Source organism: Spiroplasma cantharicola, from assembly GCF_001281045.1.
In the GTDB taxonomy this organism is placed as follows: Bacteria; Bacillota_I; Bacilli_A; order Mycoplasmatales; family Mycoplasmataceae; genus Spiroplasma_A; species Spiroplasma_A cantharicola.
This window is the reverse complement of record NZ_CP012622.1, coordinates 692059-922744: the sequence shown is the minus strand read 5'-3', so window position 1 is coordinate 922744 and position 230686 is coordinate 692059. Positions and strand designations below refer to the sequence as shown.

The window sequence follows — 230686 nt, the reverse complement described above, 5'->3', positions numbered from 1 at the left end:
TCACAAGTTAATGGGTATTAAGTTAACTGTTAAAGAAATTAAAGCATTATTTAAAGTTTTAGACTTTGAAATAAAAGACAATAAAGATGAACTATTATTTACAGTTGATCAGTTTAGAACAGATATTGTTCATAGTGCAGATATTGTTGAAGAAATTACAAGAATTTATGGTTACAATAATGTCACATCAATTGCTCCTAAGATTCTTTCAGATAATAAGACTAAAAAATTAGATTTAAGATTACAAAAACAAAGTGAAAATTATTTATTAGGTTTAGGATTTACAAATATTAAAACATACTCATTGCTTTCAAGTGAAGATGTAAAAAAATGAAACTTGTTTAATATTCAAAACCCAATAAACTTAATGAGTCCTTTAAGTAAACTTAGAGAAACTTTTAGATTAAGTTTATCAAGATCAATTATAGAGACAGCTTCATTTAACTATTCAAAGGGCAATAAAAATGTTAAATTATACGAATTTGCTGATATTTATAATATGAATGATTTAAGACAAAGACATTTGTCAGTTCTTATTAGTGGCGATATTTTAAATCAAAAGGGTTATGATATTTCAATAAAAGCATCTTATGCTTATATCAAAGGTATTTGTGATTCAATTATACAATCTTATAATATTGATTTAACTGATGTTTCTTTTGAGTTAAATGAAGATATTATCAATGAAATTCACCCCTATATTAATGCAAAAATTAGTTTAAAAGGAAAAACATTAGGATTTATTTATAAATTAAATCCTAGATTTGAACAATCTCAAAAATTAGATGCAACTTTTGTTTTAGAGTTAAACATTAGTGAACTACAAAATACTAAAAATTCTGTAATTAGAGCTCAAGAAATATCAAAATTCCAAAAAACAACTAGAGATGTTTCATTTGTGTTAAATTCATCAGATAAATACTCAGAAATTATTACTAAAATTACTAAAAAAGTTGATCATTTAATTAAAGTAGAATTAATTGATATTTATCAAGATAATAAAATGAAAGAAAATAACTCTAAATCTGTTTCAGTTTCATTTGAATTTAACAGTGTTGCTAACCAATTAACAGATCAAGAAGTTCAAAAAGAGTGAAATAAAGTCTTAAGTAATTTATCAAAACTTAAAATAGAGGTGAGATAGTGCTTAAAAAAGAGATTGAACTAAAGGGGCATGTAGATTTAGATAGAGAATTTCCAATTAATACTAATTTACAATTAAATCATGATTTAATTAAATCAATTGATAAAGTATATATTAAAGGCATTTTAAATTATCAAGATGCAATGAAATCTGTGCTTGTAAATGCAAAAATTACAGCATCTCTAACAGCAATTGATGCAAGAGATGGTGCACAAATTACTTTAGAAAATCAAATTTATGATTGAAATGAAGAATATTATTTTGAAGATATCAATGATGACCAACATAATATTGTTTTTGGAGATAAATTTAATATATTAGAGTATGCAATTGAACAAATTGTTTTAAATATTCCTATGAATTTAACTAAGAATTATGATAAAATTTCATTTGTCGGTAAAGATTACATACTTATGTCTGAAGATGAATACCAACAAGAACAAGAAAATCAAGTAGATTCAAGATGAGATAAACTAAAAGAATTTAACTTTAAAAAATAAAACAACGGAGGTGTCAACATGGCTGTACCATTTAGAAAGACCAGTAAAGCTGCTAAAAACAAAAGAAGAAGTCACTTGGCTTTAGTTAGCTCAGCAATTATTTCATGTCCAAACTGTGGTAGTATGATCAAACCACATAGAGTTTGTCGTGAATGTGGTTTTTACAAAAACAAAGAAGTTAAAAAAGTTGATTAATAAATAAAAGTACTTTAAAAGTACTTTTTTTGTACTTTTTTATAAATAAATATAAAAAAGTATCGATTAATGTATTTATGGAGGAACTTTTATGTTAAAAAATATTAATGAAATTTCTAAGAAAATAATACCTTTATCGGCTTTAAATTCCTTAAATGAAAATGGTTATAACTTTTTTATTAATGAAGTTGATGAAAGGACTTTCTATGAAATTGTTGAAAAATCTGACCCAATAACTTCAATTAATTTATTAAGAAGCTTTTATCTTTATTATAAAATCTATTTAAATAAATACTTAATTAAACCTTTAAAATTAAGTAATAGTGAATACTTGGATGAAGTTATAACAAGAGAAATAAACTTAAAACAAAAACTTGATCGAATTATTAAGTCTTTGGAAAGAAAAATTATTCATTAAAAGTGCCTGTAAAGGGGCACTTTTTCCTTATAAAAAAATGGGTAAAAAACTTAAAAAAATGTTGATTATGTAAAAAAGTGGTATATAATTGTTTATGTGTGGGAGAAAGTGGGTGACTTTGTGTTATTTGGGACATTTGAACATAATTTGGATGATAAATTTAGATTAACAATCCCTTCAAAATTACGTAATAAATTGGGCGAATTAGTTTACGTAACTAGAAGTATTGATGGTTTATGTTTAGAAATTAGAACTCCAGAAAACTTTGAAGAATGATATAAAGAGTTAAAGTCACAAAGTGCGCTTTCCTCATCTACACGTACTGTTGTTAGAACGATTTTTTCAAATACAGATGAAATTTCAATTGATGGTTCAGGAAGAATAAAACTACCTGCTAATTTATTAGAAGAAGTAGGAATAACTAAAACTGTTCAAATCACTGGGGCTGGTGAATGAGTTGAAATTTGAGATAAAGATAAACATCATGTATATGATAAAGACGCAAAAAATAAGCTTGTAGAAGCTGCAGAAAAATTGGGCGGAGTAAACTAAATGGCACAAGAACATACATCTGTTTTACTTAATGAATCAATAGATTTGTTAAATATAAAGAATAACGGAATATATGTTGACTGTACTCTTGGGCGAGCAGGTCATAGTGCTGAAATTTTAAAAAGAATTGATAGTGGACATTTATATGCAATTGACCAAGATCAAGAAGCAATTGCTATAAGTAGAAAAAAACTTGAAACTATTTCAAGTAATTTTACTATTTTGGAAGGTAATTTTGCAAATATAAAAGTATTGCTTTCATTAAATAATATTAAAAAAGTGGATGGTATTTTATACGATTTAGGAGTATCAAGTCCGCAATTTGATAAAGCAGATAGGGGATTTAGTTATCGTTTTGATTCGGAATTAGATATGAGAATGGATCAAAAAAATAATAAAATCACTGCAAAAGAAATCATAAATACATTTAATGAAAAGCAATTAGCAGATATTTTTTATCACTATGGTGATGAAAAATTTTCATGAGAAATTGCAAAAAAAATAATTGTAAAAAGACAGGTCAAAGAAATTTCCACAACTTTTGAGTTGGTAGATATTATCAAAGATTGTTTACCACAGAAAGTATTAAAGCAAAAGAAGCATCCTGCCAAGAAAGTGTTTCAAGCTTTAAGAATTTATGTAAACAATGAACTTGAAGTTTTAAAAAGGTCTTTAAGTAACTCACTTGAGCTATTAAATACTGGTGGAGTTATCGTAGTAATTTCTTTTCATTCTTTGGAAGAAAAGATAATTAAAGATATTTTTAAATCTAAAACTACATCAAAAGAAGATAAATTTTTAAGTAAACTACCTATTTTTATTGAAAATAAAAAGGATTATGAATTGGTAGTTAAAAGACCTGTAGTAGCAGGGCAAGATGAACTAGAACAAAATAGAAGAGCTCATAGTGCAAAATTATGAGCAATTAGAAAGGTTGGTGATTAAATGCAAAACGAAACATATGCTGTTATTGAAATAACTAAAAAATACATTAAATTTGCTGTTGGAAAATATAAACAAAATATTGGTTTAAAAGTTGTTTTTAAAGAAAGAGAAAAATCTAAAAGTAATTGATTAACTGAAAAAAATGATATTATTGATACAAATATTGTTGCTCATCGATTAGTAAAAATGATTAATCGATATGAATCGATTTTTAAAGAAAAAATTAGAAGAGCTTCAATTGTTTATCCAACAGGTACTTTGCAAATCAAAGATGCAAATCCAAGTATATTTATAGATGGTGTTGATAAAATTGTTAGAGAAGAACACATCAAAAGCTTATATAAAGATGCAAAAAGAGTAGTTTATGAAGATAACTTAGTTGTAACAAACATTAAACCATATGAATTTAAGTTAAATGGTATACAAAGTTTTGCAAAACCACCAATAAACTCTAAAGCAAATATGGTGTCAATGAATGCTAAAGTCTATACTGCTGAAAAACATGTTGTTCAATCTTTTGAAGAAGTATTAAAAGTTTTAAGAATTGAAAGACTGTCAGCAACAAGTCAATTATTTTCATTGGCAAAACAATGCAGTGATGGATTAAATTTCAGAGAAACATTTGCTTTAATAAATTGAGATTGAGATAGTATTGATATTGGGTATTTTTCACGTGAAACTCTTGTTAAAAAGGATTCAATTAAATTTGGTTTAAAAGATATCATTGAAAATTTAGCCAAAAAAATGAGTTCTAAATTTGACATAGCAAATAAGTATATATTTAAACTTTTAGATTTTTCATCAAATACACTTGATAACACTGTAATGTATAGAAAATATATTTCAGCTGAAAAAAGATCTTATGAGCTTAAAGCAATTGATATTAAATATATGCTATTAGAAGAAATTAATGGTGTGATTGATAAAACTGATCTTTTAATCTCAAGAGAACTTGGAAGTATAAAAAACTTTAAAATTTATCATACTGGAAAAAGTACAGAAATAGCAGGATTTGAAAAATTATTATTAAGAAGTAATTATAAAAATATTTCTGAAATATATTATTCATTAATTACTGGTGCTAGTGAAATTTGAACAAGTTCATTATGTGGAATGATGAGACATTCACATCTGACAAATAAAAATTTGAGAGAAGTAAAAACAAGTACAGAAACATATGAAAATCCAAATATGTTAGCGTTAGCTCAAATGCAACAAGCACAACAAGTTTTAGGTCAAAAAGCATTTCAACAACAGTTGCGTGCTCAACATGCTCAAGCTCAAGTACAGCAAGCCCAACAAGCACAATTGGCACTTAAACAACAGTTGCGTGCTCAACAATTTAGAACAGAACAGTTGCGTGCTCAACAGGGAGATTTTGTTCAGCCTTTAATGAAAACACAATTAATGCAACAAAATAATCAAATTCCACAATCTTTTGTGGATCAACAAAATTATCAAAACAATGAAAACTATTTAAAAAATGGTATTATAAATACGCAAAGAAATAAATATTAAAAAGTGAGGAAAATAACATGTCTACAAAATTAGATTTAAATCAAAATGCCAAAATCAAAGTAATTGGAGTTGGTGGAGGTGGCTGTAACGCTGTTAACAGAATGGTTGACGATAATGTTCAAGGAGTTGAATTTATAGTTGCAAATACTGATGCACAAGTTTTAGCTGCAAGTTCAGCTACAACAAAAATTGTTTTAGGCCAAGAAGTATCAAAAGGATTGGGAGCTGGAGCAAATCCAGAAATTGGTAAAAAAGCTGCTATAGAATCAGAAGAAGAAATTAGAAGATCATTAAAAGGATCAGATTTAATTTTTGTTGCTGCTGGAATGGGTGGAGGAACAGGAACTGGTGCTGCACCTGAAATAGCAAGAATTGCTATGGAAACTGGAGCATTAGTAATTGCAATTGTTACAAAACCATTTAGATTTGAAGGAAGATTAAGAAATTCTTATGCTGTTCAAGGATTAAATGAATTAAGAAAATTTGTTGATTCAATTATTATTATCTCAAATGATAGATTATTAGAAATTATTGGAGGTATTCCAGTAAAAGATTCATTTAGAGAAGCTGACAATATTTTAAAACAAGGAGTACAAACAATTACTGATTTAATTGCAGTTCCTGCAGTAATTAACTTAGACTTTGCTGATGTTAGAACTGTAATGAAAGGTAAGGGTAATGCTTTATTTGGAATTGGAATTGGTTCTGGAGAAGATAAAGCAATTGAAGCTGCAAATAAAGCTATAACTTCTTCTTTATTAGAAACTTCAATTCGTGGAGCAAAAGATGCAATTATTAACGTAACTGGTGGGAAAACTGTTTCATTAAATGATGCATATGATGCTGTTGATATTGTTCAACAAGCAAGTGGAGAAGATGTAAATATTATTTTTGGTATAGCAATTAATGAACATTTAGATGACGATTTAATAGTTACAGTTATTGCAACTGGATTTGATGATGATTATAAAGCTCCAAATATAGATAATAAAAAGCCTTCATTATCAAATGAACAATATGCTTCTATGCAACAAGAGTTATATTCAAACTATGAACCTGAACCTCAACCAGTAGAAACTGCATATGAACAAAGAACTTCATTTATGACAAATCATGATAAGAGACCAGACTTTGTAAAACAAACTGAAGAAGAAAGAAGACAAGCTCAAGAAAGAGTAGGGCAATGAAAACAAAACAATAATTTTGAAAACCCTGATGAAAGAGTTGCTCAGAAAATTGAAGAAAGTGTTGATGATGAAGATGGAGATTTTCCAACATTTTTAAGAAAAAAATGATAATATAATTAATTTTAAAAAAAACTAATGTTGAATATAATCTTAAAACTAATTATTTTCTCACTTTGATAATTAATTGTTATAGATTTAATTCAATAAAATATTTATTAATAGATATGATATATCTATTTTTTTTAATTTAATAGTCTATATAGTTGCATTTTTAAAGACACTTTGCTACTATGTAAATAGGCGATGAAGGAGACCAAAAAATGCACCAATTATTGACTACTAAAAAATTCAATAAACCTAATGCCTTTTTTGCGTTTTCTACATTGTCATTTAAAAATATGTTTTTTAAAGACAATGCGAATCTAATTATTAAAACAGCTATGTATAATATTTCAAGACAAAACATGGCAGAGTGATCGTAAATGTTTATAGAATTAAACAAATTTTAAATGATATTGTTACATAAAAATTCAATTTTATTAAGAGTATTTAATATTTAAAAGAGTGATTTTATTTTATAAACAGTTAGGATGAAGATTAAATCTAAACTATTTATTTAATAAAACACTCTTTTTTTTATGAAATATAAAAAAAATTACACTCAAAGTGTAATAGCTAATATTATTGAAGTTATAGACAATACCAAGCAGATTAAAAGGATTATTTTAGAAAGCCTTCTTATAAATCCTTCATCTTCTGATAAAGTAGTTTGATACCTTCTTGTAATATCGTTATAGTAATTTGCAACTTTTCTATTTTTTATTCAGTTAGTAATTAAAAATGCTAAAAGACTAATTAATGCAAAAGCAGTTATGATTCATTCGGTTTTCTCAATACTTTTTAGTGCAAAGATACCAAGAATGAAACTTAGACCAATTAATGCAAAACTTAGTATTAATACTATAAGATAGTCGTATCATTTAAGTTTCTTAGCATCCATATATCTTGTTTGAGTGCCAATTGGGTCTTTAGAAATTTCATTAACTTTATCTTGTATTTGTTGTTTATGAGCAAATTTTTCTTGCTCATGTAAATCTTTTAGTTTTTTAAAATTACTTGTTTTATTTTTATCTCTCATATTTAACACCTTTATAAACATTATATAGGTTTTAAATAGTAAAAATTTAGAAAGGATAATATAAATTTATGGAAAAAAAAGCAAATGGCTCTGAAAATGCTAACTCCTCGATTTTGGAATTACTGAATGAAATCAGTTTAACCGAAGAAGTAAAGTTAACAAAAACAAGCCATAGAGAGAAAATTAGAAATGGATTTAGAAGTTCAAATTCTACATTTAGCGAATTCATGCAAAGAAATCCATTATTCTCATATTCTCTTAAAAGAATTTTATATGCTTTCATTACACTATACGTCGCAGTAGCTGTTGTATTTGTAATGTTAAGACTTGTTACAACTGATGGTGTTTATCTATCGGATGTAAACCTTGATAAGTTAGGTCCAGATTTTCAATATGGGACTCCAGGTTATCAAAATTTATTAAACAATAGAATGAAATTATTTGGAGTTGCAGGGCCAATGATAAATCAAATGTTTATTTATTTGAGAAATATTACTCCCTTTATTCCAAAAACGATTATAGTCAATCCTATCGTTCAAGATAATGGAGATATTGCTGGAACTCCAACTGTAATGTGATTTTATTTAGGTGTATTTATGAATAAAGCTAGTGGTGGACAAGTTTTATCATTAGTTCAAGATGCATTTAAAAGATCAATTCCAACTTCATTTAAAATAGGAAGTATAGGAGTGTTGTTATCATATCTTATTGGAGTACCATTAGGTATTCTTGCAGCTAAAAATAAAGAAAAATCAGCAGATAATGCAATTAATGGTTCAAGTTTATTAATTAGTGCAATTCCAGCATTAGTAGTGATATCACTACTATATAAAATGTCGATTTATGTTTTTGGAGCAAATGGAACTTATGAAGGTTCATCCTTTGGAACAAAAATTTGACCAATAATTGGAATAATGTTATTAATTATGCCAATGATTATTGTAAACACTAGACGATTTGTTTTAGATGAAATGACAGCAGATTATGCAAAATTTGCATTGTCTAAAGGGTTAAGTGAAAAATATGTATTTTATGTTCACATCTTTAGAAATGCAGGAATAAGATTAATCAAAACATTACCAGAAGTATTTGTGCTAACATTGTTTGGTTCAAGTATTTTAGTTGAAAGACATTGGTCAATTGATGGAATGAGTAAATTTATTTTAAATGGTGTAGCCAATAAAGATACATTTGTTGTTTTAGGATATATTTTCGTATCAGCATCAGCTGGAGTATTTTCAAGTTTAATTGGTGATTTACTTCTTGCAACATTAGACCCAAGAATTAAATTAACAAAATAGAGAGGAATTTTTTATGGAACAAAAACAATATACTATTGAAGAAATGAAATCTATAGATAATTCTCTCTTCAAAGTAATCGGTGCAAAGCACGAAGAATCAGAAAGAATCACTAATAAACCTTACAGTTACTGAAAATCAGTATTTGCAAGAGTTTTTAAATCAAAAACTTTTATCATATCATTATTTTTATTAGTAGCAATTATTTTACTAGCATTTTCAATTGGAATAGGAAAAGATCCAGTTCCCACAGAAAGACCAGGAATCGATATTGAAGCTCCAAGTTGACAACATATTTTCGGGTTAGGGAAGTTTGGAGAAGACTTATGAACTAAAATGTGAATTGGAACACGTACAACATTGATATTTACTTTCTTTGTTGCATCAATTCAAATTTTATTAGGAATTTTATTAGGATCAATTTGGGGTTTCTTTTCAAAATTGGACTTAGTATTTATTGAAATCACTAGATTTCTAACTCTAATACCATCATTAATTTTATGACTAATTGTTATCTTCTTATTTGGAGGAACAACAACAATTCCAGTTTTAATCTTTGGTATTTCAATCACTAGTTGAATTGCTTTAGCTTCAGTTATTAGAGTACAAATTATGCTTGTTAGAAATGCTGAATATAACATTGCTTCAAGAGTTTTAGGAACACCAAGTTCAAAAATTATTAGAAAAAATGTAATGCCAAAAATTTTACCAATTGTTATTCAAACTTCAACATTTGCAATTCCATCAGCAATCGCTATTGATTCACTGTTGGCTTACTATAATTTTGGGTTTGTAACAAATACATTAGATCAAGCATCATTAGGGTCAATTCTAAATGAATTATTATCTGGTTCGGATTGAGAAGTGTTTCCTCACTTATTAATTATTCCAGTAGCTTTTGTTGGGGGAATATCATTATTATTCTTCTTAGCGGGAAAAGTATTTGCTGATTCATTAGATCCTAAAACACATAGATAGGAAAAAAATTATGAATAAAGAAAATAGAATTATATCTGTTCGTGACATGGAAGTTAAATTTCAAGTTAGAGGTAATTTTTTAACTGCTATTAGAACTGTTGATTTAGATGTTTATGATCAAGAAATTTTGGCAATTGTTGGTGAATCAGGAAGTGGTAAATCAGTTATTACAAAAACTTTTACAGGAATGTTAGAAGCAAATGGTTGAGTAAGTAATGGTTCAATTGTTTATCGACCAACTCAAGAATCAATTGATGATCAAGGAGCATACTTTAAAGATCCAATTGATATTGTTAACTTGCAAAGCCCTTTAATATCAAAAGATGTAATTAAAAATGTTACAAAAATAAATAATGAAAAAATAAAAGATTTGTTTAAAGAAATTAAACATTTATATAAATTAAATCCTAAATATAAAGAAAATAGAGAAAAACAAGAATTAAAAAAATTAAGATTAGAGAATAAAATTGAATCAGAACATAATGACTTAGTTTTATTGAGAACAAAACAAGAACTACAAGATTTAACAGAAGAATTAAATTCTGACTTGTTAAATGATAATGAAATTTCAGTTATTAAAGAAAATAATAAAAATAAACAAAGTCAATTATTAGAAGAATTAAACAAACAATTAAATCAACTTCAAGAAAATATTGGTTTTAGTGGTAATAATAGAACAGCTAATAAAATAATAAAGTTGGAGTTAAAAATTAAAGCAGCTGAAGAAACAATAAAAATTATTAATGATAATTCATTAAGAGATGAATTAATAAAATCAAAACTTGAAGATATTTTAAAATTGGAAATTGATATAAATAAAGTTAAACCTTTAAATATGAAAAATAGACATCAAGTTTCAAAAATAACTTCAATGATAGAAAAATTTATTGAAAATAATGTTGAATGAAATGAAGTAGAAAAACAATTTATTTTAGATTATTTCTATTCAAAAGATCATTTAAAAAGATTTGAAAAAGAATTAAGAGATATTTGTTTATCAGTTATTGAAACAAAAACTTTAGATAAAGATCACTTTCACAATATTTTAATTGACTGAAAAAGAATTAAAAATTCTGATTTAGTTAATAAAGTTAAAGCTTTAAAAGAAATTAGACAATTAAGAGGAAAAACAATTTCTACAATATTTCAAGATCCAATGACTTCATTAAACCCATTGTTACCAGTAGGGTTTCAAATAACTGAGGTTTTAAGAAAACAAGTTGGGTTAAGTAGGAGTGAAGCTAAAGCTGAAGCTATAGAACTTTTAAGAAAAGTTGGAATTCCAAATCCAGAAAAACGTTATAAAGATATTCCAGGTAGATATTCTGGGGGTATGCGCCAAAGAGTTGTTATTGCAATTGCTCTTGCATCAAGACCAAAAATATTAATTTGTGATGAACCAACAACTGCCCTTGACGTAACAATTCAAGCTCAAATTTTGGATTTAATTAAAGAGTTACAAGAAGAATACAAATTTTCAGTTGTATTTATTACTCATGACTTAGGAGTAGTTGCAAAAATTGCTGATAGAGTTGCTGTTATGTATGCAGGACAAATTGTAGAGGTAGGAACAACAAAAGAAATATTTGAAGATTCAAAACATCCTTACACTTGAGCTTTATTATCTTCATTGCCACAATTAGGTAAAAAAGGAGATGACTTATTTTCAATTGAAGGAACTCCTCCATCATTATTTAATGAAATAATTGGTGATGCATTTGCTCCAAGAAATAAATTTGCTTTAGAACTTGACTACATTAAACAACCTCCAATGTTTAAAGTTAGTGAAACTCATTTTGCAAAAACTTGACTATTAGATCCACGTTCTCCAAAAGTTAAAAAACCAAATGTCTTAAATAACTTACGCAAAACAATAAAAGAATCAGAAAAGGTAGGCTAAAACTATGTCAACAAATAAAGAAGTACTTTTAAACATTAGGGATTTAGTTATTGAATTCCGTGTTAAAGGTAAAAAATTTAGAGCTGTTAAAGAAACTAGTTTTGATATCTATAAAGGTGAAATATTTGGTTTAGTAGGAGAATCAGGAAGTGGTAAAACCACAATTGGTAGAGCTATTGTAGGAGTGCAACCATTAAAAGATGGTGCTATCTATATGGAAGATAATATTGTAGCTGGTAGTCCAACAAGGTTATATAAATTAAATAAAGAAATATCTAAAAAACTTGAAAATATGTCATATAAAATGGATATTACAACAAGAGAAATTCAAGCCAGAATTGATGGATTAAAAGCATTGTATGAAAATTATACTAATAATCCAAGAGTTCTAACTAAAGAAGATCTTGAAGTTCAAACTAAAAGTTCAAAACTAGCTTATTTAAAAGCAATTATTTTGGAAAATTTAAAATATATAAATTCTATTATTAAAAATGAAGATAGAATGATTAAGTTTGTAGATAATTTGCATTCTTATATTCCAGAAGTTTCAAAGGAACTTGAAAAATCTATTCTATCAAAATTAAAAGAAACTAAGGAAACTATCATTTCAATTAAGGAAAATGCTGATGAAATTTATTTAACAGTTCAAGAGGTTTCTAATTATAGAGACGAAATTGATAATGTTCCACCAGAAAAATTAGATTCAGTATTTAAAAAATTAATAGGTTTATGAAAAGTCATTACTGATAATCATAAGGAATTTTTATCAAAACTTTCATGAGCTAAATCATTACAATTTCAATTGCACGCATTATCTTCACCTATGAAAAAAAGAGAAAAATTTATTAACTATTATAATAAATTAATTTATGTAAATAGAAATGAATTCTTTGAAGAGTGTAAAAAACAATTTGAAATTATGAAAGCAAATGGTGTTTCTTCAACTGACAAGGAATATAAAAAGTTAGAATATTTTATTACAGATTTTTGATCGCGTAAAAATTTAAATGTAGTTGTATGTAGAGAAATTTTAAATTTACTTTCAGAAAAAAAAGATATCACACCAAAAATAAATTCTTTAGTTTCAAAATTAAAAAATACTGATTTTGAAAATGAATTAAAGGATTTAGTTTCAAATGAATCAAAAATAACTGATATTAAATTAAAGGAATTAAAAAAAGAGTTTAGTTACATTGTAAAAATTATTGATAATAATATTATTAAAGATAGAGAACTAATTGAAAACTTTTATACTTGAAAAGGAATTGAAAATACTTATACACCAGAAGAAATTGAATCTTTTGTAGAATTAACTGATTTCTTAGATTTACCTTCGATTGATGAAATCATTCAAGATTCTTATTTCTTTAAAAATCAAACTAAAAAACAAAAAAGAATTAATCGAAAAAATATTCAAATGATTTTTCAAGATCCAAGTTCTTCATTAAATGATAGAATGGCTATTGAAGAAATTATAGCTGAGGGAATGGAAAACTTCCCAGAGCTTTATAAAAGTGTAGAGGCAAAAGAATTGTATGTAGCAGAGTATAATGAGCAAAATCCAAATGAAAAAATAACTTTAGAACAGGCAACTCCTGCCATTGTTAAAAAACATATTATTTTAAAACTTGTTAATTCAGTGGGATTATTACCTGAACATTTATCAAGATATCCCCATGAATTTTCTGGGGGGCAAAGACAACGTGTGGGAATTGCAAGAAGTTTAGCAATGCAACCAAAAGTTATTGTTGCAGATGAACCAATTTCAGCTCTTGACGTTTCAATACGTGCTCAAGTATTAAATTTATTTAAAAAATTCCAAGAGGAACTGGGAATTACATATGTATTTGTGGCTCACGACTTATCTGTTGTTCGCCATATTGCTGACAGAATTGCTGTTATTTACCATGGTCAAATAATTGAAATTGCACCAGCAGAAGAGTTATTTAAAAATCCTCTTCATCCTTATACAAGAGCGTTGCTTTCTGCAATTCCAATTCCAGAACCAGAGCTTGCTAAGAAAACTAAATTGGTTGTTTATGATCCAGAAAAAGAACATAGCGATTACATATTTGATTTACCATATTTTAAAGAAATTACAAAAGATCATTTTGTATGAGCAAATAAAAGAGAAATTAAAGAAATTAAAAAAATAGTAAAAAAATAGAACAACGAAAGGAAGAAAGAAATGTCAATATTATTTAAAAAAACATTAGGACTTTTAGGTTTAGGTTTAACAACTACATTAGTTTCATCTTCTGTTGTCTCTTGTGGAACATCTTTAAAATATCTAATGGATAGAGCAGTAAGTACAGATGTATTCAAATCTATCTATACATCAAATGTAACAAGTTGAAATACAGCATATTCAATGCAAGCAGAAGATGCAAGAATTTGAGCTAATTCTTTTGATACATTTTTATCAACAGACCAATATGGAAGAATATATGGTTCTCTTGTTGAAAGTGAGTATGGAGAAGAGCAAAATACTTCTGATTCAAATTATTCTTATGTAGGTGATATGAAAAATGAAGGTCAGCAATGAACTTATAAAACAAGACCAATGACATGAGTTAATTATCAAGGAAAAATAGTTGATCAAGATGGTAAAGTATCTTCTGACCAAACTAAAACAGGAGAGGGAAAAGCTTCTGTTATTGACGGAGTTAGACAAGCAGCTTGATTTGCTTTAAATCCAAAAAATGGTTCAGATGTTGCTTCATTGTGAACATCATTTATCAAAGGTGCTTCTGATATTCAAAAAAATATTTCAAAAGCTCAAGCAGAATTTGAAAAAAGTGAGAAAACACCTGAAGATACTGCAAAATTAAATGCTGCTATTAAAGAAGAAAAAGAAAAAATTTGAAGTAACAATTCTGACGAATTTGGAATTACTGTTTCAGAGACAACTCCAGAATTACTTACTTTTGATTTAACAAAAAAAGCTCCATATTTTGAAAGTTTATTAACATACTCAGTTTTTTCACCAATTTTTACAGCAGATAAAGGTGATATTAAAGATTTTACACAAGCAATGTATAATGCTTCTTATTATCCTACTCAAGCAAATCCAAATGGAAAAATTATTTTACAAAAAAATGAGCATTATGTTTTAAAAGATAGTACAAAAATTAATACTTTAGAATTTAACTATGTTGATGATGCATCAGCTACAAAAGAAAGAATTTTATTTGAATCAGGTTCAACAACTGGATTTGAATTAAAATCAGATGACTTAAAAGGTTGAAAAAACTATATTGGTCAAGGTAAAGAAGCATATGAAAATCCAAATTTTGAAGGAGCATATCCAATTGTTTCTCCAGATGCTTCAGGTTCATTTTTATTAGTATATAACTTTTATAACTCAGAAATTGATGATAACTCATTAAAACCTGATGATAGAGATAGAGCTTTGGATGCTTCAAAACTACTTCAATCAATTGATGCAAGAACATTTTTATCAACAGCATTAGATAGAACTGACTTTGTAAGATATTTTTCAAAAACAATTGATGAGGTTGGGCAACCATCACAAATGTTAAGAAATACTTATACAGGTTATGGAGTTGCTAGTAATGGTGCTAAAGATTATACACAATATGTATCAGATAGTTATGATGAAATAATTAAAAGCAATGGTGGTAGTGTTACTTCTAGTGATGCTGATTGAAGTTTAAAAGATGGTAAAGATCCGTATTTCAATAAGTCAAAAGATTTAACTAACAAAAATAATGATGAATTAATTAAGAATATAAATGAATATATTACTTTAAACAATATTAAAAAAAGAAAAGTAAAAGGTAAATCAGAAGAAAAAGTTATTTTAAAACTTATTTTAAGTCCTTCAAATAACAACTCATTAAACCCTTACTTAAATATGATGTTTAAAAAATTTAATGAAATTAAAAATAATCCCATCTTTGTACAAACTAAAGTTTTATCATCAACAGATGAATATAGAACAAATGGTTCAAGAGGAGCAACTGACCTGTTTGTAAGTGGTTGATCACCTGACTACAAAGACCCATCAAGTTTTTTAGAAACAATGACATTATGAGGTCCTTATGGAGCGTATAATGGAACTTCAAGATTATTTAAAAGTAAAGTTTCTGCAGTTGAAACAAATGAAGTTGAAGGTTCAGATTACAATATTACAACTGATAGACTTTATGCAAAATCATTAGACAATCCAAGTGATGAAAATAGTGCAACAAAAGATGTATTGAAAGCTTATGAAACTTACTCAAATGATTTTCAAAAAACTGATTTAGAAGTTGCAGAATCAAATCAAAGGTTTAGTGAATTTGCTGAAACTGAAACACAATTATTATATAAAGATTTTTTAACATTAACTTTATATACAAAAGCAATGCCAACTGTTTGAACAGTTAACTATTTGACTCCATATACAAAATCATATGAAGCATTTGGTACTGGTCAATATAAATACTACAATGTTACAATTAATTCAAAAATTTTAGGAAGAGAGCAATGAAAAGCTGCTTATAAAGCCTATCAAGATTGAAAGACAATAATTGCAGAAGATTGATATAGAAATAGACATGGTGCTCATTGAAAAGAGCAAACTGATTAAAATAATAAAAGTTTTAAAAAATCTACAATTATGTAGATTTTTTTTATACTATTTATTTAGTAAGGAAAAATATTATGAACAATTTATTAATTGAAAAAGTTATAAGCTTAATTAACAATCGCAATCGCCAGAATTATGATTTATATAAAAATAATGGATATATAAATTTATTAAGTTTATATCAACAAGCTATTTTTGAACAAACAAATGATCAAGAAGTTTTAAATCTTAATGTCAAAGAATTTAAAAAAGTTGAATTTAAATCTTTTGATTCAAAAAATATTGTTGGTATTTATCACTTAAACAAGAAAAAATCAAAAAAATGAATTATAGCTTGTCATGGTTTTTCATCTTCAAAAGAATCATCGGCAATTGCAAGTTATTATTTTAATAAACTTGGTTATAATATTTTCGCATTTGATTTTCGAAATCATGGTGAATCAGATGATGCACTTATTACAATGGGTATTAATGAAGAAAAGGATTTAGTACATGCTTTGGAGTTTGTTAAAACTAATTTTAAAACAAAAGAAATATCTTTATTGGGATTTTCAATGGGAGCTCATACAGTTAATAGAGTTGCCATCTCAAATAACATTAAAAAATATAATATTAAGTTTGCTGTTGCTGATTCTCCATATTTTGAAACTACAAAAGTTTTAAAAAGAATTATTAATACAATTGGAGGTACACTTATTGGTAATTTTTTAGATAAAATATTACAGGGAGTTTATAAAGTATATAATGAAAAATATAAAATAGATATTGAAGCAGATACAATAACATATAGAATTCCTTTATGCAAAAATTCTTTTCCAGTACTTTATTTACATTCCAAAAAAGATAAAGTAACAGATTATCAAGATAGTGAAAAATTCTATAATTTAAGAAAAGTTTTAAAAGTTAAAGATGCATTACATATTTTTTTAACAGGAGAACATATAAGAACTCAAGTTTTACATACTGTTATGTATTGAAAGTTGGTTGAAGATTTTATAAATAATAAATAGAAAGGTTAGAAAAAGATGAAAAACAATGAAGTAACAGTTTCTTTAGAGAATGTTTCAAAAATATTTAATAAAACAAATTGAGTCATTAAGAAAATTAATTTGAAAATTAACAAAGGTGAAGGATTAGCAATAATTGGTCCAAATCAATCTGGAAAAAGTGTTTTAGCTAGATTAATTGCAAGTCAAATAAAGCAATCTGGGGGAATCATTCAATATAATTTTAATGACGAAAATGTTATGGCAAATATTGGATTTCAATTTAGACAAACAACCTGACCTGAGGGTTTTACTGTAAAAGAAGTTTTTAGTTTATATAAAAATATTAATGATATTCAAGATAAAGAGTGAATTGATGATCTTGTAGAAGTATTTGGTATTGATTTAAGATGAAACAAAACGTTATCCTCTTGTAATACTTCTTGACTGCAATTATTTTCAATTGCTTTGGCAATAATAAACAGACCAAGATTAGTTGTCTTAGATGAAGTTTCATCTTCAATAGGATTAGATTTTAAAATAAAAATTTTAAAATTTTTAAAAGAATATAAAGAAAAATATGAAGCATCGTTTGTAGTAATTTCACCAGATGATTCAACTTTCGAATTACTTTGTGAAAGAGTTATTGTTTTGGATAATGGTTTTATAATATCTGATGACCATGTTAGTGATTGACAAAAAAACTTAACATTTGAAAAGTACTCTCTAAATATAATGGATGCTATCAGTCAAGAAGAAATAAAAGTAAAACCAGACCCTCTATTTAAACCAATTTTAAAAAAATTTGAAGATAATAGAAAAATATTTAAAGAGCATTATGATGCATTTTTAGAAAAGAATGTTGGCAGTGAACATGAGTCAAATATTGTATATATTAGAAATATTAATTATCACTTAAATGAATTAGAAAATGTTTTAGTTAGTTTATTATCAACTGCTATTAATAGAAAAAATATTGATGAAGTTTTATTACATACAAAGATGGCTATTAAAATATCTAAAAAGACTAGAAAAAGAGTTACCAAATTAGAATCAAAAGTAAAATATAAAAAATCAGCTTTATTATTTTTTACAAAAACAGAAAAGTTTTTCCTTTTTTTAGAAGAAGATTTATATAAAAGTTTTAAATCCAATAAATATATTGTTTATGCAACTGAGCTTACAGCTCAGTTATCAAAAAAGGAATTGGAACAACTATCATCATTAAAGAAAAAATATATACAAGAAGAAATTAGAGCTATGAAATTTGAAAATAAATCAATTAAAAAACAACAAAAATTAGAAAAAAAGAAAATTAAAGGGAGGTAAAATATGAAAAAGAGTAATTGAAACACGTTTAAAATAATTTTCTCAATGCAATTATCCAATTATAAAAAAGATTTGTTTGTAGTTTTTTCTGGGTGAATAATTACGACAATTACTCTTGTCATATGATTAGCCTTTAAAAATGCTGGTACTGGAGCTGGCAATAAGGACTTAGTAGTTGATAATTTTATTGTTGCTAGTGCAATAGGGATTAGTGTAATTAGAAATTGTTTATTTAATCTTGTAAAAACCATTTATGATTTTAAATCCTCTAGGTTTCTTGAACGACTTTTTTCTACTAAAATTTCAAAGACATTTGTATTCTCAATTATTATATTATTTAATCAAATAGTTAATTTTCTAGTAGCTGTGTTTATGTTCGGAATAAGTATGTTATTTTCAGACCAAAGACAAGAGATAGTTAATGTTAATTGACCAATTTTATTTTTAGGTTTTTTTCTTCTAGCTATTTCATCAAATTTAATTGCTTTAATAATAGTTTTTCATTCTAAAAGCTATGAATGAGCTTCTGTTATAGCAAATATTTTTTACTTTTTACCAATGTTCTTATTAGGATTGGGAATTCCATGAACATTATTAGAGCAAAATAAACCTATCATTATAATTGGTTTCTTTCTTCCTCAGAGATATTTTTTAAATATAATGGCTTCGGGGTGAGCAAATGATATTGGTATGGAAACAAATCAGTTTGGCTACAATGGTAACTTTTGAATTCCATATATTATTTCATTTATAATATTAGTAATTTTAACTATTTGAATTTATTTACTTTTAAAAAGAGTTTTTGGTTATAAAAAGAATCTTCTTAAAAAGTATCCAACTAATTTAAAACATAATGCAATTATTTACAGTATTAAAAAGGCAAATTCAATTGAAGAATTAAATGAAATAATGGAAGTTAAGAAATTAATTATTGAAGAGAAAAAGAAAAAAAGAAAAGCAAAGGGAAAAATTGAAAATGCAAATTCATAAAAAATATAAAAAAGTAAATAATAATTTTAAGAGTTTTAAAGATCTTTATATTTTATCTTTAAAAACTTTTATTTATTCTCCATTAAATATGTTTCTTGGAGTTTTTCTTGTTATTTTTACATTATTTATATGGTTACTTTTTAAAGGAAATAATCCATTTCTGTTCTCTTCAGCTATTGGAGCATTAATTGTAAGAAATGGAATACATACTTTTCATAGAGCACTTTCAAATAATAAAAATAGTGGTTTTGATAAAAGAATTAATAGCACAGGTTTAAATAGTTTTATAAAGCCAGGAGCAAATATTTTGGCAAACTTTACAATAAACTTTTGTATTATAGTTTTATTAATGTGTCTCACATTACTATTTTTTAAAGAGCAGAGAGCTTTATTTTCATCAGTTAACTGAACTATGTTTCTTGGAGGAACAATAAGTTTGTGATTACTTTGTGTTTTAATCAGTTATGCAATTTTTATGTTTGTAGAATCAACTGTTGTTGGTTCAATTTATGTTTCTTTAATTTATATATTTTCTTATAATTTATTAGGTTGTGCTTTTCCTTATGAAGTAGTTGCAAGAATTAATTGACTAAATTTTATACTATATTTTCTCCCACAAAGATATATGCTTAATGTAATGCAAGCAGGTTGGGTAAATGCAAAGAATTTAGTATATGAAGGTTTAGGTGAAGAGCAACTATATAAAGTTGATTTTAGACTAGGAGAAAATTTAGCAATTCCATTTATTATTACTTATAGTTTAATTTTAATATTATCTTTTTGCTTAATAACATTTATAATATTTAAAGTAAAACAAAAAAAAGTTGATGTTTATGGAACTAGTATTGTTTTAAAACTTTCAACTGATTATATCAGAGATATTAAAAAATGCTCTAATATAGTAGAATTAAAACAATTAAGAGAAAATCATATGGATGAATTAAAAAATAATTCTAAATATATCAAAAAAATCTCTTTAATAAAAACTAAAAAAAAGAGGTAATAAAAGATGAAAATAATTGATTTAAATGATAAGAAATTAAACTCTACTGAAAGTTCGATATTAAATTTAGTAAATAATGATCCGGAATTCTTTTGTAGTCATTCTATACAAGAAGTATCAAAGAAAAGCAATGTAAGTCCGTCAACTATGACAAGGGTTTGCCAAAAGTTGGGATTTAAGTCTTTTAAATCTATACAAATGTTTGTTTATGAAAAGTCACGTATGCAAGGAAGTTATTATAAGTTAGGTGATGATAATACAATTGAAGAAATTATTCATAATGTTAGGGGAGCTGCAATTTATACAATTAATGAAACATTAAATAGTATAGAAAATGAAGAAATTGAATTAATCTCAAAAGAAATTTATTCTTCAAAACGAGTAATGATATTTGGAATAGAGCAGCAACAGATAAGTGCAAGTTCTTTTGTCTTAAATTTATCAAGAATAAATATTATGGCTCAAGCAGTTTCCAATATTCATAACTATGTTCAAAGAGCAATTTTCTTTGATGAAAACGATTTTGTTATTTTCATTACAAGAACTGGATGAACCAAAGAAATAGTTGAATCAATTAAATGAACATATAATAAAAATATTCCAATTTTAGTTCTAACTTCTGATAAGGAAATAACTTCTAAACAATTAGAAAAGGATTTGGATATCAATAAAATTCATATAATTGAAACACAAACTATTAGCAATGATAAAATAAAATATCCATCAATTTCATCTGTTCCAGGAGAAATGATTATTTTCGATTTAATCATTAATATAATTGTTAGCAAAAATGAAAAATATCGTGAAAAATTTAAAAAGACTGCAGAGATCTCTTTAAATTGGAATTTTGAGGGAAAATTATAATGGAAAATTCAGATTTATTATTAAAAATAAAAATGTTAGAGAAAGAATTAGATAGTTATAAAAATAAAGAAGAATATACAAAAATTGGATTACAAAGAACTAAAAATGTTTATGAAATTGCTAGAAAAAATTCAGAAATAATAATTTCTAAAGCTATAAATTTAGCATATGAATTTAAAAAAGAAATTGAATTAACTTTACAAAAAATTAATAAAAATCCATTAGAATTTAGTCAATATTTGCAAGATTTTCTAAAGAAACATGAGTATTTTATTGAAAATAAAGATCCAAATATTAGTCAATATTTGGATGAAATTATTGCAAAATTTAATAAAAAATAGTAAATAATACAAAAAAGACTTTAGTGTTTTTTATTGTATAATCATAAAAAGGAGATTTTTTTATGAAAAAATTACTAGCTGCTTTAGCTTCTGTTTCGTTTCTTGTCTCAACTACAGCCACAACAGTTGTAGCTTGTTCTTTTAGTTTAAAAGATATAGAATCCTTTAAATATAATTTTGATTTAGGAGAAATGGCAGAGGTAAATCAAAAAGAGATTATTAAAGCAATAGCAAAAATTAATAATATAACTGTTGATAGCAAGAAAGATATTGAAAGAATTGCAAATTTTCAATTTGATGTAAATTCTATTAAAGAGGAAAGAAATTTAAGTTATCCAAGTAATTTTAATTTAACAAGACAAACTGAAAATGAAAGTAAAATTAAAAATTATGTGGCAACTATTAGAACATCAGAATATTCAAGGATTGCAAAGGGAACAGCAGAAATTCACTTTAAAGCTAGTGAAGAAGCAATTAGAAAAGCAAGAAATCCTATTCAACAATCACAGTCCACTTTAATGGGATATTGATGAAATTGGGGAAATGTTATTGGCAAAGAACAACTTGGATGAAGAGAACCACAAATTAAAGCAGTAATTGAATCTGAAAAAAACCCTTATGATATCATAAATATTTCTTCTTTATATACAAAAGAAGGTGAAGGAGATATTAACAGTTTAAATATTAACGATTTTACTACAGAACCAGAAACTGCTGACCGAGGAGTTTATGATATTGATAATTCTCAGTATCTAATTGATAGAAAACAAAAAAAAGAAAATCAATCTTTAGAAAATGAAACTAAAATTATTGCTAATTGAGGTGGAGCTACTGCTGATAGAATGATTTGAAAGTGGAAGCAAAAAGACCAACTTAGAGATCGAATTTACTTTTTAGTTGACACATATGGTTTGGATGGAATTAGTTTAGCAATTGCTGGTAAAACTCTATACAATAGAGAAAGTCAAGCAACTATTTCCCAAGTAATTAAAGAAATAATGGTTATTTATTGATTAAATAACAAGGATTTTTATTTATCATTATCTACTAAAATTCAATGATTATTTAAAGATGGAGTTTCTACAAACAAGCCAACTTCAATTCCATTTATTGAAGATTTAAATGGTTGATATGAAAATATTGACTTACTAATGTATAATGCTTATAGAGATATTAATTTTGTGACAGCAAAAGAAGATATTTCAATTGAGTATAATGGTAATACTACATTTATTAAAAAAGGTGAAAAAATAAAATCAACATATGGAATTGGAAAAGAAGAAGATCCAGCTTATTTTTATGGAACACTTAAAAACTTAATTGATAAAAAATGAAATGACCAAGCAGAAGTCTATTATTTAGGTGATAAGCCTGTAAAAATAGGTGTAGCAAGTACTTATTCATCTTCTGCAAGTGGATTTAAGATTAAAGATGAAGAAGATCCTGAAAATGGTGAAAGTAATTGATCAGCTGCTTTGGTAAAATTAGCTAAAGATAAAAATGAATTGGGAGAATCTATTACAAGAAACTTATTAGGATTTAGTTTTTTTGGAATAAATATTGATCAAATTTTATCAAATCCAAGTAGTAAAGAACCTTTACCAGAAGATGAAAGTGGTAATATTGGACCCAAAAATCCAAAAAAATGAAATAATGGAATAAATTTGAAAAAATTTATTGAAAATAGTGAAAAAGATAGAAACAATAAGACAAGATTTTAATAAAATCTATTCACAGAGAGTTAACATTTGCTGAGAGTTAATATAGAATTACTAAAATTATCACTTATTTATTTTAGAAGAAGAAAAGTATTTTACTTAGTAGAACTTCTCGCAAGAAAAGCGTTAACATTTCAATTGAGATAAATAAACATCTATTTTTTGTGTTTATTTAAATTAGGATGGTACCGCGTTAAAACGCTCCTATTGTAGGAGCGTTTTTATTTTGAAAGGAAAAAAATATGGAAAAAAATTATAAAGATACATTACTTATTAATCAAACAAGTTTTGATATGAAAGCAGATTTAAAAGTTAAAGAACCAAGATTACAAAAGGATTGATTAGATAAAAAAATATATCAGAAAAAGATGCAAATCAATAAACAAAAACCAAGTTTTGTTTTACATGATGGGCCACCATATGCAAATGGAAATATTCATGTTGGGCATGCTTTAAATAAGATTTTAAAAGATATTATAGTGCGTTGAAAAAATCAATCTGGTTATTATTCACCTTATATTATGGGTTGAGATACTCATGGTCTTCCAATTGAAACTGCAATTACAAAAACAGGTATTGATAGAAAAGCATTAAAACCAGTAGAATTTAGAAATCTTTGTAAGGAGTATGCTCTTAATCAAGTCAAAAACCAATCAGAGCAGTTTAGAAGATTAGGAATTTTTACAGATTATGATTGCAAATATATTACTTTAACTGATGATTTTGAATTAAGTGAACTTAAATTATTTGCAAAAATGGTTGAAAAGAATTTAGTTTATCGAGATTTGAAGCCAATTTATTGATCTCCATCAAGTGAATCTGCACTTGCTGAAGCTGAAATAGAATATGCTGAAATAAAGTCACCAACAATTTTTGTTGCATGTAAAATTATTGATAATAAAAAATTTGAAAATACTAATTTTGTTATTTGAACAACAACTCCATGAACAATTCCTTCAAATCAATTAATTGCACTTGGAGAAGATTTAGAATATGTTTTAGTTAAGCCAGAAAACGATAATAGAAAATTTATCATTGCAAAAGATTTAATTGACTCAGTTTCAGAACAAATTGGTTGAGAAAAAGTTAAAGTTTTAGAAATTTTTAAAGGATCTGATTTATTAAAAATTAATTATCAACACCCATGATTTGAAAATAAAACAGGATTTACAGTATTAGGTCATCATGTTACAAGTGAGGCTGGAACTGGACTTGTTCATATTGCGGGGGGATTTGGAGAAGATGACTTTGAAATTGTAACAAAAAATAAAATAAAGGCCTTTGCTCCAATTGATAATCAAGGAAAATTTGATGTAACAATAAATGATTCAAGATTAGAGGGAATTTTTTATGAAGATGCTAATAAAATAATTGGTACAACTTTGCAAGAAAAAAATTTATTATTAAAACTTAAATTTGTAAAGCACTCATATCCTCATGATTGAAGAACTAAAAAACCAGTAATTTATCGTGCTACTCATCAATGATTTGTTAGTTTAGAAAGTGTAAAAAAATCAATCGATAAAGTTATTGTTAAAGATGTGCAAACAAACCCTGAATGATCAAAAGAAAGATTAAGAAATATTATTAAAGATAGAAATGATTGAACAATTTCTCGTCAAAGACTTTGAGGAGTTCCCATTATTGCATTTTTTGATAAAAACAAACAACCACAATTAACGAATGAAATTGTAGAGTATGCAATTGGCATTATTGAAAAAAAAGGTACTAATGCTTGATTTGATTTACCAGCAGATACTTTCTTACCTGATAAATTTAAAGGTTTAGGTTGAGAAAAGGAAACTGATATTTTAGATGTTTGATTTGATTCAGGAAGTTCAAATTTAGCAATGGAACAAAACTTTAATTTAAAAAGACCTTTTGATGTTTATTTAGAGGGAAATGATCAATACAGAGGTTGATTTAATTCTTCAATGATTAACTCTGTAATTTATGATGGCAAACCTGCATATAAACAATTAATTACTCACGGTATGACAAATGATGAAAAGGGTAAAAAAATGTCAAAATCAATTGGAAATACAATTGACCCTTTAGAAATAGCAAATGATTTAGGAGCAGATATTTTAAGACTTTGAGTATTTTCAACAGATTTTACAGATGATCAAAGAATTGGTAAAGATATTTTAAAGCAAGTTTCAGAGTCATATCGAAAAATTAGAAATACAATTAGATTTATTTTATCTAATTTAGTAGATTTCAATCCCAAAAAGGATTATCAAAAAAATCTAGAAGATGTTGATAAATTTGCCTTAAACAATTTATCTGTTACTAAAAATAAGTTTTATAAAGCAATGGAGACTTATTCATTTAATAGTGGTTTTAAGTTAATTAATAATTATGTTACAAATGATTTATCATCTTTCTATTTAGACTTTATTAAAGATATCATTTATGTTGAAGCTGCTAATTCAAAAAGAAGAAGACAAGTACAAACTGTAATTTATGAACAACTTTGAGCATTGCTTGATATGCTAAAACCAATTCTAATTCACACAGTTGAAGAAGCATATCAAAATATTGAAAATCTCAAAAAAGAAGATTCAATTCACTTATTAGATTTAAAAGAACAAAATTTCTTGCAAAAAGAGGATTTTATTTCAAAGTGAAATACAGTCTTAAATTTGCGTGATGATGTTAATGAAGCATTGGAAAAAGCAAGAAATGAAAAAATAATCAAAAAGGGATTTGAAGCAGTTATTAATTTAGAAATTCCCAAAGAATTTAGTTTTATTAAAGAAATTAAAGATTTAAATCAAATTTTAATAGTTAATTCAATAAACTTTTCAGATTTAAAAGGTAAAATTAACTCTAAGGTAGCTAATGTTAGTGTAGAATTAAAACAAGGGTTAAAATGTCAAAGATGTTGAGCAATTTTCGATCAATTAAATGAAGATATTTGCCAAAGATGTTTTAATGTAATAAATTAAGGTGAGAAAAAATGAAGGATTTTTTATTTAATATTAAGTCAGGTTTAAAAAACTATAATTATATTTTTAAATTTAAATTAATATGGTGTTTACCATTAATGGTGTTTTTAATAGGATTTGACTGAATTAGTAAAGCAATTGTTGTTAGTCAAATGCAAATAGAGGGAACAAAAGTCGATTTTATCCCAGGCTTTATAAGATTTAGTTACACAATTAATCCTGGTGCAGCTTATGGTATGAATGCTGATAATAAAAGTTTAGCAATTACAATTGCAGCACTAGTGACATTACTTTTAATTGCAGTATTTATTTTTATAAAAAATAAATACTGACTAATTCCAATTAATTTAATGGTTTCAGGAAGTATTGCCAATTTATTAGGAAGAGCTTGAGCGCCAATTTCAAAACATGGAGTAAGTGGAGGAGTTGTTGACTTTTTAGAATTTGAATTATGAGATTCTGGTTTTATATTTAATTTAGCTGATGCATGAGTTTCAATAGCAGTTGGAATTATTGTTGTAATTTTCATAGTATATATAGTATTAGAGATTTTTGAATTTAATATGAAGAAAAAAAATCAAGAAAAATATGAATTTTATTGTGATATTAATAATAAAAAAACAATTTTATTTGAAGAATACTGATCTAAAATAATTACTAAAAAGGAAGAAAAATTATCATATAAAGATTACCTATTAAAAAATAAAGAATTTAAAAAACAATGAAAAGAATATAAAAATAAGGAGTAGCTGATGAATCAATTAGAAATTAAATTAGAACATGATGCAGGACGATTAGATAAATTCTTAACTGAGTATTTAAAAGAAGAATATGATTTTTCTAGAAGTTATGTTCAAAAATTAATTGAGTCAAAAGATGTCCTTGTAAATAATCAGGAAGTTAGTGTTAAACATAATCTACTATCTGGTGATGTTATTAAAATGAATTTTAAAGAACCAAGTGAAATGGAAGCAAAACCAGAAGATATTGATTTTGAAATAGTTTATCAAGACAAAGATTTATTAATAGTTAATAAACCCAATGGTCTTGTTGTCCACCCAGCAGCTGGTAATCCAACTGGAACATTAGTAAATGGGTTATTATTTAAAGTAAAAGACTTATCTTCAATCGGGGGAGTTTTAAGACCAGGGATTGTTCATAGACTTGATAAAATGACGACAGGTTTGATGATAGTTGCCAAAAATGATAAAACACATAAAAGTCTGACAAATATGTTAGCAAATAATGAAATTCATAAAGAATATATTGCTTTAGTTCATGGGGTAATTGAACCAAATGCTGGTAAAATTAATGCGCCAATTGGTCGTCATAAAGGTGATCGCAAAAAAATGACAACAACAGATATTAACTCAAAACATGCAATTACAAATTTTACTGTTTTAGAACGTTATGAGAAACATACAAAAATAAGTTGTGTTATTGAAACAGGGCGAACTCATCAAATTAGAGTTCATATGGCATATATTAAGCATCCAGTTGTAGGAGATCCCTTATATGCTTTTAAAGAAGATATGAAAGAAGAATTTGGTCAATATCTTCATGCTTATAGATTGACATTTAATCACCCAATAACTAATGAAAAATTAGACTTAATAAGTGATTTACCAAAAGAATTTAATGATAAAATCAATATGTTTAAAGAATAGGTGAGTATATTATGATAAATTTTAATCAATTAAAATTGAATTTAGTTCACTATTTTGTTAAAGTTGAAAAATATAAAGCTTTGGAAAAGTATAGTAATGATTATGTATCTTATTTAATTAACCCAAAGGCTAAATTTAAAATAATTAGAGTAACTTTGGGTTCACCAGTTACAACTGATAAAAACTTAAATGAAATAAAAGAAACTTTGAAATCACAAAAAAGAGAAAAAATAGAGATATTAAATATTGCTTTGAGTGATTCTGATATTGGTATTGAATTGGAAGGAACAACTTTTAGTGTTTCTAATTTAGAAAATACTAAAATTAAGTTAAAACCTTATTTTTCTAAAATTGATTCTATTGAAGAACCAGAAAAAGAAACCAAAGAGGACTATATTTCTGATGAGGAAATGGTTGAAATATTAAAAGATCCAACAAAATCTTCTAATTTAAAATTCAAAAAAGCAATTCAAAGAATGAATAGAAATAGTCCAATATCAATATTTTTAATTGCAATATTCATAATTATGCCTTCAATTACAGCTGTTTTAAGTTTATTATGATTTCCTTTAACAAACGGGCTTTCAATTGATTTATTTTTTGGAGCAACAAATAGAAATTTAACAATTGTTGGTCAACAATGATGAAGAATTTTTACATATGGTTTTACATCAAATTCTAGTGGTATTTTTATGGCCTTAATTCAAATATTTGTAGCTGGATCAGCTATTAAATTAGCAAGATATACAGAGGGTCTAGTTGGTTCAATTAAGTTTGCAATTGCTATATTTATTACTTATCCATTAGTAGGTTTCTTTGTTAGTGCAACTGTTCCAACTCAACAAGCAGTTTTTTCAGGTGGTTTAGGTTTTATGGCAAGTGTTTTAGGAGTATTGGCAGTAACAACTTGGGACAAAAAAAGAGAACCAATTCAATTATTTTCAAAAAATAGAATGGTTTTCCCAATTTTATGTTTAGTTATTTATCCATTATTTTTAGCTCAAGCTCACCTTTATATAATGATTATTGCATCAGCTGCAATTTCGTCAAGTATTTACTTACTATTAATTTATAAAAAAGAAACATTAGACAAATTAATAATATTACCAATTATAATTTTAACTATTTCATTACTATTGCCACTTACATTTTCTTTAATAAGTTATTATGCACCAGCACATGATCCATATAGTGTAGGTTCATTACAGTTATATGTCATGAAAAATTGAATGACATCTGAAAAAGCAAACTCAATTATTATAAAAAATGGTTGAAATTGATATATTGATGCAAGTGGTAATATTTCAAAATGAGGTTAAAAATATGAAGAAAAGAAAAGACTACATAGATTGAGATACTTACTTTTTGGCAATGGTTCAACTAAATGCAATGAGAAGTAAAGATCCATCAACTCAAGTTGGTTGTGTTATAGTTAATGATTTGAAACAAGTTGTTTCTACAGGATATAATGGTTTACCAAGAGGTTTAAATGATGATAATTATCCTTGATCAAGAGAAGGCGAATTAGAAAAAACAAAATATCCATATATAGTTCATGCTGAATTGAACGCAATATTATCTTCAAAAGAATCTGTTCGAGGATGTGAAATATATACTAGTTTATTTCCTTGTAATGAGTGTACAAAAAGTATTATTCAATCTGGAATCAAAAAAATTGTTTATTCTTCTGATAAATATGAGGGAAATATTGAAAATAAAATAGCTAAAAAAATGCTAAATGAAGCAAAAGTCGAGTTTGTTTTTAAAAAAGAAGTAAAAATAATTTTAAGTTAAAAAAATAATTTTATATTCTATTTTTTTTTTTTTTTTAAGAATATAATAATAAGGTGTTAGTTTTACTAGCACTCTGTATTTCGTGTATTAAATTATTAATACGCTATCAGTGCCTACTCAATGCGTCCATCATTGAGTATAAAAAAAACCCTAACTATAATAAGGGTTTTTTTATTTTTTACTGTTGAAATGCATTTTAGTAAAACTTGTTACTTTATCTTTCATCTCAGCTTTATATTTATTAACATACTCTTTTACATTATTACTAGCTCCTAAAGGCAGTTTGACATTATATTCTTTTTCCAAATCTTTGATGCTTTCTAAAAAGTGATATCTTGCAATAATACTGGCACAAGCAACTGAAAGATATTTAGATTCAGCTTTGGTTTCAAAGTGGATATCTTTAATTATAATTTCTTGATCAATTAAGTAATTATAATAATTTTTTTCACTTGCAAATTGGTCCATAATTATAGGTATTTCTTTCAGATTATTGTTATTTCTAAAAAGTCGCTTTAAAGCTTGATTGTGACAGATTGCCTTTAAAATATGAGTATTTTTATAAATATCAAAAGCTTGATTATATTTCTTATTTTCCAAAATATAAATCTCTCAAATTACTTTATCTTTGATTTTTTCAAATAAGTTATAGATATTTATATCTGTAATTTTTTTTGAATCAGTAATTTCTGCTAATAAAGTAGGGTATTTAATTTCAAAGTCCCTTTCAACATAAGCACAGCAAGTTATTAAAGGACCAAAAAAGTCTCCAACACCAACTTCGTCACAACCAATATTAGGTAATGTAATAAATTTATTAACTACTTTGTTAATTTTATGGTCTTTTAAATTATATTTTAAACTAAATTCTAAAGCTTTTTTTCCTTGAATAAGTAATGTATTTGTATTATAAATACTAATAAGAAGATCATTAATTTTAAATAAATATTTTATATTTGAATTATTTGAAGGAATTAAAAATTGCTTATTTTCTTCAATAATTTTATTTAATATCTTTTGAGTTACTTTTTTAAAACTTAAATTTTGCATATTTTTTACTCTTTCTAGATAAATTATAAAGTAAAATAGGGGTTAATATAAAATAATAAAATTGGTATAATTAATTTTAGTAAGAATGGAGTGAAAGTTAAATGATTAATATAGGACCTTGATGGCTATTTGATATATTAGCTTTTTCTATTATTATTAGCTGTACTATGTTTGGAATGAGAAAAGGTTTTTTTGTGACTTTTTATATATTGGTTTTACAAGTAATAGTTATTATTATCTTACTTTTTGTTCCAGCATTATTAACAAACTCTTTGAATCCATTATTAATGCAATTGTGGGTAAAACTTAGGCTTGTTGATGTCTTTTCCTACTTTGGTGATACAATTGGTAAACTTGTCAGTGGTTTATTACCAAATAACGGAAGTGAATCTGGATTACCAGTAGGTGCTGGAGGAACAGGATATGAAATTTTAAAGACATTATCAGGTTTAATACTGTATCTTTTTATGTGCGTTTTTGTTTTTACAATAGTCAATCTAATTGGTTTAATTTTATATAGAGCTTTTAAGAAAAGAATTAATAAAATGAAAGTAGTTAGAAAAGTTGATACTTTACTTGGAACTTTTAATGGTCTTGCCATCGGTATGGCATTATCAATGAGTTTTAGTCTTTTTTTATCTTTTCCTTTATTTCAAACAGAAAATCAAAAAATCGGGTTAACAAACTTTTCAAATATGACAGAAGAACAAATTAAAGATACTATTTTTGGTGGAAATTCTTATAAAAAGTATTCATTATCACGCAAGATAGCTGCACCTTTACCATCAGTTCCTGTTTTTGCTTTTACTTATACAAATGGATGTATCAATAAATATGTTATTAATCCATTTTCTATTATGGCAATGCAATTAATTTCAAAGCAATCATTACCGGATTTAAAAAATTTCTTTTTAGTGTATGAAGATGTTATGGCAGAAGGTTATGCAACAAATAATCCATTGCAATTCCCAATTTCTGCATGTATTGAAACTATGCCCCAAGATACAAGAGCATTATTTAGATTTACTTCAGAAATGATGTTAATGGGTTCTACAATGTTTGTAAATGGAGTAAATAGTCAAAAAGCAACTGTTACAAGTGTTGAGCTGATAAATGCTTTTGACCAATATTATCTAGAATCAGGAAAAGATGACAAAAAAATCCACGATGGTTGATTAGATATGAAAGAGTTTGAAAAATTTTATGAGTGAGCTCAAGTTAAAACAGAGCAAGATGGTATTGAAGCAAATCCATTTATTACCTTGGCCAATAAATTAGATGCATCATCGGGAGCTTCTGGCACAAGTACTAATCAAAGATATTTATCAAAAATTTTAAGAAATGCAAAACAGAATTATAATTTCTTTAAAAACATTAATTATGTTAATGCTACAACAAGAAGTAATTTAGACTCAATTCCTTTTTTATCAACAATTTATACTGCAACTTATTTAATTGAGGGATTTGAAATTACTCCTTCAGGTGAATTAAAACTTGGTGAATTTTATGATTCAGAAAGTCCTAAAAAAGATGTTGAACCATCAAATAATGATATTGCAAAAATAAATCATGATAAAGAATTTTGAAGAAATGTTAATGATAAGGGGTATAGTGGAACTTACTGAATTGAACATTATTTTAATTTTGCAAAAGGATATTGAAATTAATTATGGCAAAAATTGGAATTGATATTGTTGAAAATAAAAGAATAAATTTGGAAGAAAAATTTTTAAAGAAATTTTTACATCAAGATGAAATATTATTATTAAATGATTTACAAAGCTCTGAAGCAAAATTGCAATTTGCTTCAGGAAGATGAGCTGCAAAAGAAGCTTTGATTAAATGTCTTGAAGTACCATTAGAAGTAAACAAAATAAATATTGTTTATCGAAATAGTAAACCAGTAATTGAAAATAGTAAATTTAAAAATATTGAATTATCAATAAGTCATGAAAAAAATTATTCAGTAGCAGTTGCTTTAAATTTATAAATTATTATTCCATACTAAATTTGTATGGAATTTTTTATTTTTTATTAGATAAAATTAGTTTCAAAAGTATTATGCATTAATAGTTAATATATATTTTTGTAATTCTGATATATAATAAATTGGGTGAAAAAATGAAACAATATTTGGATTTAGTAGAAGAAGTTTTACAAACTGGCGAACGAAGAAATGATAGAACCAATACAGGAACTATTTCAAAATTTGGAACACAATCGAGATATGATCTAAGAAATGGTTTTCCTTTAGTTACAACCAAAAAATTATTTTTTAAAGCAATAGTTCATGAAATACTTTGATTTATTAGTGGAGATACTAATATTAAATATTTGGTTGACAATAAAGTAAATATTTGAAATGAATGACCTTATGAAATTTATAAAAAATCTAAGGATTTTCAAAATGAAAGTTTAGAAGAATTTGTTCAAAAAATTAAAGAAAATAAAAGATTTGCAGATTTACATGGGCAATTAGGTCCTGTTTATGGAAAACAATGAAGAGATTTTAATGGAGTAGATCAATTTAAAAATTTAATTAATGATATAAAAACAAATCCTTTTTCAAGGAGACATATCATATCTGCTTGAAACCCTGCTGAGGTAAATCAAATGGCTTTACCACCATGTCATTCCTTATTTCAATTTTATGTATCAAAAGATGGTTTTATTGATTTACAACTTTATCAAAGAAGTGGAGACATTTTTTTAGGAATACCTTTTAATATTGCAAGTTACTCTTTGTTATTGGAACTAGTTGCAAAAGAATGTAATTTAACTGCACGTTATTTTATTCATACAATTGGTGATGCTCATATTTATTCAAATCATATTGAGCAATTAAAATTACAATTAACAAGAGAGCCAAAAAAACTGCCAACTTTAAAAATTAATTTTAAAAATAAATCTATTTTTGATATTAAATTTGAAGATATTCTTTTAGAAGGTTATGAAAGTCATCCAACAATAAAAGGAGCTGTTGCAGTTTAATGATTTCTTTAATATGAGCACAAAGCAAAAACAATATTATTGGCAAAGATAATAAATTACCTTGAAATATTAAAGAAGAAATGCAACATTTTATTAATTATACAAAAAACAAAACTATTTTAATGGGTAGAAATACTTGAGATTCACTTTCAAAAAAACCCTTGCCTAATAGAAAAAATATTTTAATTACTTCAAGAGAATTAGAAAAGAGTTATAATAATTTAGAAGTATCCAATAATTTAGAAGAAATTTTAAAGAAATATCAATTAAGTCAAGAAGAACTTGTTATCATTGGCGGTTCTCAAATTTACAAAAGTGCACTAAATTACGCAGATAAATTAGTAATTAGCATTATCAAGCAAAATTATCCAGGAGATGTTTTTGCACCTCAATGAGATAATTTATTATTTAAAATGACTCATAAAGAGGATTTTAGCGAATTCACAACTTATTATTATGAAAGGCAATAACTATGCAACAATTAGATAAAAAACAAGAAATTGAAATAAAGCAAGAATTAAATACCCAAGAAGATAAGGATAAAAAGGAAATGGCTTATGTTAGTAAATGAAGATTATTTACTAACGCTTGAAGTATTTGAAGAGTAACTGCAAAAGCAAAAAAAATTACAAGAAAAATTAAACAAGACCCTAATTTATATTCAGAAGAGTGAAGATATAATTGAGTTAAAAAGAAGATTAGAAAAGTTTTAAAAATAGCTAATGTTGAAATTAATGTTATAGGAATTGAAAACTGATTAGATCGTGGAATAGTATTGGCTCCAAATCATCAATCGAATTTAGATTCAATTCTTATGCTAGCAATTAATGACTTTTCATTACAACAACCAGTTGCTTTTATTGCCAAACAAGAGTTATGAAAAACTAAAATATTTAAGCATTTTATGAATTTAACAGATAATATTCCTTTGGATAGAAACAATCCAAGAAGTGCGTTAAGTGCAATGAAAGAAGCCAAAGAATTAATATCTGATTATAAAAGAACAGTTGTTATTTTTCCAGAAGGAACTCGTAGTGCAAAGCAAGAACCAGAAGAGTTTCAATCAGCAAGTATGAAATTAGCACAAATGGCATATGTACCAATTGTTCCTGTTTCAATTATCGATTCATATAAATTATTTCAAAAAAGAAAGCATGGAAGATTTGTTATTAAGGTAGTTTTTGGTAAGCCAATGATGCCAGAGAAATTTATTTCACTGAAAACTGAAATGCTAACTAAAAATGTACAAAAAGAAGTTGAAAAAAATATTAATTTATATAAAGATTGAGATCCTAAAAAATTAGGTCTTAAACCAAAAAAAGTAGATAAAAAAAATAGAACTAATTTTTATTAATTGATATGAGTAGGAGAGATAAGAATGAATTTTGCAGAAATTATAAATAAAAAGAAAAATAAAAAAGAATTAACTTCTCAAGAAATTTTTTGAGTGGTTAATTCTTTTGTTAATAACACATTAAAAGACTATCAAATGGCGGCCTTTAATATGGCAATTTGATTCAATGGAATGAGTTCATCTGAAATTGCCAATTTTACACAAGCAATGATTAACTCTGGAATCACTTATAATTTAGATGGTGTTAAGGGTTTAAAAGCAGATAAACACTCAACTGGTGGAATTGGAGATAAAACAAGTTTAATCTTTTCACCTCTAGTTGCAAAGTTTGGTGTTAAGGTAGCTAAATTATCAGGGCGAGGTTTAGGTCAAACTGGGGGAACAATTGATAAACTTGAAAGTTGTCCAGGGTGAACTGGTGAAATTAGTGAAGAGAAATTTAAAGAAATTTTAAATACTGTTGGTATTTCAATTATGAGTCAATCAAGTGATATTGTACCAGCTGATAAAAAATTATATGCCTTAAGAGATGTTACAGGGACAGTAGATTCAATCCCTTTAATAGCTTCAAGTATTATGTCAAAAAAACTTGTAATCCCTGCAGATAGCATTATTTTAGATGTAAAAATGGGTAGTGGGGCTTTTATGAAAGATCTAAAAAGTGCTATTGCTTTATCAAAAGCAATGATAGCAATTGGAAAAGAACATAAAAGAAATGTTAGTGTAATGATAACCAATATGGATCAACCATTAGGAAGAGCTATTGGTAATGCTATTGAAGTTAAAGAAGCTTGAGATACTTTAAACGGAAAGGGACCAAAAGACTTAATTGAATTATGTATAACTGCAGCTGGTTTAACATTGGTACAAAATAAAGTTTTTAAAGACCTAAAAACAGCCAAAATTGAATTAACCAAGGTTTTGAATGATAATAGTGCCGCTCACTTGCTTAGAGACTTTATAGGAGCCCAAAATGGCGATTTTAGCGTCATTTTGGACTATGAAAAAAATTTCTCAACTAAGCATGTGATTGAAATTAAAGCAAAAAAAGAAGGGTATGTAGCTTTTTCATCAGCAGATGAATTAGGCTATCTTTCAATGCATTTGGGAGCTGGAAGAGCTACAAAAGAAGAAAGCATTGATTTTGCAGCAGGAATCTATTTAAATAAAACTACAAATGAGTTTGTTAAAAAAGGCGAAACTGTAATGACATTATATACAAATAGAGATAGTATTGAAGAATTTCAACAAAAGGCTCAAGATTTAATTTTAATAAATGATAATGCTCACAATGAGAAATTAATTTTAAAACTATTAACTGTTGATGATATCTAATAATTTTAAATTTTCAATTAATAACCATTGAAATTAAATAATTTTTAAAATATAATAATTATGTCTGGAATAGTTTTAAAAATCATTAGCCCATAATGTTTATTTAGCCCTATCAAATGAACATAATTATTTAGATTTATAATATTAGCTATTCTAGAAGTTTTAAATAAGTGCTCCGCCCAGAGTGCTTTTTTTTATTTTTTTTAAAAATTATTGACTTTATATTCTTTTTTTTTGTATAATTGAAAAGGTTCTTACTTTTACAAAAAAGGATAATTGCTGACTTAGCTCAGTTGGTAGAGCAATTGACTAGTAATCAATAGGTCGAAGGTTCAAGTCCTTTAGTCAGCACCACAATTTTATATCATGGGGAGTTAGCGAAGTGGCTAAACGCGGGTGGCTGTAAACCATCTCCTTACGGTTCGGCGGTTCGAATCCGTCACTCCCCACCAGTAATTGGGCTATAGCCAAGCGGTAAGGCAAGGGACTTTGACTCCCTCATGCGCCGGTTCGAATCCTGCTAGCCCAGCCATTTATTTTTATTATTAACGTCTCGTTAGCTCAGTCGGTAGAGCAACTGGCTTTTAACCAGTGGGTCATAAGTTCAAGTCTTATACGGGACACCATTTATTTTTATTATTAATCCCCGGGTGGCGGAATTGGTAGACGCACTGGACTTAAAATCCAGCGACTTTAAGCGGTCGTGCCGGTTCAAGTCCGGCCCCGGGGACCATTATTACGGACTTGATTAAAAAAACACTTTATTAAGTGTTTTTTTTCTTTTTTAATCATTTATAATAAATATGTTAAAACAAAGAGGTATAAAACCAATGAAAAAATTTTTAAGTTTATTTGCAATTATGGGTTTATCAGCTTCTACAAGCACTATCGTAGTATCTTGTGGAGAGAAAGATCCAAATATAGTAAAAATTTATGACTATAATGGAAAGCTTGTAGATAAAATTGATAAGAGCATAGTTAAAGGTTGAACTTGCATTGGAATAGGACAAAAGGATAGTTCATATCTTGTAATAACTTTTATTGATGGTCAAGAAGAATATAAGAAAGAATATGGACTATTAGCAGGAGAAGTTGATTGATGAAATGTTTACTTATTTAAACTAATTTGAAATGTGGATATAGAAATTTAAAAAATATAAAAATAGCTTTATATATTGGTACAGAAAAGTAATTAAAAAACCCAAAGTTTATTATATTTCAAAACATAGTTAGAGTATTACTTAATTTATAATAAAAATATGTTTGATGAAAGAGGAAATATGTTTAAAATAGAGAATAGAAGATATACAGGAAGTAAACAACGCCTTATTATTGAAATAAAAAAGTACATAAGAAATAATTGTTCTGGAAAAATATTTTGTGATATTTTTGCTGGAACAGGTTCTGTTGCAAATGCTTTAAAAGAAGAGTTTGACTTAATAATTGTAAATGATTTTCTTTATTCTAATAATTCAATTTTTGAAGGTTTTTGAGGAAAGCAAGATTATGATGCAAAAAAAATTGAAAACTTAGAATTAGAATACAAAAAATTGGATTCTAATTCTTTACCCGAAAATTTTTTTTCAAAAAATTTTGGTAACAAATATTTTGAAAAAAATGATAGTAAAAAAATTGGTTGAATAAGAGAAGATATAGAAAAAAAATTCCTTAGTGATTTCTTAAACCTAAGAGAAAAAAATATTCTTATTGCATCTTTAATTTTCTCTCTTGATAAAGTTGCAAATACAGTAGGGCATTATGAGGCCTTTTTGAAAAAAAATATTCCCAATTTGAAACAGAAGTTTAAGTTTTCTTTAATTTGCCCTGAGGGTTCAACTCTAAATAAAAAAATAAAAATTTATAGAGAAGATGCAAATGAATTAATAAAAAAAATAAATGCTGATATTTTATTTATAGACCCACCTTATAACTCAAGACAATATTCTAGATTTTATCACTTACTTGAAACAATAACAAAATGAGATAAACCTGAGCTTTTTGGGGAAGCACTAAAACCTAAGCCAGAAAACATGAGTTTATTTTCAAGATGTACAGCTAACATCGCATTTAAAAATTTAATAGACATTGCAGTATGTAAATATATTGTAGTTACATATAATAATACATTTAATCCAAAAAGCAGTTCTTCTAAAAATAAAATAAGTTATGAAGCAATTTTGGATATATTAAAATCTAAAGGTAAAGTAAAAATTTTTGAAATTCCTCATAAATTTTTTTCTTCTGGCAAAACAGAATTTAAAAATCATATTGAGTATTTATTTATAGTAAAGGTGGCTAAATAATGATAGTAAAAAATACAAAAAGAAGCCCATTATTTTATGTTGGTGATAAATATAAAGTAATAGATCAAATAAAGATTTTAATTCCAGAAAAAATTGATGTTTGAGTTGAGCCTTTTTTGGGTGGTGGAAGTTCTGCAATGAATATAACTGCAAATTCCTTTATACTTAATGATTTTGATAAAAATGTTATTAACATTCACAAATATTTATTTAAAAATTCTGGAAAAAAAATTGAATTTTTTAGAAGAATTAAAAAGGATATTGAAAAATTTGGTTTATCTTCATCGTTTTTTGATATAAATATGCCAACAAAAATTTTAAAAGATGAGTTTCCTAAAACTTATTACTCGGTTTTAAATAAAAAAAGTTATATTAAGTTAAAGGAAAAATTTAATTTAAATAAAAAAATTGATTTGTTATATTTATTATTGGTTTATGGATTTAATCATATGATAAGATTTAATTCATCAAGTCAGTTTAACTTACCTGTTGGAAATGTTGATTTTAACAATACAACTGCAAGGGCTCTTAATTGATATTTTGATTGAGTAAATGAAAATAAAACTCAAATTGAATTTTATTGTATGGATTATAAAAATTTCTTAGAAGAAAGTATATTAAGTAAGTACAAATCAGAAGAGGTTTTTATATTTTTAGATCCCCCATATTTAATTTCTAAAAGCGAATACAATAAGTTTTGAGACGAGGGAAAGGAAAAAGAATTATATGAGTTTTTAGATTTACTAAATTCTAAGGGCTATAAGTTTGGAATTACAAATCTTTCAATCCATAAAGGTAAGCAAAATATTTTTTTCGAAAAATGAAGGTCAAAATATATTTCAAAAATATTAAAAAGTAATTTTATTAGCTCGCACAATAATTCAATAAAAAATAGTGAGGAGATATTTGTAACAAATTATGAAAAATATTAAACCATATAAATATAAGCCATTGTCATTTTCTACGACAATGAGAAATCCCCAAAGAATTCCGTCGTTTTTAAAAATTATTAAAAAAAAATCTGGGGAAATTTTAACTAATGAAGTAATCAATGAAATTCTTGAAGATATAATTAAGGAAAAAATATACAAGCCTTTTTTTATTAGTAAAAATGAAAAGTTTAAATTAATTTATCAAAGTGAAAATAAATTTAATAAAGAACAAATTGAGGAAATTATAATGAATTCTCCACAAAATCATAAAGAGGCTGGTTTTGATAAAGGTTGGCCTTCAAGATTTGACACTTTTTATAAACTAATGAAAGAATGAGGTTTACTTTATTATAAAATTGGAGAAAAAATAGAAATATCTGAATTAGGTGAATTTCTTATTAAAGCTTTTGAAAATGAAGAACAATTTGATATTTTTGCTTCTTATTCTATAATACTATCAAAATATAAAACTAATAACTTATATAGAAAAAATTTAAACAGTAATAAACCTTTAATTTTACTTTTAGATACTATAAAGAAAATGAGAAAAATTTTAAATGAGGATTTTGTAGGAATTTCAAGATTAGAAATACCAATTTTTTTATGTTGAAAAGACGATGATACGGAGTTATTGTCTAATTTTATAATTAAAATAAGAAAAGAAATTCCAAAAAATAAATATACTAAGGAAAATATATATTGTGAAATATTAAAATATTTAGACACTAACTTTGAAACTATGGGAAATTATATAAAACTTACAAAGATTTTTAATGAATCAACTGATGAATATATAAGAAAAATGAGAGAATCAGGACTTATATCTCTTCGAGGTATGGGAAAATTCATAGATTGAAATAGTTCCAATCGTGATGTAATAAATCATATCTTAAGTATGGATTCAGAAGATACTATAAATAATGAAAAAGATTATTTTAAATTTTATGGAAAACTTGATAATAAAATTCTTGAACTTTTTGAATGTAAAAAAACAGGAATTGATAAAAATCTTATTGAAAAAAAACAAGAATTTTTGGTTAAATTCGGAAATGAGCTTTCTTTTGAAGAATTAAATGAAGAATTCAAAAAAATGAGGAAAAAAGCTCCAAGTGAAAATTTTGTACTAAAAGATATGTTGGAACCGACAAGACTAGAATTTTTAACTTCAGTTGTTTTTAAAAAGAAATTTCCTGATTCTAGTGTTATGCCTAATTATTTATGTGATGATGAAGGAATACCTTTTAACCATGCCACAGGAAATAGACCGGATATAGTATTTTTAAGCGATCTGATAAATTTTCCTATTGAAGTTACATTAATATCTGGCTCTGCAGATTTAACTGCAAGAGAATTATTTCCTATTGTTAGACACCTTAAAGATGATGAAATGTTTAATAAGCACAAACTTGTTTTATTAATTGCACCAAACTTTTATGAGGATAATTTTTTAGCAAGAGCATTTCTGGAAGATGATAAAAAAATTAAAATGAAATTTTTAAAAATTGAGAATGTAGTTTCGGCCTTATTAAATATGAAAACACCAAATGAAGTTATAAATTTATAATCTTGAAATAAAAAAGTAGTTCAAGAAACAAATTTACTGTTTCTGACTACTCTTTTTATTTATTTGAATAATTATTAATTAGCTCTAAGTTATCAAGTGAATAATTAAATTGATATAATTGTTTTCTACTATCTGTTCCAGGTTCAGTACCTGGATCTGTTCCAGGGTCAGGGTCAGGTGTTTCTCCTCCACCAGTAGATTGACCTTTATTAACTTTATCAATAAATACTGTTTCTTGATCACTGTTGTTCATTGCAGTAATCAATGGTTCAAATAATTCATCAATTATTTTTTCTGTTCATCCTTGCTCTGATTTTCCAAATCCAACTTCTCAAGTTACTAATTTACCATTTCTAATAACAATGAACATTGGTACACCATTGTTATTATTGAAGTAAGTTTTAACTTTCTTTTTAGATTCATTGTATGCGATTTTTTCTTTAGTTTCAGTATTTCCAAAAACCTTAGTTTTATAAATTTGAGTTACTTCTTCAATCATTCAATCTAAGATGTTTTTACTTCACTTTTCATTAAATTTATTTTGAACTTCTTCTGTTTTAAATTCTCTAAAATCTACTTTATTATTTAGTTTTTCACCATAAGCAGTCATAGAATCTGGATAACTTATTCCTTGTCTTATAACTTTTTGCTCATAACTAGTATTTAACTCATTCATTTTTGAATTGAATTTATCACTATAATCTTTTTTAGCATTATCAAAGTCCTTACAATGTGGACAATCATCTGCACCCATATATAGAATAAATGATTCTTTATTATCAATTCAACCTTTAAATTCGTTAAATTTTTTGTTTGAACTACATGAAACAACAACTAAAGTTGATGTTCCAACTAATGCTGTTGCTGAAATTACATTAAGTAATTTTCTCACTTTTATCACTCCTAAATTACTATTATTATTTTACACATATTTAAGCATTATTGCTTTATTTATTTAAAAATTGCAAAAGATAAATATTTTTAAAAATTGGTATAATTTGGTTAATCTTAGTTAAAAGATTTTTTTAAGGAGAATAATTATGAAAGAAAAATACATAGAATTTGCAGAAATATTTAAAACACTTGGTGATCCAACAAGATTACAAATAATTAATATGATTTGTGATTGTGGTTGTACTAAATGTGCTCAAAATATTTTGGTTAATTTAAACATAACACAACCAACATTAAGTTATCATATGAAAATGTTAGAAAAGGTTGGTTTAATAACTTCTCTTAAGGAAAAGAATTCTAAAAGTTATAAAATTAATAATCAAATAATTGATGAATTAAAATTGTTTGTTTCTGAAATTCAAGTTGAAAAGAATTTATTAATTTGTTCAAATTGCAATGAAAAAAAATAGAGCTCTTAATTAAAAGAACTCTATTTTTTTATTTTCCACATTGACAATTTGTACAAGTACATACTTCACAAGTACATAATGAATTAAATCCTAACATATTTCCTCCTTATAGATATTATCTATATAGATAACTATCTATATAGATAATACTACATATAGTTATAATTACAACAATATTTTCAAATTTTTTGAAATATTTTTTTAAAAGTTTTAAAGGTCTGCGTAATATATTTCAGCTGAAAAGGTATTAAATTTTAAAAAAAACTAAGAATTAGTGATATTTTTTTGGTATTATTAATTTGCTTATTATCTAAAAAAGATTATCAAGAGGAGGCTTAAGACTATGCGTGAAGGAGTTATTTTACGTTGTGCAACTTGTAAAGAAGAAAATTACATAGCAAAAAACGACAAAAGAAAAGAAAAAATTGAAGTTAAAAAACATTGCTTTAAATGTAATTCACACCAAGTTCATAAACAAAAAAAATAGGGGATAAAAAAATACTTTTTATAAGGTTTTTTATCCCTTTTTTTGTATAGTTATATATAAGGAGTTATTAACAATGAAAAAAGACTTATTAAATAAAATTTTAAAAGAAATTGAAGCAGATGCAATTTTATTATATTCACCTCAAAATAGATATTGATTTTCAAGATTTCACTCATCACTTGGGTATATTTTATATACAAAGAATAAGTCTTATTTATTTGTAGATGGTAGATATATTACAGCTGCTAGAAATTCAAAACTATTAACAAATATTGATGAAATAATAGAATTTGGAAAATTATATGATTTATTAAATAATATAATAAAAGAAAATAATGTTAAAACAATTGTCTATGAAAGTGATTGAGTTTTTGTAAAGGAAGCTCAAATTTTTCAAAAAAATTTGAAAGCCGAAGTTGTATCACATAATTTTGATGCAATCAGAATGGTAAAAGATAAATGAGAAATTGATCAAATTAAAGGAGCTTGTGATATTACTCATAAAGTTTTTTTAGAAGTATTGGATTTTGTTAAACCAGGTATTAGTGAAAAAGAATTAGCAAGATTTGTAAGTGATTCATTTTTAAAAAATGGAGCTGAAAAATTAAGTTTTGACACAATTGTAGCTAGTGGAGAAAATGGCAGTATGCCTCATGCAGTACCAACTGATAAAAAAATTGCAGAAGGTGATTTTGTAACATTAGATATGGGATGTTATTATAATGGTTATTGTTCAGATCAAACAAGAACATTTGCTGTTGGCAATTCTAATAATGCAAAGTTGAAAGAAATCTATGAAATAGTTTATCAATCACAACAATTGGGAATTGAAAGTATTAAACCAGGTATTAGTGGAAATGAAGTACATAAAATTTGTTTTGACTATATTGAATCAAAAGGTTATGGTAAATATTTCACTCATGGAACTGGTCATGGTTTGGGTATTGAAATTCATGAAGAACCATATAATTCAGCTGCTGGTGACAAAACACTACAAGAGGGAATGTGTGTAACTGTTGAACCAGGAATATACATTCCTGGAATTGGGGGAGTAAGAATTGAAGATGATATTTTAGTTACAAAAAGTGGCTATGAATTTTTAACTACACCCTTTAGAGAATTACAAATAGTTAAATAAAAAAGAGGGATATTCATTAAAAAATTAGAACATATTGCTTTTATTCTTGATGGTAATGGAAGATGAGCAAAAGAAAGAAATAAACAAAGAACTTATGGCCATAAAATTGGAATGGAAAATATTTATCCAACAATTTTAGCTGCTAAAAGTTATGGTATAAAATATATTTCAATGTTTTGCTTTTCGACAGAAAATTGAAACAGACCTTTACAAGAAGTTAATTATTTAATGCAATTTCCATCTGAAATTTTTTCAAAAAAAGAACAAGAAAAATATTTACAAGAAGGTATTAAAGTTGTTTGAATTGGAAGAAGAAGTAAAGTACCTTTGAAGACTCGCAAAGCTATTGAAGAAATGGAAGCAAAGACTAAAGATGCAAATCAGATAACTCTTCATATTGCTTTGGATTATGGTTCATTTGAAGAGGTAGAAAATTGTTTTAAAATAGTGTTTAATGATATTAATAGTAAAAAATTATCACTTGATAACTTTTCTATTAATACAATTTTAAATAATTTATATACAAAAGATACTCCACAAATAGATTTATTAATTAGAACTGGTGGAGAAAAAAGATTAAGTAATTTTATGTTACTTCAATTAGCATATGCAGAATTATATTTTATAAATACATATTGACCAGACTTTAAAGAAAGCGATTTAAAATTAGCTATTCAAGAATATAATAATAGAAATAGGAGATTTGGGGTTATTAAAGATGAAAAAAAATAAAGATAAAAATGAATTTGAAATAACTGAAACAGCTGAAATTTCTCCTGAAATTAATGGTGATATTGGCAATAACCGTTTTAAACTACCATCTGCTAAACGTAATTTTAAAGTGCGAGTTCTTTCAACAATAGTCTTGTTGGCATTACTTTTAGGTTTTGTTGTATCAGGGGCAATATATACATCATTAAAATCTTATACAGATTTAAATGCAGACGCTGCATCATATACTTCAATAATTTTAACAGTAGGTTTACTTGGAATATGTATGTTTGAGATGAATAAAACAATGGGTTTTAAAAATTGATATTATCAAGTTTTAATGATTACATTTGCAACAATAATGTTCATTTTTCCTTTAAGTTTTAATATGTATAATTTTTCATTTTATACTGAGATGAGCTTAGAAACTTGATTACAATTATGACAATTTCCAGTGTTAGTTACAAGTTATTTAATAGTGACAATTATAATTGGATTTGCAGATAAAAGAATTGATATTAAAAGTGCTTTAATTAATTTTATTATGACAATGATTATAATTATGGGATTAAAAGCCTTTTCAATTTCTTCTTTAGGATTAATTGAAACTGTTAATCCAGAAACTAATGAAATTAAAATAAGTGCGAGATTCTCATTTGTTACAATAGTTTGAATTTGAATGATGATTATCTTAAGTGATTCATTCCAATATATTGGGGGAATGAGATTTGGTAAAACTAAATTAAGCCCAAATATTAGTCCTAAAAAAACTTGAGAAGGTGCTTTAATCGGTCTTGGAGTAGCTGCAACTTCTGGAATTATTTTTGCAATGATTTTCAAGTTTACACCACCATTACAAGACTTCCAACCATTAAAAGAACCAATGCAATCATTGGGTGGTCGATCAATGGCACTTGAAATAATTGTTTATATTTTATTAGCATTAGTTTTTCCAATAATTGGTTTATTTGGAGATTTATTATTTTCATGAGTTAAAAGACAAGTAAATATTAAAGATTATTCAAATTTAATTCCTGGTCATGGTGGAGCTTTAGACCGAATGGATTCAATTTTATTTTCATTGTTTGTCTTATTTATCTTTATTTCTAGTGTTGCTTAGAACAGTGAAAAATATAGTATTATTTGGAGCTTCAGGAAGCATTGGTCAGCAATGTATAGAATTATTGCAAGAAAGTAAAGATAAATTTAATTTAACAGCTCTTAGTGTAGGAGAAAATGATTCAAAAATTGAATCTTTTTTACTTTCTTTTCCAACCATTAAAAAGGTCTATTCTAAAAAAGAATTAAATTATTTAAAACTAAAATATCCAAATGTAGAATTTTTATCTGACGATATTTTAAATATATTAAGCAAAGATGATCAAATTATAATTAATGCTTTAAGCGGTTTTTATGGTTTACAAGTTACTTTAAAAGCAATTGAAAGTAACTTAGTTTTATTAAATGCAAATAAAGAATCATTTGTTACTGCTGGAAATTTAATAAATGAAATGTTAAAAAAAAGTAAAACTAAAATATATCCTTTAGATTCTGAGCACTGTGCTATTTTTCAATGTTTAGAAAAAGAAAATATACCAAAAGCATTATTTATTACAGCATCAGGGGGCAGCTTTAGAAATTTAACATTAGAAGAAACAAAAAAAGTTACTTTAGATCAGGCTTTAAAACATCCTAATTGAAATATGGGTCAAAAAATAACTGTTGATAGTTCAACGATGTTTAATAAGGCATTTGAAATTTTAGAAGCTTATCATTTATTTGGAATTAAAAATATTATAACTTTATTGCATCCTCAATCAATAATTCACTCAATGGTTGGTTATAATGATGGATCAATAAAAGCTCAACTTTCTATACCTGATATGAAGCAAGTTATAAATTACTTTTTACATTATCCTAAAAAAAATTCATATTATAAGCAAAAAGAGATTGATTTTAATGATTTAATAAGGTTAGATTTAAAAGAAATTGACCAAAAGAGATTTAAACCAATTGCTTTTGCTTTACAATGTTTAGAGTTAAAAAACTCAAAAGCAATTGCTTTAAACGCTGCAAATGAAGTTTGTGTTGATTATTTTTTAAAGAAAAAAATTAACTTTTTTCAAATTACTGATATAGTTGAAAAAATATTTCAAGAATGCGAAAACATTGAATTAATAGATTATGAACAAATAGTCAATTATGACAAAATTATTAGACAATTAACAATTAAAAGAATTGAGGGATAAATTATGAATGAAGTTAGTGGAGGAATGGTAGTATTAGCTTTCTTTATTGGAATAATAGTTATGCTTTTATTAATTACTATTCATGAATTAGGACATTTAATTGTTGCTAAAATTGCTAAAGCTTATGTATATGAATTTTCAATTGGATTTGGACCAAGACTTTTTGTAATTAAAGGTAAGGAGACTTGAATTTCAGTTAGAGCCTTTCCTTTAGGGGGATATTGCTCGATTGCATCAGACAAAGCTGACCCACCAAAAGATAGAGAAGATGAAGAAGTTCCTGATGAAAGAAAATTAGATTATATTGCTAGATGAAAAAAAATGTTTTTCATCTTAGCAGGACCTGCTATGAACTTATTTGTTGCTTTGCTTTTATTTACAACAATTTTTGCATCAGTGGGTGTTAAAAAAAATGATATGACTTATTTTGGAGCAATTTATGATCAAAATAAAGTTGCTGCAACTTCTATTTTAAAAAAGGAAAAAGATAATAATATTGATGTTAACTATATTGGTCAAGAATATATTATTTGAGGTTGAAAAATGATTGCAAAAGAGGATGATAAAGAAGTTGTTCTTTTTGACAATATCTGTAATGAACCTAATAATTTAAAGGAATGTGATGCAAAAATTAATGAAGTTAATAATCAAAAAGCTGTAAGTTATAAAAAAACTGTTTATAACTTTATTGATAATTTATCTCGTTCAAAAGACAAAGAAGAAGTGCAAATTCAATTTTTATATAAAAAAGTAGATCCATATACTGGAATTGCTTTAGATGCATATAAAAAGGGAGAATTAACTACATTAACTGATATTGAACCTGCAAGTAGTATTGGAATAAGTGCACCAAATAGAATTTACAAAAGTACAGCTCAAGCTTATGGAGCTGGTTGAGGTGAAACTTTTAAAGCTTCAATTTCAATTTTAGAAGCTTTTGGAAATATTTTTACAGGAAAATTTTCAAATTTAGTTGGTCCAGTTGGGGTTGCTAAGCAAACAGCAACTTTACTTTCAAGCCCAGAGCAATTCTTTATTTATGTAGCTACAATTAGTGCTAATCTATTTATTTTAAATTTAATTTTTATTCCACCACTTGATGGATATAGATTATTAGAAAATTTTATAGAAATGATTCTAAGAAAAGAATTACCAACAAAATACAAAGTAGTTGTAAATGCAACTGGAGCTATTTTATTTTTATTGTTATTTATAATGATAACAATTAAAGATTTCATAGTATAAATATAAGAAGGGGTGAAAAATATGCATAAACAAGTTAAAGATATGTTTGAGAGCTTAAATATTTTTTTAAGCGAAGAAGAAGAATCATATTTTAGTGAAGCCCATTTTTATCAAGAAGCTGAGTTTAGTCAAAGTGCAAATAAATTAAGAGTCTTTATTAAACTTAAAGATTTTTTACCTATTCATTTATTACATAAAATTGAAAGTATTATGTTAACAAATACTTTAGTTTCTACAAAATTAAATTTTTGAGTAGACAGTGAATTATATTCAAAAGAATTAATTTGAAATCATATTGAGTATGTTAAAGAGCAAAAAGCAGAAGTTAAAACTGGAACAATTAAAATTTTGACACCTTCAAATGTTGACTATTCAAAAGAACACAGAATGGTATTCTTTAATGTATCTAATGAAACTGAAAAATCTCTTTTAGAAGAACATAAAGAGTATTATAAAAATAAATTATTAAAATATGGTTTTAGAAATCTTGACTTAAAGATTAGAGTTAAGGAAAATTTAGAAACTGATGTTTTAGAATCAATTAGAGAAAAATATGAAAAGGCTTCACATTATATTGCAAATACTCAAAAAAGTAATACTGATATTAATTCTTATACATCACCTTCAAGACAAAAATATAAATCAAATAATGATATTTTAAATATAGCAACTTATGAATCAATAGTTGATCTTGAAGAAGACGCACAAAATGTAACAATTCATGGGCAAGTAATTTCCAAAAATGTAAGAAAATCAAAAGCAGGAAGAAATGTTTATAATATTGCAATTACAGATGGAACTTCATCTGTAATGTGTATTTTTTTCCAAAGAAATAACGAACCAACTTTTTTTGATGAGATAACAGAAGAAACAAAAAATTCTTTAATTGGTTTTGAAAACCAAATTATAAATAAAGGTGATTGAGTTTCATTTAATGGTAATTTTAATTATTCATCTTTTGATAAGAGTTATATTTTTTATATTAGCAAATATAAAAAGATTGAATCCAAAACAGTTTATCGAAAAGATGAATCAAAAGTTAAAAGAGTCGAACTTCATACACATACAAAAATGTCAGTAATGGATGGAGTAAGTAGTGCTAAAGATTATATTGATTGTGCAAAAAGATTTGGTTGAAAAGCAATTGCAATAACAGATCATTTAAATGTTCAAACTTTTCCTGATGCATATTATTCTTTATTAAGCGCTAATAAGGGTGTAAGTGAAGAAGAAAAACTTAAATTAATTTATGGTAGTGAACTTGTGATGTTAAATGATGACTCATGAATTATAAAAAACCCAACTGGTAAAAAATTAAGAGAGGCCAAATTTGTTGTCTTTGACTTAGAAACAACTGGTTTATCACCTGAGTTTGATGAAATAATTGAATTTGGAGCTAATGTTTATGATTATGCTAAAGGTACTTCAAAAAAATATGATATTTTAATTAAACCTAAAAAGCCATTAAAAAAATTTACAACTGATTTAACTGGTATCACAACTGAAATGTTAGAAGATAAAAATTCAATTGAAGTGGAATTTAAAAATATAATGGAAATTATAGAAGATGGAATTTTAATAGCTCACAATGCTAATTTCGACTTTAACTTCTTACAAAGTTTTGCTAAAAAACTTGGTTATGGTGAATTAAAGAACACAATTATTGATACACTAGCATTAGGAAGACTTTTACAACCAAGATTAAAAAATCATCGACTAGGAACTGTTGCAAAAGCATATCAAATTCTTTATGATGAAAAAATAGCTCACCGTGCCGATTACGATGCAGAAGTTTTAACTAATATGTACGAACATATGTGAACTGAGGCTAAAAAAATAACTTCAATTGATGTTGACAGCGATTGAAATAAGTTTAATAAAAGTAAATATGAAAATGAAAACTTTAAAAGGTCAAGAGGATATCACATTAATGTTTTAGTAAAAAATCAACAAGGTTTAAAGGATTTATATAAATTAATTTCTTATTCTCATACAGAAAGTTTTTTAGGATCGCCAAAAGTTTTTCAATCTAAGATTTTAGAAATTAAAAGTAAAAATAATATTTTAGTTGGAAGTGGTTGTGTTAATGGTTTAGTATTTGAAAATGCAAGAACAGGTACCTTTAAAATGTTGGAAGAGTCTATAGATTTTTTTGACTATATTGAAATTCAACCACTAAGTGTTTATAAAAAATTAATTCAAACAGAAGATTTAACAATGGATGAATTAAAAACTATTATTCTTAAAATTATTGAAGTTGCAAAAAAATTAAATAAAACAATTGTTGCAACAAGTGATGCACATTATGTTGATCCAGAACTTAAAAAAATTAGAGATATTTATATTAATACAAAAGGATTAGGTGGAGCATATCATCCTCTTTATGACTTTAAACAAAGAGTTAAAGATAATCCAGATCAACATTTGAGAACAACAAAAGAAATGTTAGAAGAATTTAATTGATTAGAAAATAGTGAATTAATTAATGAAATTGTTATTGAAAATCCAAATAAAATTGCAGATTTAATTGATGCCAATATAGTTCCAATTAAAACTGGATCTTATCCTCCAAATATTGAAAATGTTGATAAACTTTTAACAGATGAATGTTATAAAAATGCAAAATCACTTTATGGAGAACTATTACCAGAAATTGTAAAAGAGAGATTGGAAAAAGAATTACTTTCAATTATTAAACATGGTTTTGCTGTTGTTTATTGAATTAGTCATTTACTTGTTAAAAAATCAAATGATGATGGTTATTTAGTGGGAAGTCGTGGCTCTGTGGGAAGTTCATTTGTTGCAACTGCATCACTGATTACAGAAGTTAACCCATTAAAACCACACTATAGATGTATTGAATGTAAATATTCAGATTTTGAAACACCAGAAGAAATTAAATGTGGTTATGATTTACCAGAAAAATTATGTCCAAAATGTAATACAAAATTATTAGGTGATGGCCATGATATTCCTTTTGAAACTTTTTTGGGTTTTGATGGAGATAAAGTTCCAGATATTGATTTAAATTTTTCTGGAGAGTATCAACCAATTGCACATAACTTCACAAAAGAAATTTTTGGAGAGAATAATGTTTTTAGAGCTGGGACAATTTCTACTGTTGCAGAAAAAACAGCCTATGGTTTTACACTTGGTTATTTTGAAAAGCAAAGTCAGAATATTGATTTAATTAGAAAGGCTGAAATTGAACGTCTTGCTTCACTTTCTACTGGAGTTAAAAGAACAACAGGACAACATCCAGGTGGAATTATTATTTTACCTAAAGAATATGAGATTGAAGATTTTACTCCAGTAAATTATCCAGCTGATGATAATGAAAGTGATTGAAAAACGACTCATTTTGACTTTCACTCAATTCACGATAATTTATTAAAAATGGATATTTTAGGTCACGTTGATCCAACTGCATTAAGAATGCTTTATGATTTAACAGGATTTGATCCAATTAAAGTTCCAACAGATGATAAAGCCGTTTATTCTTTATTTTCAGAATTATCAGCATTAAAAATTGATGCTGATTCAATTCTTGGTGAAACTACTGGAGCAATTGGACTTCCTGAATTTGGAACTCAATTTGTTAGAAATATGTTAAAAGAAACAAAACCCCAAAATTTTGCAGACTTAGTACAAATTTCAGGGTTAAGTCATGGAACAGATGTTTATGTTGGAAATGCTCAATCTTTAATTAAAGAAGGTGTAGCAAATATTTCACAAGTAATTGGTTGTCGTGATGATATTATGGTTTACTTAATGTCAAAAGGTTTAGACTCATCATCTTCATTTAATATTATGGAAAGTGTTAGAAAAGGTAAAGGTCTTTCAAAAGAATGAATTAATCTTATGAAAGAAAATAATGTTCCTGAATGATACATTAATAGTTGCTTAAAAATAAAATATATGTTTCCAAAAGCTCACGCAACTGCTTATGTGTTAATGGCATATCGTGTAGCTTGATATAAAATATATTATCCTGAAGAATACTATGCTGTTTGATTTTCTACAAGAGCAGATTTCTTTGATTTGGAAACTGTACTAAAAGGAAAAGATGCAGTAGTTAAAACTATTGAAGATATTAAATATCGACAAAACAATAAATTACCTGTAACTGCAAAGGAAAATGCTTTAATAACAATTTATGAAGTTATTTTAGAAATGTTTGCAAGAGGGATTGAAATCTCAAATATTGATTTTAATATTTCAGAGGGAGAGAAATTTGTTATTACAAAAAATAATGATGGAAAAAAAATATTAGTACCATCATTTAATGTAATTGATTCTTTAGGTGTTGCTGTGGCTAATTCAATTGTTAATGCCAGAAAAGAAAGACAAATTACAAGTGTTAATGATTTAAAAATGAGAACCCAGGTAACCCAAACTCAAATTGAAATATTTAATAAATTAAAAGTTACAGATAAATTAAAAGATGATGAACAACTTTCATTTGATTTCTAAAATGAAAATCATTATCTTTTTTTATTTATTAACTCAAAATAATATAAAATTAATCTATAAAAGAGGTAAATATGTCATTAGATATTATTAAAAACAACTATTTGGAAAAGATAAAAAATATTCTTAATGAGTGTGATTTTTTGCTTTATGAATTGAATGTTGTCAATGATTTTGATTCAAAGGTACTACAAATTCTAGTTGAAAATAGAGATATAAGTAAAAAAAATATTGATTTTGATTTATTAATAAAGGCTAATGAAAGTATTTCAAATATGTTGGATGATATTGATGATTTAGAAGATTCATATATTTTAGAAGTTGCAAGTGCGGGAGCTGAAAGGAAAGTTAAATCATTTGAAATTTTAAAATATAATATTGGCAGTTTCTTTTATATTACTTTAAAAAAACCAATTGAAATATTTACAGAATTTTCTGCGACATTAACAGAAATTAAAGATGACGAATTGATATTTAATTTCTTTATTAAAGGTAGACCCAAAAAAGTTAAATTAAAATGAGATGATATTGAATTTATAAGATTCGCTGTTAAGTTTTAATTTAACTTTTTTATTTTTTTGACGATTAATTAAATGGTGATTAGTTTGGAATATAAATTTACTATACAAAAAAGTGAAAATGACTGTGGAATAGCAGTATCAACGACTTTAATAAATTATTATCATAATAAAAATTTTGGAATAGAAGAAATTAAATTTGATAATTCTCTTAATGATGAAATGCTAAGTTTATATGATATGGAAAAACTTTTAAATAATTATCATATTGAATTTACTTCCTATAAATGTGATTATGAAGAATTTAAAAATTTGGATATTACAAATCCGTTAGTTTTAAATACATTGAATAAAGAGGGAAATGAACATTTTATTATTATTTATAAAAAAAGAAAGAATCTTTTTTTAGTTGCAGATTCAAATTTAAAAGACCTAACTTGGGTCAGTGAAAAAGACTTTAAAAGTATTTATCAAGGATTTTTATCAATTACAAAAAAAATTGAGGAAGTAAAATTTAAGACTAAATCAATATTTAATTGATTTACATTTATTAATAAATTTAAAACGGAAGTATTAATGTTATTTTTAATATCCATTATTTTAAATGTGCTTATTTTAATTACAAACAATTTTTTAAAAATCTATATGGAGAATGTTGCCATCAAAGAAAATCAATCCATAAAATTTTTATTTTTAATTTTTTTAATTGTGTTTATTATCCAAAATGCGGTCTCCTATTTTATAAATAAGATAGTTTTTAATATTAAGTCAAAAGTAAGTAAAACTATATTTCTTTTTTATAAAAAGAAATTAATAAATTTAGAAATTGAAAAATTTAATTCAAATTCGAAAGAAGAGTGAATGAAAAAATTGGAACATATTAATCTACTATCTGAATTTATTGTAAAATCAACAATATCTTTCCCGTTGGGCTTAATTCTTTTTTTAATGTCGTCACTATTTTTAATTTTAATTTCTCCGTTAATATTAACTATTGTTATCATTCAAAATATAATATCTATATCAATTTCAATTTTTTTATTCTATCTTTTAAAAGAATATAAAATAAAGAAAGAGAGAAAACTAATAAATTTTTCTTATAGTTATAGAGAAATACTTGATGGGTTTGAAGAAATAAAATATAAAAATATTGAAGATGAAATTAAATCAGTTAACTATAAAAACTTTAATGCTACTTTAAAAGAAACAAAACACATATTTAATTTGAACAATAAAGCGGAACTATTTTTTTCATTATTAAATAAATTCTTTTTTTATTTAATATTTTACATTTCTATAATTTATATAAATCAAAGCAAATTTACTGTACCAGATCTTTTATTTTATACATCAATTAGTTTTTATATAAATATTTTTTTCAATCAATTAACTAATTTTATACTTGATTTACAAGAAATAATTATTGCAGATAAATCCTTGAGTTTTATTTTTGCTAATAGTGAAAATAAAGATAGTTCAATAATTGTCAAAGAAATAAAAACTATAGAGGCAAAAAATTTATATAGTTATAAGTCTGATAAGTGTGCTTTAAATAATTTTAATTTTATCTTTAATAAAAATACTTTCATTTATGGTAAAAGTGGGAGTGGTAAAACAACTTTATTAAAAATTTTATCAGGACATTATAAAAAATATGAGGGAACTTTATTAATAAATGAAAATATTAATACAAATAAAGTAGATATTAAAAGTTATCGAGAAAGAAATATTTATCTTGGTCAATATGATTATTTGTTTAATGGAACAGTTTGAAATAATATTCAACAATTCAAAAATAAGACTGATTTAAAAATAGTTGAGGATTTCAAAATATTAGAAATATTAGAAAGAAATAATATAGATTTAAATAAAAAAATTTATGATAATGGTGCCAATCTAAGTAAAGGTCAAAGACAAATAATTAATTTCCTAAGTTTATTTTTTACTAGTAAAGACTTATATTTAATAGATGAGCCTTTAAGTAATGTTGATAAACACACTGCTTATTATTTATTTAAATTATTTATGGAGCAAAAAAAGAACTCCTTAATAATCATGTGTGATCATGATATTGCATATTCAAGATATTTTGAAAATAGAGTGGAGGTAATATAATGAAAAAAAACTTGACAGTTCATTTTTGTTTATTATTTACATTATTAATATTTATAGCTATTTTAATTTTATTAAAAAAACAGCAAGTCTATACAGGCTCAGTTTTTATTCAAGAATATATTGATGAAGATGGAACTGTAACCGCTGATTTATATTTAATTAGTAACAAAAGTTTGAATATAAGCTTAATTGATTATATAATTTTAGAAACTAATCAAGGAAATATGTATGTTTATTCTTCCAATCTTGAATATAGTGATTCTTTAATCAAGATAAGTATAAATAATATAGGAAGTATCAAATATCCTTCAAATAATGTTTTAATATTTGGAGAAAAAATATCGCTGCTTTCTTATTTATTATCAAATGTTTTCTAAAAATAGGAGTAAATATGAAAGATATATTAGAATTTAATTATAATACAGATGAAAATTTAAAAGAATATGAGGTACTTTTTAATAATTTGTTAAAATCAGCTAAAGAAGTATTAGATATTAATCAAAATTTAAGTTTTTCAGTTAACTATATTGATGAAATAAAATCAAGAAAACTTAATAATGAATATAGAAAAAAAGACTATGTAGGAGATGTTATTTCTTTTCCAATTGATGATGACTTTGGCATATATAATCAATTAGATTTTAAAGAAATAGGAGATATTTTTATAACATTTAGTGAAGCTAAGAATAAAGCGTTAAAATACAATCATACAATTAAAGAGGAAATGGCTTGATTATTTGTTCATGGTCTTTTACATATCCTAGGATATGATCATGAAATAAGTGAAAATGAAGAAAAATTAATGTTTGATTTAACAGATCAAATTTTAAACAAACAAAATATCAAGTATAAAATGCCATTTTAATGGCATTTTTTTTAATGTAAAGTATAATAATAAGGCAGAAAAAGGTGTAATAATATGTCAAGAAAAAATGATATTAAAAAGAAATCAAAGGTTGGTACAAGAGTAAAAAATAAGTTTTCAAATGCCGCTAGAGGTATTTTTACTGCATTTAGAGAAGAATCGACATTAATTGTTTATTTAATTATTGTCATTTTTGCAATAGGATTAGGTATTTGAGTTGGGTTAGATACAACTCAATGATCAATTGTTATTTTAACAATTGGAGTACTTACTGGATTTGAATTTGTTAATACATCAGTTGAAAATTTTGTTGATTTATTAAGTTTTGAATATAATATTCAAGCTAAAAAAATCAAAGATATTTGTGCAGCTGCAAGTATTATTAATGCACTACTATCTGTTGTTATAGGTTTCTTAATATATTTACCAGCATTAATAACTACCATAGAAAATTTATTTAAGTAAAAATGGAGAAAAAGATGAAATTAAAAAAAGATGAAGTATATAATGAATTAAAAATATTAAGAGAAAATGCCTATGTCCCATATTCAAATTTTAGAGTGGCTTGCATTATTTATCTAAAAGATGGCAATAAAATAAAAGGTGTAAATGTTGAAAATGCAGCTTACAATCCATCAATTTGTGCAGAAAGAACTGCTTTGCCACAAATGATAACACAAGGATATAATAAGAATGATGTTGAATTAGTAGCACTTTATACAGACTCAGAGGGATTTGGTTCTCCTTGCGGAACTTGTAGGCAAACGCTTTTTGAATTACTTTTAGAAAATCAACCAATATGGGTTTATAATAAAAAGGAATTTATTAATTCGTATGACGTAAAAGATTTTTTACCATATGCATTTACAAGTAAAAATATTGGTTAAAATCTTAATTAAACTTAATGAACACAAAACTATATACACTACAGATTGCAGAAAGGTTGTAGTTTTTTTTAAAATATTTATATAAAAAATAATAATAAGGGAGGGTATTAATATGTTTTATAGAAATAATGATTTTTGAAATGAAAAGGGAGCCGAATATATTTCGTCCTATTTGAAACTAATAAATATTGATAATTCAAAAGAAGAAATCTTTGAATTACTAGCTGAAAATGATTACTCTGAGGAAGAAATGCTAGAAGACTTTGATATTGAATTTTTAAATCATATAAAAGCTTGAGAAGTTATTAGAAAAATGGTCTTAAAAGTAAGAGAATTTGAAGAAAAATATGCAAAGAGATTTGATGAATTAATTCTTGATGAATTAGTTGAAATTTATGAATATTTAGACCCAAGTAAGGAATATAGTTATATGTTCCAAGGCAAGACTACAGAAAGTAAAGATTTTCTAAATAAGCTAAAAAAAATAATTTCAAAATTGACAATTGTGGAAACATTTGATTCAGTACTAGAATATTTATTAGCAGCAGCTTTCGATTTAACTTCACACCAATTTCTTGGTAAAAAAACATTTCTATACTTCTTTTGATTATTTCAAGCAGCAATGATTTCTAGAAATCATGGAATTGCTGTTTTTGAAGAGAAGTTTGAATTAGATCGAATTATGGAACTAAAAGATGAAATAGTAATTTATGCAAGACAAAATAACTCAAGAAATTTTTCTTATTGTGCAGAGTTTAGAGAATTTGTAGCGTTATGCAGAGATAAAATTGATATATTCTCTAATTATGAGAGACATAAATATGAATAGCAAATTATAAATATTAAGCAATTACATTAAAAATATAAACTATTGATAAATTAAAAAAGTTTTAGTAGTTTATATTTTTTTTATTTTTACAAAAATTTCCAATATTTATATTTATTTTGGAAATTATATGATTAAATAGATTTGAAGTTTTATGCTTCTAAGAAATGAAAAGTTGAGGTGAATTAGAAGAATTAACTTCTCAGTTTTAAAATTATATTTTTCATAGCTTTTAATTAAATATTGAAAATGCTATATAGAAAGAAAATAGCTTATGACTAAAAATAATTATGATATTTGTATAATTGGTGCAGGAATTATTGGAGCATCAATTGCAAGGGAATTAGCTAAGTATAATCAAACAATTGTTGTCTTAGAATCAAACCCCTCATTTGGTTTAGAAACTACAACTGGAAATTCAGGTTTAATTCATGGTGGATTTGATCCAACTCCGGGAAAATTAAATGCAAAACTAAATTTTCTTGGAAGAAAACGATATAAGGAAAATTGATTTAAGGAATTAGATTTTAATCACAAACATGTTAATTCTTTGATTTTGGCTTTTAATAGAGAAGAAGAAAAGCATCTTGATATGTTAATGGAAAATGGATTTAAAAATGGTTGTACTAAAGATGAAATATCTTTAATTAATCAAGAAGAGCTTCAAAAAATTGAACCATCAATAAGTAAAGAAGTAACAAAGGCTTTATTATGTAATAGTTCTTCTATTATTGATCCTGTGGAATTAACAGGTGTGCTTCTTAAAAATGCTAAAAAAAACGGAGTGAATGTTTTTTTTAATGAAAAAGTTCTTGGGATTAAATATGAAAATGAGCTATTTAAAATATCATCTCAGAATAATAATTATAAAGCAAAAATCATTATAAATTGTGCAGGGCATTTTGCAGATAAAATATCTTCTCTTGCGGGATATGATGATTTTAAATTATCTACAAAAAGAGGAGAGTATATAGTCTTAAAAGGAACTAAAGAAAATCAAGCAAATAATGTTTTGTTTATGGTGCCAACTGTTCATGGTAAAGGAGTCATTGTAGCTAAAACAGTAAATGGTAATTTATTAGTAGGACCAACTGCAGAAGATAATGTAGCAAAAGAAGATATCAATCTAATTACTGAAGAAAAATTTAATCAAATAAAAGAAATAGGTAAAAAAATAATACCTACTTTAGATATGACAAAAATTATAGGAAGATTTGCAGGATCCAGACCAATTTTTAAAGAAACTGATGATTTTTATATTCATTATGCAAAACTTAATAATAATTTTATTAATGTTGCTGGAACAAAAAGTCCAGGTATTTCATGTGCACCCTCAATTGCAGATTATGTAATTGAGATGATTAAAAAACAAATGAAATTAGAACTTAAATTAAAATGAGATAAATATGAAAAAAATATCTTATTTTAATATAAATATAAATATTTTTTAACTATATATGGAAGGAAAAAAAATATATGGAAAAATATATTGTAACTTTAGATGAAGGAACAACAAGTGCTAGAAGTTTAGTTGTAAATAAAAAGGGAGAGATAATTGCTTCAAATCAAAAAGAATTTTCACAAATTTATCCTCAAGAAGGTTGAGTTGAACAAGATGCAACTGAAATTTGAAATACACAAAGAACTACTTTAATATCAGCATTAAATTCAAAAGATATTTCCCCTGAACAAATTGAAGCAATAGGGATTACAAATCAAAGAGAGACAGTTGTTGTTTGAGATAAAAATACTGGAAACCCAATTTATAATGCTATTGTTTGACAAGATAGAAGAACTGATGGTTTTTGTCTTGAACTTGCAAAAACTCACAAAGACATAATTAAACAAAAAACTGGATTAGTAATTGATGCCTATTTTTCAGCAAGTAAAGTGAAATGAATTTTAGATAATGTGAAAGACGCAAAACAAAAAGCTTTAAACAATGAATTATATTTTGGAAATATTAATACATGACTTATTTGAAAATTAACTGGTGGAAAAGAATTTTACACTGACCATACAAATGCTTCAAGAACAATGCTTTATAATATTTCAACTCATCAATGAGATGAAGAACTATTAAAATTATTTGATATTCCATTAAATATGCTTCCAAAAATAAAAGGTAATAGTGAAATTTATGGTTATACATTTCCTGAGTTATTATCTAAAAATTCTAAACACCAAATAGCAATTGCATCTTCAATTGGAGATCAACAGTCAGCTTTATTTGGTCAAATGTGTTTGGAACCAGGTGATATCAAAGTAACTTTTGGTACAGGAGCATTTATAGTAATGAATACTGGTGATAAAAAAATCGATTCTAAAAATGGGTTGTTAACAGTTATTGGGTATTCAATTAATAATAAATTTATATATGGACTAGAAGGTTCAGTTATGATGGCTGGGGCAACTTTACAATGATTAAGAGATGATTTAAGAATAATATATAAAACACAATTAAGTGAATGATATTCAGAACAAGTAAATGATGATAGACAAGTCTATTTCGTTCCAAGTTTTTCAGGATTAGGTTCTCCTTATTGAGACCCTTATTCAAGAGGAGCAATATTTGGATTAGATAGAGGTGTTAAAAAAGAACATATTATTAAAGGAGCTTTGGAATCAATTGCTTTTCAAACAAATGACGTATTAGAAGCAATGAGAGAAGATTCAAAAATTAATATTAGAAGTATTAAAGTTGATGGTGGTGCTTCTAAAAATAATTATTTAATTCAATTTCAATCTGATATTTCAAAATCTGAATTAATTAGACCTAAAAATGTAGAAACAACTGCAATGGGAGCTGCTTATTTAGCTGGACTTGCAGTTGGTTATTGAAAAGATATTGAAGATATTAGAAAAAATTGAGAAGTTGATAAAAAAGTTGAACCAAAACGTGAAACAACAAAATTGGTTAAAGGCTGAAAAGAAGCTGTCTCAAGAACTAGAAATTGACTAAAAGATATTAACGAATAGAAATATAAATAGAAGACTTTAAAGAGCAAAAAAGTATTCCTAAGAAAGGGAGAAAAATATGAATTGATCTGTATTAATATTAACAGAACTATTTGGTACAGCCTTACTAATTATTTTAGGTAATGGAATTGTAGCAAATGTCGTTTTAAAAGGAACAAAAGGAAATAATAGTGGATTTTTAGCTATAACAGTAGGATGAGCATTGGCAGTATTAACAGCTGCTTTAATTGCAAATGCTTTTGGGGGAGTTGCTCATTTTAATCCAGCAGTTACAATTGCAATTGCAATTTCTGACAAAACAAAGAATTTAGGGTTTGGTGCTTATACAGGACTTTCGCCAGTGGCAATGTTGTTTTTAGTAATTTTAATTCAATTTATAGGAGCAGTGTTAGGACAAATAATTGTTAACTTTGTTTACTATAAACATATTAAAAAAACTTTAGAATCAGTTAAAGTTGAAGATCAAGCAAACGTACTTGCTATGCACTCAACAATCCCAACTGAAAGAAATCCTCTACTTAATTTTGCAATGGAATTTTTAGGAACAACAGTTTTAATTGTTGCTATATTATCTTTTGGAAAATTTGCAAATGGTAGTGGTTTGCCAAATTTCTATGGTCCAATTTTAGTTGGAACAACAATTTTAGCAATAGGTTTATCATTAGGAGGAACAACTGGTTATGCTATTAACCCATATAGAGATTTAGCTCCAAGACTTGTTCACTCTTTAATGCCCATTAAAAATAAAGGAACATCTGATTGAAAATATAGTTGAGTTCCTGTTCTAGCTCCTTTATTAGCAGGAGTTACAGTAGGATTATTATTTTTAATATAATTTAATAAATTTAAGTATACTAAGTATTTAATTTAAAAGTTCTTAGAGAGTTTTAAAAATAAATACTATAAGAAAATATATTCAATAAAACTAGGTTTTTACCTAGTTTTTTTATATAATTTTAAAAGATTAAAGGGAGAAAAAAAGATGATTAGATTAGATACAATAGTAACTGATGTATTAGCTGCAATTGGATTATTTATAATAGTATTTTCTCCCTTAATATTTTCTTCAATTCAAAGAAAAATTTTAAATCAGAGATTGCATACAACAATTGATGGTGAAAAGTTATTTGAAAAACTTAAGTATGATCTTAAATTATCAAAATTAACTGGTATTAATAAAAAAAGACTTTATAAAGATGTTGACTATGCTAAAACAATTTTTAGAGGAGCTATGGAATATAATTCAAGAGAATTAACTTGATATTTTAATGAAATGTATGCAAAAATATACATCCATAAAACTATTAAGAAGAAAGCTTGAATGTATACTGGAGTTTGATTGTTAACAATAGGAACTATTATTGGGGGCTCATATTTAGATATTTTTTATTGATTATTCGATATGAAAAGACTGGGTTCATCATCAGGGATTGCTTCAATTTGAGTATTGTTTTTTTGTGCAGCGGGTTTAAGCGCCTTTATTAAATATCTAGAATTTTTTAAAGTAAAAAGAGTTATAAATGATGAAGTTAGACAAATTAATTTAACTAAAAAAGAGAAAGTTTGAAAAGACTATTTAATAATTTATTGAATGTCTTGTTCAATTCCATTTGTTGGTTTCTCATTTATTTTAATTAATATTCTATTTATGTAATTAATATCTATAAAAAAAGGTGGTGAAAATATGAAGAAAACTGATTTACTTATTAAAGGAAAATTGGGAGAAATCATTACAAAAAGATTTCTAAAGTCAAAACATGTAAAAATGGTTTCTGAGGGAGACTATATTTCTAGACTTAGAGCATGTTGTAAAGTAATATACAGTATTCCAATTCAAGCAATCTGAATTGGGTTTTTCTTTTATGCACGTATTATTGTTCAAAAACATGTTGCAAATACACCATCAATTCCTGAAAGTGAATTGTGATTATACACAGATCAAATTAATGTTTTAAATGCTTTTATTTTAATACAGTCATATCATCTATTTTTAATGGTAACTGTTTTAATTGTTATGTTAAATATGACAATGTCGCGAGGGACGAGTGTTTTTACAGCAATATTTAATATTTTATATATTTCTGAAGCACTTCTTTATGCCAGTTTTTTATTTATTCTTGATTGAGTTGGTTTACTTCATAAGTTCTCAAATCCACAAGAGTTATTAATGGCAATAAGAACACAATGATTGTGAGTTATAGCAATATTTATTGCAGTCTTTTCTTGATTGCCTTTAAAATCTGTTTTTGCAGATGTAAATATGTGAAATAGAGAATGAATAAGAATTGAACGTTATAGAAAAACCGAAGATAGAGAAAATGGTTTTGTTTTTAAAACTTGAGTGACTCCAGGAGAGATATCTGCAAGAAGATTAATGATATCAACAGGTTGATATCTTATTTTTGTAGCAAGTATTTTTCACTTAATGGATATATTTGCCAGCACACATTTTAATGCAGTAAAATATGTTTTATTAATTGCAGGTTATATTATCTTTTTATCTGCCTATGTAGTACCATATAATAGTTTAAGTTTAATTTTTTATTGAGTTAATTTTGCATTTTTATTTGCATTTACAATTTATGGTCTTTATATGGTTCAAAATGTAGCATGACAATGAAGAATGTGATATCTATACTTATATTTATTATTATTAATACCTTGGATACTTTCACTAAAAGCAGCTATAAGATATACTTGAACAATCAAAGATAGAGAAGAAATTAAAGCAGTTGTTTTAAATATGTTTGAAAGTGATAGTGCGTTTGAACAATTTATTGAAGAACGCGATAATAAACAACAAATTGAAAAATCAGAAGATACAGTTTAGGAGATATTAAATTGGAAAAAATAAGATCAGGATTTATTAGTATTATTGGAAGACCTAATGTTGGTAAATCAACTTTATTAAATACTTTATTAGGTAAAAAGGTTTCAATAGTTACTAATAAAGCACAAACAACTAGAAATCGTATTAACGGAATATTAACTCACCAAGATGCTCAATATATTTTTGTAGATACTCCAGGAGTTCACAAGGCCCAACATGAGTTAGGTAGGTACATGAATAAGGTTGCTTTATCTTCAACAAAAGGAGTAGATGTTATTTTATTTTTAGCACCAAGTGATGAATTTATTGGTGAAAATGATAGATTTATATTAAATGCTTTAAAAGAAAGAGAAGTACCAGTTTTTTTAATTATTACAAAAAGTGATTTACTTTCAGAAAATCAACTTAATGAAAAAGTTGAAGAATGAAAACAACAAGATTTTACATTTGAAAAAATTTTGTGTGTTTCATCAACAATGGGTAGTAATTTAGCAATGTTATTGGATGAAATTAAAAAGAGCTTACCTGAAACAGGAATTAAATTTTATCCCGATGATACATTTACAGATCAACCAGAACGTTTTTTAATTCGTGAAGTTATTCGTGAAGAAATTTTATTACAAACAGAACAAGAAATTCCACATTCAGTAGCTATTTTAATTGATATATTAGAAGAGAAAAAAGATATTATTAAAGTAATTGCTTCAATAATTTGTGAAAGACAAAGTCAGAAGGGAATTATTATTGGAAATAAAGGTAGTAAAATTAAATCAATTGGTATTAATTCTCGCGAAAAACTTGAAACATTATTTAATAAAAAATTTTATTTAGAGTTATTTGTTAAAACAAAAGAAAAATGAAGACAATCAGCGTCTTTAATTAAACAATTAGGATATGACAAAGATAGCTATTAGGTGATGAAAATGGGAGCAACGAAAATAAATGCAGTAGTTATTGAATCAAATGATTTTGATGATTATGCCAAAATTGTTAAAGTTTTTAGTAAGCAATTTGGTAAACTAAGTTTTATGGCTCCTGGTGTCAATAAATCAACTTCAAAAAATAAGTATTCAATACAAACTTTTAGTTGAAGTGATTTTGAGATTTTTAAATCGAGAAGAGAAGATAGAGTAAGCAAGTTAAAAACGGGTGTTCTAAAAAAGGAGTATTTTAATATTGCCAAAAACTATAATAATTATGTTTATGGTTCAATTATGTTTAAAATTCTTGATCAAATAGAACAAATTAGTAATAAAAATTATAAGATTTTTAAAATGTTAACTTTTACTTTAGAAAATATAAGTAATAATAAAAACCCCTTTATAAATTATTTATTTTTTATTACTCATTTAATTCAAGAAACAATTCAACCTTTTAGATTAAACGGATGTATTCGATGTAAAAAAACAACTTTTCCTATTGTAAGATTTGAATATAGTGAAAATGGTTTTGTTTGTGCAAGATGTTTATGACCAGGAGAAATTGTTCAACCTGATTCTTTTATAAGAGTTCTTGTAAATATTCATAAAAAAACAATTCATTTTAATGTTGAACAAAAATATGAATATACCGATTTAATTGTCATTCACAATATTGTAGTAAACTATTATGAAAATAATTTAGGGTTTTATTTAGGGCCAATATATCTATTAAAAGATACTGTGGCATTGAATGTAAATGAAAAGGTGGCTGAACATTATAAATAACACTTATAATGTATTGACAAGACAACTTTAATATAAGAAAATTCCTAAGTATCTCGATATGTGCAAACTTGATGTTTGCTTTTTTTATTGTTAGGAGAAAAAATGAAAATAGAAATAGATAAACTAATTTCGCATTTAAAAACACAGGGATTTGTATTTCCTGGCTCAGAAATTTATGGTGGACTTGCAAATTCATGAGATTATGGACCTTTAGGTTCAGAAGTTAAAAATAAGTTAAAAAAACTTTGATGGGATTTTTTTGTAAGAAGAAATGAATATAATATTGGTTTAGATTCATCAATAATATTAAATCCCAAAGTTTGACAAGCTTCAGGTCATTTAGGAAATTTTAATGACCCATTAATTGATTGTAAAAAATGTAAATCACGTTTTAGAGCTGATAAATTAATTGAAGAAAAATTTTCAGACATGAATGTTGGTGGATGAACTAATCAAAAAATTGAAGATTTTATTAAAGATAAATCAATAAATTGTCCAAAATGTAACGCTAATGATTTTACAAATATTAGACAGTTCACATTAATGTTTAAAACAAATCAAGGTGTTGTTGAAGATGAAGCTTCAACAGTATACTTGAGACCAGAAACTGCTCAAGGAATTTTTGTACAATATAAGAATTCACAAAGAGCTTTAAGAAAAAAACTGCCATTTGGTATTGGACAAATTGGTAAATCTTTTAGAAATGAAATTACTCCAGGGAATTTTATTTTTAGAACAAGAGAATTTGAACAAATGGAATTAGAATTTTTCTTTTCACCAAATGACACAAATGATTGATTTGAGTATTGATTAAAAAAAGTTAAATTCTTTTTAGAAAAAATTATTCTTATTGATAAAAAAAATTATTCAATAAGAGAACATAAAAAAGATGAATTAGCTCATTATGCAAAAAGAACAGTTGATATTGAATTTGATTTTCCTTTTGGAAGAGGAGAATTATGAGGTATTGCTCATAGAAGTGATTTTGATTTAAAGCAACATCAAACTCATTCTGGACAAGACTTATCTTATTTAGATCCAGAAACAAATGAAAAGTATATAGCAAATGTAATTGAACCAAGTGTGGGAGTTGAAAGATTGCTTTTAGCAATTTTTTGTCAAAGTTATGTTGAAGAAAAAATTGATAATGGTGAAAGAATTGTAATGAAACTTCCTTACCAATTGGCTCCATATTCAATAGCAATCATGCCTTTGCAAAAGCAACAAAATAAAAGGGCAAATGAACTTTATAAAGAATTACTTTTGGATTTTGATGCAACATTTGATGAAACTGGTAATATTGGAAAACGTTATAGAAGACAAGATGCTATTGGAACACCATATTGTATAACTATTGATTTTGATACTGAAAAAGATAATAGTGTCACTGTTAGAAATCGAGATACGATGAATCAAGAAAGAATTGAAATTAAAAATTTAAAACAGTATCTATTAGCAAAAATATTTTAAGTAAGGAGTGATAAGTTTGGCAATATCACAAAATCAAATTGATTTGGTTTTATCAAAAGCTAATATTGTTGATGTTATTGGCAAATATATTGACCTTCAAAAAAAAGGAAGAAATTATGTAGCAGTTTGTCCATTTCATGATGATTCAGATCCTTCAATGAATGTGTCGCCTGATAAAAAAATATTTAAATGTTTTGTTTGTGGAACTGGTGGTAATGTCATTACTTTTGTACAAGAATTTAATAATATAACTTTTTTTAAAGCTCTTGCTTTAATTGCAAAGGAATTAAATATCAAAATAGATGGCTTAAAAGAGTTTGAAGATAAGAAAAAATATAATTCAAAAGAAAGTATATTATTTGAAATAAATAAAGCTGCAGCAAATTTTTTTAATGGATTGTTAATATCTTCACTTTCAACAAAAGCTAAAAATTATTTGAAGGAAAGAAAAATTAGTGAACAAGAAATTGAAAGATTTAAAATAGGTTTTTGTCCAAAAAATGTAAAAGTCTATGATTATTTAATTAAATTGGGTTTTTCTCAAGAAAATATTTTTGAATCAGCAATTGTTTATAAAAGTGGTATAGATTATAATTGTACTTTTGAAAATAGATTAATTTTTCCAATAACAAATGAGGACTCAAATATTATTGGGTTTTCAGGAAGAGTAATTAACTCAAGCGACTCACCTAAATATAAAAATAGTAGTGAAAATTTAATTTTTAAAAAGTCACAATTAGCTTATAATTTTGATAAAGCAAAAAAAGAAGCTAGAATTAAAAATGAAATAATTATTTTAGAAGGCTTTATGGATGTAATAAGTTTAGAATCCATTGATATTAAAAATTCGGTTGCCATAATGGGAACTGCAATGAGTGATTATCATTTAAAACTATTTTCAAGAGTAGCTAAAAAATATAAATTATTTTTAGACGGAGATAAAGCTGGTGTTAATGCAGCTTTAAAAATATCGCAATTCTTACTTGAAAGAAAAATTGATGTAACAATAATTGAAAATAATACAGGTAAGGACCCTGATGAACTTGTTAAAGCTGGAGACAAAAATTTAATTAATCAAATGATTGAAAATAGTTCTCATCCAGCAAACTTTGCAACTAGATTTTTTTCAAAAGATTTAGATATACAAAATTCTATAAAAGTTAATGAGTTTATTGAAAAAGTTATCTCAGTTTTAAAATATGAATCAAAGGAAAATATTGTTGATTCAGTTATTGCAAACCTAGCAAGTATTACCAAAATTGAGAAAAGTACTTTGTTTAAAACTTTAAATAAAGCGGTAAGTAAAATAAAAGTAAGTGCTACAAATAATCTATACTCTCAAGAAAATAATATAGATGATTTCAATCCTGGACAGGATTATATAAACAGAATGTTAAATAGTTTTGTCCAGGATGAAAATTCACATTTTGAAATTCCAGAATATGGTTATGAAACTATTAAAAAAGATAAAATAGTGCAAGCAAATGTTAATGAGGTCAAAAAGAATCACTCAAAAAATTTTGCAGAGGCTGCAATAGTTTGAAATATTTTGGATAATGATTCCTTGCTTGATAGCTTGGATAAAAAAATAAATAATATTGAAAATATTAATGTAAAACGTACAATTAATTTTATAATTGATCAATATAAAAGAAATAGTTATGTTGGTCATAATTGAGAACAAATAGCAAATGAAATAAAAAAACTTAACAAAAACTATTGTGAATATATTTTTGAAATAAAAAATAGACACTTCACTGCTTTGCAAAAAACATTATCACCAAAGGGGTTAGAAGATTGTTTTGATGCAATTGAACTTTATAAAATTGAAGATGAAATAATGCTTTATAGTCAAAAAATTAATTCTACAAATGATAATGAATTAAAAATAAATTATGCAGAGCATCGAGAAGAACTGTTAAAACTTAGAAATAAAATATATGAAAAAAGGAGAAAAATATAATGGCATTAAATTTAAAAAAATTTGAAACAATGGAAGAATTTAAAGAGTATCTTTGAATCTATTTAGATAAAAATGATAATGAGATAGCTCAAGAGGAAATCCAAGAAGTTATTTTTAAAAAATTTCAAGATATTGAAGAAGAAGAGATTAGTTTACTTTTTGATGAACTAGCAAAAAGAGAAGTTGTATTTACAGATGATTTTATTGAAGACGAAGATGACTTAGATGATGACGATGATGAAGATGAAGATGAAGCTGATGAACTTGAAGGTGAATTTAGAAAAAGAGATAAAGAAAGAAAAGATTTAAAAAAAGCTAATGAAAACAATGCGCCAGTAAAATATCGTGTTGGGGGAATAAGCAATGAAACAAAAATTCAAGATATTATTAAATCTTACTTTAATCAGATTGGATCTTCAAAAATCTTAACAAAAGATGAAGAAGTTGAATATGCAAAAATGTTAGAGGACAGTGATCCAATTATTGCAAAAGAAGGTAGAGATAAATTAATTACTTCAAACCTTAAATTAGTTATTTCTGTTGCTAGAAAACATTTAAATAGAGGACTTGACTTTGCTGATTTAATTGAAGAGGGAAATATTGGATTAATGAAAGCTGTTGATAAATTTGATTATAAAAAAGGATTTAAATTTTCAACTTATGCTACTTGATGAATTCGTCAAGCAATAACTAGAGCTATTGCTGACCAAGCAAGAACAATTCGTATTCCAGTTCATATGGTTGAAACAATTAACAAACTTACAAGAATTGAAAGACAATTAACTCAAGAATTGGGAAGAGATCCAACTTCAAAAGAAATTGCAAAAACTTTTGGTAAAGGAATAACTCCACAAAAAGTTATAGAAATTAAAAAATTATCAATTGAACCAGTTAGTTTAGAAAAACCATTTGGTGATGAAGATGACACTCACTTTGGGGATTTTGTTGAAGATAAAGATATCTCATCACCAGATGACTATGCTGAAAAAGAAGCTTTAAGAGAAGTTATTGATGAAGTATTTTGTGATATTCTTGCACCAAGAGAAGAGAAAGTTGTTAGAATGAGATTTGGGATTCTACCAACTAAATTAAGAACACTAGTTAGACTAGCTGAGGAATGTGATGATGATAGTTTTGAAGATTTAAAACAAGAAATAACTGATTTAGATATTCACTATGACACATCAATTGAAAGAATTCAAAAATATAAAAGTTCAATTATTCAAATGCATCTTTCAAAATTTGATTCACCAAAAACTTTAGAAGAAGTTGGAAAAGAATTAAAAGTTACAAGAGAAAGAATTAGACAAATTGAAGCAAAAACAATTAGAAAATTTAAACCATCTGCATCAAATCCCAAGGCAAGAGTCTTAAGAGATTTCTTTAAAGGATAAAATTGAGTTTTCTAACACCGAGATTATTTTCATTGGCCAAATTAATTACAGAAGGAGAAGTTGTTGCAGATATTGGAACAGATCATGCATATCTTCCAATTTATTTAGCCAAAGATGGTAAGGCCAAAAAAATATATGCAACTGATGTTGCAAAAAAACCACTTGATGTAGCAAAAAATAATATTGCTTCATTTGGAGTTGCAGATAAAGTTGAAACAATACTTGCAGATGGAATTCAATGAACTATTTCTAATGAAATAAAACTCGATTCATGTATCATTGCTGGAATGGGTTCGACATCTATTTTAGATATTCTAAAACATGATAATGAAAATATTTATTCTTATGTTATTGCACCAAATACTAATTTAGAGCCAATTAGAAGTTGAGCGAAAAAAATGAAATATTTTGTGGAAAATGAAATAATTATTGAGGACAATAAAATTATTTATGAAATAATAAAGATTAATAAATTTGCTGGAACAAAAATTAAAAATAAAAAAGATATTATATTTGGACCTTTATTACAACGTGAAAAAAACAATAAATTATTTTTACAAAAATGATTAGAAGAAGAACAAAAACTTTTAAATTTATTAAAACATATACCTAAAAAAGATGTAAAGTATAAAGAGACTTTAAAAAAACAAAAGATTATAAGTAAACTTCTAAGAAGGAGAATTTTAATTAATGAATAAAATAAAAGCAAATGCTTTAATTAACTATTTAAATGATGTCTTTCCTCAAAAGAATGCATCTGAATGAGATAAAATTGGTTTACAATTAGAGGAAGTCTATAACTTAGAAAGTCAAGATGAAATTTCTCATATAGTTATTTGTCTTGATGTTACAAAAGAAGTTGTGGAGTTTGCAATTGCAAATAAATCAAATTTTATTATTAGTAGACACCCATTTTTATTTTTTGATTTAGAAATAGAGATGAAGAATTTAGCAAAAAAAGAAATCTATGATTTATGTATAAAAAATGAAATTCAAGTATTTTCCATTCATACAAACTATGATAATAGTGAAAAACAAAATATTATTGATTTAATTGAAACACAATTAAATGTAAAAAATGTTGAAAAGGTTGGAGTCTTTAATGAAGGATATAAAATAAAATTATTGGGCTCATTAAGTTTAAAAGAAGTAATTGAAAAATTAAAATTTATTTTTGGAAAACAGCAAGCTCTTTTAACAAGAAATTCAAATTTGGAAAAAGAAATTGAATATATTTATTTAACACCAGGGGCTGGAGCTTCTACAATGATGGAATTACAATTACAAAATGAATTTTTTGTAACAGGTGAGGCAAAGTGAAATGAATGACTTTATGCCGACCAAAATAAAATGGATTTATTAACTTTAGGTCATTATATGGAAAATCACTTTATTGATGACTTAGAAAATAAATTATTAAAAACATTCAGTGATGAAGTAAAAATAAGTGCATTTGATATTAAAAATACATTTATTATTTTATAGAGGTATTTAAAAAACGAAACTATTGAGTTTCGTTTTTTAGTTCTTCTAGATATTTTATAACTTGGTTTTGAATTATGCTTGATGTTGAAGCACCAGCAGTTACAGCAACAGTATTAATATTTTTTAAATCCTTAATTTCAATTTCTTCTTTACGATTTATTCTTATTGAATTTATGCCCTTATTTAAAGCCAATTCCACTAATTTCATTGTGTTATTACTTCTTTCATCTCCAACAACATATAAAAGATCAACTTCTTTGGGATCTAAATCTAATACTGCTTGTTGTCTAACAAGAGTAGCTTCACAAATATCATTTTTAAAAATAGCATTTTCATATTTTTCCTTTATTTTTTTATATATTAAATCAGTATCAATTATTGAAAGGGTTGTTTGATTTGTGATAAAAATATCTTTATTACTTATACTTAAATTTTCAACTTCTTGAGTATTGGTAACTAAATGAATTTTCTTATTATCTAAACTTGTTAAAGCAATTGTCTCTGGATGATCGTGCTTTCCTATAAAAACAATGTCAAAACCAAGATTTAAATATTTTTTTATTATATTTTCTGTTTCTAAAACTCATTCGCACTTTGTATCTACAATAATTAATCCTTGTTCTTCAGCTACTTTTAATACTTTTAAATCAGTTCCATGTGCTGAAAAAATCACAACGCTACCTTTGGGTATTGTTTTTATAATATCTAAACGAGATTTTTTTCAATCATCAATAGCTATAATACCAAGTTCTTCTAACTCTTTTACAATTATTTTATTATGTACTAAAAGCCCAATCATATATATTTTTTTATCTGGATAAGCTTTTACTGTATCTTTTGCCATTTTTATAGAAACTACAACTCCAAGGCAAAAACCTCTGGGTGTTACTTTTAAGACTTTCATTAAATACCTCACTTTTCTTATTTTACTATCTATTTAATAGTAAAATTAATAAAGTATTTTTTTGTTTTTCTTAAATTAAAATAGAGTTTTTCATTTAAAATATTATTATGGAGTAAAAATATGAAAAAAATTAGTCAGTTTTTAATAAGATTAAGGCCATATAAAAGGTTATATAAAATGTTTTGAATGATAAGTACAATTATAGGATTGTTAATTTTTCAAATTTTTATGTTATCACTTTCGTATGCAGTGCCACATGCAAATGGGGGCTTTCATTATTGATTTAAGGGACTATACTCATTGTTGGGAGAATCAAGACATGAACCTAAATCTAGTCAAGGTTTCATTTTTGCAGCATCAATTATTGGTTATATTCCAATTATTCCAATTATTCCATTTTTATATTTCACTTTTACAAATTGATTAATTCAAGAGAAATTGAGTGATAAATTTATTGATGTTCCTAAAAAAAAGTATTTATATTGGTCAACTTTTATTCATTTCTTAGCAATAGCTACGGTTTTTATAATAATTCCAGGACTTTTAACTTATCTTGGTGGTGGGGGTATTCTTCCTCATCAAGCTTATAGAGCTGTTTCAAATGGGTTTAGTGATAATATTGGAGAAAGAATTGCTGGAGTATGTGGAATCTTATACTACTCAATAGGTTGTTTATTTGCTTCAATTATAATTTTTTGAGTAATCTGGATGGTACTTTCTTGAGTTGGAAAGCAATTTCAAAGACTTATTGATATGTTTAACAATTGAAGATATAAAAGAAAAGAAATTAAACGTGAATTAAAACTTCAAAAATTAGAAATAAAGGCAAACAAGAAGAAAAAACAAGAGTAACAATAGTATAATAAAATAAAATTGAAAGGAAGTTAAATTATGAAAAAATTATGTGCTATTTTAGGGTCTTTAAGTGTAGCAGTTTTTTCATCTGTAAGTGTCGTTGCTTGTAAAGGTGGACTTGATCTTAGTTTAACTTACACTGATGAAGAAAAAATTATGTCTATTTATAATTTAACAACCAAAGATTTAGTTAAAAATGGTGTTAAAATCAATACTTTAGTTTCTCCAGAAGAAATTGATGCAATTATAAAGGCTTTGGACTTAAATGAATTAATTAATAAAAATCCTAATGGTTCATTTTTGAAACAAAGTTTAGGAGTTTTTATTATGTCAAATCAATTATTAAATGAAATATCTTCAAAAGTACCTGGATATGGGTGAATTGCAAATAAATTAACTTGACAATCACAATGGTCAATTAAGGATTTATTAGCAAAAGAGGATTTATCTCTATTTAATAATGTTAGTGGATGAATGAATAAAAGAAATGAAAAAGAGGATGAATCTAAATGATCTTTATCTGTTACTTTTTTAAATCAAGATAAAACTGGATGAAATGGTGTTGAGCGTGCCAAATATGCAAGAATTAATATAAATAGAAGAGTTGTTGCAAATAACTATGGTAAAGTTCAACGAGAATTATCAAATGAAAAAGTAATTTATGGTGGTGACACTGCTAATACTCAAGATAGCTTTTTAAATCCTAATAACCCTGATTTGGGAGTTATTTATCAAGGTTATGCTAATTCAAGTGAATTAATTGAATTGGATAAAATTTTAAATGAAAATGTTGGTTCAATTCCAATAGGTTTTTTTAATTATTCGCCTAGTGCAACTGATTTTGTCAATAATAAAATTATTATGTTAGACTTTGTAAATAAGGTTTTACAAGTAAGCAAACAAGAAATTGAAGATGCTTTAAATGACTATCTTTTAAACAATCCATTTTTTATTGGTGAGGGTTTAAAACCTGAGCATATTGCAAATGTTATAAAAAATCAAATTTATGTTATTTTAATGACGAACTCAATTGATAGAAAAAATTTAAAAGATAAAGATGGTAATCCATTATTGGCAAATGAAGGTGAAGAAGAAGAATCTTTAATTATAGTTAAATCGATGATAAATAAACTTAGAAGATTATGTGAAGACATTAGTCAATTATCATCAGTTAATTCTAATTTAAAAAATGTAGAGACATTAATTAATATGTTAGATACAATTCAAAATGAGGATTGTGTTTTTAAATCAATTAGTAAAAATAGTTTCAGAGAAACTTTGAAAGCAGTAATTGAAGATTCAAGAGATAGAAATGATCCATATAGTTATCATAAAGCTTTTTACAATGGAGATTTAAATGCAACTTTATTTAAAACTGTATCTAATAATCAAAAACAAATACCTTTAACTTTGGTAAATGATTATTTAGACTTTGGTTTTGATAATCAATATAAATTTGAAGTTCAATATTGAGGTAATTCAACTCCAATTAAGGGAGGAGAAGAACAATGATATTCTCCTGATAATAATAGACCAAATGATAATTATATTGCAGATAAGGGATTTAGAAATATATTTTTACATCATAGATTTTTTAAACATGATGATGAAAAAGATTATACAAGTGCTGAATTATTAAAAAAATATGAGAAAAAGATTTCTATAAACTATGATATTTTTGACTTTGATGAAACGATTGCTGATCCAAGTGAAGAAATTATTGAAAATAAAATGCTTAAAGCTTTGGAAAAAGCTATTAGTTTAGATCCAAATGGTTCAACAGTTGGTATCACAGACGAATCATGAAGAATTTATCACTTATTAGCATTGATAAACAATAAAGCAAATGAAAAATTATCAGATATATTCTCATTTGATTCAAATAATAAAATTGGAATTCACAATTCAGATATTTCACTTGATTATTGAAAAATAGGTAAAGGTGATTTCAATAAAGCAGACGATGATATTGCTTTTGCAAAATTGTTAAAAGAACAGGAAGTAGCTGTTGTTATTACTGATCAAAATAGTAACAGCAATTCAACCAATAGAGAAGAAATATTTCAAAAGGGTATAGAAACAATTTGAGAATCAGAATTTAAACTTAATATTTATGCAGGTCAAACAAATATTTATGGAAAAAGATATGATCAGGATTTAAGTGAATCAAGTAATTGGTGACAAGATGAAAATAGGCTTTATGGTGAATTTTACTCATTGGTAGCAATTCCAAATCAATATAAAGATAAAGTAAATACTTATTGAAAGAAATATGTTTCAAGTAATCCTAAGAATCCTGATTATAATTCATCTTTGAAATAATATTGCTAAAATACTAGTAATTAGTAATATTATTGGTTATAATATATAACTTTAAAAAAGTGTTTTTTTTGTGTTATAATAATTTAGTAGATAATTTTTTCTACAAATGGGGGTTAAGAAAATGTATATTATAAATTTTATTAATGGAAGTTATTGTGTAATTAATACTTTATCTAATTTATTAGTGGCTAAATTTATTAAGTTAGAAGATGCAACTAATTTTGTTCAAGCAGCAAATACTATTAATTTTGGGTTCCCAAATAATATTAATAAATTTTATAATCCACCAACTACAGTTGTAACTCCTATTCCTAAAAGTCAGAATAGAGTAAGAAGAGTATATAATTGTTGTTCTCATGGACAATGTAATCTGAATCATAATAATGTTAATAATACTATGGCTATTCCTCAAGATATGAGTAAGGAAAATAAGGAATTACAAGAAAAACTTAAAGATCTTAATAATAAAATTAACTCAGTTATTGAAGAAAAAACAGCTATTTTAAATGAGAATGAAATTTTAAAATCAATTATTGTAAATTCTGATGATGAGGAAGAAGAAGAAATTTTAGAGGAAGAAGAAACTGTAGAGGAAGAAGACGAAACCTTTGACGATGATGATGAGGAAGAAGAATCTAAATCTCAAAACGAAGAGTCTATCAAAGAAGAATCTGAAGTGGATAAAAATAAAATTGATGAAAAGATTATTGCTTCACAACAAAGTCAAGTTGAATTAGATGAGGCCGAAAAAGCATATTTAAATAGACAAAATATTGATGAACCTAAATCTAAAAAAGAATTAAAAAGATTGAAAAAAGAAGAAAAAAATTTAAGAAAAGGAAAATAATTATTGTTTAAAATAATATATAAAAAAAGCACTTTAGGGAAGTGCTTTTTTTATATATTATTATTAATCATGCTTTCGCATATTATTGATTTGCTAATAATTAAAAAGATATGAATGAGTAATGAAAGGTCACGTAAAAGGCTATGAGAACAAAGTGACCTAATCGAAAGAAAGGATGTTATATTGAATTAAAGAATGAAATTTACAAACTATTGACGAATTTGTAACATCAAAATTTAATGTTCATAGCCCTGTCCAAAGGACATTAATAAATATATCAAAAAAAAGTTTAAAAATCAAATTTTTTTTTAAAACTTTAAAATTTTATGTTTTAAAAAGAAGTTCGAATTTAATAATAAAAACTTTATATTTAACCATTTTTAAATATAATTAAGATATAAGAATTGAAGTGAAAATAATGGAAAAATATTTATGTGAAAATTGTAAGAAGCCAGCAACTTATAAAAAAATTAATCAAGTAAATAGTATAGTATTTTTTTGTAAAGATTGCATTATAACTAATACAGGAGCAAAATTATCTAATAATAATTCTTTGTGTATTCAATGTGGTAATCCAGCTAATTTTATTTTAATAAGTCAATTAAATAGATTGAAAGAAATTTGTGAAAGTTGTTTATTAAAAGAATATACAAAAATTTAGATTTAACTAATTTCAAAAATCATTTTATAATATTTAAAATTTTTTATAGTATTTCTAATTAAGATATATGTATATGTTATACATATAAGGAGAAAAATATGAAAAAATTATTAAGTTTATTAGGTTCAGTAACACTTGTTGCATCAACAAGTGTTACTGTAATAGCATGTGGTAATAAAAAACCAGACCCAGAAATAGGTCCTCCGGAACCAGATTATGATAAGATACTTGAAAACTTACAAAATGAAGTTAATAATATATTTTCAAAGCATTTAGCAAATAACTCTTCAAAATTAGTTAATGTTATTAAAGATAAAAATGATAATCCAAAGGGATATAAATTACTTAATTACAAAAGTTTAGCAGAACTAGAAGTAGATGATAGTGGTAATGGAACTTTTGAAGGTCAAGAAGATCAAAAATTACTTCTTGAAGAAGACTTAAAAAATGTATTAAACTTAAATGAATTGAGTCAAAATTTAAATGAGTTAAAAAAAGATATTGATAATGGTTATTCTTATTTTTTAGCAAATGTTGATAATGTATATGAAAAAATGAATATTAAAAATGAATTCAAAACAAGCATTTTAAATGGTAATTCTGATAATGATGAAAATGAAATTTATCAATTTCAAGTAGAGATTGAATTTGAGTGAAATTATAGTAGAGATGGAAAAAATCAAACAAAAACATATTCTGGATATAATTTAGTTTTTTCTTTAACAAATGATAAAGTATTTGCTTCACTTGTTTCAAACTTTTTAGAAAATTATCAAGCAGAAATCTTTAAAAGTAATGAAAGTGCTTTGCACTTAACAAATGAATCTCTTTTTGAAAATGCAGAAGAAGGTTATAAATCGACTGAAGAACCTTTAATAAAATATTTAGATATCACAAATCAAGAAGGAATTTTACGTAAAGAGATAATTGATAAAGAGTTAAACACAATCTTTAAAGATCAATCTGAATTAGAATTTAATTTAAGCGGACAAAATGTAAAATTAGCTTCTGATAATAGATATATTGAAACAGATAATTTTCTAACTACTGATTCAATAATATTTGACAAATATGATGATAATTATAAATTTATAGAAAATTATTTATTAGGAAATCAAGAAGGTTATAATGTATTTGATGCTCAAAAAGTTATTCAATTTTGATTGGATAAAGGTAATAAATTTGACAAATTTAATAGTGCTTACAAAGAGTACATAAAAAAATTAAATTTAAATCCAGAAGATTTTTCATCAACAAATGTACTGAATTATGGTTTTATTAATATTAGTAATCTTACAGTTACATATAACGATGATTTCTTTGCACTACCAGATCTTAGTTTGCCATTTGATTATTCAATGAATAACTCTAAAACTTTAAGTTCATTATCAAATAATTTATTTAATTCTATTAATGTTATTCATGAAAATTATAATTTCAAAGATGTTTCAAAAGAGGAAAATGCTGGACCAACATTGGCAATATTTGATCCAAGTGAAAAAGATAATTTTGATTTTTGAAAATATCTTGATGATAATTTTTCAGAAAAATTATTTTCAACAGAGCAATTAGCTGAAGTATTAAGCGGTAAAGTTCAAGATTCAGATTTAAATGAAAAAATTTTGGAGCAAGCGAATATAAACAGATTTGCAATTAAATTTAGATATAGTCATAAATTTTATTATGATAAAGTTGGAATTAAACTTGAAGATAAAAAAGCTAGTACTAGGGATTTGGAGTTAAATTTAGGTTTTTTTAATATTAGATTACATGCAATTAGTAATAGTCAAACAAAAATATCACAAATAACAAGTAATGCTAATAAAAATTATCTATTTAAAAAACCAAAAGGATAAGAAATAGTTATTTTAAAAGGAAATTATATTTCCTTTTTTTATTTATAACTACTTTTTAATTAACTAACAAATTTTTATTAAATATTAATTTTATATTCTATAATATTTATATTATTAGGAAAAGAAAAAATGAATTCGATATATACAAGAATAGATAATCTGGGTAGAGAAAATAGAAATACAATATATAGAATAATATCTAAGAAAATTTTAGAAGATTTTTCAAATGGTATATTTAGAACACAAGATGATTTAGCATATATTTGTAATTGTTCTAAAGCAACAATTACAGCATTTTCAAAAGCAGCTTTAGTAAGCGGATATAGGGAATTACAAATAAGATTAAAAATAGAATATGAAAATAATTTTGATTCAAATAAATCAAATATAAATCAAATAGAAAAAGAATTTTCTACAACTATTCAACATTTAGAAAAATGAGCAATAGCAAATTTTGAAAAAATTGAAAGTTTTTTTTCTGGAAACACTAAAAATGAATTTCATATTTTTTCAGGTTATCAAACCTATTATTCGACGTACTTTCTTGAAGATATTTTAGAAAAAAATAATATGAATGTTAGATTAATTAAATTAGATAAAGATATAATTAGTATTAAAAGTAAAAATTACAATGAAATAAATTCAATTTTTATACTTTCAGGAAGAGATACAGATTCATTACGAGGTTTTTTTGAATATGTTTATAATAAAAATTCAAATATAATTGTAATTGCTTCTTTAAATTGAGAACATTATTTAAATTCAAAAAAAGTAAGATCAATTTATTTTGACAATGAACATTTTAGTAAGGGATACCTTGATAGAAATTTTCAATTAATATATCTTTGAAAATATTTAGACTTTAAATTAAATTTATAATGAACTAGTTTGTAAAAACCAAACTAGTTCATTTAACTTTTCATTCCATATATATTTTGCAAAAATATATATGGAGGTTATTATGGAATATAAAAAAGAAGATATTAAAAAATTACTTTCCTTAATAGGCGGTATTGAGAATATTGTAAAAGTCTATCATTGTATGACAAGACTGCGCTTTGTTTTAAAAGATGATAAACTTTTTAATACTAAAGCTATTAAAGAATTAAAATTTGTTCAAGGTGTTATTTTCTCCTCAGGAGAATTTCAAATTATTATTGGTACTAGTGTAAGTAAATTTTATAAATTATTTTGTGAGGAAAATGGAATTAATTTAGAATCAAATTTGCCAAACAAAAATGATTCTAATTTAGAAGTTAAAAAACAAAAGAAATCATTTTTAACATTTATATCGCAAGTCTTTGCACCTTTATTAATAGTATTGGTTGCAATTGGATTTTGAGAAATGTTACGTATGCCAATTTTTTTAACTTCAAACTCAAGTGATAAAGAATGATTAAAGGATTTAAATGAATTTACAGAAATAATATCAAGGGGTCTTACATATTTTATAGTTATAGGAGTTGCTTGATCGACTTTTAAAATTATGGGTGGAAATGAAATTTATGGTATTGTTATTGGAGCAATTTTATGTAATCCCAAGTTAGTTGCATTAAGTGATTTAAAAGTTGGTGAAGGTGAAACAATACTAGGGCAAATGCCAGGATGACATATATTTGGAGATTTTATATACCCATGAAAAATTTCATTTGAAGGATTAGTAATTCCAATGGTGCTTGTTGCTTTTATTGGGGTTAGTATACAAAGACTATTAACAAAAGCAAATTTTGGAAATTTTAGAATGCTAATAGAACCATTAATTGTTATTGTTAGTACATCATTAATTTCTATTTTAATTATTGCTCCAATTGGATTACTATTTACAAGTTATTTATCAATAGCTTTTAAATATTTAATGACAAATAATATTACTAAATATATATTTACGCCATTAATTGGAGCTTTATATTCTCCAATGGTTATATTTGGAATTCACAGAACTATTACACCAATAATTATGCAAGATGTTGCACAATTTAAAGGAAGTTTAATTTTAGGATTATTGATTTTATCTAATGTTTCAACAGCAGTTGCTACATTTGCTTTTGGTTTGAGATATAAAAATAATAAAAAAGTTAAACAAATTGCTTGAACAAATGCAACTTCAGGATTTATTGCTGGGGTAACAGAACCTTGTATCTATTCAATTACGCTTAAATATGTCTTTCCAATGATAGGAGCTGTTATTGGAACTTACTTTGGTTGTTTATTATATACAGCATCAGGAGTATGAACATCATCTGCACCATTTGGATTTTTAGGAATTATTGGTTTTGTTTCAGGTCCACCTGAAGGGATAGTGCTAAATACTTGAGCTGGGGGAAGCATACTTTGAGGAACATTTAGTATGCTAACAACAATATTAGTAAGTTTCTTTGCAACACTGTTACTTTCAAAAATAAAATTCTTTAATACAAGAACTTTAAAAATTTTTAAAGAGGAATATGATTTTGATATTTATAAAATTAATGAAGAAATTATGAAGTTAAAACAAGATTATAAAATTCAATTAAAATCATATTTAGATCAAAAAGAAAATAAAGCAGATAATCAAATAAAGATTAAACAATTAAAAGTAGAATATAGAAAAAATATTAATTTATTAAGAGGAGTTAACAATGAAAAAGATTAGTAAAGATTTGATGTTAGGTTGTTCTATATCAGCAAATCAAGCAGAAGGGGCTTTCAATGTTAATGGAAAAGGTCTTTCAATTGCAGAACTTAGAAGATATAACCCTAACTTGGATAGAAAAGATATAAATACTGAAAGAAAAATGACAAAAGAAAAATTGCAAGAAGCATTAAATGACGATGGTAAATATGTATATCCCAAAAAAATTGGAGTAAATTTTTATGAAAGATATAAAGAGGATGTAAAATTAATAGCTGATATGAAAAATGATTGCTTTAGAACTTCAATTGCTTGAACAAGAATTTTTCCAAATGGAGATGAGAAAGAACCAAATTTAAAAGGTTTAGAATTTTATGATAATTTAATAGATGAGTTAGTAAAAAATAAAATTGAACCTATTATCACAATATCTCATTATGAAATGCCATATAATTTAGTTGCAAAATATGGGGGTTGAAAAAATCCAATCTTAATTGAGTTCTATACAAATTTTGCAAAAACAGTTATGGAAAGATACAAAAACAAAGTCAAATATTGAATTCCCTTCAATGAAATTAATGCAGCAAACTATAGTGTTTGAGCAGGAGCGGGTTTATTAGATGATGAACACCCAAATATTTTAGGTCTATCAATGTATGCTTTACACAATATTTTTCTTGCTAATGCACAAACAGTAAAAATAGGAAAAGAGATTAATAAAAATTTCTTATTTGGGTCAATGGTTGCAACTTTATTAAATTATGCTGAATCTTGTGATCCTCAGTTAGTTTTAAAAACTGAAAAAGATCAACAATTAAAAATCTATTCCTTTTTTGATGTTATGCATAGAGGAGAATATTCAAAATTCTCATTAAATTTATTAAAAAAATTCTCAATTGATTTAAAAATTTCAAATGAAGATAAAAAATTACTGAAAGAAAATACATGTGACTTTTTAGGATTTAGTTATTACATGAGTGGTGTGGTAAATCAAATTGAAGGTGATGTTACTGAGGGAAATCTTTCAAAAACAGGAAAAAATAAATTCTTAAAAGCTAATGAATGAGGATGACAAATTGATCCAATTGGTTTAAGAATTTTAATGAATAGATTATATGATAGATATCAAAAACCATTATTTATTTTAGAAAATGGAATTGGCTTTGATGAAAAACTTGAAAATGGCAAAATAAATGATGATTATAGAATAGAATATATGAAAAATCACTTGGAGCAAATTCAAAATGCAATTGAAGATGGTGTTGAATGTATTGGTTATACTGCTTGAAGTCTAATGGATATTATTTCTCATGGAACTAGTGAAATGACTAAGCGATATGGTTTAATTTATGTTGATCAAGATAGTTTTGGAAAAGGAAGTCAAAATAGAACTCCTAAAAAATCATATGATTGATATAAAAATGTTTGTATATCTAGAGAAATTTAACTTTAAAACGCTATTTTATATAGCGTTTTAATTTTTTTATAGTTGATTAATTAAAGCAATGAAAAGTTGAGTAAAAAAAGGTATAATTAATTTAAATTTAATGGGGAAAATTATGAAAACAAACTTTAATAAAATATCAGGTAATAATGGCTTTTTTGATTTTGAAGAAAAATTAAATTTTTTTGATTATTTTAATATTAATAGTACAGATTTAAAAGATGCATTTTCAGTATTAAGAAAGTATGAAAATAATATGCTAACTTTAAAAAGAATGATGGAGAGTCAAATTACTACTAGATTAAATTTTTATATTAATAATTCTTTTAATAAAATAGAAAATAAATTTGTAGAAAATAAAACAAATGAAGAGAAAAAACTTTCAAAGGCATTAGTTGTTAGTGTTATTTTTTTAGCAGCTAGATTAGTTTCACAAGAATATATTACTTTAACTACATCATCTGAGTATGCTTATGAATATGAAAATAGCTCTAATAAGAGTTTTAATTTTGAAAATTATAAAAAGAGTTTGAAAAGTTACTATGAAACGCTTACTGCTTGGGCAATGTATTTTATGGATAGCAATATTGAAAATTTAAGTATTCTTTCTAGGATGGATGAATATATTAAAAAGAATGTGTATTCAATGGAAAGATATAAAGATATTATTTTATATTTATGACTTTATACACACGTTAAAAACTCTTGTGATTTAACTAAATATAAAAATGATGCAAGTGAGCTTAAAGCTTTTTTTCCAAAAATAACAGAAAATGTTTTAGCTCCTTTAAATTATGAATATATTTTTGATCAACAAGAGTATCAAGAAGAAGCTGAAATAAGAAAAAAAATAGTAAGCGATTTAAAAATATGAAAAATTAAGGAATATGATAATGTTATTAAAAATCTAATTATTAAATATTATAAAACCCTTAATTTTTCAGAGACACTTGTTTTTAATGATTATTTTAATTTAATAGATATAATAAAAGATATGTTTTTGAAAAAAAATTTTTATTCTTTAGATGATATTACATCAAATCTTTTAAATCCTAATTCAGCTGCAGTACCCAGAATTTATTCATCTGAAGAAGTTGAATTAACAGTCAAAAACTTAGAGTTTGATAAGAATGCAATAGATTTTAATTATAAAGCTATTGAACAATATTATAATCTTATTTATAAAAAACCTTTGTTGTCCTTTCTAAATAAAAATCAAAGTAAAATTTTAGTGGCTTATCCAGAATTTATTTGAATGGCAAATCATATGCAAAAAAAATATAATTTGTTTGATAGCAATATTTCTAAAAAAATCTGTGCTATGTTAAAAGAGGAATATTTTTTAACGTTAAATCAACAACTGAAAAAAATTGAACGAAGATTTCGAAATTTAAAGGTATTTAATCCAAATGATCTTTCAATTTTTAAAGCAACTGATGATAAAACTCAAAATAAAATTGAAGTAAATAGCATTGTTTATGATCCTTCACTAAATAAACTTTTTGTTGTCTTAGTAAATTTTTATCCACCAGAAAATATTGATTGATTAAATGAAAAAAGAACAATAGATACTTTATCTGAAAATTCAAATTATGTCGCAAATTTATTTAGCGAACCATTAAATTTTGTGCTTAAAGAACTAAAAAAAATAAAAAAACAATTAAAGAAATTAGAACTTAAATTTAGTGATGAAAAAGAAGTTACAGTTGAAGGTATTTTATTTGTTAATGATATTTTAAACGCTGTTCCTAAAGTAGATGTTAATGGAGTAAATGTTTATGTAAGTTCTATTTCAACAATGGAGCATTTTACAAATAGTTATATTTATAAAAAATAAACTTATTTAACATTAACAATATGGTTATTTTTACTCAATATTGTAAAATTACTTTGGAGGATATAATGTTATGAAATTACCTTATATTGGAAGCGATTTAGATGGAACTATTGTTAAAAATAGTGACTTTAAAATATTAGATGAAACAGTTAATAATATTAATGAATATCAAAATTTATCAGAAAATAAACTTTTTGTTGTAACTGGAAGATCTTTACAAAATATCAAATATTACATTAAACAATTAAATATTAAATTGCCAGTAGTTTGTTCAAATGGAGCTGTTGTATTAGATCCAATAACTTGAGAAGTTTACTATGAACATTTAATGCAAAAAGAAATCATTGTTGATTTAATAAATTATGCAATAGAACATGACTTGGATATTTCTTTATATACACCAACAAGCGTATGTTCATTAACTGTTGCAGAAAGAATTAAAACTTATAAAAAACTTTATGGTCATTATCCAGATGACTGTCAGCCAGATTTTATTTTGTACCAAAATTATCATCAACTCTTGGAAGATGTTAAAAAAGATACTCATAAAATTATTAGAGTAATGTACTCACTTGATTTTACAAAAGAACTTGAAAAGGCTAATAATTTAAAAAAATATCTTGAATCAAAGAATTTATATTATCCGTCAACTATTATTCAATCAAGATTTCTAATTGATGCTATGCCTAAAGGAATAAATAAGGCAACAGGTATTAAAAAATGAGCAGAGATTATGAAAGTTGATTTAAAAGATATTCATGTAATTGGTGATAATAATAATGATTTTGAAATGGTAAGCGAAATGCCATTTGGATTAGCTGTTGCAAATGCAAGTGAAAAGCTAAAAAAAGCAGCTTGAAAAGTTATTGACACTATTGAAAATAATGGTGTAGGAAAATATTTAAAAGAATTAATTAGTAAAGGATAATATGATGAAAAGAATTGCATTATTTGGAGGAAGTTTTGACCCAGTTCACAGCGACCATATAAATATAATAAAGAGTTGCAAAGAGAACTTAAATTTTGATGAAGTTTGAATAATGCCAGCTTATGTTAATCCTTTTAAAACACTTTCAACTTCAAGTGTTACTCAAAGATTGGATATGTTAAAAATAGCTGTAAAAGATCTTGATTATGTTAAAGTTAAAACTTATGAAATTTCAAAGCAAACTTCAAGTTTTACCTATGATACAGTCAAATATTACAAAACAAAATATCCTGAAATTAGTTTTTCTTTTGTAATGGGTTCTGATCAATTAGATAATTTTGAAAAGTGAGACCATTTTAATCAATTAATCAAGGAAATAGATTTTAAAGTATTTTTAAGAAAAAAAGATTTTAATCAAAAAATTGTTGATAAGTATAATTTACAAACTTTTGAATTTGAAAATAACTTTTTAAGTTCTACAAAAATAAGAAATCTTGTTGATTTAAACTTACAAATTAAAGAAGTCAATGATTATGTTAATAATAATTTAATGTATTTATATGAAAGAGTTGAAAATAAAATGGATGAAAAACGTTATTTTCATTCATTAAATGTGGGTCAAATGGCAATGGAATTAGCAAGATTGAATAACTATGACTTAAATAAGGCTTTGATTGCTGGAACGCTTCATGACATAGCAAAAAGGTGAAGTGAGCCTCAAATGAAAGAATATCTTAAAAAGTATAATAAAGAATTATTAAAAGAGCCAAAACCAACATGACATTCATTTGTAGGGGCATTTCATTTAAAACATGATTGACTATTTAGTGATAAAGAAATTATTCAAGCAGTTTATAATCATACTGTAGGGTCAAAAGATATGAGCATACTTGATATGATTGTATTTTGTGCAGATAAGATTTCATCAGAAAGAGACTATGATGGAGTTGAGCGATTAAGAGCACTTGTAAAATCAGATTTATTAACTGGTTTTAAAGAGTTACTTAAAAATCAATATGAAATTGCTGTTAAAAAACACTCTAAAACAACTATTGGTAAAGGTTTAACTGAAGCTTATAATTTTTGAATTATGGAGAAAAACTAATGAAAAAATATGCCATTTTATTTGCTATGAAAGATGAAGCTGAAAGTTTAATTAAAGAACTTTCAGCAAAATTAATAAAAGATGATTACTTTGAAATTTATCAAAAAGACAATATTTATATTGCCATCTCAAAAGTAGGTTTAATAAATGCTACAAGTTGCTTTACATATGTTAATCAAAAGTTTGCCATTGATTGCTTTATTAATGCTGGTTTAGTAGGGACATTTTCAAGCGATTTAAATTTACTAGAACCCGTTATAATAAAACAATCATATTTAGGTAATGCTGATGCTAGGGGATTTGGCTATCAATTAGGACAAATCCCTGGAATGAAAGCATATTATTTATCAGATGAAAAACTTTTAAATTCATTTAAAAGTTTTAAACAAGTTGATATTTGCTCAAGTGATATTTTTATAAATTCACAAGAAAAAGTTGATCAGATTATAACTCCAATTAGTAATTCTATATCAGTTTTTGATATGGAATGTTTTGGTTTTTATCAAGCAGCTTATATTTTTAAAAAGCCAATAATAGCTCTAAAAGTGGTAAGTGATCATATTAATAATGGTAGTAATGAAGAGCAATTTAATCAAATATTGAAGCAAGGTAGCTTAAAAATTAGTGAATTAATTTTAGAAATTATAAAGAAATAAACTTTAATATAGATATAGATTATAATTTATTTGGAAGGAAGTGAGTATTCATGGAATGTACAAAAGATTGCAAAGATTGTAACTGTAAATGTGAATTTGATGATAACTGTGCTAACTGTCAAATGTGTTCAACTGACACAAACCACGGTTAGTTTTAAAGAATAAAAAAACCTAAATTATCTTAGGTTTTTTTATTCTTTAATTAGCATTATTTAAATTTTTAACTCCCCAATCAGAAAGAGAGTCCAATACTGGTTTTAAGCTTATGCCTAAATTGGTTAATGAATAAGTTACTTTTAAAGGAATTGTTTCTTCAACTTCACGATCAATTATTTGCATCTTTTCTAAATGTTTTAAAGTTTCAGTTAAAACCTTAGTAGTGACACCAGGAATGTTTCGCTTTAATTCATTAAATCTTTTTTCAGTTGTTAATAACTCTCTTATAATAAAAATTGTTCATTTATTTTTTAAAATTGATAAACTAAATTCCACAGGACATGTTTGCATTCTTAATTACCTCATTTTTAAGTAGGTTACTTTAAAGTGCCTACTTACATTGTTTTTTATTAGTAGTATTATAACAAATAAGGGAGGTGAAAAATATGGCTTTAGACTTAAAAAATGTTGTTGAAATAACAAATGGAGACTTTGGAGAAATTGACAATCAATTAAAACAAGGAAAAACTGTTTTGGCAGCTTTACAAAAAGGTGAGTTATTAACACAAGCTTTACAAAAAGGTGAAATGAACGATGGTTTTGCAAAAATCCAATTTAAAGAATCAAAAGAAAACTGTGGAACTTGTGGGTGTCAAAAACCTGCAGATACTTTAGTGTATCTTTGAAGATAATTATCAATTTTTAAGATAAGCAATTACTTTTTTGACAGTAATTTTGTATCAATAAATCATTTTTTAACTTTCAAAAAATAGTTAATATGTGGTTTATTTTTTATTAAAATGTCATAAAATAATAGCGAAAGGAAAAGATAAAAAGAATGAAATGATGAATTAGTGACTTTGATGGCACTTTGACATTAAGAGAAAATAATCATAAAATTTCTCTTGAAGATGAAAAATTTATTAAACAATGAACAAAAAATAATAAATTTGTCATCGCTACAGGTAGGGGCTTTTTAGAGTTAGATGAAATAATTAGGGAAAAGGGTTTTGAAGTAGAATATCGAATAACAAATAATGGAGCTGCAATGTTTAAAAATAATGAATCGATTTATGAACTTTCAATTCCAATGAGTGAAAGAAAAAAAATTTTAGAAAATCTTACAAAATTACATAAAAAATGTGGGATTAAAATTTCTGATACAAAAAATACTAATATAATATCTGGTATTGATGAAGTAATTCCCAGATTTAAAGAGACATTGGTTTTTCCTCATTGATTTAGTGTTGAAGATCGTTTTCAAGATTTTATGGATGAAATATTAGAAAATGAAAAATTAAACAATATTTCATTGTATGCTCATGTTCAAGATTTTGATTTCATAATGCAATTATTTGAAAATATAGAAGGTATTAAAATTGTTAAAACAGCACCATTTGTATTAGAAATAATGCACAAAGATGTTTCAAAGCATTTAGGAATTAAATACCTACAAGATAAATATAATATTGCTAACAATGATATTGTTGTAAGTGGTGATGGAGACAATGACTTTGAAATGTTGAGCAGTTTTGAAAATTCATTTGTAATGAATTCAGCAACTCCTTTAGCGCTTAGTGCTGGTAAAATTAAGATCAAATCAGTTAGTGATATTGGCAAATATATTAAATAAGTTAACCAACTAAATGTTGGTTTTTTCTTTTTAATTAGATAATTTTGAAATATAATTAAAGAGATAAGAGGTATCAAATGGAAAATCACTATAAACAAATAAGCAGTTTAATATATGACTTTACCAAGCCTCCAGGAACAAGTATTGATGGAGATTTAGCTTTTTATAAATCACAACTTTTACCCATTGAGGGCAAAGTTTTAGAAGCTGGAGTGGGAAATGGTAGATTATACATTCCACTTTTAAAATATAAAGTGGATATTGTTGGAATTGATAAGTCTCAAGAAATGATCAATATTTGTCAAAAAAATCTAGAAAAAGAAAATTTATTAGGAAAATTAATTTGTCAAGATTTGGAAAATTATATTGAATTAAATACTTATGAATATATTATAGTTCCCAATGCTAGTTTTAATTTATTGGAATCAAGAAACAAAGCTATAAAAGTTTTAAAAAATTTTTATCAATCATTAAAAGAAAAGGGAACACTTATCATTGATTTAATAATGCCAATTGAATTTAAAGCAGGAAGTAATCATGAATTTAGTCACAATATTAATGGTCAAAAAATAGTTGTTAAAAACTTAAGCAAGGAAATAAATTGAATTGAACAATATACAGTTAATCAAATTGAGTATTATATTAATGAGCAATTAAAAGAAAGTCAAGAATTTAAATTATCTTGATACGGGTGTGAAGAGTTTTGTAATATACTAAATAGTGTTGGTTTTAATGATGGAGTATTCATTGTCAATTATGGCAATAAAACTAATCTTAATGTTAAAACTATTACATTTATTTTTAAAAAGTATTAAGAAAGAAAAGGTATTAAAATATGAAATTAGCAGTTGATATTGGTGGAACTTCAATTAGATTTGGTTTAATAGAAAATAATAAAATAATTAAAAAACAAGTTATTGACACTGATGGCAATAACATGAAAAAAAGTTTAAATAAAATCAAAACTATAGTTGATAGTTGAAATGAACCAATTGATTTCATAGGACTTTGTTGTCCAGGACCTTTAAATTTAAAAAGAGGGACAATTTTAACTACTTATAATTTGCCTGATTGAAATAATAGATGTATTTTAAAAGAATTTAAAGATCTATTTGAAATTGAAAATGTCAAAATAAACAATGATGGTAATGTAGCTGCATTGGGTCAATTTACTGTAAGAGAAAATTTACACTCACTTTTATACTTTACAATATCAACAGGAATTGGTGCTGGATTTATTAATGAGGGAAAAATCTTTGAAGGTTTTAGTGGAGCTGCTTTAGAAATAGCGAATGCTTTACCAATATATAAAAATAAAAACTCAAAAAGAAGTGGAATTGAATTTTTAGCAAGTGGTAAAAATATTTGCTTACAATTACAAGAATTAGGAGTTGAAGTTAATTCAACCAAACAAGCTTTTGAATTATATAAAAAAGGTGATAATCCAATAGTTAATGATTTCTTTTCAATGATTGAAGAGAAATTTATAAGTTTAATATCTACATCAATTTACTTTTTTAACCCTCAAATAATAGTAATTGGAGGTAGCGTTGCTATGTTTAATCAAGACTTTTTTAATGAAATCTTTAAAAAAGTAATCGAAGTAACAGAAGATATTGGCTATCAAACAAAATTTGAATTTGCTCAAGACTTAGATGATTCAACTTTATTAGGATGTTGTAAAATGTAGAGAAATCTACATTTTTATTATAAAATTTTATAGTAAATTTAACGAATAAAATCTTAAAAAATAAAATTGTAGAACTGTTAGGAATGAGTTATTATATATAAAGTAATTATTTAAATAGAATAATATAATTACTTTTATTTAAAAGAAAGGTTTACTAATTTATGAAGGGAATGAGTTTATTTTCTAATGTAGGAATTGGCGAATATTTTTTTAAAGAAAGTGGTATTGAAATAATAGCAGCAAATGAATTAATTAGTAACAGGGCAAAATTTTATAAACATATTTATCCTGACTCTGAAGTAATTTGCGGTGATATAACTGATAAAAAAATATTTAATAAATTAGTTAATATTTATAAAGAGAGGAATTGTGAATTTTTATTAGCTACTCCTCCTTGTCAGGGTATGAGCATAGCTGGTAAAATGGATACTCATGACATTAGGAATCAACTAGTTAAATATGTTATAGAATTTGTTAAAAAAGTAGAACCAAAAAATATAATTATTGAAAATGTAGCAGGGATGTTAAAATTTCCAATTACAATAAATTCAAAAAGCGTATTAATTAAGGATTATTTACTTGATTCTTTTAAAAAAATGGGGTATTTTGTAAATTTTGGAGTTCTAGATGCAGCAGATTATGAAACACCACAGTCGAGAAGAAGAAGTATTTTTTTAGTATCAAAGTACAGATTATGAGAATTCCCAAATAAAAGTTCTAAGATAACTGTCTTAGAAGCTATAGGCGATTTACCTTCATTAGAATCAGGACAAGACAGTGGAATAAAATATCATAAAGCAAAAGTCCACAATGATAATCATATAAAGTGAATGCGAAATACACCATCAGGAGAAAGCGCTCATAAAAATAGAATTCATTTTCCTATAAAAAAGGATGGCTCAAGAATAAAGGGTTTTTCAACTACATATAAAAGAATTGATTGGAATAAGCCAAGTCCTACAATTACAATGTGCAATGGAGCAGTATCAAGCCAAAATAATGTGCATCCTGGTAGAATTAATAAGGATGGAACTTATTCTGATGCAAGAGTATTAACTATTTTGGAATTAATGAGATTAACCGGATTACCTGATAATTGAAATATTCCAGAATGAGCCTCAGAAAATATGATAAGAAATGTTTTAGGAGAATCATTTCCCCCAAAATTTTCACAGAAGTTATTAGAAACAATGCCAAGGGGATATAAAAATGCAAAAACAACAAAAAATAGATAAATGACAGGCACCAGGAAATTCAAAAATATTTAATTATGATTTTTGTGATATAAAAAATAAGAATACATATACTAGGGATAGAACAATTTATATTTTAATTTTTTTTAAGGAAAGAAAATCTATTGAATTAAATAAATTTCTTGAAAAGGAACTTATATCTTTTTTAATAAAAAATATGGATAATTTTGATAAAAACGATTCTAATGTAAGACATTTCTGAAAACCGCTTTTATTTTATGGCTTTTTAAAACTAATTAAGAGAACTAATAAAAAATATATAGAATTATCATTTGAGGGGAAAAGATTTATAGATGAATATTCAAAGGGTAATTTTGAAATGGCGAAGGAAAATTTTATTTATTCTTTATTAAAAGTTTCATATCCTAATGAAGCAACAAAAGAAGTTAAATTATCTTTATTTCCTTTTAGAATATTATTTAGAATATTTCTTGAGAAAAAAAATATTTCTAAAAGGGAAATGGAGTATTCAATACCATATATTAAAAACTCATCTGATTTACAAAACTTACTAATTAATAATTTTGAAAAAGAAGAAAAATATGATAAATTTTGTACATGAGTTATTAATTCTTTAGTAGACTTAAATATTTTAGACTTAGATGGTAAAAATTACTCATTACCAGATTCTATTATTAGTTACGTATCAAATTATATTGATGTTAAGGATGATTTAAAAATATATTTTTTTGAATGTGAAAATGAAAATGTATATATAGATAAATTAAATTATGTTAATTATTCAAAAATTAAAAGAGATTTAAAATTAGTGAAGCAAACATATGAAAGAGATCAATATAAGTGCTTTTTTTCGAAAGATCATTTTTCTTTTTATACAGAAGATGGCAATATGTATTTAGAAGCGCATCATATAGTTCCAATCTCTTTGGCACCAGTTTATAAAATTAATCTTGACCTATTAGATAATATGGTAAGCCTCTGCCCTAATTGTCATAAAAGTATGCATTATTCTGAAAATGAAAATAAATATAAGATGTTGCAAATAATAAAGAAATTTGAAAGTGACTTTTTTAGAAAAAATAATTATCTTATAGAAGATATAGAAGATATCTATATAAGTAATCTTTATTTGGGTAGAAAATAATAATTAATTCTATTAATTATTTTACTTAATATAAATTTTTATAGAAAATGATCTTATATGATAAAAAAATTTGTTTTTTAACAGGTGATACTAATTAAGTAAGATTTTAAAGAGAAATAAATAGTGTATTTATGAATTATATAAGAAACGTTGTAATGTATAAAAACTTGTATATATGTATATTTAAGTTAATACTTTTTTAGAATAATTTCTTAAAAAAAGTTAGTTTATTTGAATAAAATTTCAATGAATGTTAAAATATAAGTATAATTATTATAATTTACTAGAAAAATATGATTGATTTAAAATCTATTAATAAGCTATATGGAAAATACAAGGTTATTAATTATAATAAAGTTTAAAGAAAATAAGCTTCTTTTAATTTTTTAAATCTTATTGAATAAAATAAAAAATAAAAAAATATGAGATTTTAAAATTCATATATTGGAAACTGCACCAGTCTAAAAAATAATATAGAGAAGGTATTAATATGATTTGAGAGAATATCTTGGAATTTAATAAGGAATTTAAAAATATTGCTAAAATAAAACCGTTATTAAAAGTAAACGATATAAAGTCTATTAAAGTTAAGCAAATATTAGAATTAGTTAAAAATGAAATAATTTCATTTTTTAACTTAGATAAAAATAAAGTAAAGTTATCAATTGGTCAAGCAAATATTACTTTCACTCCATGAATTGGAATAGATGAAACAAATCATTTATTTATGACTATAATTTTTTATCCTTCGGAGAATGGATTAACAATAAATATTTGCCAAAAAACAGAAGAACTAATAAAAACTAAAAGAGGTAGAGAGTTACTTGTAGAAAATAGAAAAGTATTAAATGATTATTTAAATAATAATTTTAAGGATTTGAATTGAAAAAATTCTTACCCAAAAGCATTTGAAAATAATGGGTGAGATAGGGGAACTAGTTATGCAAAAAGTTCGCCAATTTCAATATTTTTAAATATTGAAAAATCAAATTTTGAAGAATTTAATAATTATTTTTTAAAAGTTAGAAATTTTTTTGAATTTATTAAACAGGACTGAAAGTTTAATTTTGCAAATCCTGATAATTATATTGATATATTATCGAAAGATTCTAAAAAAGATTATAAAGATATAATAGAAGTTATTGATAATTATTATTCTTATAGTTTTTTTGACTCTAAAGATTTTCCACTTAATTTAAAAGAATTTAATATAATAGACAAAGAAAAAACAAGAGATACTAAAATTAGTAGAATAAAACATAAGAAAATTTTAAGCAATAAAATTTTAAATGGAGATAAAGCTGAAGATCATGTTGTATATTTTGAAAAGAAAAGTCTTATAAATGAAAATAGAATAGATCTTGCAGAAATGGTAAAAAAGCTAGATACAGATGGCGATGGATTTGATGTTCTAAGTTATTTTCCAGATGGAAAAATTAAAAGAATAGAAGTAAAATCATCTCAAAATATTAATAATAAAAGTATTTACATTAGTCAAAGAGAATGAGACCTTTTTGAAAGTTCAAAATCTTTAATTTACTATGTAAATGAGAATCAGAAAGATGTTAAAATTATAAAATTTGAATATCCAGATTTTAGAAAAAAACATTTAATACCAATTTCATATAAAATTAATTTTTAAAAAAATGTCCACTTTCCATGTTTTTACCATATAATTTTTAAAGGTGAAACACATGGAAAATTTTTTTTTAACAATTAAAGATGTAGCTTTAAAAGAAAATAAAAGCATAAAAACTATTAGAAGATTAATAGCAGCAAATAAGATCAAAGTTTCAAAAAATCAAGGAAAATTAAATCAAATACATCACAATGATTACTTAGAATGAAAGAAAACGAAAGATAAATTTGAAATAAATGAACCTAATCAGTTAACAATAAATCAAGATATTAAAATGGATGATTTTGAAATGTTAGATATTGAAAGGGATTTCAATAAAAGGGATGGATGAAAACATAAGTATAGAAATGGGTATAAATTTATTGATTTATTTTCTGGTGCAGGAGGTTTGTCTTGTGGTCTTGTTATGGCAGGATTTGAACCAATCTCGTCGGTTGAAATTGTAGAAACAGCTGTTTCTACCTATGAATATAATTTTTCAAAAAAATTTCCAAATGAAAAACTTGAAAACAGAGATATAAGAGATAGCAAAGTTAAAAAAGAAGTAATTGATTTTGGACTAAAAAATGATGTAGATGTAATAGTTGGTGGTTTTCCTTGTCAAGGTTTTAGCTTAGCTGGAAATAGAATATTTGTTGATGAAAGAAATTCACTATATACTGATATGTTAAAAATAGTTAAAGAAATCAAACCAAAAATTGTTGTAATGGAAAATGTTGAAGGTTTAAGAAGCATGTTAGATGGAAAAATTGAACTAAAAATAATTAAAGATTATCAAGATATAGGTTATAAAATATCAGCACATACATTAAATTCTGCAGATTATGGTGTAGCTCAAAGAAGAAAAAGAGTTATTTTTATAGCAAATAGATTAGGTAAGAAGAATGCTTTTCCTAAACCTATTTTCAAAAAAGAGAATTATAAAACTCTTGGAGAAGAAATTGAAAGATTTATAAATGTACCAGAAGATCAAACTATAAATCATATCTTTACAAAGCACAGTGAAGATATGAAAAGAAAATTAAGTTTACTTGAAGAGGGAAAATCATTATATAAAAATTACTCTGATTCTTGAAAAAAATCACCTTGAAATGAGCCTTCCTGTACAATAAAAGAAAATCATGGTGGAGTAAATATTCACCCAAAACTGCCACGAGTTTTAACACCAAGAGAGTTGGCAGCAATTCAATCATTTCCAGATGATTTTATTTTTTCAGGAAATAAGAGTGCACAGTTAGTTCAAATAGGAAATGCAGTACCTCCAAAAATGTCAAAAGCAATAGGTTTAGTTATAGAAAAATTACTAGAAAATAATAAATAAAGGGGAAAATAAAAATGAAATTTCAACAAAAGGAAGCAAAAATGACTTATCACACACTTGAGCAATATTCAAGTTTTCCATCAAATGACTATTTGATGATTTGTGAATTAATTGATAATTCAATATCTAGTTACTTAAATATAAATTATAATAAAAAACAAACTGTTAAAGGTTTAAAAATCCATTTAAATATAAATAGAGATATTAAAGATAACTATTATTTAGAAATTATTGATAACGCCAATGGTATGAATGAAGATCAACTTTATTCATGTCTTTTATTTGGAAACTCTAATAGAGAACACAAAGATTCAAATTTGAATATTTATGGTGTTGGGTTAAAACAATCAGCGTTTTTTATAGGAAGAAGACTTGAAATAAAAACAATTTCAAGAGGAAGTAACACTGGAATAGCTACTTATATTGATATTGAAGAAATAAAGAGCACAGAAGATCAAGTTGTTAGATTCCAATTAGAAGAATGAAATAATAAAATACTTACAGAACAAATAGATTCTGATCATGGAACTATTATAAAAATTGGTAAATTAAGAACTGGAAAACTTACTCCTAAAAGAGTTTTGGAAATGATTAAAAGTTTAGAAACTAGATATCTTTTCTATTTAAAAGATGGTTTGGATATTCAGATTAATGCAAGCGAAAAGGGTATAAATGAAATATCAAGTAAATTAAAACCTTCATCACCTTTAATTGAAAATACAAATTTATTTTCAGAGATTGGAGTTGAATCAAATAAACTTATTGTAAAAGATATAGAAGAATTTGGTAAAAATTTCCTAAATAAATTAAAAGAAGATAAAAAAGAAAATAGTAAAATAGATGAGTCTGTTTTAAAAGACTTTGTTGGAAAAATGCTAAATGGTGAAAATTTTACTTGAGTCATAGACACCAAAATATTAGATGGTATAAAGATAACAGGAGAAATATCTATATTAGCGCATCATGAAATAGCCAAAACCTATTTAGGTTTTCCTCAGAATTATACAAAATACAGAGGGTTTGCTTTATACCAAGCCAACAGAGCAATAATGTGTAGTCCAAATGAAAAAGGAACAGGTATGGCGAATTATGTTCAAGATTTAATTGATGATGATATATCTGGAGATAACAATCAAAAAAGAAGATGAACTGGTTATATAAATATTGATAATTTATATGAGGCAAAAGATGAAAAGGGCGATAGAAAATATTTAGATTTAACATCAAATAAATCAGGGATACAATGATTAAGTGAAGAAGCAAGATTGGCATTTAATGAAATAATAAAGTCTCATATGAACAAGTATGATAAAATCTTAAATCTTTATATGAGTGCACAAAATGAAACTATAAGGCACGAAAAAAAAGTTGATAATAATTTAAAAAATAGGACAGAAGGTTCTTTTAATTCAAATTATATTAAAAATGAATTTATCAATAATGAAAATATGGCAGCTATTTTCACAGTTTCATTAGTTAAAAATGGGGATAAATTTATAAAAGTAGAAATTGATATTTCTGATTCAAGGAAAAATGAAGAGACACTTTTTGATATTTCATGAATATCAAAAGATCATTGTGATATAACTCTTAATTCTAATCATCCAATTTGAAAGCCAATTTTAAATGATGCAATTACATCTGATATAGTTATTGAAATGTATAAATTTGCAATAATTTTTGTTCTTAATGATTTTGTATTTAAAAATCTTGAGACTGTTGCAGAAGAGTCAAAAAATGTTAATAGTATCTTTTTTGAATTGCAAAAGGAAATTGAGGGTGAAAAGACTCCTTCAAGAATAATATCTATTATATCTAATAGGGTATGTATCAATGTCTAAAGAAATTCTTATTGACTATAATTTTGATTTTCTAGAAAATAAAAAAGATAGTGATAATATTCTTGATTTATTTTTGAATTTTAATAGTGCACTTGTTTTTGGTGAAGTTCAATCTGGAAAAACAAAGAGTATCCTGCAAGTAATTTCGGATGTTATAGAAAATAGACTTTTTGATATAGTAATTTTATTAGGTGGAACAAATACAATTCTTTTAGAGCAAACAGAAGAAAGATTTGAAGAAGTAAAAGTAAAAGATAAAGGTTTGATTTATCTTGATAATAAAAATATAAAAAGTGTTGATTTTTATTCATTATTTGAAGATAAATGTGTAGTTTTAATTAATACTATGAAAGAAAGACAAAATCTTGAACTTATTAGTAATAAAATTATTAATGCTTCAACAAAAGATAAAAAAATATTATTAATTGATGATGAGTCTGATTATGGTTCTATAAACTCTAATAAAAAAAATAAGAGTACAAAAATATATAGTTTAATTTCAGAAATATTTAATCATTCAAAGCTAAATAAGTTATTGATGTATACAGCAACACCTTATGCAAATATTGTTAATAGTATTAGCGAAGATACTAAACCTAAAGTTATTTTCCCTCTAGTAAGTAATAATGATTATATGGGAATTAATATCTTTAATTCAATGAAACATTATGAGGAAATAGAGTATATTAGAAAAGAAATTAATGAGAATGTTTTATCTAAAAATTTTATAAAAGCCATAAAGAGATTTTTAATTTCAAATGCAGTCTATAATACTAATAATGAAAATAAAATAAATTTTGAGTTGTTATTAAACATATCTGAAATTACTGATAATCATAATGAAATAAAAATAAATGTAAAAAATTGCTTAATGGATATAAAGAGAATGATGAATTTTAATACTTGAAAAAATTATTTTCAAGATGACTTAGATTATTTAATTTCTAAAGGGATTAAAATTAATGATGAAGACTTAATTTTTAATTATTTAAACAAAATTCTTAAAGAATTAAATAGAGAATCAAATATTATAATTTTAAATAAAAAAAGCAATGAGTATAAGAGTAATGGATTTTCAAATAAAATTATTATTGGAGGTTCACTAATTTCAAGAGGGTTTACTTTCAAATATTTATTAGTTCAAATTATGAGTAATTCTCCAGAAAATAAAATAAGTGCAGATACTCATGCTCAAAGAGCAAGGTGATTTGGATATAGAAAAATGTATATAAATTATATGACTATTTTTCTTCCAAAAAAAGACATAGAAGCATACAAGGAAATAGAAGAATTAAATAAAACAATATTAGATTATAAAAATAAAGATGGAGTAATTTTAATAACTTCTTCTTTAATAGAAGAAGTTAAAAATAAGAAATTTGATTATATTAATATAACAAGTGGAGGTAAAAAGTGTTAAATTATAAATTCATTGAAGAGAATATTGAACTTAATTTAAGATTATTAAAAAATGATTTTGGTGATTTAATTATTGAAAAAAAATCAGATAAATTGATTAAAGAAAAAAAATATGAAAATTATAAGTATTGAGAATATTTTTGTACTAATGCCTCTTCAAATGAACAAGGAGAGATTGATTCCTATATAACAGAAATTATAAAAATTAATAAAATTAATGGAGATAATTTAATTAGTGAACAAATGACTTTGAAACTTTTTAAAATAATAGAAAATCTTATGTCTGAAAGACCTGATCACAATCTTTACTCAATTATTAAAGATTGTGAAAATCTATTTGAAAGGCAAAAAAGAATTTTAAAAGAGGAAAAATTATTTGGCTTTTTTGGTGAACTAATACTGTTGGACAAGTTTTGCTCTATTTATCCAAATGCTGAAATGTGATGACATAGAAAAGATTATATGGAATTTGATTTTTATATAAATGAAAAAAAAGAATATTTAGAAGTTAAGGCAAATTCTATTTTTAAAGATAATTATTTGATAAAATTAGATCAGATTAGCGATACTAATCCGTATTTAGCAGGTGTATCTTTTAAAGAAGATGGTAATGGTAAAAATATTATGTACTTTATTTCAAAATTTATAAATTCAAAAAATGAATTTTTAAAAGAATTTATTGAAGATCTTTCTTCAATAGTAAAAGACTATCCTAGAAATCTTGATTATAAAATTAATGTTGATAAGATAAAAATAAGAATATTTGATAAAAAGGATTTCCCATTAATTAATCAACAAGAACTTGATGAAAGAATAAAAAAAGTACAATATAATGTGGATGCTAATAGAATAAAATCATATAGTGCTGAAGAATTTATTAAAGAAGTTTTAGATTTATAGGAGAAATAATTATATGGCAAATGAATTTAACATTACAGAAAATGAAATAGTGTGAACGCCTTCAAAAAGCATTCCTGATAAAAATAGACAATTTAAAGCTGATGAAAAAAGTAAGACAAATAATATGAGGGCACCGACAGTACCAGCAAAAAAATTTAATGAGCTTTTAAAGTTCTTTGATTTTAAAGACAATTTTGAAATTCATAGAGAGAAGCCATTTGTATTAATGGGTAATTTTTTTATTGATGTTAATAAATTTTGATTGTTTGTTGAGAAGTTAGAAAACACACTAGCAGTTGACTTATTCGAAAAGAATCCATTTGATTATAATAAAATAAAAGAATTCAAAGAAGATAGAATCAAGGGAAATATTTATTTTTCTTTACGTTCATTAGATGAAGATAGAAATGAAAAGTGCTTCAGTTTTGGAAAAAAAACTCCTTTAACAATGTTTAATAAAAATAAGACAGATGATGAAGCTATTTTTGAAAATTTTCTTTTTGGTGGATTCTTTGGTGGTGTAATTAATAATATTAATTACACTTTAGTTAATTTGCATATAAATAAATTGACAAGAGAAATTTATCATGAGATTAATCAAGAAGAGCTTGAAAAAATTTTAACAATTCAATATGGAGAATCATTAAAAAGTAATAAATTAGGAAATAATGAATCAGATGACAATGAAATAGGAAAAAATGAACTTGATAATAAAAACTTAATAGACATTAGAAGAGAATCAAATCTTAGTTTAAGACATAATAAAATGAGAGATTTCCTTGCAAAAAAATTAAAGGAGTTTAACTATAGTGTTTTTCCAGAATATTTAACACATATTGATATTTATGCAAGTAGGGGCGATAAAAATTTAATTTTTGAAATAAAATCTGCTAGTTCAGAAATTCACAAAGCAATAGGGCAAATATTGAGTTATGAAAATTTATTAGATTTTAAGTGTGAAAAATTAATTATTCTTGATGACGATTATGACCTATCAAACTATTTAAAAAAAACTATTAAAAAATATAAAATTTCTGTTATGTCGATAAAAAAATTTATTAACGAATTACATCTCTAAAAATATAGATTATTCTATATAAATAAGTTTTAAAAAAATTTAACATTATAGTTAAATTTTTTTATTTCATATTAATAATATAATCATTAAAGTACTTTAAATTTTGTATTTACATATTTTTATTTTATAAATACATATAAAATAAAATAGTTAAATTATGAAGTGAGGGAGTTTGGGTGGGTTATGAAAGAAAAGGAAATTATAAGTAGTATATGAAAAAGTTATTAAATCTTTTTGGAATTTTTTCACTATCAACAGTTAATTTATTTCAAAACTCTTGATTAGTAAATCAAAAAGAAAATATTAAAATATCAAATAAAATTAATAAAAAGGATACTAAGAGTTCTTGTGATTGTTCAGATGTTATAACAAGCTATAAAGAATTTATAGCATATAGCAATCGTTATTTAACATCACGTGTTAGTCAATTAACTTTAGATGAATGAACTCTTAATTTTTTATACAATGCCTTTAATGCTAATTCAAAATTAGATTATAGTGATATTGAAAAATTTTTATCAAACTCTATTTTAGATTTTTCTTACAGTACAAATACAAAAGCCAAGGAAGTTATATCAAAAGCCATAATTAGTCATGGTTTTAAATATGTTAATAATCAAGTTGGTGGAGTTTTTATAAAAGTAGAAGAGATAAAATATAATGAAGTTAGTTTAGAAGAAAACTGATTAGTAAATAGTATACAAGTAGGAGTCTTTGATTCAACAAAAAGACAACCTTTAGAACAAGAAATATATTCAGATATAAAATTTAGTAAAGCTTTTAATTTATCTGAACCCTTTAAGAAAAAAACTGTTGAAACTCAGGGATTAATGAGCTATCATTCTATTCCAAGATTTGGATTTGATATTTGAAATTTTAAAGAGAAGTTTAATTATATTTCTTTTCCTGATGCTGAAATGCAAGGAATTTTAATTGATCAAAATAATCAAATTTATAAAAAATATAATTATTCAAGAATCTTTAATGGGTCAGATCCCCAGCAGTTATTAAAGACTTATGATATTGATGTGCGTAATCCTGATGAAGAAGAATATTATTTAAATGCACAACTTTATCAAGATTTCTATTATGAAGAATTATTCCCATCAATGTTTTTAATTAATGAAACAGATGTAAAATTAATTTTTAGACAAAACTCAGAATTTAAATATAAGTATGATATTCTAGTTGAAAATACACATAACTTTCAAAACAATTTTTCATTTTTTGAAGAAACATCTATGACATTTAATTTTAAATTAAATGATAAAATAGCATTTTTTAATAGCGTTGAATTATCTGAAATTGAAAATTTATATAATAAAAAAATCTCAGATAAAGAATTAAATTTTGTAAATGAAAGAATTTTTCCTCCAATTGGTGGAAGTCCGTTTTTAACAAGAATTATTTATGAAGATTTTGGTGGAGGTTATTGAGGAATTGAAATTTATTTAAATAGAGAAGCTCTTAATGCACTTGCCAATATGCTTTGTATTGGTTCTGATCACAACACACCGCTTATAAATATAGTAAGAGAACTATTAATGCTTGCAGCACCTCAATTTTTTGAATACACTATTGAAGAACAAAACTTAATAGTAAATCAAATCAATGCTGCAATTAGAAATCGATATAATAATCATCCAAATTATTTATGAAGTTTCTTCAATGAGTTTTATTACAATGAAGAAGCTACATTTGGAGTTTCAATTCAAGCAATGAATTTTGAAAATGATGATCCAAGTGATATTGATTATGAAATAGATATTTGAAATTATCCACCTCATGATTAGAAATAATTTTTTAGTAAATCTCTTTAATAACAATTTTAAAAAGTAGTAATAGAAAATAATTGACCTTATAATAAATAAGTAAATTTTTAAAACTACTTATTTTATATATTTATATTTTTAATTTATAAAATATAGTAGTTACAAAATAATATAAAATATATTTATTAATTAGAAAGGGTAAAAAATTATTATGAATCTAGCAATAAGTTTAGCATTAATTTTATTCGGTATGTTTTTCCTTATTTTAGGATTAATTATAGTAAGCAAGGGTGATGTTTGAGGAATAATGTTTGCCACAATTGGACTACCATTATTTGGAACTGTATTAGCCTTTTGTTTATATGAACCTAAAAGAAAAAAAGAATTGAAAGACTATTATGAAGATTTAAATGAAAAACTAGATATTTTATTATTTGAATCAAATATTAAAAAAGCAGATTAATGTAATCTGCTTTTTTAATAAACTATTTTGATAATTGATAAAGAGTTTTAAATAATCCCTCAACTGAAATTAATTTTTCAAAGTTTCCAGTTTCAACTATTCCTTTATCTTGTTCTAGTACATAAATTTCATCAAAATTTTTAATTGTACTTAATCTATGAGCAATTGAAATTGTAGTTCTTCCATTCATCAATTTTTCTAATTCTTTTTGAATTTCAGATTCTACAATATTGTCAAGTGCACTAGTTGCTTCATCCAATATTAGAATTTCTGGATTTTTTAATATTAATCTTGCAATTACTAATCTTTGTTTTTGACCACCACTTAGTTGAGAACCACGTTCAGACAAAATTGTTTCATATTGATTTGGTCATTGCATAATTAAGTCATGCATTTTTGCTTTTTTACAAGCATCAATAATTTCTTCTTGAGTTTTATTTTCTAAACCATATGCAACATTTTCAAAAATTGTTCCACTCAATATTTGAGGTTCTTGGTCAACATAACCAATTTTATCTAATCAAGATTTTAAGTTTAAATCTTTTAATTTTATTTTTTTATTAATTAAAATTTCACCTTGTTGTGGATCATAGAAACGTAATAATAATTTGGCTATTGTTGATTTTCCACTTCCTGTAGGACCAACAAAAGCGTATTTTTTTCCTTTAACTAAGGAAACATTTAAGTCTTTAATAACATGTTTATCAGTATTAGGATATAAAAACCCAATATTTTTTAATTCAATTGAATTAATTTCTTCATTAATTTCTTTTGTTTCAAATTTCTCAATAGCAATTTTACTTTTTAGAATCTCACTAACGTTATTGGCTGAAATTCTAGCGTGGGGGACAGCTGATATTACTTGTCTTAATTGCATGATTGGGATTGTCATAACAATAACACCAGTTGTAAAGGCAGTAATAATACTTATTAAAGATTGTGTATTATTGTAAAATAGAAATACTCCAAAAATAATTGAAGCCATTGAGAAACTTCCAATTCCCCCAATTATTAATGCAGAAGGAATCTCTGAAGCTAAGAATTTCTTTTTTTCTTTTTTTGAAACTTTTTCAATCATTTTATCAAAATGATTTTTCTCATATTTAAAAGTTCCCATAGATTTAATTAATCTAATACTGTAAATTTTTTCACTAATATCATTGTCCAAGTTTTGAGTAATTTTATTTATTTTTCGAGTAGCTCTATTTGATATTAAAATAGTAATAAAGATTATTATCATAAATGCTAATAATAAACCAAAGACACATAATGCTAATTTTCAACTAATATTAAACATTAAGATAGCTGAAAACAATATTGTAACTGTTGATAATAAATAAATAATTGGTGCTTCTTTAATAAATGAAGCAACAATTGAACTATCTTTAATAATAGTTGATATTAATTGACCTGATTTATTTGCATTAAAATAATCTAAATCTTGATCAATTATTTTATTAATTAATTTTCTTTTTAACTGATTTTCATATGCTTGGGCAATATAACCACTTACAATGAAATTTAAATAAGATAATATAACAACAACAATAACATCAACAATCATTGAATAGGCAAGGGTAAATAATTTAAAATCTCCTCCTAAAATTTTGATATGCAATTTACTGCCATCATAATAAACAAAATCATAAAAAAACTTTTGAATAATTTGTTCATATACATTAGAACCTAGAGAAATGCCTGCCAATATTTTCTCTAATTGTTCAGGAGTAATTTGTAGTCCAATCTCTTGAACTATTTCATATATATCATTTGTATTAATTGATTGCATAGAATCAAGTACACTTTTAGATACTAACAGCGCTGTAATAAGTTCAATTGCTTTAATATTTCATATAAATAATAAGGCAATTGAAATTGTCAAAGTTAACATTAAAAAAGTTAAAACTTTTTTATTATTCATAGCTTGAAATAAATGAGAATAAAGTTCCACTTTTTTTCTCTTTTTAATAACCATTTTTCCAATTCCTTTCTTTTTTCTTTATAATATTTAATAGTTATAAAATGATTTATTTTGAATAAAATCATTTATTTCAAATAAACTTACTTGTTTCATTTGAAATAAGATAATCTTATAACTTTATTAGTGAGGTGTCAATGAAAAAGCAATATAATTTAGATAATTTAAGTACTCTAGTTAAGGGCAATTTAGTTATTATTATAATAAGTAAAAGAATAAGTAAGGATATGTTAAAAAAGTATTCTGATCTTTATCCATTAGCGTATCTACACTTAATGTTTATTAAAAATGTTGAAGGAATTAGTCAAGTAGAATTAGCTGATTTAACAAATACAAACACCTCAACTATGCATAGAAACATCAAATCTTTATTTGACAATAATTATATTGTTAAAAGAATCTCTGCAAGAGCAAATGAAAATGAAATTTATTTAACTCAAAAGGGTGAAGAAGTAGTTCAAGATATTATTTACTGAGTAAATGAATATGAAAAAGAGATGGGATTTGATAAAGATAATACAAAAGAATTATCATTTATGTTTAAAAAAATAATTAATAAATATTCTGATTTTTAAAACTCTTAATTGTAAAACTATTAAATAGAACATTTTAAATTTTAATGATATGTCTTCTTTTAAATATTTAAAAAAATATCAAAATTATAAAATATAGCTTCAAACTAATTATAGAGAGAATCCTTTTTTATTTTTTTAAGAAACTATATTTTTTATTATTAACTTTTAATTTAGAAACTATAAAACTCTTTAAAATTTATAAACACTTTTATATGTTACACTTTTTTATTGTTTTTTTTTTTTTTTTTTAAAATAAGATAATCGTGATTATTTGAAATAATCACGGAGGTTTAAAATGAAAAAATTATTAAGCTTATTAGGGAGTATAGGTCTTGTAGCAACAAGCACTATAACTGTAGTAGCTTGTGGTAATGGAAATAAAGATAATACAAGTCCAAAGCCACCTGATGACAATAGTGAATTAATTAAAGAATTAAAAAATGATACTAATGAAATTTTTAAAAAGCATTTAGAAAATAATGTTTATAAAAATTTAATAGGCTTACCAGAAATGGAAGTTAAGAATAAGTTTTTAACTAAAAATAAAATTAAGCAATATCAAGGAAAGAAGGCTGAGGAAATAGATCCATATGACCTACAGCAATTACAAATAGATATAAATAAGGTTCTAGATATTTCGGAATTAACAAAATCATTAAATGTATTAAAAACTATCAATAAATATAAGATTCTTTTAAATGATGTTAACTCTATAATTAAAAATGTTATATTTGATTGAGAATCTTTAGTAATTAAAGTTTATGAAGAAGAAACAGTATACTTAGGAAATGTTATAGGTAATTATAAAGTTCAGATTCAATATATGGGAATTAATGATACTGAGACTTTTGATATAAATGATAATTTTAAATATACTTCAACAAATAATGAAGCTTTAAAAAAAGGTAGCGATAATTTCTACAAAAATATTGTTAAAGATTATTTTTTATCTGAAGCAGCAGCAGATAAAAAACATACTAATTTAAAATGAAATGAAATTAAAGACGCTTCTAAAGATGAATCAGATGGTTATGGTAAATATGATGAAGAATTTAAAAAATATTTTCAAGACAATGCTAAAAATAATGGATTTGAAAATTCAATTACTTATTTCATTAAAGACAACTACTTTAATGAAATAAGTAGTAAATTACCACTTTCATTTGAAGGAGATCTTATTTATAAATCTTCTGAGATGAACAAGTTTTCTTTATTTAACGCAGCAAATACTGTTAAAAGTTATAATAATATAAATTCAACTAAGTTTAACTATAAAGACGATGAGGGAAAATTATTTCTAAATACAGTATTTAGAAATGATCCAAATAGACCAGAAACTCAGCAATCTTTAGTTAATAACTATTTTACAAATAATAATTATAAAACTTGAGAAGGTGCATATGCTACTTTAAAAGAGGAGTTTCTAAAAGAATTATCAATTCCAAAAGATTCAACTATTACTCAAAGCAACGAGTTTAAAAGTTCATTAGCACTTGGATATGTTAATTTAACTGGTTTATCAATTAATTTAGGAGATGGAAGTTATATTCATGAACTACCAGATTTTAGAATAGCTGTTAATTATTTAATTGATACTCAACAATCAACTAGTAAGGTTTTAGTCAATATGGCTAAGTTTTCAGTTAATAGTTTAAAAGTTTGACATAAAACAATGGGTGTAAATTATAATTACACATATCCAGAATATAATAGTGAACAAGATCTTTTAATGATTATTAATAGTTCAAAATTAACTACTAAATTTATAGAAAAAAATAAAACAACTACTTGAGACTATCATCATTCATATAATTTTTATTTGAACTTTGGTTTAAGTGATCGTTTTTCATTTACTGAGGAAAGAATGGAAATGTTAAACAAAGCAAATTTACCTGAAAGCTCAAACTATGTAATCGGATTTCAAAAAAAGGAAAATGCGTCCGCAACTAATGTTTGAAACTATACTGACTTTACTTGAATTACAAATGAAAATGGTGTTAGTTTGAAATGACATAACGGAACTGAAAATATAAATAATAGTATTATGCTATTTAACTTAGGATATATTAATTTTTATATTGATTTAGACCAAATTACCTTAGGTTCAAAAACATTGGGTACTAAAGAATTCATTAAATTTATATAATAAATTCTATTAAAAATGAAAAAAAATATACCAGGAAGATGAATAATAAAATATAGTTTTAAATCGATTATAAAAGAACGGTCTTTTATAATTTTTAATGGACTATATTTATTATTTTCCTTATTAGTAGCATGTTATTCAGTTATTCAAAAAGATAATAGTGGTTTTTTATTGATTTTTGATTATTATTTTTTGTTATCTATCTTTATAATATTATTTATTTTATGTTTGCGATTGTCTCAATATTTTTATGTTGTAAAACGTGATGATAAAACTCTAAATATTATAGTCACACAACAATTATCTAGGTCAAAATTATTTACTTACCAGTTTATTTCATTTATCCTATTAATTTTTCTAAATTTATTAATAGCATATTTATTAATAAATTTTACTAATTTAATTTTTGTAAGACAATTAAATTTCTTTCTAATAAGAATTACAACAACATACTTATTTTATGCTTTTATAAGCTGTGTATTTTTAATTAGTTTCTTTTTATTAATATCATTATTTGCAAATATACAAGTATCTACAATTATAGCAACATTGATACTAGCTAGTTCTTTTATTAGTAATCTTCCTTATACATTTCTAATACAAGGTGAAGAAAGTAAGAGTGTAATTCTTTCCTATAAAAATGTAAACACAGCAATATCTGTTAATGAAATATATGATTCTTTTAATCTTAAAAAGCATGTTATAAACAAAAAAATTAAATATTCAAATTTGAGTTTGCAAATATACAAAACTTTTATAAATAACCAATTTGAAACTGATCCTAATTCAATTGAAAATAATTTTAATAATGCTTCTAGCATTCAAAAAAGAATTAATTTTTGAGTAGATTTAGGAATTGTAGAGGAGAAAAAGCAAGTAGTTGCATTAACAAAACCTACAAAAATAATTTCTGCAAATAATAACTCTCCTTTATTAAAATGAAGAGGAGATAATATTCAATTAAAATTTGAGTTAAAATATAAATTTTTGACAGTTAATGAATTAGAAGAAAAAATTAAGACAAATAATTATGATAAAAATAAAAAAGAAATTATTAATGAGTTTATTAAATTCACAAAGTTGATAATTAACTTAAATAATAATTTTCAAGATAAGTTTTACAATTTATTTGATGCATTTATTTTTTTAAATGATAAAGATAATATTGATAAAAATTATATAAAAAATGTAACAAAACCAACTGAAGATAAGATTTTACTTAATGATAAGAATTTAATTGAAATATATCAAAGCCACTATTCTTTTTCTGATAATAAATTAAAATTGGAAGCTGAGAAGATAAATAATTTAATCAAAGAGGATTTATTTTTTCCTACAATGTTAAGTGCTAGAATTTTGGAAAACTATTTTATTCGCTATACAAATAATATAGTTATATTTAAAAACAGTAGTGTGATTAAAAATAATAACTGAATAAAATACATTAAGTCCAGATCGACATATAATATATCATTTCAGTTTAACTTTCTTTCAAATATGCTACAAAATTATACATATTTTGGTGGAAGAAGCTATGATGATATTTGATTTGAACCTGAAAGTTCAAGTAAAATATTTTTTAATAAGCAAGATAATTTATTTATTTCCCAACCAACCTATACATTTAAACTTGATACAAATGATCATTTAGACTTAGAAACATATAATAATTTTATTTCTCCATACTATTATGTTATTTTTCAAGCAATTATTGCCTTTATTAATTACTATGTAGCTAAAAGCAAATTTAAAAAATTAGATTTAACAGGATAAAAAAATGGAAAAGATTATAAGATTTGAAAATTATTTAAAAAAATTCAAAAAGAAAGTTATTGGACCTCTAAACTGTTCAATTAAAAAGGGAAGAATTACTGCTTTGCTTGGAAGTAGTGGAAGTGGAAAAACTGTTGTTATTAATTCTCTACTGGGAATAATTAAAGAATTCAAAGGTGATATTAGAATTGAAAATATTTCTAGAAAAAAGAAAAAATATTTTTCAGTAAATAGCAGAGTAGGCTATTATACTCAAATGGATTTTTCTTTATATGTTGTAAGTGCCTATAAATTTTTATTGGACATGTGTATAATGATGGGCTTAAAAAAAGAGTTTTCTAAGGAAAGAATTGAATATTGAATGAAGTATTTTGATATTTGGGAATCAAAAGATAAACCAATTAGAAGTTTTTCTTGGGGAATGAAAAATAGAATGAATTTAATACTATGCTTTATTAAGGATCCAGAAATTATTATTTTAGATGAACCTGGGGCAAATTTAGACTCTTATTGAAGGAATAAAATTAAAACCATATTAATGGAAGCTAAAAGGCAGGATAAAACAATAATAGTAACTGTTCACAATATTGACGAAATTGCAGATATTATTGATGATTTTATAATTATTGATAATGGAAAAAATATTTTTAATGGTTCGGCAGAGGAATTAAATATATATTCAAAATATAAAGTGTGTATAAGTGAAAAATTTGAAGAACAAGATTTTCGTAGTTTTTTATTAAAAAAAGATATAAAGTCTTTTAAATATGATCAAGAAGAAAATTCATTGGTTGTAGCAATTGAAAATTTTAAGCAATTAAATTTTCTATTTCTATATTTAATTAAAAATAATTTGCCTTTGAAAAATTTACTTAAATTACCAATAAATATGGAAGCTATCTATAAGGCTTTGGAAAGTTAACTATAAAGAAATTGATTGTTAATATTGCTTCAACTACACTTATTTGTTAATATAAATAAATAAGGGAGATTTTTATTATGCTATTAACATCATCTTCAAAATTGCTTGCAAATGATATATTAGGGTGAATTGGTTTTGCAACAAGTTTTTCAATGTTATTGCCTCAAGTAATAAAGGTGTGCGTAACTAAAAATACAAAAGCACTTTCACCAATTATGTTTTTTCTAACTTTTTTAAATGCATGTATTTGAACTACATATGCTTTTATTAAAGAACCTGTTGACTTACAAGTTGGGTGTGCTAATTTATCAGCGATGGCAGCTTCATTATTTATCTTATGTTTTATAATTTCAAATAAGATAAAAGACAAAGTTACATTAAATCGACTTAAGAAAGATAAAAAATTAAATGAAAATTTAAAAGAAATGTCAGTTATTGAAATAAAAAATGAAAATGAATTACTTAGTGAAGAAATAATTAATATGCAAGAAAAAATTGAAGAACTTCAAGAAAATATTGAAGAGTTAGAAGAACAAGTGGAAGAATTAGAAGAAAAAATGGAATAATATATTTTACATTAATATTCCATTTTTTTTTTTTTTTTTAATAAATACAATTTTTTTTCATTTTAATAAAAATATTTTTATCTTATAAACCAAAAAAATAAGATTATTAAATTGAATTATAATAATAATAACTTGATATGTGTGTGTGGGTACTTTTAAAAAAAGTATGGAGGAATAAAAAATGAAAAAATTATTAGGATTATTAGGAGCAGCTGGTTTAGTTGCTACAACAAGTGCAACAGTAGTTGCATGTGGTGGAGAAAAAGATAAAAGTGAAGATTTATCTTTAGAATTTAAAGAAATTAAAGCACAAACTGCAAAAATTAATATTGGTAAAAAAACTGATAAAGCAGTTGTTAAATCAGAATCAGATGCAAAAGATAAATCAATTTTAGAAGTTTCTACTGGTGAAGTTGCTGAAAATGGTGAAGTAGTAGTTACTGTTACACCAAAAGAAATACCAACAGATAAAGATGTTAATGAAGTTTTAACAATTACTTATGGTGTTGTAACTGAAGGAAAACAAGAAATTTTAACAACAACAAAAATTAAGGTTACTGTTAAAAAAGGTGAAGTAGTAGCACCTGAATTAGTAGAAATAGCAACTCATGTAACTAAAACAACATTAAAAATTAGTGAAGTTAAAGATGCAGCTGCTTATTTAGTTGATGTTAAAAAAGATAATGCGAATTTAGTTGTTGAAGAAGTTACTCCAGAGTTAACAAAAGCTCCTGTAGCTGAAATACCAGGTGATGGAGATGCTGCAACAGTACCAGCTGTTGATGGAGAATTAACAATTAATGTTAATAAAGGTTCAAAAGTTTATAAAGAAGGAAAAATTAAAATTATCTTAAGCTGAACAAAATAATATTAGAAATTAATACTTAGATTTTTAAAAAAGGATTCTTTTAGAGAAACCTTTTTTTTTTTTTTTTGCTTTGTATAGTTCATTATAAGTTTCTTTTAAAAACTAAACATAAAAAAGACATTTTTTCAACAAAATATTTTAATTAAAAATATGTTTAACTTTATGAGTAGTGATTTTTTAAGTAAGTAAATAGGTATAATAGAAATTGACTTGAATGAGTAACAAGGTACTTTTATTAAATAATTAATAAAAGGAGAAAGAATGAAGAAATTATTAGGATTATTAGCAACAGCTGGTTTAGTTACAACAGCAACTACTAGTGTTGTTGCATGTGGTGGAGATAAAGATAAAGAAGAAGAAAAAAATTCTAGTTTAGAATTTTCTAAAATTGAATCAAAAGACATCACAATAAATTTAGGGACTAGAAATGATAAGGCAATTGTTAAATCAGTATCGAATGTGAATGAGAAATCAATTTTAAAAGTTTCTTTTGGTGAAGTAGCTGAAAATGGTGATGTAGTAGTTAGTGTTATACCACTTAAGTTACCAAAAGATAAGGATGTTAAAGAAACTTTAACAATTACATACAATATTGAAAAAGAGGGAAAACAAGAAGTTTTATCATCAAAAAAAATTGATGTTACTGTAAAAAAAGATACTGCGTCAGAAATTAAAGAAGTTTCTACAAAAGAAGTTCAAAATACATTAGATGCAGCAGTAAAAGATAAAGAGTTTGCAAATAAACAACAAGCAATTGATGCACTAAAAGCAGTTGTCCTTGTTGAAGGTTTGGAAATTGATGGAGAACCTGTAGCGAGTGAAAAATTTGAAGAAATAACTATTGATGTTAAAGTGAAAGCAAAAGATGGTTATAAAATTAAAGATGGTGATAAAACTGATTTTTCAGTTAAGGCTACAATTAAAGAAAAAATTGTTGAGGTTTCAACATCTGCTGTTCAAGCAGCTTTAGATGCAACTACAAATGGAAAAGACTTTGAAAATAAGGATGAAGCTATTGCTACAGTTAAAGGTGCTAAATTGACTGAAGGTTTGGAAATTGATGGAGAACCTGTAGCGAGTGAAAAATTTGAAGAAATAACTATTGATGTTAAAGTGAAAGCAAAAGTTGGTTTTGAAATTAAAGATGGTGATAAAACTGATTTTTCAGTTAAGGCTAAAATTAAACAAAAAATTGTTGAGGTTTCAACATCTGCTGTTCAAGCAGCTTTAGATGCAACTACAAGTGGAAAAGACTTTGATGATAAAGATCAAGCTATTGCTGCAGTTAAAGGTGTTAAATTGACTGAAGGTTTAGTAATTGATGGTGAACCTAAAAATAAAGGTGAAACTGGTGAAATAACTATTGATGTTAAAGTAAAAGCAAAAGTTGGTTATAAAATTAAAGATGGTGATAAAACTGATTTTTCAGTTAAGGCTAAAATTAAACAAAAAATTGTTGAGGTTTCAACATCTGCTGTTCAAGCAGCTTTAGATGCAACTACAAGTGGAAAAGACTTTGATGATAAAGATCAAGCTATTGTTGCTGTTAAAGGTGCTGAATTGGCTGAGGGTTTAGTAATTGATGGTGAACCTGTAGCGAGTGAAAAATTTGAAGAAATAACTATTGATGTTAAAGTGAAAGCAAAAGTTGGTTTTGAAATTAAAGATGGTGATAAAACTGATTTTTCAGTTAAGGCTACAATTAAAGAAAAAATTGTTGAGGTTTCAACATCTAGCGTTCAAGATGCTTTAAATTCAACTACACTTGGAAAAAAATTTGATGATAAAGATCAAGCTATTGCTGCAGTTAAAGGTGCTAAATTGACTGAAGGTTTAGTAATTGATGGTGAACCTACAACCAATGATGAAACTGGTGAAATAACTATTGATGTTAAAGTGAAAGCAAAAGTTGGTTTTGAAATTAAAGATGGTGATAAAACTGATTTTTCAGTTAAGGCTACAATTAAAGAAAAAATTGTTGAGGTTTCAACATCTGATGTTCAAGATGCTTTAAATGCAACTACAAGTGAAAGAGAATTTGAAAATAAGGATGAAGCTATTGCTGCAGTTAAAGGTGTTAAATTGACTGAAGGTTTAGTAATTGATGGTGAACCTACAACCAATGATGAAACTGGTGAAATAACTATTGATGTTAAAGTGAAAGCAAAAGATGGTTATAAAATTAAAGATGGCGATAAAATCGAGTTTTCAGTTATTGCTAAAATTAAAGTTGCTTAATTTTAAATAAAAAATATAAATAAAAAAGATTCCTAAAAGGAATCTTTTTTATTTATAAATAACATCTTTATTAATTCAGAATTCATAAGAGGGAATTTTAAATTCCTTATTGTTCACTTTATAGATTGTATTGTTAGCTTTTTTACTTTTTCTTAAATGAATAGCTAAGTTATCTTTAATTTTAGTAAAATTTGGTTCTATTTCTTCTGTTTTACCAATAGCAATAATTCTTTGAATTTCTTTTCTTGCATTGTAAAAAACACTTTGAGCTTTTTTAATATCAGCATCACTTAATCTAAATAACTTAAAATTTAAAACTTGATTATTAGATTTATCAATCATGATTACTATATAAGTTTTTAAGATTATATCTTGATAAAAGGTACTTTCTTCAAATTCATCGTTTAAAATTTCAAATGGGTCCAATTCATAATTAGTTGAAATTTGTTCTTGAAGGTTACTGTTATCTGTTAATTTATGAATTAACTTATAATTTGTTACTTTAATAAAATCATACATTTCTTTATTATTTTCCTTTAAATAATTTTCAAAAGCCATTTGATGTCATTGATTTGCTTTTGATTCTGTATAACTAGAGATATCTGTTCCAATGATACTTTTTAAATATTCTTCAATTTGTTCATTTTTAAAATCAGAAATATCATTTACTTCCTTTTCTTCAAAAATTTCATTTAAATAATCTATTTTTCTAATTTTTTTTGAAATGATTTCTTTTAAGAAATTAATGTTAAATGAATAGTTTCTAAATCTTACTAAAACATTTGAGTAGGGTTGTTTTTTTAAATCAATTCGATTTTGACTTTTGGTAGAAGCAGATAAGATATTTGTAAAACCTTCATTTAAATCCTCAGCTTTACCTTTTTTCACTTTTTCTTGAATAGCAAGTCAATCATTTACAATTAAAAAGAATTCCTTTTGTCGACTAATATCAATAATAAAAGCATCTTTTATTTGATAGTCCAAAAAGTCTTTTTCATAATCATGAATATATGTCATTATTAAAAGTAATTGATTTTTATTAATAAAACGACTTGTTTTAAATGTTTCATTAACAATTTCATCGTAATAAATGTCATTTAAAACCATTCTTTCTTTAACAATTAATTCGCCATATTTGTTATATTTTAGTGCCACTGGTTTTAATTCTAATTGTAGGTCTTCAAAGGTATATTCCATTTTACTCATTAAACCAATATCAAATACGGCTTGTTGAATGACATGTTTCACTTTTTCTTTATTATCAAAGTATCTTATTCGATCTAAGTTATTGCCAGCTAATTCTCTTAATGTTTTGCCAATAGCTTTTTGAGCTATTTCAAAGACTTCTAATAAGTCTTGTTTATATTGTTTATCATCCATGATATTAAAGTTCCTCTTTACTTATTGATTATAAAGTAATTTCTTAGTTAATTGGGCTACAATGAACAATATTTATAGAATATTAATTGATTTAAAGTTCTTTAATAAGCAATTTTTTAACTAATATGTAGGTATTGAAATTTTTAATATTAAAAATTATAATCATTTTATATTAGTTAATTTAAATAGATTTTTAAATTAACTAAAAGGAGAAAAATGTTAAAAAATTTTAAAGGATATGAATTAATAGAAGTTGAAACAAGTGTTAGTGAATTTGTTAATAAAGACAAATTTACATTAATGTATTTGCAAGAAACTGTTTTCTTTCCAGAATCAGCAGGACAAATTAGTGATCAAGGTTTTATTATTTTTAATAATAAAGAATACAAAATTTTAGGTTTAGCAATTAGCGAAGATAAAGTTGTTCATAAAGTAGAGTTAATTAGTGATATCAAAGTAGGTTCACTTGTTAAAGCAAAATTAGATATAACTCACAGACAGTTAGTTAGTCAAAATCATAGTGCAGCGCACTTACTTTTCGATACACTGCGTGAACTTTATCCCACAAGTATTGGTAAAGGCTATTTTAATGATCAAAATGGCTTAAGAATGGATATGTATATTGAGCAAAAAATTTCTTGGTCAAATATTTTTGAATTAAATAATGTTGTTAAACAAAAAATGGCAACAAATGCTAAAAAAGAAGAGTTTATTGTAGATGCAAAAACTGCTAAAAATAAATATAATTTAGCAATTGAATTTAATCAAAAAGAATTAGAAGGTGACTTAAGAATTGTAAAATTTGAAACGGCTTCGATTCAACTTTGTAGTGGAACACATGTTGATTCATTAAAAGAAATTGAAGACTTTTTAATCACAAGTTATGAAAATAAAGGTAGTGGAATTTATCGTTTTTATGCTAAAACAAAAATAGAAGAAATTAACTTAGCATATCAAAATTTTTGTCAATTAGAATATAAGGAAGTTGAACAACTTATTTTAAAATATATCAACCAAAATAAGTATGGCAAAGATGACAATATTGAAATGATGTTAAATGCTTGATTGCATTTAACAAAAAAATATAGTGGTTTAAAAGAAATTAAATGAGAAGATTACATAAAATTTAAGTCACTAGCAACTGATTTAAAAGTTCAAGTTCCTGATTTTTTAATTAAAATTGAATCTAAAAAGAAGGACGAATTATACAAAAAATATAAAGATGCTACTCCAACTTTATCAGGAGATTATAATTTGTTTTCAATTAATGAGTCATTTTTAGAAAATAAGGATTTAAATTTTATAGCGGATTTAATTTTAAAAAATAATGATAATAGTTTTGTTGAGGTGTTTGATTTAGAGTCAAGCATTTATTTATGCAAGTCAAATTCTAAAATCAATGCTTTAGAAAAAATGACAAATCATTCACACTTTGAAATTAAAGGTGGAGGGAATGAAAAAACAGCTCAAGGAAAAATTATTTCTAAAAATTCTAATTCACTTCTTAACTAAATTTCTATATCAAAATCAATCTTTTAAATGACTATATTTAAAAGATTTTTTAATTAATAAGCAAATAATTTATATTTGTCTTACAATTATTGAAATTAAAATGATGAATTTATTGGGAATTTCAATGAATAAAGAAGTAAATAAAAACTAAAGAGTTTGAGAAACTATAAGTTTCATTTTTTATTCTGGAATTTCATAATAACTGGAGGTATTAGATGTTTGGAATATTTATTGTTAAAAATATTAATTAGATAAAACTTAAAAAATATCTACTTTTTTTGTTAATATATAAATGTTGTTTATACAACACAAAAAGAGAGTTAGTTTAAATTATTACTGATAGATAAAAAGTTCTTGATGGATAAATATAACTTTTCCAGCTCCTCTAAAAGAAAGAAAAAGAGGAATTATTAGATGAAAAAACTACTGATAACTTGTTATAAATGTAATCAAGAAATTGATTTAATACAGTTAGGAACAAGAGACAGTGAAAGTATTAATCAATTTAAAAAGCACTTAGAAGAAGAATTAACAAAAACAATTGAAAGTCAAATAACAACAAGATTACATCAAACATATAGTCTTGAATTTGAATCTCAAAAAAAAGATTTAGAACTTGAAAAAGAAAAAGTTGTATCTTCTTTGAAAAATAATATTGATATATTAAATACAAGTATTGAAGCAATTAAATTAAATAATCAAAGAGATTTAAAAGAATTAGAAGCAAATTTAAAAGCTAAATTTTTGGAAGAAAAACAAGTTGAAGTTACTACTTTAATGAATAAAATTCAAAAATTAGAAGCAGAAGCAAGTTCTTTGGACCAATTAAATGAACAAAAACTTCAAAAACAAAAATTAGAATTAGAAAGTAACTTTAATTTACAAAAAGCACAGTGAGAAGCTAAAACAACTCAAGCTTTATTAGAAGTGCAAAAAATTGAAAGTGAAAATAAATTATTATTAAATCAAAAAGAGCTGGAACTTAAAACTAAATATGAAGAAGTTATTTCTTCAAAAGAAAAAGAAATAACTGATTTAAAAGTTGCTAATGCAACAAATAGAATTTTAAATAATAAAACAAAAGGTGAAAACTGAGAAAATGAAGTTGAATTAGAATTAAGAAAATTAGCTTCTTTAACAGGTGATGAAATAAATAAAATTACAAGAACAGGAACAAAAGCTGACTTCTTACAAGTAGTTAGAGAAAAAGAATTAGATCTTGGAAAAATAGTTTTTGAATGTAAAAATGGAGAATGAAAAGATAGTTGAGAACCCAAGTTAACAGAAGACATGGCAAAGGAAGGAGCAAATTATGCAGTTCTTGTAGCAACAAGTACTGGAGAAAAATTCAAAGTACCTTTCTTGGTTTCACAAAAAAATAAAAATATTTTAATTGCTGATCCTGATAGTTTTGTTTTTGTTTCATCAATGGTAAGAAAATTAATTTTGATTGAATCAAATTTAAGAGATAAATCAGATAACAATGAAGCATTTGAAAAATTTAATTCATGAAAACTTAAATCATTTGAAACATTTAAAGGAATCATTCAAAAGTCAATTGAAGCCATTGAAGGAAATGAGAGAACCATTATTAATAAAGTTGAAGATATTAAAAAAAATCGTGAAAAATTATGAAGAAATTGACAGACATTAATGTTGGATTTTTTAGAAGGGTTTAATATATAGCAAATTATTTATAATGCTTATTAAATAGGGGTAAAAAATGAGAGATAAAATATTTCTAATAGAATCGAATGGAAATGATGAAGCAAATTGTATATTAAAAGAACTAGAAGAAAAACTTAAGCAAAGAAAATTTGATTTATTCAATGCGACTAGAAACCCAGCTTTCAATTTAACTTTTCCAAAGGACTTTTTTCAAAGAAATTCTCAATTAAAGTTCGCAATCGGAATTTTTCTTGAATACCTAGCATCTGCATATATATCAGATAAGTATGACTGTTTTGCAATAGGTTGAAGACCAAATAAGCATAGAAAAAATGCTAAATTTGGAATGGATAATATACTCATATCTAGAGAAAAAAATAAAATAATAATTTTAGAATCAAAAAGCTCATATAGTAATTTTAATCAGAGACTAAAGCAAGGCTTTGAGTCTCTATTTATTCAGGAAATTTCAAGTGGAACATTTGCTAATGTTAAAGAACATATAGATTTAGCAATTAACGACTTATGGACAATTCAAAACCTAGAACAAAATTTGCATCAACAATTAAATGAATTATTTTTTGAGCAGTTGAAAAATATATATAGTAAATTTATAGAATTAGATAGTGATGATGAACAAAAAAATGTGATAGTAAAAGATAACAAAAAAATATATTATATTGAAGATTCCTTATATAAAAATTGCTTAAATGTACTTGTATTTTTTTCAAATAAAATAATTGACTGAGAAAATGTAGAAAAATTGGCTCAAAAATACATAAATAATCTTCTAAATCCAGAGTTAGAAATAAATATCATTTCTCCTGTAGATAAAACTATTTATGAAATAGAGGATAATCATTTAAATAATTTTTATCAAAATCTGGAGGCTTTCTTTAATGAATAATATAAGCTTATTGAAAAAAATTTTAGATCTACTAAAGAAAATATATCTTAAAGTTAATTATTGTAAGATAAAATTGAAAAATGATTATATAAATAATTTTTCGGGAATAATAAATTGATTATATTGAATAAATGAATCAAATATTGAAATAAAAAACTATTTGAAGGATATATATAATATTTTAGAGGGACTTACAGATATAAATGAATTACGAAAATTTATGTTCAAATATAAATTGGGTTATAATGATAAAAAAAGTTTAAATGAAATTTCGGATATAGATAAGTTAAATATAACTAATTATATTGACAGAATAAAAAATACAGTTAACATAACTGAAAATAGCCTATTTAATGAATTTCAGAAAAAAGCTTTAAAACAAATGGAGGATAATAATAATTTACTTATATCAGCGCCGACTTCCGTTGGTAAATCAACTTTAATTAGATGATATGCTTTAAACAAATTTAATAATGGTCAAATGATTATTTTTATTGTTCCAACTCTTTCATTAGTAAATGAATATTTTAATAATTTTAATAAAATGGGAATTTCAAGTAATTTAAGTTCAATCTATAAGAGTAATTCGATTAATATATTAACTCAGGAGAGAGCTTTAAATTTAATTTCTAACAACATGTCTCAAATTAATAAAAATACCGTACTTTTATTTGATGAGTTCTATACAACAATGGTTAATCCTTATCAAGAAAGAAGTAATTTTAATTGAAATTTATTAATAATTGCAAAAAAACAAAATATAAAATCCTATTTTTTGTTACCTTATTTAAAAAATTCAGCACAACAAATAGAAGATAGAATTTCGGACTTTAAAGTAAAAGAATTTAATAGTGATAATTCTTTATCAACTCAATTGATATATTTTTATGACAAGAATAAAAATAGAATGTTTTTTAATAAAAATGAGGGAATTAATCTTGAAATTAAAGAGGACTGATGAAAAAAAATACTTGCCTTTAAAAAACAAACTATAGTGTATATCTCTAATAGAGAAATTTATTCTTTAGATACAACAAAAATTCCTATTCATGATTTAAATAATAATTTTAAAAAAAATATTATAAGTAATTATATAAAAGAATTTATAACAGAATTTGAAGATTATAGAATTTTTGATTTCATGAAAAGAAATTGCTTAATTCATAATGGTAATATGGAAGCAACTTTAAGAAGAATGATAGAAAAATGCTTTAGAGAAAGTGATTTTAATTATATTTTTTGTTCTAGTACAATTACTTATGGAGTTAATCTTAATTGCGAACGACTGATAATATTGAATTCTAAAACTGATGGAAATAAGGCGGACTATTTGAATCTGGCCAATTTAGTTGGAAGGGTTGGAAGATTAGGAAGTAAAATTGTTGGTGAGGTATTTACAGATATAAGGAAAGTATTTGATACATTCCTTAATTTCGATCCAGATTCAATTTTTGTTGATAATATTAAGAAAAATGAAAAAGAATTAGAAAATATAATAGAAAAATTAAATTTAAACAAAGAAAGAAATATTGAACATTGAAATCAAGTTGTACTAAATATAAAGTCTAAAAAAAATAATGTAAAATTTAGTAATAAATTATCAGTATCTTTAGATAATGTTGAAAAAAAAATTATTGATCCAGAAGGTAATATTGAAAATAATTTTAAAGAATATAATCTAACTGATTTTGTAAGTCCTATTATTAAAGTTAAGGAATTTAAAAATTTAGTTTTGGATAATTTTGAGTTTTATAAAACTTCTTTAATTAAACTTAAAAATAGTGATATATCTAGAAATGATATATTTAGTTTATTTAAAAAATATTATTTAATAGATAATGATAATAATAATTTTTTAAATAAAATTAGATTAGTATTTGATGATTTTATTTTTAATAAAAGTATTAAAAATGGATATAAAAATTATTTAAGTTTGTTATCTTCATCAAATAAAATAATTTATATTTCAGATAAAAATAAATCAATTGTAACGAATAAGACATCAGATTCAGATGAAGAATTTAATTCAAATAATAAAGTACATATGAGTAAATTTATTGATTTTTATATACAAAATAGAAATAATATTTTGGAAAAATATATAAAGCCTTTTTTTAATAATCTTATATCTATAATTTTTAGTGATACTCCTAATAAAATGGATGAAATAATTTATAATGATGAATTAGAAGATAAAACTAATAATAAAACTACTAAAAAAGAAATATTATTATTACTTACTTCGATGGATTTGAATAGTAATTTTATATCAGAAATATTAAAAAATTTGGATTATGAAATGATAAATTATGATTATAGTATTAAAAATATTATTGATTGCTTAAAAAATGAAAAGTACAAAGAATATCTTAAAATGATTATATAATTTTTAAAAGAATAAAGAAAATATCTTGCTTTTTATTTTTTTGTTGAAAATAGAAATATTGGAAAAAAACCTTATTTCTTTTTATAGAATAAGAAATTATTTTGGAATAAAAAAAGCAATAAAATTATAAAAAAATCAAAATAAGATCTAAAATAGTAATTAATAAGTCAGTTACAAATAATCTTAATTGTAAGGTAGAAGTAAGGACCAAGGCATAGAAATAAATTATTAAGTTAATAAGAAATTTAGATATGGATAAAAAAATAATGAAAATGTTAAATAATGAAAAAAGATAATAGATTTACAATTAAAGAGTTAATTATTAGGTTTTTTTCTATAATTGATATACAGAAAAGAAAACAAAAGGGTTCTGTTAGAATTAATATGGAAATATTATTACAAATAGAATTATGATAAGCGAACTACATTTAATTGCTTTTAAAGAAACTATGAATTTGATGTTTTGAATTGTAGGAAATTATACTATGCAAATAAAGTCATTTTATACATTATTTGGATCTATTTTTATGTCTTTTTAGAATAATATAAAACACAAAAATTTCTTTTTGCATTATAAAGATTCCTTAAAAAGAAATCTTTATAGTGTTCAAACTGCTATTAATGAAGTTCAAATAGATAGTAGTAATAAATATGATGATTTTAAGTATGCGAAAAATCGAGTTGATATTGTTGATAATATTTTAAATAGATATTTTAAAGATAAAAAAAGAAGCTTTACTTATGATGAAAAATTTGAAATTTGAAATAATAATGAGCATATTTGTGCATATTGTAATAAAAGATTAGAAAATATAAGTGATTTTGAACCTGACCACGTAGTATCACACACAAAAGTTGGTAAGACAGAACTTGATAATTCTCAAATTCTATGTATAAAATGTAACAGAATTAAAAGTGGGAAATAAGACCACTTTTTCATTTTAAAATATATATTAAACACTATTATGTGTTATTATAAAAATAGTAGGTCTTTATCTATAAAATTTTTAATTAATCAACTTGAAAAAATTTATTATAAATAATTTTATAAACTTCTAGAGGGAAAAAAGAATTTATGAATTTACAATTTAAAATTTCAGAGAAAGAGTCAAATTATGAAGAACTTAAACTGGAAATAGGTATTAAAGCCTTTAATAAAAATAATGATATTTTATGTAGAGATATTGTTATATCAAAAATCAAAAAAATATTAAATTCTGATATTGAATCAGATGAATTTATCCTTTTAAAGTTTTTTGAATTGTTGAATGAGAAATCATTGAAAGAATTAATGTATTTAAATTTATCAACATTTGATACTAATATTAGTAATGATAAAAATCAAAATTCAACACTTAGAAATCTTCATGCCTTTGAAAGAAAATTAAAGGAATCAAAAGATAAACAAGGTATATTAATATCTGGTTTGGCCTTCATTTTTAAATTTGATGAAAAAACTAAAGAAGAATTTAATTTATTAAAAAACTCAATTGTTATTTACGCAGATTTTTGCTATGAAAAAGACGAAAATAATACAATGCAAGATGTTAATTCTGATATAAAGTTATGATTTGATATAACAAGAGTTGAGTCATTAGACTTCGGCTATGAATATGTTAAGTCTCTTAATATTAAAGTAATAACTAATTTAATTGATAATATTGAGTATGTAGAAGAAAATAAAAATAATATTTTAAAGCTATTTGAAAATAAGGATGATTTTTTTACTCTATTCAAGGATTTATCAAGATCTGATATTTTAACTGGAAGATCTGATGAAGGTTTGAATTTAAGAGGGTGACATGATTTTATTATTGATTTTAGAAAACATTTAAGAGATAAGAAAAAAACCTCTTCACAAGCTAAACTACTTTCTTTAAAAGATTTTACATTAGAAGAAAATAGTTTAGAAAAAGATAATCTAATATTAATGATAGACAGTAAAACAAAAATAGCAGAGGGTAGATATAAAATTATTTCAAGTGAAAGAGATGATATAAAGACAAGTGCTGTAATTAGTTCTTTAAAAAATTTTGATATACAAGATTATATTGATAATAAAATTACTATAATAAATGAAGAAATTTCTAAAAATTTAGAAAAAGTTAAAGTAAATGAAGACAAAATTAAAATACTATTTATTGATAAAAATAAAGTTGAAATAGATTTCGAGAAACTTGAAAAAGATAAGGAAGAGCATATAGAAACTACTAAACTAGCTTCAGATGAACATTTAAAGATAAAAGAAGAAATATTCAATGTTAAAAAAAATATAAAACTTCTGGAAAAAAGCATTGAAAAGACAAGTAAAAATAAAAAAAGTAAATTAAATAATAGTTTAAAAGAAACAGAAACTCTTAAAGAATTGAAGCAAGATTTAGAGGTTTTTAATTCTAAGGAAAAATCCATAAATCTATATATAAAAAAATTAGATAGTAAATTAAATTATATAAAACAAGAGATTAATAAGGTTACAACTGAATTAAATAAAATTAATAACAACTTAAATAAATGAGAAAACTTAAATCAAGAAGCAAATCATTTAATTTTAAGTTTAGAAAAAGATGTGAATAATTTTAATGAACTTAAAAATAGTGTTGAGTTTTCTACATATAATTTTAAAAGTGTAATTTTAAAAACAGACCCAAAAGATGATGAAGAAAAGTTAATAAATTTTAATGAAATTGAATTATCATCATTACTTAAAAAAGATTACAAGGGTAAGCAAATTTGATATTTATCAGATTTTGATTTGGGTTTATTTACAAAAATTAATAGGTATTATTCTGCAATACTTATGTTAGAGAAGGGTATTTATAGAAATCCATATTTAGCAACTTCATTAGAATATCCAGAATGTATCGAACTTAATAAATTGTCTTTGAGTACAGAAAAAGATATTAGTTTGAATTTAAATACTAAACAACGTGAAGCATATGAAATGGCCTTATCATCAAATTCATTAAGTTATTTGCAAGGACCACCAGGTACTGGAAAAACTCAAACAATTGCTGCAATAACTTATAGTATTTCTAAAAAAAATGAAAATACTTTAATTACATCTTTTTCTCATGAAGCAATCAATAATGCTTTTGATAGACTTAGGGAATTTTTTAGAACAGATCCTAATATTATTTTCTATAAAAACACTTATGTGAGAGATAAAGAAGAAGAATTAAGTACCGAGGGTTATGACTATAAACATATGTATCAAAATTTTGTATATGCAATTGATAACTTTGTTTTAAAGGACTTTGATGTTCAAGGAGAAACTGATTTAAAAATATTTTTTGATAATTATAAGTCAAATGAGGAGGAAGTAAGTTTTGTTCCAACGTTTTTATTTGAAATGATTAAAAATCGGGAATATGAAAAATACAAATTTGAAGACTTTAATTGAATTTATTCAAAAAGTATTGCCAAGAATATTGAAGAAGAAATAAGAGAAAGTCTAACGTATGGAATAACAAAAGAGGAAGTTTTAGATAATAAATTTTTATTTCTTAAAAGAAAATATGACAAAGAAATTAAAAATTTTTATTCTCTTGATAATAACATAACAAAATTTATAAAAATGCATGGAGAATTTAAAACCGAAGAAGTTACTTCAATTAATAAAATTATTGAAGTAATACTTAAAAAAATAAATGTTTCTTCCGAAAAAATATATTTAAATAAATTAAAAAATTTGAGTAACAAATTTAAAAGCAAAGTTGATAATAGTCTTAATAAAAAAGAAATTGAGTCATTTGCCTTAAAAGCTTTAAACAATGAATTGATAAATGTTATAGGTATTACTACAACAGGTAAGCAAAGTATTTCATATTTGAATGAAACAAGAAACTTATTTATTGATTATCCAATTAATTTTGAAATAATAGATGAGGTTTCCAAATCAACAACAATTGAAATTTTAAATACAGCCCTTTTAGCAGATAAAGTTATGTTAGCAGGTGATTATAGACAATTACCTCCAAATTTATCAGATATTGATGAGAATACATTAAAGAAATATTTTCAAGCGAAACATAAAAAAGATCCAGATGAAAAAGAAAATGAAAGTGAATTTAAATTATTTAAAACAAAAATTGAAAAATTATTCTTATTTCCTTTATTTAAAAATCATGCACAAAAATTGAAAGGTTTTGGAGATAAAAAAGCTTACAAGTTTTTAAATGTTCAGCATAGATTCAATAAAGAGATTATGGATATTGTTAATTTTGTTTATGATGATGAAGAACAATTACAATTACCAGAAGTTAAAAGAAAAGATTTAATTGTAAAGTTGAATTATGACAAAACTTATATGAATGCTGTAAATATTATTGACACTTCTTTTATAAGTTCAAAGTTTGTTGAATATGTTAGAGATAACTCTAAATGGAGTAATGAAATAAGAATTTATCCTGAGCAAGTATCATTTGACCAAAAAATATCTCTATTTAATAATAGAATGCTTGGTTCAGCTTTTAATGAATACAATGCATATTGTATTGTGGAATTAATTAAAAAAATTAAACAAGACTCTTCTATTAAAGCAAATCAAATTGGAATTATTTCAGTAACAAAATCACAAAAAGTTATTATTAGAGATATGTTAAGAGAACATATTAACGATAGAAAATATTTAAATCAAATAAAAATTGATACAGTTGATAATTTTCAAGGAAGAGAAAAAGATATTATTATTCTAGACCTTGTAAGAGGAAAACAATCTTTTAATGAAGAAAGAATGTTTAAAGAATTTAAATCTAGAAATATTGATTTCTATAAATCAATTGAAAGACTTAATGTAGCTGTATCAAGAGCAAGACATAAATTAATTATAGTAGGAGCAGTTCAAGAATATTTTAGAAGCGAAGTAAAGCCATTAATTGATAATGAATATGGTGAACAAATTCCATTAGATATTTTCAATTTATGATTTGAAAAAGTAGAAAACAATGAAGGGGTAATTAGAATATGAGAAATACAATAAAAATAAATGCTAATATACCTTACTTTTTACAAGAAATAGAAATTAATATTGCTTCTTTAAAGGAACTAAATGAATTTAACTCTCGTTTTTGTTTACTTTTAGCTTATAAAAATGAGTTAGAAGATTTACCACCAATTATAGATTTAAAGGAATTCTTGAAAAAATATTTTAATTTAGATTTTAAAATGTTTATTTTTATTGAAGATTCCTTCAAGGAATTATTCAAATCAAAAACAATTACCTTTAAATTTAATGATTATGAAAAAATTGATAGTATTTGAAAAATTAATTTTAACGAACTTATTCTAAATAAAAAAATTAAAGAGAAAATTAAGAATGAAGAGTATTTTTCCTTAACTGAAAATTTCCAAAAGAAAAAGAAAATATTTTTAAGTGAAGTTCTAAAAAATAAGATTCCTAAAGAAATTGAATCTAAAATGAATTACAAAAAAATTGAAAGCAATAATCAGAAAATAGATTTTCAAATTCAAAATTATTTGGATTCAAATTATTATGAGACACTTGGAGAATCTAATATTAAAATAGATCATTTATCTCAAGAAATTCAATCAATAAATTTGGTAGATAATTATTTAACATATATTGAAAAAGAGCACGAATTTATTATAGATGAAGATAAAAATTTATTACCTAAAAATAGAAGAGCAGAAAAATTAATTGAGCATATTAAACTGGGGTTGATAGAAGAAAATTATTTAAAGGATATTATTTTTGAAAAATATAATATTACTTTGAAAAAAAATAATTTTAAAGAGAAACTTAAATCGGAAATAATTTATCCAGACTTTGAAGATTATAATATTTACTTAGATAATATTTTGAAAGAAGAAGTTGGTATTGAAGGCGAAATTTGTATTTATAATAATAATATATATTTAGTAAATATCTATAATGATAAATTAAAAATTCATGATTTAAATCAAACTCTGCTTTTAAATAGATTTTCGCTTCAAAAAATTGAAAATAAATATCTCGACTTTATAAATTTGGAAAATGTAGTTAATAAGAACCTTATTGAAATTCTATTAAAGGATTTGGAAAATAAAAATAATTATGATAGTATTCAAATTAATTTTATTAAGGCAAATATTAAATCAATTTCTATTACTGAAATATGATTTGAAAAATTTGTTAAACATATTTTAAATAGTGATGAACTTAGAGAGTTAATAAAATATAGCTCGTTAGATTTAAGTAAGAATATGATAAATTTACTTGTTGAATATTCCGATTTTTCATACGAGGAACTATATCTAAATAATAAATGAGAATATAAAGAAAAAGAAATTTTTACAAATTGAAAAAAAGAAGTGAATTTTTGAAAAATAATAAAAATGAAAAATCAATTTGATGTTTCAACAAAAGAAAATTTAACTTTAGAGGGTCTAAAATTTTTGAAGAACAAAATAGAATTAACTGATATATCTCCAATTAAGGATTTGAGAGTTGATAATTTTTATAAGGAACTTAATAAACAAATAGAAATTAAAGAAACTCCTACCGAAGATAAAATCACAGTTAGAATAATTAATTTGCGAAAAAAACTTGAACAAAAAGTTGGTGTTACAAAGAAAAAAACATTTTCAAAAGTTTTAAGTGCAAATTATGAAGAAGATGGTGCTTATTCTTTTTATAAAGATAGTTATAAATTTTTATCAGAGTTTGTCCATGGTAGAGCAATATTACCTAATGATGAAAATTTGGAAAAATTAGGTTATATTGAAAAGACATTAGATATTGTAAATTTGAAAAAGAAATAATGAGGAAAATATTTTATGAGTCATAATGCTTCAATAACATTTGATATATGTAATAAAGATGAGTTATTAGCTTTAACACAAGTTGAAAAAGAAATAAAAGAATTAGAAAATTTTTCAATTAAAAATAATTTTAGTGATATTTTTAATGAGGAAATTAAAAATATTTATTCTCAATTAGAAGAGTCAAAATCTTTGATTGAACAAATTGGTGGATCACATACCATTAGTGGAGATTACGATATTATAAATGCTACAAAGAATAAACAAATTGAAAAATATTACTTACAGTTGGACAATATTATAAAGAAAATTCAAAATATAAAATATACTTTAAATTTAGAAGGTGAATTAATTAGAACAATTAATTTTGAAAAAAATAAAATTGGAGAACTAATTAGCCAAAATGGGTTTATTGCAAATCAAGCTTTAAAAAATTTGTTTAGTAATAATCTAGAAGTAAATTTTAATAGTATTAATCAGGAAATAGAAAACATTAGATTTAAAGAGTCTAATGATAAGACTATAAAAATTTATAAAGATAAATTAAAAGATGAATTAAATAATTTAAATATTGCAAAGGAATTCAAAACTAAATTATATTCTGATTTGTCAAAATTAGAAACTAACATTGAAGTTATGGACTTTTCTGCTCTAATGAAGTCAATAGAAACTAATATTTTAAAAACAAATATGCTAGTAAAAGATGTTGAAGATGAATTAAAAAAAATTAACTTCAAAACTTTTTCAAAAAAATATATTATTCTTAATAGTTCAACTCCTGAAGTAGGAGACCAATTTGTAATATCTTTAAAAGTAGTTAATAATAAGAATAATAATATAATAGTTAATTTTGGATTAAATGGAACTATGGAATACAAAATGGGTAACTATGCAGATCATCTATGTGATGCAGATGCAGAAAAATTTATCAAAGGATTACAATCAAAACAAAGATTTATTGTTAGTCAAAAAATTACAAGAACTTCTACTACAACAAGACCAATTCAGAGAGTTAGAAAAATGAAAGTAAAGGAAAAATAAAATGAAAAAATCTATTGAGCAATTGAAAGTTAAGTTACAACAAAAAAATTTACTTTTAGTTGGTGGAAATGTTTATGATACTTTTTTAGAAAATAATCAGGATTCTAAAAAGCAATTTTGCAATTTGGATAATAAAATTGTTAATATTGCAAAAGAAATTGGGTATAAAGATGTTATTAAGTTTTCTCCCTCAAAAGGAAAAATATTTCTATTAGGAGAGCAAGACATATTAGATGATGAAAATGATTTTGAAGATTTTGAAACTAATAGTATTAAGCAAATTTTAGAAGAGTTTATTAATGATTTAAAAAATGAAATTCAAGATAAAGATATAAGCAGAAAAATATATATAATTGACTTTTCAGATACTTTATTAAATCAAGAGAGCATTAAAGATTTAGTAGAACAAGCAGCTATTTTGTTGTCAACAATTCTTGAAGATGATGTAAAAAATCAATATGACATTATTAATTTGAATAAGCTAAGTAAAGTAATTTTTATTAGTAGAGATACTGGAAATATTGCAAATGATTTTAGTTCAAAAAATATAGAATTTGCTTCAGTAAATATTAATAAGCCAAATAAAAATGAAAGAGCAGAGATTTTCAATAGATTTTATCGCTCATTTAATGTTATTGATAGAGAAAAACTTAATTTAGATTCAAAAGAACGTATTGAGGCAGTGGCTTTAACTGAAGGTTTTGCTGTTAAAGAAATTATGCAATTGGCTAGAATTCAAACAGAAGATGATAACTACACTTTTAAGGAGTTATTTTCATTGGCCCAGTTTAATAAGAGAGATTCAGAATGAGAAAAAATGGATTTAAATCAATTAAACAATGCAGACAATATTCTAAATGAGGTAGTTAAAGGCCAAGAATTTGCTATTGCTAATGTAAAACAAACCTTAATAAATGCAAGTTTAGGACTTAATGGAATTATGCACTCTGAAAAGTTAATAAAACCTAAAGGAATTTTATTTTTCTCAGGTCCAACTGGAACTGGAAAAACTGAGTTAGCAAAGCAAATTGCAAAATTAGTTTTTGGAGATGAAAATAAATTAATTAGATTTGATATGAGTGAGTATAATCATGAAGAATCTGATCAAAGGCTTATTGGAGCGCCTCCTGGTTATATAGGTTATGATTCTGGGGGAGAATTAACAAATGCAGTTAAAGAAAATCCTTTTTCAGTATTATTATTTGATGAAGTAGAAAAAGCTCATGGCAGAATATTGGATAAGTTTTTGCAAATTCTTGAAGATGGCCGACTTACTTCATCAAAAAATGAGTTAATTGATTTTTCTGAGACATTTATCATTTTTACTTCTAATATTGGAGTAGTTGGAAATAATCCGAAAGGTAATCAAGATGAAATAAGAAAAAATTTTATTAGAGCTGTAGAAAATCATTTTGTAAATGTTTTAAAAAGACCAGAATTACTAAACAGAATTGGAAAGAAAAATATAATACCTTTTAATTACATTACAAATAGAGTTATTTTTAAAGAAATAATAGAAAGTAAACTTACTAAACTAGTCAGTGCTTTAAATAAAAAACACAATGTTAAAATTTCATATACTCAAGATGAATTAGAGAACTTAGTAGATCTAATAATGCAAGAAAACGCCATTGAGGAAATGGGTGGTAGAGGTATTATAAACTCTTTATCAGAAAAAGTAATAAATTCATTATCAATATTTATTTTTGAAATGAAATTAAAAAATCAATTAGGTATGGAAAATATTACTCATGTAAAAATGAAAGTAATAGCAAATAAGGAAAAAGTTATATTTGAATTATAATTTTTTGTAGACAAAAAATTAAATATGTGAAGAATGTATTATTTAAAATAAAGGGGTATCAAATATGGAAATACTAGATAAATTTTTTTCTTTATGTAATAAGAAAAAATTTAATAATGAATATGATAAAGGAATCTATCAAGGAAAATTATTTGAGAAATTTGTTTCTTCTATTATTTCGGGCAATAGTCTAGAAAATGTAGATGAATATCTAATTGATGAAAATAATGCAGAAATAAAAGGTATGGATTTATGCTATTTTTCAAATGAAACATTATATTTAATTCAAGCAAAGGCAAGAAAAAATATTAAATCACAAGATTATGCTAAATCTAAACTTGCAAGTGAACAAATTGAAAATTGTTTAAAGGATGATAGTCTTAGTAGCAAAGAAAAAAATAAAAAAACTGGAATAAAAATAGAAATTATAGAAAAATTAGCCAAAGTGAATTTTATTTTTACTGTAAGGTTTATTTTTGTATATACTAAAACTGAGCAAGAATTAAATTTTAAGAATTGAAATATTCCTGGAAATGCTAAAGATGAGTGCATGTCAATTGAATATTTTTTAAAATTTGTTTTAAAAAATATTCATAATGGAAAAAGAATTAATAAGGGAATAAAACATGTATTTAATATTGATGAAAAAAATAATTTGATAAAACATCGCAACTATAATAATGACGAGGGAGTAATTTTAAAAGTTAAATTAAATGAATTAATAGGACTAATAGTTAAAGAAGAAGAAAATGGAAATAAAATTGACTCATTATTTGAAGGTAATGTTAGAGAAGAAGTTAAAAAAACAAATATTTCCAAGGAAATAATAGATAGTTTAGAAAATGAGAAAGAAAATTTCTTCCTATTAAACAATGGAATCACTATGATAGTTAGCAATTTAAAATATGATGAAAAAATAATTGATAAAGTAATTTTTAAAGACCCAAATATAATAAATGGACAACAAACAATGAGAACTCTTTACAATCACTATTTATCAAATAAAAAAATAAATTCTAATGATTATGATGAAACTTATGTTTTGGTTAGAATATATAAATTAGTATCTGAAAATTTAATGACAAAATTACCATTTTCTACAAATAATCAAAATAAGATTGAAATTAAGGATTTATTAAGTTTAGAGAAATATCAATTAAATATTAAAAGTATACTAATTGATCAAAATATATATTATGAAATAAAAAATGGAAATTCAATTGCAAATTCTTTAGGAAGGTACTTTAAAAATAGAATATCCGCTGGAGAATTATTAAAGCTCTTTACAATATGTTTTGATAATTTAGTTTCCATAAAAAATAAAATTGGTAAAATGAATAATCAAATATATAATGATATTTCTTCTTCTTATATAGATATAAAAAGTCCATTCTATAATACAGAAAGTATAATTAGAGCTTTTACAAAAAGTAAAAATAATGAGTACTCACAAAAAATTTTAAAAATGTTGAATATTTATTTTTTATTTAAGTCAAAAATTAAAAAAAACTTAAAGTTACTAAAGTTCAATTCGTCTCGAGATTTAATTTTTTATACTTTATTTAATTTTTTTCAGAATGAAAATGATATAGAAAAAGAATTTGACATTGTATTGCAGGAAGCGTTAGATACTCTTAATAAATATTTTGAATATTTGATTAAAGAAAAAAATATAACTGAAGCAAATTTATTTAAAAAAGAATCATTTAATGATCTTAAGGAAATTATAAAAAGAATAAGTCTACTTTCTTCTTTAAAAGAAAAAAAAATAATGTTAAAAAAGGAACTTTTAAATATTATAAACTTTAATTTTGATTAGATTAAAGTTTATAATATTATGATAGAATAATATTATTTATTAAGGGGTATTAAAATGAAAAGGAAAAAAAATTTATTAGTCACTACAGATATGTTAAGAGAAGATGGACTTGTTTCAAAACCTTATACCATGATTAGCGAATTTATTGATAATTCTATTTCTTCTTGAATAGGTTTAAATGGTCATAACAAATTAAATGAATTAGCAATTGAAATAACTTTTGATTACCATTTAGAAGATAACTTTCAAATATCAATAATTGATAATGCATATGGAATGAATGTTGAAAATCTTGAAAACTCACTAGAATTTGCAAATACGGATAAAAAATTTAAAAAGAGTAATTTAAATAGGTATGGTGTTGGTATGAAAGTTGCTACATTCTGATCAGGTAATAAATTAGAAATATGAACGAAAACAGAAAATAAAGAAGAAAATTTTGTTTATATTGATCTAGAAGAATTAGATCAATATAATAATAAAATTGTGGAATATGAAGTAGAAAAAAAACCTGCTGAAATAAGATTTAACTATGAATTGAATGATAAATTTTATAGAAATAGAGGAACTAAAATTAAAATTTCAAGAGGAAATTTTAGTAGATATGACTTACTAAAGAAGAGCAATTTTATTCATTTTTGTAATGTTATCAGTTTCAAATTTAATAAATTTATAGAAATGGGAGTTAATATTTCTATTGGAATAATAAATGAGAAAGGTAAAGATGAATATTTGACATTAGAATCTTTTACTCCAAAAAGTGAAAATATAAGCACATGAATAAATGATGTAGTTAAAAATTCAAACAAAATAAAAACCGAAAACAAAAATGAAATAATAGAAAAATTTAAAATTGATTTTCTAAAAGCATTAGAGAATTATAATCTGAATGAAGAAATAATTTTTGATATAAAAGAAAAAATAAAATTTGAAAAAAAATTAAAGTGAGAATGTAATATTTATCTTGGAAAAGATGAAAATGAGGATTATTTTCTTCCTATAAAAATAGGAATATTAAGAAATGCAAAGGAAATAAAAAGTGAATTTAAATTCAATTATGTATCATATACAGGTTTTACAGTGTATGAATCTAAAAGAGCAATAATGTGTGGTCCAAATGATTTTGATGATTCACAAGGCTCTAAAAATTATATAGCGGGTCTAAGAACAAATTATGGGGGAAAGGGAATTGAGTATAGAATTTTTGGTGAATTTGAAATTGATGATTTAATTTTGAGAAATTATGTATCTATATCAGATCAAAAATTTGGTTTTGAATGAAAAAATAAAAAATTTGAAGAAAAATTTTTAAATTTTATTAATGAATGAAAAGAAAAATATGCTCCTATTTTGAATACTTTAACTAGTATGCAATCAAATTACTCTGAACCAGAAAAATGAACTTTATCCAAGCAAGCTCAAGCAACTTTAAAAAATACCTATAATAATAGTTTAAATTTTTATAATGATGAATCAATGGAAGAAACAGTAGTAAGAAGCGGAGGAACTGAGTTTTTTTATATTTATAGAAATCCAAAAACTGGTATATCAGGAAAAATAAAAATTATTCATATAGAAAGTAATTATGTATCTGAAAATTTTTATACTTTAAGTAAAAAGGAAAGCAATAATTATGAAATTATATTAAATATTTTGCATCCTATTTGAAAACCCTTGGTATCAGGTCCAAAAATAACAAAGACAAGTTTTATTTCAAGTTTGCATAGATTATCTTTTATTTTAGCTTGCTTAAATGATATTAGCAATGGGTCAGCTAATATTATAAACGAAATAGCTAATTCTTCATTTATTCAACAAAATGTCTAATATAATAGAGGGGTTTTACTCATTTTTTGATGATAATAAAAATGAGGAAAATAGAGAAAGTGGACCTTTATTTTCTATTTTTTTAAATGACTTGAAATTGAAACAGGATTTATATGGAAAAACATATTATGAGTTAATATATAAAAATATAAAAAATATTTTCCTTTGTCTTAAGAATATTAAAAATAATATTCTTGTTATAGGTGAGGTACAATCAGGTAAAACAAATAATATTATTGGTATAACTATGAATGCATTGGATAATGATTATGATTGTGTAATTATTTTTGGAGGATCAACTAATCTTTTATTAAAGCAAACTTTAAAAAGAATAAAAGACACATTAAATAACAATTTATGTGATATTTTGCTATATGATATAAATAAAAATAAATCTTCTTTATTTTCTCTAAAAAAAGATAAAACTAAAATTATAATTAATGTTATTAAAAACAAAACGCAAATGCAAAAAATAAGTGCTGAATTGAACACAATTTCAAAGAATTTTAAAGTTTTAATAATAGATGATGAGTGTGATTACGGTTCTTTAAATAATGGAAGTTCAAAAAATTCTGCAATATATAATGAAATTGTAAAAATCAAAAATGCAAATAATACTAAATATATTGGAATAACAGCTACACCGTATGCTAATTTAACAAATTCTAAATCTAATGAAATTTATCCAGAAGCTATTGTTAAATTAATTATTGAAAAAAATTATACTGGAATAGATTTTTTTAATAATAAAAAATATTTTGAAATATCTCAGCTAAATAAAAAGGATGATAATTTTAGTCTAGATTTATTATTGAAAAAATTTCTAATATTTTATATATTGCTATCATCATTTGTTAAGAAATATACAAAGTTAAATGTTTCTTCTATAATAAATGTAGATATAGATGCAAAGAAGCATTTTATTTTGAAAGATAAATTATTTGATATTCATGCAGTTTTTTTAAGGGATTTAAAAAATAATAATGTGATTGATTATTTTGAGGAAGTTAAAAAAAATTTAAATAAAATTGCTTACTTTGATAATTATGACATAGAGAAATATCATAATAGTATAGAAGTAAAAGTTTTAAATAATAAAACTAAAAATGAAGAAATAAATAACAATCAAAATTGTATATATATCGGTGGTAATTTGGTATCAAGAGGACTAACTTTTGAAAATTTAATTTGTGAGCTTATGCTAAACATTAGAGAACACAAACAGCCTATTGACATTCTTCTACAAAGAGCTAGATGATTTGGATATAGGAATAAAAAAATTAATATCAATGAGGAATTAGAAATTTACTTCTCAGATTTAATGAAAATTTTTATATCTCAAAATATAAAAGAGTGCTTTTCTGAGGCAAAAAAAATCAATAATTTTTTATATAATGAATTATTGATTGATATAATTACATATGATGTAAAAAAAATTAAAGAGAAGCTAGTAGATATTAAAACGGAATTGAAATTTGTTAAATACTCGGATAAGGATAAATAATAATGAAGAAATTTATTAATAAAAATGATAATAATAATTTGTATTTGGTGGAAGAGATTCAGGAGTTTACTAAGGAAAAAAGGTGATTCATCCTTAAAAAAGAGAGTAATTCAAATGAAAGTTTTAGATATTTAAATTTTAATTATATAGGACAAGCTGTAGGTAAAATTGAAGGTATTCAATTTGAGGGTGAAGTACTAGCCTTTAATAATAATATCGAACTAAGTATTATTCAAGAGTCATTTAAGTTAATTACTAAACTTATTAATAATTATAAAAGTATCTACAATTTATTGGAATTTATTGAAAATTTTATTCAAAAAGTATTAGCACCTGATTTTCTTGAATTACAAGGTATATACGCCGAATTGGCAGTAATATGAAAATGAAAATTTCTAGGTAAAAATTATAGAAGTTATAATTATTCAAAAAAAGATTTTTATATTAAAGAAAAGGATTATTATATAGAAGTTAAATCAACTACAAAAAAGAATGATAATGTATATAAAATTGGCAAAGATCAAATAGACAATAAAAATACATTGTTTATAACGACTAGATTAAATAGAGAAGGGATTTTAACAAATATTTTGGATTTATATAAAAACGTGTCTGAATATATAAATGAAGATTCTTTTATTCACATTTTTTTTCAAAATAAAGCAAATTGAGATTTTTATAATAATATTAAATTTAATTTAAGTAATATTAAATATAAAGTCTATAATCTAGAGAAATTTAATAATTCAATTATTATAAAAAATGATAGGGTCATTAATTATACAATTGACTTTGATTTTTCTGGTCTCAAAGATATAAAACTTTTTAATAATTTGGAGGAAGAATTTAATGAGATATTTAGGAAATAAGGATAAATTACATGAAGAAATTTTATTATTTTTAGAATCAAATAATTTGCATTTAAAGAATAAATATATTTTTGATGGTTTTGCAGGTACTGGTTCAATGACAGGTTTTTTTGCAAACCATGGAGCAAAAGTAACAGCGAATGATTATTTATTTTTTTCTAAAATTCTTACAGAAATGTATTTTTGTGATATTACTAATAAAATTATTGATAAGCTAAATATTTATAATAATGAAAATAATATTTTGGAGGGTTACATATATAATACTTACTCTCCAAAAGCTAACAGAAAGTATTTTTCTGAAATAAATTCAAAAAGAATTGATTTTATTGTTAACGATATCTATAAAAGTTTTAATAATGATGAAATTGAATACTCTGAATTTTCGTTTTTAATGGGAATTTTACTTGAAGGAATTTCAGGAATATCAAATATTGCTGGCGTTTATGGCGCATTCTTAAAAAAAGAAGACCCTAGATTTTTTAAATCGCTATATTTGGACATAGAGAAATTTAAGAAAAGAAAAATTAATTATTTACATAAGCCTATATTATTTAATAATAGAATTGAGGAGGTCGTAAGAGTTCTTCAAAAAGATAAAATATATCTAACATATTTAGATCCCCCATATACTTCTCAACAATATTCTCATCAATATCATTTACTTGAAACTATATCTAAAAACGAAAAAAGTGAAGTTAGTGGAGTAACGGGTTCTAGAGCTAAGGAGATTGGATCTTCAGATTTCTCCAAAAAAATTATTGCAGAGGAAGCAATGTTTTCATTATTAAGTGATATAAATACTGAAAATCTTTTAATTAGTTATAGTAATAAAGGGTTAATAGATAAAAAAGTATTTGAAAAAATGTTAATGAGATTTTCTAAAGATGAAAAAGTAATTTTAAAAGAAATTAATTATAAAAAATATATTAACTCAGTTTCTAAAAATAAGAATGACGAAAATAAAGAATATCTTTTTTTAATAAAAAAGAAAAAGTTTGATGATGTAATCTATGAATCTCCTTTAAATTATTCAGGTAGCAAATATAAACTTATTAGTTTTTTAAAAGAACATTTTCCTAAAAATAAAAATCTCAAATTTATCGATATTTTTGGCGGAGGATTCAATGTAGGTATTAATTGTAATTTTGAAAATGTTATATATAATGATTATAACTTTAAAGTAGCAGACTTAATTAGAATGTTCAAAGATAAAAAATCATCTGATATAATTAAAAGATTAAATTTTTATATTAAAAAATTTTCTTTAAGTAAAAATAATAAGGAAAATTATAATCGTTTAAGAGAATATTATAATAATAAAAATAATAGTAGTTTTATTTTATTTATACTAATAATATTTGGCTTTTCAAATCAAATTAGATTTAATTCAGATTTAAAATTTAATAATACAGTTGGGCTGTCGGATTTTAATCATAATGTACGAGAAAAAATAATATCATTTTCAAACAAAATTAAGAAAATGAATTTGACTGTTGAATCAAATTCATATGAATATTATGAAGAAATTATTGATAAAAATACGTTTATATACCTTGACCCTCCATATTTAATTACAACAGCTTCTTATAATGATGGAAAGAGGGGATTTAAAGGTTGAAATAAAATAGAGGAAGAAAAGCTACTTAATTTTATTGATAGAATTAACTCTAAGGGTGCAAAATTTATGTTATCAAATGTTCTTATTCATAAGGGTGATAAAAATGAAATTTTAAAAAAATGAATATCAAAAAATAATTATAAATTAGTTAATTGTCCTAATAATATGACTAAAGATAGAAGGGAAGTTATAATAAAAAATTATGAGTAATATAAAAATAGTATTTAAAAGAGATTCAATATTAGCGAATGATAAGCTATTAAAAGAATTAATAAAAACAATGAAATTAGAAAATTGTGTAAAAGAAATAGTTGATAATAATTTTTTTTCAATAGAAAATGAAAATTTTAAATTAACAAAATTTACAGCAATTATTATCAGATATGAAAATGATAAAATTTTAGAGTGTGATTTTATTTTAACCTCAAGAGAATATGAAGCTGATTCTCGCAATATATTTATTTCTCAAGGATTTATAAGTTTTATGCAAATGTTTGTTGATAAAAAAATGGATAATAAAAATTTTGTATTATTTGTTTTTAAACAATATAAAAATATTAGTTTAAGTTGCTCTTTACATATTGAAATGATTAGAAATATATTTAAAAGTTTAAGTTTCAATAAAGAAGTTCTGAATGTATACGCTCAAGATGATATTTTTAATTGTGAACTGAAAAATATTGAAAATTTAAGTTATTATAGAAACGAGTTGTCAAAAAAGAACTCATCTAATAAATCAAATTTATTAGAATTATTAGATGCTAATGAAATTTCGTTATTACTAAATTTTGGTGCAGCTAATAATGGAGAAGCTTGATTAATAATAATTTATTGTTCAATATATTTTAAAGGGCAAATTAATATATATTCAATTAAAGAATTTAAAATGGATAAAAATTTTTTAAATTTTATTAAAAAAATTAATAAAAAAATATTTTTTAAAGGTTGAATAAATTCAAAGAAAGTTCCAACTGAGGAATTAAATGCTATTTTTAAAGAAGTACATTATAAAACAGATATTACTTTTGAAAATAAAAAAACACCAACATTACCAGAAATTCAAGAAGCTATAAGGAGATATTCATTGATTTATCATAATAATTTAATATCAAAATATGGAAGTAAAGAATGCATACTTTGTGATTGCAATAATCCTAGTTTAATTGTGGGAGCACATATTAAAAGATTTTCAGATATAAAGAATCAAGAAAATATTTCTTTGGAACAAAAATACAAAGAAATTGTAGATGGAGATAATGGTTTTTGATTTTGTTCAAATCATGATAAATTATTTGAGCATGGTTATATTATATTTCATGAAAATAGATTTCATATTACAGAAAAATGTAGTGAAGAAGAATTTAAATATATAGTAAAAATTACAACAAAAAAATTAAAAATTAATAAAGAATTAATAAATGAAAATTTTATCAATTACACATTAGAACATAAAAAAAGATTTGGTTTCTAATTTTTGAATGTAAAATATTAAAGTTGAGGTAAAATATGAAATTAATTGATTTATTTTCTATAAAAAGAGGAACTGTTTTAAACAGAAGTGAACATTTTTTAAGTGATTGTAAAAATTGCTCAAGCAATAATTTTAAACAAATAAGTGTTTTTCCAAATAATATGAGAGATTTTTGTAAAGAAATACCAAGAGAAGTGTTTATTAAAGAAAATGATATATTAGTTTATTTAAATTATCCTTATACATTAATATTAGCTAAAAAAGAAGATAGTGAAAAAATTATTTCATCTAATTATTTAATTTTAAGATCAATTAATAAAGTTAATAATAAAAAAGCTATTCAAATAATTAAAGAGGGAATTATAACTAATAAAGATAGAGTTAAAAAAGAAATAATAAAAATTGATGAATTTAATGATTACAATTTAAGAGATTATGAATATTTAATGATTACTTCAAAAGTAAGTTTAGATAAAAAATTAACAAGCTTATTAAAAATAATAATTGTCAATTTTGCAATGTTAATGTTGTGAATACTTTTTACATCAGTGTTGGCAAGGTTAATACAAGGTACAATTATTTATACTTTTGTTATTATTTCAATTTGTTTAACTATTACCATTGGTATAGAAATTATATTATTTCTAACTTTATATTTTACTAATAAAAATCGCGTCAGAATATCAAAAACCAGTAAACGTTTAATCAAGTTACAAGAGTTGTATAAAAACGAATTGATTTCTTTAGAAGAATATCAAAAGCAACGTCAAGATATTTTAAATTCAATTTAACCTGTCATTGTTTTTCAATGACATTTTTATTTCTTCATTTCTATTAAATTAATAGTGGAGGAACAAATTATGTCAAAATATTGAATTAGTTTTTATACAAAAGTTATCTTTTGTTTTATTGTTGTATCAATTAAAAGTATCATTATTATTTCAACAGGATTAAATGGGGCAGTAAATGATAATATGCACTTGAGTGTAAAGTTAATCACTACAGTTCTTTTAATGTTATTGTGAAGTTTGTGAGTTGTTGTTGATATCTTAGCTTGTGTGTATTCAATTAAAGCAGAAAGTCAAAAAACTTCTTTAAGCTGAAATATTATTGGAATTGTATTTAGTTCTATTAATTTTATAACAGCAATATCAGTATATTGTAATGACTACACTTATGATTATTTAATCTTTATGATTTTTTCATTAGGATTAATAATTATGTATTCATTGTCAATTTATTTTGAATATGACAAAAAACAAATTAGATAATTTAAACACATTCTGTTAATTATAGAATGTGTTTTTTGTTTCTATATTATTTTTTAAAAAATACCTAAATACATTTATAAGTTTTAAAATTACTAATGATATTAAAAATTTTCTACTTATATGTTTATTTTTTTTAAAAATGTTTTATTAAAGTGTCATAAAAGATTTAAATAGATTTAGTAAAAAAACATTTTTACTTTTGGAAATGTTTTATAAAAATTGCCTTTTTATTTTTTTTCTTTAAAGTTGATAGTGATTATAAAAATAATCTGGGAGGCATAAATGAAAAAGTTACTAAGTTTAATAGGAGCAATAAGTCTTATAGCTACAAGTAGTACAACTGTTATTGCATGTGAATCAGGTGGAAAAGATCGTGAAAAGGAAATCGATTACGAAACATTAGTTAAAAAATTAAAAATGGAAGTGAATGAAATTTTTACAAAGCATCTTGATGAGAATGTTTATAAAAATTTAATTGGCATTCCTGATACAGAAACTGCATATTCTTTTTTAACTCAAACTAAAATTATGGAGAATAGTAATAAAAGTGCAGAAGAACTTGACCCATATGATTTAGAATTATTAGAGCAAGATATTAAAAAAGTTTTAGAACTTGATCAATTAATTTCTGATTTAAATCAATTAAAAATTATAGATGATTATAAAGTTATTTTAAATGATGTTGATAATCTATTGAAAAATGTTCTTTTTGATTGAAGTTCTTTAAAAATTTTATCTTATGAATCAAATGATGAAGATAAACTTTATTTAGGAAATGTACTTGTTAATTACAAAGTTGAAATTCAATTTAAAGGTGAAGAAAAAATAGAAACTTTTATCATTGATGAAGATTTTAAATATACTTCAACAAATAGTAATTCTTTAAAAAAGGCAAATGATGATTTTTCAAAAAATATTGCAAAAGATTATTTTTTATCAAATAATGAAACTGATAGAAGACATACAAATTTAAGTTGAGATAATATAAAAGGTAATAAAAAATCATCTGATGGCTTTGGACGAATAGATGAACAATTAAAAAAATATTATCAAACAGACTCTGAAACAAATGGATTTAAAAAATCTATCATAGATTTTACTAAAGTAAATTACTTTGATAAACAAAACAATAAGTTACCACTTTTATTTGAGGGAGAGATAATGTATAAAACTTCAGAGATGAATAAATACTCAATGTCTAGCGCAGTAAATAAATGAAAAAGCTTTAATGATAGTGAATCTATAAAATATGATTATAAAGAAGATGATGGAAGAATTCTTTTAGATACTGTCTTTAGAGAAGATCCAGAAAAAATAACATCAAAAAATAATTTATCAAGTTACTACTTTAAAAATTCAAATTTAAAAATTTGAAAAAAAGATTATGAAAATATTAAAGATGATTTTTTAAGAAGTTTAAATATTGATTTAAATAATAAAATTAAAGAAAAAGATGAGTATAAGAAATCAACTGCTTTAGGTTATGTTAACTTAACAGGGTTATCAATTAATTTAGGGAAAGGTGCTTATATTCATCAATTGCCTGATTTTAAAATAGCTGTAAATTATTCTGTTGATTTTAATCAAAGTGATGCAAAAATTTTAGATGAAATGTCTCATTTTACTTTAGATACTTTAAAAGTTTGACATGAAGTTTTTAAAGTTTATCATGGCTATCCATATCCAAAACATAATTCAGATGAAGATTTTTTAATAGCATTAAAAAAATCTGAATTAACTAAGGAAATGACTGAAATTTTTCCAACAGAAGGAGATGAAAATAAAAGTTCACAAGTTTTTTTCCGTGATGCTTTTTCTTTAAGCAATACAAAGATTTTTAATAAATATCATGATGAGTTATTTGAAAAAGCAAATATTTTGGAAAACTCATGATATTATATGGTTTTCGCATCACTAGATTCATTATCACCTTCAGAAAGAAAAAATACTGCATTTGATTGATCAGCAAATAATAAAATTGGTATTAATTTAAAATGAAATAATAATAATCAAACAATGAATAATCAAGTAATGACTTTTAGGTTTGGTTATTTAAACTTTCATATTGACTTAAATAAAATTACTATGGGAGCTAAAGAACTTGGGAATAAGGAATTAGTTAAATTTATTTAAAAAAATATTTTGTTAACAATACAAAATATTTTTTTTTATTCTATATTAAAATTTTTATAAGAATGCTGAATTCAAGTTTCTTTCATAATGTTTTTAATTATAAATTTAAAATAATTATTATAAATTATAAGTGTTGCAAAAAGTTTAAGTTTATAATTATTAAGTTTTTTTAGAATAGAAAAATTATTTGCAGATATATTCGCAAATAAACTTTAAAAAAGTAAATACCACTTTTAATTTGTAATCTTATAAATTAATTTTTCAATACATGCAATTAAAATTATATTTAAAAAAACTACTTATATGTTTATTTTTTTAAAAAATGTTTTATTAAAGTGTCATAAATTTAATAAAATGTACTAAAAAATAAAAAATTTTTTGTTTTTCAAAATTTATTTATAAAAATTGCCTTTTTTCTTTTCTTCTCTAAACTCAAATTATGGTTATTTTAAAATAATCAAGGAGGAAACAAATGAAAAAGTTATTAAGTTTATTAGGAACAATAAGTCTTGTAGCTACAAGTAGTGCAACAGTAGTAGCATGTGGTGGTTCTGGTACAACAGATCCTATTACTGGTCCAGGTGTGGACTATGAAGCTATAATTAAAAAATTAAAGAGCGAAGTAGATGAGATTTTTACAAAACATCTTAATGATAATGTTTATAAAAATTTGATTGGTCTTCCAGATACTGAAAAACAATATCAATTTTTAAATCAAACTAAAATAATAGAAAATACTGGTAATAAAGCCAGTGAACTTGACCCATATGATTTAATATTATTGGAAAAAGATATTTATAAAGTTTTAGAACTTGATCAATTAAAAACTGATTTAAATAAATTAAAAAATGTAACTGAATATAAAGTCATTTTAAATGATGTAAATGATTTATTTAAAAATATTGTTTTTGATTGAAGTTCATTAGAAATCTTGTCACATTTATCAAATGATGGAGATAAACTTTACTTAGGAAATGTAATTGTTAATTATAAAATTGAAATTCAATATAAAGGTGAAAATGAAGTTGAAAGTTTCACTATTGATGATAATTTTAAATATACTTCAACAAATAGTAATTCTCTAAAAAAAGCAAGTGATGAATTTTATAAAAATATTGCTAAGGATTATTTTTTATCTAGTAAATCAGAGGATAGAAAACATACAAATTTAAATTGAAATGATATTAAAGGAAGCAAAAAATCATCTGATGGTTTTGGAAGATTAGACAAAGAAATTAAAAAGTATTATGAAGCTGATTCAGCAACAAATGGTTTTAAAAGCTCTATAATTGATTTTATTAAAGTAAATTATTTTGATAAAGTAGGAAATACATTACCACTTTCATTTGAGGGAGACTTAATTTTTAAATCTTCAGAAATGCAAAGACACTCAATGTCTTATACAGTAAATCAATGAAAAAATTATAATGATAGTGAATCTATAAAATATAATTATGACGATGATGATGGAAGAATTCTTTTAGATACTGTTTTTAGAAATGATCCAAGTAAATCAGAAACAAAAAATAATTTAGCAACTAATTATTTTAAAACAGCAAATTTAAAAAAATGAAAGCAAAATTTCGACTTAAATAAAGATGAATTCTTAACTAGAAATAATATAGATATAGAAAATAAAGTTAAAGATACAAAAGAATTTAAAAGTTCTACAGCTTTAGGGTGAGTTAATTTAACTGGATTATCAATTAATTTAGGTAAAGGTGCTTATATTCATAAATTACCTGATTTTAGAATAGCTATAAATTATTTTGTTGGTCTTGATGAAACTGATGCACAGATTTTAGACAAAATGTCTGAATTTACTGTAGATAGTTTGAAAGCTTGACATGAAGTTTTTGGAGTTTATCATGGTTATAAATACCCAGAACATAATTCACAAGATGATTTCTTAGTTGCATTAAAAGCTTCAGAATTAACAAAAGAAATGACTAGTAGATTTCCAAATGATAAAGCTAAAGATAAAAACTCACAAGTTCATTTCCGTGATGCTTTCTCATTAAGTAATACAGAATTTTACAAACAAAGTAAGGCTAAATTATTTGATAAAGGAAATATTTTAGACAATTCAAACTATTTCATGGTATTTGCTGCATTAGATTCAACATCACCTTCAGAAAGAAAAGATACAATTTTTGATTGATCAGCAAATGAAAAAATTGGAATTAATATAAAATGAAATGATAAAAATCAATCAATGAATCATAAAGTATTAACTTTTAGATATGGTTATTTAAATTTCCATATTGATTTAAAAGAAATTACTATGTCAACAAAAGCACTTGGAAACAAGGAATTAGTTAAATTTGTTTAAGATAAGATAGCTCAACTAATTAATAAACAAATACTATTATTAAATTAAATAAAAAACATATTCTGCAAATGATACTAAATGCAAAATATGTTTTTTTTTTTTTTTTTACTTATGAAATATATCTATATATTTAAACTTTATTGCTAGAACCAAATGCTCTAATTTTTTTAATTGCTTCTTTTTTAATTGCTTCAATTGCAAATCTACCATATTTTCTTGCATCAAAATCATTAGGATTTTCATTAAATCATTGTCTTAATGCGTTTGAACAAGCAATTTTTAAATCAGTTCCAATATTAATTTTTGTAATTCCTAATTTTATAGCTTGTTGTAAATCCTTCAAAGGTACTTGACTTGAACCATGTAAAACTAATGGAGTTTTAATTTTTGCTGCAATTTCTTTTAATAAATCAAATTGTAGTTTAACTTCACCTTTAAATAAACCATGACTTGTTCCAATTGCAATTGCCAAAGCATCGATTTTTGTTAGATTATTAAATTCAATTGCTTGATTAACATTAGTATAACCATTTGCTTTTGAGTTTCTATCATCTTCTTTTCCTCCAACGTGACCAATTTCTGATTCTACTTCAACTCCCTTATTTTTGGCATAATTAACAACTTCTAACGTTTCTTTGATATTTTCATCAAAGGGTTTTAAAGATGAATCTAACATTACGCTAGAAAAACCATGGTCAATTGCTTTTTTAATTAAACTAATATCAAAGCCATGATCTCAGTGTAAAACAATAGGGACCTTGGCATTATTGACAGCTGTTAAGGTTAAAGCAAAAACATAATCTAAACCCATATATTTAGCAGCACTTTCAGTTACCATTAAAACTACAGGAGAGTTTTCTTCTTCAGCTGCTTCAATAATTGCTTTCATCATTTCAAGATTGTCAAAATTAAAAGCTGCCAAAGCATATCCTTCTTTTTTAGCTTTTAATAATTGCATTTTTAAACTAGTTTTCATTTATTATCCTCATTTCTTTCTACTCAATAATATCTTACTACCTTTTAAACTTTTTTAAACTTTTTTAAACTTTTTTAACAATATAATGTACTATAAAAGTGGGAGGAATATTTTTGCTTAAAGATGAAAGAAGAAATTTAATTGTTGAATTAATCGATAAACAGGGATTTATGAAAAATATAACTTTATCAGAGATGACTGATTCAACAATACAAACAATTATTATGGATATAAAAGAGCTACACCAACAAAAACGTTTAATCAAAGTATATGGGGGAGCTAAATCCTTAAACAATAATCAAAAAATGATTTTGAGAGAATCTTTTGATGAAGAAAAAGCTAGTCTAAATATTGATTTTAAAAATAAAATTGGACAATTAGCTGCTAACTTAATTGAAGATGGAGATCTAATTTTTATTGATACTGGAACAACTACTAAACATATGATTAAGTTTTTAATTGGCAAACAAGTAGAAGTAGTTACCAATGGTTATTCTATTGCTTTAGAACTTTTAGAAAATGATATAACAGTTTGCTTGGTTGGAGGTACAATTATTCCCTCAACACATGCAACTGCAGGTGAATTAGCTTTAAAATTTTTAGATAACTTTTACTTTGACAAAGCCTTTATTGGTATGAATAACTTGTATAAGAATGAATTTTATACAACTAATATTGAAGAAGCAATGATTAAAGAAAAAGTTTTTAAAAACTGTGAAAAATCTTATATTTTAATGGACTCAACTAAATTTGAGTCACGCAATAGAATTAAAGTTGAAGTATCCAAAGAAACAATATTGATCAGTGAGAATTTTCCTTCTAGTTAAGAAAGGAATAATATTTTTTTATAGATTAAAATTTTATTTTAAACTATAAAAAAAATTAAATGAAATGAGTAAAGAAGAAAGAAGTATAGTTTTAATACAAAATATTTTTGACAAAATCGGTGGTGGGGAAAATATTAAGGATGTATACCACTGTGCTACAAGAATGAGATTGACACTATTTAATCCCCAAATAGTTGATTTAAAAGAAATTAAAAAGATAGTAAATATTAAGGGGGCACTTTGGTCAAATGGAGAATTACAATTAATTATTGGCCAAGAGGTCTCAAAAGTAACATCAATTCTTAAAAACCAATTAAATAATTTTAAAACTAATAATACTGATAATTTTAAAATTAAACAACAAGAAAATTTAAATAATTTTTCTTTATGAAAAAGACTTATAAAATCAGTTTCTGCAATATTTGGACCTTTGATTCCATTTTTAGTAGGAGTAGGATTAATTATGGCTTTGCAACAGTTTCTTTTACGAACTGGTTTAGTAAATGACCCAACTATTGAAAGTGCAATTATTGGTCAAGATTATAATGTTTTTGATGTTATTTTAAACGCTATTGCTAGTACTGGTTTTAAAATGATGGGTGTTATTGCAATTTGATCAACAGTAAGATATTTGGGTGGGAAACCAGCAATTGCAATTGCTTTAGGATTATTAATGATAACACCAATTATCCCTGAAAGTGGAATTGAACTATTTAAGTTAGGGACTTGAAATATTTCTATAAAACCATTTTATTCAACTATCTTAGTATTTATTGTTATGGGAATTATTATTGCTTATTTTCAAAAACTTATGGAAAAGCATTTTAATCCAGTGGCCGATTTTATACTTAATCCATTTTTAATACTATTGCTTGGAGGATTATTAGCATTTTTTATAATGGGACCAATAATGGGAGTCATTGAAAATTTATTATTGAATGTTTTTAATTGATTTATGAATTTGCCAATTGGTTTAGGAGCAATGGTTGTTGGTTTAACTTGACAACCACTAGTAGTTCTTGGTGTTCATAACATATTATTTTTTGCAGCAATTGCAGATCTTCAAAAAGGTAATCCATCTTTATTTTTAGCAGCAGCATTTGCAGCAGCTTGAGCTCAAATGGGAGCAACTATTGCAGTTGGATTAAAATCTAAAAAAACAATTGATAAATCTGCTTGTTTTGCAGCAGCTTTACCAGGAATTATTTCTGGACCAACTGAATCATGTATTTATGGAGTCAATCTTCCAAAAGGCTTACCTTTTATTACAGGTACATTGGCAGGAGCAATTGGTGGATGAGTGATTGGAATTTTTCAAGTTAAATTAGATAATCTAGCAGGATTAGGTGGTATTGTTGGGTTTTTAGCTTATACTAATTCTTTAGCACTAGCTATTTTAATTGACTTATTTGCTTTTGGATTAGGAATTGCATTTACTTTCTTCTTTTGAAAAGAAGAAAAAAGTGAAAAAGTTTTAGCTTTAAAAACAACAAAAAAATTTTCTAAAGAAAAATTTTTGAATCAAGAAATTGACTTTTCTGCGAAAAATTTAATTTATTATTTTAATAAATTAAATCAAAAAAAAATCAAAGACGCTGAGTTAATAGAAGCAATAAAACAAGCAAAAGTAAAATTAATAAAAGTTGATTTACAATTAGAAAATAAAGTAAATCAGTTTATTAAAGATTTAGAAAATGAAAAATATAATTCAAAAAATAAAAAAAATATAATTTCTTTATTAAAAAATATTAAATCCGATCGTCAAAAAATATTAAGAAATTATTATAGAGATCTTTTAGTTAATGTTAAAAATTTAAACACTTTAAATTTTTTTAGTAAAAAAATTTATAACTTAATTATTAAAAATAAAAACTTGAAATACAAATTGGATAAACTAATTATTATAGAAGAAAAAAATCAAGCAGATTTATTTAATAAAAAAGGAATGAAAGATAGTAATCTGGAAATAAATTTAGTTAAAAAAAGTAAATTAGAAAACAAAATTAAAAAATTAGAAATAGAAATAACAGAAGTTGAAAATAAAATAAAAGAAAGTTCATTAATACTGATAAGTAAAAAAAATGAACACTATCTACTTATTGATAAAAAAATTAGTGAAATGGAAATAATAATGAATGAAGATTTTAATTTTTATAGAAATAAATATTACTATGATATTTATGACTTGGAAATTAAGGAAAATTTAATTCAAATTAAGAGGGTATAAAGATGCAAGAAAATATTTATATAGTTTCTTTAAGTCCAACAATTGATTATATTTTATTATTTGATGAGTTAGTAAAAAATAAAACAAATAGACCAAAAGCAGTAGAAATGTATCCTTCTGGTAAGGGAATTCATATTAGTATGATGTTAAATAATTTAAATGTAAAAAATGAATCTTTAATATTTACTAATGGAGATTTTGAAAATTATTTTTATAAAGAACTTGATAAAAATAAAATAAGTTACAAAAAGTTTAAATCAAAAAATAATATCAGGGTTAATTTAAAATTAATTGATGCTCAGCAAACTGAATGTAGTGTAGAAAGCTCTAGTATTGATAAATTAGAAATTAATAAATTAATAAATTATTTAAAAAATAATTTGAAGAAAAATGATTATTTAGTTCTAACTGGAAGTATTCCAAAAGAAGTAGATAAAAAAATTTATTCTGAATTAGTAGAGTTATCAAATTCATTAAAAGTTAAATGTATAGTTGATTCTTATGGAGAAGCATTAAATTATGCTATCGATAAGAAACCATTTTTAATAAAACCAAATTTAGATGAATTAAAATTAACTTTAGGAATTGAAATAAATAATATAAATGATGTTATAAAAGCTGGTAAAAAAATTCTTGAAAGAGGTGTAGAAAATATTTTAATTTCAATGGGAGCGGATGGAGCAATTTTAATCAATGATAAGATAACAGAAATATGTAACATTGGAAATTGAAATTATAAATTAATAAATGCAGCTGGTGCTGGTGACAGTATGATTGCAGGTTTTCTATTTGAATTTATTAAAACAAAAAACTATGAAAGAGCTTTAAAAATGGGAGTTGCTTGTGGTAGTGCCACTGCTTTTTCCACAAGAATAGGAAATAAAAAACTAGCTTTTCAACTTTTTAAAAGTATTTTAAAATTATAGATAATTAATTACAAATTCTATTTATAAATAAAGGAAACAGCTTTTTTAAGCTGTTTCCTTTATTTATAAATATAAAATCTTTTTTAAATGTATTTATTGGTTATTGTATTATCTGTTTAAAATAAACTAAAATGTTTTAATTTATATAAAATTCTTTTTTAATTAGAAAAATATTTTATATAAATTACTATTTTATTTTTATTCTTTAAAATATACTTAAGATTATTATAAAAATAATCAAGGAGGAAAATATATGAAAAAGTTATTAAGTATTCTAGGAACTTTAACTCTTGTAGCTACAAGTAGTGCTACAGTAATTGCTTGTGGAAACACAACAGAGCCTCCAGGCCCTATTATTGAGGATAATGAGGAATTAATTAAGGAATTGAAATTAGAAGTTGAAGAAATTTTTGTAAAACATCTTAATGATAATGTTTATCAAAATTTAGTTGGTCTTCCTGATACTGAAAACAGATATTCTTTTTTAAATAGGACTAAAATAGTTGAAAATACTAATCTAAGTCCAGAAGAGATTGATCCATATGATTTAAAATTATTAGAAACTGATATTAAGAAAGTTTTAGAAATTGACAAATTGACAACTGACTTAAATAATTTGAAAAAAATAAATAAATTTAAAATTATATTAAATGATGTTAATAGTTTACTAAAAAATGTTATTTTTAATTGAAATTCTTTAAAGGTTTTATCTTATGAATCAAATGATAAGGATGAACTTTACTTAGGTAATGTAATTATTGATTATAAAATTGAGATTCAGTATAAAGGTAAGAAAGATATAGAAACTTTTACTATTGATGAAAATTTTACATATACATCAACAAATAGTAACTCTTTAAAAAAAGCAAGTGATGATTTTTATAAAAATATTGCTAAGGATTATTTTTTGTCTAGTAAAGCAGAAGATAGAAAACATACAAATTTAAATTGAAATGAAATTAAAGGAAGTAAAAAAACTTCTGATGGTTTTGGAAGAATAGATAACGAGTTGCAAAAATATTATGAAACAGATTCTTCACAAAATGGCTTTAGAGATTCTCTTATAAAATTTACTAAAGAAAATTACTTTGATAAAGCAGGAAACGTATTACCGCTTTCTTTTGAAGGAGATTTAATATATAAATCTAAAAAAATGAATAATTTTTCAATAACTCAAGCAGTAAATCAATGAAAAAATTATGATAATAAAGAATCTATAAAGTATGACTACAATAGTGATAGTGGTAGAATTATTCTAGATACTGTTTTTAGAAATGATCCAAATCTACCAATTACAAAAAATAATTTATCAGCTCATTATTTTAAAACTTCAAATTTAGAAATTTGAAAACAAAATTTTGAACCTAATAAAGAAATATTTTTAGAGGAACATCTAAAAATAGATAAAGATGATAAAATTAAACAAACAGATGAATATAAAAGTTCAATGTCTTTGGGTTATGTTAATTTAACTGGCTTATCAATTAGTCTAGATAATGGTGCTTATATACATAAATTGCCTGATTTTAGATTAGGAATAAATTATTTTATTGATATTAATTTAACTAATGCACAAATTTTAGATCTAATGTCTGAATTTACTGTAGATAGTTTAAAAGTATGACATGATATGTTTGGTGTTTATCATGGTTATGAATATCCAAGTCATAATTCAAATGAAGATTTTTTAATGACATTAAAATCTTCTGAAATGACTAAGGCTATGACTGATATTTTTAATTCTTTAGACGACAATGATATAAGTTCACAAGTGTTTTTTCGTGATTCTTTTTCTTTAATGCATACATACCTTAAAGAGTCAAAAGCAAAATTATTTGATAAAGCAAATTTATTAGATAATTCATATTATTATATGGTATTTGCTACATTGGATTCATCATCACCTTCAGAGCGAAAAAATACAGGTTTTGATTGAACAGCAAATGAAAAAATTGGTATTAATATTAAATGAAACGGTAAAAATCAAACAATGAATAATAAAATATTGACTTTTAGATTTGGTTATTTAAATTTCCATATTAATTTAGACAAAATTACTATGGGTGCTAAAGAACTTGGAGATAAAGAGTTAGTTAAATTTATTTAATAAATTATTATTTAAACAAAACTATTATTTAAATAATAGTTTTTTTAATTTTTATTTAAAATTAATACTGCTTTGAATTTACAAAAATTGAAGTTTGAATTAATAAACTCTACTTATATGTTTAACTTATTTATTAATAAGAAAAACATTTTTTTATGTAAAAAAAATGTTTTATATAAAATTATTTTATTTTTTTGAAATCATTTTTATATACATTGCTATTTTTCTTTTTTTTCCTAAAATTACCTATAAGATTATTTAAAAGAATAATCTCGTAACGGAAAAAAGTTATTAAGTTAAGTAGTAGTAAAAACCACTTTTTAAAAAAGTAGTTTAGAGCAGTAAAAAAATTAATTTACAGAATTAAAGAGTCGAAAATTAATTTGACTCTTTAATAGAAATTTTTATTTAAAAATTAAAAGTTAATTGGGATATCTTAGTAGGTATTTTATTGAAATCTTTCTAAAAAAAGATTGTATTGATTTATTTATAATATTTAACTCAGTTTTAAAAATTATAATAAATATGCATAAAATGGAGAGATGTTTATAATTTTAATTAATAAATTTATAAAAACAGAACTTTTTAAAAGTTTATAGTTAATTGATATAGAAACTTAATATTAAAGATTTAAAAAAATTTTTAATAAGTTTTTAATTGGACTATCAATTAATTTAAATAAATTTTTTAATTTACTTATTAAAGTTGATTAGAATTGTCAAAGCCTAAGACTTTTTAAAAAATTTGATTTATATAGAAGTTGGATAGTAATTATGAAAAAAGTAATTCCAGGAATATGGATAATAAAATTTAGTTTTAAATTGATTATAAAAGAGAGATCATTTTTAATATTTAATGGACTATATTTATTGTTTTCTCTATTTATTGCAATTTATTCAGTTATTCAAAAAAATATTAGTAATTTTTTATTGATTTTTGATTATTATGTTTTATTAACTATTTTTGTTATATTGTTTATTCTTTGCTTACGATTAACTCAATATTTTTATGTAGTTAAACGTGATGATAAAACAATGAATATAATTATTACTCAGCAAGTTTCAAGGAAAAAGTTATTTTTTTATCAGTTTATTTCTTTCATATTATTAATTTTTATAAATTTATTTATAAGTTATTTATTAATAAATGTAATAAATATGCTATTTTTACTAGAGTTTAATTTTTTCTTATTAAGAATTACTTCAACTTATTTAGTATATGCTTTTATAAGTTGTTTCTTTTTAATTAATTTCTTTTTATTGATTTCTTTATTTACTAATATTCAAGTTTCTACAATTGTAGCTACTTTAATACTAGCAAGTACTTTTATTAGTAATCTTCCATATACATTTTTAATTCAAGGAGAAGAGAGTAAAAAAATTTCTTTAATATATAAAGGAAGTAATACAATTTTCTCTGTAAATGAAGTTTATGATAGCTATGATTTAAAAAACCATGTTTTGAATAAAAATTTAAAATATCCAAATTTAAGTTTAGCTATTTATGAAAGTTTTATTGAAAATGAATATGAGACAGATCCAAACTCATTGACTAATAATTTTGATACAGAAAAAAATATTCAAAAGAGAATGCAGTTTTGAATAGACTTGGGAATTGTCGAAGAAAAAAATAAAATTGTGGAGTTTAAAAACCCTGCTAAAATAAATGGTGCTAACAACAATACAGAGATTGCAAAGTGAAAAGGCGATGAAGTTACTTTTAGATTTGAATTAAAATATAAGTTTTTAACAATTGAGGAATTAGAAAATAAGATAAAATTAGAATCATTTGATAAAGAAGAAAAAATTATTATTGAAGAGTTTATTAAGTTTACAAACTCAATATTAGATAACTTTAATAATTTTCAAGATAAATTTTACAGTTTGTTTGATTCTTTTGTTATATTTAATGATGCAAAAAATATTAATAAAAATTATATTGAAAATGTAACAAAGCCTAATGAAGAAAAGAAATTATTTGATACTAAAAACTTAATTGACATATATCAAAGTTACTTTTCTTTCTCAAATAACAAATTAGTTTTAGAAAGTGGAAAAATTAAAACTCTAATTGAAGAAGATTTATTTTTCCCTACAATGATAAGTGCTCGAATTTTAGAAAACTATTTTATTCGTTATACAAATAACATGGTTATTTTTGAAAATAGTACTGTAATAATAGATGAAAATTGAAATATGTATTCTAAGTCAAGAACAACTTATAATATATTTTTTCAACTAAATTTTATTTCAAATATGATTCAAAATTATATTTATTATGGTGGTAGAAATTACGATGATATCTGATTTGAACCAGAAAGTTCAAGTAAAATATTTTTTAATAAACAAGATAATTTGTTTATGGCTAAACCATCATATAAATTTAAGCTTGATAAAGAAAATAATATTGATGATAAAACATATAATAATTTTATAGCTCCATACTTTTATATTGTATTGCAATTTGCAATATCAGTAATAAATTATTATGTAGCAAAATATAAATTCAAAAAATTAGATTTGACAGGTTAACTAAAAATGGAAGAAATTATAAAATTTGATAACTATACAAAAAGATTTAAAAAGAAAATAATTGGACCGTTAAATTGTTCAATTAAGAAAGCAAGAATAACTGCTCTACTTGGAAGCAGTGGTAGTGGAAAAACTGTAATTTTAAATTCTTTATTAGGAATAATTAAAAATTTTAAAGGAAATATTGAAATTGAAGATAGTTTAAGAAGATCAGAAAAATATTATTTAGTAAATAAGAAAATTGGATATTATACTCAAATGGATTTTTCTTTATATGTTGTAAGTGCTTATAAATTTCTATTGGATATTTGTATCATGATGGGGATTAATAAAAAGGAAGCAGTTACTAAAGTAGAATATTGAATGAAATTTTTTGATATCTGAGATAGTAAAGATAAAATTATTAGAAGTTTTTCATGGGGAATGAAAAACCGTATGAATTTAATTTTATGTTTTATAAAAGATCCAGAAATTATTATTCTTGATGAGCCAGGAGCTAATCTGGATTCTTATTGGAGAAATAAGATTAAAATCCTTTTAGTTGAAGCAAAAAAAGCAGGAAAAACTGTTGTAATAACTGTTCATAATATTGATGAAATTGCAGATATAATTGATGATTTTATAATAATTGATGATGGAAAAAATATTTTTAATGGTTCTGCTGAAGAATTAAATGTTTATGCAAAATATAAAATTTATATTAATGAAAAATTTGATGAAAAAGATTTTAGAACTTTTCTAGAAGAACAAAAAATAAAAACTTTTAAATATGATGTTGATGAAAATTCATTAGTAGTAGCAATTGATAACTATAGACAAATAAATTACTTATTTTTATATTTAATTAAAAATAATTTACCTTTAAAAAATTTGGTTAAATTACCAATTAATATGGAATCAATTTATAAAGCTTTAGAAGCAAAAGAATAAAAATAAAGTTAAAAAAAGTGAGGAATAAAATATGAAAAAATTATTAAGTTTGCTGGGTACTATAAGTCTTGTAACTACAAGTAGTGCAACAGTAGTTGCTTGTGGTGAAAAGACAGAACCACCAGATCCAATTATAAATAATGAGGCTTTAATTAAAGAGTTTAAAATAGAAGTAGAAAATATTTTTCAAAAGCATCTTGATGAGAATGTTTATAAAAATTTAATTGGATTACCCGACACAGAAATAAAAAACAAATTTTTAAATCAAACTAAAATAATTGAATATACTGGTGCAAAAGCAAGTGAAATTGATCAGTTTGATTTACAGCAACTTGAACATGATATTAAAAATGTTTTGGATATTGATATTTTGACAAAAGAATTAAATAAATTAAAAAATATAAATAAATACAAAATTATTTTAAATGATGTTAATAATTTATTTAAAAATTTAATAATTGAATGAGATTCTTTAGTAATTAAATCTTATCAAGAAGCAGAAACTAAAAAAGATGAAATATTTTTGGGAAATGTAATTGTTAATTATAAAATTGTAGTTAATTACAAAGGTGAAAAAGATATAGAATCTTTTGAATTAGGCAATAATATGAAGTATACATCAACTAACAATACTGCTCTAAAAGTAGCAAGTGATGATTTTTATCAAAATATTGCAAAAGATTATTTTTTGTCTAGTAAAGCAGAAGATAGAAAACATACAAATATAAAATGAAATAATATAAATTCTACTGGTAAAAAAGAATATGATGGTTTTGGAATTGTAGAATCAGAATTTGAAAAGTATTTTGAAATTGATTCTAATACAAATGGATTTAAAGATTCTATGATTGAATTCATTAAAAGCAATTATTTTGAAAAAGTTGGAAATACTTTACCACTTTCATTTGAAGGAGACTTAATATATAAATCATCTGAAATGAAAAAATATTCACTTTTGCAAACAATAAATAAGTGAGAAACTTTTTATAATCAAGAGGATTCAATAAAATTTGACTATAAAAATGATAAGGGAAGATTATTTCTAGAAACAGTTTTTAGAAAAGATCCAAATCTTCCAGAAACAAAGAATAGTTTATCAACTTACTACTTTACAAAAGAAAATTATGAAATATGAAAAACAAATTTTGATATTCAAAAAGATAATTTCTTAAAAGAATTAAAAATTGATAAAGAAAAAGATAATTTTATTGAAACAGATGAGTATAAAAAATCAATTAATTTAGGTTATATTAATTTAACTGGCTTATCAATTAATTTAGCAGAGGGAAGCTATATTCATGAACTACCAGATTTTAGAATAGCTATTAACTATTTAATAGGTGACGATCAAACTCCTTCAAAGGATTTAAGTTTATTATCTGAATTTACTGTAGATACTTTAAAAGCCTTTCATAAAATGTTTGGAGTTTCTCATGCATATGAATATCCAGAATATAATTCAAAAGATGACTTTTTAATGACTTTAAAAAGAAGTGAATTGACTGATGCAATTGTTGATAAATTTTATAGCGGACATGATAATTCTGGAGATTTTGTTAAAACTTTTAGTTTATTTGATTCTCAAAATTTAGGTTTCTATAGACAACAAATGTTTGATGAAGCAAAACTTCCTGATAGTGAGTATTTTTTCGGTTTTTCAAATTTAGCTAAAAAAACGATTTGAGTTTATAATAATTGATTTTGAAAAGCAAATAAAAAAGTTGGTATTAATATAAGTTGACGTGATATTTCTGGCAATAGAAGTGATAGAATAATGACTTTTCAATTAGGTTATTTAAATTTCCATATAGATTTAGATCAAATTACTTTAGGAGCTAAAGAAGTTGGAAATAAAGAATTGATTAAATTCATATAGTAAAAAGTATATTATAAATAATACTAAACAATACGCATTAATAAAAAATTAAATATATTGAATTAATGCTTTTTATTTTAAAATATTAGTAAAAAAATCTCTAATGAATAATACTATAGTTATTCATTTTATTAGAGATTTTTTTTATTTTTTATTATTATGTACTTATTGCTTTTTTTTTTTTTTTTTAAACATAATTAGGTTAAGGAGATATTTTATGAAATCAGTGTTAAATCAATTGTTTATTAATATGAATATTAACCCGAATTCAGCAAATAATGCCATTTCAAAAATTTTAATGAAATCATTTGTGACAAAATCTATACCTAGTATCAAAGACTTATCAAAATCTGCAAATGTAGCAGAATCAACAATATCTAAGTTTGCAATTTCTCTTGGTTATAAAGGATATAGAGAATTAATTTTTAAATTAAAATTAGAAATATCTGATCGTGAAACTAAACAAAATTTAAATATATCTAATAGGAGTTATTCTCAATTTGAAGAAAATATAATTGTTGCCATAAGAGAATTTCGCTATTTTGAAAATAAAATTAGTAAAACAAAAGAAGAAATAAAAAAATCTAAAAAAATTTATCTTTTTTCTTCATATCAATTTCAATTTGACGCCTTATTTTTTTCTGAATTATTAAAGAGAAACGCTAAGGAATGTTTCTTTTCTACTCAAATGTTTGATCAAATTACTGAAATAAATAAGGTTGATGAAAAAGATTTTGTTATTTTTATTGTAGGAGGACAAGATACCAAAACTGTGGAGATGCTTTTAAATAATTTTTTATATACTAATTATTTAGTACTAAGTACTCACTCAAAAGTAAATGAATTTACACATAAAGATAGAATTATATGCATAGATTCAAAAAATTTAAAACATCTCTATGAATATAGAAGCTTTGTTTTAAAATATTTATTTTTGCAACTTTGTAATTAATTAGTATTTAATTTACTAAAAGGAAAGTAGATTACTCTTAATTGTTTTCTATATATATTATTTTTAATAATTGTATTCTTTTTATGAAAGGAGATTTCATAAATGGAAAAAAATATTAAAATTTATTCTCCTGCAGATGGGAAAATTAAGCCTTTAAAAGATTTAAATGATGGCGTATTTTCTGAAAATATGTTGGGAGAAGGAGTTTATATTGAACCAACTTCAAGCGAATTTTATTCGCCATTTGAAGAAGGAACAGTTGCTCAAATATTTCACACTAAACATGCTTTTCATTTTAAAAGTGAACAAGGTCCTGTAATTCTTATGCATATTGGTCTTGATACAATTCACTTACAAGGAAAGCCATTTGACGTTAAAGTCAAAGAAGGTGACTCTATTAATTTAAAAACAAAAATTGTAGATGTTGATTTTAAATTATTAGATGAAAAAAATATTGTCAAATCTACACCTTTGGTAATTGATTTAAATGAATTTAAGGGATGAAAATTTAATTCTAAGATCAAAAGTGAAAAAATTATAAAACAAGGTGAACTAATTGGTGAATTAATTTTTGAAGAAAAAATGGTTGAAGAGTCAACAATTTACCAAGTTGAAAAATTATTAAACACTAAAAATAAATATGAACAAGCTGCAGAAGTAATATATAAAGCAGTAGGGAAAAAAGACAATTATAAACAAGTTTATAATTGTATGACTCGATTACGTTTTGAAGTGCTTGATACAAAAAAAGTAGATGTTGAGACAATTAAAAATATTAATTTAGTTAAGGGTATTATTTGAGCTGGAAATCAAATCCAAATTGTTATTGGAGGAGAAGTTTATAAAGTCAAAGAAGCTGTTGAAAACGTTGCTCAAGGTATTAGTACCAATAAGAGTCAAGTTAAAACTGTAACTAAACAAAGTTTGATTAAAAGATTTATGATTGCAGTTGGAGCCATAATTATGCCATCATTGCCTGTTTTAATGGCATCAGGGTTATTAATGGGACTTAAAACATTATTGGTAATGGGAAATGTAATTACTGATATGAAGTTTGGTACGGGTGCTCCAATAGATATGAATGTTGATTTATTTTCACTATTTATAAATATTGCTGCAGAAACTGGATTGAAATTAATGGGGGTTTTTGTTGGTTATAATACAATGAAATGACTTGGTGGTCCAACAATAATGCAATTGTTACTTTCATTATTAATTGCGGGTGCACCATTGGGGTTAGGGATGCAACCAGATTTAACATTATTTAGTATTAATGGTTTTGTTGTAAAAGCAGCCTTATATACTTCATCGATTATTCCCCATGTTGCAATGGCATTTATTATCTTTCATTTAGATAAATGAATAAAAGTATGAATGCCAACTTCAATTGATGTTTTATTTAGACCTTTATTAATAGTTATTATTGCTTACACTTCAATATTCTTTGTCTTAGGACCAATTCTATTTTTAATAGAGCAATTTATGGCTTTAATAGTTGGTTACTTATCACAAATTCCTTATGGAATTGGAGTAATGATTTTCGTTGCTACTTGACAACCATTAGTTCTAACAGGAATGCATGTTCCTGTAATTATGACAGTCGTTATGCCAATGGCAGCGGGTCACTTCTCAACTTTAATGGCTGTTAATATTGCAGTATTTGCTCAGGTAGGTGCAGCAATTGGGGTGGCAATTAGAACCAAAAATGGTCAATTAAGATCAACTGTTATTGCAGCTATTCCTGGAGGAATTGTTGGAGTAACTGAGCCAATATTATATGGAATCAACTTACCAAAAATGAGACCATTTATAGCTGGTGTAATTGCAGCAGGTGCTTTTGGGCTATTATCTGGCTTAATGGGAATTGAAGCAAGAACTAGTGGAGGGTTAGGAATCTTTGGTTTTACAGGTACTTTAATGGAACCAAGATATGTTGAAACTGTTGTTAATGGTGTTAGATTAATGCCTTCTGCAAATAATATTTTTATTGGGGGGCCTAACTCAGCAATTTTAAATTGTGTTTTATGACTTGTTCTTAATATTGGAGTTATTCCAGCAGCAGCTGGGGTAGGATTCTTAATGTATGTTGAAAGAAAAGATGAAATAAAATCTGTTAAATCAGCAAATAAAGTACTTTTAAAATACTATAGTTTAGCTAAAAAAATAAAAATAAATGTTGCAAAAACACAATTAGCAGAAGAAATTAAAAAAATAGATTCTGTAATCAAAACTGAAGATTCAATACGTTCAAAAGAAATTGAAAAAGTTTTTATTAAAATTAATTTACTAGAATCTAAAATTGATAATTTAACTTCAAAACTTGAAAAGAAAAAACAAAGTATTATTTCTAAGTTGGCAAGACTTTCAAAAAAAGAAGCTAGTGAGGAACAATTAAAATTATTATTAGAGAAATATAGTATCTTAGAAAATAATTTAAAAGTTAAAGAATTGAGTGAAGAATTAGCTAAAACAAAAACTGAAAATGAGAAATCAATTATTGAGTTTAATAATTGAAAAGAAAAATCTTATCAAGCAATTAACTCTGTTATTTTACAAGTAAGTCAAAAAGCTGATAGTAAAGTATTAACAGAAGTTGGAGATTTATATTACAACGCAATTAATGCTTTAGAAATTGGCTATATGCTAATTGATCAAAAAGATTTCTATATTAGTAAAAAAAGAATTAGACAGTAAAAAAAAGAGGAGATAATGTATGAATAAAATAACAAAAAATTTCTTGTGAGGTGCTTCTACAAGTGCTTATCAAGTTGAAGGAGCGTGAAATAAAGATGGTAAAGGTTTATCAGTTCAAGACGTTAGTGCAGGGGGTTTTATAAAGGGATTAAATGTTGAAGATATTACTGATTTTAAAGTGGCATCAGATCATTATCACCATTATAAAGAAGACATTGCTTTAATGGCTGAAATGGGTTTTAAATCTTATCGTTTTTCAATTAATTGAACTAGAATATATCCAAAAGGAATTGAACAAGAACCAAATCAAAAAGGTGTCGAGTTCTATCATAACTTGTTAGATGAACTGATTAAACATAAGATAGAACCACTTGTAACAATTCACCACTTTGATTTACCAAATTATTTAGAAGAACAAGGGGGATGAAAAAATAAGGACCTAATAGTTGATGCATATTTAAGATATGCAAAAACCTTATTTAATGAATATAAAAATAAGGTTAAATATTGACAAACAATAAATGAGCAAAATATGGTAGTTATGTTTGGTCACTTATTGTCAAAACAATTTACAGGAGTTGATAATGGTCAAGAATCATATCAAATGTTTCACAATATGAATGTTGCTCAAGCAAAAGCTATTCTTTTGTTAAAAACCATTAATAAAAAAGCAAAAATTGGAGTAGCTCCAAATATCTCTTTAGTTTATCCTCAAACCAATAAACCTGAAGATGTATTAGCAGCTCATAATGCTAATTTAATTCGAAATTGAATCTATATAGATCCCTTTGTTAAAGGAGGTTATGATCAAATTTTATTAAATTTCTGAAAAGAAAATAATTATAAAATTGATATTCTTGAAGAAGAAATGAAGTTATTTAAAAAGGCTAAAATTAATTTTATTGCATTTAACTACTATAGTTCAATGAGTGTTAAAGCTCCAACTAAAGATCAAGATTTTAAAGTAGGAGATCAACAAATGGGGTTTAACTTAGAAAATATGTTTCAATCAGCAAAAAATGATAACTTGCAAGTCAGTGAGTATGGTTGAGAAATTGACCCTATTGGTTTTCGATTAACTGCAAGAGCATTGCATGATCGATATAATTTACCAATAATAATTACTGAAAATGGGTTGGGTGCAAAAGATGTATTAACAAGCGAGGGTAAAATTCACGATAAGTATCGTATTGATTATTTAAGAAAGCATATTGAACAAATACCAAAAATTATAAATGATGGTGTTAAGTTATTTGGTTATAACCCTTGAAGTGCAATTGATTTAGTTTCAACACATCAGGGGATATCAAAAAGATATGGTTTTGTTTATGTAAATCGTGATGAATTTGACTTAAAAGATATGAAACGTTATAGAAAAGATAGTTTTTATTGATATCAAAAAGTAATTGCTTCTAATGGAAACAATATAGATTAATGAGTTTAAATTTGCTTTATTTATAAAAATTAAAATATTTAGAAAATACTTAGTAAATATTACTAAGTATTTTAAATGCACCTTTAACAACTTTATTAATAAAGAAAAGGATAGATAATTATTTTGAGCAATAATTGAGATTTTATCAATAAAGCAAATGATGTTATTTATAAAATTAATATCTAGATTCATTTAAAAGGAAAATTGTTTTTTCTAGTTTAAAGGTTTTATACAATAAAGTATTATTTAATAATAAAAGAATATAATTATATTGAGTAAAGGAGAACAAAATGAATAAAATACTCAATAAAACTTTAAAATTTAATAATGGTTTAGAAATACCGCAAATAGGATTAGGAACATATGAATTAGTGGATGAACAAGAAACACTTGCATCTATTAAAGCTGCTTTAAAAGCTGGATATAAACATATAGATACAGCATCTATTTATAATAATCACAAAATAATTGCTCAAGCAATTAAAGAAAGTGGTGTTGAACGTAAAACATTATTTATTACTTCAAAAGTATGAAATTCACATAGTAAATATGAACAAGCAAAGCAAGCAATTGATGAAATCTTAAAAGAATTAGAAATAGATTATATTGATTTGCTTTTAATTCATTGACCAACAGAAGATAGATTAGAATGTTGAAAGGCCTTAGAAGAAGCACTTGATCAAGGAAAAGTTAAATCAATTGGTGTAAGTAATTTTCAAGTACATCATTTAAAAGAATTATTAGAAAACTGCCGAGTTAAACCTGTAATTAATCAAATAGAATTGCACCCTGCTTTGCAAAATTTAGAAGTTGTCAAATTTTGCCAAGCAAATGATATTTTAGTTGAATCATGGGGAACAATGATTAGAGGAAAATGTTTTGAAGTAGATGAACTTAAATTATTGGCTAAAAAATATAATAAATCAGAGGCTCAAATTTGTTTACGATGAGCATTGCAATTAGGTTATATAATAATACCAAAATCTTCTAAACCAGTTAGAGTAATTGATAACATTCAAATTGAAGATTTTGAATTAACTAATGAAGATATTCAATTAATAGGAACAATAAAACAACAAAGAGTTGGACCAGACCCAGATAATTTTGATTTTTAAAAATTACTTAAACTGTTAACTAATATTTATATTTGTTAACAGTTTTTTTTATTTTCTAAAGCTTATTCTATTCTTTTAGGAGTTTTTAAGAAGTAAAATATTTAAAAAATTAAAATTAGCTTTTTAAATACAAATACTACACTTTTTTGTTATTTTATGTATAATTATATTATTGTTGAATTGTAAAGGGAAAAAATAAAGGGTAAAAAAAATGAATAAAGCATTAAAAATAGTAAAACTTAAAATAAATTCTGATTTAGATTTTAAGATTGATTTAATTAAACTAGTAACTTTTGTACAAAGGTTTATTTTTTAAATAGAATAGGTATTAGTAATAAAATTTATTAGTTTAATTTTATTACTTTCTCTAAAACTATGAAAAGTATAATACCAGGATTTTCAATAATAAAGTACAGTTTTAAATCAATTATTAAAGAAAAATCATTTTTAATATTTAACGGATTATATTTATTATTTTCTCTTTTTATAGCATGTTATTCTCTAATTCAAAAGAACAATAGTAATTTTCTGCAAGTATTTGATTATTATGTTATCTTATCAATATTTGTAATTTTATTTGTTCTTTGTTTAAGGTTAACACAATATTTTTATGTTGTAAAAAGAGATGATAAAACTTTAAATATAATAATTACTCAACAATTATCAAGGTCAAAATTATTTCTTTTCCAATTTATTTCATTTATTTTATTAATGCTTATAAATATATTTATAAGCTATTTATTAATTAACATTATAAATATGGCTGTTAATTTTAAGGCAAATTTATTTTTATTGAGATTAACAACAGTATATTTAATATATGCATTTCTTAGTTGTGTATTTCTTATTAATTTCTTTTTATTAATTTCCTTATTATCAAATATTCAAGTTTCAACAATTATAGCGACATTAATTTTATCAGCTACTTTTATTAGTAATTTACCTTATACATTTTTGATTCAATCTGAAGAAAGTCAAAGTAAAAAGATTACTTTTTTATATAAAAATTCAAATACTAGTATGTCAGTAAATGAAATTTATGATAGTTATAATTTGAAAAAACAAATTTTAAACAAGGAAATTAGATATTCAAATTTGAGTTTTGAAATATATAATAATTTTATAAATAATGAATTTGAAACAGATCCAAATGCTATTGAGACTAATTTTAATAACGAAAAAAACATTCAAAAAAGAATGGAATTCTGAACTGAAATGGGAATAGCTGAAAAGAAAAATACAGTAGTAGAATTAAAACAGCCTACAAAAATAGTTACTGTTAATAACAGTACAAATATTGCTAAATGAAAAGGTGATCAAGTTACTTTTTCATTTCAATTAGCATATAATTTTTTAACAATTGATGAATTAAAAAATGAGTTAGAATCGGAATCATTAACTGACGAACAAAAACTTTTTGTCAAGGATTTTATAGATTTTACAGAGTTTATAATAAACATAAATGATAATTTTCAAGAAACGTTTTCTAATTTATTTGATCCTTTAGTTATTTTAGAAGATGAACAAAATATTAGAAAAAATTATATTTCTAATGTTTCTAGCTCATCAGAACCAAACTTACTATTTGACAAAAAATATTTAGTAGATATTTATCAAAGTTATTTCTCATATTCAAATAATAAATTAAGTTTAGAATCTTCAAAAATTAGACCCATAATAGAAGAAAAATTATTTTCTCCAACAATGTTAAGTGCTAGAATTTTGGAACAGTATTTTATAAGATATACTAATAATTTAGTTATTTTTAATAATGGTTCTGTTATAAAAGATGAAAACTGATCAAATTATTTAAAATCTAGAATTACTTATAATGTTTTCTTTCAATTTAACTTCATTTCAAATATGCTACAAAATTATACTTATTATGGGGGAAGGTCTTGAAAAGATATTTGATTTGAACCAGAAAGTTCAAGTAAAATATTTTTTGATAAACAAGATAACTTATTTATTGCAAAGCCTACATATATTTTCAAGTTAAATAGTGAAGATGAAATAAATGAAAATACTTACGATAATTTTATAGCACCATATTTTTATGTGTTATTACAGTTAGGTTTTACTGTTATTAATTATTATATTGCTAAAAATAAATTTAAAAAATTAGATTTAACAGCTTAGGAGATTCTATGGAAGATATTATACAATTTGATAATTATTTGAAAAAATTTAAGAAAAAACTTATTGGACCTTTAAATTGTTCAATTAAGAAAGCAAGAATAACTGCTCTACTTGGAAGCAGTGGAAGTGGAAAAACTGTTATATTAAACTCATTATTAGGAATGATTAAAAATTTTAATGGAAAAATACTTGTTGAGGGCATAAATCGAAAATCTTTAAAATATTTTAAAGTAAATAAAAAAATAGGTTATTATACTCAAATGGATTTTTCTCTTTATAATGTTTCAGCATATAAATTTTTATTAGATATTTCTATAATGATGGGTTTAAACAAAAAAAATGTAAGAATGAAAATTGAAAATTGAATGAAATATTTTGATCTATGAGAAGCAAGAAATAAGTCAATTAAAAGTTTTTCATGAGGAATGAAAAATCGTATGAATTTAATATTGTGTTTTATAAAAGATCCAGAAATTATTATTATGGATGAACCAGGAGCAAATTTAGATTCATATTGAAGAAATAAAATAAAAAATTTATTGATTGAATATAAAAAGCAAAATAAAACAGTTATTATTACTGTTCACAATATTGATGAAATTGCAGATATAATTGATGATTATATAATCATTGATAATGGAGAAAATGTTTTTAATGGTTCTGCTGAAGAATTAGATATTTATGCAAAATATAAAGTATACATCAATGAAAGATTTAATCATAAAAATTTTAGATTTTTTTTATCAGAATATGGGATTAAAGCATTTAAATTTGATAGAGATGAAAACTCATTAGTAGTAGCAATTGAAAATTTTAAACAAATTAACTTTCTATTTTTATATTTAATAAAAAATAATTTGCCTTTAAAAAATTTAGTTAAATTACCAATAAATATGGAATCAATTCATAAAGCTTTGGAAAGTAAAAAATTGATGCAAAGTTAGTTTTTTATAATCTTAATGAAATAATATTATACACTTATTTAGTGTTAAATATTGAAAATAAAGTAATTTTAAGGTATAATACTTATAGTCTTAAAATTTTAAGACCAATGAATTATAAAGGGGAAAAAAAGCATGAAAAAACTATTAAGTTTATTAGGAGCTGTTACTCTTGTTGCGTCATCAAGCGCTACTGTAGTAGCTTGTGGGGACACAGATCCTCAAAAGGATAAAATAACAAATGACCTGATAAAAAAATTTGAAAAGGATATTAATAATATTTTTGCTCAACATTTAGAAGAAAATGTTTATCAAAATTTAATAAATTTACCAGCTACAGAAATTAATAATCAATTTTTGAATAAAGAAACAATTAATAAATATCAAGGAAAAAGTTTTGAAGAGATAGGTGAATATCGATTAAATCAATTAAATTCAGATATTATAAAAATTTTAGATATTGAAAATCTTGAAAAAAGGTTAAATGAATTAAAGGCTATTAATGAATATAAAATTATTTTAGGTGATGTTAAAAACTTATATAAAGGAATAGTTTTTGATTGAAATACATTAAAAATTAATTCTAATAATAGTCATCAAATGTATTTAGGTAATGTGGTTTTAGACTATAAAATTGAAATACAATATAAAGGAAAAAAAGAAATTGAAACATTAAGTATTGGTGATACTCTTAAATATACATCAACAGATAATGATTCTTTAAAAACTGCAACTGATCTTTTTTATAGAAATATTGCAAGTGATTATTTAGGTTCAAAGGCTCAAGATGATATTAAACAAACTAATTTAAAATGAAAAGATATCAGAGGTTCTAAAAAAGTATCAGATGGATATGGAAAAATTGATAAAGAACTAGCTAATTATTATGATTTAGATAGAAAAACTAACGGCTTTGAAAAATCAATAATTTCATTTGTAAAGAGTCAATATTTTTCTGATTTAGATTCTTTACCGATTGCATTTGAAGGTGAATCAATTTTTAAAGGAGCGGAGTTGAATCAAACATCTTTATTAACTAGCGCTAATAAAATGAAATCTTATTTAAGAGAAGATGGAATTAAATATCATTATTCAAATGTAAATGATCAAGTAATGTTGAGAACTATGTTTAGAAATAATCCAGAAACTACTAATGCAAAACAAACTTTGAGAAATCTATATTTCCAGAAAAAAAATAAAGATGTTTGAAATAAAGATTTTAATTTATTAAAAGTGGATTTTTTAAAAACTTTAAAGGGGAATTTTGAAAGTTATAAAAGTAGTGATGAATATAAAAGTTCAATTGCTATGGGTTATATTGATTTAAAGGGATTATCAATTAATTTGGGAAGCAATGCATATATTCATCAGTTACCAGATTTTAAAATTGCTGTAAATTATATGATTGATTTAAATGAAACTGAAGATAAAGCTTTAGATGATATGTCTGAGTTTTCTGTAAAAACTATTAAAGCTTTCCATGAAACTTTTGGTGTTGATTATGATTATGGTTATACAGCAGAACCTAATTCAAAAGATGATATATTAATGGCATTAAAGAGATCTGATTTTACTAAAAATATATATTTTCAGGGCTTTAGGTCAAGTTCACATCAAATGAGTTCTCAATTATCTTTAACTAACGATTTAACAAATTTGGAAAGTTATAGAGAATCAATGTTTGATTTAGCAAATTTACCATCAGATACATTCTTTACATTTTCTCAAAGACAAAGTTCTATGTTGCACGTAGCACAACATTTCTTAGGACAATCAAAATGAGGGAAAGGTACTAATGAAGAGGGGAAAGGGATTGAACTTTTTCATCATAATGATGGCGCACAACCAAATGATGATGATTGCCAATCAATTTATTGAACTTTTGGGTATTTAAGTTTTAATTTTAATTTAGATAGGATAATGAATGCTACTTCAGATTTACCACTTGCTGGCTCAAAATACTTTATTGTATTTTCATAAAATAAAAATTAATGATTAATATAAAATTCTTAATATATAGATATAGAATAAAAAAATTCTAATATTATCTATCTGTTGAGAATTTTTTTATATAGTGCTTTTAATAATAAATTAAATATAATTAATTTTAATGAAAGTCAAGAATTAATAAAATAAAATATTGGTGTTCTGACTTAAAATAAAATATTTTATTTAAATTAATAATGAAATTAGAAGAAGTTTAAAATCAAATAAAAATTTTATTTATAAAATTCTCTATAAAAATTGCACTTTTGAGTTTACATAGTACTTTTATAATTTCATTAACTATTAATTATACACTTATTTAGTGTTAAATCTCAAAAATAAAGCAATTTTAAGGTATAATATTAATAGTCTTAAAATTTTTAAGACAAATGAATTATAAAGGGGAAAAAAGCATGAAAAAACTATTAAGTTTATTAGGAGCAGTTACTCTTGTAGCCTCATCAAGTGCTACTGTAGTAGCTTGTGAGGAAACAGATCCTGGAGAAGATAAAATAACAAGTGAACTGCTAAAAAAATTTGAAAAAGAAGTTAATAATATTTTTGCTGAACATTTGGAAAAAAATGTTTATCAAAATTTAATAAATTTACCAGCTACAGAAATTAATAATCAATTTTTGAATAAAGAAACAATTGATAATTATCAAGGAAAAAGTGCTCAAGAGATAGGTGAATATCGATTAAATCAATTAAATTCAGATATTTTAAGAGTTTTAGATATTCAAAATCTTGAAAAAAGCTTAAATGAATTAAAGTCTATTAATGAATATAAAATTATTTTAAATGATGTTAATAGTTTATATAAGGGAATAGTTTTTGATTGAAGTACATTAAAAATTAATTCTAATAATAGTCAACAAATGTATTTGGGTAATGTGGTTTTAGACTATAAAATTGAAATACAATATAAAGGCAAAAAAGAAGTTGAAACATTAAATATTGGTGATACTCTTAAGTATACATCAACAGATAATGCGACTTTAAAAACTGCAACTGATCTTTTTTATAGAAATATTGCAAGTGATTATTTAGCTTCAAAGGCTCAAGATGATATTAAACAAACTAATTTAAAATGAAAAGATATTATGGGTTCTAAAAAAGTATCAGATGGATATGGAAAAATTGATAAAGAACTAGCTAATTATTATGATTTAGATAGAAAAACTAACGGCTTTGAAAAATCAATAATTTCATTTGTAAAGAGCAAATATTTTACTAAGTTAGAATTTCTACCCCTTGCATTTGAAGGTGAATCAATTTTTAAAGGAGCGGAGTTGAATCAAACATCTTTATTAACTAGCGCTAATAAAATGAAATCTTATTTAAGAGAAGATGCAATTAAATATCATTATTCAAATGTAAATGATCAAGTAATGTTGAGAACTATTTTTAGAAATAATCCAGAAACTACTAATGCAAAACAAACATTGAGAAATCTATATTTCCAGAAAAAAAATAGAGATATTTGAAATAAGGATTTTAATTTATTAAAAGTGGATTTTTTAAAAACTTTAAAGGGGAATTTTGAAAGTTATAAAAGTAGTGATGAATATAAAAGTTCAATTGCAATGGGTTATATTAATTTAAAGGGATTATCAATTAATTTGGGAAGTAATGCTTATATTCATCAGTTACCAGATTTTAAAATTGCTGTAAATTATATGATTGATTTAAATGAAAATGAAGATAAATCTTTAGATGATATGTCTGAGTTTTCTGTAAAAACTATTAAAGCTTTCCATGAAACTTTTGGTGTTGATTATGATTATGGTTATAAACCAGAACCTAATTCAAAAGATGATATATTAATGGCATTAAAGAGATCTGATTTTACTAAAAAAATAGAATTTCAGGGCTTTAGGTCAAGTTCAACTGCAATGAGTGCTCAATTATCTTTAACTAACGATGTAACAAATTTGGAAAGTTATAGAGAATCAATGTTTGATTTAGCAAATTTACCATCAGATACATTCTTTACATTTTCTCAAAGACAAAGTTCTATGTTGCACGTAGCACAACATTTCTTAGGACAATCAAAATGAGGGAAAGGTACTGATGAACAGGGGATTCAACTTTTTCATCATAATGATGGCGCACAACCAAATGATGATGATTGCCAATCATTTTATTGAACTTTTGGGTATTTAAGTTTTAATTTTAATTTAGATAGGATAATGAATGCTACTTCAGATTTAGCAATTGGTGACTGAAAATACTTTATTGTATTTTCATAAAATAAAAATTAATGATTAATATAAAATTCTTAATATATAGATATAGAATAAAAAAATTCTAATATTATCTATCTGTTGAGAATTTTTTTATATAGTGCTTTTAATAATAAATTAAATATAATTAATTTTAATGAAAGTCAAAAATTAATAAAAGATTGTATTTAAATTAATAATGAAGTTGGAAGAAGTTTAAAATCAAATAAAAATTGCACTTTTGAGTTTACATAGTACTTTTATAATTTCATTAAGAAATTATTATACACTTATTTAGTGTTAAATATTGAAAATAAAGTAATTTTAAGTTATAATATTTATAATTTAAAAATTTCAAGACAAATGAATTATAAAGGGGAAAAAGTATGAAAAACCTATTAAGTTTATTAGGAGCAGTTACTCTTGTAGCCTCATCAAGCGCTACTGTGATAGCTTGTGGGGACACAAAACCTGAAAAGGATAAAATAATAAATGACCTGATAAAAAAATTTGAAAAGGATATTAATAAAATTTTTGCCGAGCATTTGGAAAAAAATGTTTATCAAAATTTGATAAATTTACCAGCTACAGAAATTAATAATCAATTTTTAAATAAAGAAACAATTAATAAATATCAAGGAAAAAGTTTTGATCAGATAGGTGAATATCAATTAAATCAATTAAGTTCAGATATTATAAGAGTTTTGGATATTAAAAATCTTGAAAAAAGTTTAAATGAATTAAAGGCTATTAATGAATATAAAATTATTTTAAGTGATGTTAAAAACTTATATAAAGGAATTGTTTTTGATTGAAAGACATTAAAAATTAATTCTAATAATAGTCAACAAATGTATTTAGGTAATGTGGTTTTAGACTATAAAATTGAAATACAATATAAAGGAAAAAAAGAAGTTGAAACATTAAGTATTGGTGATACTCTTAAATATACATCAACAGATAATGATGCTTTAAAAACTTCAACTGATACTTTTTATAGAAATATTGCAAGTGATTATTTAGCTTCAAAGGTACAAGATGATATTAAACAAACTAATTTAAAATGAAAAGATATCATGGGTTCTAAAAAAGTATCAGATGGATATGGAAAAATTGATAGAGAACTAGCTAATTATTATGATTTAGATAGAAAAAATAACGGTTTTGAAAAATCAATAATTTCATTTGTAAAGAGTAAATATTTTTATGTTTTAGATTCTTTACCGATTGTATTTGAAGAAGAATCAATTTTTAAAGGAGCAGAGTTAAATGAAACATCTTTATTAACTAGCACTAATAAAATTAAAAGTGGTATTAATGAAGAAGCAGCTAAATATGATTATTCAGATTTAAATGGTCAAGTAATGATGAAAACTATTTTTAGAAATAATCCAGAAACTTCTAATGCAAAACAAGCTTTGAGAAATCAATATTTTGTGAAAAAAAATAAAGATATTTGAAATAGGGATTTTAATTTTTTAAAAGAAGATTTTTTAAAAAATTTAAATGGAAATTTTGTTGACTATAAAAATAGTGCTGAATATAAAAGTTCAATTGCAATGGGTTATATTAATTTAAAGGGATTATCAATTAATTTGGGAAGTAATGCGTATATTCATCAGTTACCAGATTTTAAAATTGCTGTAAATTATATGATTGATTTAAGTGAAAATGAAGATAAAACTTTAGATGATATGTCTGAGTTTTCTGTAAAAACTATTAAAGCTTTTCATGAAACTTTTGGTGTTAATTATGATTATGAATATGTACCAGAAGCTAATTCAGATGATGATATATTAATGGCATTAAAAAGTTCTGAATTTACTAACAAATTAAAGTTTGATTATTTTGAAAATTATGGTTGTTCAAAAAACTTGAGTTATCAATTATCTTTAACTAACGAATTAACAAATTTGGAAAGTTATAGAGAATCAATGTTTGATTTAGCAAATTTATCATCAGATACAATGTTTCAATTTTCTCAAAGAAGTACTGAATGAAATGGTGAGTATAATTTTTTAGAAGAGTCAAATTATTTTAAACATTATGATGAACAAAAAGGGATTTCAATTTCAAGGAATAATATTTTTCCAATGATACCGGGTGTAGTTTATCAAACTAGTACAATTTATTGAAGTTTTGGATATTTGAATTTTTATATCAATTTAAATAATTTATTTTATAGTGTACCAATGCAGCCTAGTTTGAAAAAAGATTTAATTGTATTTTCATAAAATAAAAATTAATGATTAATATATAATTCTTAATATATAGATATAGAATAAAAAGTTCTAATATTATCTATATATTGAGAATTTTTTTTATATCAATTGTTTTTAATAATAAATTAAATATAATTAATTTTAATGAAAGTCAAGAATTAATAAAAGATTGTATTTAAATTAATAATGAAGTTGGAAGAAGTTTAAAATCAAATAAAAATTGCACTTTTGAGTTTACATAGTACTTTTATAAGTGGATTAACTTATTATTATACACTAATTAACTTTTGAATATTGATAATAAATTATTTTTTAGTTGTATAATAGTAATAGACTTAAACTGTTCTACAAGTATTAAGAAAGGGATAAAAAGATGAAAAAACTATTAAGTTTATTAGGAGCAATTACTCTTGTAGCCTCATCAAGTGCTACTGTAGTAGCTTGTGGGGACACAAAACCTGAAAAGAATAAAATAACAAATGACCTGATAAAAAAATTTGAAAAAGAAGTTAATAAAATTTTTGCTGAGCATTTGGAAGAAAATGTTTATCAAAATTTGATAAATTTACCAGCTACAGAAATTAATAATAAATTTTTAAATAAAGAAACAATTAATAAATATCAAGGAAAAAGTTTTGATCAGATAGGTGAATATCAATTAAATCAATTAAGTTCAGATATTATAAGAGTTTTAGATATTGAAAATCTTGAAAAAAGCTTAAATAAATTAAAGTCTATTAATGAATATAAAATTATTTTAAATGATGTTAATAGTTTATATAAGGGAATAGTTTTTGATTGAAGTACATTAAAAATTAATTCTAATAATAGTCAAGAAATGTATTTGGGTAATGTGGTTTTAGACTATAAAATTGAAATACAATATAAAGGAAAAAAAGAAATTGAAACATTAAGTATTGGTGATACTCTTAAATATACATCAACAGATAATGATGCTTTAAAAACTTCAGCTGATACTTTTTATAGAAATATTGCAAGTGATTATTTCGCTTCAAAGAAACAAGATGATGTTAAACAAACTAATTTAAAATGAAAAGATATCATGGGTTCTAAAAAAGTATCAGATGGATATGGAAAAATTGATAGAGAACTAGCTAATTATTATAATTTAGATAGAAAAAATAACGGTTTTGAAAAATCAATAATTTCATTTGTAAAGAGTAAATATTTTTATGTTTTAGATTCTTTATCAATTGTATTTGAAGAAGAATCAATTTTTAAAGGAGCAGAGTTAAATGAAACATCGTTATTAACTAGCACTAATAAAGTTAAAAGTGGTATTAATGAAGAGGCAACTAAATATGATTATTCAGATTTAAATGGTCAAGTAATGATGAAAACTATTTTTAGAAATAATCCCGAAACTACTAATCCAAAACAAGCTTTGAGAAATCTATATTTCCAGAAAAAAAATAAAGATATTTGAGATAGGGATTTTAATTTATTAAAAGAAGATTTTTTAAAAACTTTAAATGGAAATTTTGTTGATTATAAAAATAGTGCTGAATATAAAAGTTCAATTGCAATGGGTTATATTAATTTAAAGGGATTATCAATTAATTTGGGAAGTAATGCGTATGTTCATGAACTACCAGATTTTAAAATTGCTGTAAATTATATGATTGATTTAAGTGAAAATGAAGATAAAACTTTAGATGATATGTCTGAGTTTTCTGTAAAAACTATTAAAGCTTTTCATGAAACTTTTGGTGTTGATTATGATTATGAATATGTACCAGAAGCTAATTCAGATGATGATATATTTATGGCCTTAAAAAGATCTGAATTTACTAACAAATTAAGGTTTGATTCTTTTGAAACTTATGGTTCTTCAAAAAGCATGAGTTATCAATTATCTTTAACTAACGAATTAACAAATTTGGAAAGTTATAGAGAATCAATGTTTGATTTAGCAAATTTATCATCAGATACAATGTTTCAATTTTCTCAAAGAAGGACTGATTTAAATGGTGAGTATAATTTTTTAGAAGGGTCAAATTATTTTAAACATTATGATGAACAAAAAGGAATTTCAATTTCAAGGAATAATATTTTTCCAATGTCACCAGGTGTAGCTTATCAAACTAGTACAATTTATTGAAGTTTTGGATATTTGAATTTTTATATCAATTTAAATAATTTATTTTATAGTGCATTAGGACCGACTACAATGGGTTTGAAGAAAGATTTAATTGTATTTTCATAAAATAAAAATTAATGATTAATATAAAATTCTTAATATATAGATATAGAATAAAAAGTTCTAATATTATCTATGTATTGAGAATTTTTTTATATTAATTGTTTTTAATAATAAATTAAATATAATTAATTTTAATGAAATCAATAAGTAATAAAATAAAATTAGAAGAAGTTTAAAATCAAATAAAAATTTTATTTATAAAATTCTCTATAAAAATTGCACTTTTGAGTTTACATAGTACTTTTATAAGTGAATTAAATTATTATTATACACTAATTAACTTTTGAATATTGATAATAAATTATTTTTTAGTTGTATAATAGTAATAGACTTAAACTGTTCTACAAGTATTAAGAAAAGGATAAAAAGATGAAAAAACTATTAAGTTTATTAGGAGCAGTTACTCTTGTAGCCTCATCAAGTGCTACTGTAGTAGCTTGTGGGGAAACAGATCCTGGAAAAGATGAAATAATAACAGGTGAGCTGATAAAAAAATTTGAAAAAGAAGTTACTAATATTTTTGCTGAACATTTGGAAAAAAATGTTTATCAGAATTTAATAAATTTACCAGTTACAGAAATTGATAATCAATTTTTGAATAAAACAACAATTGAACAATATCAGGGAAAAAGTGCTCAAGAGATAGGCGAATATCGATTAAATCAATTAAGCTTAGATATCATAAAAGTTTTAGATATTGAAAATCTTGAGAAGAGTTTAAATGAATTAAAGTCAATTAATGAATATAATATTATTTTAAGTGATGTTAATAGTTTATATAAGGGAATAGTTTTTGAATGAAGTACATTAAAAATTAATTCTAATAATAGTCAACAAATGTATTTAGGTAATGTGGTTTTAGACTATAAAATTCAAATACAATATAAAGGCAAAAAAGAAGTTGAAACATTAAATATTGGTGATACTCTTAAATATACATCAACAGATAATGGAGCTTTAAAAACTGCAACTAATCTTTTTTATAGAAATATTGCAAGTGATTACTTAGCTTCAAAGGCACAAGATGATATTAAACAAACTAATTTAAAGTGAAAAGATATTATGGGTTCTAAAAAAGAATCAGATGGATATGGAAAAATTGATAAAGAACTAGTATATTATTATAATAAAGATAGAAAAACTAACGGCTTTGAAAAATCAATAATTTCATTTATAAAAAGTGAATATTTCGCAGGGTTAGAAGCTTTACCCCTTGTATTCGAAGGTGGATCAATTTTTAAAGGTGCGGAGTTGAATCAAACATCGTTATTAACTAGCATTAATAAAATTAAAAGTGCTGATAATAAAGAAGCAATTAAATATGATTATTCAAATTTAAATGGTCAAGTAATGATGAAAACTATTTTTAGAAATAATCCCGAAACTACTAATCCAAAACAAGCTTTGAGAAATCAATATTTTGTGAAAAGAAATAAAGATATTTGAAATAAGGATTTTAATTTATTAAAAGAAGATTTTTTAAAAACTTTAAATGGAAATTTTGATGAGTATAAAAATAGTAGTGAATATAAAAGTTCAGTTGCTATGGGTTATATTAATTTAAGGGGATTATCAATTAATTTGGGAAGTAATGCGTATATTCATGAGTTACCAGATTTTAAAATTGCTGTAAATTATATGATTGATTTAAATGAAAATGAAGATAAAGCTTTAGATGATATGTCTGAGTTTTCTGTAAAAACTATTAAGGCTTTTCATGAAACTTTTGGTGTTGATTATGATTATGGATATGTACCAGAAGCTAATTCAAAAGATGATATATTAATGGCCTTAAAAAGATCTGATTTTACTAAAAAAATAAATTTTAATCAAGCTGGTGCTGGTGGTTCAGAATTTATGAGTTATCAATTATCTTTAACTAACGAATTAACAAATTTGGAAAGTTATAGAGAATCAATGTTTGATTTAGCAAATTTATCATCAGATACAATGTTTTCTTTTTCTCAAAGGTACTCTAATTCATTTCAATATTTATTTATTTCAAAATGATTTAAAAATTATGATGAGCGAAAAGGTATTTATATTTCTTATTATAATACATCAGTTGGTAGCTCTCGTTTTGAGAATAATTCATTTCATTGAAGTTTTGGATATTTAAACTTTCATATTGACTTAGATCAGATACTTGATGGTAATTTTGGTAAGGAATTTATTACATTTACATAAAATAAAAATTAATAATTAGTATAAATTCTTAATATATAGATATAGAATAAAAAGTTCTAATAATATTTATATATTAAGAATTTTTTTATATAAAGTGCTTTTAATAATAAATTAAATATAATTAATTTTAAAGAAAGTCAAGAATTATAAAATAAAATATTGTATTTAAATAATTGAGAGAGTTTATATCTCTAAATTAATAATGAAATTGGAAGAAGTTTAAAGTCAAATAGCAAATTTCATTTATAAAATTCTCTTTAAATATTACATTTTTGAGCTTACTTATTACTTTTATAAGTTTATTAACATATTATTTTACATTCATTTGCTCTTAAATGTTGCTTTTTTTTTTTTTTTTTATAATATGTATAGGCTTAAATTGTTCTAAGGGTATTAAGAAAAGGACAGAAATATGAAAAGACTATTAAGTTTATTAGGAGCAGTTACTCTTGTTGCATCATCAAGTGCTACTGTAGTAGCTTGTGGCGAAACAGATCCTGGAAAAGATGAAATAATAACAGCTGAATTGATAAAAAAATTTGAAAAAGACGTTAATAATATTTTTGCTGAACATTTGGAAAAAAATGTTTATCAAAATTTAATAAATTTACCAGCTACAGAAATTGATAATCAATTTTTGAATAAAACAACAATTGAACAATATCAGGGGAAAAGTTCTGAAGAGATAGGCGAATACCGATTAAATCAATTAAACTTAGATATTGTAAGAGTTTTAGATATTGAAAATCTTGAAAAGAGTTTAAATGAATTAAAGTTTATTAGTGAATATAAACTTATTTTAAATGATGTTAATAGTTTATATAAGGGAATAGTTTTTGATTGAAGTACATTAAAAATTAATTCTAATAATAGTCAGCAAATGTATTTAGGTAATGTGACTTTAGATTATACTATTGAAATACAGTATAAAGGCAAAAAAGAGATTGAAACTTTAAATATTGATGATACTCTTAAATATACATCAACAGATAATGTTGCTTTAAAAAATGCAACGGATCTTTTTTATAGAAATATTGCAAATGATTATTTTTCTTCAAAAGAACAAGATGATATTAAACAAACTAATTTAAAGTGAAAAGATATTATGGGTTCTAAAAAACCATCAGATGGATATGGAAAAATTGATAAAGAACTAGCTAATTATTATGATATAGATAGAAAAAATAATGGCTTTGAAAAATCAATAATTTCATTTATAAAAAATAAATACTTTGCTGAGTTAGAAGCTTTACCACTTGCCTTTAGTGAAGAATCAATTTTTAAAACAGAAGAGTTGAATCAAACGTCTTTATTAGCTAGCGCTAATAAATATAAAATTGCTAATAATGAAGAATCAATTAAATATGATTATTCAAATTTAAATGGTCAAGTAATGTTGAAAACTATTTTTAGAAATAATCCAGAAACTACTAATGCAAAGCAAGCTTTGAGAAATCAATATTTTGTGAAAAAAAATAAAGATATTTGAAATAAGGATTTTAATTTATTAAAAGAAGATTTTTTAAAAACTTTAAAGGGAAATTTTGATGAGTATAAAAATAGTAATGAATATAAAAGCTCAGTTGCTATGGGTTATATTAATTTAAAGGGATTATCAATTAATTTGGGAAGTAATGCGTATATTCATGAGTTACCAGATTTTAAAATTGTTGTAAATTATATGATTGATTTAAATGAAAGTGAAGATAAAGCTTTAGATGATATGTCTGAGTTTTCTGTAAAAACTATTAAGGCTTTTCATGAAACTTTTGGTGTTGATTATGATTATGGATATGTACCAGAAGCTAATTCAAAAGATGATATATTAATGGCTTTAAAAAGATCTGATTTTACTAAAAAAATAAAATTTAATCAAGCTAGTGTTGGTGGTTCAGAATTTATGAGTTATCAATTATCTTTAACTAACGAATTAACAAATTTGGAAAGTTATAGAGAATCAATGTTTGATTTAGCAAATTTATCATCAGATACAATGTTTTCTTTTTCTCAAAGATACTCTCATGGGTCACATCAATATTTAATTACTTCAAAATATTTTAAAAATTATGATGAACAAAAAGGTATTTATATTTCTTATTATAATCCATCAGGGGATAGCTCTCGTTTCGAGAATAATTCATTTCATTGAAATTTTGGATATTTAAACTTTTATATTGACTTAGATCAGATACTTGATGGTAATTTTGGTAAGGAATTTATTACATTTACATAAAATAAAAATTAATAATTAGTATAAATTCTTAATATATAGATATAGAATAAAAAGTTCTAATAATATTTATATATTGAGAATTTTTTTATATAAAGTGCTTTTAATAATAAATTAAATATAATTAATTTTAAAGAAAGTCAAGAATTATAAAATAAAATATTGTATTTAAATAATTGAGAGAGTTTATATCTCTAAATTAATAATGAAATTGGAAGAAGTTTAAAGTCAAATAGCAAATTTCATTTATAAAATTCTCTTTAAATATTACATTTTTGAGCTTACTTATTACTTTTATAAGTTTATTAAGATATTATTTTACATTCATTTGCTCTTAAATGTTGCTTTTTTTTTTTTTTTTTATAATATGTATAGGCTTAAATTGTTCTAAGGGTATTAAGAAAAGGACAGAAATATGAAAAGACTATTAAGTTTATTAGGAGCAGTTACTCTTGTAGCCTCATCAAGTGCTACTGTAGTAGCTTGTGGGGAAACAGATCCTGGAAAAGATGAAATAATAACAGCTGAATTGATAAAAAAATTTGAAAAAGACGTTAATAATATTTTTGCTGAACATTTAGAAAAAAATGTTTATCAGAATTTAATAAATTTACCAGCTACAGAAATTGATAATCAATTTTTGAATAAAACAACAATTGAACAATATCAGGGGAAAAGTTCTGAAGAGATAGGTGAATACCGATTAAATCAATTAAACTTAGATATTGTAAGAGTTTTAGATATTGAAAATCTTGAAAAGAGTTTAAATGAATTAAAGTTTATTAGTGAATATAAACTTATTTTAAATGATGTTAATAGTTTATATAAGGGAATAGTTTTTGATTGAAGTACATTAAAAATTAATTCTAATAATAGTCAGCAAATGTATTTAGGTAATGTGACTTTAGATTATACTATTGAAATACAGTATAAAGGCAAAAAAGAGATTGAAACTTTAAATATTGATGATACTCTTAAATATACATCAACAGATAATGTTGCTTTAAAAAATGCAACTGATCTTTTTTATAGAAATATTGCAAATGATTATTTATCTTCAAAAGAACAAGATGATATTAAACAAACTAATTTAAAGTGAAAAGATATTATGGGTTCTAAAAAACCATCAGATGGATATGGAAAAATTGATAAAGAACTAGCTAATTATTATGATATAGATAGAAAAAATAATGGCTTTGAAAAATCAATAATTTCATTTATAAAAAATAAATACTTTGCTGAGTTAGAAGCTTTACCACTTGCATTTAGTGAAGAATCAATTTTTAAAACAGAAGAGTTGAATCAAACGTCTTTATTAGCTAGCGCTAATAAACATAAAATTGCTAATAATGAAGAATCAATTAAATATGATTATTCAAATTTAAATGGTCAAGTAATGTTGAAAACTATTTTTAGAAATAATCCAGAAACTACTAATGCAAAGCAAGCTTTGAGAAATCAATATTTTGTGAAAAAAAATAAAGATATTTGAAATAAGGATTTTAATTTATTAAAAGAAGATTTTTTAAAAACTTTAAAGGGAAATTTTGATGAGTATAAAAATAGTAATGAGTATAAAAGTTCAGTTGCTATGGGTTATATTAATTTAAAGGGATTATCAATTAATTTGGGAAGTAATGCATATGTTCATGAGTTACCAGATTTTAAAATTGCTGTAAATTATATGATTGATTTAAATGAAAGTGAAGATAAAGCTTTAGATGATATGTCTGAGTTTTCTGTAAAAACTATTAAGGCTTTTCATGAAACTTTTGGTGTTGATTATGATTATGGATATGTACCAGAAGCTAATTCAAAAGATGATATATTAATGGCCTTAAAAGGATCTGATTTTACTAAAAAAATAAAATTTGATCAAGCTTTAGCTGGTGGTTCAGAATTTATGAGTTATCAATTATCTTTAACTAACGAATTAACAAATTTGGAAAGTTATAGAGAATCAATGTTTGATTTAGCAAATTTATCATCAGATACAATGTTTTCTTTTTCTCAAAGGAAATCTAAGTCATTTCAATATTTAATTAATTCAAAATGATTTAAACATTATGATGAGAAAAAAGGTATTTATATTTCTTATTATAATCCATCAGGGGATAGCTCTCGTTTTGAGAATAATTCATTTCATTGAAGTTTTGGATATTTAAACTTTTATATTGACTTAGATCAGATACTTGATGGTAATTTTGGTAAGGAATTTATTACATTTACATAAAATAAAAATTAATAATTAGTATAAATTCTTAATATATAGATATAGAATAAAAAGTTCTAATAATATTTATATATTGAGAATTTTTTTATATAAAGTGCTTTTAATAATAAATTAAATATAATTAATTTTAAAGAAAGTCAAGAATTATAAAATAAAATATAAGTGTATCTGATTTAAAAAAAATTATTTTTATTCTCCGAAACTTGATAGATTATTTATATAACTTTTAATTTTTCAAATAATTATATTATCAAAATCAAGAAATACAACAAGAGAAAAAAAATACTTATTAAAACTTTAAAATTTAATAATGGTTTATTTTGCTCTAATAATGTTCATGGAATTGCCCGTCCCAATAAGAACATCGGTAAAAAGTAAAAAATATTAGATTAAAAAAGTCCTTGTTTCTACAACAGTTGCACTATCGTGAGGTTATAAAGATATAGATAAAGCATTCATTTATAAAAATCATAAAATTATTATCCAAACCATTAAAGCCAAGTTTGCTGATTGTAAAAAATTATTTATTACATTAAAAATTTTAAATTAGTATAATAAATATTAACAATAAAAACTCCAGATTGGTGAAATACTAAAAAATTGACAATAGACTATATTGATTTTTTTAACTCACTGATTAAGAGAGGAAAAGCTAGAATGATGGAAAACCTTATAGGAAACATTTTAGCAGTGGAAAGTAAAATGAATTCAAGTAAGTAATTTTTAGATAAATCATTTAAAATAATTATTAGAAAAGTCTTGAATTAAATCGGTAATTAAATCAAATTGAAATACATATAGCTTTTCAAAATTTGGAGTTATAAAATTTTATCAACTAAAATTTTTTGAAATAGCAGAGATTAAAAGTTTAGCTAAAAAATAAAAAAATATTTCTGATATTATAGAATTAATTGGGTCATATTTAAATACTAAAATTATTAAAACCATTTTGTGTAATTGATAATATTCAAATAGAAGATTTCAAACTAGATAATGATCTAAAGCTACTAATACAATAAAAAAAGAAGGAGTAAGTTCAGACCCAGATAATTTTTATTTTATAATAATTTTATAGATATTATTTTTTTATTTAATTAAGTGTTAAAATTTTTTTAATTATAGAGAAGAGAAAATATTTTATGAGAATTATTCCTTATGAGATTTATAAATATGCACCAGATATAACATTAACAGCATTAAGAAAAGAGTTTGGCATGCATGACTATTGTTTAAATTTAAAACCCAATAATAAAGCTATGCAACCATTTTTAGATTTAGGAAGAAATTATTTTAATTTACTTATTTTCAACTGAAAAAATGAGATGGATAAAAGGGGTTATTATGTTAATTCTTTTCATTCTTTTTATTCACTTAATAACTCATTTCACCAAGTGGAAACTGATTACTTTTTAATACTTGAATGTATAATTCAATGAGAATTGAAAGATTTTTTACCCTATAATACAAAATTAACTTGATATAAAATATCACAAATTTATTTAGAAAATAGTAGTTTAAAATTAAAAAGTTTCACGATAAAGGACTACAATAGTTTATTAAAATGATATAAACAAAATTTTATGGTATTAAATCAAGCAAATAAATGAAAACCTAAAAATTTAGATATTAATAAAGTTACACAATACTTTAAAAATTATTTTGATAATAATTAATTAGCAGGTAAATATAGCTTATTTTTTAAAAGGAAGATTATTATATGATACAAATAAAAAATTTTAAATTAGAAAAAAAAGATCAATTTTTGTTTGAAATAGAAAAATTATTGATAGATAATAATAATCAAGTAATTGGGCTAATTGGAAATAATGGAAGTGGCAAAACCAGTTTTGCCAAAGCAATTTTAGGAATTGAAAATGATTATAAAGGGTTACTAATAAATAAATTTAAAACACTTTATATTGAACAAAACTATTTTTTGAATGAAATTTTTAGCAGTGGTGGAGAATATACTAAAGATCAAATTATCAAGGCATTTAATCTTGAAGCAGATTTATTAATATTGTTGAAGAAATAAAGTTAAGAACTTATTAATAGATTACAAGAAACAAGGTAAAACTGTAATTATAACTGTTCATAACATTGATGAAATTTCAGATATTATTGATGAATATGTAATTTTAGAAACTGGATTAAAAATATTTGAAGGCTCTAAGGATAAATTGGGAGTCTATTCTAAATATAAAATATTTATTAAGGATTCTTTTGACGTTGAATCCTTTAGAAAGTATTTATTATAAGAAAATATTAAATCATTTAAATATGATAACAATGAAAATTCACTAGTTATTGCTGCTGAAACTTATCGTCAAATTAATTATTTATTTCTATATTTAATTAAAAATAATTTGCCATTGATGAATCTTATAAAATTGCCTATAAATATGGAATCAATTCATAAAGCATTAAAAAGTAGGAAAGGTTAAAAATTAATAATAAAAACTTATGTTAATATTAATTTTATGATTACCAATAATACAACAAAAAATCCTATGACATTTGAAAAGAGTGTATAGGATTTTTTATATTTTTTAGACATTTAATATGGAATAGCTTTAAATTTATTAAAGTAAAATCAAAAAATTATTATTCACAAATATTAAAAAACAGTTAATTTTATGCATTTATTATAAAATATATCTATAATTAAATTAAAAATTAATTGGGTGAGGGTGGGTTTAAGAAGGAAAGGATTTTATAAAAAAATGAAAAAACTTTTAAATAGTTTAACTGTATTTTCCTTAACATTGGGATCTGTAAATCAAATTAGTGCTTTTACTATAAAAAATAATGAAAATCTTCTATCAGTAGATGATAAATTTTCAATAAAAATATCTACTTCAAATTTTGAAGTAGATAATAAAAATGAACTTTTGCCAAATAAAAGTTATGATAGAAAAAAAGAAATGCAACAAAGTTTAGTTAAATGACAAGAGTATAAAAAAGAAAATAATATTGTGGAATTAAATATTGAACAATTAGAAGCAAAGTTTGGAGCATTAGATAGTTCAGGTGAAAATATTGATAATAATTTTTATAAAAAATTATTAATTTCAGATAATGTAGAAATTCAAAAATTAAATTTTTATATCTATGATAAAGTTGACGCCCAATATAAAATTGATTTTATTGGTGATTTTATAATTGATAATATTGAATATAAAAATGTATCTCTCTCTGGATATGAGGAAAATCAATATTTTACATCTTGACAAATTCTAAGCGATTTCTTTATTATTACTGAATATGAAGTTCTAGATTTAATAAAGTTTTCTAATAATGATATATTTAATCTAGATTTGGATTTAGGTGAGAATGATTCTCAAACAATGTATGTGAAAACATTAAGCGAGTATAAAAATTATTTTAATAAAAATCCAAAAGAAAAATTAAAAATTGTAAAACCATATTGGTCTTTAACAAATATTAAAACAAAGGAAGAATATATTATTGATGCAATGCTTTATAAAACTGACGACAGAGTATTTTTAGAAGATACTTATAACACGATGATAGCAGTTAGATTAATGAAAGATAAACCAGGTGTAGAGACAAATGTTTTAGGTCTAAGTTGATTAACAGTATTTCCAAGCCCAGGCCCTTTAGGAAATAGTAGACTTATTAGAAAATATAAATCTGACACTTTTAAGGGAAATTTTGAAGTCTCTTTGAAGGTAGCATTAAAAAGATAAAATGTTTTTTTAATATTAAGTATAAAGGTAAATTATTTTTAAATAAAAAAACAAGATATTATTATCTTGTTTTTTTATTTGAATAGATTAATATAATTAGCAACAACTAATTGGTATATATTTATTTTATAAATTTTTTTAGAAAAAATTTAGAAAAGGAAAACATGATTTTTGATAAATTAACTAAGATAACACAGAACAATGATAATAAGAATGACACATTAATTGCAAAAAAATTAGTGGAAATGTATATTAATAAAAATTTTTTATCTATAAAAGAATTTGCAGATACTATACATGTATCTGAAAGCTTATTGACAGTATTCTCAAAAAAACTTAATTTAAAAGGTTACAGAGAATTAATTTCATTATTAAAATTTGAATTAGCTGAACAAGTAGATGCTAATTTTAAATTTTCTCATGCAACAAATATGGATAAAGAAATAAATATTTTTGATGAAATTAAGAAAAAAGTTTTTGAAATCTTTAATAAAATTAAAGATGGCAAAGTTTATATTTTAAGTTCTAATCAATTAAAATATTATTCAAACTTAATTGTAGAGATATTTAATTTAAATAATATTAATACTATTAATATAGTAAATGATTATTTATTTTACAACTATATTGAAAAAATTAATCAAAATGATAGTATTTTACTTTTTTTTGCTGGTCAAGGTAATGAGATACTAATCAAAATTTATGAAAAACTTAAAGAAGTAAATAAAAACATTTTTATATTTTGTTCAAATTCACAAAAATATAAACTTCAAACTTATAAAGATATATTTATTTTAGACTTAAAAAGTTTTCCAAGTAGTTATATCTATAGAAATATTTCAATGAGTTATATACTAGCATTTTTTAATGAAGCTCTTAATTTACTTTAATTAAATTAATCTAAATGAAAAAATCACCAAGAGTCTTTCTTTAATTTTCTTTTTAGAGATAATACTTCTGGGAGGTAATATGGAAAAAATAAAATTTTATGCACCATGTGATGGAAAAATTTTCAAAATTGAAAAATTAAATGATGGTGTCTTTAGTGAAAAAATGCTAGGTGATGGAATTTATATTGAACCTGATTCAAATGTTTTCTACTCACCATTTGAAGAAGCAAATATTAATATGATTTTTGATACAAAACATGCAATGTTTTTAAAATGTAAAAACGGTCCAAACGTTCTTATTCATATAGGTTTGGATACTGTTAATCTAAAGGGGAAACCTTTTAAAATTTTTACAGAAGTAAATAAGCAAGTCTCTTTGAATGACAAACTTGTTGAAGTTAATTTTAATATGATAAAAGAAAATAAACTTCAAATTTCTACACCAATAGTAATTGAAGAGAGTTTAGAAGATAATTGAAAATTTATTTTAAAAGATAATATTAAAAATGTAAAAAGAGGAGATGAGATTGGTTATTTTTATTTAGAAAATCAAAAAGATATTTTAAAAAATATTGATGCTCTTATTTCTATAAATAAATACGATAAAACAGCAGAAGATATATATAAATTTGTGGGAACATCTGCAAATTATTCAAAGTTTTATAATTGTATGACACGTTTTAGATTAATAATTAAAAATAAATCTAAAGTTGATTTAGAAAGTATAGAAAAATTAAATTTAGTTAAGGGAACTCATTGAAATGGTGAAGAACTTCAAATAATTATTGGTGGAGAAGTGCAAAAAGTATTTGCATCATTTACAAATCTAACTAATAATTTTTCAAAAGAAAATAGTGTAGTAAAAGCAAAAAGATCTTTTAAAGAAAAAGCTATGGCATCTTTAGCAGGGGTTATGGTCCCAAATTTACCAATTTTTATAGGTGTGGGAATGTTAATGGCTGTGCAAAGTATTTTAATTCAAGCAGGAGTTTTAGTTAAACCTGGACCTGCTGGTTCTTTAGAAGAAATTGATCATTTTAGTCAATATTTTTATATTATAACTGATGTAGCCTTTAAATTCTTAGGATTATTTGTTGGTTATAACACAATTAGGTATTTGGGCGGTAATTCTCAAATGGGTTTACTAATATGTTTAGTAATTGCTAATCCATTTTTATTTCAAAATGCTACTCCAATTTGAACATGATTTAAAATTGGAGATGTATCAATTGGTATTAAAGCATATGCAAATACAATATTGCCTTGTGTAGCTGCAATGATTGGTTATTATTGATTAGATAAATGAATCAGAACTTGAATGCCAGCAATGGTTGATATAATTTTTAGACACACACTTGCTTTTATTATAATTGTAAGTGCAACATTTTTCTTTGTAGGACCAACACTAGGTCTTGTAGAATATGGAATAGGTTATGTTGTTAATGAAATAGGACTATTGCCTTTTGGAATTGGAGTTGCTATCTTTTCATTTGTTTGACAACCAGCTGTTGTACTTGGAATTCACATTGCTATTGCAATGCCAATTTCTGTGCAAGTTCAACAACAGATACCTCAATTATTAAGTCCAGGTTTAATGTATGGAGTTTATGGACAAGTAGGAGCCTTAGTTGGTTTAATTATTAGAACAAAAGATGCAAAATTGAGAGCTATGTCTATTGCAAATATTCCAGCAGGATTAATTGGAGTTTCAGAACCAATATTGTATGGAATAAACCTACCAAAACAAAAACCATTTATCGCAGGAAATATCGGTGCAGCAATTGGTGGAATGATTTCTGGTATTATTGGTGTTAAACTGCATGTTCCAGGAGGATATGGAATATTTTCAATAACAGGTTATATTCCTGGTGGCGGTATTAATGTGGCAATGTTTTCATTATGTCTTTTAATAACACTTGCTTCAAGCGCACTTATAACTCTATTAATATATAAAGAAAGACCAGATGAGTTAAAAGAAATTAGAAAAATAAATAAATTATTGGTCTACACTTATTGTCAAAAAAATAATATAACAAAAAAAGAAGCACTTTTAAAATTAGATGTTTTCTTATTAAGAACCAATAATTATTTTTCAAAAGAAGAACTTAAAAACATTAAGGAATTAGAAAAAGAAATAATTATTTTAAATAAAAAAGAAGCAACTTTTGATAAGTATAATGAAAAATATGAAGTACAAAAAAATAAATATTTATTAAAATTAAAAAAAATGCGTAAAACAGAAGAAATTGAAAAAATTGAAATTTTATATAATTCTTTTAAAAATTTTGAAAAAAATAACAAGTTAGAAATAATGCAAAAGGAAATTGATTCATTTAAAGAAAAACTTAAAGAAAAATCAAAATGATTCAACAATAAGCAAGAAGAATTTATGCATATAATTTCTCAAAATATTAATAATTTTGCAATAGAATTAAATTTTGCAGATTTAATTAAACTTAATAATCAATACTTTAGTGCTATACATTCATTAGATATAAACTATGGATTAACTCAAATTAAGAATGATTATTTAAGAAGAAAAGATATCAAAATGAAGGCGGTTAAATAACAATGAAATTAAAGAAAAATAAGTTTCCAAATGACTTTTTATGAGGAGCTTCAATCTCAGCATTTCAAGCTGAAGGAGCATATAATGAAGATGGTAAAGGAATGTCTGTTCAAGATATTAAAAAGTATGGAGAAGATGTCAGTGATTTTAAAGTTGCATCGGATTTTTATCATAAATATAAAGAAGATATTGCTTTATTTAAAGAAATGGGCTTAAAATCTTTTAGATTTTCAATTGCTTGATCAAGAATAATTCCTTCAGGAGATGGTGAAATCAATGAAAAAGGGCTTCAATTTTATGAAAATTTAATTGATGAGCTTATTAAAAATGATATTGAACCAATTCCAACTTTGTATCATTTTGATTTGCCTCTTTCATTGCAAGAAAGAGGAGGATGAAATAATAGAGAATTGACAGTAAATGCCTATTTAAAATACGCAAAAGCCTTATTTAAAAGATTTGCAAATAAAGTGAAATATTGAATAACTTTTAATGAACAAAATGTAATGATTATGATTGGGAGTAAAGTATCCATTTTAAATGGCTCACATTCTTCTCTAAATGAAAAGGAATTATATCAGCAATCTCATAATATGTTTATTGCTCAGGCACTTGCAGTTAATTTATTAAAAAAATATAATAAAGAATCAAAAATAGGGCCTGCTTTAAATAATGTATGTATTTATCCCAATTCAAAAAAACCAGAAGATTATTTAAGTGCTCAAAATGCAAGTATTATGAGAAATTGATACTATTTGGATGCCATTGTAAGGGGTATATATAATCCAATAGTTAAAAAGTACTTTTTAGATAATGACCTTATGCCAGAAATATTAGAAACTGACTTAGATATTCTTAAAAAAGGTAAACCCGATTTCTTGTCAATTAACTACTACACCTCAGGAACAGTAATGGAAAATCAAGAAGATACTGATAAAGAAATTAAAATAGACCAACAAACAATGTTTGATATTAATGGTTTATTTAGTTATTCAAAAAATGAGTATCTTGGTAAAACCGAATATGGTTGACCATTGGATCCAGTGGGTTTAAGAATTACTTTGAGAGAAATGTATGAAAGATATCAATTACCTTTAATGATCTCTGAAAATGGAATAGGTTTGTCAGAAACACTTGAAAATGAGACTGTAAATGATGAAATTAGAATTGAATACTATTATAAACATATTGAACAGTTGCAATTAGCTATTTCTGAAGGAATTGAAATAATTGCATATAATCCGTGAAGTGCTATTGATTTAGTATCATCGCATCAAGGTTTTAAAAAGCGTTATGGCTTTATATATATTGATAGAGCAGAAAATGATATAAAAAGTTTAAAAAGATATAAGAAAAAATCATTTTATTGATATCAGAACTTAATTTCAAAAAATGGGGACATTTTTTAGAAATTTTACTAGTTTTACACACTAAAATATTTATTTTAAATTTATTTAATAATAGGTATCTTTATGTATAAAAATAGTTTATTATTAATTGTAAAGGAGAACGAAACATGGGTACAATTGTAAATATTACTATTACTAAAATTGTTGATTTCGGAGCATTCTGTGATGCTGAAATCGATGGTAAAATCTACAAAGGTCTTATTCATATTTCAGAAATTGCTGACGCTTACGTAACAAACGTAGCTGACTATGTAACAGTAGGTCAACAAATGGATGGATATGTTATTTCAGTAGATGAAAGCAAAGACCAAGCTAAGTTATCATTAAAAAGAGTTTCAAAATAATATAATTTAGCTTTTATTTAAATAGGGTTTTGGTTTTAGTAATAATATTACAATTGTCTTGCTTTATGTTAAATTTCTAAATAATTTATTAATGATATAGTTTTAATGGATATAGCTAAAAAACTTCTTTATAGAAGTTTTTTTCTTTTTTATATTCTCTTAACAAAAAATTAAGAAGCTTTTGTAAAAACTTCTTAATTAGATATAAATTTAATAGTTGTGTCTATATAGTCATCTAAATTTTTATGCATTGAACTTGAATGCTTTGCATTTTCATATAATTTAATTTGACTCAATTTTACTTTTTCAACTCAATTTTTTAAATGATATAAAACCACTGAATTATCATATAAAATAAAATCGTCTTTTTTTCCATGAATAAATAGAATTTTAAGATCATTTATAATGTTATCTTGCTTTAATAAATTGACATCTTTTATATTCATTTTTGCATATTTTCTGAAATTACGATTTATACCTAATGACATCAGTCACCAAGGTATAATCATATATTTTTGTAAAAAGAATCTAATTTGTGGAACTGCTTGAGTAAATGGGCAGTCTGCAATTAATCAATCTATTTTATTTTTTTCATAATATTTATTTGCAAAAAACATTGCACTTGTAGCACCCATACTTGTTCCAAAAACTCCGATTTCTTCTACTTCAAAAGAATTTTTAACTCAAGTAATAACTTCATTTAATACCTTTGCATTTGTAAGCCCAAAATCAGAATATTTGCCATAAGTTGAACCGTGGGCAAAAGCATCAAAACAGATAATATTATAACCTTGCTCATAGAGATGAAAAACTCCTCTTAGTCCCATATATTTATTTCTTTTAAAGCCATGCAAACCTATTACTCATTTTTTAGAATTTTTATGTTTAACAATTAAAGCACTTATTTCTTCACTTGTTGCTCCAATTTTAAATTCTCTAATTTGCTCCTTTTTAATATTAAAATTATTAATTTTTTTAACTTCTAGATCATAAAGCAGATGCTCATAAGTATTAAATTCTATACCTTTATATTTTCCTTTTCGGGTATATTTAAATAAATAGGGTACAAACATAATTGAACATAAAATTGATAAGATTATGACAATAGGAAAAAGAATTATCATAAGTGTAATATTCAATCAATTATAGTGATATTTTTTCAATTTTTTTAAACTTTTTTTATAATTCATTTACATCATTCCTTTCTTATTATTTTAAAGAATTTTCAGAAAAAAACTAATAAATTTAGTATAAAAGTTTGAATTTTGTTAAACTTTTTTTATATTTATCAAAATCATTTTAGATTTGTTTGTATTTCTATCTTTTTTATTTTGAAGATATAAAATTAAAATGCCTTGCATTAATAGGTAGGGTCAAATAACTATATTTAAATACCTTGAATTTGATAATTACTTAGATTTGAATTAATATATATTTTTAAAATAAAGAAGATAACTAATTTTTATAATAAATATTTACCCAAAATATAAAGTATAAATTACTATCTTATTAAAAAAGGGCAATCATAACACTATATTTTTAACAATTATTTTGTATTTTACCTAACTATATATAAAATAATTTAATTATAAATAAAATAACTAGTAAAATACTAGTTATTTTATTTATAATTTTATTGAGGTACAAATTTATGGAAATAAAAGATTTTTTAAAGCAGTTAAATTTAGAATTAATTAAGGGTAATTGTAGTGATATAGAATTCTATGAACCGAAAGACTTTAATGAATTAAAGCAAATATATAGAATTTATTTTCGCAATAATGAATATTGAAGTATTAATTTATATATAGTATTTGATGAGAGAAATTGATTAATTAAAGCAAGTAATCAAAACTCATTGAGTTATTATCTGGATCTAAATGGTAAAACAGAAGAAGAGTGTGAAAAAATAATTGAACCATATCTAAAAAATCCTAGTATTTTGGGATTAAAAGAAATGAAGCCAAGTATTCAATTGGGTCCAATTTTATTATTAGAAAATGTAATTGATAATGATAGACATATTTGTATAACTATAACTAAAAATAAAAATTTAGAATATCAAAGTGTTACTAATTTCGATTGTTTATTCATAAATTCAGCAAAAGAATTTTTTTCAAAATTTTTACCATTTTGAATTTCAGAAAGGAAGAAAAGTGATGAGTAAAAAAATAATAGAAAATTTATATCTTGGAGATATGCACAGTGTTCCGAATGATGCACAATTAGTTTTGAGTTGTGCTCAGGAAATCTTTCTTGAGCAAAATCCCAAAAAGGATGAAATTAAATTAGTTGATGAAAAAAATAATAGAATTTTATATAATTTTGAAGATTATCCTAATTTTCAAGATATGGATGAAACACTAATTTTGGATGCCATAAAACAAATTGAAAATAATATTAAAGATAAAAAAATTTATATTCATTGTATTTGAGGTGTTAACAGAAGTGCAAGTATAGTTTTTATGTATTTAGTAAGAAATAAAATTATAGAAGCTAGCTCTTATCTTGAAGCTCAAAAGAAATATTGAAAAATTTATCCTAATCATTCACCAAATCCTGGTTGAAAAAAATTTTTAGAAGTTAATTTCCCATATAATTTTTAATTGATTAATATTTATTGAAAATTATATATTTATTATGAAACTTTTTCACTTATGTGAAAAAGTTTTTTATTTTACAATAATTATTCATAAACTGAAATATATTTTATCCTGAGCATAAAATATTAAGTAACAACAAAGATACATATATAAGTTTTTTAATGCGAAACTTAAAAAATAGAAAGATAAAATTTATGTATTATCAACAAATATTGGAGAAACAATTAGTTAGATATTAGGCGACTGGGGATTTTGAGGAGCATTTTTTCAACTTTAACAGTAATTTTTTAGGTTTCATATTAACTAAAAAAATGTTTTAAATAAGGAGTGAGATAAAGTATTTGTCAAAGTTGTAATGTTAATTGGTATTCCAGCTCTAACTTTAGATGGATTTTAATAGATATTAAAGTACAAGATCTTATTAAACAATTGGGAGTTTTAATAATTGGATTCCTATTTTATTCAATTATGTTATTTACATCGAGATACTTTTTCTTAAAAACCAATAAAGATATTCAAGATACTTTAGCAATGTGTATTGTTTTAGCTTCAACTACTTTCTTTAGTTTACCAATATAGGAGAATCTAAAAGAGTTTGAAACTAGTAATTTTTGTAAAAATTCAATTTAAACAGTAATTTTAGTTAAAATTTCTCTTTTTTTAAAGCTAGTTTTATCAACACTTTTTAGGGTATTTTTTTATTTTTTTGTTGCAAAATAAAATAAAAGGAATAAAATAATTATGTCAAAAGAAACTACTACATTTAAGAAATGTAAAAATATATTTTGACTTATAGCGAATACAATAAAAGATGTTATTTTCTATTGAATTTTATAATATTCTTTGATTATGATTATGTACCTTAACAGGTTTAGTAACTAAATTAAAAAAAGCTCTATTATTTAAATAGAGCTTTAAGTGAAAAAATTAATATTAATTAAAATTTTCATAAAAAAAAGGGAATATATTATATTATCTTATTTGTCATAGTTTATTTGAAGTATATATACATCTCAAATAAATGACTTAATTAAAAATGATAATAATTATATTTCCCTGCAGTTATTATAAACTTGGGAGGGCTTACAACAACATAAGTCTTAGCGCTGTTAATAAAATTAGCAAATTAACAGCTAATATAAATATATCAAAAAAAATAATATTTGCAATCTTTTTTTAAACATAAAAATAAAAAAAAAATATAAAAACTCTTTTATGTTATCAATTTATTATTGATTATTTATTTAAATAATCAATAATAAAGAATGTAAAGTTCTTTTAGGACTTGCAATATATCAGAAAAAAAAGCATATCAAAAGAATTATTCTATAAAGGTATTGATTTTATTAATCAAATTAACAAAATCTCCAAGTTTTCTTGTTTGTTCTAATCTATTAGTTAGAACAAAAGGGTGTAAGGGTGGGATCAGGAAACTACAAGTTAATGCTACTTGTAAAAATGCTTTGAAAAAAGCAAATAAGTACCTAGAACAATTCAAGTTGTTAAATTTAAAATTATTTTACCCTTAAATAGTTTTAGTCCAGATTTAGGTCTGGACTTTTTTTATTGTCTTTTTTAGAAAATACTTGAAAAGTATAAAACTATAATTGTTATAATATATTAACAAAAGGGGTTAGGTAGGACTATGACAAGTAGAAATGTTGCAGTAATTATAATAGTCTTAATCTGATTAATTATGATATTAGTAACAGGAACATTAGCTTTAATTTTTAAAGAAAAATATAAGAGTTTTAAAAGTGAGAATTTTAAAATAAAAGAACAAATAAAAATACTGAAAGATGAATTCAAAATTAAAAAGGTTGATATTGATTTTGAATTACCAAAAGGTGAAGAATGTTATTTTTTTAGTGATAAATTGCAATTGTATAAAATAAAGTTAAAAAATCAAAAAGAAAAAGAAGATTACAAGAAAGAATTAAAAGAGTCTGATATTAACTTTTCAATTTATATTACAAACAAAAGATTAATGATTCAATTAAAAAATCAGTATTTTCAATATAGTTTAAAAGACATCGTATTCTGCAATTATTTACTTATTTATGTTAATAAAATTTGAAATAAATATATTGAATTAGAAGTTGATAATGATAAGTATATTATTTTATTAGAAGATTTTGATTTATTTCTTACCATTAAAGAATTAATAAAAAGGAGATAATTAAGCATGATATATTCAAATATCTGAAGTGGTAGTGTAATTAGTGGGTATATTTTCTCTATATTTACTTCAATTACTCTAGTATATTTTTTCATTTTATACTCAAACAGGCTTAGAAAAATGAATTCTTTAAAAGTAGAAAATAAGTATTTTAATAAGAAATTAAATAATTTTTTTGTATATTATCTATTAATTGGTTTTACATTAATGTTTTTATCATTAACAGTTTTTTTTATTATAAATCTAGTCTTTAAAAATATGAAATATCTTGGATTTGGTTTTACAATTTATTACTTAATTTATACAATTCAAGTACTTATATATATAATTTTATTAAATATTAAGCAAAATTCTATAATTGCATTTGTTCATGATAGTCAGTTATTTTTATTTAATGAAATTATTACTTTAGAAAATATTATTGAAATAACTCACAATTTTAAAAGAACTCTAATATTTATTACATATAAAGATGAAAAAGAATATCAAGATATTATTAAATTAAAATACAACTTAGGGCTTTATGATTATTTAAAAAAAATTAATTAGTAAAAAATTTACTGATATTTTCATTAAAAATCATTTGTTTATAAAATATTAACTTTAAGAAATTTTTACAGTTTCTTTTTTTTATTTTCAATTTTGATATTTATTTCAAACTTTGAAATAAATTTCATAATTCCATGTTTATAAGAAATTGAAAATATAATCACTATGGAGGTAGTATGAAAGAGATACTAAGAGTTAAAAATTTTAAAAAATATGGTCTTGGTTTATTTATTCATTATGGTTTGTATAATCAATTAGAAAAAGGCGAATGATATATGAAAATGTATAACCTATCAACTGATGATTATCTATCACTTTTTCCAAAACTTAATGAGACTGATTTAAAATTAAATATTAAAAGCATAGTTAAATTTGCTAAGGAGAATAGTTTTAAATATATAACTTTAACAACGAAACATCATGATGGTTTTGCATTATATGATTCAAATGGCATTAGTTTATATGACATTTCAATTACTAAAACAAAAGATATTTTGAGTGAATTTATTAATGAATGTAATAAGGCTAATATTGATCCTTATTTATATTATGCAACTTGGGATTGAAGTCACCCAAGTTATGAGACAAATTTTGATGAGTATTTAGAATATATGCATTCAAATATTGAATATTTATGTAAAAAATACCCTAATGTAAAGGGATATTGATTTGATGGTAATTGAAATAAAAAAAATAACGATTGAAAAGAAGACAGGTTATATAAAATAATTAGAAAGTATAATCCAAATGCAATGATTATAAATAATTCAGGACTTTTAAATGCTGGAAAGGAACAACATCCAGAAGTTGATTCAATTACTTTTGAACAAGGACATTTAAAAAAAATTGACTATTCAATTTTTTCAAGAGATCTTGCTGCTGAAACTTGTCAAACTTTTAATGATCACTGAGGATATGCTAAAGAAGATTTTAATTTTAAATCTGTTAAAGAATTAATTCTAAAATTTTTGATGGCTAGAAAACAAAAAGCCAATTACTTACTAAATTTATCAGTCAACAAAAAGGGAGATTTAATTAATCTAGAAATAGAGACAGTTAAAAAATTTAGCTATTGAGTTAAAAAATATGGCTATAGTTTAATTGGTGACTATGAATTAACATATGTATTAGAAGAAGATTTTATTGTTAAAAAAAATCATATTTATTATTTATTTGCCTATAATGTCACAACAGGAGGACATGTAAAAAAAATTCACTTAGGTGGAGAATTTCAAGAAATTAGAAAATACAATTTAGAAAAAAAATTAAATATTAAAAATATTTCATATTTAGATAATTCAGAAAAAGTTGACTTTGAACAAAAACAAAATGAGTTGCTAATTAAAATTAAATCATTTGATTATGGAATAAACACTATCGTGCGTGTAATTAAAATAGAGGAGGAATAATTTTGAAAGAAATAAAAGGTTTAATATTATGTTCAGGTGGTTATAGTAGTTCAATAATTTCTAAAAGATTAAATGAATTAGGAGAAGAGTATAATTTAAAATTTGATGAAGGTGGATTTGGAAAAGATAACATACTTGAGTTAGCAAATAAGTATGATTTAATTCTATTTGCACCTCATTTGAGTATGCATTTTGATGACTTTGAAGATGCTTTAGAAGATAAAAAAGTTCCCTTAATTCAAATACAATCTAAAGAATATGCATCATCAAACGTAGAAATATTGTTTGAGCGAATTTTAAGGATTTTAGGTTTATAAATGCCAGTTTGATATTATATATTAACGGGAATTTTATTAGCAGTTAGTTTTTTAATATTTTTTTGAATGTCTTTAAAATATTGTGAAAATAACGATTTAAGACCCAGTTTGTGAATTATTACACCTTGCTTTACAATAATTGGAATTTTAATTGTTGTTTTCTGTTTAATAATAATTTCAAATACTTTAATAACTGCAATAATAATCTCATTATCCTGAGGAATTATTTTAGGAATTATTTTAGGAGTTTCATATTATAAAACTAGAAAACGTATTATCTTTAAAAGAAAAGGAGATTTATTATAATGTTTAAAAAACAATTAGGAATATCAATATATCCTGAACATTTTTCCAAAAAAGAAACAATTGATTATTTAAATAAATGTTATAAAAAAGGAATTAATAATTTATTTATGTCAATTATTCATTTTAATAAAAAGGAAAAAGATGAGATTTTAGAGTTATATAAATATATATGCGTTAATGCTAATAAGATTGGTTTTTATATTATTTTAGATATTAATGATAATGCTTTAAATTTATTAGAACTTTCAATAAATGAACTTAATTTCTTTAAAAAAATTGGTGTATCTTGTGTGAGATTAGATTCTCCACTTTTACCAAAAGAGGTAGCTGATTTAACATTTAATGAATCAGATTTAGATATTCAATTAAATATAAGTAATAATGATAATTTTATTAATAATGTTTTGGATTATAAACCTAAGAGGCAAAATTTGTTTGGTTGTCATAATTTTTATCCTTTAAAAAATAGTGGATTATCATTTAATTTTTTTTGAAAAACAACAAAACGCTTTGTAGATTTAGGGATACATTCTTCCGCATTTGTAGGTTCTAATTTTGGAAATAAAGGTCCGCAAAATTATGATGTAGATAATTTAGTAACAATTGAAAAAACTAGAAATTTACCAATAAGAAGTCAAGCAAAATTTCTTTTTGCAACTGGTCTTATCTCAACAGTGATAGTTGGTAATCAAGCTATGAGCGAAGAAGAAATAATTAATTTTGCAGAAGTAAATAAAATAGATAAGTTTGAGTTTGATATTAAATTAGATAAAAATCTATTAGTAATTGAGAAAAAAATTTTAGACTATGAAAATCATTTTTGAAGAGGAGATTTAAATGAAGATTTTGTTAGATCAACTTTTACTAGAGTTGATTTCAAAGATGAAATAAAGACAAATAATATTAAAATTAAATTAAATAGAGGAGATGTATGCATTATTAATAAAAACAATTCTCATTATCAAAGAGAATTAATAATAATACTTAAAGATAATTACACTCAATTAGGAAATACAGCAAATTATATCGGTTCAATTAAGGATTATGATTTACTTCTCTTGAGTATATTACAAGGTTGAGATAAGTTTAAATTTAGGGGAGTTTAAAATGGAAGAAAAAACAATAGAAATAAGTATGGAATTAATTGGTATTTCTGGTGAGGCAAAAGGAATAGCATTTCTAGCTCTTAAAAATGCAAAGAGTGGTTGCATAGTTAAAGCTGAGGAATTGGCTATTAAGGCAAAATCAAAATTAAATGAAGCTCATAGATTACATGCTCAAATAATCTCAAGAGAAGCTCAAGGAGAAAGCTGAGATATAAAAACTCTTTTTATTCATTCACAAGACCATTTTTCTAATGCTCTTGTTATTTTAGAACTTTTAGACTATATAATTGATTTATATAAAGGCAAAAAGTAATTAAATATGAATAAGAAAAATACATTAGAACAAATTAAAGACATATCAAAATATTCTGAGAATATAAGTTTTCAAGTAATTGCTAATTTTTTGTTAGAAAAATATATGGTATTGGAAAAGTATACCATTTTTGATATTTCAAAAAATACTTCTACCAGCCCTTCAACAGTGACAAGATTTTGTAAGCGGTTAGGCTTAAATGGTTTTAAAAGTCTAAATATATCATTAAAGCTAGAAAATCAATATTTGCAAACAATTAATTTGAAAAATCAAGAGTTTAATTTTTCAAGTGAAGCAAATTCTATAGATAAACTAGCAGATATAACTAAATTGAGTTTAGAAAAGACAGCAAAAATAAATAGAGTTGCTATAATGAAAGCAAAGGAAGTTATTGAAAATTCTAAAAATATATTTATGTTTGCCAAGGGAGGCAATATATTTTTGGTTCATTTATTTATAGATTGACTTTTAAGAGTTAATCTTAGAACATTTTTTTCTCAAGACACTGATCAACAACTTGCTTACTCTAATATAATTAATGAATCAGACTGTGTTTTAATTATCAGTTATTCATTATCGAGTAGTTTTTTTGAAAAAATTATTACAAAACTTAATCAGAAAAATATTCGAAAAATAATAATAACAAGAAATGATGTTTCAAATTTAATTTCAAAAGATGATATTGTAATTAGAATTGGTGAAAATGAAAGCATTATTGAAAATAGACAATCAAGTGAATTGACAGTTTTATTTATACTCAAGTCAATTTTTCACGCTTTATTAAATAAAGAAAGAATTAGTAAGTTAATAAAGTCTGATAATCTTATTTAGAAATTATTTCATATTATGAAATAATTTGCATAGATACTCCATCTAAAATTTAAATTGGAAGGAGTGTATTAATGAAAAAAGAAGAAAAGAATTTAGAAATTAAAAAGTTTAAAGACTTACAAAAAAAAGAATTAGTGGATTTAAAAATTGAAAAAAAAGATAAATTAAAAGATAAGCAATTATTAAAATTTGAAAAAGAATTAGTAATTGAACAATACAAGTCTCAATATTCAATTATTAAAGCTACTCATAATTTAGAATTAAAAGCTTTAAAAAATCCTGAAAAATATAAAAAAGTTCAAGAACAAAAAGCTGTTGAACTAAAAATTATTGAAGTACAAAATAATTATTTTCAAGATATAAATAAGCAAAAAAGAAAATATAAAAAGACAATTAAAAACTTAACAAAAGATGAAAAAAAATTAGAATTGATTGAATTAAAGAAATTTAATGCTAAAAGAAAAGAGCAACTTAGAGAAGAAGTTGAGCAACTAAAAAATAGTTGTAAAATTAACTCAATGAGGTATTTTAAAAATACTACTACAACAAGTGCAAAAAATATTCATGGTAAAGTAATGCCATTTTTGGGTAAAGTTGCTAGTCAAAAACATTTAATGGCAATTAGAAATGCTTTTAGTTCTCTAATTCCATTTATTATGATTGCTTCTTTTATTACTGTTATTAGAAGTATTCCCACAGATTTTGATCCAAATTCAGATCATGCATATTTATATACATATTTTCCAAAAGTATTAGATCATGCATTGGTTGTAATCTCTGGATTAACAATGGGGATTATGGCTCTTGCACTATCAGTTGCCATTGGAGTAAACTTAGGTAAAAGTTATGGTGAGGCTTCATTAATGTCTGGAATTATGGGTATGCTTGGATTTATTCTCTGAGTGAAACCAGAAGTACTGGCGGAAGGGGGTGGAACTGCACTACCTTTAGCAGATTTAGGAAGTCAGGGTTTATTTGTATCAATGATAACTTCAATGATTATGGTTGAGTTATATCGAATATTTAAAAAATATCGAATTACTATTAGATTACCAAAAAGTGTTCCACCAGCTGTAAGTAATTCATTCATTGCAATTATTCCAGCAATTATTTACGCAACTTTTGTAATATTAATTGGCTATATCGCAAATGTGGATTTAATTACAGGAATAAATAATATTTTAAAACCCTTAGCTTCATTAGTAAATGATAATTTTGGAGCTGTAATAATGATTATCTTCTTTAATTCCTTATTTTGATGATTTGGAATTCATGGAAGCGCAATAACAGGAATTATAACTTATCCGATATGATATCCTGCAATTGCTCAGAATTCTGAATGATGAAATAATGGAATGATTGGAGATGTACCAAATAAATTTGTAGAACAATATTATCAATGAACTATTTGAATTGGAGGATCAGGGTCTACAATTGGCTTGGCAATTTGTGGTATGTTTTTTTCTAAATCAAAGCAAAATAAAGCAATGGGAAAAGCTTGTTTTGTGCCAGCTGTTTTTAATATTTCCGAACCAATGATGTTTGGTTTTCCAGTGGTATTAAATATTTATTTATTTATTCCATTTATGATAGCTCCAATGATTTGTGCAATTGTTTCTTTAATTTTAGTCAATTTATTTAGCATCCATTGAGTTGCTGTTGCACCATGGTCCTTACCTGGTCCAATTGGAGCATTTCTTTCAAGTGGTAATAGTATATTTGCAGTTGCCACTTCATTGATATGTACTGGAGTTGCTACATTAGTATGATTTCCATTTTATAAAGCTTGAGATAAACAAATCTTAAAAGAAGAGCAGGCTTATATTCAAAAAGAAGCTGAGAAAATAGGAAAAACCGTACATGAATATATGAAAATGATTGCTTTAGAAGAAATTAATAAAAAGCAAAATAAAGATAGAAAATTCGAAAAAAAAGGTTAAATCAAAAATGAAATATAATCTATTAATTGATGGTGGAGCTACTTCTACTAAAGTCTACTTACTAGATGCTAACAAGCAAATAATTAAGAAGGATATTTTTGATGGAGTAAATTTATATACAAAAACTAATCAATCCTTAGCAGAACTTTTCAAAATTTATCAAAAATATAAAGAATACTGTTTAGAAAAATTGTATCTAGGAGCACCAGGAATTTTGGAATTTAAACAATATAAACTAATATATAATATTTTTAATAATAAAATTATTAAAAAAAATATTTACATATTAACTGATATTGAAATTCAAGAGTTATTATTTTGTGAAAAGGAAAGCTATTTAGCAATATCACTAGGAAGTGGTAGTGTCATGATTGAAAATGTTAAAGGCAAGAAACGAATTATGTCTAGTTTTGGACCCTTAATTGCAGATGAGGGATCTGCATATACATTTGCAAAGGAATTTATAAAATACGCAATAATAGATAAGGAAAGAGAAAAAAGTAGTAGTAATTTTATAAAATATACTTTGGAATATTTTAATTTTAAAGATATAGAAGAACTTAAAACACTTTATAAAAATTGAAATGCTGTAAAGTCCAAATTTCTAAAATTTAGTGTTTATATTTTAATTAAAAATTATAATGCTTTAATTAATGAAATTAATTGTATTTTAGACATTTTAGCTAGAAACTTCTTTGAATATATTGATTTAACAAAAATAAATAAAAAAATAAATATAGTGTATATTTTTGGAGGAATGGTAAAAAATAAATATTATAAGTCTTTACTTATAAGCGGTTTTAACAAAAGAAATTATGAGGTAATTATTAAGTAATGCAAATATATGAAATAATGGGTTGAATTGGAACGATTTTAACAGCAGTCTATTTAATTCCACAAGTAATTAAAGTTATTAAAACAAAAAATACAAAGGATATTTCCTATTATAGTATTATTATTTTAATTATTGCTTCATTAATTTGAATTATTTATGGTTTATTAACTCCAATACCTCAGCCACAAGTTTATATAACAAATATATTTCAAGCTATTTTTTCAACCATCATTTTAGTTGTTAAAATAATATGTTTAAAAGAAAGTAAAAAAGAGTAGTTTAATTACTATTCTTTTTTTATTTAGTTATATTGAAAAAAATAAACTATAAATAAGCACTTTTTAATCAAAAAATGTTCTATAATAATGATATATGATGAAATTCGAGGTGCGAATATGTTAAAGAAAATTTTAAGTAATGAAGAAAAGAAAGTATTTTCAGAAAAATCAAAAAAAGATATGAAAAACAAAAATTATGAAAAATACATGAAATTTGAAATTGCTTATTTGGAATCATTGAAAGAAAACGGGGGACGTAGTAAATTACGTAACAAGTTTTTAAATGAGAAAAATAAGTATTTAGATGAAACAATTGAAACACAAGAAGATTTAGTTGGTAAATTAAGACTATTATATGAGTCAGAAATGTCAAATAAAAGTAATGAAAAATTACAAGCAAGAGATGAAATGTTTGAAGAAACAGAAGATTTTGAAAAAATGATAAAAGAAATTGATAAAATTCTATCTTTATAGTGAAAAGTGGAGAATAAAACATTATGATAAAGCAAGCAAAGTTTATTACATCTGCTGCCAATAAAAGTGGCTGATTGCAAGATAATATTAAGGAAGTATGTTTTATTGGAAGAAGTAATGTTGGTAAATCCACTTTTATTAATGCTCTTACAAATCAAAATAAATTGGCAAAGACTTCTTCAACACCAGGAAAAACAAGATTATTAAATTTTTTTGATATTAATAATGGTGAATTTAGAATAGTTGATGCGCCAGGATATGGTTATGCAAGAGTAAATCGTGATCAGAAATTGGCTTTTGGTAAAATGATGGATGAGTATTTAACCAATAGAGAAGAGTTAAAATTTATTTGTCAACTAGTTGATTTACGTCACAAACCAACAACAGATGATGTTGAAATGTATAATTTTTTTAAACATCATGAGATAAAAGTATTTATAGTCGCTACTAAAAGAGATAAATGCAAAAAAAACGACATTATAAAAAATGAAAAATTAATTAAAACTACATTAAATTTATCTCCAGATGATAAATTTTTAGCAATATCTTCAACTGAAAAAAATAATCTTGAAAAAGTCTATCAAATATTTATGGAAATGTTTGAAATTAATTAAATTTTATAAAATAATTATTTAATTAAAGGTAAGTTTACAACTATTTTATAGATTGACTATATTTTTCTCATTCATACTTAGGCTATATCTTAATTATTAATGATTATTAACAATATCAAGTAAATTAGAAAAATGAGAAAATTAAATGTCTTTATATTTATAAAAAGCCATCAAAATTTTGTATGTTCTTATAATTAATTTTTTAATATTATTTAATGAGATAATTTTAAAGGAATAATATCTTGTTTTTATTAAATTATAAACATAATAGAAAAATTTTAGGAGAGAATATGAAAAGCAAAATTGAGGGTGTAATTTATGGTATGGCCATTGGAGATGCAATGGGAATGCCTTCAGAGTTATGAGGAAGAAAAAAAGTTAGAGAATTTTTTAAAGGATATATTACTGAGTTTTTGGATGGTCCCCAAGAAAATGAAATTGCAAAAAATTATAAAAAAGGACAATTTACAGATGATACTGCACAAGCTTTAGTTATTTTAGATTCACTATTTGAAAATAATTTTATTCCTGATAAAAAAATAATAGCTAAAAATTTATTAAATTGAGCTGAACAGAATAATGCTTTCAAAAAAAATATTTTAGGACCAACTTCAAAAGAGTCCTTAAAAATGATTAAAAAAAATTTGAACCCAATTGAAATAACAAATAAAGCGTTAAGTAATGGTTCTGCTATGCGAATTGCACCAATAGGTTTATTATTTAAAGCAAACCAACATAAGGATTTAGTTGATTATGTTTTTAAAGTTTCACAAGTTACTCATACAAGTGATATTACAATTTCTGGTGCTTCAATTATTGCAATGTGTGTTAACTCAGCACTTTATAAAAGTGATTTTAATGAAATTCTAGAAGATTTATATGTTGTTGATAAATTAGCATTAGATCTAGGAAGTGAAACATATAGTCCATCTATGACAAAAAGAATTAAGTTAGCAATTGATATTGCAAATCGTTTTAAGGGCAAGGATATTGAATTTATAAATGAATTATATGATATTATTGGAGCAGGTGTAAACATTAGCGAATCAGTTCCAACAGCAATTGCTATTGCATATTATGCAAAAGATGTTAATAAAGCTGCATTTCTTGCAGCAAATTTAGCAGGAGATACCGATACTATTGGAGCAATGGCTTGCGCAATTTGTGGAGCATATACTGGTGTTGAGAAAATAGATAATAATTTTGTTAAAATAATTAAAGAAAGTAATGAAATAAATTTGAATTTTTATATTGAAAAAATTGAAAGATATTGAAAACAGAAGGATATTTCAAAATGAAAACTCTAATTATAGGTTCTGCTATTGTTGACATAATGATGCAAGTTAAAAACTTACCGCAAAGATCAGGAGATGTTGTTTCAAAAGAGCGAACAATTAATGTTGGTGGTTGTGCTTATAATGTTGCAAATATTTTTAAATTATTTAATCAAGATTGCTCATTGTTTGTTCCAATAGGAACAGGGGTTTTTGCTTCAATTATTGAACAACAACTTATAAAAGATGAGCATGATATACTTTTAAAAAAAGACTATAAAGATAATGGATATTGTATTGCTTTGATAGAACCAGATGGTGAAAGAACCTTTATAACGTATTCTGGTTTGGAAGAAGAATTTGAAAAGCAGTGATTTAAAGAAATTGATTTCAAAGAATATGAAAATATTTATTTTGAGGGTTATAAAGCTTATAGTAATGGTGGAGAAAAAATTGTTAATGAATTGGCAAAATTAAAAAATAAAAATATTTATTTTTGTCCAGGACCAATGATAACTTCCATAAGTAAAAAAGTTATGAAAAAAATTATGAGTTTAAAACCAATATTACATTTAAATGAAAAGGAACTGCAAGACTATACAAATATAAATAATTTAGAGCAAGCAATAAAAACTTTATATTTAGAAAATAAAAATATTATATATGTCACTTTAGGTTCAAAAGGAGTAGCGTATTTTGACGGAACAATTTTTAATAAAGTTGTGGGTTTTAAAGTAAAGAAAATTGTTGACACTCTTGGAGCAGGGGATGCTCATGTTGCAACAATTATGTTAAGTTTATCAAGTGGCAAAACAATTGAACAATCACTAGAGTTTGCAAATTTAGTGGCAAGTAAAATAGTTGAGGTTCAAGGAGCAAAAATTGTGAATCAAAAAATAATTGATTACTTAAAGGAGCAATATGAAAACTACTAATAATGAAAATCTTGATCATGAAGAAAATCAAAGTATACAAAATAAAGAGATTAAGAAACAAAATATTTTTTTAAAGTTTTTAAAATCAGAATTATCAGGTTGGAATGCATTTGAGATTTTGCTTCTAGTTATTTCCACAGCTTTAATTTTAACTCTGGGAATTATTGCCAAAGATAAAGCAATATCAATACTTGCAGGTATCACTGGAACTATCGCGGTTATTTTAGGAGCAAAAGGTAAAATAAGTGCTTTTATTGTTGGTGCAACAAATTCTGTTCTATATATCATATTACTTTTACAAGGCTCTTTATTTAGTTCGATAATTTTGCACGCAGCTTTTTATATTCCAATGAATATTATTGGTTTTGGTCTTTGATTTAGAAAAAGAGATAATAAGGGAGATGTTATGTCAAGATTTTTATCTTGACCAGCAATGATAGTAATTTATGTTTCTTTAATTGTAGTTTGAATTGCATATTCATTCTTACTTATTGAGTTTACTGATGCAAAAAGTGTATGATTGGATTCATTTATTTTAATTGGAAGTGCTATGGCAATTATTTTAATGATTTTTAGGTATGTTGACCAATGAACATTATGATTATTAACTAATTTAATGTGTTTAATTATGTGAAGTGTTATTTTAGCAGATATTGAAAATAGTTCATTTGAGCGTTCAACAGTAATTATTTTTATAATTCAATGAGGATCAAGTTTAATTAATTCATTTTATGGATTTTGAAACTGAATTAGATTAAATAAAAATAGTAAAAAATATGAAATAAAAGTTCTTAGTAAAGAAGATTATGACAAATTAAGTAAAAGTAAAAAAATAGCTTATAATTTGGATAAATTCTTTACAAAGAAATAGAATATTAACTTATAAAGATATTACGTTTAATGAATTAGAAAATAATATATTTATATTAGTATTAAAAATATTTCTGTCTTGGTAAATTTTTAGTTTTGCGTTGATTTCATTTTTTTAATGTAGTTCAAAATAGAAATTAAAAAGGAAAGTAAAACTAAATAAATCCTAGATAAATTATTATAGAGAAAACTTATCCTAGAATAAAACTTAAAATAAAAACTCCAACTTTTAAAATGTTGGAGTTTTTATTTTTAATTTTTTCTTGTTTTTCTTTGTTATATATTTTTATTTGACAATCTTATATGCTTTTTCAATTGGTCTTCTTGTTTTTGTAAATGAGTGATGAAATTCTTGAGTAGTATCAACTTTTCCAATAAACATTCCAACCAATACTTTTTCATTATCCAAATTGATTAAATTATGTTTTGCAAGTACTTCTCCAACCATATTTGAATCAAAACCTTCACTAGGACAAACATCAATTTCTAATTCTTGAGCTGTATTAAGTACAGTCCCCAATGAAAGATAGGCTTGTCTTGCAACTCATTCATTGATTGTCATATCTAATGTAGTAAGTACAGTATTAACTCCTCCAATCATTGCTTCTCTAATATTTTCAAATCCAGCAGGAATATTTCTTTCAGTTTGCTCTTTAAAATGAATAGTTTTTAAATATTCTTCTTTATAACCAACTCAGATCATAATCGCTGAAGATTGTGTAACTCCAACTTGATTTCATCAAGCTGGTAGAATTTCTTCTCTAATTTTTTCATTTTCAATTAAAAGAACTTTAAATGGCTCCATTCCAAATGCACTTGGTGCTCATCTCACAGATTCTAATAATTCTTTTTTTTGCTCATCAGATAGTTTGAAATCTTTTTGATATCTTTTAGCAGAAATACGACTATTTAATAATTCTAAACTTTTTGTCATTTTTATTTTCCTCTCTTTTTTTAAGAAATGCTAAAAATTTTAAGTAATCAAAATTATAGATATTAAATTTTTATTTTAGTAATTAAACCATTTATTTCTTAAATATTTTCTAAATTAAGTAATATGAACATTTTTATATTTATATTACCTAATAAGTATAAACCTAATATAAGTTTATAATTAAATTATTTTTTGAAAAATTCAATATAAAATAATCTTGTAATGGAGGATAAAAATGAGAAAAATTAAGAAAATAGCAGCGACTGACATGGATGGTACAATTATTTTTGAGTTGGATACTATTAGTGAAGAAAACAAAAAACAATTGTTAAAGTTTCAAAAAAAATCAAATAATAGTTTAACAATTGTCACAGGTAGAAACTATTTTTTAGCAGATTTTGCAGCTAGAGAATTAAATATTAATTTACCTGTAATTTGTTCAAATGGTGCTTCAGTAATTGATCCACAAACTTTAAAGTATATTGCAAAAAAACATTTTAAAAAAGAGGAAATCAAGGAATTATTAGAAAAATTTTTAGATACAGGAATTGAAATTAACGTTCCAAATGACTTTAGAACACATTTTATTCAAAACGAAGATTGATTTGACTATCTAATGGAAAATAAGGTTAATTTAGATTTTTCTCATTTTCCTGATCAAAAAGTTATATGCAACTATGAAAGTATAGAAGAATTAATTGAAAAAGGTTTAGATTTAGATGAAAGTTTTCCTGGGTTAGTTGCAAATATTAAAAATGACAAGCAATTAGAATATGTTAGAGCTGTTGTAAATGAATATGATTTATTAGCTTTGGAATTTCCAAAAGAAGATAACTGTAGAATTGAAATTTATAAAAAGGGTGTTACAAAAAGTTGAGGTTTAAATAAGTTATTAGATAAATTTAATTTATCTAAAGAAGACATTCATTTATTTGGTGATGAACACAATGATTATCCAATGTTTGAACAATTTCCTAATTGCTATGCAGTAGGAAATGCAATTGATGGAATTAAAGAACTTTCAAAGGAAGTTATTGATACTGTTCAAAATGCTGGTGTTGGAAAAAAACTAAATGAAATTGTGGAAGAATTCCAGTAAAAAATAAATTATAAAATAATTAAAGAGGTAATGAAAAATGACAAATAAAATAATTAAAATTAAACCTTTCTTTTCGAAAAGAATTTGAGGGGGCAATAAATTAAAAGAATATGGATTTAATATTCCCAGTAACGATATTGGTGAAGCATGACTTATATCAGCACATGAAAATGGAATGTCTTTGTTAGAGGATAATACTACATTTAAGGATTTTTTTGAAAAAAATAGAGATAAATTTGGAATTTCTAATGGGTTAGATTTTCCTTTGTTATCAAAAATAATAACAGCAAATGATTATCTTTCCGTTCAAGTTCACCCAAATGATCAATACGCAAAAGTTCATCATAATTCTTTAGGAAAACCAGAAAGTTGGTATGTAATTGATTGTCCAAAAGACGCAAAATTAATTTATGGTCATAAAGCAAATAATTTAGATTCCTTTAAACAATTAATGCAAGAAGGTAATTGAAAAGATTTACTAAAAGAAGTTGAGGTAAAAAAAGGAGACTTTCTTTATGTAGAGCCGGGAAAAATTCACGCAATTACTCCTGGAGTTGTAGTTTATGAACTTCAAAGATCTAGTGATATAACTTATAGACTATACGATTATGATCGAGTTGATGATAAAGGAAATCCAAGAGAGTTGCATATTAAAGAAAGTTTAGATAATCTTTCAATTCCAGATTCAAAAGATATAATTCTTAGAAAACAAGATAATCTTAAGTTTAATTGTGAATTCTTTTCTTTTGAAAAAAATAAAATTGAGTTTGGTAAAGCATTTATTTGAAAAAAACCAGAGAATATTAAATGATATCAGTTAACTATTTTAAATGGAAATTGCACTATTAACAATATTAATTTTAAAATGGGAGAATCTGCTATTTGTATTGATAATTTAAAAGAATTAGAAATAATTGGGAAGTGTGAAATCATTATTTCTTGAACATAAATAGATATAAAAGACTCATATTTTTATAAAACCTTTTTAGGTTTTTTTCTTTTGTAGATAATATGTTGATTTTTTATAATAAATGGAAAATAATCTAGTTGAAAGGAAAAAAGTGGAGAATATGGAAAACATATATAAAGAAAAAAACATTTTTTTAAATATTGATCTCAATTCAAAAGATGAAGTTTTAAAGTACATTTGCAATAAGGCAAATGAATTAGGTATCTATCAAGATACAAAATCACTATTAAAAGCTTTTTATGATAGAGAAAAACAAGGAACAACAGGATTTGAAGATGGTTTTGCAATACCCCATGCAAAAGTTAAGGGGATTACATCAGCATCAATTATTTGTATTAGAACTTTAAATGGAATTGAATGAGAGGCTCTTGATGGTCAACCATCAAATGTTATTATTGCTCTTATTATTCCAGAGAATGCTTCAAAAGAACATTTAGATATTTTAAGTCAAACTGCAAAAAAATTAATGGATGATAAACTAAGACAAAAATTAAAAGATGCAAAGGATTCAAAAGAGTTTTCAAAATTAATTCAAGTGAAGCAAGCTGTTATAAAAAATAATCAAGATGATAATAAAAAATCAGGTAAAAATATTGTGGCTGTTACAGCTTGTGTTGTTGGGGTTGCCCATACATATATGGCTGAAGATAAATTACTTTCTGAGTTATCAAAAGCAGGATATAACATTCGTGTTGAAACTCAGGGAAGTAAGGGGATTGGTACACCCTTAACAACAAAAGAAATTGAAAATGCTGATGTTGTTATTATTGCAGCAGATACTAAAGTTAATTTACAACGTTTTAATGGAAAACCAGTTTATCAAACTCATGTTGCAAGAGCAATAAAAGAACCATTAAAATTAGTCGATGAAGCTTTTGCCAAAGCAACTATTCAAATGAATAGTGAGTTTAAAAATGATGGAGGTATGAATAAATCAAAGCAGGGTGTGTTACAACATATTTTAGCTGGAATTTCATATATGATTCCTGTAATTATAATGGGGGGAATTTGTTTAGCATTTTCAATTGGGATTGCTAAAGCAATTTGAGGTCCCTCAGCAGGAACAGGAGGACCCATTGGTGAAAATGGTGAACCGTTGTATCCATGAAATCCATTAGCAGTAATGGATAAAATTGGTGGAGCTGCATTTGCATTAATGATTCCAATTTTAGCAGGATTTATTGCAAATTCAATTGCAGGTAGAGCTGCAATTGCACCAGCGATGCTAGGAGCATTTATTGGAAATGATGCATCTAAATTTATGCCATTACCAGGAATGACAGAAGTTAGCACACCAACAGGATTTATTGGTGCAATCATAGCTGGTTTATTAGTTGGGTATTATGTAAAGTGAGTTAATACTTGAAAAGTTCACAAATCACTTAAAGCTGTTATGCCAATATTCTTTATTCCATTAACAGCAGGTATTGGAATATCAATTTTATTCATTTATATTTTGGGTGGACCAATTGGTTGATTAATGAATCAATTATCATCTGCTATTGAATCAGGATATAGAAGTGAAAGTTTTGGTATTGGTTTAGGAATTGGTTTAGGTATTTTATTAGGAGCAATGGCTTCATTTGATATGGGTGGACCAATCAACAAAATTGCGTTTGTGACTTGCTCTGCATTAGTTACATTAGAAAATCCTATTGCAGAACCAATGGGAGCAATGGCAGCAGCTATTCCAGTAGCTCCATTGGCAATGGGATTAAGTACTATTTTATTTAAAAGATTTTTTACAAATGAAGAACGAGGTATGGGTATTTCAGCAATGATAATGGGTACAATTGGGATATCTGAAGGAGCAATTCCATTTGCTATTAGAGATCCAAAAAGAGCTATTATTGCAAACGTTCTTGGAGGAATGGTTGCTGGAGCAATTGCTGGAGGATTTCAAGTTACAGATCTTGCAGCTCATGGGGGACCAATTGTAGCAATCTTAGGTGCTGTTCCTTATGGATGATTTACAATAATATTCTTTATTGCAATTTTAGCAGGTGTGACTGTAACAACTTTAGTTTATGGAACATTGTTAATTTTAAATAAAGGAAATATTGGTTCTTTAAAAGAACATCATGTTTTAAAAATGGAACAAATTATTGAAAATAAAAAAGAAAAAATTGAAGAAATTAGAAATCAAATGTTAGTTTTAAAAGATTCATTAAAATCTGCAAAAACTCAAAATGATTTAGATAATATTCATAAAGAAATTAATAATTTAAAAGAAGAAAAACAAAAAATTAATATAGAAGCAAAAGAGCAAATTCAACTTGCAAAAAATGCTTTCAATCAATTAAAAGATAGTGAAAAATTATTTATTAAAGAAAATAGCAATAAAATTAAAGAGTTTATAAAAAATTCTAAATTAACTAGAAAAAACTCTTTACAAGAAATCTCTAATAAAAAAAATCAAGAAGTTGTAAATTTACAAAAATTTGATAAGAGAAATTATCTTGAAAATTATTCAAATCAAGTTGATCTAATTAAAGATGATTATCAAAAATCAATTGTTGATTATCAAATTAAATTAAAAGAAAAATTTATAATTGATTATAATAAACTTATAAATAATTAGTTAAAGAATTAAAGAATGTTTAAATAGTTATTCAATACTATATAAATATTCTTTTTTTTTTTTTTTTTATATGTAGTATTACTAATATATAAAACTGTATGAATAAGTAGGGATACACATATGAGAATCAGAGAAAAACTTAAAAATGTTATAAAAACTAATGATAAAACTCTAAATTATCAAATTGCAAATTTTATATTAAAAAATGCTTATAATAATGTTTTTTTAAAATCAAAAGAAGTTTCTTTTAAACTAAATATTTCAAAATCAACTTTAACTCTTTTTTCAAAAAAACTTGGTTATGAAGGATATGGCGAGTTATTACATAAGCTAATTGCTGAAATGGAATTTTATGGCTTAAAAGAACAAACTAATAATCAAGACAAGGAATTAGATTTAATTGATTGAATAGATATAAATAACTTTATAGATAGATTAGAAATCCAAAAAAAAGTAGATTTTTTTGTACAAGAAATTAATAGAACAAATAGATTAGTAATTATTAGCAGTCAAGAAAATGATTTTAAATTATTAACTCTTTTTTCACAAATTGTTAATAATAATAAGCAAACTTTTTATTATAATAATAGGAAATTTGAAAGAAGTTTATTAACAATACTAAAACCAAATGATACAATATTTTTTTTTATGACTGGCTTAGATATAGATGAAATTCTTAATTATATTAGTATAGCAAAAGATAATAATATAAATTTTTTAATTATTACAAGTGAGTCTCATTTCTCAAAAGTAGTGAAATATCAAGATGATCTAAATAAGATAATTACCATAAAGTCAATAAGTGGTCTAACTAGAGAAACAAGAATATTAATAAGATTAAATCAAATTAATATAATATTAACTAACTTAATTTTTAAGTTGACTAAACAAGTTCATAAAAAATAAACGAGTTCAATAAATGCAAATATTTTTTATTTTTTCTTAAAATTATTATGAATTAGAAAAAATTCTAATAAGAAAGGAAATATATGGAAAAGATAAAAATTTATGCTCCTGTAGATGGAATTGTTAAAGCAATTGAAAATATTTCAGACCCTGTTTTTGCAAGCAAATCTTTAGGTGATGGAGTTTATATTGAACCAAGTTCAGATATTTTTTATTCACCGGTAAAAGATGGAAGAATAGAATTAATCACAGATACTAAACATGCAATATATTTTTCAACAAATAATTACAATGTTTTAATGCATATTGGTTTAGAAACAGTTGCGCTTTCAGGTAAACCATTTTCATTGTTAGGAAAACAAGGTCAAGAAGTTTCTCTTGGTGATGAAATTGTTAAAGTTGATTGGAAAATTATTGAAGCTGCAAATTTGCCAAAAGTAACACCAGTATTAGTAGATTTGAATTCGGTTTCAAAATATAAATTAACAATTAAAAATGAAGGAAAAAAAGTTAAAAAAGGTGAGTTAATTTATGAAATAGAAATTGAAGATGTAAAAATAATTAAAGATAATAAAATTAAAATTGAAAAAAGAGAAGGTAAATATAAATCTTTGGCTCTAAAATATCTAGAAGCTATTGGTGGAAAAAACAATCAATCTCTTGTACACAATTGCATGACAAGATTGCGCTTTAAAATTATTAATAAAGATCTTGTTAATGAAAAAGCTTTAAAAGAAATTGAATTGACTAAGGGAATTAATTGAAATGGTGAAGAACTTCAAATAATTATTGGAGGAGAAGTTTACAAAGTTAAAGATGAATGTCAAAAAATAATTGACAATAAATCAACAAGTGATGAAAAACAAAAAATTACAAAAGTTCCAAGAAAGCAAAAAATCATGGGAGCTATTACTGCCATTGTTTTTCCAACTATTCCAATTTTAATTGGAACAGGAGTAATTAGTGGATTACAAGCTATTCTTGCAATTTCTGGTGTAATTTCAAATCCTGCACCAGGTCAATCAGTAATGGAATTGGATTTATTTAGTTCTTTAATGTATATTATGTCAAAAGTAGGAATTGAATTAGTGGGAATTGTATTTTTATGCAGTACTGTAAAATATTTTAATGGAGATCCCTGGCTTGCCATATGATTAGGAGCTGCATTAACTAGTAGATATTTATTTGGAAGTGGATGAACTTTATTTACATTATTTGGAAATCCCATTGTTATTAAAACTTATGAGGGTACAGTTTTACCAATGATATGTGCTGGTTTACTATTAGTATTTTTAAATAATTGAATTAAAAAATGAATGCCAACATCAGTTGATATTGTCTTTAGACCAGCATTAGTTTTCTTATCAACATTCCTAATAATGCTATTTACAGTAGGCCCATTTTTTAGAATTATTGAGCAATTTATTGCAAAATTCGTAATCTTATTAGGAAAAATACCATTTGGAATAGGTATGGGAATATTTGCAATGATATGGCAACCTTTAGTTTTAACAGGAACTCACGTTGCTGTTGTGACTGTGATTGCATTACCAATGAATGATGGAGACCCATCAGCTATGTATGCTTGTTTACAAATAGCAATTATGGGACAAATTGGAGCTGTATTAGCTTTAAGTTTTATTAGCAAAAATCAAAAAACAAAACAAGCTATCTTTGCTTCATTGCCTGGAGCTATATTTGGTGTAACTGAACCAATTATTTACGGAATTAATTTACCGAAAATAAAACCATTTATTTTTGGTTGTGTTGGTGGACTGGTTGGAGGATTTGTTGCAGGAGTATTAGGAGTTGCTCAATATAGAAGAACTGGAACTGGTATTATGTCTTGAATGGGATTAGATATTGGATGGGGAATAGTATTTGGTATTTTAGCTGGATTTATTTCTTTAATTACAGCATTAGTTTTAACATTGATGTTGTATCAAGATCGTAAATCAGAGTATATTGCCTTTAGAGAAAACAATAAATTATTATTAAAAACAGTTAAATTAAATTTTGATTTTGATGATACTAAATTAAAATCTTTAAAAGAAGAATTAGCAAAAGAAACTTTAGCAATTAAAGATTTTAATAAAAATTATAAAAATTATGAAAATACTTTAATCTCTTTACAAAAAAAAGAAATTAAAAAACAAAATATAATAAATAGATTTGAAATGAAAAAAGAAAAACTTTATAATAAAATATTAAAACTAGAAGATAAAGATTTAGATAAATATAATTATTTTGCAAATAAATATAATAACTTAAAATTACCTGAAAATTTTAATGAGTTAGTAATTGAAATTAAAGAACTTGAATTAAAATTAAGTAATTGTGAAAAAGAAGTAAAAACTTTTAACACACAAAAATATAAAGAAGTATCTGATATTATTGATAATTTAAATGTTAATAAAAATCAAATTTTAGAAGATTATAAAAAAGTTTATTTAAATGCAATTAATTCTATTGATATTGCCTATGAATTAACTGAAATGAATAATTTAAATTGAACAAAAAAAGAAGTTTTAAACTTAAAAACAAGAGAGGAAATGAAGCATGTCAAATAAAATACCAAGTAATTTTTTATGAGGTGGGTCAACTAGTGCCTACCAATTTGAAGGAGGTTTTGATCAAGGTGGAAAAGGTAAATCAATTCAAGATACAAGAACAAACATTCCACAAGGAACAACTGATTTTAAAGTAGCTTCAGATCATTATAATCATTGAAAAGAAGATGTGGCGTTAATGGCTGAAATGGGATTTAAATCTTATAGATTTTCAATTGCTTGAACAAGAATTTTGCCAGAAGGTGATGGAGAAGTAAATAAAGAAGGAATTGAATTTTATAATAACTTAATTAATGAGTTGTTAAAATATAAAATAACTCCAATAGTAACGATGTTCCATTTTGATTTACCTCATAGTTTGAATTTAGATGGAGGTTGATTGAATAAAAGAACAATTAATGCCTTTGAACAGTATGCAAAAGTTTTATTTGAATCTTATGGTGATCGTGTAAAACATTGATTAACAATTAATGAACAAAATGTAATGATTTTATTTGGCGAAATTGTAGGTATTAATTTACCAAAAGGTGGAAACAAACTTAAAAATATCTATCAAGTAAATCATCATATGATGTTAGCTCAAGCAAAAGCTATTAATTTATGTCACGAAATTGTTAAAAATGGTAAAATTGGTCCCGCACCAAATATTACAAGTGTTTATGGTAATACTAATAAACCAATTGACCAATTTGCAGCTTTCAATATGAGAGTAATGCGTAATTGATTTTATTTAGATACTTGTGTTTTTGGAAGATATAATCAGTTAGTTATCAATTATTTACAAGCAAACAATTCAATGTTTGAATACACTGAAGAAGAGATGAAAATAATAAAAAAAGGAAAGCCAGACTTTATTGCTTTTAACTACTATGCATCTGCTACTGCAAAAATGCCTGAAAGTGATGAATTATTTGATGAGTTACCAGATCAGCAAAAAGTAAAAAGTGTAAAAGGTATGTATGAACAAGTTAAAAATGACAACTTATTAAAAACTCAATTTGGATGAGAGATTGATCCATTAGGTTTTAGAAATACAATTAGAGAGCTTTGAGATAGATATCAATTACCTTTAATAGTGACTGAAAATGGAATTGGTGGCTATGATACTTTAACAAGTGATGGTAAAGTTCACGATGATTATCGAATTGAGTACTATAAATTTCATTTAAAAGAATTGAAAGCAGCCATTATTGAAGATAAAATAGATATTTTTGGATATAATCCTTGAAGTGCAATTGACCTAACATCAACACATGAAGGTGTTAAAAAACGCTATGGTTTTGTTTATGTTAATCGTGATGAGTTTGATTTAAAGGATTTAAAGCGTTATAGAAAAGATAGTTTCTTTTGATATCAAAATTTAATTAAAACAAATGGGGAAGAGCTTTAAAAATATATAAAACTAATATTTACAATTATTTCTTAATATGTAAATATTAGTTTTTTTGTTTTATTTATTTGGAAATATTTTCATAAATATAAGAATATTATCAAATTTTTTTCCCTTAAAATATGATTGGAGGTATTATATGAAAAAAGGCTTATTAATATGTAGCGGTGGTATTTCAACTACAATGATCGCTAAAAAATTAAACGAATGTGCTGATGGTTATATTGAGTTTGAAGCTAAAGGTATAATGACTGATACAAGTTGATTAGACTATTTAGAAGACTATTCAATATTGCTCGTCTCACCACAAATTAAGCATATGTATTCAAAACTTGAAGAAGATGTTGATGGAAAAATAAAGATGATTCAAATTGATGCAGAATATTTTAATCTTAATTCAATTGCTCAATTCTGAGAAAAAAATAAGGAGAGTATATAATGAGTCCAAAAGGTAAAGATTCAAAAGAAGATTCAAAATTCAAAATATGAATGAATAATAAATTAATACCATTTTTTGGAAAGATTAGTACTCAAAGACATTTATTAGGTATAAGAAACGGGATAATGGCAGCATTACCATTTATATTAGTTGGAAGTGTTTTTTTAATTATCTCAAGTATTCCAATAGGAACTGGAGATGGACAATTATTATCAACTCTTTTTCCACCCGAGTTAAAAGTGGCTTTTGATCTTATTAATAGATTTACATTTGGTATTATGGCATTGTATATGGCAATTGGAATTGGTTCAGAACTTGCCAGACTAAGTAGATTAAGTTCAACTCAAGGAGCTGTTATTGGTGCAATGGGGTATATAATGTGAATACTGCCATTATCATTAAATGTTAGTGTTTTGTCTGAACAAGAATCTGCACAATTAGCAGAATTACTTGATAAAACAGGAATATCTTTTAGTATTTTAAAAGGTGGATTGTGAATTAATATAAAGGATTTAGGAGGTTCAACAGCTTTTGTTGCTATTGTTTCTTCTACAATTTGTGTAGAAATTTATAGAGTTTGTCTTAAGTATCGAATAACTATTAGATTACCAAAACAAGTTCCTGATGCTGTAAGTAATTCCTTTTCAGCCTTAGTTCCAATTTTCTTTGGTGCTCTAATTATAGGATTTATTAGATATATTGTAGGATTTGATTTGGCAAATTTCTTAAAAGATGCTTTAGCACCAATGGGGAATTTCTTAGTAAGTAATTTATTAGGAGCTTTAATTATTATATTTTTAATTGTATTTCTATGATGATTTGGAATTCATGGTGGTTCATTAGTTCAATCAATTACAAGACCTTTTTGAATTATTGCTCTTGAAGAAAATCAAGAGGCCTTCAAAAATGGTGAAAAGGTTCCAAACTATTTTATAGAACCATTCTTTCAATGATTTGCTCAGGTAGGTGGAGCTGGAAATACATTAGGTCTTGTGATAGTAGGTTCAATAATTTCTAAATCAGCAACTTTAAAATCTATGTCTAGAACAAGTCTGGTACCAGGAATATTTAATATTAACGAACCAATATTATTTGGATTGCCAATATTATTAAATCCTTTTATGTGGATTCCATTTGTATTGGGTCCAGTTGTATCTGCAACAATAGGATATCTATTGCAAATTACATTTGGTATTCATTGAGTTACAATGGCACCTTGAACAATGCCAGGTCCCTTTGGAGCATTCTTTGCAAGTGGTAATCAATGACAAGCGTCCATTGCTGCATTAATTGTCTTAGCTTCAGCTATTGTAATTTGATTCCCATTTACATTAGCTTATGATAGATTTTTATTGAAAAAGGAAAAAATAGATAGTGAGTCAGGTGTTTTATAGATGAGTACATTTACATTAATAATAATTTTTACTTTATTATCTTCTATTAATTGAATAGTTTCTATCTTTACTTATAGAAAATATGAAGGAAAATTAAAAGGTAAAAATTTAGTTATAGGAGTTATTGGTTTAATATTATTTATTGGTGTAAGTTGAATTATAGCTACTTTTCTTCCTTTAATTATTTTAATTATATTTATAAGTTTTTATTTAGCATGGTGACTAAATTATATGTATTATTTATTAAAACAAAATAAAATTAAAGAAAGGATTTTCTAATTTATGAAAAAAGAAGATAATGAAATAAAAGTTAAAGAAAAGAAAAATTTAAAAAAATATTTTCATAACTGAGTTATAGTTTTAGGAATTCTTACTATAATTTCTTATGTAATATATTTTACAATTCTTTGAGAAGAATGAGGTGGCACAAAAAATTTATTTGGAGATAATAATTCAACAATGTTATTAATTGGTTTAAGTTTTTTAATAACAGGCTCATTTATTTATGGATCTAATAGAAAAAATTTTAGTGCTATAAAATGAATTATATATACAACATTATTTTTTATAGCTGGAATTTTACTAAATAGTATTCCAGGGTTTATATTATGATCTCTATTACTTATCTTTATTGGTTTAGAAATTGTTTTTAATGTTGATAAATTTAAAGAATTAAAAAAGGGTAAAAAAAATGAAATTAGAAAAGATCAATAATTTTGAAGAACCAATTTTTGAAAATCATGCATCTGAAATAAATAGAATTTTTTCATCTGAGATTTTTTTTAAAATTAATATGACAAACTTTGAATTTTGAGAAGAGTTTTTAAAATATTTATTTTTAAACTTGAGAACAAAAAATTTTGAAATAGAAAAACTTAAAATTGGAATTAATTTAAATATTAGTGATACAAAAAATAATATAAAAAATTATTTAATAACAGAATATATTGAAAATGAAAGAATTGAATTAGCTCATTTAAATTCAGATGAAACTGTTTTAACAAAAATATTTATTAGAACTAAACAAAAAAAGGAAAACTACTCTACAAGTATTTGATATTTAGAATCTCAAAGAACAATTAAAGAAATAAATAAAAAGGAACATAAAAAATTGCAAAGTGCTTTTAATGCAAAAGTAGTAAATAAAGTTCTTCTTTTAAAGGATTATTTATTAAATAGAGTAAGAGATATTAAATAATGTTGAAAATTCTAAATATAAAAGATATCAACAATAATTTAATAAATATTTATATTTGAAAGAGTTTAATTTATTTAAAAAAACCAAAAAATATTAAAGAAGATGATTTTAAGCAAATAGAATTTGAAAAAGATATTTATGTTAGTTATGGTTGAATAGATAGTCATGTTCATTGTGATAATCAAAATAAATTATATGGATCTATTCTTGATGAGATAGGATATAAAAATGGTGTAACAACTGTAATAGATGCAGGTAGTGTGGGTATCAATAGTATTGAGAGAATGTGAAATATCAATAAACAATATATTACAAATTTAAAAATACTTTTAAATATCTCAAAAAAAGGAATCTATAAGCAATCGGAATTATCAAATTTAAAAGATATTCAATTTGATTATGATAAAAAGTTTGATAATTTTGTTGTAGGCTATAAAGCTAGAATGAGTAACTCTGTTACACTTCAGACTGGTTTAGAACCTTTAAAAATATTTGCTGATACTAGAAAAGAAAAAAAAATAAGAAAACCAATTATGGTACATATAGGAAATGAACCACCTAAGTTTTTGGATATAATAAAATTATTAAAAAAGGGAGATATAATCACACATATTTATAATTACAAAAACAATTCTCTTTTCAATAAGGATTTTACAAAAACCCAAGACTTAGAAAAGGCAATAGATAAAAAAATATTATTTGATGTGGGACATGGTAATGAGAGTTTCATTTTTGAATGTGCTAAAGAATCTTACAGAAATAATTTTATTCCAGATATTATTAGTACTGATATATACGAAACAAATATTAAAAATAAGAAAGTAAAATCACTTTCAGTAACAATGAATAAATTTAGAAAACTTGGAATGGAATGAAAAGATATTTTAGATAGAGTTATTAAAAATCCATATAATTTTTTTAATCTAAGGAAAATGGGAGAAATTAAAAATGGTTATATTGCAAATTTAACTTTTTTTAAAATTAAAAAAAATAAAAATATTGAAATTGATTCAAAAGAAAACATTCTAGAATTAGAAGAACAAATAGTTCCTCTTGCAGTTATTGTAAATGGAAAGTTTTATGAGGTACAAAATAATGACGAAAAAATTTAAAAAAGTAATAAATGCAGATGGAAGAATGACTATTTTGGGAGTATCTAAATTTAATTCAAATGTGGCTCAAGCTATGGAATATGCTGGCAATAATTTTTTTATTATGTCGGAATTCAAAGAAATTGTATATGATAAAATAAAAAAAATAATTAAAAGCGAAAATGTTTGTGTTGTTAATTCGGCATCTGCAGGTATAACTCTATCTGCTTGTGCATCAATTTATAAAGATAAGATCTATGATGTTAATAAAATTATTCCTGATAAAAAGGAAATAATTTTAGCAAAAGGACATAATATTGATTTCGGAGCACCAATTGAATCACTTTTAAATTTAGTAAATGCTAAAATTATGGAAGCAGGATATTCAAATAAATGCTCTATTGAAGACTATAAGTATTATTTCAATAAAAATACTGCAGCACTACTCTATGTAGTTTCTCATCATTGTGTTCAAAAGAATATGGCTTCACTTGATGAAGTTATAAAATTGTGTAAAGAAAATAATATTGTTCTAATAGTTGATTGTGCTGCTGAAGAAGATATTTGAAAGTATTCAAATAAGGATATTGATGTTGTTATTTTTTCAGGATCAAAAGCAATTGAAGGTCCAACATCAGGTTTTGTCTTTGGTAAAAACAAAATAATAATTGAAAATATAAAAAAACATCAAGACATTATTGGAAGAACAATGAAAATTGGAAAAGAAAATATTTTTGGTTTGTTGAGCGCTTTAGAAAATTATAAAATTAATAAAAATAATAATTTTGACGAATATTTAAAAATATTTAGTCTAAATAAAAATATATTATGTAAAAAAGATATTGATACAAGAGGTATTGAAAGAATACGTTTTGAAATAGTAAATAAAAAAAATAGTGCAAAAGAATTAGCAAACTATTTAAAAGAATGTGATATTGCAATTTATCTTAGAGATTATTTTGCATTTCAAGGTTATTTGGATATTGACATTAGAAATATAAATATTGAAGAGGCAAAAATAATAAATAAATATATAACATTATTTTTCGAAGGGAGATAAATATGAATAAGAAAAAAATTAGTTTTTATAAAAATAGAGTTTGTTTAAATGTATTAGCAAAAGATTTAAAAAATGCAAAGGAAATTATTGAAGCTACTGAGGGAAATGTTGTGGTTGGAATTTTATCAAAAAACTTTCCAAATGATAAGACCGCATATGATGAAATGACTAAATGAAAAAAAGAAACGAATAATAAAATTAGTATTGGCTTAGGAGCAGGTGATCCAAACCAATCTTACATGGTAGCTAGACTATCAAAAAAAGTAAAGCCTGCTCATGCAAATCAAGTATTTACCGGTGTGGGATTAACAGTTAATGATTTTGAAAAAAATGACACTTTCATAAATTGCTTAGTTTCACCAACTGGAAAGCCTGGATATGTAAAAATAAATACTGGTCCTTTAAGTTCATCAATAAAAAATGAAGATGCAATTGTGGAGGTGAATACTGCAATACAAATTATAAAAGATATGGGAGGAGATTCAATAAAGTTTTTTCCAATGAATGGCATGTCTACTCTGGAAGAATATAAAATAGTGGCAAGAGCTTGTGCAAGGAATAATTTCTCATTAGAACCAACTGGTGGAATTGATTTAGAAAACTTTGAAGAAATAATTAAAGTTGCTCTTGATGAAAAAGTACCGTTAATTATTCCACATGTTTACAATTCAATTATAGATAAGCAAAGTGGAGAAACAAGTATAGAAAAAGTAAAGCAACTATATAAAATAATTAGAGGTATGTTTTATGAATAATTTAAAAAATAAATTGGGAATTTCAATTTATCCAGAGACACTCGAAGAGAATGAAATAATTGCTTATTTGGATCTTGCAAATAAATATTCTTTTGATTTATTATTTATAAATTTTATTGGAGTAATTGAAAAAAAAGATAAAAAACTTTTTGAAAAATATAAAAAAACAATCACAGAAGCAAAAAAAAGAAATTATTTTGTAACAATAGATGTCAATAAGTCAACATTTGATTCTGTTAAAATAAATTATAAAAATCCAGATTTAAAATATTTTTTTGATTTAGGTGTTGATTGTCTAAGGTTAGATGACCAGTTTAATGGTTTTTTTGAAGCTAATTTAACATTCAATTCTTACAATATAAAAATTGAATTAAATCCTTCCACATTTAATGACCACATTGATAATATATTAAGTTATGGTGCAAATAAACAAAATTTACAAGCTCTTCATAATTTTTATCCACAAAAATATTCAGGTTTAGACTATGAACTATTTAAGAAATTTAATTCCAAAATAAAAGTAAAGGGTATTAAAGTAGGTGCTTTTGTTACAATAACAGAACACGAAAGTGTAGGCCCTTGAGATGTTAGTGAAAATTTACCAACTCTTGAAATTCATAGATTTTTGGAAATTGGAATGCAAGTAAATCATTTACTTTCAAATGATTATGCAAGTTATATTTATATTTCAACACAATGTGCAAATAAAAATGATTTTGAATCAATATTAAAACATTTTGATTTTAAAAAACATCTAAAAATTAATCTAAATGAAAATGTTACAAGTGAGGAGAAAGAAATAATGTCTTTTGAAAATCATTTCATAAGAGGGGATCTTTCTCAAAATATTTTAAGAAGTACTATCACAAGAGTTGAATTTAAAGAGTTAAGTATAAAGCCAAGAAAATTTAATGGAGATATTATACCAATTGGTTCAATAGTTATTCCAAATAATTTATACAATAGATATAAAGGTGAATTACAAATTGTAAAAAAGGAAATTAAGAACGATGGCTTAAGAAATGTAGTTGGTTACTTAGAAAATGAATATTTATTTCTTCTTGAAGAAATACAACCTTGAAGTTATTTTAAGTTGATTTTTTAATGATAAAAATTTTTATTGATCTAGGAACCACAAATATTAAAATTGAAGCTTATGATAATAAAAAAATAGTTGATAAAATTTCAGTTCTTAATAAAAAAATATATTTTGATGAAGAAAATAATTTTTCTGCAGAAAAATTATTTAACTTTTTAAAAGAATATCTTATTAATTTAAATATTAAATTTAATAAAAATTTATTTGTCATTTTTTCATCAGCAATGCATACATTAATTTTTTTGGATGAGAATTACAATCAAATTGGAAAAGGGCATTCACTTTTAGAAAAAATAGATTTTACTTTAAAAAATGAAGAAAAAAATTACTTTAGAAAAATTAACAAATTAGTTAACTCTGAATTTTTACCTGTCTATAAAATTAAAAACTATAAAGGAATTAATTATGATTCTATAACAACTTTAAAAAGTTTTATTCTATATAAATTTACTGATGAGAATGTAATTGAAATATCAGATGCAGTGGGCTTAGGGGTAATTAATTCTAGAAGTAAGAATTATAGTAAAACAATTTTAAAAAATATAAATGTAAGTGAAAGTATTTTTCCAAAGTTACTCTTAGAAAGAAAAGTATTTAACTGCAGTCTAAACAATTTTGAATTACAAATAGATTTAGGTATTTCTGATGGAGCATCTGCTGCTATTGGTTCAGTTTCTGAAGAAAATAATATTTCTTTATCTCTAGGAACAACTCTTGGTATAAGATATGTTTCACAGAAATACGTTGAAATATCTCATGATTTTGATTATTGTTTTCCAATATACAATAATAAGTGAATATATGGAATTTCATCGTCAAATGGTGCAAATAATATTGAATTAATTGCAAAAAAAATGAGGTTGACATTAGATGATTTAAATGAAGTTGACTTTTCAAGAGCAAAATTAATTGATAAACAAATTTTTTTCTATAAAGAAAGATTTGATCAAAATATTTTAAATATTGAAGAAGTAGAATTTAATATTGATTTGTTATATACCTATATCATTCAAATGATTAATAGAATTAAAGAATATAAAAAAATAATTGATTCCAAAAAAAAGAGCAACTCTAAAATTATTGCAACAGGTGGCTTATTTAAAAATAGACAAATAATTGAACTTTTTGAAAAGGAATTTAATAGTGATATAATAATCTCAACAGTTAAAAATTTATCAATAACCGGATTAAAAAAAATTTCCCACAGTTGATAAGGGGTAAAATTATGTCAAATGTAATAACAAAATTAAAGAAAATAAGAATTAATAATGAATCTGATGCAAATATTGCAAATTTTGTTATTGATAATATTAAAATTATGGATAATATTGATATTAGAGATTTGGCAAAAAAAATAAATCATTCTACCAGTAGTGTTACTAGATTTATTAAAAGATTAGGTTATAGTTCATTCAATGAATTTAAATATGAGGTCAAAAATTATATAAATAGTGTCTTAGTTGATTCAAAATATCAAAATAATGAAAATAAAGAATTAAGCTTAATAATAAAAAGTGAGATTTCATATATAAATGAAATCTTAGAAAAAAATAATATAATTTGAACTAAAGATAAAAAAATTGATCAAGTAATTGAAAAAATAAATTTATCTAAGCAAATATTTATTTTTGCAATGGGTGGAACATATTCTGTGGCCTATGATTTTTGTTTAAAATTACAAAGATTAGGTTTTAATGTTAATGTTTCAAATGATTCTGTAATACAAGAAACTCTTTTAAGTGCAAATTCCACAAAAAAAGATTGCTTATTTATTATTTTCTCACTATCAGGTGAAACAAAACAATTAGTTTATGTTGCAGAAAAAATAAATGAGAAAAAAATGTTTTTAATATCTTTCACAGGTCTTGAAGAAAATAAGATTAAAAAACTATCAAACCTAAATCTATCTATATTTAACAATGATAATCATTTTAAGTCACTTATAAAAGGAAATAGAATATCTTTTATTTTTCTTATTGATATTTTAATTCAATTACTTATAAATTTAAATAGCGAAAAAAATTACAAATCAGTTTTAATTACTACAAAATAGATAAGGAAGGTTTATGGAAAAAATTAGTGAAAAAGAGGTTAGTCAAAAAACTTTTTTAAATGGAAAACCTTGGTATTGATGAGCTAGAATAGTTTTAATTCTTTTATCTATAATACTCTTTATAATTTTAATATGAGGTTTTGCTTTTAAGGGATTCTTATATGTTGAATATAAAAATAAAACAATAAAATACTATAATCAGATAGTATTACAAGAGGAAAATGATAAGGTCTGTAAAGAGTTGGATTATACTTCAGAAAAATTTGTTAATAGATGTAATGAATTTGTTAAACAAAGAAATTCCTATTATGATTATCAAAAGGACAACAAAGTTATAATTAAATATATAAATATATATGAAATAGAATCTTTATCTTCTAAAAGTTTTATTATTTTCTCAGTTACAAATAATTATTTTGAAGATATTAGATATAAAGATGGAGATAATCAAGATGATTCATTAATGAGTTCTATTTTCTTTATTTACAGAAAAGATAGTAA

At 24.0% G+C, this 230686-nt stretch carries 190 protein-coding genes and 5 tRNA genes (2 of these 195 running past the window's edge); 185 read left to right on the top strand and 10 right to left on the bottom strand.

What is annotated here, in order from left to right:
• From pheT to SCANT_RS05415, 9 genes are all read left to right on the top strand, one after another.
• Nucleotides 1-1144, top strand: the 3' portion of a protein-coding gene (pheT, locus tag SCANT_RS04020) for a phenylalanine--tRNA ligase subunit beta (RefSeq protein ID WP_053946441.1). The gene continues 1265 nt to the left of window position 1, outside the view; 1144 of the gene's 2409 nt are visible here — the last part of the coding sequence; the start codon falls outside the window, past its left edge; the stop codon is at nt 1142-1144.
• Nucleotides 1144-1644, top strand: a complete 501-nt coding sequence (locus SCANT_RS04015) for a DUF177 domain-containing protein (protein WP_053946440.1) — start codon at nt 1144-1146, stop codon at nt 1642-1644. Before pheT ends, SCANT_RS04015 begins: the two co-directional genes overlap by 1 nt.
• An 18-nt stretch (nt 1645-1662) precedes the next feature.
• Nucleotides 1663-1839: a 50S ribosomal protein L32 gene (gene rpmF / locus SCANT_RS04010; RefSeq protein ID WP_053946439.1), complete on the top strand. Its 177-nt coding sequence runs from the start codon at nt 1663-1665 to the stop codon at nt 1837-1839.
• A 91-nt stretch (nt 1840-1930) separates the two neighbouring features.
• A complete protein-coding gene (locus SCANT_RS04005) occupies nt 1931-2257 on the top strand; it encodes a hypothetical protein (RefSeq protein ID WP_053946438.1) in 327 nt (108 codons plus the stop codon).
• A 120-nt stretch (nt 2258-2377) separates the two neighbouring features.
• Nucleotides 2378-2809: a division/cell wall cluster transcriptional repressor MraZ gene (gene mraZ, locus SCANT_RS05475; RefSeq protein WP_144416888.1), complete on the top strand. Its 432-nt coding sequence runs from the start codon at nt 2378-2380 to the stop codon at nt 2807-2809.
• A complete protein-coding gene (gene rsmH, locus SCANT_RS03995) occupies nt 2810-3754 on the top strand; it encodes a 16S rRNA (cytosine(1402)-N(4))-methyltransferase RsmH (protein WP_053946436.1) in 945 nt (314 codons plus the stop codon).
• Nucleotides 3755-5272 carry a hypothetical protein gene (locus SCANT_RS03990; protein WP_053946435.1) on the top strand — a complete coding sequence of 506 codons (1518 nt, stop codon included), beginning with the start codon at nt 3755-3757 and terminating at the stop codon, nt 5270-5272.
• Nucleotides 5273-5289: 17 nt separating this feature from the next.
• Nucleotides 5290-6570: a cell division protein FtsZ gene (ftsZ, locus tag SCANT_RS03985; protein WP_053946434.1), complete on the top strand. Its 1281-nt coding sequence runs from the start codon at nt 5290-5292 to the stop codon at nt 6568-6570.
• A gap of 209 nt (nt 6571-6779) precedes the next feature.
• Complete coding sequence (locus tag SCANT_RS05415; protein ID WP_158500866.1) at nt 6780-6941, top strand: hypothetical protein; 162 nt, start codon at nt 6780-6782, stop codon at nt 6939-6941.
• A 173-nt stretch (nt 6942-7114) separates the two neighbouring features.
• Here SCANT_RS05415 and SCANT_RS03980 read toward each other — a convergent pair whose 3' ends face one another.
• Nucleotides 7115-7597: a hypothetical protein gene (locus SCANT_RS03980; RefSeq protein WP_053946433.1), complete on the bottom strand. Its 483-nt coding sequence runs from the start codon at nt 7595-7597 to the stop codon at nt 7115-7117.
• Nucleotides 7598-7665: 68 nt separating this feature from the next.
• Here SCANT_RS03980 and oppB point away from each other — a divergent pair, with 68 nt between their 5' ends.
• The 17 genes from oppB to SCANT_RS03895 all read left to right on the top strand — a co-directional run bounded on the left by oppB (nt 7666) and on the right by SCANT_RS03895 (nt 30011).
• On the top strand, nt 7666-8898 hold the full coding sequence (gene oppB / locus SCANT_RS03975) for an oligopeptide ABC transporter permease OppB (RefSeq protein ID WP_053946432.1): 1233 nt from the start codon (nt 7666-7668) through the stop codon (nt 8896-8898).
• A 13-nt stretch (nt 8899-8911) separates the two neighbouring features.
• Nucleotides 8912-9874 carry an oligopeptide ABC transporter permease OppC gene (gene oppC / locus SCANT_RS03970; protein WP_053946431.1) on the top strand — a complete coding sequence of 321 codons (963 nt, stop codon included), beginning with the start codon at nt 8912-8914 and terminating at the stop codon, nt 9872-9874.
• Between the two features lie 10 nt (nt 9875-9884).
• Nucleotides 9885-11774: an oligopeptide ABC transporter ATP-binding protein OppD gene (oppD, locus tag SCANT_RS05595; protein ID WP_053946430.1), complete on the top strand. Its 1890-nt coding sequence runs from the start codon at nt 9885-9887 to the stop codon at nt 11772-11774.
• Nucleotides 11775-11778: 4 nt separating this feature from the next.
• The gene (oppF, locus tag SCANT_RS05590; RefSeq protein ID WP_053946429.1) at nt 11779-13941 is read left to right on the top strand and encodes an oligopeptide ABC transporter ATP-binding protein OppF; all 2163 of its coding nucleotides are present in this window, start codon (nt 11779-11781) and stop codon (nt 13939-13941) included.
• 21 nt (nt 13942-13962) lie between these two features.
• Entirely contained in the window at nt 13963-16368 is a 2406-nt protein-coding gene (locus SCANT_RS03955) for an ABC transporter substrate-binding protein (protein ID WP_053946428.1), read from the top strand.
• Between the two features lie 74 nt (nt 16369-16442).
• Nucleotides 16443-17378, top strand: a complete 936-nt coding sequence (locus SCANT_RS03950; protein WP_053946427.1) for an alpha/beta hydrolase — start codon at nt 16443-16445, stop codon at nt 17376-17378.
• Nucleotides 17379-17393: 15 nt separating this feature from the next.
• Nucleotides 17394-18683: an ATP-binding cassette domain-containing protein gene (locus SCANT_RS03945; protein ID WP_053946426.1), complete on the top strand. Its 1290-nt coding sequence runs from the start codon at nt 17394-17396 to the stop codon at nt 18681-18683.
• A 3-nt stretch (nt 18684-18686) separates the two neighbouring features.
• Nucleotides 18687-19673, top strand: coding sequence for an ABC transporter permease (locus SCANT_RS03940; protein WP_053946425.1), 987 nt, complete (start codon nt 18687-18689; stop codon nt 19671-19673).
• Nucleotides 19654-20676 carry a hypothetical protein gene (locus SCANT_RS03935; RefSeq protein WP_235443284.1) on the top strand — a complete coding sequence of 341 codons (1023 nt, stop codon included), beginning with the start codon at nt 19654-19656 and terminating at the stop codon, nt 20674-20676. The genes SCANT_RS03940 and SCANT_RS03935 overlap by 20 nt, the downstream gene beginning before the upstream one ends.
• A gap of 6 nt (nt 20677-20682) precedes the next feature.
• A complete protein-coding gene (locus SCANT_RS03930; RefSeq protein WP_053946423.1) occupies nt 20683-21540 on the top strand; it encodes a MurR/RpiR family transcriptional regulator in 858 nt (285 codons plus the stop codon).
• Nucleotides 21540-21881 carry a hypothetical protein gene (locus tag SCANT_RS03925; RefSeq protein ID WP_053946422.1) on the top strand — a complete coding sequence of 114 codons (342 nt, stop codon included), beginning with the start codon at nt 21540-21542 and terminating at the stop codon, nt 21879-21881. The genes SCANT_RS03930 and SCANT_RS03925 overlap by 1 nt, the downstream gene beginning before the upstream one ends.
• Nucleotides 21882-21943: 62 nt before the next feature.
• Nucleotides 21944-23602, top strand: a complete 1659-nt coding sequence (locus tag SCANT_RS03920; protein ID WP_053946421.1) for a glycoside hydrolase family 18 protein — start codon at nt 21944-21946, stop codon at nt 23600-23602.
• Between the two features lie 239 nt (nt 23603-23841).
• Nucleotides 23842-26550: an isoleucine--tRNA ligase gene (gene ileS, locus SCANT_RS03915; RefSeq protein ID WP_053946420.1), complete on the top strand. Its 2709-nt coding sequence runs from the start codon at nt 23842-23844 to the stop codon at nt 26548-26550.
• A 98-nt stretch (nt 26551-26648) separates the two neighbouring features.
• Nucleotides 26649-27299: a signal peptidase II gene (locus SCANT_RS03910; protein WP_200902956.1), complete on the top strand. Its 651-nt coding sequence runs from the start codon at nt 26649-26651 to the stop codon at nt 27297-27299.
• A 3-nt stretch (nt 27300-27302) separates the two neighbouring features.
• Entirely contained in the window at nt 27303-28217 is a 915-nt protein-coding gene (locus tag SCANT_RS03905) for an RluA family pseudouridine synthase (protein WP_053946418.1), read from the top strand.
• An 11-nt stretch (nt 28218-28228) separates the two neighbouring features.
• Nucleotides 28229-29536 carry a rhomboid family intramembrane serine protease gene (locus SCANT_RS03900; protein WP_053946417.1) on the top strand — a complete coding sequence of 436 codons (1308 nt, stop codon included), beginning with the start codon at nt 28229-28231 and terminating at the stop codon, nt 29534-29536.
• 4 nt (nt 29537-29540) lie between these two features.
• A complete protein-coding gene (locus tag SCANT_RS03895) occupies nt 29541-30011 on the top strand; it encodes a deoxycytidylate deaminase (RefSeq protein ID WP_053946416.1) in 471 nt (156 codons plus the stop codon).
• A gap of 171 nt (nt 30012-30182) precedes the next feature.
• Here the strand turns inward: SCANT_RS03895 and rnhC are convergent, their stop codons facing one another.
• Nucleotides 30183-31061, bottom strand: coding sequence for a ribonuclease HIII (gene rnhC, locus SCANT_RS03890; RefSeq protein ID WP_053946415.1), 879 nt, complete (start codon nt 31059-31061; stop codon nt 30183-30185).
• Between the two features lie 101 nt (nt 31062-31162).
• Here rnhC and SCANT_RS03885 point away from each other — a divergent pair, with 101 nt between their 5' ends.
• The 15 genes from SCANT_RS03885 (at nt 31163) to SCANT_RS03815 (ending at nt 41540) form a co-directional block, all read left to right on the top strand.
• Nucleotides 31163-32728, top strand: coding sequence for a hypothetical protein (locus SCANT_RS03885; RefSeq protein ID WP_053946414.1), 1566 nt, complete (start codon nt 31163-31165; stop codon nt 32726-32728).
• 2 nt (nt 32729-32730) lie between these two features.
• Nucleotides 32731-33051: a holo-ACP synthase gene (locus SCANT_RS03880; protein WP_235443283.1), complete on the top strand. Its 321-nt coding sequence runs from the start codon at nt 32731-32733 to the stop codon at nt 33049-33051.
• Between the two features lie 131 nt (nt 33052-33182).
• The gene (locus SCANT_RS03875) at nt 33183-34052 is read left to right on the top strand and encodes a thymidylate synthase (protein ID WP_053946413.1); all 870 of its coding nucleotides are present in this window, start codon (nt 33183-33185) and stop codon (nt 34050-34052) included.
• Nucleotides 34052-34522, top strand: coding sequence for a dihydrofolate reductase (locus SCANT_RS03870; protein WP_053946412.1), 471 nt, complete (start codon nt 34052-34054; stop codon nt 34520-34522). The genes SCANT_RS03875 and SCANT_RS03870 overlap by 1 nt, the downstream gene beginning before the upstream one ends.
• A 2-nt stretch (nt 34523-34524) precedes the next feature.
• Nucleotides 34525-35406: a lysophospholipid acyltransferase family protein gene (locus SCANT_RS03865; protein ID WP_053946411.1), complete on the top strand. Its 882-nt coding sequence runs from the start codon at nt 34525-34527 to the stop codon at nt 35404-35406.
• Between the two features lie 24 nt (nt 35407-35430).
• The gene (locus SCANT_RS03860) at nt 35431-36741 is read left to right on the top strand and encodes a thymidine phosphorylase (RefSeq protein ID WP_053946410.1); all 1311 of its coding nucleotides are present in this window, start codon (nt 35431-35433) and stop codon (nt 36739-36741) included.
• A gap of 278 nt (nt 36742-37019) precedes the next feature.
• Nucleotides 37020-37095: transfer RNA gene (locus tag SCANT_RS03855), tRNA-Thr, on the top strand.
• A 14-nt stretch (nt 37096-37109) separates the two neighbouring features.
• Nucleotides 37110-37193: transfer RNA gene (locus SCANT_RS03850), tRNA-Tyr, on the top strand.
• A gap of 5 nt (nt 37194-37198) precedes the next feature.
• Nucleotides 37199-37273: transfer RNA gene (locus SCANT_RS03845), tRNA-Gln, on the top strand.
• A gap of 18 nt (nt 37274-37291) precedes the next feature.
• Nucleotides 37292-37367 (top strand) — tRNA-Lys (locus SCANT_RS03840).
• Nucleotides 37368-37385: 18 nt separating this feature from the next.
• Nucleotides 37386-37474: transfer RNA gene (locus tag SCANT_RS03835), tRNA-Leu, on the top strand.
• A gap of 97 nt (nt 37475-37571) precedes the next feature.
• A complete protein-coding gene (locus tag SCANT_RS03830) occupies nt 37572-37892 on the top strand; it encodes a Vmc-like lipoprotein signal peptide domain-containing protein (protein ID WP_053946409.1) in 321 nt (106 codons plus the stop codon).
• 129 nt (nt 37893-38021) lie between these two features.
• Nucleotides 38022-39044 (top strand): DNA adenine methylase, encoded by a 1023-nt coding sequence (locus tag SCANT_RS03825; RefSeq protein ID WP_053946408.1) that lies wholly within the window; start codon nt 38022-38024, stop codon nt 39042-39044.
• Nucleotides 39044-39976 (top strand): Dam family site-specific DNA-(adenine-N6)-methyltransferase, encoded by a 933-nt coding sequence (locus tag SCANT_RS03820; RefSeq protein WP_053946407.1) that lies wholly within the window; start codon nt 39044-39046, stop codon nt 39974-39976. The genes SCANT_RS03825 and SCANT_RS03820 overlap by 1 nt, the downstream gene beginning before the upstream one ends.
• A complete protein-coding gene (locus SCANT_RS03815; RefSeq protein ID WP_053946406.1) occupies nt 39963-41540 on the top strand; it encodes an AlwI family type II restriction endonuclease in 1578 nt (525 codons plus the stop codon). Before SCANT_RS03820 ends, SCANT_RS03815 begins: the two co-directional genes overlap by 14 nt.
• A gap of 55 nt (nt 41541-41595) precedes the next feature.
• Here the strand turns inward: SCANT_RS03815 and SCANT_RS03810 are convergent, their stop codons facing one another.
• A complete protein-coding gene (locus SCANT_RS03810; RefSeq protein WP_053946405.1) occupies nt 41596-42432 on the bottom strand; it encodes a lipoprotein in 837 nt (278 codons plus the stop codon).
• A gap of 148 nt (nt 42433-42580) precedes the next feature.
• On the opposite strand from SCANT_RS03810, the gene SCANT_RS03805 reads away from it, so the two are divergent.
• The 27 genes from SCANT_RS03805 (at nt 42581) to SCANT_RS03675 (ending at nt 72242) form a co-directional block, all read left to right on the top strand.
• Nucleotides 42581-42904, top strand: coding sequence for an ArsR/SmtB family transcription factor (locus SCANT_RS03805; protein ID WP_053946404.1), 324 nt, complete (start codon nt 42581-42583; stop codon nt 42902-42904).
• A gap of 343 nt (nt 42905-43247) precedes the next feature.
• A complete protein-coding gene (gene rpmG, locus SCANT_RS03800; RefSeq protein ID WP_053946403.1) occupies nt 43248-43391 on the top strand; it encodes a 50S ribosomal protein L33 in 144 nt (47 codons plus the stop codon).
• Between the two features lie 73 nt (nt 43392-43464).
• Nucleotides 43465-44529, top strand: a complete 1065-nt coding sequence (locus tag SCANT_RS03795) for an aminopeptidase P family protein (protein WP_053946402.1) — start codon at nt 43465-43467, stop codon at nt 44527-44529.
• A 9-nt stretch (nt 44530-44538) separates the two neighbouring features.
• Nucleotides 44539-45261, top strand: coding sequence for a polyprenyl diphosphate synthase (gene uppS / locus SCANT_RS03790; protein ID WP_200902967.1), 723 nt, complete (start codon nt 44539-44541; stop codon nt 45259-45261).
• Complete coding sequence (locus tag SCANT_RS03785; RefSeq protein ID WP_053946400.1) at nt 45248-46360, top strand: phosphatidate cytidylyltransferase; 1113 nt, start codon at nt 45248-45250, stop codon at nt 46358-46360. The genes uppS and SCANT_RS03785 overlap by 14 nt, the downstream gene beginning before the upstream one ends.
• Before the next feature lie 4 nt (nt 46361-46364).
• Nucleotides 46365-47489, top strand: a complete 1125-nt coding sequence (gene dxr, locus SCANT_RS03780) for a 1-deoxy-D-xylulose-5-phosphate reductoisomerase (protein ID WP_144416887.1) — start codon at nt 46365-46367, stop codon at nt 47487-47489.
• A gap of 3 nt (nt 47490-47492) precedes the next feature.
• Nucleotides 47493-48734: a M50 family metallopeptidase gene (locus SCANT_RS03775; RefSeq protein WP_053946398.1), complete on the top strand. Its 1242-nt coding sequence runs from the start codon at nt 47493-47495 to the stop codon at nt 48732-48734.
• A 21-nt stretch (nt 48735-48755) separates the two neighbouring features.
• Nucleotides 48756-53207: a PolC-type DNA polymerase III gene (locus tag SCANT_RS03770; RefSeq protein WP_053946397.1), complete on the top strand. Its 4452-nt coding sequence runs from the start codon at nt 48756-48758 to the stop codon at nt 53205-53207.
• Nucleotides 53208-53278: 71 nt separating this feature from the next.
• Nucleotides 53279-53764, top strand: coding sequence for a ribosome assembly cofactor RimP (locus SCANT_RS03765; protein ID WP_053946396.1), 486 nt, complete (start codon nt 53279-53281; stop codon nt 53762-53764).
• 45 nt (nt 53765-53809) lie between these two features.
• Nucleotides 53810-55837, top strand: coding sequence for an ATP-binding cassette domain-containing protein (locus tag SCANT_RS03760; RefSeq protein WP_053946395.1), 2028 nt, complete (start codon nt 53810-53812; stop codon nt 55835-55837).
• Nucleotides 55837-56214, top strand: coding sequence for a hypothetical protein (locus SCANT_RS03755; RefSeq protein WP_053946394.1), 378 nt, complete (start codon nt 55837-55839; stop codon nt 56212-56214). The genes SCANT_RS03760 and SCANT_RS03755 overlap by 1 nt, the downstream gene beginning before the upstream one ends.
• A gap of 14 nt (nt 56215-56228) precedes the next feature.
• Nucleotides 56229-56702 (top strand): rRNA maturation RNase YbeY, encoded by a 474-nt coding sequence (ybeY, locus tag SCANT_RS03750; RefSeq protein WP_053946393.1) that lies wholly within the window; start codon nt 56229-56231, stop codon nt 56700-56702.
• A gap of 54 nt (nt 56703-56756) precedes the next feature.
• Complete coding sequence (locus SCANT_RS03745; protein WP_053946392.1) at nt 56757-57167, top strand: diacylglycerol kinase family protein; 411 nt, start codon at nt 56757-56759, stop codon at nt 57165-57167.
• A 14-nt stretch (nt 57168-57181) separates the two neighbouring features.
• Nucleotides 57182-57589, top strand: a complete 408-nt coding sequence (gene cdd, locus SCANT_RS03740) for a cytidine deaminase (protein WP_053946391.1) — start codon at nt 57182-57184, stop codon at nt 57587-57589.
• A 112-nt stretch (nt 57590-57701) separates the two neighbouring features.
• Nucleotides 57702-58418 carry a hypothetical protein gene (locus SCANT_RS03735; protein WP_053946390.1) on the top strand — a complete coding sequence of 239 codons (717 nt, stop codon included), beginning with the start codon at nt 57702-57704 and terminating at the stop codon, nt 58416-58418.
• Between the two features lie 271 nt (nt 58419-58689).
• Entirely contained in the window at nt 58690-59844 is a 1155-nt protein-coding gene (glpO, locus tag SCANT_RS03730) for a type 2 glycerol-3-phosphate oxidase (RefSeq protein WP_053946389.1), read from the top strand.
• A 47-nt stretch (nt 59845-59891) separates the two neighbouring features.
• Entirely contained in the window at nt 59892-61394 is a 1503-nt protein-coding gene (gene glpK / locus SCANT_RS03725; protein WP_053946388.1) for a glycerol kinase GlpK, read from the top strand.
• Between the two features lie 58 nt (nt 61395-61452).
• The gene (locus SCANT_RS03720; protein WP_053946387.1) at nt 61453-62229 is read left to right on the top strand and encodes an MIP/aquaporin family protein; all 777 of its coding nucleotides are present in this window, start codon (nt 61453-61455) and stop codon (nt 62227-62229) included.
• Between the two features lie 147 nt (nt 62230-62376).
• On the top strand, nt 62377-63048 hold the full coding sequence (locus SCANT_RS03715; protein WP_053946386.1) for a hypothetical protein: 672 nt from the start codon (nt 62377-62379) through the stop codon (nt 63046-63048).
• A gap of 30 nt (nt 63049-63078) precedes the next feature.
• Complete coding sequence (locus tag SCANT_RS03710) at nt 63079-64224, top strand: hypothetical protein (RefSeq protein WP_053946385.1); 1146 nt, start codon at nt 63079-63081, stop codon at nt 64222-64224.
• An 11-nt stretch (nt 64225-64235) separates the two neighbouring features.
• The gene (gene era, locus SCANT_RS03705; protein ID WP_053946384.1) at nt 64236-65138 is read left to right on the top strand and encodes a GTPase Era; all 903 of its coding nucleotides are present in this window, start codon (nt 64236-64238) and stop codon (nt 65136-65138) included.
• A gap of 9 nt (nt 65139-65147) precedes the next feature.
• Nucleotides 65148-65930, top strand: a complete 783-nt coding sequence (gene recO / locus SCANT_RS03700; RefSeq protein ID WP_053946383.1) for a DNA repair protein RecO — start codon at nt 65148-65150, stop codon at nt 65928-65930.
• A gap of 102 nt (nt 65931-66032) precedes the next feature.
• Nucleotides 66033-67400, top strand: a complete 1368-nt coding sequence (locus tag SCANT_RS03695; RefSeq protein WP_053946382.1) for a glycine--tRNA ligase — start codon at nt 66033-66035, stop codon at nt 67398-67400.
• 16 nt (nt 67401-67416) lie between these two features.
• Entirely contained in the window at nt 67417-69363 is a 1947-nt protein-coding gene (dnaG, locus tag SCANT_RS03690; RefSeq protein ID WP_053946381.1) for a DNA primase, read from the top strand.
• Nucleotides 69363-70757 carry a sigma-70 family RNA polymerase sigma factor gene (locus SCANT_RS03685; RefSeq protein ID WP_053946380.1) on the top strand — a complete coding sequence of 465 codons (1395 nt, stop codon included), beginning with the start codon at nt 69363-69365 and terminating at the stop codon, nt 70755-70757. Before dnaG ends, SCANT_RS03685 begins: the two co-directional genes overlap by 1 nt.
• A 2-nt stretch (nt 70758-70759) precedes the next feature.
• Nucleotides 70760-71455, top strand: a complete 696-nt coding sequence (locus SCANT_RS03680; RefSeq protein WP_053946379.1) for a tRNA (adenine(22)-N(1))-methyltransferase — start codon at nt 70760-70762, stop codon at nt 71453-71455.
• Nucleotides 71448-72242 (top strand): Nif3-like dinuclear metal center hexameric protein, encoded by a 795-nt coding sequence (locus tag SCANT_RS03675; protein WP_053946378.1) that lies wholly within the window; start codon nt 71448-71450, stop codon nt 72240-72242. Before SCANT_RS03680 ends, SCANT_RS03675 begins: the two co-directional genes overlap by 8 nt.
• Before the next feature lie 19 nt (nt 72243-72261).
• Here the strand turns inward: SCANT_RS03675 and ispH are convergent, their stop codons facing one another.
• Complete coding sequence (ispH, locus tag SCANT_RS03670; RefSeq protein WP_053946377.1) at nt 72262-73146, bottom strand: 4-hydroxy-3-methylbut-2-enyl diphosphate reductase; 885 nt, start codon at nt 73144-73146, stop codon at nt 72262-72264.
• Between the two features lie 186 nt (nt 73147-73332).
• On the opposite strand from ispH, the gene SCANT_RS03665 reads away from it, so the two are divergent.
• The 12 genes from SCANT_RS03665 (at nt 73333) to SCANT_RS03605 (ending at nt 88268) form a co-directional block, all read left to right on the top strand.
• Complete coding sequence (locus SCANT_RS03665; protein ID WP_144416885.1) at nt 73333-73998, top strand: hypothetical protein; 666 nt, start codon at nt 73333-73335, stop codon at nt 73996-73998.
• 39 nt (nt 73999-74037) lie between these two features.
• Nucleotides 74038-76323: a hypothetical protein gene (locus tag SCANT_RS03660; protein WP_053946375.1), complete on the top strand. Its 2286-nt coding sequence runs from the start codon at nt 74038-74040 to the stop codon at nt 76321-76323.
• Nucleotides 76324-76444: 121 nt separating this feature from the next.
• A complete protein-coding gene (locus SCANT_RS05435; RefSeq protein ID WP_053946374.1) occupies nt 76445-77170 on the top strand; it encodes a hypothetical protein in 726 nt (241 codons plus the stop codon).
• Between the two features lie 418 nt (nt 77171-77588).
• Nucleotides 77589-77831: a hypothetical protein gene (locus SCANT_RS03645; RefSeq protein WP_053946372.1), complete on the top strand. Its 243-nt coding sequence runs from the start codon at nt 77589-77591 to the stop codon at nt 77829-77831.
• A gap of 98 nt (nt 77832-77929) precedes the next feature.
• Nucleotides 77930-79687 carry a lipoprotein gene (locus SCANT_RS03640; protein WP_053946371.1) on the top strand — a complete coding sequence of 586 codons (1758 nt, stop codon included), beginning with the start codon at nt 77930-77932 and terminating at the stop codon, nt 79685-79687.
• A 129-nt stretch (nt 79688-79816) separates the two neighbouring features.
• Entirely contained in the window at nt 79817-80566 is a 750-nt protein-coding gene (locus SCANT_RS03635; RefSeq protein WP_053946370.1) for a hypothetical protein, read from the top strand.
• Between the two features lie 82 nt (nt 80567-80648).
• The gene (locus SCANT_RS03630; protein WP_053946369.1) at nt 80649-82319 is read left to right on the top strand and encodes a PTS transporter subunit EIIB; all 1671 of its coding nucleotides are present in this window, start codon (nt 80649-80651) and stop codon (nt 82317-82319) included.
• Nucleotides 82306-83745: a glycoside hydrolase family 1 protein gene (locus SCANT_RS03625; protein ID WP_053946368.1), complete on the top strand. Its 1440-nt coding sequence runs from the start codon at nt 82306-82308 to the stop codon at nt 83743-83745. The genes SCANT_RS03630 and SCANT_RS03625 overlap by 14 nt, the downstream gene beginning before the upstream one ends.
• Before the next feature lie 112 nt (nt 83746-83857).
• Nucleotides 83858-85579, top strand: coding sequence for a hypothetical protein (locus SCANT_RS03620; RefSeq protein WP_053946367.1), 1722 nt, complete (start codon nt 83858-83860; stop codon nt 85577-85579).
• Between the two features lie 70 nt (nt 85580-85649).
• Nucleotides 85650-86507 carry a Cof-type HAD-IIB family hydrolase gene (locus SCANT_RS03615; RefSeq protein ID WP_053946366.1) on the top strand — a complete coding sequence of 286 codons (858 nt, stop codon included), beginning with the start codon at nt 85650-85652 and terminating at the stop codon, nt 86505-86507.
• Between the two features lies 1 nt (nt 86508).
• Entirely contained in the window at nt 86509-87612 is a 1104-nt protein-coding gene (locus tag SCANT_RS03610) for a nicotinate-nucleotide adenylyltransferase (RefSeq protein ID WP_053946365.1), read from the top strand.
• Nucleotides 87612-88268: a 5'-methylthioadenosine/S-adenosylhomocysteine nucleosidase family protein gene (locus SCANT_RS03605; RefSeq protein WP_053946364.1), complete on the top strand. Its 657-nt coding sequence runs from the start codon at nt 87612-87614 to the stop codon at nt 88266-88268. The genes SCANT_RS03610 and SCANT_RS03605 overlap by 1 nt, the downstream gene beginning before the upstream one ends.
• Before the next feature lie 198 nt (nt 88269-88466).
• Here the strand turns inward: SCANT_RS03605 and SCANT_RS03600 are convergent, their stop codons facing one another.
• Nucleotides 88467-88775, bottom strand: coding sequence for a winged helix-turn-helix transcriptional regulator (locus tag SCANT_RS03600; protein WP_053946363.1), 309 nt, complete (start codon nt 88773-88775; stop codon nt 88467-88469).
• Between the two features lie 95 nt (nt 88776-88870).
• Here SCANT_RS03600 and SCANT_RS03595 point away from each other — a divergent pair, with 95 nt between their 5' ends.
• The 14 genes from SCANT_RS03595 (at nt 88871) to SCANT_RS03530 (ending at nt 104538) form a co-directional block, all read left to right on the top strand.
• Nucleotides 88871-89116: a hypothetical protein gene (locus tag SCANT_RS03595; RefSeq protein ID WP_053946362.1), complete on the top strand. Its 246-nt coding sequence runs from the start codon at nt 88871-88873 to the stop codon at nt 89114-89116.
• A gap of 146 nt (nt 89117-89262) precedes the next feature.
• Nucleotides 89263-90057 (top strand): Cof-type HAD-IIB family hydrolase, encoded by a 795-nt coding sequence (locus SCANT_RS03590; RefSeq protein ID WP_053946361.1) that lies wholly within the window; start codon nt 89263-89265, stop codon nt 90055-90057.
• Nucleotides 90058-90134: 77 nt separating this feature from the next.
• Entirely contained in the window at nt 90135-90872 is a 738-nt protein-coding gene (locus SCANT_RS03585; protein ID WP_053946360.1) for a class I SAM-dependent methyltransferase, read from the top strand.
• 20 nt (nt 90873-90892) lie between these two features.
• Nucleotides 90893-91747 carry an ROK family protein gene (locus SCANT_RS03580; RefSeq protein WP_053946359.1) on the top strand — a complete coding sequence of 285 codons (855 nt, stop codon included), beginning with the start codon at nt 90893-90895 and terminating at the stop codon, nt 91745-91747.
• A 161-nt stretch (nt 91748-91908) separates the two neighbouring features.
• On the top strand, nt 91909-92982 hold the full coding sequence (locus tag SCANT_RS03575) for a DNA cytosine methyltransferase (RefSeq protein ID WP_053946358.1): 1074 nt from the start codon (nt 91909-91911) through the stop codon (nt 92980-92982).
• Nucleotides 92957-94105 carry an HNH endonuclease gene (locus SCANT_RS03570; protein WP_053946357.1) on the top strand — a complete coding sequence of 383 codons (1149 nt, stop codon included), beginning with the start codon at nt 92957-92959 and terminating at the stop codon, nt 94103-94105. Before SCANT_RS03575 ends, SCANT_RS03570 begins: the two co-directional genes overlap by 26 nt.
• A gap of 490 nt (nt 94106-94595) precedes the next feature.
• A complete protein-coding gene (locus tag SCANT_RS03565) occupies nt 94596-95747 on the top strand; it encodes a protein NO VEIN domain-containing protein (RefSeq protein WP_053946356.1) in 1152 nt (383 codons plus the stop codon).
• A gap of 52 nt (nt 95748-95799) precedes the next feature.
• On the top strand, nt 95800-97065 hold the full coding sequence (locus SCANT_RS03560) for a DNA cytosine methyltransferase (protein ID WP_053946355.1): 1266 nt from the start codon (nt 95800-95802) through the stop codon (nt 97063-97065).
• A 14-nt stretch (nt 97066-97079) separates the two neighbouring features.
• On the top strand, nt 97080-98906 hold the full coding sequence (locus tag SCANT_RS03555) for an ATP-binding protein (RefSeq protein WP_053946354.1): 1827 nt from the start codon (nt 97080-97082) through the stop codon (nt 98904-98906).
• Entirely contained in the window at nt 98899-100326 is a 1428-nt protein-coding gene (locus tag SCANT_RS03550; RefSeq protein WP_053946353.1) for a Z1 domain-containing protein, read from the top strand. Before SCANT_RS03555 ends, SCANT_RS03550 begins: the two co-directional genes overlap by 8 nt.
• Nucleotides 100320-101225: a PD-(D/E)XK motif protein gene (locus SCANT_RS03545; RefSeq protein ID WP_053946352.1), complete on the top strand. Its 906-nt coding sequence runs from the start codon at nt 100320-100322 to the stop codon at nt 101223-101225. The genes SCANT_RS03550 and SCANT_RS03545 overlap by 7 nt, the downstream gene beginning before the upstream one ends.
• Before the next feature lie 13 nt (nt 101226-101238).
• Nucleotides 101239-102303: a hypothetical protein gene (locus tag SCANT_RS03540; RefSeq protein ID WP_053946351.1), complete on the top strand. Its 1065-nt coding sequence runs from the start codon at nt 101239-101241 to the stop codon at nt 102301-102303.
• Between the two features lie 212 nt (nt 102304-102515).
• Nucleotides 102516-104096, top strand: coding sequence for a hypothetical protein (locus SCANT_RS03535; protein WP_053946350.1), 1581 nt, complete (start codon nt 102516-102518; stop codon nt 104094-104096).
• 190 nt (nt 104097-104286) lie between these two features.
• Nucleotides 104287-104538 (top strand): hypothetical protein, encoded by a 252-nt coding sequence (locus SCANT_RS03530; RefSeq protein WP_053946349.1) that lies wholly within the window; start codon nt 104287-104289, stop codon nt 104536-104538.
• Between the two features lie 22 nt (nt 104539-104560).
• Here SCANT_RS03530 and SCANT_RS05530 read toward each other — a convergent pair whose 3' ends face one another.
• Complete coding sequence (locus SCANT_RS05530) at nt 104561-106513, bottom strand: ABC transporter ATP-binding protein (RefSeq protein ID WP_053946348.1); 1953 nt, start codon at nt 106511-106513, stop codon at nt 104561-104563.
• Between the two features lie 140 nt (nt 106514-106653).
• Here SCANT_RS05530 and SCANT_RS03520 point away from each other — a divergent pair, with 140 nt between their 5' ends.
• The 7 genes from SCANT_RS03520 to SCANT_RS03490 all read left to right on the top strand — a co-directional run bounded on the left by SCANT_RS03520 (nt 106654) and on the right by SCANT_RS03490 (nt 115604).
• Nucleotides 106654-107091 (top strand): MarR family winged helix-turn-helix transcriptional regulator, encoded by a 438-nt coding sequence (locus SCANT_RS03520; protein WP_053946347.1) that lies wholly within the window; start codon nt 106654-106656, stop codon nt 107089-107091.
• 295 nt (nt 107092-107386) lie between these two features.
• On the top strand, nt 107387-109237 hold the full coding sequence (locus SCANT_RS05330; RefSeq protein ID WP_053946346.1) for a lipoprotein: 1851 nt from the start codon (nt 107387-107389) through the stop codon (nt 109235-109237).
• Between the two features lie 15 nt (nt 109238-109252).
• Nucleotides 109253-111010 carry an ABC transporter permease gene (locus SCANT_RS03510; RefSeq protein ID WP_053946345.1) on the top strand — a complete coding sequence of 586 codons (1758 nt, stop codon included), beginning with the start codon at nt 109253-109255 and terminating at the stop codon, nt 111008-111010.
• Between the two features lie 4 nt (nt 111011-111014).
• Complete coding sequence (locus tag SCANT_RS05290; protein ID WP_083434221.1) at nt 111015-111932, top strand: ATP-binding cassette domain-containing protein; 918 nt, start codon at nt 111015-111017, stop codon at nt 111930-111932.
• Between the two features lie 77 nt (nt 111933-112009).
• Nucleotides 112010-112498 carry a SemiSWEET family sugar transporter gene (locus SCANT_RS03500; protein ID WP_053946344.1) on the top strand — a complete coding sequence of 163 codons (489 nt, stop codon included), beginning with the start codon at nt 112010-112012 and terminating at the stop codon, nt 112496-112498.
• Nucleotides 112499-112679: 181 nt separating this feature from the next.
• Nucleotides 112680-113366 (top strand): lipoprotein, encoded by a 687-nt coding sequence (locus SCANT_RS03495; RefSeq protein ID WP_053946343.1) that lies wholly within the window; start codon nt 112680-112682, stop codon nt 113364-113366.
• 261 nt (nt 113367-113627) lie between these two features.
• Nucleotides 113628-115604 carry a lipoprotein gene (locus SCANT_RS03490; protein ID WP_053946342.1) on the top strand — a complete coding sequence of 659 codons (1977 nt, stop codon included), beginning with the start codon at nt 113628-113630 and terminating at the stop codon, nt 115602-115604.
• Between the two features lie 48 nt (nt 115605-115652).
• On the opposite strand, the gene SCANT_RS03485 is transcribed toward SCANT_RS03490, so the two are convergent.
• Nucleotides 115653-116984, bottom strand: a complete 1332-nt coding sequence (locus SCANT_RS03485) for a MutH/Sau3AI family endonuclease (RefSeq protein ID WP_053946341.1) — start codon at nt 116982-116984, stop codon at nt 115653-115655.
• A gap of 216 nt (nt 116985-117200) precedes the next feature.
• On the opposite strand from SCANT_RS03485, the gene SCANT_RS03480 reads away from it, so the two are divergent.
• The 21 genes from SCANT_RS03480 (at nt 117201) to SCANT_RS05455 (ending at nt 147908) form a co-directional block, all read left to right on the top strand.
• Nucleotides 117201-118496, top strand: a complete 1296-nt coding sequence (locus SCANT_RS03480; RefSeq protein ID WP_053946340.1) for an alanine--tRNA ligase-related protein — start codon at nt 117201-117203, stop codon at nt 118494-118496.
• Nucleotides 118438-118647 carry a hypothetical protein gene (locus SCANT_RS05525; protein ID WP_053946339.1) on the top strand — a complete coding sequence of 70 codons (210 nt, stop codon included), beginning with the start codon at nt 118438-118440 and terminating at the stop codon, nt 118645-118647. Before SCANT_RS03480 ends, SCANT_RS05525 begins: the two co-directional genes overlap by 59 nt.
• A 263-nt stretch (nt 118648-118910) precedes the next feature.
• Nucleotides 118911-120182 (top strand): DUF2130 domain-containing protein, encoded by a 1272-nt coding sequence (locus SCANT_RS03470; RefSeq protein ID WP_053946338.1) that lies wholly within the window; start codon nt 118911-118913, stop codon nt 120180-120182.
• A gap of 37 nt (nt 120183-120219) precedes the next feature.
• Nucleotides 120220-121071: a hypothetical protein gene (locus SCANT_RS03465; protein WP_053946337.1), complete on the top strand. Its 852-nt coding sequence runs from the start codon at nt 120220-120222 to the stop codon at nt 121069-121071.
• Entirely contained in the window at nt 121064-123457 is a 2394-nt protein-coding gene (locus SCANT_RS03460; protein ID WP_053946336.1) for a DEAD/DEAH box helicase, read from the top strand. The genes SCANT_RS03465 and SCANT_RS03460 overlap by 8 nt, the downstream gene beginning before the upstream one ends.
• A 410-nt stretch (nt 123458-123867) precedes the next feature.
• The gene (locus SCANT_RS05565) at nt 123868-123996 is read left to right on the top strand and encodes a hypothetical protein (RefSeq protein ID WP_268794784.1); all 129 of its coding nucleotides are present in this window, start codon (nt 123868-123870) and stop codon (nt 123994-123996) included.
• Between the two features lie 27 nt (nt 123997-124023).
• Complete coding sequence (locus tag SCANT_RS03455; RefSeq protein ID WP_053946335.1) at nt 124024-124383, top strand: HNH endonuclease; 360 nt, start codon at nt 124024-124026, stop codon at nt 124381-124383.
• A 149-nt stretch (nt 124384-124532) separates the two neighbouring features.
• The gene (locus tag SCANT_RS03450; RefSeq protein ID WP_053946334.1) at nt 124533-128435 is read left to right on the top strand and encodes a DEAD/DEAH box helicase; all 3903 of its coding nucleotides are present in this window, start codon (nt 124533-124535) and stop codon (nt 128433-128435) included.
• Complete coding sequence (locus SCANT_RS03445; RefSeq protein ID WP_053946333.1) at nt 128420-130216, top strand: hypothetical protein; 1797 nt, start codon at nt 128420-128422, stop codon at nt 130214-130216. The genes SCANT_RS03450 and SCANT_RS03445 overlap by 16 nt, the downstream gene beginning before the upstream one ends.
• 15 nt (nt 130217-130231) lie before the next feature.
• A complete protein-coding gene (locus SCANT_RS03440) occupies nt 130232-131257 on the top strand; it encodes a hypothetical protein (RefSeq protein WP_053946332.1) in 1026 nt (341 codons plus the stop codon).
• Between the two features lies 1 nt (nt 131258).
• The gene (locus tag SCANT_RS05460) at nt 131259-133061 is read left to right on the top strand and encodes an AAA family ATPase (RefSeq protein WP_053946331.1); all 1803 of its coding nucleotides are present in this window, start codon (nt 131259-131261) and stop codon (nt 133059-133061) included.
• A gap of 64 nt (nt 133062-133125) precedes the next feature.
• The gene (locus tag SCANT_RS03430; RefSeq protein WP_053946330.1) at nt 133126-134880 is read left to right on the top strand and encodes an AIPR family protein; all 1755 of its coding nucleotides are present in this window, start codon (nt 133126-133128) and stop codon (nt 134878-134880) included.
• Between the two features lie 54 nt (nt 134881-134934).
• Nucleotides 134935-136707, top strand: coding sequence for an ATP-binding protein (locus tag SCANT_RS03425; protein WP_053946329.1), 1773 nt, complete (start codon nt 134935-134937; stop codon nt 136705-136707).
• Nucleotides 136700-138211 carry a Z1 domain-containing protein gene (locus tag SCANT_RS03420; protein WP_053946328.1) on the top strand — a complete coding sequence of 504 codons (1512 nt, stop codon included), beginning with the start codon at nt 136700-136702 and terminating at the stop codon, nt 138209-138211. Before SCANT_RS03425 ends, SCANT_RS03420 begins: the two co-directional genes overlap by 8 nt.
• A gap of 2 nt (nt 138212-138213) precedes the next feature.
• The gene (locus SCANT_RS03415; RefSeq protein WP_053946327.1) at nt 138214-139080 is read left to right on the top strand and encodes a hypothetical protein; all 867 of its coding nucleotides are present in this window, start codon (nt 138214-138216) and stop codon (nt 139078-139080) included.
• Complete coding sequence (locus SCANT_RS03410) at nt 139061-140911, top strand: Dam family site-specific DNA-(adenine-N6)-methyltransferase (RefSeq protein ID WP_053946326.1); 1851 nt, start codon at nt 139061-139063, stop codon at nt 140909-140911. Before SCANT_RS03415 ends, SCANT_RS03410 begins: the two co-directional genes overlap by 20 nt.
• The gene (locus SCANT_RS03405; protein WP_053946325.1) at nt 140904-142172 is read left to right on the top strand and encodes an HNH endonuclease signature motif containing protein; all 1269 of its coding nucleotides are present in this window, start codon (nt 140904-140906) and stop codon (nt 142170-142172) included. The genes SCANT_RS03410 and SCANT_RS03405 overlap by 8 nt, the downstream gene beginning before the upstream one ends.
• Nucleotides 142173-142207: 35 nt before the next feature.
• Nucleotides 142208-142963, top strand: coding sequence for a hypothetical protein (locus SCANT_RS03400; protein ID WP_053946324.1), 756 nt, complete (start codon nt 142208-142210; stop codon nt 142961-142963).
• Nucleotides 142964-143032: 69 nt separating this feature from the next.
• The gene (locus tag SCANT_RS03395) at nt 143033-143443 is read left to right on the top strand and encodes a hypothetical protein (protein WP_053946323.1); all 411 of its coding nucleotides are present in this window, start codon (nt 143033-143035) and stop codon (nt 143441-143443) included.
• Between the two features lie 282 nt (nt 143444-143725).
• Nucleotides 143726-145576: a lipoprotein gene (locus SCANT_RS03390; RefSeq protein ID WP_053946322.1), complete on the top strand. Its 1851-nt coding sequence runs from the start codon at nt 143726-143728 to the stop codon at nt 145574-145576.
• Nucleotides 145577-146048: 472 nt separating this feature from the next.
• Complete coding sequence (locus SCANT_RS05455) at nt 146049-147908, top strand: lipoprotein (protein ID WP_053946321.1); 1860 nt, start codon at nt 146049-146051, stop codon at nt 147906-147908.
• Nucleotides 147909-148038: 130 nt separating this feature from the next.
• Here the strand turns inward: SCANT_RS05455 and SCANT_RS03380 are convergent, their stop codons facing one another.
• The gene (locus SCANT_RS03380; RefSeq protein WP_053946320.1) at nt 148039-148884 is read right to left on the bottom strand and encodes a class II fructose-bisphosphate aldolase; all 846 of its coding nucleotides are present in this window, start codon (nt 148882-148884) and stop codon (nt 148039-148041) included.
• Between the two features lie 113 nt (nt 148885-148997).
• Between SCANT_RS03380 and SCANT_RS03375 the strand changes: the two genes are divergently transcribed.
• From SCANT_RS03375 to SCANT_RS03245, 27 genes are all read left to right on the top strand, one after another.
• Nucleotides 148998-149711: a DeoR/GlpR family DNA-binding transcription regulator gene (locus SCANT_RS03375; protein ID WP_053946319.1), complete on the top strand. Its 714-nt coding sequence runs from the start codon at nt 148998-149000 to the stop codon at nt 149709-149711.
• 64 nt (nt 149712-149775) lie between these two features.
• Nucleotides 149776-151938, top strand: coding sequence for a PTS transporter subunit EIIC (locus SCANT_RS03370; protein ID WP_053946318.1), 2163 nt, complete (start codon nt 149776-149778; stop codon nt 151936-151938).
• A gap of 2 nt (nt 151939-151940) precedes the next feature.
• A complete protein-coding gene (locus SCANT_RS03365; protein ID WP_053946317.1) occupies nt 151941-152864 on the top strand; it encodes a 1-phosphofructokinase family hexose kinase in 924 nt (307 codons plus the stop codon).
• Between the two features lie 253 nt (nt 152865-153117).
• Nucleotides 153118-154971: a lipoprotein gene (locus SCANT_RS03360; protein ID WP_053946316.1), complete on the top strand. Its 1854-nt coding sequence runs from the start codon at nt 153118-153120 to the stop codon at nt 154969-154971.
• A gap of 773 nt (nt 154972-155744) precedes the next feature.
• Entirely contained in the window at nt 155745-157502 is a 1758-nt protein-coding gene (locus SCANT_RS03355) for an ABC-2 family transporter permease (RefSeq protein WP_053946315.1), read from the top strand.
• A 6-nt stretch (nt 157503-157508) separates the two neighbouring features.
• Nucleotides 157509-158432, top strand: a complete 924-nt coding sequence (locus tag SCANT_RS05280) for an ATP-binding cassette domain-containing protein (protein ID WP_083434219.1) — start codon at nt 157509-157511, stop codon at nt 158430-158432.
• A gap of 31 nt (nt 158433-158463) precedes the next feature.
• Nucleotides 158464-160308 carry a lipoprotein gene (locus SCANT_RS03345; RefSeq protein WP_053946314.1) on the top strand — a complete coding sequence of 615 codons (1845 nt, stop codon included), beginning with the start codon at nt 158464-158466 and terminating at the stop codon, nt 160306-160308.
• Between the two features lie 217 nt (nt 160309-160525).
• A complete protein-coding gene (locus SCANT_RS03340) occupies nt 160526-161260 on the top strand; it encodes a hypothetical protein (RefSeq protein ID WP_053946313.1) in 735 nt (244 codons plus the stop codon).
• Nucleotides 161261-161362: 102 nt separating this feature from the next.
• On the top strand, nt 161363-163954 hold the full coding sequence (locus SCANT_RS03335) for a PTS glucose transporter subunit IIABC (RefSeq protein WP_053946312.1): 2592 nt from the start codon (nt 161363-161365) through the stop codon (nt 163952-163954).
• A 19-nt stretch (nt 163955-163973) separates the two neighbouring features.
• Complete coding sequence (locus SCANT_RS03330; protein ID WP_053946311.1) at nt 163974-165389, top strand: glycoside hydrolase family 1 protein; 1416 nt, start codon at nt 163974-163976, stop codon at nt 165387-165389.
• 290 nt (nt 165390-165679) lie between these two features.
• Nucleotides 165680-166504: an aldo/keto reductase gene (locus SCANT_RS03325; protein ID WP_053946310.1), complete on the top strand. Its 825-nt coding sequence runs from the start codon at nt 165680-165682 to the stop codon at nt 166502-166504.
• 375 nt (nt 166505-166879) lie between these two features.
• Nucleotides 166880-168643, top strand: coding sequence for an ABC transporter permease (locus SCANT_RS03320; protein ID WP_053946309.1), 1764 nt, complete (start codon nt 166880-166882; stop codon nt 168641-168643).
• A gap of 8 nt (nt 168644-168651) precedes the next feature.
• A complete protein-coding gene (locus tag SCANT_RS05275; protein WP_083434217.1) occupies nt 168652-169587 on the top strand; it encodes an ATP-binding cassette domain-containing protein in 936 nt (311 codons plus the stop codon).
• A gap of 132 nt (nt 169588-169719) precedes the next feature.
• Nucleotides 169720-171564 (top strand): lipoprotein, encoded by a 1845-nt coding sequence (locus tag SCANT_RS03310; RefSeq protein WP_053946308.1) that lies wholly within the window; start codon nt 169720-169722, stop codon nt 171562-171564.
• 419 nt (nt 171565-171983) lie between these two features.
• Complete coding sequence (locus SCANT_RS03305; protein ID WP_053946307.1) at nt 171984-173822, top strand: lipoprotein; 1839 nt, start codon at nt 171984-171986, stop codon at nt 173820-173822.
• A 359-nt stretch (nt 173823-174181) separates the two neighbouring features.
• On the top strand, nt 174182-176029 hold the full coding sequence (locus SCANT_RS03300; protein ID WP_053946306.1) for a lipoprotein: 1848 nt from the start codon (nt 174182-174184) through the stop codon (nt 176027-176029).
• Nucleotides 176030-176390: 361 nt separating this feature from the next.
• The gene (locus tag SCANT_RS03295) at nt 176391-178244 is read left to right on the top strand and encodes a lipoprotein (RefSeq protein WP_053946305.1); all 1854 of its coding nucleotides are present in this window, start codon (nt 176391-176393) and stop codon (nt 178242-178244) included.
• Nucleotides 178245-178610: 366 nt separating this feature from the next.
• On the top strand, nt 178611-180428 hold the full coding sequence (locus tag SCANT_RS03290) for a lipoprotein (protein WP_053946304.1): 1818 nt from the start codon (nt 178611-178613) through the stop codon (nt 180426-180428).
• Between the two features lie 412 nt (nt 180429-180840).
• Nucleotides 180841-182661 (top strand): lipoprotein, encoded by a 1821-nt coding sequence (locus tag SCANT_RS03285; protein WP_053946303.1) that lies wholly within the window; start codon nt 180841-180843, stop codon nt 182659-182661.
• 412 nt (nt 182662-183073) lie between these two features.
• Nucleotides 183074-184891: a lipoprotein gene (locus SCANT_RS03280; RefSeq protein ID WP_053946302.1), complete on the top strand. Its 1818-nt coding sequence runs from the start codon at nt 183074-183076 to the stop codon at nt 184889-184891.
• Between the two features lie 1139 nt (nt 184892-186030).
• Complete coding sequence (locus SCANT_RS03275; RefSeq protein WP_053946301.1) at nt 186031-186564, top strand: hypothetical protein; 534 nt, start codon at nt 186031-186033, stop codon at nt 186562-186564.
• Between the two features lie 44 nt (nt 186565-186608).
• On the top strand, nt 186609-186926 hold the full coding sequence (locus SCANT_RS03270; RefSeq protein WP_053946300.1) for an ATP-binding cassette domain-containing protein: 318 nt from the start codon (nt 186609-186611) through the stop codon (nt 186924-186926).
• A 688-nt stretch (nt 186927-187614) separates the two neighbouring features.
• Nucleotides 187615-188601 (top strand): hypothetical protein, encoded by a 987-nt coding sequence (locus SCANT_RS03265; RefSeq protein WP_053946299.1) that lies wholly within the window; start codon nt 187615-187617, stop codon nt 188599-188601.
• Between the two features lie 164 nt (nt 188602-188765).
• The gene (locus SCANT_RS03260) at nt 188766-189491 is read left to right on the top strand and encodes a MurR/RpiR family transcriptional regulator (protein ID WP_053946298.1); all 726 of its coding nucleotides are present in this window, start codon (nt 188766-188768) and stop codon (nt 189489-189491) included.
• A gap of 79 nt (nt 189492-189570) precedes the next feature.
• Nucleotides 189571-192060: a glucose PTS transporter subunit IIA gene (locus SCANT_RS03255; RefSeq protein WP_053946297.1), complete on the top strand. Its 2490-nt coding sequence runs from the start codon at nt 189571-189573 to the stop codon at nt 192058-192060.
• Between the two features lie 2 nt (nt 192061-192062).
• Complete coding sequence (locus SCANT_RS03250) at nt 192063-193469, top strand: glycoside hydrolase family 1 protein (protein ID WP_053946296.1); 1407 nt, start codon at nt 192063-192065, stop codon at nt 193467-193469.
• A 107-nt stretch (nt 193470-193576) separates the two neighbouring features.
• Complete coding sequence (locus SCANT_RS03245) at nt 193577-193813, top strand: S1 RNA-binding domain-containing protein (RefSeq protein WP_053946295.1); 237 nt, start codon at nt 193577-193579, stop codon at nt 193811-193813.
• Between the two features lie 194 nt (nt 193814-194007).
• Here SCANT_RS03245 and SCANT_RS03240 read toward each other — a convergent pair whose 3' ends face one another.
• Entirely contained in the window at nt 194008-195003 is a 996-nt protein-coding gene (locus SCANT_RS03240; protein WP_235443281.1) for an alpha/beta hydrolase, read from the bottom strand.
• Between the two features lie 461 nt (nt 195004-195464).
• On the opposite strand from SCANT_RS03240, the gene SCANT_RS03235 reads away from it, so the two are divergent.
• From SCANT_RS03235 to pnuC, 18 genes are all read left to right on the top strand, one after another.
• Nucleotides 195465-195980, top strand: coding sequence for a hypothetical protein (locus SCANT_RS03235; protein ID WP_053946294.1), 516 nt, complete (start codon nt 195465-195467; stop codon nt 195978-195980).
• Nucleotides 195973-196419 (top strand): dual specificity protein phosphatase family protein, encoded by a 447-nt coding sequence (locus tag SCANT_RS03230; RefSeq protein WP_235443280.1) that lies wholly within the window; start codon nt 195973-195975, stop codon nt 196417-196419. The genes SCANT_RS03235 and SCANT_RS03230 overlap by 8 nt, the downstream gene beginning before the upstream one ends.
• Before the next feature lie 1642 nt (nt 196420-198061).
• Entirely contained in the window at nt 198062-198595 is a 534-nt protein-coding gene (locus SCANT_RS03225; RefSeq protein ID WP_053946292.1) for a hypothetical protein, read from the top strand.
• A 6-nt stretch (nt 198596-198601) separates the two neighbouring features.
• Complete coding sequence (locus SCANT_RS03220; protein ID WP_053946291.1) at nt 198602-199144, top strand: hypothetical protein; 543 nt, start codon at nt 198602-198604, stop codon at nt 199142-199144.
• 176 nt (nt 199145-199320) lie between these two features.
• Complete coding sequence (locus SCANT_RS03215) at nt 199321-200553, top strand: alpha-L-fucosidase (protein WP_053946290.1); 1233 nt, start codon at nt 199321-199323, stop codon at nt 200551-200553.
• A gap of 2 nt (nt 200554-200555) precedes the next feature.
• Nucleotides 200556-200870, top strand: coding sequence for a PTS sugar transporter subunit IIB (locus SCANT_RS03210; protein ID WP_053946289.1), 315 nt, complete (start codon nt 200556-200558; stop codon nt 200868-200870).
• A gap of 66 nt (nt 200871-200936) precedes the next feature.
• Nucleotides 200937-201176, top strand: coding sequence for a hypothetical protein (locus SCANT_RS03205; protein WP_144416882.1), 240 nt, complete (start codon nt 200937-200939; stop codon nt 201174-201176).
• Nucleotides 201176-202282: a MupG family TIM beta-alpha barrel fold protein gene (locus SCANT_RS03200; protein ID WP_053946287.1), complete on the top strand. Its 1107-nt coding sequence runs from the start codon at nt 201176-201178 to the stop codon at nt 202280-202282. The genes SCANT_RS03205 and SCANT_RS03200 overlap by 1 nt, the downstream gene beginning before the upstream one ends.
• Before the next feature lies 1 nt (nt 202283).
• Complete coding sequence (locus SCANT_RS03195) at nt 202284-202595, top strand: PTS lactose/cellobiose transporter subunit IIA (protein WP_053946286.1); 312 nt, start codon at nt 202284-202286, stop codon at nt 202593-202595.
• A 6-nt stretch (nt 202596-202601) separates the two neighbouring features.
• On the top strand, nt 202602-203426 hold the full coding sequence (locus tag SCANT_RS03190; protein ID WP_053946285.1) for a MurR/RpiR family transcriptional regulator: 825 nt from the start codon (nt 202602-202604) through the stop codon (nt 203424-203426).
• Between the two features lie 71 nt (nt 203427-203497).
• Nucleotides 203498-205366 (top strand): PTS sugar transporter subunit IIC, encoded by a 1869-nt coding sequence (locus SCANT_RS03185; protein ID WP_053946284.1) that lies wholly within the window; start codon nt 203498-203500, stop codon nt 205364-205366.
• A 7-nt stretch (nt 205367-205373) separates the two neighbouring features.
• On the top strand, nt 205374-206201 hold the full coding sequence (locus tag SCANT_RS03180) for a hypothetical protein (protein WP_053946283.1): 828 nt from the start codon (nt 205374-205376) through the stop codon (nt 206199-206201).
• Entirely contained in the window at nt 206201-206479 is a 279-nt protein-coding gene (locus tag SCANT_RS03175) for a SemiSWEET family transporter (RefSeq protein WP_053946282.1), read from the top strand. Before SCANT_RS03180 ends, SCANT_RS03175 begins: the two co-directional genes overlap by 1 nt.
• A gap of 117 nt (nt 206480-206596) precedes the next feature.
• The gene (locus SCANT_RS03170; RefSeq protein ID WP_053946281.1) at nt 206597-206953 is read left to right on the top strand and encodes a hypothetical protein; all 357 of its coding nucleotides are present in this window, start codon (nt 206597-206599) and stop codon (nt 206951-206953) included.
• 23 nt (nt 206954-206976) lie between these two features.
• The gene (gene yihA, locus SCANT_RS03165; RefSeq protein WP_053946280.1) at nt 206977-207567 is read left to right on the top strand and encodes a ribosome biogenesis GTP-binding protein YihA/YsxC; all 591 of its coding nucleotides are present in this window, start codon (nt 206977-206979) and stop codon (nt 207565-207567) included.
• Nucleotides 207568-207857: 290 nt separating this feature from the next.
• The gene (locus tag SCANT_RS03160; RefSeq protein WP_053946677.1) at nt 207858-208874 is read left to right on the top strand and encodes an ADP-ribosylglycohydrolase family protein; all 1017 of its coding nucleotides are present in this window, start codon (nt 207858-207860) and stop codon (nt 208872-208874) included.
• Nucleotides 208862-209776: a PfkB family carbohydrate kinase gene (locus SCANT_RS03155; protein ID WP_053946279.1), complete on the top strand. Its 915-nt coding sequence runs from the start codon at nt 208862-208864 to the stop codon at nt 209774-209776. Before SCANT_RS03160 ends, SCANT_RS03155 begins: the two co-directional genes overlap by 13 nt.
• The gene (gene pnuC / locus SCANT_RS03150; protein WP_053946278.1) at nt 209763-210647 is read left to right on the top strand and encodes a nicotinamide riboside transporter PnuC; all 885 of its coding nucleotides are present in this window, start codon (nt 209763-209765) and stop codon (nt 210645-210647) included. Before SCANT_RS03155 ends, pnuC begins: the two co-directional genes overlap by 14 nt.
• A gap of 285 nt (nt 210648-210932) precedes the next feature.
• Here the strand turns inward: pnuC and SCANT_RS03145 are convergent, their stop codons facing one another.
• Nucleotides 210933-211580, bottom strand: coding sequence for a nitroreductase family protein (locus SCANT_RS03145; protein WP_053946277.1), 648 nt, complete (start codon nt 211578-211580; stop codon nt 210933-210935).
• A gap of 235 nt (nt 211581-211815) precedes the next feature.
• Here SCANT_RS03145 and SCANT_RS03140 point away from each other — a divergent pair, with 235 nt between their 5' ends.
• The 18 genes from SCANT_RS03140 to SCANT_RS03055 all read left to right on the top strand — a co-directional run.
• On the top strand, nt 211816-212679 hold the full coding sequence (locus tag SCANT_RS03140; RefSeq protein ID WP_053946276.1) for an HAD-IIB family hydrolase: 864 nt from the start codon (nt 211816-211818) through the stop codon (nt 212677-212679).
• 37 nt (nt 212680-212716) lie between these two features.
• Nucleotides 212717-213628 (top strand): type I phosphomannose isomerase catalytic subunit, encoded by a 912-nt coding sequence (locus tag SCANT_RS03135; protein ID WP_053946275.1) that lies wholly within the window; start codon nt 212717-212719, stop codon nt 213626-213628.
• Between the two features lie 121 nt (nt 213629-213749).
• Nucleotides 213750-216230 (top strand): fructose-specific PTS transporter subunit EIIC, encoded by a 2481-nt coding sequence (locus SCANT_RS03130; protein WP_053946274.1) that lies wholly within the window; start codon nt 213750-213752, stop codon nt 216228-216230.
• Nucleotides 216231-216350: 120 nt separating this feature from the next.
• Nucleotides 216351-217136, top strand: coding sequence for a MurR/RpiR family transcriptional regulator (locus SCANT_RS03125; RefSeq protein ID WP_053946273.1), 786 nt, complete (start codon nt 216351-216353; stop codon nt 217134-217136).
• Nucleotides 217137-217219: 83 nt separating this feature from the next.
• Entirely contained in the window at nt 217220-219706 is a 2487-nt protein-coding gene (locus SCANT_RS03120) for a glucose PTS transporter subunit IIA (protein WP_053946272.1), read from the top strand.
• Entirely contained in the window at nt 219696-221096 is a 1401-nt protein-coding gene (locus SCANT_RS03115; protein WP_053946271.1) for a glycoside hydrolase family 1 protein, read from the top strand. The genes SCANT_RS03120 and SCANT_RS03115 overlap by 11 nt, the downstream gene beginning before the upstream one ends.
• A gap of 139 nt (nt 221097-221235) precedes the next feature.
• Nucleotides 221236-221535 carry a PTS sugar transporter subunit IIB gene (locus SCANT_RS03110; RefSeq protein ID WP_053946270.1) on the top strand — a complete coding sequence of 100 codons (300 nt, stop codon included), beginning with the start codon at nt 221236-221238 and terminating at the stop codon, nt 221533-221535.
• The gene (locus SCANT_RS03105; protein ID WP_053946269.1) at nt 221535-222929 is read left to right on the top strand and encodes a PTS sugar transporter subunit IIC; all 1395 of its coding nucleotides are present in this window, start codon (nt 221535-221537) and stop codon (nt 222927-222929) included. The genes SCANT_RS03110 and SCANT_RS03105 overlap by 1 nt, the downstream gene beginning before the upstream one ends.
• Entirely contained in the window at nt 222930-223208 is a 279-nt protein-coding gene (locus tag SCANT_RS03100) for a hypothetical protein (RefSeq protein ID WP_053946268.1), read from the top strand. It begins immediately after the preceding gene.
• Between the two features lie 3 nt (nt 223209-223211).
• On the top strand, nt 223212-223643 hold the full coding sequence (locus SCANT_RS03095) for a hypothetical protein (protein ID WP_053946267.1): 432 nt from the start codon (nt 223212-223214) through the stop codon (nt 223641-223643).
• Nucleotides 223621-224127, top strand: a complete 507-nt coding sequence (locus SCANT_RS03090) for a hypothetical protein (protein WP_053946266.1) — start codon at nt 223621-223623, stop codon at nt 224125-224127. Before SCANT_RS03095 ends, SCANT_RS03090 begins: the two co-directional genes overlap by 23 nt.
• A complete protein-coding gene (locus tag SCANT_RS03085) occupies nt 224127-225239 on the top strand; it encodes an amidohydrolase family protein (RefSeq protein ID WP_053946265.1) in 1113 nt (370 codons plus the stop codon). Before SCANT_RS03090 ends, SCANT_RS03085 begins: the two co-directional genes overlap by 1 nt.
• The gene (locus tag SCANT_RS03080) at nt 225223-226278 is read left to right on the top strand and encodes a PLP-dependent aminotransferase family protein (RefSeq protein WP_053946264.1); all 1056 of its coding nucleotides are present in this window, start codon (nt 225223-225225) and stop codon (nt 226276-226278) included. Before SCANT_RS03085 ends, SCANT_RS03080 begins: the two co-directional genes overlap by 17 nt.
• Before the next feature lie 2 nt (nt 226279-226280).
• Entirely contained in the window at nt 226281-227033 is a 753-nt protein-coding gene (gene dagF / locus SCANT_RS03075; RefSeq protein ID WP_053946263.1) for a 2-dehydro-3-deoxy-phosphogluconate aldolase, read from the top strand.
• Complete coding sequence (locus tag SCANT_RS03070) at nt 227026-228138, top strand: MupG family TIM beta-alpha barrel fold protein (RefSeq protein WP_053946262.1); 1113 nt, start codon at nt 227026-227028, stop codon at nt 228136-228138. Before dagF ends, SCANT_RS03070 begins: the two co-directional genes overlap by 8 nt.
• Nucleotides 228138-229346, top strand: coding sequence for an FGGY family carbohydrate kinase (locus tag SCANT_RS03065; RefSeq protein WP_053946261.1), 1209 nt, complete (start codon nt 228138-228140; stop codon nt 229344-229346). Before SCANT_RS03070 ends, SCANT_RS03065 begins: the two co-directional genes overlap by 1 nt.
• 11 nt (nt 229347-229357) lie before the next feature.
• The gene (locus SCANT_RS03060) at nt 229358-230185 is read left to right on the top strand and encodes a MurR/RpiR family transcriptional regulator (protein ID WP_053946260.1); all 828 of its coding nucleotides are present in this window, start codon (nt 229358-229360) and stop codon (nt 230183-230185) included.
• A 13-nt stretch (nt 230186-230198) separates the two neighbouring features.
• Nucleotides 230199-230686 carry the 5' portion of a hypothetical protein gene (locus tag SCANT_RS03055; protein WP_053946259.1) on the top strand. Its footprint extends 67 nt past the window's final position, so the window shows 488 of its 555 coding nt (coding positions 1-488); it begins with the start codon at nt 230199-230201; its stop codon lies off the right edge, out of view.